The following is a 230,686-nucleotide window of genomic DNA, read 5'->3' on the forward strand; positions in this document are numbered from 1 at the left end:
CGGGCGCCGGCGCGGCGCTCGCGGGCGCGGCGGGCGCGGCGACCAGGCCGGCGAGCAGCAGGCCGGTCGCGAGGAGGCCGGCGGCGAGGGCCGACGGCAGACGGGCAGGGAGGGATGACGGCACGGGGGTTCTCCGGTCGGGGCGGGGGAGGGGCGCGGCCCGACCGTCGGGTGGTCAGGGCAGCGGCGCGCAGCGTTCATGCATGCGCATGGAACTGATCGTGCCCCCCTCCTGCCGGGGCGGCACTCCCCAGAACGAGTCCGTCCGGTGTCGGCGGCCATCGGTAGCCTCGTCCGCATGGCCGCTCCCCGTCGTTCCTCCTCCCGCGCCGGGCGCTCGGGCGCCGCCCCGGGCGGCGGCACCGACGCGCCCCGCATCGACCACGTCGACCCGACCGGTCTCGTCGACGTGACGGGCGACTCCCTCGCCGCGCACGACGACCGCGAGCGGGAGCGCCTCGTCGACGCCGACCTCGCCGACCGCGACCTCGAGGGCGTCGTCCTCCGCGAGTGCGTGCTCGAGGCGCCCCGGCTCGGCGGGGCGCGCCTCCGGGGCGCGCGGTTCGTCGAGACGGTCGTCGCCGACTCGTTCGCCCCCGAGCTCGCCGCCGGGCGCAGCACCTGGCATGACGTCCGCGTCGAGCGCCCGCGCTGGGGCTCGGCCGAGCTGTTCGACGCCGACTGGCGCTCCGTCCGTGTCGTCGGCGGCAAGATCGACTACCTGAACCTGCGGGGGGCCCGCCTCACCGACGTCGTCCTCGAGGGCTGCAGCGTCGGCGAGCTCGACCTCGGCGGTGCGGAGGCCCTGCGGGTGGCCCTCGTCGACTGCCGTGTCGGCACGCTCGACGTGACCCGCGCCTCCCTCGCCCACGTCGACCTGCGCACGACCTCGTTCGACCGCGTCGACGGGCTCGACGGGCTCCGGGGGGCGACCGTCGACGCCGTGCAGCTGCAGGCGCTGGCCCCCGCGCTCGCGGCGCACCTGGGGCTCGTCGTCGACTGACCGCGTCGCCGACGGAGCCGCGTCGCCGCGTCGCGGCTCGGCGGCGGCGTAGCCTCGACCGCATGATCGACGTCGACTGGAGCACCGGCAGCTGGACGACCGCGCCCGCGCGCGTGGAGGTGGGCGACGACGGGATGCGCGTGACCGCCGTCGAGGGCAGCGACGCCTGGCGCGTCACCTCGTACGGGTTCGTGCACGACACGGAGCACGCCCTCCTCGCGCCGTTCGAGCAGGGCACCGCGGTCGAGGTCTCGTTCCGTCTCGACTTCTCGGCCCAGTTCGACCAGGCCGGCGTCTTCGTGAGGGTCGACGACGAGACGTGGACGAAGGCGGGCGTCGAGCGCAGCGACGGCGAGGACGGCCTCGGCGCCGTCGTCACGCGGGGCGTCTCGGACTGGTCGCTCGCCCCCGTCCCCGGCTGGCGCGACCGCGAGGTCACCGTCCGGGCCAGCCGCTCCGGCGACGCCCTGACGGTCCGTGCCCGCGTGGACGACGAGCCGTGGCGCCTGGTCCGGGTGTCTCCGCTCGACGCGGACGCGGCGGTGACGGCGGGGCCGATGTGCTGCGCCCCCTCGCGCGACGGCCTCACCGTGCACTTCACGGCCTGGCGGACCGGGCCGGCCGACGAGGGCCTCCACCCTCCGACCTGACCCGGCGGCGCGACGTGACGGGGCGTGACGGCGGCCGAGGCCGCTGTCGGGGCCCGGTGCTATCGTCGCCGGTGAGCAACGCGCTCCGGGGTCAGCGAAAATCTGAACCGGCGGTCACAGTCCGCGACCCGGTGCGGCCCCCAGACGGTGGTCGCCCCGGTTGAACCGGTGGAACTCCGGTACCGACGGTCACAGTCCGGAAGGGAGGCAGCGCGGGCCAGGGCTCGTCGACGACGGCGCCCGGGCTGGCCGCGACCTCGCGTCGTCCCCGGAGAGCCCCAGCAGGCTCACCGACGGAGACATGATGACCACCACCCTCGCCCCGCGGCGCCGGCCGACGCCGGTGCCCGCCCTCCCGTCTCTCCTGCCGACGGCGGTGATCTGACGTGTTCACGGGTCTCGTCGAGGAGAAGGGCCGTGTCGTGCGGCTCGCCGACGTGGGCGACAGCGTCCGCCTCACCGTGCACGGGCCGCTCGCGGTCGACGGCGCCGAGCACGGCGACTCCATCTCGGTCAGCGGCGTCTGCCTCACCGTGGTCGAGCGCGACGGGGAGTCGTTCACGGCCGACGTCATGAAGCAGACGCTGGTCATGAGCACCCTGGGCGACCTCGAGCCCGGCCTGCCCGTCAACCTCGAGCGGGCGGCCCGCGTGGGCGACCGCCTCGGCGGCCACATCGTGCAGGGCCACGTCGACGGCACGGCGTCCGTGCTCGAGACCGAGGAGGGCGACGCCTGGCGGCGCGTGCGCCTGAGCCTCGCCGACGACCTCTCCCCCCTCCTCGTCGACAAGGGCTCCGTCACGCTCGACGGCGTGAGCCTCACCGTCAGCCGCATCAGCGAGCCGGGGGCCGACGAGGGGTGGTTCGAGGTCAGCCTGATCCCCGAGACCCTCGCCGCCACGACGCTCGGCGACAAGGCCCCGGGCGACCGCGTCAACGTCGAGACCGACGTCCTGGCGCGCCACGTGCGCCGCATGCTCGCCCTCGACGCCACCGCCGGCGCGCACCGCTCCGGCCGGGCGTCGTGACCGAGGCGTCGGGCGCCCGCGCGGGTGCCCCCGAGGCGCCTCGGCGCACGGGTGCCGAGCCCCTCGACGACGTCGCGACCGTCCTCGACCACCTCCGTCGTGGCCGGCCGGTCATCGTCGTCGACGACGAGTCGCGCGAGAACGAGGGCGACGTGGTGCTGAGCGCCGAGCTGGCGAGCCAGGAGTGGCTGGCCTGGACGGTGCGGGTCTCGTCCGGGTTCGTCTGCGCCCCGATGTCGGCGGAGATCGCCGACCTCCTCGACCTGCCGCCCATGGTCGCCCGCAACGAGGACGCCCGCGGCACCGCGTACACGGTCAGCGTCGACGCGGCCGAGGGCGTGACCACGGGCATCAGCGCCTCCGACCGCGCCCGCACCCTGCGGGTCCTGGCCGACCCGGCCTCCGTCCGCGACGACCTGCACCGCCCCGGCCACGTCATCCCGCTCCGGGCCCGGCCCGGCGGGGTGCTCGAGCGCGACGGCCACACCGAGGCGGCCGTCGACCTGATGGTCGCCGCCGGCCTCCGCCCCGTCGCGGCGATCAGCGAGATCGTCGCCGACGACGGCGAGATGATGCGGCTGCCCGGCCTCATCGAGCTGGGGCGCCGCGAGGGCGTCCCCGTCGTGACCATCGCCCAGGTCGTCGCCCACCGCCTCGCGGCCGGCCCGGCCGCCCCCACCACCCCCGGCGACCTCCCCGGTCGCCCCGCCCCCACCGAGAGGACCACCGCATGAGCGGCGCAGGAGCACCCACCGAGCAGGAGCCCGTCGACGGCCGCGGCCTGCGCGTCACCGTCGTCGCCGGCACCTGGCACACCGCGATCAGCGACGGCCTGCTCGCCGGCGCGCTCGCCACCATCGCCGAGCTCGGCGCCGAGGCGACCGTCGTCCGCGTGCCCGGCAGCTTCGAGCTGCCGGTCGTCGCGAAGGCCGCCCTCGAGGCGGGGGCCGACGCCGTGGTGGCGCTCGGCGTGATCATCCGCGGCGGCACCCCGCACTTCGAGTACGTCTCCGACGCCGCGACGTCGGGCCTGCTCCGCGTGACGCTCGACACCGGCAAGCCGGTCGGCTTCGGCGTGCTCACCCTCGACGACGAGCAGCAGGGCCTCGACCGGGCCGGGCTGCCCGGCTCGAAGGAGGACAAGGGGCGCGAGGCCGCCCACGCGGCCGTCTCGACCGCCGTCCAGCTGCGCGACATCGCGCGCCGCGCCTCCTCGGGGCGTGTCGTCGGGTTCTGACCCCTCCGGCNACCTCGTCGAGGAAGCCGCGCATCTGCAGCCACGAGCGGCGGTTCGCCGTCTCCTGGAACTGCGCGCCGTGCTCGGGGCTGTCGGTGCCCGGCACCGCGAAGGCGTGCATCGCCCCGCTGTAGCTGACGACCTGCCAGTCGCCGACCTCGGCGTCGCGCAGCTCGTCCTCGAAGCCGACGACCGCGTCGTCCGGCACGACCGGGTCGGCCGCGCCCGTCAGCACGAGCAGGGGAGCCTTGACGGCTCCCTTCTCGGCGGGCGCCCCGGTGCCGAGGCCGCCGTGGAACGACACGACCCCCGCCACGTCGGCGCCCGAGCGGGCGAGCTCGAGGGCCCCGGAGCCGCCGAAGCAGTAGCCCATCACGGCGATGCGCTCGGGGTCGACGCCGGGCTCGGAGCGGAGGCGCTCCAGGTTGGCGGTGAGGCGGGCGCGGAACGCCGCGACGTCGCCGTACCAGGCGCCGGCCTCGGCCGCCGCCTCCCCGGGGCCGGGGCGGACGCCCTGGCCGTAGACGTCGCCGGCCAGCGCCACGTAGCCGAGGCGCGCCAGCATCTGGGCGCGCACCTTGACGTGGTCGACGACGCCGAACCAGTCGTGCAGCACGAGCACCGCGGGCCGGAGGGCGCCGTCGGCGTCGCCGGGTGTGGCGAGGAAGCCCTCGAGGGGCGTGCCGTCGTGGTCGTAGACCACGTCGCCCGCCTCGACGGTGCCGGTGTCGGGCACGCTGTCGAGCAGGTCGCGGAGGTCGGGGGAGAGGTCGGGGGCAGGGGTCGTCGTGGTCACCCCGTGACGGTACTCCCGCTCAGCCGACGAGTCGCCGGACCGCCTGCTCGACGACGTCGCACCGCCGCTGGTGCGGGCCCTGGTGCAGGTTCGTCGCGGTCGGCGTGACGAACCAGGCCAGCACGCTGCCGAACACCATCGTCAGCAGCTCGTCGGCGTCCCAGTCGGAGGGGATGTCGCCCGAGGCCTGCGCCGCCCGGACGGCCTCGCGGCGCCGGTCGAGCTGCTCGTGGTCGACGACCCCGGGGCTCGGCAGCGTGACGCCCTCGATCTGCCCCCAGAGCAGCAGGCGTGCGTCGTCGGCGTGCGTCGCGAGGTGGTCGTAGAGCCTGCTCGCCCACTGCGGCAGGTCGTGGGCGTCGAACGGGACGGCCTCGAGCCAGCGGTCGATGCTCTCGCCCAGGGCGGCGTCGAACAGGTCGCGCTTCGTCGAGAAGTGGGCGTAGAGCCGCTCCTTGCTCGCCTCGGCCTCGCGGGCGATGGAGTCGACGCGGGCACCGGCGAGGCCGCGGGCGGCGAACTCGGCGTGCGCCGCCTCGAGGATGCGGTCCCGCGGAGGGGTGGCTCGACGTGGCATGGCCCGAGCTTAGGGCGCGGGCGGACCGGACGGAACGGTCCGGGCGGCCCCCGTCCAGGTCCGGCCAGGACGGGGGACAGGGGCCGGGCGTGGGCGGGGCGTGGGCGGCGGGCGGGGCGGCCCAGCGGGAGGCGCTGGTCAGGCGGCCGGGACGACCCGCGACATCGGCACGTGCGGGATGCCGTCCTCCAGGAAGGGCTCGCCGTCCACGACGAAGCCGAAGCGCGCGTACCAGCCCTCGAGGTGCGCCTGGGCGTCGAGCCGCACGAGGCGGCCGGGGCAGTCAGCGAGGGCCCGCTCCATCAGCTGGGCGGCGAGCCCGCGGCCGCGGGCCGACGCGGCGGTCGCGACGCGGCCGATCCGCCGGTCGTCGCCGTCGCAGAGCAGCCGGACCGTGGCCAGCACCTCGCCGTCCTCCTCGACCCAGAGCATCTGCGCGTCGGGCTCGACGTCGCGCCCGTCGAGCTCGGGGTAGGGGCACTCCTGCTCGACGACGAAGACGTCGACCCGCAGCTTCAGCAGCCCGTAGAGCGCGAGGGGGTCGATGTCGCGGACTGCGGAGTCGCGGTGCAGGAGGGTCACGGAGCCACGGTAGCGTCCGGTGGCCCCGAGCACGTCACCCGCGCCCGCCCCGGCGCCGCGTCGGCGCCGCTCACATGGGCTCCCCGAGCGGGTGGTCGACGAAGCTGCCGCCGATCGGCGTCGAGCCCCCCACCGGCGGCTCGTCGACCTCGTCGGCGTACGCCTCGGCGTCGTCGACCGGGTGGTAGCTGACGGCCTCGCCGGCCGCGAGGGAGACCGGTCGACGCGTGTTGCGCGAGACGCCCCAGACGACGTGGTGGCCGGTGGCCGTGGTGGTCAGGGCGGCCTCGACGAGGCGGGCCGCGTCGCCGGCCGACAGCCAGGTGCCGAGGCTCCGGGCGTCGAAGGGCCGCTCGACCGCCGTCATGATCCGGGCCGAGACGACGAGCTGGCCCGCGCGGTCGGCGTAGAGGCTGCCCATGGCCTCGAGCACGACCTTGCTCAGGCCGTAGAACGTGTCGGGCCGCGCGGCCGGCACAGCGTGCTCGGCTGCGGCGTCCCACGGCAGGTAGCCCGCGGCGTGCACCGAGCTCGCGGCGAGGACGCGCCGCACGCCGGCCCGCACGGCGGCCTCGTGCACCGCGTGTGCCCCCTCGACGTTGACGTCGCGGATGTCCTCCCACGGCCGCTCGTCGGCGTGCGCGGCGAGGTGCACCACGAGGTCGGCGCCGCGGAGCGCCTCCGTCAGGGCCTGGAGGTCGGTCACCCCGACGACCGCGGCGGACTCGGTCGGCGCGAGCGGGCCGGCCGGGGCGACCAGGTCGAGCAGGCGCACCTCGTGCCCCGCCGCGGCGAGGTGCGGCCGGATCATGGCCGCGACCTTGCCGGCGCCCCCGGTGACGGCGATGACCGACACGGCGTCAGCGCCCGGTGTCGGCGCGCACCGACAGGGTCTGCACGCGGGGAGGGTCCTCCGGGGTCAGCCGGACCTCGAGCCGCAGGGCCCCGCGTCGCCCGGGCAGCCACCACACGCGATGCGACGGGGTCGCCGACTCTGCGGCGGGCAGATCGCGTGCATCGTCGTGGTCGAGCAGCCCGCCGACCGCCTCGAGCTCGCGGGCCCACAGGGCTCGGCGGCGCACGAGCGGCACGTCGAGCTCGACGTTCTCGCTGAGGAGGCCCGACGGCACCTCGCGCCCGCGCACGACGGCCTCGACCAGGGGCATCGCGGCGAGGGTCTCGGGCCACGGAGTGACGACGACCCGCGCCTCCGCCGTGTCGGCCATCATGCCGTCGAGGGCCCGGCTGACGGGCACGGCGACCTGGGCGTAGGTGGCGTTCTCCAGGCCCACGGCGCCGAGGCCGGTGGCGGTCTGCCAGCGCATGTGGGCGGAGAAGCCGGGGTAGCCGCCGGAGTGCGACACGACGGTGCCGAAGTCGGGGTACTCCTCGACGAAGAGGCCGAAGCCGTAGCCCGAGGGGTGCGCGCCCCGGCCGGGCACGAGCCGGTGGAGCTGCTGCATCTCGCGGCGGGAGGCGCGGCTCAGCACCCCGTCGACGTCGCCGCGGCCCTCGGGGTCGAACGCCGACGACAGCCACCGGGCCCAGCGGGCGAGGTCGGTCGTGGTGCTGAACAGCCCCCCGATGGGCGAGAACGCGCCGGGGCCCGAGAAGGGCAGGGGCTCCCACCCGTCGTCGACCGGCCGGTGCCCGACGGCGACGCCGCCGGTGGCGGGCACGTCGGCCTCGAAGCCGGTCGACGGCAGCCCGAGAGGGCCGAGGAGCGTCTGCTCGACGACCTCGCGGTAGGGCCGGCCGGCCGCGCTCGCGACGACGCGCCCGAGCAGGGCCCAGCCCAGGTTCGAGTACGCGAAGGTCGTGCCGGGCACGCTGTCGAAGCGCAGACCGCGCCGCAGCAGGGCGTCGAGCTCGTCGTCGGTGATCGACTCCTGGCGGTCGCCCCAGGGGTCGTCGGTCGGCAGGCCGCCCGACATCGTCATCAGCATCCGCACCGTCGGCACGGGCGAGTCGCCCGTGGGCAGCGCGACGTCGGCGAAGGCGGGCACGAAGTCGGTGACGGGCGCGTCGAGCACGAGCTGCCCCGCGTCGCGGAGCGCCAGCAGCGCCGCCGCGGTGAAGCTCTTCGTGCAGGAGGCGATCCGGTAGGCGGTGTGCGGCCCCGGCAGGGCGCCCGCGACCTCGCCGCGGGCGCCGTGGTGCGTGACGCCGTCGTGGTCGAAGGTGGCGAACACGACGCTGGGCGCTCGACGTTCGGCCTGGCGCGCGTCGAAGAGGGCGTCGATGCCGGAGGGGCGGGCTGGGTCGGTCATGGTGCCTCTCGGTGCTCGGTGCTCGGTGCTCGGTGCTCGGTGCTCGGGCGGTGCTCGGTGCTCGGGCGGTGCGGCGGTCAGGGCGACGCGGGGGAGGCGCGGCGCATCGTCTCGTAGGCGTCGAGGGCGCGGCGCCGCGACTCCTTCAGGTCGACCATCGGCTCGGGGTAGTCGTCGGTGTCGATCTCGGGAACCCATGCCCGGACGTAGTTGCGCTCCTTGTCGAACTTCTCGCCCTGCAGCACGGGGTTGAAGACCCGGAAGTAGGGGGCGGCATCGGCGCCGGAGCCCGCCGTCCACTGCCAGTTGGCGGGGTTGTTCGCCTCGTCGGCGTCGACGAGGGTGTCCCAGAACCACTGCTCGCCGACCCGCCAGTCGACCAGGAGGTTCTTGATCAGGAAGCTCGCCGTCACCATCCGCACCCGGTTGTGCATCCACCCGGTCGTCCAGAGCTGGCGCATGCCGGCGTCGACGAGCGGCACGCCCGTGCGGCCCTGACGCCAGGCGTCGATCTCGGACTCGGGGACGTCGGCCCACGGGAAGGCCTCGAACTCGGGGCGGTAGCTGACCGTCGCCAGGTCGGGCGACGAGAAGAGGATGGTGTGGTTGAACTCGCGCCAGACCACCTCGCGGAGGAACGACTGCGCCCGCTCCCGCGAGGCGGGCGGGAGGTCGCCCCGCATGCGGTGCCAGATCTGGAACGGGCTGACCTCGCCGAAGCGCAGCCGGGGCGACATGCGGCTCGTCGCCTCCTGGGCGGGGAAGTCGCGCTCGCCGTAGTCGGCCAGGTGGCCGGTGGCGAACTCCTCCAGGGCGTCCAGCGCGGCGGCCTCGCCCGGGGTCCAGGTCTCGCGGAGCCCGGCGGCCCAGTCGGGGCTCGTCGGCAGCAGCTGCCACGCGTCGAGGTCGTCGCTGGCGGGCGGGGCCTCCGGGGGCCGCACGGCGTCGGGAGCGTCGAGTGGGTGCCGGGGCTCGGGCCGGTCGAGGCAGGCCCGCCAGAACGGCGTGAAGACCTTGAACGGCTGGCCCTGGCCGGTCTGCACCGTCCACGGCTCGAAGAGGAGGTTCGCCTGGAAGCTCTCGGCCACGAGGCCCTCGTCGCGGAGCGCGGCCTTCAGGGCCGCGTCGGTGTCGCGGGGCACCTTGCCGTAGCGGCGGTTCCAGTAGACGGCGCCGGCGCCGACCTCGGCCACGATGGCCGGGAGCACCTCGGCGGCGGGGCCGCGGCGGAGCGTCAGGCCGGCCCCGAGCTCGCGGAGCGCGCCGTCGAGCGCCACCAGGCTGTGGTGGAGCCACCAGCGCGCGGCCCCGCCGAGAGGGCGGATGCCCGGGGTCTCGTCGTCGAGCACGACGAGCACGACTACGGGCTCGCCGCGGTCGACCGCGGCGACGAGGGCGGGGTTGTCGGCGACGCGGAGGTCGTCGCGCAGCCAGACGACGGAGGGGGACGAGGTCACGAGGCGGCACCGACCTCGGCGTCGGCCCTGGTCGTCGCGCCCGGGTCGCCGGGGCTGCCCGTCGTCTCGCCCAGGCGGAGGCGCGTGCAGAGGTCGGTCAGCGCGACGAGCTCGTCGTGGTCGAGGCTGCCGCCCACGCGGCGCCTGATGGCGGCTGCGTGGTCGACGGCGGTGCGCCGGTAGAGGTCGTAGCCGTGGTCGGTGAGGGCGACGATGATGCCGCGCCCGTCGCCGGGGTCGGTCTGCTTCTCGACGACCCCCTTGCTCGCCAGGCGGTCGACGAGGCGGCTGATGCTCGGCTGGGTGAGCAGGAGGTGCCGGGTGAGGTCGCGGATGCGGGCCCGCCGCTCGGGCTGGCTCGACAGGTTGAAGAGGACGTCGTACTCGTTGAACGAGATGTCGTCGGTGGGGAAGGCGGCGTTCAGCTCGCGCATGATGCTCACCTGTGCTCGGAACAGGGCCTCCCAGGCCCCGACGGCCACGGCTGTCTCGCTCATGTCGCCACCTCGTCTCGTGTCGACGTCGAGTCTACGAAGAACGGCCGACAGGGGGACGCCGCGCGGCGCTCACGAGACAGGCGAGCCGGCCCACGCGCCGACGAGCGAGCGTCGGGGTCGAGTCGAGCCCGGACGTGACAGAGGGCCGGTCGCGAGGCGACCGGCCCTCTTCCCTTGCACCAAGAGTGTCCTGCAATCACATTCCGTGTCGGCTGCCACAGCAAACAACCTCAACGCGGTCAATCTATAACGGTGCGGTAACGGAGGTCTAGTTACCGAACCGTTATCTTGCTGGGAACTTCCCCTGAGGGGGACCCCCGGCCCTCAGAAGACGTCGGGCGACGGCGTCGACGCGTGGCGGATCGACACGTCGGCGTGGCGGTCGAAGCGGTAGCCGACGCCGCGCACGGTGCGCACGATGTCCTCGAAGGCCCCGAGCTTCGACCGCAGCCGACGCACGTGCACGTCGATCGTGCGCTCGTTGGGGGCCTCGCCGTCGTCGTCCGACCAGAGGCCGGAGATCAGCTCGGCGCGCTCGATCGTGCGGCCCTCGCGCAGCACGAGGTACTGCAGCAGCTCGAACTCCTTGTAGGTCAGGGGGGCGGTCTCGCCGTCGAGCAGGAGGCGCTTCCGCGAGATGTCGACGACGACGCCCCCGCGGGCGCCGGGCTCCTCGTCCTCCACGGTCGGCCGGCGGGCCGCCAGGGCGGAGGGGTCGTGCAGGGCGAGCCGGACGACGTCGACGTCGCGGCCGCCGGCGCCGGTCGGGGCGAGCGCCACGGCGGCGTGGGTCTCGGCGCCGGGGGCGATCCGTGCGACGAGGGCCTTGATCTGCGCGACGATCTCGCCGAGGTCGGTGTCGGCCTCCGCGGCCTTGAGCTCGTCGATGCCGACGTAGAGGGCGAAGCCGCGGGCCTCGGTGCCCTCGGGCACCGTGCGGGGCCGGGGGGCGGCGGGCCGGGCGGGGGCGCTCGCCTCGGGAGCCGGAGCGATGACCGGGGCGGCGCTCAGGGGGCGGCCGCTCGGCGCGACGCCGACGGGGGCGGCGCCGACGGGGCTGGTGACGACGGGGCTGGTGGCGACGGCGGGGGCGGTGACGGGGCGGTCGAGGATGAGGGACATGGGTACGCGGGGTCCTTGCGTGAGGTGAGTCGCGCCCCCGGGCGTCGTCGGCCGGGGGAGTGCTCGGTGTGTGTCGGTGCCCGGGGCCTCGATGACGAGGCCTCTGCCGGGGGGCAGCGGTGCCGGGGCGGACGGCCCGTCGAGCGGGAGCTCAGGGCCGAGGGGATGCGCGTCGGAGGTGGTGACGCGTGTGCATCCGGGAGTCGCGGTTCAGCAGCAGGGTCGTGCGGCGAACTCGGCAGCGCGCTCGGCGCGGCACGGCGACTCGGCGAGGTGCGACCTGATCAGGCACACATTCGACACAGGACGACGGCGCTCGGCATCATCATGCCGGTGCTCCCGGAGGCCTCGGGGGAGGTCGGGATGAACACGCTGTCAGTCATGGGGTCGATCTTCTGTCACTCGTGCACGGCCTGTCAAGGCAGCACGACGAAGCGCCCGATCCGTGCGCCACGTCGGGTGACGTGGCCGGATCGGGCGCTGCGGAGAGGGAGCGGGGGAGGCGCCGGTGCGGCGCCGGGGTCAGGCCAGGCCGTAGAGGCGGTCGCCCGCGTCGCCCAGCCCGGGCACGATGTAGCCGTTCTCGTCGAGCTTCTCGTCGACGGCGCCGAGCACGATGCTGACGTCGCGGCCCTGCATCGCGGCCTCGACGGCGGCGAGGCCCTCGGGGGCCGCGATCAGGCAGACCGCCGTCACGTCGACGGCGCCGCGCTCGAGCAGGTAGTCGATGGCGGCGATCAGCGAGCCGCCGGTCGCCAGCATCGGGTCGAGCACGAAGCACTGGCGGTTCGACAGGTCGTCGGGCAGGCGCTCGGCGTACGTCGTCGGCTGCAGGGTCTCCTCGTCGCGGACCATGCCGAGGAACCCGACCTCGGCGGTCGGCACCAGCGTCGTCATGCCCTCGAGCATGCCGAGGCCGGCGCGGAGGATCGGGACGACGAGCGGCCGCGGCTGGCTGATGGCCAGCCCGGTGGTCGGGCCGACGGGGGTCTGGATCTCGATCGGGGTGGTGCGGACCCCGCGGGTGGCCTCGTAGGCCAGCAGCGTCACGAGCTCTTCGGTGAGGGCCCGGAAGGTCGGTGACGGCGTGCTCGCGTCGCGGAGCACGGTCAGCTTGTGGGTGATCAGGGGATGGTCCGCTACGTGCACTCGCATAGGCTCCACGGTAGCGGAGTCGTCCGCCCCCGACGCCCGTCGACCCGAGGAGCCCCGTGACCGCCGTGCCCCCTGAGCTCGCCCGGTGGATGGGGGCCGCGCTCGCCGAGGCGGAGGGCTGCGCCGTCTCCGGCGACGTGCCCGTCGGGGCCGTGGTGCTCGACGCCGACGGCGTCGTGATCGCGACCGGGCGCAACGAGCGCGAGCTCTCGCAGGACCCGACGGCCCACGCCGAGGTCCTGGCGCTCCGGGCCGCCGCCCGCCACACGGGTGACTGGCACCTCACGGGCACGACCCTCGTCGTCACCCTCGAGCCGTGCCCCATGTGCGCGGGCGCCATCCTCGCGGCGCGGGTGCCGCGGGTGGTCTTCGGGGCCTGGGACGAGAAGGCGGGAGGCGCGGGCAGCGTCTACGACATCCTCCGCGACCGCCGGCTGCCGCACCGCGCCGAGGTCGTGGCGGGCGTCCGCGAGCCCGAGTGCCGGGCCCAGCTGGACGACTTCTTCGCCGCCCGCCGTGCCGACGACGGCACCGGCACCGGCACGACGGCCGCAGCCGGGGCCGGGGTCGACGGCTAGTCGGCCGCGCGGATCACGATCGCGTCGGTCGCCGGCGCCACGTGGCCCGGCTCCACCCATACGTCGGGCTCGACGTAGATCACGCGGGCGATCGGCACGGCCTCCCGCACGCGCGACTCGACCGTGTTGATCGCGGCGGCGACGTCGCTGAGCAGCGTGCGGCCGGGCATGGCCACCTTCGCGGCGACGAGCAGCTCCTCCGGGCCGAGGTACAGGGTCTTCATGTGGATGATCGACTCGACCTCCGGGCCGTCGGTCACGGCGGCGCGGATGGCGGCGACGTCGGCGGCCGAGGCGCCCTCGCCGACCAGCAGGCTCTTCGTCTCGATGCCGAGCACGACCGCCACCGCGACGAGCAGCACGCCGATGAGGAGCGTCCCGATCGCGTCGAAGACCCCGTCGCCCGTGATCCAGGTCAGCACGACGCCGACCATGGCGAAGGTGAGGCCCAGGAGGGCCGCGGCGTCCTCCAGCAGCACGACCGGCAGCTCGGGGGCCTTGGCGCGGCGGATGAACGAGACCCAGCTCTGGCTGCCCTTCGACGGCCGTGCCTCGCGGATCGCGGTGCGGAGCGAGAAGCCCTCGAGGCCCAGCGAGATCGCGAGCACGAGCACGGGCAGCCAGGGCACCTCGAGCGGGTGCGGCTCGCGGAGCTTCTCGACGCCCTCGTAGAGCGAGAAGACCCCGCCCACGCTGAACAGGATGATCGAGACGACGAAGGCGAAGACGAAGCGCTCGCGCCCGTAGCCGAAGGGGTGCTCCTCGTCGGCGGCCTTCTTCGCGCGTCGCCCGCCGAGCAGCAGGAGCAGCTGGTTGCCGGAGTCGGCCAGCGAGTGCACGCCCTCGGCGAGCATCGACGACGACCCGGAGAAGGCCCAGGCGATGAACTTGGTCACCGCGATGCCGAGGTTCGCGGCCAGTGCCGCGAAGATCGCCTTGTTGCCGCCGGAAGTGCTCATGGTGTCCGATCCCCTCGTGGTGCTCAGCTCGATCTTAGGATGGCCTGATGGTCACCACTCTCCCCACCACGGCGATCCTCGGCGCCGGCTCGATGGGCGGCGCGATCCTCGCGGGTCTGCTCTCGCCCGACGTCGTCGTCGAGGGCGGCGTCCGCGTCACGAACCGCACCGAGGCCAAGGCCGTCGCGCTCCGCCGCGGCCCGGTCACCTCGCTCGCCACCGAGACCGACCCGACCGCCAACGCCTCGGCGGTCGTCGGGGCGTCGGTCGTGCTGATCGGCGTCAAGCCCGGGATGGTCGTCGACCTCCTCCGCGAGATCGGCCCGGCCCTCGAGCCCGGCACGGTCGTCGTCAGCCTCGCCGCGGGCGTCACGACGGCCACGATGGAGGCGGCGCTGCCCGAGCACGTGCCCGTGCTCCGGTCGATGCCGAACACGCCCGCCGTGGTCGGCCTCGCCGTCACGGGCCTGGCCGCCGGCTCCCGCTCCTCCGAGTCCGACCTCGCGCTGGCGCGGCGCGTCTTCGAGGTGGTCGGCGACGTCGTCGTCGTGCCCGAGGAGCAGATCGACGCCCTCAGCACGATCTCCGGCTCCGGCCCGGCCTACGTCTTCTACCTGATCGAGCAGCTGCAGGAGGCGGCGGTCGCGCTGGGCTTCACGCCCGCGCAGGCGGCCACGCTCGTCCAGGGCACGTTCCGCGGGGCGAGCGAGCTGCTCGCCGCGAGCGACCTGCTGCCGGCCGCCGAGGCCCCGGCGGAGCTGCGTCGTCGCGTGACGAGCCCGGGCGGCACGACCGAGCGGGCGGTCGCGGAGCTCGCCGACGGCGGCCTCCGCGAGCTGTTCGAGCGTGCGACGCAGGCCGCGCTGGCCCGCAACCGGGAGATCGCGGCCGGCAGCTGAGCGTGGCGGGCGGCGAGCCCGGCAGGCTCCCCGGTGGCGTGCGGCGACGAGTCGACCCGATCGCCCTCCGCGACGCGCCTCAGCTGTCGAGGGCGGCGAACCGCTCGATCGCCCGGCTGTCGCCGGAGACGATGATGAGGTCGTGGTCGCTGATGACCGTCTCGGGCGTCGCCTCCTCGAACGCGCCTCCCGGGCTCTTCACGCCGACGATGGTGATGCCGTACTTCTTGCGGATGTTCGAGCTCGCGAGCGAGGCTCCCCGCACCGGCTTCGGCGGGTACATCTTGACGATCGCGAAGGCGTCGTCGAACTCGATGTAGTCGAGCATGCGGCCCGAGACGAGGTGCGCGACGCGCTCGCCGGCCTCGCGCTCCGGGTAGATGACGTGGTTGGCGCCGATGCGGGCCAGGATCTTGCCGTGCGACTGGCTGATCGCCTTCGCCCAGATCTGCGGCACCTTCAGGTCGACGAGGTTCGCGGTGATCAGCACGCTCGCCTCGATCGACGAGCCGACGGCGACGACCGCGATCGAGAAGTCCTGGGCGCCGATCTGCTTGAGCGCGTCGATGCTGCGGGCGTCGGCCTGCACCGCGTGGGTGACCCGGTCGGCCCACTTCTGCACGAGGCCCGCGTCGGTGTCGACGGCGAGCACGTCCCTGTCTTGTCGCTCGAGCTGGCCGGCGGTGGCGGCGCCGAACCGGCCGAGGCCGATGACGAGCACCGGGGCGTCGTGCTTGATCTTGTCAACCAACGATCGGTCGCTCCTCGGCTCGCGTGAACAGCTGGCGTCGCTGGCTGGCGGCCAGGGCGACGGAGAGTGTCACTGTACCAACGCGGCCCATCCACATCGTGACCGCGAGGATGTACTTGCCGGAGTCGGGGAGGCGGTCGGTCAGCCCCGTCGACAGGCCCGAGGTGGCGAAGGCCGAGATCGACTCGAACAGCACGTGGTCGAGGGGCTCCTTGGTGATGTGCATGATCAGGATGCTCGACACGGCGACGATCGTCGCGCCCCAGAGCACCACGCTGACCGACAGGCGGAGGACGTCGCTCGGGATCCGGCGGCCGAACGCCTCCATCGAGCGGTTGCCCCGGGCCTCGGCGAACGCGGCGAGGAAGAGCACGGCCAGGGTCGTCACCTTGATGCCGCCGGCCGTCGACGCCGACCCGCCGCCGATGAACATGAGCATGTCGGTGACCAGCAGCGACGACCCGTTGAGCTCGGAGATGTCGATGGTCGCGAACCCGCCCGACCTCGTCATCGTGCTGAGGAAGAGCGACTGGAAGATCGTCGGGCCCGCCGCGATGTCGCCGAAGGTCTCGGGGTTGTCGAACTCGAGCACGATGTAGAGGACGGTGCCCGCCAGGAGCAGGACTCCGCTGGTGACCAGCGTGAGCTTGACGTGGACCGACCAGCGTCGCGGGTTGCGGGGGTTGCGGGCCAGCGCGTAGATGACGGGGAACCCGATGCTGCCGAGGAAGACGCCGACCATGATCAGCGACAAGAACCAGTAGTCGTCGGCGAACGGGGCGAGCCCGTCGGCGTTCGGCGTGAAGCCCGTGTTCGTGAAGGCCATCGCCGAGTAGTAGAAGCTGTCGAGCACCGCGTCGCCGAGGGGGATGCCGTCGAGCAGCACGCGCGGGATGAGCAGCAGCGCGATGACGGTCTGGATCACGGCCGAGCTGAGCGCCACGGTGGCGAGCAGCCCGCCCACCTCGCCGAGCCGCACGGCCTGGCCCTCGGGCACCGGGCCCGCGTGCACGCGGAGCGGGTTGCTGTCGGAGGCGGCCATCAGCCGGGCGCGGAGGCCCAGCTTCCGCGAGACCACCAGCCCCATGATCGACGCGAGCGTCAGCACGCCGATGGCGCCGATCTGCACCCCGACGAAGATGACGACGTGCCCGAAGAGCGACCAGTGCGTGGCCATGTCGACGGTCGCGAGCCCGGTGACGCAGATGACCGAGACGGCGGTGAAGAGGGAGTCGGCCAACGGCGTCCTGCTGCCCTCGGCCGACGAGACCGGCAGCGAGAAGACGAGCGTGAAGACCACGATGAGGCCGGTGAAGATCATGATGGCGAACCGCGCCGGCGAGTGCCGCCCGATGTCGTCGATCCACTCGGAGAGCCGCGCGACGGGGCTGCGGGGGTCTCGACGGGGCAGGCGCCGATCGGCGACGGAGGGGCGCGACACGGTCGTCATGGTACTCGGGGGCCGTGGTCGTTACTGTGGCTGCATGCCCGACATCTTCAGCGTGATCGCCGACGGGACGCGCCGCGACCTCCTGAAGGTGCTGCTCGACGCGCACGTCTCGGCCGACTCGGCCACCGGCGACGTCAGCGTCGGCGAGATGGTCACGGCCCTCGGCCTCAGCCAGCCGACGGTGTCGAAGCACCTCCGCGTGCTCCGCGACGCCGGGCTCGTGCACGTCCGCGAGGTCGGCCAGCACCGCTACTACGGCATCGAGACCGTCCCGCTCGAGACCGTCGAGGACTGGCTCATCCCCTTCCTCGGTGCGGGCGCCGCAGACGAGCTCGACGGCGTCGCCTCCGGCGCGTTCGCCGCGTGGGCGGGGGTGGCCATGCCGGCGCCCATCCGCCGGGCGGCCGAGAACCTCCCCGACGCGGGCGACGTCGGGAGCACGCTGGGCCGTGCCGTCGCGGACGCGCAGCACCGCGCCTCCTCGGCCCTGCACGACGCCCAGAGCGCCCTCGACGAGCGGGTCATCGAGCCGGTCCGCAAGCGCCTCGGCCGCTGACGACCGATCCGTTGCACGGGGTCGGCCACGCCCCTAGAGTGGCCACGACCCGGGAGCTGCCGCTGCCGGTGCCCGACGACGAAGGTGGACCCGTGGCGCACGACCTGTCAGACGTGAGGTTCCTCACGGTGGCCGAGGTGGCCGACATGATGCGCGTGTCGCGGATGACCGTGTACCGCATGGTCCACTCCGGCGAGCTGCCCGCGATCCGCTTCGGCCGCTCGTTCCGGGTGCCCGAGTCGGCCGTCGCGGCCGTCCTGCAGATCGGCGTCGCCGACGTCGGCTGACGCCACTTCGACATTCGGGTCCGGCCCTTGTAGACTGCCCCGAGGTATTTTTCCGCGGTTCTGTTTCGGACCCGGTTGTTCCGATCCAGTCCAATCAGCGAGGTCCACATGGGTTCTGTCATCAAGAAGCGTCGCAAGCGCATGGCGAAGAAGAAGCACCGCAAGCTGCTCCGCAAGACGCGCCACCAGCGTCGCAACAAGAAGTAGTCGCAACTGTTCGCGTGCCCCTGGCCCTTCGGGCCAGGGGCCGCTTTCTTTTCACGACCTACTTCCGTGCCCATGGCGCCCTGTCGGGCGCGGCGCCCTGCCGGGCGCGGCCCTGCGGGCCAGTCGCCGACGCCGTAGCTTCCTGCTTCCCTTCCCTGCTGCTGCTGCTGCGGCTTCGTCGTTGGTGACAGCAAATGCCGACCGATCTGCAGCTTGGACTCGTCCAGGGCGTGGATTTTCCCGTATCAGGAGGCCGTGAGTCGGCAATTGCGACAGAGGGGAGAGGAAGCGGGGAGCAGGGGAGCTGCGGATCGGTGGCACATCACATCGCGGGATGCGCGGAGGCGGGGGCCGGTAGGGTCGGGGCGTGAGTGCTCCCCGCCTGTCCCTGCTGACGAAGCCCGGCTGCCACCTGTGCGACGACGCCCGGACAGCCCTGGACGCCGTGCTCGCTGAGCCGGAGTTCGCGGCCCACGGCCTCGGCTACGACGAGACGAACATCCTCGACGACGCCGCCCTCCGCGACGAGTACGCGGAGGAGATCCCCGTCGTCCTCATCGACGACCGGGTGCACACCATCTGGCGCGTCGAGCCCGACCGCCTGCGCACCGCGCTGCGCAAGGCCGTCCTCTGAGGGGCTGACGCCCCGGCGCTCCGCCGCTGCTGTCCCGGCCGCACCGCACCGCTCGGCGACCCCCTACGACGACGGGCCCGACGAGATCGCTCTCGTCGGGCCCGTCGCGATGTCGCGCTCCGCCCCGCGGGGCGGTGTCGACTACGGCGTGAGGCGCGTCGGCCCGCGGAACAGGTACGTCACCTCGCGGAGGTTCGGCTGGTGCAGCATCAGCATCAGCACGCGGGCCAGGCCCATGCCGAAGCCGCCGTGCGACGGGGCGCCGTAGCGGAAGAAGTCGAGGTAGCCGCCGAGCTCCTCCGGCTTCATGCCCTTCTCGCGGATCTGCGCCTCGAGCACCTCGACGCGGTGCTCGCGCTGGGCGCCGGTGGTGATCTCCGTGCCGTTGTAGATGAGGTCGTAGCTCTTCGTGAGCTGCGGGTCGTCGTCGTGGCGCATGTGGTAGAACGGCCGGATCGACGCGTCGTAGTCGGTGAGGAAGACGAAGTCGTGGTCGAACGTCTCCTTCACGTAGGCGGCGATCTGGCGCTCGCCCTCCGGGTCCATGTCGGCGTCGGCGCGGGGCACGACGTAGCCGCGGTCGGCGACGATCTGCTTCGCCTCGGCCAGGGGGATGCGCGGGAAGGGCGTCGTGGGCACGGTCAGCTCGACGTCGAAGAGCTCCGTGATCTCGGCGCCGTGCTTCTCGACGACGGCCGTGAACGCGGCGACCAGGAGCTCCTCCTGCATCTGCATGACGTCCTCGTGGGAGTCGACGTAGCTGATCTCGGCGTCGACGCTGGTGTACTCGGTCGCGTGCCGCGAGGTGAACGACGGGTCGGCACGGAAGACCGGGGCGATCTCGAAGATCTTGCCGAAGCCCGCCGACTGCGCCATCTGCTTGAAGAACTGGGGGCTCTGCGCGAGGAAGGCGCTGCCCTCGAAGTAGTCGACCTTGAAGAGCTCGGCGTTCGACTCGCTGGCCGACGCCATGATCTTGGGGGTGTGGATCTCGATGTACCCGCGCTCGACCCAGTAGGTGCGCATGGCGTGCTCGAAGGTCGTCTGCACGCGGAAGATGAGGGCGTTCCGCGGCACGCGCAGGTCGAGGAAGCGCCAGTCCATGCGCTTGTCGATGCCGCTGTCGGCGGCGATCGGGGTCTCGGGGTCGGCGAGGCTGTCGACGACGAGGGTGTCGATCTTCACCTCGATGCCGCCGAGCTTGACCCGCTCGTCGTGCTTGAGCTGGCCCGTCACGGTGACGAAGCTGCCCTGCGAGAGGCCGGAGATCGCGTCGGCGACCTCGTCGGTCTCGCCCGCCTCGGCGAGGACGTCGGCCGCGGTGCGCGGGCGGACGAGCTGGACGGCGCCGGACTCGTCGCGGAGGACGACGAACTGCACCTTCTTCTGGTCACGGACCGTGTCGACCCAGCCCGCCACCGTGACGGTGCCGTCGGGGAGGGGAGCGAGGTCGTTGATGAGGGTGCGTTCGATCACGAGGCCCGAGTTTACCGTGCGCGGGCGTCCCTGCGGGCCCCGCACCGCGCCTCCTGTGGGTCTCCCCGGTGGGAGGTGTGCGCCGGGCCCCGACCTAGACTGGGGCGCATGCCCGCCCAGCAGATCCACCTCGTGCGCCACGGTGAGGTGCAGAACCCCGACCACGTCCTCTACGGCCGACTCGAGGGCTTCGGGCTCAGCGAGCTCGGCCACCGCATGGCGGCCTCGTCGGCCGCGATGCTGCAGGCGCAGGGCGCCCCGGTCGCCGCGATCGTCGCCAGCCCGCTGCAGCGCACGCGCGAGAGCGCGGCTCCGTGGGCCGAGGCCTTCGAGCTGCCGGTGCAGGTCGACGAGCGCCTCATCGAGCCGACCAACAAGTACGAGGGGCGCCGCAGCGACTTCACGGTCGCGAAGCAGCTGGCCGTGCCCGCCGAGTGGCCGTGGATCGTCAACCCGCTCAAGCCGAGCTGGGGCGAGGCCTACGTCAGCATCGCCGCCCGCATGCTCGCCGCGGTCGACGAGGCCTGGTCGAGCGTCGACGGCGGCGACGTCGTCCTCGTCAGCCACCAGCTGCCGATCTGGATGGTGCACCGCAGCGTCACCGGCGCGCGCCTCTTCCACGACCCGCGTCGCCGCCGCTGCTCGCTGTCGAGCGTGACGACCCTCGAGCGCCGCGGCGACCGCTTCGTCGAGGTGGGCTATCAGGATCCCGCGGCAGACTTGCTCGCGAACGCCGTCGACCTGGGAGCAGTGTGACCACCCGAGCACCGTCCGACGGGGCCTCCGCGGCCCCGTCCACCACCCGTCCGTCCCTGCGTCGGCGCACCGTCCGCGGCCTCGCCGCCGCGGCCGTGCTCGCCCTCGCCCTCGCCGGCTGCACGTCGGCGAACGACGGCCTCGCGCAGCAGTACGCCGACGGCGGCACCGAGAACTACATCTCCGGCGAGGGCACCGTGACGGAGGTCCCCGTCGACGAGCGACGCGACCCGGTCGAGTTCACGGCGACGACCGACGCGGGCGACGAGGTCTCGCGCTCCGACCTCGACGGCCAGGTCGTCGTGCTCAACTTCTGGTACGCCAGCTGCCCGCCCTGCCGACAGGAGGCGCCCGACCTGCAGCAGCTCAGCGAGGCCCACGAGGGCGACGGCGTGCAGTTCCTCGGCGTGAACGTGCGCGACCAGGCCAAGACGTCGCTCGCCTTCGCCGAGAAGTTCGGCGTCACCTACCCCTCGGTCGTCGACACCAACGACGGCACCGTGCAGCTCGCGCTGGCGGGCACCATCGCCCCGAACTCCGTGCCGACGACGATCGTGCTCGACAAGCAGGGCCGCATCGCCGCGCGCATCCTGGGCGGGCTGCAGGGCCCCAGCATCCTCGACCAGCTGATCAAAGACGCCGTCGTCGAGCAGGCCTAGGTGTACCAGGGCAACCCCTTCTTCGACGCGGTCGCCGGCGGGCAGCTGGCCGTCGCGCTGCCCGTGGCGGTGCTGGCGGGCCTCATCTCGTTCCTGTCGCCCTGCGTCCTCCCGCTCGTGCCCGGCTACCTCGGCTACGTCGGCGGCCTGACCGGCGGCGCCCGTGACGACGCCGGCCGCGCCCGCGACCGTCGCCGGGTGGTCATCGGCGTGCTCCTCTTCATCGCCGGCTTCTCGGTCGTGTTCGTCGGGGCGAACCTCGCCTTCGGCGCCGTCGGCTTCTGGCTGATCCAGTGGCGCGAGCTGATCGTGCGCGTGATGGGGCTCGTCGTGATCGCGCTCGGCCTCGTCTTCATCGGCCAGTTCACGGTGCTGCAGCGCACCCTCAAGCCGGGCTTCACCCCGGCGACCGGCCTCGCCGGCGCCCCGCTGCTCGGCATCGTCTTCGGCCTCGGCTGGACCCCGTGCGTCGGGCCGACGCTCGCCGCGATCACGGCGATGTCGCTGAACACCGGGTCGGTCGGCCAGAGCGTGCTGCTCGGCGTGGCCTACTGCGTCGGCCTCGGCGTGCCCTTCCTGCTCGTCGCCCTCGGCCTCGGCTGGGCGTCGCGCTCCATCTCGTTCGTCAAGCGGCACATCCGCGTCGTCAACATCGTCGGAGGTTCCGTCCTGGTGGTCATCGGTCTTCTCATGGTCACCGGGCTCTGGTCCGCGCTGATGTCCGAGGTCGGGGCGGTGATCGCGGGCTATGGCACGATCGTCTGACCGAGCGCCCGGCGCGACCGGCACCCCCGACGCCGTCGACAGCACCGAGGTCACCGACGGCTCCGACGCCGTCGGCGACCCGCTGAGGCCGAGCGACCACTACGACTCGGTCGCCCCCGCCGAGCCCGCCGCCGGCGACGCGGCCGCGTCCGCCGGTGGCGACCGCGACGGCGGGGTCACGAACCCGCGCCTCGGCCTGGTCGGCTACCTGCGCTTCTTCTGGCGCCAGCTGACGAGCATGAAGACGGCGCTCTTCCTCCTCATGCTGCTCGCGGTGGCGGCGATCCCCGGCTCGCTCGTGCCGCAGCGCACCTCCGACCCGAACGGCGTGGTCCAGTACCGGGCCGACCACCCCGACCTCTTCCCCGTGCTCGACAAGCTGGGCGTCTTCGACACCTACTCGTCGCCGTGGTTCTCCGCCGTCTACCTGCTGCTCTTCATCTCGCTGATCGGCTGCATCATCCCGCGCACGAAGCACCACTTCGAGGCGCTCCGGGCCCGCCCGCCGAGGACGCCCGCGCGGCTCTCCCGCCTGGCCGGCTACCGCTCGGTCACGCTGGAGGCCGGCGAGGGAGGCGCGTCGGGCGTCGACCTCGACCCCGCCGCCGCCGTCACGGCGGCCCGCGCCCAGCTGAAGCGCGCCGGCTACCGCACCGAGGTCTTCGGCGACTCGGTCAGCGCCGAGCGCGGCTACCTCCGCGAGACCGGCAACCTCGTCTTCCACTCGGCGCTCGTCGGGGTGCTGCTCACGGTCGGCGTCGGCGGGGGGTTCGGCTACACCGGCCAGCGCGTGATCGTCGAGGGCCAGACCTTCACGAACGCGCTCGTGTCGTACGACTCGTTCAACCCCGGCCGGTGGTTCAGCGACTCGCAGCTGTCGCCGTACAACATCACGCTCGACAAGTTCCGCACGACGTACGAGGAGACCAACACCGACGCCCTGGGGCAGCCGACCGACTACACGGCCGACGTCACCACCCGGACGCAGGGCGGCGACCCGCGGTCGACCCAGATCAAGGTCAACAGCCCGCTCGCCATCGGCGGCTCGACCGTCTACCTGCTCGGCAACGGCTACGCGGTCGACGTGACCGTCACCGCGCCCGACGGCAGCGAGCCGTTCACCGACACGATCCCCTTCCTCCCGCAGGACGCGAACCTCACGTCGCAGGGGGTCGTCAAGGTGCCCGACGGGCTCTCCGAGCAGGTCGGCATGATCGGCTTCTTCTACCCGTCGGCGGTCGAGACCGGGGACGGCTCGGGGATCCTCGCCTCCAGCTACCCCGACCTCCTCAACCCGGTGCTGAGCCTCAACGTCTACGACGGCGACCTCGCGCTCGACGACGGCGTGCCGCAGTCGGTCTACTCGCTGAAGACCGACGACATGACCGAGATCGCCGGCGCGGGGGCGGAGAACGGCCAGAAGGCCCTCCAGCTCAGCCCGGGCGAGACGGTCGACCTGCCGAACGGCCTCGGCACGATCACGTTCAACGACGTGAAGCGCTTCGCGTCGCTCGACGTGCACCACGACCCCTCGCAGGTGTGGGTGCTGCTCTTCGCCGTGCTCACCTTCGGCGGCCTGCTCACGGCCCTCTTCGTGCCCCGTCGCCGCGTCTGGGTCAAGGCCACGGCCACGGCCACCGGCACCGGCCTCCGGCTCGAGTACGCCGGCCTCGCGCGCGGGGAGGACCCGACGCTCGACCGGGCCGTCGGCGAGGTCGCCCGCACGCACCTCACGACCCTCGGCGTGCCCGCCGAGGCGGCGAGGGCGGCGTCGCGCCCCGGCTCGACGTCGAACGACACGGGGCCCTCCGCGTCGCGCGGCGGACGTAGGATCACTCCGTGACCGCCGACCTCGCCTACTACTCGCTCGTCGCCGTCTACTCGGCGATGGCGATCTACACGATCTCCTTCGTGACCTTCGCCCTCGACCTGGCGAAGCGCTCCGGCGACGCCCAGCAGGCCGCCTCGGCCGTCGCCGTCCCGGCCGCCCCGGTGGGGTCGTCGGGCGGCACGCTCCGCAAGGGCGCCGGCGGGGGCAGCACCATCGTGCTCGACCGTGCCGACATCGTCACCGGCGGGGGCGACGTGCCCGGCGCCTCCGGCGGTCGTCGCGCCTCGAAGTTCGAGCGCGTCGCCACGTCGCTGCTCGTGCTCGGCCTGCTCGTGCACGTCGCCTCGGTCGTCATGCGCGGCGTCGCCGCGGGCCGTGTGCCGTGGGCCAACATGTTCGAGTTCTCGCTGACCGGCACGGCGATCATCGTCGGCGTCTACCTCGTGGTGAAGCTCTTCGTCGACATCTCGTACCTCGGCGCCTACGTCACCGGGCTCAACCTCATCCTGCTGGCGATCGGCACGGTCAACTACTACGTCGCCGTCTCGCCGCTGCAGCCCGCGCTGCAGTCGGCCTGGCTGGTCATCCACGTGCTCGTGGCCATCCTCGGCACCGGGTTCTTCGCGATCGCGGCCGGCCTCTCCGTCGCGCAGCTGATCCAGACCAAGCGCGAGCAGGCGAAGCTGGCGAACCTCCGCTTCATGGACACCCTGCCCGCGGCCGACCGCCTGGAGGACCTGGCGTACCGCGTGGCCCTCGTCGGCTTCGTGCTCTGGACCTTCACCCTCATCGCCGGCGCCGTCTGGGCTGAGCGCGCCTGGGGCCGCTACTGGGGCTGGGACACCAAGGAGGTCTGGACCTTCATCATCTGGGTGCTCTACGCCGGCTACATCCACGCCCGCGCGACGCGCGGCTGGCGCGGCGCCCGCTCGTCGTGGCTGTCGATCATCGGCTTCGCGGCCGTCATGTTCAACTTCTCGATCGTCAACGTGTTCTTCAAGGGCCTGCACGCCTACTCGGGCCTCTGATCCGACCGCCGGCCCGTGCGGGCCGCTGCCCGGGACCCTCAGGAGTCGCGGGTCGCGGAGAGCACGTCGTGGCAGGCCCGCAGCCGGTCACGCCACCAGCGCACCCTCTCGTCGGGGGCGGCGTGCTCGCGCAGCAGGTCGTGGTCTACCTCGACCCGGCGCACGTCGATCGCCCCGTCGACCGGGAGCAGCGGCTGCCGGGTGACGTCCGCCGCCAGCAGCGCGGCCGTGCCGAGCCCGCAGTCGTGCTCGAGGCCGGGCAGCGCCGCCGCGAGGTGGGCGCCCGTGCTGAGGCCGACGGAGGTGTCGAGGGCGCTCGAGACGACGACGGGCAGGCCCGCCGCCTCGACGACCTCGAGCGCTGCACGGATCCCGCCGAGCGGCTGGGCCTTGATCACGAGCAGGTCGGCGGCGCCCGCCCGGGCGACCGCCAGGGGGTCGTCGGCTCGACGCACGCTCTCGTCGGCCGCCACCATGACCCCGATGCCGGCCGTGCGGCGTCGCAGCTCGGCGAGCTCGGGCACCGTGGCGCACGGCTGCTCCGCGTACTCCAGGGCGTACGGGGCCAGCGCGAGCAGCGCCTCCTCGGCCTCGTCGACCGACCAGCCGCCGTTGGCGTCGACCCGGACGCGGCCCTCTGGGCCGACGTGCCGGCGGGCGGCGGCGACGCGGGCGACGTCGTCGGCGAGCGTCTGGGTGCGGTCGGCGACCTTGACCTTCACGGTGCGGCAGCCGGGGAAGCGTGCGAGGACGCCGGGGACCTCGGCAGGGCCGACGGCGGGCAGGGTCGCGTTCACGCGCACGGTGTCGGCCCGGACGACGTGCGGGGCGCCCCAGCCGAAGTCGACGGAGGCGGCGAGCCAGGTGGCGGCCTCGGCCGGGAGGTACTCGACGAACGGGCTGAACTCGGTCCAGCCCCGCGGCCCCTCGACCAGCAGGGCCTCGCGCACGACGATGCCGCGGAACCGCGTGCGCAGCGGGAGGGCCACCACGTGGGCGCCGTCGAGCAGCTCGCCGACGGGCGGGAGGACGGCAGGTACGACGCTCGGCACGTCTCCAGTCTGTCACCGGGTCGGCCGCTAGGGTCGGTCACCATGGCCGTTCCCGAGACCGACCCGACCGAGCCCCGTGACGCCCGGCAGCGCTCCGGGCAGCCCGGCTCCGCCGCCGCCGACGACGGCCTCACCGTCTTCGACGAGGCCACCCACGACGAGGCCGCCCAGCCGGCCCGCAGCCGGCGGCTCGGCGTCGTGACCCTCGGCCTCGGCCTCCTCCTCCTCGCGCTCGACGGCCTGGCCGTCGGCCTCCTCGCCGCCGACCTCGTCGCCGCGGCCGCCTCGATCGCGCTCGTCACGATGCTCGCCTCGGTCGTCGTCGGGGTCGTCGCGCTGGTCGCCGTGGCCCTCCGCCGCGGCCGCTGGCAGGGCGTCGCCGCCGTGCTGGTCTGCGTGCTGGCGAACCCGTTCGTCTTCGTCTACCTGCTGGGCCGCGCGCTGCCGCAGTTCTAGGGCCGTCGAGCCGGGGACGCGGCCGTCGCGGAGGGCCCGCTCCCGGCCGGGCCCTGCTCCGAGCGCAGGCCCCGCGCGAGGCCCCGTCCCCGCCGCCGGTCGTAGGCTGGCGGGCATGCACGACACCGTCTCCGACCTCTTCGACCCGACCGAGTGGCGCGAGGTGCCCGGCTTCGCCGACCTCACCGACGTCACGTACCACCTCGACGTCGAGGGCCGCGTGGCTCGCGTCGCCATCGACCGCCCCGAGGTCCGCAACGCCTTCCGGCCGCGCACGGTCGACGAGCTGTACCGCACGCTCGACCACGCCCGGCAGCAGAGCCGGGTCGGCGTCGTGCTGCTGACCGGCAACGGCCCCAGCGCGAAGGACGGCGGCTGGGCCTTCTGCAGCGGCGGCGACCAGCGCATCCGCGGCCGCGACGGCTACAAGGCCGAGGGCGACGAGGCGAACGTGGCCGACCCCGCCTCGGCCGGCCGCCTCCACATCCTCGAGGTGCAGCGGCTGATCCGCTTCATGCCCAAGGTCGTCGTCGCCGTGGTGCCCGGGTGGGCCGCGGGCGGCGGCCACTCGCTGCACGTCGTGTGCGACCTCACGATCGCCAGCCGCGAGCACGGCAGGTTCAAGCAGACCGACGCCGACGTCGGCTCGTTCGACGCCGGATACGGCAGCGCCTACTTCGCGAAGCAGATCGGCCAGAAGCTCGCCCGCGAGGTCTTCTTCCTCGCCGAGGAGTACAGCGCTGACCGTGCCCACGAGATGGGCGCGGTCAACCGCGTCGTGCCCCACGCCGACCTGGAGAAGGAGGCGCTGGCGATGGCGCGCGTCGTGCTCACGAAGTCGCCCACCGCGATCCGCATGCTCAAGTTCGCGTTCAACGCGACCGACGACGGCATCGTGGGCCAGCAGGTCTTCGCGGGCGAGGCGACGCGCCTGGCGTACGGCACCGACGAGGCCGTCGAGGGCCGGGACTCCTTCCTCGAGAAGCGCGAGCCCGACTGGTCGCCGTTCCCGTGGCAGTACTGAGGGCGGCGGGGCCGGGGAGGCGCGGGGCATGACCCGGCCCCTGGTCGCGGTCGACGCCCGCTCGCCCGAGCGCGTGCTGCTCGCGCTCCGGGCAGCGCTCGCGGGCGGCCCCGCCGTCGCCCCGCGGACGGACGACGTCGTGCCGGCCGACCTCCCGACGACCGTGCCGCTGCCGGTCGCCCTCGTGATCGAGACGAGCGGCTCGAGCGGCCGGCCCAAGCGGGTCGCGCTCGGCACCGACGCGCTCCTGGCCGGCGCGGCCGCCGCCGACGGGGCGCTGGGCGGGCCGGGGCAGTGGCTCCTCGCCCTGCCCGCGCACTACGTGGCCGGCACGAACGTGCTCGTGCGCTCGATCGCCGCCGGCACCGAGCCGGAGCTGCTCGCGCCCGGCCACTTCGACGCCGCGGCCTTCGCCCGGGCGGCCGCCCGCCTCACGCACCCGGTGCGGTACACCTCGCTCGTACCCGCGCAGCTGGTGACCGCCCTCGACGCCGCCGAGCACGACGAGGGCGTCGCCGCGGCGCTCCGCGGCTTCACGGCCGTGCTGGTGGGCGGGCAGGCGACGCCGGCCTCCGTCGTCGACCGGGCCCGCGCCTCCGGCGTCCCCCTGGTGCGCACCTACGGGTCGAGCGAGACGGGCGGCGGCTGCGTGTACGACGGCCGTCCGGTCGGGCAGGCCCGGGTGGGCGTCGTGGGCGGCCAGGTCGAGCTCTCCGGCCCGTCGCTCGCCGAGGGCTACCTCGACGACGAGGCCCGGACGGCCGCCGCGTTCGTCGAGCGGGACGGGCGGCGTTGGTACCGCACGGGCGACGCGGGCACGGTGAGCGACGAGGGCCTCCTCACCGTGACCGGGCGCCTCGACGACGTCGTGGTCTCGGGCGGCGAGAAGGTGTCGCTCGGGGCCGTCGAGCGGGTCGTCCGCGAGCTGCCGGGCTGGGCCGGGGCCGTCGTCGTCCGGTCGACGCACGAGCGCTGGGGCGAGGTCCCCGTCGTCGTGCGCGCGGGGGAGGGCCCGGAGGGCGGGACGCTGGCCGAGCTCCGCGCCGCCGTGGTGGCCGAGGCGGGCCGCGCCGCCGCGCCCGACCGGGTGGTGGTCGTCGAGCGGCTGCCCCTGCTGCCGAGCGGCAAGCCCGACCGGCTCGCGCTGGAGCGCCTCGTCGCGCCCTGACCGCGATCGGGGCGGGAACTACACTCGTCGGGTGGCCAAGACGACGACATCCAGGACGAAGCGCAGCGGACGACCGGGCGGCCGCCCGGGGAAGCAGCCCGCACGTCGGGTCACGGCCCGCGACTGGATCGGCGGGGCCCGGCTCCGCACCCTGCCGCTCGCCGTCGCGCCGGTCGCCCTCGGCACCGGCGTCGCCCGCGCGAACGGCGACTGGGACCTGCTGCTCGCCCTGCTCTGCCTCGCCGTCGCGGTGTTCCTGCAGGTCGGCGTCAACTACTCGAACGACTACTCCGACGGCATCCGCGGCACCGACGAGTTCCGGGTCGGGCCCGCCCGCCTGACGGGCTCGGGCGCCGTCCGGCCCCGGACGGTTCTGCGCGTCGCCCTCGTCTCCTTCGCCGTCGCCGCGGTCGCCGGCGTCGCGGTCGTCGTGCTCACGCAGCAGTGGTGGATGCTGGCGGTCGGCGCCGCCGCCGTGGTCGCCGCCTGGTTCTACACCGGGGGCAAGCGGCCCTACGGCTACAACGCGCTCGGCGAGGTCTTCGTCTTCGTCTTCTTCGGCCTCGTGGCGACGGTCGGCACGACCTTCGTGCAGCTCGGGCGCTTCCCCGCCGACGCCTGGGTCGCGGGCGTCTCGGCCGGGCTGTTCGCCTGCGCGGTGCTGATGGTCAACAACATCCGCGACATCCCGCAGGACCGCGCGGCCGGCAAGCGCACCCTGGCGGTCGTCGTCGGCGACCCGGTGGCCCGCGCGCTCTACGCGTCGTTCCTGCTGCTGCCGTTCCTCATCCTCGTGTACTTCGGCTTCCTGTACTTCCACGCGCCGTACGTGTACTTCACGCTGCTGACGGCCGTGCCCGCGGCCGTCATCGGAGTCACGGGCAAGACCCCGAAGGAGCTGATCCTCGCCCTGCAGCTGGCGTCGCTCACGGCGCTCCTGTACGGGCTCGCCCTCGCCGCCGTGCTGTTCGCCTAGGCGCCGCGGGCGGGGTCCTCGGGACGGTCGTCGGCGGGGCGCGACCCGGCGTCGTCCGGGGCAGCGGGGGCGGCGGGGGCGGCGTCGGCCTCGGCCAGACGAGCGTCCTGCTCGGCGAGGTCGTCGTCCTCCGCCAGCGTGTCGCGGTCGAGCGGCTCGGGCCGCGAGCGACGGTCGGCCAGCTCGAGCGCGACCTCGCGCCGCAGGCCGGCGAAGAAGATGTACGAGACGCAGAACGCCACCACCGCGGCGAGCAGGGTCGCGAGGTAGGGGTTCGGCAGCAGCAGCACGAACAGGACCAGCGCCACGAGGAAGATGCCGAGGCGCAGGACCGTGTACTTGACCCAGGGTTTCACGCGCTGATCCTAGCCGCGGCCGCCGGTGTGCCCGCCGTGGGCCGCTCTCCGGCACCGGGCGTCGCGTGCCCAGCCGACCCCCGGGAGCGACGCCTATGATCGTCGCCATGGTCAAGTTCTGGGTGGTGGCGGTCGTCGCGGCGTCGGCGTTCGTGATCTACGCCCTCGTCGACTGCCTCTTCGCGGAGTCGAGCCGGTTCCGGGCGCTGAACAAGCCCCTCTGGGCCGCGATCATCGTCCTGCTGCCCGTCGTCGGCGCCGTGCTGTGGTTCCTGCTCGGCCGGGCCCGCAAGGCGGGCCGCGGTCCGCAGCGTCGCTTCATCGCCCCCGACGACGACCCCGACTTCTCCGGCCGCTCGGCCGCGACGGTGACCGACCTCGACCGGGAGACCACCGACGAGCGCATCCGGCGCCTCGAGCAGGAGCTCTCCGAGCTCGACAACGACGACAAGACCGGCACGGCCTGAGGCCGTGAGCACCGACTCCTCGGGCTCTGTGCTGCCCGACGACCACGACGCCGTCCGGGGCGAGGCGGAGGCCGACACCGACGGGGCCGCCTCCAGGCCCGTCGAGACCGGCACCGCTGACGGCCTCCCGGCGGAGCGCTCCGGCAGCGTCGCCACCGACTACGCCGTCGCGCTGCTCGCCGCGCTCGTCGACGCGGGCGTGCACGAGCTCGTCCTCAGCCCCGGATCGCGCTCGCAGGCCCTGGCGCTCGCCGCCGCCGAGTTCGAGCGGGCGGGCCGGCTCCGGCTCCGCGTGCGCATCGACGAGCGGAGCGCCGGCTTCACGGCCCTCGGCCTCGCCGTCGAGACCGGCCGGCCGACCGCGGTCGTGACGACCTCCGGCACGGCCGTGGCCAACCTCCACCCGGCCGTCCTGGAGGCCCACCACTCTGGCGTGCCGCTCGTCCTCCTCACCGCCGACCGGCCGGTCGAGCTGCGGGGCGTCGGCAGCAACCAGACGACCGTGCAGCCCGGGCTCTTCGGCCCGGCCGTCCCGTGGGTGCGCGACGTCGAGGCCCCCTCCGAGGGCGACGTCGACGTCGAGGCCGTCCGTCGGCTCGCCCGGGCAGCGGTCGCGGCCTCGCTCGGGGCCGGCGGCGACGACGGCCGTGACACTCCCGGCCCGGTCCAGCTCAACGTCGCCCTGCGCGAGCCGCTCTCGGCGGCCGTGACGACGCTGCCCGCGGCCCGCCCGGGCGAGGTGACCCGCCCCTCCGCGGGGCCCGCTCACCTGCTCTCCGTCGACGACGACCCGGCCACGCTGGTCGTGGCGGGCCACGACGCCGGTCCCGACGCCGAGCGCCTCGCCCGCGAGCTCGGCGCCCCGCTCGTGGCCGAGGTCTCGAGCGGCGCGCACTTCGGGCCGAACCTCGCCCTCGGCTGGCGCACGCTGCTCGCCGACGCGGAGTTCGGCGGGCTCGTCCGCCGCGTGGTGGTCGTCGGGCACCCGACCCTCACCCGCCAGGTGCCCGCCCTGCTGGCGCGCCCCGACGTCGAGGTCGTCGTCGTCCGCGGGCGCACCGCCGACGCCTACGACCCGAGCCGCCGCGCGACCGTGGTCGCTGCCGTCCAGGTCGCCCCCGGTGGGGGAGGCGCCCCCGACGACCGCGCCCACCGGGCCTGGGTGGGCCGCTGGGTCCACGCCGGCCGCGCGCTCGTCGGCGACCCGGAGCAGGCGCCCGACCTCGACGCCGCGACGAGCGACGACGCCTCGGTGCGGGCGGAGTTCCTCCGCGGCGAGGTGCAGCTGCTGCGCCGCGGGGTCACGCGGCGCGCCCTGGCCGAGACGCTCTGGCGCGTCACGTGGCCGCACGACCGGCTCGTGCTCGGCGCCTCGCGGCTGATCCGCGAGGTCGACGAGGTGGTGCCCGGCAAGAAGGTGCCCGTCCACGCGAACCGCGGCCTCGCCGGCATCGACGGCACGGTCGCGACCGCGACCGGGATCGCCCTCGCCAGCCAGCTCGACGAGGCGCGCCCGGGCGTGACGCGCGTGCTGCTCGGCGACCTCACCCTGCTGCACGACGTCGGCTCGCTGCTCCTCGGCGACGGCGAGGTGCGGCCCCGGCTGCAGGTCGTCGTCGGCAACGACGGCGGCGGCACGATCTTCGACGGCCTCGAGGTGGCCGCGACGGCCCCCGCCGACGCGATGACCCGGGTCCAGTTCACCCCGCAGAGCGTCGAGCTCGCCCCCCTGGCCGCCGCCTACGGCTGGCACCACGTGCGGGCCGCGACGCGGGCCGAGCTCGACCAGGCCCTCGCCCGCCGCTGGGACGGCCCCGTGCTGATCGAGGTCCCGCTCGCGCGCTGACGCTCCGCCGCCGACGGGCGTGCCCGGCCTCGGCGGCCGCACCGCGACTCCGCCCGGCCCCTGCCCGCCCGCCGCACGTAGGCTCGGCCGCATGGCCACCACCTGGACGTCCGAGCCCGCCGAGATCCTCCGTGCGGGCACCGACTTCGCCCTCGCCGACGTCGACCCCCGGTCGACGCCGGGCTTCGCCGGCGACAAGGGCTACGCGCGGCAGGTGCTCGAGTCCGGCCGGGAGGCGCTGAGCGACCTCCAGGAGCGGCTCTTCGCCAGCAGCCGGACGGGCGGCGACCAGGGGTCCGTCCTCCTCGTGCTGCAGGGCACCGACACCTCGGGCAAGGGCGGTGTCGTCCGTCACGTCGTGGGTTCCGTCGACCCGCAGGGCGTCGCCCACCACGCGTTCAAGCAGCCCACCGAGGAGGAGCTCGCGCACGACTTCCTCTGGCGCGTGCGCCGCGAGCTGCCCGGCCCCGGCATGATCGGCGTCTTCGACCGCTCGCACTACGAGGACGTGCTGATCGGCAAGGTGCGTCGCCTCGCGTCGCCCGAGGAGGTCGAGCAGCGCTACGACGACATCGTCGCCTTCGAGCGCGAGCTGGCGGAGTCGGGCACGACCATCGTCAAGGTGATGCTGCACGTCTCGCGCGACGAGCAGGGCGAGCGTCTGCGCGCCCGTCTCGACGACCCCGAGAAGCACTGGAAGTACGTGCCCGGCGACCTCGACGACCGCCTGCTCTGGTCGGACTACCAGGAGGCGTACGAGACGGCGATCCGCCGCACGAGCACGGAGGCGGCGCCGTGGTTCGTCGTGCCCGCCGACCGCAAGTGGTACGCCCGCGTCGCCGTGCAGCGCCTGCTGACGGCCGCGCTGAGGGCGCGGGACCCGCAGTGGCCGGCCGCGCCGTACGACGTCGAGCTGGAGAAGGTCCGGCTCGCCTCCACCTGATCCGTCGGCGGAGCGCCCTCGGGGGGCACTCCGTCAGGAGGCGCGGCTCCGGAGGGCGTCGCCGGTGCCCCGCGGCAGACGGAGGCCCTCCGGCAGGCTGAGCAGGGCGAGGGCCGCGAGCACGACGAGGGCCACCTGGTAGCCGGTCGCCGGGTCGGAGCCGCCGTCGGCGGAGGCCGCCAGGTCGGCGAGGCGGACGGCGAGGGCCGTCACGGCGACCCCGAGGCCCACGGCGAGCTGGCTCGTGATCGACGCGATGGCGTTCGCCGGGCCGATCATCGGCGCGGGCACGTCGGCGAACTGCAGGGTGTTGTAGGCCGTGAAGCCCACCGAGCGGAACACGCCGCTCAGCAGCAGCACCGCCGCGACCAGCACCGGTGAGTCGTCGGGCCGCACGAGCGCCGTCGCGACGAAGGTCGCGGCGAGCCCGACGGTCGCGACGACGATGATCGGCACGACCCGGAACCGGTGCAGCAGGGGAGTCGTGAGCGGCTTGACCGCCAGGTTGCCGACGAAGACCCACATCAGCATCACGCCGGCCTCGACCGGCGACCAGCCGAAGCCGTCCTGCAGCAGCAGGGGCACGACGAACGGCACGCCGTTGACGACCGCGCGGTAGAGCGAGCCGCTCAGGTTCGTCACGCGGAACGAGCCGATGCGGAACGCCGCGAGGTCGAGCAGCGGGTGACGCGCACGTCGGAACCACCGCACCGCCGCCACGCCGGCGAGCAGCGCGACGGCCACGAGGGCCACGCCGACGGCGACCGTCGACGGGGCGCCGAGCAGGTCGAAGGCGACCACCAGCGAGACGATCGACGTCACGACGAGCAGCAGGCCGACGACGTCGAGAGGCTGGGGGTCGCCCGGCTCCGGGCTCGGCACGACCCGCCACGCGACGACGAGGAGGGCGACGCCGACCGGCACGTTGACCAGGAAGACCCACTGCCAGCCGAGGTGCTCCGTCAGCAGCCCGCCGATCAGCGGTGCGACGACCGGGGCGACGAGCGCCGGCCAGGTCAGGTAGGCGATGGCGCGGATGAGCTCGGACTTCTCCGTGCTGCGGAGCACGATCAGCCGCCCGATCGGCACCATCATGCTGCCGGCGAGGCCCTGCACCACCCGCGACGCCGTCAGCGAGACGAGGTCGCCGCTCAGCGCGCAGGCCACCGACGCGAGCGTGAAGAGCACCACGGCGGCGAGGAACACCCGTCGGGCCCCCCACCGCTCCGCGAGCCACGCGCCGAGCGGGATGAACGCGGCGACGGCGACGAGGTAGCCGGTGACGGCGATGCCGAGCTGCGCGGGCTGCACCCGGAAGTCGGCCGCGACGGAGGCGGTGGCCGTCGACAGGATCGTGGCGTCGAGGTTCTCCATGAAGAAGGCCGCGGCGACCACGAGCGCGACCGGTCGCGACCAGCCCTGGCCGGCCCGCGCCTCCCCGGCTCCGGCCCCCTGCGGAGCGTCCTGCCCCGCGCCCCCTCGTGCCCCCGGCGACGTCACTGCGAGAACGCCTGCACGACGGGCTGGAACTTCATGGTGGTCTCGGCGACCTCGCGCTCGGGGACGGACTCGGCCACGACGCCGGCCCCGGCGAACGCGCGCACCTCGCCCTCGGGCGAGACCTGCGCGCAGCGCAGGGCGATCGCCCACTCGCCGTCGCCGTCGGCGCCGACCCAGCCGACCGGCCCGGCGTAGCGTCCGCGGTCGAACGGCTCGAGCTCGCGGATCAGCGCGAGCGCCTCGCGGGTCGGCGTGCCGGCCACGGCGGCCGTGGGGTGCAGCGAGTCGATCAGGTCGAGCGAGCTCGACCCGTCGGTCAGGCGCCCGCGCACGTCGCTCGCCAGGTGCCAGAGGTTGGGCAGCTTGAGGGTGAAGGGCTGCTCGCCCGTCACGACGTCGGTGGCGTGCGGGCCGAGCGAGAGCAGCAGGCTGCGGAGCGCGAAGGCGTGCTCGTCGAGGTCCTTCGGCGAGGTGGCCAGGGCGTGGGCGGCGCGCTCGTCGCTCACGGCGTCGACGCCCCGCGCGGCGCTGCCCGCGAGCACGCGCGCGGAGACCTCGCCGCGCTCGGAGCGCACGAGGGTCTCGGGGCTCGCGCCGATCAGCCCGTCGACCGCGAACGCGTAGCAGTCCGGGTAGGCGGTGAGCAGCGTGGCCGCGACGAGGCGCAGGTCGGCCTCGGGCGGCAGCTGGCCGACGAGGTCGCGGGCGAGCACCACCTTGCTGACGTCGCCGGCGCCGATGGCGTCGACGGCCCGGGCGACGGCGTCGGCGTAGCCCGCGGCCGACAGCTCGCCCTCCCGGAGGCGGAGGCGCACCGAGGCCCCCACGGGCGTGCCCGCGGGCAGCTCGGCCCCGTCGACGCGGGTGATCCACGCCACGCCGTCGCGGCGGCCGATGACGATGCTCGGCACGATCAGCACGCTCGTGTCGGCGGACTCGTCGTCGAAGGCGAACGAGCCGAAGGCGATCAGGCCCGTGCCCGGCACGCGGACATCGTCGTCGACGGTCGCCCGGCCGGCCAGCTCGCGCCAGGCGGCCGCCGCGTCGCGCATGCGCGAGGGGCCGGAGAACTCGAGCCGGACGGCCTCGCCGATGCCGGCCATGCCGGCGCCGCCGCGCACGAAGACGAGCGGGGAACTGCGGTCGACGACGTCGAGCAGGGGGCTGATGTGGTCGATCCGGGTGGTGCGGACGGAGAGGGAAGGGACGCGCGGCGACGGGAGATCCACCGCGTCAGCCTACTCGGGCAGCGCCCAGTGCATGCCGGTAGGATCGACCATCGTGACCAAGGCCGATATGAACAAGCAGCCCAGCGAGGTCGCGTCCATGTTCGACGGCGTCGCCCAGCACTACGACCGCACGAACGACGTGCTCTCCGCGGGCAACGCCGTCCTGTGGCGCGTCGCGACCGTGAAGGCCATCGGCGCGGGCCCGGCCGACAAGGTCCTCGACATCGCCGCCGGCACCGGCACGAGCTCCGTCGCCATCGCGCGCCGCGGGGCCGAGGTGATCGCGCTCGACTTCTCGCACGGCATGGTCGAGGTCGGCCGCCAGCGCCACCCCGAGATCGAGTTCGTCGAGGGCGACGCCGAGTCGCTGCCCTTCGACGACGACACCTTCGACGCCGTCACCATCTCGTTCGGCCTCCGCAACGTCAACCGTCCGAAGGTCGCGCTCGCCGAGATGCACCGCGTGCTCAAGCCCGGCGGCCGCCTCGTCGTGTGCGAGTTCTCCACGCCGCCGTTCGGCCTGCTCCGCGCGGCGTACCACGCGTACCTCCGCGTCGGGCTGCCCCTGATCTCCAAGGTCACCAGCAGCAACAGCCCCGCCTACTCCTACCTCGCCGAGTCGATCGAGAAGTGGCCCGAGCAGCAGGTGCTCAGCCAGTGGCTGCGCGGCGCCGGCTTCACCCGGGTGGCGCACCGGAACCTGAGCGCGGGCATCGTGGCCCTGCACCGGGGTCGCAAGCCCTCCTCGACGCCCTCGCGCGCCTCCTCGTCCTCGACGGCGAAGTAACCGACCCACGCCGGTCCTCCCGACCAGACGACAAGGTGACCCCATGAACCCGAGCGTGCCGCTGACCCGCAACTCCCTGAGCGCGAGCCTGGGCCTCGGCGAGAAGCTCTTCGCCTCGCCCGCCGAGCGCCGCTTCGTCGCGGCCGTCGACGACGGCCTCGAGCTGGTCGAGTCCGGCCTGCTGCGCGAGATCGCCTTCGCCGACGAGATCGCCGACGCGACGACCCGCTACCTGCTCGCCGCCGGCGGCAAGCGCGTGCGGCCCACGCTGACGCTGCTCATCGCCCAGCTCGGCGAGGGGGCGACCCCCGGCATCGTCGCCTCGGCGCAGGCGACCGAGATCACCCACCTGGCATCGCTGTACCACGACGACGTCATGGACGAGGCGCAGATGCGCCGGGGCGTGCCGAGCGCGCAGACGGTCTGGGGCAACAACGTCGCCATCCTCAGCGGCGACCTGCTCTTCGCCCGCGCCAGCACGATCGTCTCGGGCCTCGGCCAGGAGGCGATCCTGCTGCAGGCCGAGACGTTCGAGCGCCTCTGCCTCGGCCAGCTGCACGAGACGATCGGGCCCAAGGCCGACGACGACCCGATCGCGCACTACATCGACGTCCTGGCCGACAAGACCGGCTCGCTCATCTCGACGGCCGCCCGCGCCGGCGTGATGTTCTCCGGCGCTCCCCGCGAGTACCTCGAGCCCGTCGCGACGTTCGGCGAGAAGATCGGCATCGCGTTCCAGCTGATCGACGACGTCATCGACCTCTCCGACCCCGCCGACCACACCGGCAAGGCCGCCGGCACCGACCTCCGGGCCGGCGTCGTCACCCTGCCGCTCCTGTACCTCCGCAAGGAGGCGCAGACCGACATGGAGGCCGCGGCCCTGCTCGGCCTCATCGAGCGCGTCGTCGAGGTCACCCAGGCCGACGACGACGAGGCGCCCCGCGTCGACGAGGAGGCGTTCGCCGACATCGTGCGCCAGCTCCGCGAGCACGAGGTCACCGAGCGCACCCGGGTCGAGGCGCACCGCTGGGCCAACGAGGCCCTCGAGGCGCTGGCGCCCCTGCCGTCCGGGCCGGTCAAGAAGGCACTGACCCGGTTCGCCGACCGGGTGGTCGAGCGCTCCGCCTGACCGGCACCGCGCCTCCCGGGGCCTCGGCTCCGAACCACGACAGCACCACCACGACCTGCGGTGCCCCGCACCGACCACCGGCCGGCACCCCCGCGCCACCCACCAGAGGGAGAACCCCCGTGACCACCTTGCGTCTGGCCATCGTCGGCGCCGGCCCCGCCGGCATCTACGCCGCCGACATCCTGCTCAAGGCCGAGAAGGCCTTCGACGTGTCGATCGACCTCTTCGAGCAGCTGCCCGCGCCCTACGGCCTCGTCCGCTACGGCGTCGCCCCCGACCACCCGCGCATCAAGGGCATCGTCAACGCGCTGCGCGACGTGCTCGACAGCGGCGACATCCGCGTCTTCGGCAACGTCCGCTACGGCGTCGACATCACCCTCGACGACCTGAAGGCGCACTACAACGCCGTGATCTTCTCGACCGGCGCCATCAAGGACGCCGACCTCGACGTGCCCGGCATCGACCTCGAGGGCAGCTACGGCGCCGCCGACTTCGTGAGCTGGTTCGACGGCCACCCCGACTTCCCGCGCACGTGGCCGCTCGACGCGCAGTCGGTCGCCGTGGTGGGCGTCGGCAACGTCGCGCTCGACGTGTCGCGCATCCTCGCGAAGCACGCCGACGACCTGCTGCCGACCGAGATCCCCGACAACGTCTACGAGGGGCTCAAGCAGTCGTCGATCACCGACGTGCACGTCTTCGGGCGCCGCGGGCCCGCGCAGGTGAAGTTCACCCCGCTCGAGCTCCGTGAGCTCGGCGAGGTGCGCGACGTCGACATGATCGTCCACGACGAGGACTTCGACCACGACGAGGCGTCGAAGACCGCCATCGCGACGAACAAGCAGGTCTTCGTCATCGACAAGGTGCTCAACCAGTGGCGCCAGCGCGAGGTCGGCACGGCGTCGCGTCGCCTGCACCTGCACTTCTACGCCAAGCCCGTCGAGGTCGTCGGCGACGAGCAGGGGCGTGTGGCCGCCTTCCGGTACGAGCGCACCCGGCCCGACGGCCAGGGCGGCGTCGAGGGCACCGGCGAGATCCGCGACGTGCCCGTGCAGGCGATCTACCGCGCCGTCGGCTACTTCGGCTCGCCGCTCGACGGCATCCCGTTCGACGAGCGTCGCGGCGTGATCCCGAACCACGAGGGCCAGGTGATGGACGACGAGAACCAGATCGTCCCCGGCGTCTACGCCACCGGCTGGATCAAGCGCGGGCCGGTCGGCCTCATCGGGCACACGAAGTCCGACGCGATGGAGACCGTCGCGCACGTCATCAACGACCAGGCGAGCTGGTGGCAGCCCGCCGACCCGTCGGAGGACGCGATGCCGGCCCTGCTCGCGCAGCGCGGCGTGGCCTACACCGACCTCGAGGGCTGGCACCGCCTCGACGAGCACGAGCAGGCGCTCGGGTCGGCGCACGAGCACGAGCGGGCTCGCGTCAAGGTCGTCGAGCGCGACGAGATGGTGCGCGTCTCGCGGGCCGTGGAGTCCGCCGACGCGTAGGCGACCCGCCCTGTCGACCTCGACGCGCCTCCGGCGTCCTCCCCTCGCGGGGCGGGCCGGGGGCGCGTCGTCGTGGTGGGGGAGGCGCGTGGCGGCCGCCGCGGTCGACGTCCCGACCGCGGCGGGCCGTGACCGCCCGTCGCCGCTAAGCTGGCAGGCATGGCAGACAGCTCCTTCGACGTGGTCAGCAAGGTCGACAAGATGGAGGCGGACAACGCCCTCCACCAGGCACAGAAGGAGATCGAGCAGCGCTACGACTTCAAGAACGTCGGCGCCTCGGTCGACTGGAGCGGTGAGAAGCTCCTGCTCAAGGCCTCGACGGAGGAGCGCGTCAAGGCCGTGCTCGACGTCCTCGAGTCGAAGTTCATCAAGCGCAGCATCAGCCTCAAGCACCTCGACGTGGGCGAGCCCTTCGCGAGCGGCAAGGAGTACCGCATCGAGGCCGCCCTCAAGGAGGGCATCGAGCAGGAGCACGCGAAGAAGATCGGCAAGATCATCCGCGACGAGGCCCCCAAGAGCGTCAAGAGCCAGATCCAGGGCGACGAGCTGCGCGTCACGTCGAAGAGCCGTGACGACCTCCAGGCCACGATGGCGCTGCTGAAGAAGGCCGACCTCGACGTCGACCTGCAGTTCGTCAACTTCCGCTAGCCCTCCGTGACCGAGCCCGCGTGGCTGCCCGCCACCATCGCGGTGCTCGGTGTCGTCTTCGACATCGCCATCCGCGTCTTCGCGATCGTCTACGTGCCGATCAACCGTCGGCCCACGACCGCGACGGCCTGGCTGCTGGCGATCTTCCTCATCCCGTACGTGGGGTTCCTCCTCTTCCTGCTCTTCGGCAGCACGAAGCTGCCGCGCCGTCGACGCGAGAAGCAGCAGGAGATCAACACCTACATCGTCGAGACGACCGAGGGCATGGAGCGCGTCACCCGCGACCACCCCTGGCCCCTCTGGCTCGACTCGGTGATCGCGCTGAACCGCACGCTCGGCGCCATGCCCCTCGTGGGCGGCAACACGGCCGAGCTGCACTCCGACTACGCGAGGTCGATGGAGGCGATGGTCGAGGCCGTCGACGGAGCCCACCGCTGGGTGCACGCCGAGTTCTACATCACCAGCCTCGACGCGACGACGGAGCCGTTCTTCGTCGCCCTCGAGAACGCCCGGCGCCGTGGCGTCACGGTGCGGGTGCTGATGGACCACATCGCGAGCCGGGGCTACCCCGGCTACCGGCGGACGCGTCGCCGCCTCACGCGCATGGGCGTCGAGTGGCAGCTCATGCTGCCGGTCCAGCCGCTGCGGGGGCGCTACCAGCGGCCCGACCTGCGCAACCACCGCAAGCTGCTGGTGATCGACGGGCAGGTCGCCTTCACCGGCTCGCAGAACATGATCGAGCGGGGCTACCAGCGGCGCGGCAACCACCGGCGCGGGCTGCAGTGGAAGGACTTCATGGTCCGCTTCGAGGGGCCGATCGTCGCGGGCGTCAACGCGCTCTTCGTCACGGACTGGTACTCGGAGACCGACGAGCTGCTGCTCCGCGAGGCCGACCCCGTGGTCGTCGCCGACGACGCGCCGACGGTGGACTGCCAGGTCGTGCCCAGCGGGCCGGGCTTCGACGGCGAGAACAACCTGCGGCTCTTCAACACGCTCCTCTACAACGCGCAGGAGCGCATCATCATCACGAGCCCGTACTTCGTGCCCGACGAGTCGATGCTCTACGCGGTCACGACCGCGGCGCAGCGGGGCATCGAGGTGCAGCTCTTCGTCAGCGAGATCGGTGACCAGGCCGTCGTTTACCACGCGCAGCGGTCGTACTACGAGGCGCTGCTGCGGGCCGGCGTGCGCATCTTCCTGTACCGGTCGCCCACGGTGCTGCACGCGAAGCACCTCACCGTCGACGACGAGGTGGCCGTCATCGGCTCGAGCAACATGGACATGCGGTCGTTCAGCCTCAACCTCGAGATCTCGGTCATGATCCGCGGCCGGAGCTTCGTGCGGCAGCTGCGCGAGGTCGAGCAGTCGTACCGCGACGCCAGCCGCGAGCTGCTGCTCGACGAGTGGCTCGTCCGCCCCTTCCGCTCGAAGGTGCTCGACAACGTCGCCCGGCTCACCTCCGCGGTGCAGTAGCCGGGCGCCGGCGGCTGCCCGCCTCCGCCCGCCCCGCACCTCCGCCCGCCCCGCGCCTCCGCCCGCCCCGCGCCTCCGGCCGCCTGCCCGCCTGCCTGCACCGCGCCTCCGCCCGCCCGCCCGCCCCGAGCCTCCGCCCGCCCTCGAGGGCAGCAAATGCCGACCTTTTGCCAGATCGAGGTCGCGCAATACCTGGATATCCGGTCACCAGGGAGGCGTCGGTCGGGTTCTGCAGGCCTGGCGACGCCGGCGGATGGCATCCCCGGGTGCCCACGGTCCTCACCGGGGCATCCGCCGGGGACGAGCAGTGGCGAGGAGGTGTCGAACGGCAGCGAGGACCGTCTCCCACTCCTCGAACACCTGCCGGTAGGTCACCTCGAGGACCACGTAGCCCGCGGTCGTGAGGGCGACCGTTCGCCGTCTGTCGTCGGCGTACTGCTGGGGCGAAGCGTGGAACTCCCAGCTCGTGCACTCGATGACGAGCCAGCCGTCGACCAGGAGGTCCACCCGGTACCTGCCGGAGACCCACACCTGGACGTCAGCGCGGACCCCCGCCTCCCGGAGCCGGACACGGACGACGGATTCGGTGCCCGACTCCGCTCGAGCGTCGACCAGACGGAGGAGTTCGCGGGCCCGGCCCGGTCGGAGGAGGCGGGCGACGTCAGTGAGTCGCGGACGGTCCTCGGGGCGAAGCCGCAGCGCGGAGTCGACGACGGCGATCGAGAGCGCGAGATCCCCGGGCGGGTGCAGGAGGGACTGGGCCGCCGCCGTGGACGGGGTCACCATCACGCGGTCGCACCCGCCCAGACGGCTCCGGTCACGGAGCACCTGGACGTCGGGGTGGTCATCGCCCAGGCGTCGGCCGGCGTCGTCCGGGTCACGGAGGTCCCGGGCGTTGTGGTCCACCGACACGACGAGGGGCTGTCGTGGTGCTCGCCACGCGCCTCGGGCCACCAGTGCCGACGACCCCGCCAGCACGCCCCCGACCCTCGCTGCTCGCACGACGGGCTCAGGGAGATCTGGTCGGCCGTAGAGGCCGTGCCGGATGCGCTGGAGCGTTCCGCTCCGCCAGGCGTCGTCGACGTCGTGCCTCGAGCAGCCCGCTGCGAGCAGCTCCCGACGATGGACGACGCCGCCGAGACGATCCGTGGTCACGTGCAGCAGCTCGTTCATGGCATGACTCTGGCGCGGACGAGAGCGCTGCAGCCGCTCGCCGTCGCCCTGCCGGTGGACGGATGACTGTTCGTTCAACAGCGGAGGGGATGAGGGGCGCCCTAGCTGTGGACAGCACGCCTGCTCTTGCCCTTCTAGGGCAAATGCCGACTCGTCTCCTCCGAGGCGCGGACTGATAGAGGGAAATCCCGGTATTGCATCGGATCCGGTCGGCATTTGCCACGAAGGGGGGCGGGGGAGGCGGGGTGGTCGTGAGGGGGCTCCGGAGGCTGTATATTTGTCTGGCGCCTCCGGTCGGTGAACACATGGGCCGGGCGTGCATGGCAAGTTACCCAAGTGGCCAAAGGGATCTGACTGTAAATCAGCCGGCGTAGCCTTCGGGGGTTCGAATCCCTCACTTGCCACCCCCGCTCGACGTGATCACCCACGTCGGCACCACGGAACGGACTCGAGACCTCGGGTCCGTTCCGTCGTTCCGGGCACGTCCCGGGCCGGGTCCGGCACCGACCGACGGAGCACCATGACCGACCAGCCCGCGACCCCGCTCGCCGACGCCACCGCCGCCGCCGCCGCCGCGACCACGCCCGCCGCCCTCCTCGACGTGGCCCGCACGGTCGCCGTCGAGGCGGCGGCGCTCGCCGCCCGCCGCCGCTCCGAGGGCGTCGCCGTCGCCGCGACGAAGAGCAGCCTCGTCGACGTCGTCACCCACACCGACCGCGAGGTCGAGGAGCACCTCCGTGCCCGCCTGGCCGAGCTGCGCCCCGGCGACGGCTTCCTCGGCGAGGAGGGCGCCGAGCACGGCTCGACGACGGGCCTCACCTGGGTCGTCGACCCCATCGACGGCACCGTCAACTTCCTCTACGGGATCCCGCAGTGGGCCGTCAGCGTCGCCGTCGTCGAGGGCGACCCGGTGCCGGGCGCCTGGCGGGCGCTCGCCGGCTGCGTCGTGAACCCGCTGTCGGGCGAGACCTGGACGGCGTCCCGAGGGGGAGGCGCGTGGCTGGGCGACCAGCGCCTCCGTCCGTCCTCCCCGGCCACGCTGGCGGAGTCGCTCGTGGCGACGGGCTTCTCGTACGAGGCCGAGCGCCGCGTCGAGCAGGTCGCCGCCGTGGGACGGCTGATCGGGAGGGTCCGGGACATCCGGCGCCAGGGGGCCGCCTCGCTCGACCTCTGCGCGGTCGCGACCGGACGGCTCGACGCGTACGTCGAGCGCGGGCTCAAGCCGTGGGACCACGCCGCAGGAGCCCTCGTCGCGGAGGAGGCGGGCGCCGTCGTCCGCGCGTCGGACGATTCCGCCGAGGGCGGACGACTGACCTCCGCCGCCGCTCCGAGCATCGCCGACGAGCTCTGGCGGGCGGTGGCCGAGGCCCGGATCTGAGCCGATCGGGCGGGGTCGACGACCCTGGTCGCCGTTGTCAGGACACGGGATCTGACATGCCACGGTGGCCGTGACCCCCTGACTCGGGTAGCCATCCGTGGCCCGAGCGGCTACCCTTGAGTGGTTCGTTACTTTTCCGTGACCTGAGTCACCGGTGTAGCGGCCGAGAAGAAGAGGGTGCATCCGCCTCTCCGTCCCGACGACCCCGAGGACCATCACGACGTGTCGAACCCCCAGACCTTCGCCGAGCACGACCGCGACGAGACTCCGTCGCCCCGAGCCGACGATGCTCTGACGACACCGACCGCCGAGACCGCCTCGCCCGTCTTCCTCACCCGCCGCGAAGCCCGCGAGGCCGAGCGCCGCGCCGCAGCAGCTCCCCGTGCCGTCGCCGCCCCCGAGGCAGCCGCCCCCGAGGCCGCAGCCACCCTGGCCGCGGAGCCCGTGGTCGTCGAGACCGGGGTCCCGACCATCGCGGCCCCCGAGGTCGCCACGGCGCAGGCCCTGCCGACCCGCGCCTCCCTGCGTGCCGCCGAGGCGGCCTCCCGTCGCGGCCGCACCGCTCCCCAGCGTCCCGCGACCGCGCCCCGCGCGGCGTCCGCTGCGCGTCCCGCCGCGGCCGCCCGTCCCGCCGCCGGCCCTCGCCGCACCCGGTCCGCGAGCCCCGTCGTCGCGACCGCCGCCTCCGCCCGGTCGACCCCGGCGGCCCGCACGGCTCCCTCTGCGTTCCAGCGCACCTCGAAGCGCGTGACCGTCGTCGGCGCCATGATGTTCGCCGGCGCGATGCTCGTGGCCACCTCGGTGCCCGCCAACGCCTTCTTCGTCGACACCCCCGAGGCCACCGTCGCCAAGAAGAGCGCCGCGGCCGCGCAGAGCTTCGTCGCCGGCGGAGCGACCGACGACGACGTGAGCCGCGACGGCTACTCGGTCACCGAGATGAAGGTCGCCTCCGAGTACGCCTCCACCAGCTCGAGCACGTTCTCGAACGACATGGCCGGCACCGTCCAGTGGCCCTTCCAGACCGGCGTGCCGATCAGCAGCGGCTTCGGCGCCCGTCAGGTCTCGAACTGTAGCTTCTGCTCCACCTTCCACGAGGGCCTCGACTTCGTGCCCGGCGCGGGCTCGCCCATCCAGGCCATCGCCGACGGCACCGTCAGCGTCGTCACCGGCCCGTCGGGCGCCTTCGGCAACCACGTCGAGATCGAGCACGTCATCGACGGCCAGAAGGTCACGTCGACCTACTCGCACATGCAGACCGGCTCGGTCGAGGTGAAGGTGGGCGACACGGTCACCGTCGGTCAGCTCGTCGGCAAGGTCGGCAGCACCGGCAACAGCACCGGCGCGCACCTGCACTTCGAGATCCACCTCGCCGGCGTCCCCGTCGACCCGTACCCGTGGCTCCAGGCCAACACGAACTGACGCACCTCGTGCACGACGAAGCCCCCCGGCACCGGCCGGGGGGCTTCGTCGTCGGCGGGCGGCGTCAGTCGGTGACGCCCTCCGCCCGCAGCCAGACGGCGGCGTTGGCGGGCAGCGCCGGGCCGTCGAGCGCCATCGTCGAGAGCAGCACGTCGGCGACGGGCAGCTCGACCGGCACCTCGCCGGTGTTCGCGAGCACCACGACGTCGCCGCTGCGGAAGGCCACCACGTCGTCCGACCAGCCGCTCAGCCACTCGAGACGCCCCGCGCCGAGCTCGTGCTCCGAGCGGAGGGCCAGGGCCGAGCGGTAGAGCTCGAGGGTCGACCCGGGCACCCCGCGCTGCTCGTCGCGCGCGTAGGTGCTCCAGTCGTCGGGCTGCGGCAGCCAGGAGGCGCCGGTCTCGCTGAACCCGAAGGCGGGCGACCCCGACTCCCAGGGCAGCGGAACACGGCAGCCGTCGCGGCCGTAGCGCTCGCCGTCCGTGCGGAACCACGTCGGGTCCTGACGCGCCTCGTCGGGCAGGTCCACCGCCTCCGGCAGCCCCAGCTCCTCGCCCTGGTAGAGGTAGGCGCTCCCGGGGAGGGCGAGCATGACGGCCGTCGCGGCACGGGCCCGTGCCAGGCCGAGCTCGGGGATCGGCAGGCCGGGGCTGCGCGGGCCGATGCCGTGACCCTGCGGGTTCTCGGCGGTGAGGGCGAGCCGGCTCGCGTGGCGCACGACGTCGTGGTTGCTCAGCACCCAGGTGCTCGGGGCTCCGACGCTCGCGAAGACCTCGATCGACGCGTCCACCACGCGGCGGATCTCGGCGGCCGACCAGCCCGTCTCGAGGTACGCGAAGTTGAAGGCCTGGTGCATCTCGTCGGGGCGCACCCAGTTCGCCAGCTTCGAGAGCGGCTCGACCCAGGCCTCGGCGACGAGCACGCGGTCGCCCTCGTACTCGTCGAGCACGCGACGCCACTCGCGCCAGATCTCGTGCACGCCGTCCTGGCCCCAGTAGGGCGGGGTGCGGTCCTCGCCGAGGCCGCCGCCCATGCTGCCCGCGTCGGCGGGTGGGGTGTAGTCGGGCAGGCCCTCGGCCTTGACCAGGCCGTGGGCGACGTCGACCCGGAACCCGTCGACGCCGCGGTCGAGCCAGAAGCGGAGCACGTCGAGGAAGGCGGAGCGCACCCACGGGTTCGTCCAGTCGAGGTCGGGTTGCGACGAGTCGAAGAGGTGCAGGTACCACTGGCCGGGGCTGCCGTCGGCCTCGGTGACCCGGCTCCACGCCGGGCCGCCGAAGATCGACTCCCAGTTGTTCGGCGGCAGCTCGCCCGCGGCCCCGCGGCCCTCGCGGAACATGTAGCGGGCACGCTCGGGCGATCCGGGCGCCGCCGCCAGCGCTTCTCGGAACCAGACGTGGGCCGACGACGAGTGGTTGGGCACGAGGTCGACGATGAGGCGCAGGCCGAGCTCGGTCGCGCGGGCACGGAGGGCGTCGAAGTCGGCCAGCGTGCCGAAGAGCGGGTCGACGTCGGTGTAGTCGGCGACGTCGTAGCCGGCGTCGGCCTGGGGCGAGGTGTAGAAGGGCGACAGCCAGACAGCGTCGACGCCGAGCTCGACGAGCGCGTCGAGCCGGGCCGTGATGCCGGGCAGGTCGCCGACGCCGTCGCCGTCGCCGTCGGCGAAGGAGCGCGGGTAGACCTGGTAGATGACGGCGGTGCGCCACCACTCGAGGTCGTCGGCGGACGTGGCGAGGCCTTCCGTCTCGGGATCGGCGGGTGCCTGGACGTCGGTCTCGGAGGGGGAGTCGAGCGTGTCGCCCGTGGTCTCGGTAGAGGACATGCGCCCACGATACGGCAGGCTCGGAGGCCCCCATCCAGTACCGTTGACCACACTTCACGACCCCGAACGGAGCGCTCCTGGACGCCTCGACCACCCCCGTCGCCGACGCCGTGTTCCCCGACGGCGACGGCTTCCCCCTCGCCCTCGGCACCAACGTGTTCGGCTGGACGGTCGGGGCCCCCACCGCGCTCGAGGTGCTCGACGTCTTCGCGGGCGACGGCGGGCGCCTGATCGACACGGCCGACGTCTACTCGGCCTGGCTGCCCGGCAACTCCGGCGGCGAGTCGGAGGCCATCATCGGCCGCTGGCTGGCGCGCCCCGGCAACCGCGAGAAGGTCGTCATCAGCACCAAGTGCGGCCAGCACCCCGACGCTCCCGGGCTCGGCCGGGCGAGCATCCGCCGGGCCGTCGAGGCGTCGCTCCTCCGTCTGCGCACGGACCACATCGACCTCTACGCGACGCACTTCGACGACGACGAGACCCCCCTGGAGGAGACCGTCGGGGCGCTCAGCGAGCTCGTCGACGAGGGCAAGATCCGCTGGCCCGCCGCCTCGAACTACACCGGCGCCCGGCTGCGCCAGGCGCTCGCCATCGCCGACCGCGACGGGCTCCACCCGTTCGCCGCCGTCCAGGCCGCCTACAACCTCGTCCGCCGCGGCGACTACGAGTCGGACGTCGCGCCGATCGTCGACCACTTCGGCCTGGCCGTCCTGCCGCACTCGTCGCTCGCGAGCGGGTTCCTCACCGGCAAGTACCGCGGCGACGCGGGCCGCGGCGACTCGCCCCGGGGCGGCCGGGCGATGAGCTACGTCACCCCGCAGAACCAGGGCACCGTCGAGGTGCTCGTCGAGATCGCCGAGCGCCAGGGCGTCCAGCCCGGAGCCGTGGCCATCGCGTGGCTCGCCAGCCGCCAGAACGTCATCGGCGCGCTCGCCAGCGCCCGCACGGTGATCCAGCTGGAGGGCCTGCTCGAGTCCGCCGACGTCGAGCTCACGGCCGACGACCTCGCGAGCCTCGAGCTCGTCTCCACCCCGCTCGACTAGCGGGCGGGGCCCAGCGCGACCACGGCCCTGCGGTCGCTGTCCCAGCGGCGCATCGCGGCCAGCAAGGTCGTCGAGGAGTCGCGGGCGGGGTCGCCGCCGACCCGCGCCTCCTCGACGGTGGCTGTCTCGCGTGCCGACGCAGCGTCGGCCAGCGCCTCCAGCGCGGTCGCCACCCCGGCCGGGGTGAGACGTCGGGCCAGGGCGACGTGCGGCGTCCACGCGTCGGGCCGCGTGTGCTCGACGGTCTCGTCGCTGCCCCGGCCGCGCCCGACCAGGTCGTGGACGGCGCGGTGCAGCCCGAGGAGGCGGTCGGTCGGCACGACGGACCGCACCAGGACGAGCCCCCGCCGCCCGGTGCCGAAGACCAGGGGAGCGCCCAGCTCGACGGGCAACGGGAGGGTCGCGGCCGCCAGCTCGCGGAGCGCGGCGTCGGCCTCGTCGTCGAGGGCGGGCCGGGCGAGCAGCGTCACGTGCGGGGCGTTGGTCTCGCCCGTGTGCTCGCCGAGCGACGGCAGTCCCGCCGCGGAGAGCAGGGCCCACTCGGCGCGCACGGCGTCGTCGGCGGCGGGATCGAGCAGGACCTCGAGGCTGTGCATGACCCGATCCTGGCCTCGCCCGCCGACACCCGGACGGTGTCGTCACGGTGTGCACGAGAGCTCCCGTGTTCTGCTAAAGTCGTCAGGTGCCGATCGGCAGCAGCTCGTCTGCGGCCCGGTCTCACGCCCCGATAGCTCAGTGGTAGAGCACTTCCATGGTAAGGAAGGGGTCGTCAGTTCAAACCTGACTCGGGGCTCCAGCTGGTCACGCCCACCGTGGCGACAGCTTGCGGCGGGGTAGCTCAGTTGGTTAGAGCACACGGCTCATAATCGTGGTGTCGCGGGTTCGAGTCCCGCCCTCGCTACCGCAGTTCTTCTCGAGAGGTCATCCTCCGCCGCCTCACCTCGGCGGCGTCACCTCGACACCGTCTCCTCGACACCGTCTCCTCGTGTCGGCAGGTGCCGCGAGCTCCGTCGGCCCGCTGCACAGTCGCGCCTCCGACGGCAAGCCCTGCGCCCGCCCGGGCCGACGCTCGGGGCCCCGGGCATACCATGACGCATGCCCGTGAGCATCCGAAGCATCGGAACAGCCCTGCCCCCGACCGTCATCGACCAGCCCCACATCCGCGACGTCTTCCGGTCGCAGCCCGACCTCGGCAGGCTCGCTCCGCGGCTCATCGGGGCCGTCTTCGACGGTGCCGCCATCGACACCCGGCACACCGTCATCGCCGAGCTCGGCGCCGAGCCCACCGGCGTGGGCGGGGCGCCCGACGCCGCCCCGCTCTCGGCCGACGGCGGTCCCGACGACGACGCCGCGACTCCCACGTTCTACGACCGGGCCGAGGGCCGCATCCTCCGCCCGACGACGGGAACGCGCAACGACGTGTACGTGGCCGAGAGCCCCGACCTCTTCGCCCGGGCCGCCGAGGAGGCGCTGGCCGGCGCCGCGGGGATCACCGCGGCCGACGTCACCCACGTCGTGACCGTCTCGTGCACCGGCTTCTTCGCGCCCGGGCCCGACTACCTGCTGGTGCGCCGCCTCGGCCTGCCGGCGACGACGCGGCGGCTGCACATCGGCTTCATGGGCTGCTACGGAGCGTTCCCGGCCCTGCGGTCGGCCCGCGACACCTGCCTGGCCGACCCGGACGCCGTCGTCCTCGTCGTCTGCGCCGAGCTCTGCACCCTCCACCTCCGCAGCAGCGACGACCCCGACGCGATCATCGCCTCCTCCGTCTTCGCCGACGGCGCGGCGGCCGCGGTCGTGACGGCGCGCCCGGCTCCGGCCGGCGAGACGGTGCTCGACCTCGACGTGCTCGAGACGGTGCTGACCCCGGTGGGGGAGGACGACATGGCCTGGAGCATCGGCGACCAGGGCTTCGACATGGTGCTCAGCAGCTACGTGCCGCACATCGTCGAGGAGAACATCGACGACGCGCTCGTGCCGTTGCTCGCCGCGGAGGGCGTCCGCGTCGGCGACGTGACGCGCTGGGCGGTGCACCCGGGCGGGCGGAGCATCCTCGACCGCGTGCAGCAGCGGCTCGGCCTCAGCGACCCGCAGATGGCGCCGTCGCGCGAGGTGCTGCGCACGCGGGGCAACATGTCGAGCGCGACGGTGCTGTTCATCCTGCGCGAGCACCTGGTGCCCGACGCCGTGCCCGTCGCCGCTGCCGTCGACGTGGGCCTCGCCGGGGGCGCTGCCGCTCCGACCGGCGCTGCGGACGTCGCGCCTGCCCGGGAACGCGTCTGCGCCATGGCGTTCGGCCCCGGCCTCACCGTCGAGACGAGCCTGCTCACGCGTCGGGTCGCGGCGTGACGTCGCTCCTGCCCGACCTGCGCGGGCGGGCGGAGCACCTCGCCGAGCTGATGGACGACCCCGACTGCGACCCCGAGGCCCTTCGGCGCACCTACGCGGTCTTCCCTCTCGTCAACGGGCTCGTGGCCGGCTGGCGGCGGGCCTGGACGGAGCGCCTCCGGCCCCTCGTGGCCTCGTCCGACGCCCCGACCACCCTCCTCGACCTCGGCTCGGGCGGCGGCGACCTCGCGAGGGCGCTGGCGCGGTGGGCCGAGCGTGACGGGCTCGCGCTGCACGTCACGGCGGTCGACCCCGACGAGCGGGCCCACGACTTCGCGTCGGCCCGGCCCCGACGCGGGGTCGACTACCGACGGGCCTCGAGCGCCGACCTGGTGGCGGCGGGCGAGACCTTCGACGTCGTCGTGTCGAACCACGTCCTGCACCACCTCGACGACGCCGCCCGCACGGCCGTCCTCTCCGACAGCGAGCGGCTGGCCCGGCGGCTCGCCCTGCACAGCGACATCCGACGCTCGCGGGCGGCCTACGCCGCCTACGCGGTCGGGACCCTGCCGCTGGCGGGGTCGTCGTTCGTCCGGGTCGACGGCCTCCGCTCGATCCGCCGCAGCTGGCGCGTCGACGAGCTCCGCGCCGTGGCGCCGCCGCGGTGGCGCGTGCTGGCCCGGCCGCCGATGCGGGTCTGGCTGACCTGGGAGCCGCTCCGCGCCTCCTCGGAGCCGGGGGGAGTCGCGGGTCGGGCGGCCGCGGAGGTCGCCTCGTGATCACGCACGACGTCGTGGTCGTCGGCGGCGGGCCCGTCGGGGTGCACGCCGCTGCCCTCTTCGCGCACCTCGGCCTCGATGTCGCCGTCTGGGAGCGCCGCACCGACGAGCCGCAGCTCTCGCGCGCGATCGGCGTCCACCCGCCGTCGCTCGACGCCCTGGCCGCCGTCGGCGCCGCCGAGGAGCTCGTGGAGTCGGCCGTGCGCATCCGCCGCGGCGTCGCCCGGAGCGCCGGCCGCACGCTCGGCACCGTCGACTTCGACCGCCGGCCGGGAGCGCGCTGGCCCTTCGTCGCCGCCGTGCCCCAGCACCGCACCGAGGCCGTGCTGCGCGCCCGTCTCGAGGCGCTGGCCCCCGGGGCGCTGCGCCGGGGCGTGAGCCTCACCGGCCTCGTCGAGGAGGGCGAACGGGTCGTGCTGACCGGCGAGGGCCCGTCGGGGCCGGTCGAGCTCGCCGCGCGCTTCGTCGTCGCCGCGGACGGCTCGCGGAGCGGCGTCCGTGACCTGCTGCACGTCGACGCGCCCGTCCGCCGCTACCGCGACCGCTTCGTGATGGGCGACTTCGCCGACGAGACCGGTGACGGTGCCGACGCCGTCGTGAACGTCGAGGGCGACGGCGTGGTCGAGTCGTTCCCGTTGCCGGGCGGCGTGCGCCGCTTCGTGGTGTCGCTGCCCGAGGGCGGGCCCGCCGGCCCCGACGTCGACGAGGTCGCCGGCCTCGTCCGGCGCCGCACGGGCCTCCGCGTCGACGCCGCCTCGTCGACCATGCTGAGCGCGTTCTCGGTGCAGCGGCGGCTGGCCGCGCGCACCGCGGTCGGGCGCGTCCTGCTGATCGGCGACGCCGCCCACGAGATCAGCCCCATCGGCGGGCAGGGCATGAACCTCGGCTGGCTCGACGCCGTGGCCTGGGCCCCCGTGCTCTCGCGGGCGCTCCGGACCGCGGGCGGTCGTCGACACGACCCGGGCGCGTTCGGCGCCGTCGAGGCGTCCCGGCGACGCGCCGCCCTCCGGGCCGCCCGTCAGGCCGAGCTCAACATGGCGCTCGGCCGACCGGCGGGCCCCGCCGCCCTGGCCGTGCGTCGCGCGGGGCTCACGGTAGCCCTCCGGTCGCCGGCCTCGCGCCTCCTCGCCGACACCTATGCGATGCGCTTCGCCTGATCGGTCACGGGCGCCCGTCCGGCGCCGGAGGCCGGGCCGGGGCCGTGGCCGGGCCGGGGCCGGGGCCGTGCCGGTTCCGGGTCGGGGGCCGGAGCTGCGGCGCGGCTCAGGCGACGATCGCCGCGCCGCTCAGGGCGAGCTGCCCGACGAGCACGAGGGCGGCCACGATGATCAGCCGGAAGAGCAGGCGCGTGTCGCCGCCCCGCACGACGACGACCGTGCCCGCGGCGGCGATGCCGAGCACGACGACGAAGCCGAGCACGGCCACGACGGGGCCGGCGGCCGTGGCCCCGCTGCCGAGCTGGCCCGCGAGGGTGAGGCAGGCCGCGACCGCGAGGGCGGCGAAGGCGACCACCCCGGCGGGCAGGCGGCCGAGGCGGTGCGGCAGGCCCGCCACCCCGGTGGCCGCGTCGTCGCCGAGGTCGGGCAGCACGTTGGTGAAGTGGATGGCGACGCCGAAGACGGCCCCGACCCCGAGGGCCCAGGCCGCGGGAGGCGCGGGAGGCGTGAGCGCGAGGGTCACCACCGCGGGCAGCAGCCCGAAGCTCACCACGAACGGGACGACGGAGGCGGCGGTGCGCTTCAGCCCGAGGTTGTAGGCCCAGCCGGAGGCGACGAGCACGAGGTGGGCGAGGCCCGCGGGCACCGAGAGGAGGAACGGGGCGGCGACGCCGACGACGAGGGACACGACCGCGGCCGCGCCGACCACGCCGGGGGAGACCTGGCCCAGGGCGAGGGGCTTGTCGGCCCGGCCGACGCTGCGGTCTCGGTCGAGGTCGACGAGGTCGTTCGAGAGCCCGATCGAGACCTGGCCCGCCAGCACGGCGACGGTCACCACGACGAGGGCCCCTGCCTCGAGCGAGACGGCCAGGCCGAGCACCAGGCTGAGGAGCGTGACGGTCGCCGTGGGGCCGGGGTGGGTGCTGCGCACCAGCGCGGAGACTGTCGACATCGGACCCAGCCTGGCAGAGGTCGGGCCGGTCGGCCCGACGGGTGAGGCCTGGGGGCCCGACGTGCGGGGCCGGGGGGCCCGACGGGCTGAACGGGGGTGACCCCTGGCCCCACGGGCCCGGGGTCACCCGGTGGGGATCAGGCCCCGCGACCGGTCTTCTGCTGCAGGCGGTCGATGTTCTCGCTGGCCTCGGCCTTCGTCATGTCGGCCGGGAGCTCCTCGCCGGCCTCGCGGGCCAGCGTGTCGAGGTAGCTCGCCTGCGGGCCGGTGATGGGCTCGTCGCCGGTGACCCACTGCTCAGGGTCCTTCGAGGCGGTGTTGGAGGAGTCGGGGCGCTCGCCGCCCAGGGTGGCGCCGGCGGGCGGGGTGCCCTGCGACTGGTCGGAGCCCTCGGCGGGGCCGGGGGCAGCGTTCTCGTCGGCCTCGGGGGCCGCGGGATCGACGGGCGTGATGTCGGGATCGATGTTGGCGTCGCTCATGGGGAGAACGTACGCCGCCCCTCCGACAAAAGCCCCGCTCCCTCCTGGGACGAAAGGCCTCCGCCCTCCCTGGACGAAGGGCCTCCGCCCTCCCCGGACGACGGCCCTGGCTAGACTCGACGGGTGCCAGTGAACCCCGAGCTCCGAGGGCGGGTCTTCCCGCCGACCGCCCCGTACCTCGTCGGCCGTGAGAAGGTGCGCGAGTTCGCGCGCGCCACCGCGTCCACGAGCCCGCTCTCGCTCGACGTCGAGGCGGCCCGCGCCGCCGGCCACGCCGACCTCGTCGCCCCGCCCACCTTCCCCGTCGTCGTGCAGGAGGCCACGCTCGCGCAGCTGCTGGCCGAGCCGGGCGCCGGCATCGACTTCTCCCGCGTGGTGCACGGCGAGCAGCGCTTCAGCTACTCGCGACCGGTCGTCGCCGGCGACGAGCTCACGGCCACCCTCACGGTGACCGGCGTCAAGACCCTCGGCGGCAACGCGATGGTCACGGCGTCGTCCGCCATGGTCGACCAGACCGGCGCGCACGTCGTGACCGCCGTCTCCACCCTCGTGGTCCGGGGGGACGACGCGTGAGCGCCCTGCAGGTCGGCCTCGTGGTCGCCGAGAAGTCCTACGCGGTCTCCCGCGACTCCCTCGTCCGCTACGCCGGCGCCTCCGGCGACTTCAACCCCATCCACTACCGCGACGACGTCGCGGAGTCGGTCGGCCTGCCGGGCGTGCTCGCCCACGGCATGCTGACGATGGGCACCGCCGTGCAGCCCGTCGTGGAGTGGCTCGACGGTGCGGGCGACGACGCCGGCGTGCTGGGCTGGGTCAGCGACTACCAGGTGCGCTTCACGCGACCCGTCGTCGTCGACCCCGCCGACGGAGCAGAGATCACGGTCACGGCCACGGTCGGCGCGCTGGACGCCGAGGCCGGCACCGCGCGCATCGACCTCCGGGTGTCGTCCGCGGGCCAGACCGTGCTCGGCAAGGCCCAGGTCGTGGTGACGCTGGCGTGACCTCCCTCGCCGACCTGACCACGATGCGCGTCGGCGGCGAGCCGACCCGGCTCGTCGAGGCCGCCACGACCGACGAGCTGGTCGAGCTCGCCCGGGAGGTCACGGCCGACGGCGACGACTGGTTCGTGCTCGGCGGCGGCTCGAACACCCTGGCCGCCGACGAGGGCTTCGACGGCACCGTGCTCCGGGTCGCCACCCGGGGAGTCGAGCGCCTCGACGACGTCGACGGCCGCGTGCGCCTCCGCGTCGCGGCGGGCGAGCCGTGGGAGGACCTCGTCGCCCACACCGTCGACCAGGGCTGGTCGGGCTTCGAGGCCCTCAGCGGCATCCCGGGCTCGACGGGCGCCTCGCCGATCCAGAACATCGGGGCCTACGGCCAGGAGGTCGCCCAGACGCTCGTCTCGGTCGACTTCCTCGACGCCGAGACGGGCGAGTTCGTCCGCGTCCCGGCCGCGAACCTGGGGCTCGGCTACCGCACGAGCGTGTTCAAGCGCGGTCGACGCGGCGTCGTGACCGCGGTCGAGTTCGCCCTCGTCGACGACGGCGGCACCAGCGCCCAGGTCTCGTACCCGCAGCTGGCGACCGCGCTCGGCGTGGGGCTGGGCGACCGGGTGCCGGTCGCCGACGTGCGGGCGAGCGTGCTGGCCCTCCGCGCCTCCAAGGGCATGGTGCTCGACCCCGCCGACGCCGACGCGACCTCGTGCGGGTCGTTCTTCACGAACCCGATCGTTCCGCGTCAGGTCGCCGCGGCGCTGCCGTCGGCGGCGCCGCGCTGGCCCGTCGACCCGGAGCCGGAGGCGCGGGTCGTCCCCCTGGGCGACGCGCCCGCACCGCCGCCCCCTCCGTCGTCGGGCCTGGTGAAGCTCAGCGCCGCCTGGCTGATCGAGCAGGCCGGGATCGGCCGGGGGTTCCGGCTGCCGGGCTCCGGCGCGGCGATCTCGTCGAAGCACACGCTCGCCCTGACGAACCGGGGGAGCGCCACCGCGGCGGACGTCGCCGAGCTGGCGCGCTTCGTGCAGCAGCGCGTCTCGGCCGAGTTCGGGGTCGTGCTGCACCCCGAGCCCGTGCTGCTCGGCCTCTCGCTCTAGGTCGGCCCGGCCGAGGCCTGCCCGGGCCGGAGCCGGCCGACCCGGTCGGCCCCGGCCCCCGGCCCCCGGCCCACCTAGGAGAACAGGCGCTGGAGGCGCTGGACGCCCTCGAGGAGCTGGTCGTCGCCGAGGGCGTACGACAGGCGGAGGTAGCCGCTCGGGCCGAAGGCCTCGCCGGGCACCGTGGCCACGTCGGCGTGCTCGAGGATGAGGTCGGCGAGCTCGAGCGACGTCGTCGGGGTGCTGCCGGCCCACTCGCGGCCGAGGAGGCCCCGCACGTCGGGGTAGACGTAGAAGGCGCCCTGCGGCGTCGGGGTGACGATGCCGTCGACGGCGTTCAGCTCGCGGACGATCACGGCCCGGCGGGCGTCGAAGGCGAGGCGCATGGCCTCGACGTCGTCCTGCGGGCCCGTCAGGGCCGCGAGGGCAGCGCGCTGGGAGACGTTGGAGACGTTGGAGGTCAGGTGCGACTGGAGGTTCGACGCTCCGGCGACCACGTCGGCGGGCCCGACCATCCAGCCCACCCGCCAGCCGGTCATGGCGTAGGTCTTCGCTACGCCGTTGACGAGGATCGTCTGGTCGGCGACCTCGGGCACGGCGGCGGTGATCGAGACGGCCTCGACGCCGTCGTAGGTGAGGTCCTGGTAGATCTCGTCGCTGATGACCCAGACGCCGGCCTCGACGGCCCAGCGGCCGATGGCGGCCACCTCGTCGGGCGTGTACACCGACCCGGTGGGGTTGGAGGGGGAGCAGAACAGCAGGACCTTCGTCCGGCTCGTCCGCGCGGCCTCGAGCTGGTCGACCGTGACCTTGTACTGCTGGTCGGCGCCCGCGAAGACCTCGACGGTGACGCCGCCCGCGAGCTTCACGGCCTCGGGGTACGTCGTCCAGTACGGCGAGGGGAGGAGGACCTCGTCGCCCTCGTCGAGGAGCGCGGCGAAGGCCTGGTAGACGGCCTGCTTGCCGCCGTTGGTGACGACGACCTGGCTCGCCGTGACCGCCGTGCCGCTGTCGCGGAGGGTCTTCTCGACGATCGCCTCACGCAGCTCGGGGAGGCCGGCCCCGGCGGTGTAGCGGTGGTTGCGCGGGTCACGGGCGGCCGCGACCGCCGCCTCGACGATGTGGTCGGGGGTCGGGAAGTTGGGCTCGCCCGGGCCGTAGCTGATGATCGGCCGGCCCTCGGCCAGCAGGGCCTTGGCCTTGGCGTCGACCGCGAGCGTCGCGGACGGGGCGATGGAGGCGATGCGGGACGAGAGGCGGCGCGCTGGCGTGGTCACGGGGGTCAGCCTAGCTGCGGCGGCCCCGGAGGCGGCAGGGCCTCCGCCCGTCGGCTTTGCACCGCGGTCGGGGTTCGCCTACACTTGCCGAGGCGCCGACGAGCGCGGAGTTCCTGCGCGCCTCACGGTGTCGCCGGGCCCTGATCGTCAGCCCGAAGGGCGGTGGCTCAATTGGTAGAGCAGCGGTCTCCAAAACCGCAGGTTGCAGGTTCGAGTCCTGTCCGCCCTGCAGCCCGGCCGGGTCGTCGCGACCGACACTAGTCAGAGCGGCGGCCCGGGACACCGGACGACCGTCCGGTCCCCGGACGACTGTCCGTCCATCGGACACCAGGCCCCGCGGGCCGAGCTCGGAAGGTACCCAGACAGTGGCGAGAAAAGACCTCGACGTCCCCAGTGAGGACGTCGTCGAGAAGGCGAAGAACGACGTCGCCGTCCGGCGCAGCCCCTTCGCGCGCATCGCGCTGTTCATCCGTCAGGTGATCGGTGAGCTGAAGAAGGTCGTCACCCCGACCCGCAGAGAACTCCTGAGCTACACGGGCGTCGTGCTCGTCTTCGTCGTCATCATGATGGCCCTGGTCACCGGCCTGGACTCCCTCTTCGGCCTCGCCGTCGGGTACGTCTTCGGCAACGGCCCGACCGGCAGCTGACACGACACCGCGCGGTCCCCTCGACCGCGCCGCGCGGCCGCCGCGGCGGTCGCCAGCCCGACACCCCACGAACGGAAGAAGAACCCTTGCCTGAGAACGAGCGCGACGACATCGACCTGGCCCCCGCCGCCGAGCAGTCCTCGGAGGTCGGCGAGACCCAGGAGGGCGACGTCCTCGACGTCGACACCGACGGCGACGCGGGCTCGGCCGAGGAGAGCGCGATCTCGATCGTCGACGAGGGCGACGAGGGCACCGACGACTCGGGCGACCTCGACGAGCTGCTCGACACCCTGGCCGAGGCGTCCGACCCCGAGGCCGACGCCGTCGTCGACGACGCGCTCGACATCGACGACGCCGCCGAGGCGGAGGCCGCCGTCGAGGCGACCGACGACGAGGCCGACAGCGAGGCGGAGGAGCTGGCCGCCGAGGGCGACGCCAGCGGCGCGGACGCCGTCATCGCCGAGGCCGAGCAGTCCGTCCAGGACGCCGACGCCGAGGCCGCCTTCGACGACGTCGCCGTCGACGTCGAGTCGGAGGAGGTCGACGACGAGGCCGAGGTCGACCCGTACGAGGCGTTCCGCTACGACCTGCGCGGCAAGCCCGGCAAGTGGTACGTCATCCACAGCTACGCGGGCTTCGAGCGCCGCGTGAAGCAGAACATCGAGAACCGCATGGTCTCCATGACCATGGAGGACTACATCTACCAGGTCGAGGTCCCGATGGAGGACGTCGTCGAGATCAAGAACGGGCAGCGCAAGCTGGTCACCCGCGTGCGGATCCCCGGCTACGTGCTCGTCCGCATGGACCTCAACGAGGACTCCTGGTCGGTCGTCCGCCACACCCCCGGCGTCACCGGCTTCGTGGGCAACGCCCACAACCCGACGCCCCTCCGCTTCGAGGAGGCCTTCAACATGCTGAAGAGCCTCGTGCAGGTGCAGGAGGCGGCCCCGACCGCGAAGGGCGGCGCCAAGGGCAAGCAGACCCAGCGCGTCATCCCCGCCGAGGTCGACTTCGAGATCGGCGAGACGATCACGATCAAGGAGGGCTCGTTCGCGGGCCTCCCCGGCACGATCAACGAGATCAAGCCCGAGAGCGGCAAGCTCACCGTGCTCGTCTCGCTCTTCGAGCGCGAGACCCCGGTCGAGCTCAGCTTCGACCAGGTCACCAAGCTCTAGCACCGCGTCGCCCGTCGGGGGTGTGATCCACGCCCTCGTCCAGTACGCTGTGTCGAGTGCAGGCCTCGTCCGCACCTCCCCCCAGTCTTGACACCTCACCGGAGTCCGTCCCCACGGGCCACCGGGAGAGCCAGCGGCAGCCGCCGTCGGCTCGAACCCCAGAAGAAGGAAAAGAACAATGGCACCGAAAAAGAAGGTCACGGGTCTGATCAAGCTTCAGATCAACGCCGGCGCCGCGAACCCCGCCCCGCCCATCGGGCCGGCCCTGGGTCAGCACGGCGTGAACATCATGGAGTTCTGCAAGGCCTACAACGCCGCGACCGAGTCGCAGCGCGGCAACGTCGTGCCGGTCGAGATCACGGTCTACGAAGACCGCTCGTTCACGTTCGTCCTGAAGACCCCGCCCGCCGCCGAGCTCATCAAGAAGGCTGCCGGCGTCGCCAAGGGCTCCTCGACCCCGCACACCGCCAAGGTCGGCACGCTGACCATGGAGCAGGTCCGCGAGATCGCCACGACGAAGCAGGCCGACCTGAACGCCAACGACATCGACGCCGCGGCGAAGATCATCGCCGGCACCGCCCGCTCCATGGGCATCACGGTCGACGCCTAAGCAGCACCCCTCCGTGCAGGCGACCCGCCTGCACGACCCAGACACCAGTGGGAGAGCCGGCCAGGCTCGCTACCACGTCCCCAGTACGAAGAGGTCCAACATGGCTCAGAAGTCCAAGGCGTACCGCGCCGCTGCCGAGAAGATCGAGGCAGGCAAGTTCTACAGCACCAGCGAGGCCGTCGCGGTCGCCCGCGAGACCGGCTCGAAGAAGTTCGACTCGACCGTCGAGGTCGCGCTCAAGCTCGGCGTCGACCCCCGCAAGGCGGACCAGATGGTGCGCGGCACCGTCATCCTCCCGCACGGCACGGGCAAGACCGCCCGCGTCATCGTCTTCGCGACGGGTGCCGCCGCTGAGGCCGCCATCGCGGCCGGTGCCGACGAGGTCGGCGGCGACGAGCTCATCGAGAAGGTCGCCGGCGGCTACACGTCGTTCGACTCGGCCGTCTCGACGCCCGAGCTCATGGGCAAGGTCGGCCGTCTCGGAAAGGTGCTCGGCCCCCGCGGCCTCATGCCCAACCCGAAGACCGGCACCGTGACCCCGAACGTCGCGCAGGCCGTCAACGACATCAAGGGCGGAAAGATCGAGTTCCGTGTCGACAAGCACAGCAACGTGCACTTCGTCATCGGCAAGGCCGGCTTCTCGGAAGAGCAGCTGAACACCAACCTCGACGCCGCCCTCGAAGAGGTCGTCCGTCTCAAGCCGTCCTCCTCCAAGGGCCGCTACATCACCAAGGGCACGCTGTCGACGACCTTCGGTCCCGGCATCCCCCTCGACATCAACGTCTTCTAGGTCTCACCGACCCAGAGCGCAGCGTCGCCCGAAGGCCGTCCCACTCTCGAGTGGGGCGGCCTTCGTCGTGCCCGTCGACATGTTCTGGGGCATGCCTGGTCAGGGCAGGAGGCGCGGGTGCGGCACCATGGGCAGATGACCGTCATCGTCCGCCCCGCCATGCCCGCCGACTCCGCCCTTCTCGCCGAGGTGGCGGCGGTGACCTTCCCCCTGGCCTGCCCGCCCGGCTCGTCGTTGACGGACATCGCGCGCGTCGTGACGACGACCCTGTCGGAGGACGCCTTCTCGCGGTACCTCGCGGACGACTCCCGGACGGTGCTGCTGGCCGTGGACCCGGCCACGACGGGCGCCCTGGGCTACAGCATGCTCGTGGCCGGCGACCCCGCCGACGCCGACGTCGCCGCGGCCGTGTCGTCCCGGCCGACGGTGGAGCTGAGCAAGTTCTACGTCATGCCCCAGGGGCACGGGACGGGCGCGGCGTCGACCCTGATGGCCGCGACCGTCGACGCGGCCGGCGCGACGGGCGCCTCCTCGGTGTGGCTCGGCGTCAACCAGCAGAACGACCGTGCACTGCGCTTCTACGCCAAGCACGGCCTGGAGCGCGTCGGCACCCGCACCTTCGCCCTCGGCGACGACCCGCAGGCCGACTTCGTGCTCGAGCGTCGCCTCTAGCGGCCGCGCCGGCCCGGCTACGCCGCGGGCGATGCCGACGTCATCGCCTCGAGCACGGTGCGGCTCAGTTCGTCAGCACGGTCGGTGCGGATGACCCGCCGTCGCCCGTCGGCGAGGGTCAGCCACACGGCCGGGCCCGCCGACCACAGGACGAACTGGTCGCGACCGACGATCCGCCAGCCGATCCCCGCGGCACTGCGCGCGCTCAGGTCGGCGACCTCCACGTCCGTGACGTCCTTGAGCCGGACGTGCATCACGCGGAGAGGCTCGAGACGAGCGTCGAGGTGAGTGTCGCCGAGGGAGATCGTGATGCGCCGGAGGATCATGACGGCCGCCGCACCGAGAGCGACCAGGTGCTCCACCCCGAACACCAGGAACAGCCAGACGGGGACGTCCTCGGCCGGGAGCATGACACGGACCGACACCGCGGTGGTGAGCACGACGATTGCCAGCGTCAACGCTCCGGCGACTGACAACCACCTCGGGCCTGCGATCGTGTCGCTGAACCCTTCTCGCTGCGCCATGGTCAGCCAACATATCAGTCAGTGGTGGCGGAGTGCCTCTTCGGGACGTGCCCGCGCCCGCCCAGCCGGTCCGCGCGGTGACGGGCGCGTCGGCGGTGCGTCACTCGTCGGCGACGCGGAGGACGAGCTTGCCGCGCGTGTGGCAGCGCTCAAGCCGGGTGTGGGCGTCGGCCGCCTCGTCGAGGTCGTAGACATCGTCGACGTAGACGCGCAGGTCGCCCGAGTCGAGCAGCCGGGCGATGACCGAGAGGGTCGCGGCGTCGGGGCTCACGGCGAAGCCGGTGGTCCGGACGCCGGCGGCCTCGGCCGCGACGGAGGCCCCGGCGAAGGAGGCGGTGGGGGCGTGCACGACGACGCCGCCGGGCCGCAGCACGCGCAGGCTGGCCTCGGCCACCGCGACGTCGTCCACGAGGGTGACCACGACGTCGACGTCGCGCACCGTCCGCTCGAGGTCGACGGCGTCGTAGTCGACGACCTCGGCGGCCCCGAGCTCGCGGAGCCAGCCCGCGTTCCGCTGCGAGCCGGTCGCGACGACGTGCGCCCCGAAGTAGGCGGCGATCTGGACGGCGAAGTGGCCCACGCCCCCGGCCCCCGCGTGCACGAGGATGCGCTGGCCCTCGTGGGCCTTGGCGACGTCGACCACCATGCCCCAGGCGGTGAGGGCGGCCAGCGGCACGCCCGCGGCCTCGACGTGCGAGAGCGTCGCGGGCTTCCGCGCGACGGACGACGACGGCACGCTGACGTACTCGGCGTAGCTCCCGCCGGCGCGGGGGAAGGGCGCCATGCCGTAGACGGCGTCGCCCACGTGGAGCGCGTGCGCCGCGTACGGCACCTCGACGACGACGCCGCTGAAGTCGTGCCCGAGCACGGCCGGGAACACCGGGACGCCGGCGCTGTCGCCCAGGCCGGCCCGCGCCTCCGCGTCCACCCGGTTGACCCCGGCGGCGAGCACCCGCACCAGCACCTCCGAGCCGACCCGCGTCGGCACGGGCACCTCCGCCGCGACGAGCTGCTCAGGCCCGCCCGTCCGCTCGATGACCATGGCCCGCATCGTCGTGTGCGTCATCGCACCCTCCCTGTCGTCGCGGAGCGCTCGGTGACGAGCAGGCTCCCTGCACGACCCATCAGACAGGGCGGATGGGTCGGTCGTGTTTCGGCCGCGTCACGGGGGCGGAAAACCTCGCCGCGGTCGAGGGGGAGGGCAGCGGGTCAGCGCGAGCGGATCAGCGCAGCGGGTCGTAGGGCGGCGGCTCGTAGGCCCGCACGCCCGGGGCGAACGGGTCGACGGGCGCCTGACGCGCCAGGGTGTCGAGCACGGTGTCGGCGAGGCCCACGAGGCGGTGGATCTCGTCGTCGTCACGATCGACCCACCGGCACATCGGCACGGCGTCGAGCGGCACGAAGTCGACGTGCTGCTCCCAGACGACGAGCGTGCGCTCCGCCCCGAGCACGTACTGCTGCCAGAACACCTGGCGGAGGTACGAGCGGGGGATGCTCGTCCACGCCTTCTTCGTCGTCTTGATCTCGCAGAGCTCCACCGCGCCGTCGGCCCGGACGGCCACGCCGTCGGGGGTGGCGAGGTGGCGCGGCCGGTCGGCGGCGTGGAAGAGCTTCGAGCTCGGGGCGATGCGGTGCTCCGCGAGCACCCAGCGCGCGATCTCGGGCTCCCGGGCCCGGCCGTGGTCGGTGTAGGCGTTGCCGCCGAAGCCGTTGCCGTAGAGCTTGTCGAGCACCACGGCCTGCACGGCCCGCGGGCTCGAGAGCCGCGCGACGTCGGTCGCGGTGATGCCGCGGCTCCGGGCCCGGAGCCACGCGATGCGGTCGCTCGAGTCGGCGAGCACGCGCTGCTCGTGGGCGGGGCGTGCCGGAGGCGCGGGCGGGGTCGGTTCGTCGTCCCACAGGGAGAGCATGGGCTGGACGATCGACATGCCTCCATGCTCTCACCGGACCGGCGGCGGGCGCGACACCGCGCCTCCTCGTGTCTCGACGTCGTGCGACGCCGGCGGGGCGACCGGCCTAGACGGCGGCGGCCAGCTCGTCGATGGCGGCGGGGGAGAGCGCGTGGTGGATGGCGAGCATGCTCGCCCCGATGATCGCGGCGCGGTCGCCGGCCCGCGACTGCACGATGCTGAGGTGCTCGGTGGCGAGGGGCATCGAGCGCGAGTAGACGACCTCGCGGACCCCGGCGATGAGGTGCTCGCCGGCCTGGGCCATCGAGCCGCCGATGGCGATCACCGACGGGTTGATGAGGTTGACGCACGCCGTCAGCACCTCGCCGAGGTCGCGCCCGGCCTGGCGGACGGCCATGATCGCGTCGAGGTCGCCGGCGCGCACGAGGTCGATGACCTCCTTGCCGCCCGGCACGTCGCGGCCGGTGCGGCGCAGCGAGGCGGCGATGGCGGGGCCGGAGGCGACGGCCTCCAGGCAGCCGACGTTTCCGCAGTGGCAGGGGATGCCCGCGCCCCCCGGGATCTGCACGTGGCCGATGTCGCCGGCGATGCCCTGGGCGCCCCGCTGCAGGCGCCCGCTCGAGATGATGCCCGAGCCGATGCCCGTGGCGACCTTGACGAAGAGGAAGTGGTCGGTGCCGGGGAAGGCGTGGCTCCGCTCGCCGAGGGCCATGATGTTGACGTCGTTGTCGACGAGCACGGGCACGTCGAGGTGGCGTCGCACCCAGCCGGGCACGTCGAACCCGTCCCAGCCGGGCATGATCGGCGGGTTGACCGGGCGGCCGGTGCTGAACTGCACGGGGCCGGGCAGGCCGATGCCGACGCCGATCAGGTCGTCGCGGCTCCGGCCGAGGTCGGCGAGCAGGGCATCCGCCTCGGCGACCATCGTCGTCAGGACGGCCTCCGGCCCGTCGGCGATGGCGAGCTCGACGTGGCGGCTGAGCAGCACCTCGCCCATCAGGTCGGTGAGGGCCGTCGTGAGGTGCCCGGCGCCGAAGTCGGCGCCCAGCACGACGCGGGCCGACGGGATCATCGCGACGCGCGACGGCGGGCGACCGCCGGTCGAGACGGCGTCGGCGAAGGGGCCGACGAGTCCGAGGGCGCTCAGCGCGTCGAGCCGGAGCCCGACCGTCGACCGGGCGAGACCGGTCATGGCCGCGAGCTCGGCCCGGGTGCGCGGCCTGCCGTCGCGCAGCAGCTGGAAGAGCTCGCTGGCTCCCGTGCTGCCGAGGGCGGACGGCCGCGTCGTGTCGGACATGAAGGCAGTAAAGCACAGGCCCCGACGACGTTCGAGACAAGGGTGGCGATGATTCGTCGACTTTTGCTTGCGCTCCGACAGAAGTGGTCCTATCGTCGGTCTCGATCAGCGGTGATCGACCCCCGTCGGGGGGTGGACCACCCGCATCCACCTACTCGAAGAGGAGTCTCCCAGGTGACATCACCGATCTCGGTCCAGCTCTACACGGTGCGGGACGCCATCGCGGCCGACCTGCCCGGCACCCTCCGCCGCCTCGCCGACATCGGCTTCACGCAGGTCGAGCCCTGGGGCTTCGTCGAGCGCGTCGACGAGTACGCCGAGGCGCTGCCGGCGGCCGGGCTGACCGCGCCGAGCGCCCACGCCAAGCTCGTCGGCCAGGACCTCGAGCCGATCTTCGCCGCGGCCGTCCGCCTCGGCGTCGGCACGGTCATCGACCCGCACGTCGACGAGACCCGGTGGATCACCCGCGAGGACGTCGAGTCGGTCGCCGCCGACCTGGGGCGCATCGCCGAGCAGGCCGCCGAGCACGGGCTCACGGTCGGCTACCACAACCACGCCTTCGAGCTGGAGAACACCATCGACGGCACCCCCGCCCTCGAGGTCCTCGCCGCGGCCCTGCCCCCGACCGTCGTGCTCGAGATCGACACCTACTGGGTCGAGGTCGGCGGCGTCGGCGCGGCCGAGCTCCTCGCCCGCCTGGGCGACCAGGTCCAGTTCCTCCACGTGAAGGACGGCCCCCTGACGAAGGACGACTCCGAACAGGTCGCCGTCGGCCGCGGCAGCATGCCCGTCCGCGACATCCTGCGCGCGGCGCCGCAGGCCCTCGCCGTCGTCGAGCTCGACGACCACGCGGGCGACGTCTTCACCGCCCTCACCGACAGCTTCGAGTACCTCCAGGGAGTCCGCGCATGACCGACACCACCACGGCCGACCGGGCCACCGCCTCCTCGTCCGGAGCCCCGCGCACGGGGCCGGTCGGCGTCGGCGTCGTCGGCGCCGGCGTGATCAGCGACCAGTACCTCGGCAACCTCACGCAGTTCCCCGACCTCCGGGTGCTGTTCATCGCCGACATCGACGAGGAGCGCGCCGCGGCCCAGGCCGAGAAGTGGGGCGTGCCCGGCAGCGGCTCGGTCGCCGAGCTGCTCGCCCACGACGACGTCGAGATCGTCGTCAACCTGACCATCCCGGCCGCCCACGTCGAAGTCGCCCTCGCCGCCGTCGCCGCCGGCAAGCACGTCTGGGGCGAGAAGCCCTACGCGCTCGACCGCGAGAGCGGGCAGCGACTGCTCGCGGCCGCCCAGGAGGCGGGGGTCCGGGTGGCCGTCGCCCCCGACACCTTCCTCGGCGCGGGCCTGCAGACGGCGCTCCGCGTCGTGCGCCAGGGCGACATCGGCGCCCCGCTGACCGGACTCGCGCTCTTCCAGGTGCCCGGCCCCGAGTCGTGGCACCCGAGCCCGGAGTTCCTCTTCGCGCACGGCGCCGGCCCGATGTTCGACGTCGGCCCGTACTACCTCACGACCCTCGTGCAGGTCTTCGGCCCCGTGGCGAAGGTCACCGCGACGTCGTCGAAGGCCCGCGAGACCCGCGTCATCGGCTCGGGCCCGAAGGCCGGGACGGAGTTCCCGGTGGAGGTGCCGACGCACGTCAGCGCCCTGCTCCAGTTCGAGAGCGGCGCCAGCGCGCAGGCCGTCTTCAGCTTCGACTCGAAGCTCGCCCGCGCCGGCTTCGTCGAGATCGCCGGGACGGAGGGCACCGCGGTGTTCCCCGACCCGAACATGTTCGACGGCGACACGCTGGTGCACACGGGCGGCGACGAGCCGACCGTCGTGCCGGCGTCGGGGTCGACCTTCACCCGGGGCACCGGCGTCGCCGAGCTCGCCCAGGCCATCCGCGGCGGCCGTCGCGAGCGGGTGCCCGGCGAGCTCGCGTTCCACGTGCTCGACGTCATGGTCTCGCTCGCCGAGTCGGCGGAGCGCGACGAGAGCGTCGTCGTGGCGTCGTCGCTCGAGCCGACGCCCGAGCTGCCCGAGGACTGGGACCCGTCGGTCGCCACCCTCAGCTAGTCGTCGACGGGCCGGCGTCGACGACGAGGCCGGCCCGTCGCGGGGGCACCCGCCCCCACCCCTCACCAGCCCACCACCGAGACAGCACCACCCGCAGCACAGCACCACCGCACCACCCCGAACACAGCACTTCCCCCACTCGATGAAGAGACCTCTCGAAGAAGAGACACCAGGAGAAGACATGAACACGAAGAAGTTCCGCTGGGTCGCCGCCCTCGCCGTCGGCGTCGTGGCAGCCGGGTCGATGACCGCCTGCTCCGCCGACGGCGGCAGCGACGGCGGCGACGAGACCATCACGTACTGGGCCAGCAACCAGGCACCGACCGTCGAGCGCGACGCCGAGGTGCTTCAGGAGTCGATCGACCGGTACACGGAGGAGACCGGGGTGAAGGTCGACCTCGAGGTCATCCCGTGGTCCGACCTCTACAACCGCATCCTCACCGCCGTCTCTAGCGGCGAGGGCCCCGACGTGCTCAACATCGGCAACACCTGGGCGGTGTCGCTGCAGTCCAGCGGCGCGTTCGTGCCCTGGGAGGGTGACGCCCTCGAGGCCATCGGCGGCCAGGACCGCTTCGTGCAGTCCAGCTTCGCGACCGGCGGTGCCGAGGGCCAGGCCCCGACCTCCGTGCCGCTCTACGGCCTCGCGTACTCGCTGTACTACAACACGGCCATGTTCGAGGCCGCCGGCATCACCGAGCCGCCCGCCACCTGGGACGAGTTCGTGGAGGACGCCAAGAAGCTGACGATCGACACCGACGGCGACGGGCAGATCGACCAGTGGGGCGTCACGATGGCGGGCTCGAGCATCTCGAACAACGCCCACCAGGCGTTCGTCCGCGGCCTGCAGAACGGCGGCGAGCTGTACAACGAGGACGGCGAGCCCGACTTCGGCAACGACGGCGTCGTCGCCGGCGTCAAGGAGTGGGTCGACCTGATGGCCGTCGACAAGGTCGTCTCGCCCTCCGACGCGGAGAGCGTCAACGGCTCCGACATGGCGGCGACCTTCGCCGACGGCCAGGCCGCGATGTTCTTCGACCAGGCCCCGACCGACAACCTCAAGAGCCGTGACTTCACCGACTACGCGGCCGCTCCGGTGCCGATGGAGTCCGCCGACGCCACCGGCCTCGAGGGCACGCAGAGCCACGTCGCCGGCATCAACATCAGCGTCTTCGAGAACAGCGGCAACAAGGACGCCGCGATCGACTTCGTGAAGCACCTGACGAGCGACGACGAGCAGAAGTACCTCAACGAGTCGTTCGGCGCACTGCCCGTCGTCACGGCGGCGTACGACGACCCGGCGTTCCAGTCGGAGGCCATCAAGCTGAAGCAGGTCACGCTCGCCGACCACGCCCAGCCGATGCCCCTCTACCCCTCTGAAGGACAGATGGAGACCCTCGTCGGCACGGCGATCAAGGACCTCCTCGCGTCTGCAGCCCAGGGCGAGTCGGTCAGCGAGGACGACGTCAAGTCGGCCCTCGAGGACGCGGCCAGCCAGATGAGCTCGGGTCAGTAGCCCGTCCCACCGCCGCGCGCCGGGGCGGCCGGTCACCACGACCGGCCGCCCCGGCACCCGCACCCGAGAGGACCCTCATGACCGTCAACCTGCTGCCGCCCGCCCCCGCCGAGGAGGCGACCCCGCCCGACCGACACCAGGCGGCGCCCCTCCAGCCCGCCCAGAAGCGCAAGGCGCACCGCTCGCCGCTCGCGTACTTCCTGGTCGCGCCCGCCGCCCTCGCCGAGCTGCTCGTCCACATCATCCCGATGGTGCTGGGCGTCTGGATCGCGTTCATCACGCTCAACCAGCTCAGCATCGCCAACTGGGTCAACGCGCCCTTCGTCGGCCTCCGCAACTTCGTCACGGCCCTCGACCCGAGCTCGCCGATCGCCGGCCAGCTCTACGGGGCCCTCGGCCGCACCCTGCTCTTCACCGTCATCGTCGTGGCCATCGCCTGGAGCATGGGCATGCTGGGAGCAGTGCTGCTCACCAGCTCGTTCAAGGGCCGCGGGATCCTCCGCACGCTCTTCCTCGTGCCCTACGCCCTGCCGTCCTACGTCGGGACGATCGCGTGGGCCTTCATGTTCAACCAGCGCGACGGGGCCATCAACCGGTTCCTGGTCGACGACCTGGGCATCCTCCAGGACCGCCCCTTCTGGCTGCTCGGCGGCAACTCGTTCTGGGCGATCGTCATCGTCACGGCCTGGCAGTTCTGGCCGTTCGCCTTCCTGATGCTCCTCGCCGCGCTGCAGAACATCCCGGGCGACGTCTACGAGGCCGCGAGCCTCGACGGCGCGAGCCTCTGGAAGCAGTTCACGCAGATCACGCTGCCCATGGTGAAGCCGGCCAACGCCGTGCTGCTGCTCATCATGAGCCTCTGGATCTTCAACCAGTTCAACGTGCCCTACGTGCTCTTCGGCCCGGCGTCGCCCGAGCAGGCGACGCTCATCTCGCCGCTGATCTACCAGCAGAGCTTCAACAACTGGAACTTCGGCCTCGGCGGCGCCATGAGCGTGATGCTCCTGATCGTCCTGCTGATCGCGTCGGCGTTCTACATCCGCATGGTTCTCCCGAAGGGACAGCACGATGATTGAGACCCGTGGCTTCAAGATCTTCCGGTTCTTCGGGCTGGCCTTCCTGTCGCTCGTCGTGGTCGTGCCGCTGTACGTGGTGCTGACGACGTCGATCAAGCCGCTCGCCGACGTCCAGGGGCTCTTCACCTGGATCCCGACGCGGGTCACGCTCGAGCCGTACGTGCAGATCTGGCAGACCGTGCCGCTGGCGTCGTACTTCAAGAACAGCCTCATCGTCACGGTCTCGGCGACGGTGCTCTCGGTGGCCATGGCGGTGCTGGCGGCCTACTCGCTGGCCCGCCTGCGCTTCCGCGGGCAGCGGAGCTTCAGCCTCGTGGTGCTGTCGACCCAGATGTTCCCCGGCATCCTGTTCCTGCTGCCGCTCTTCCTCATCTTCGTGCAGATCCAGCGCACGGTCGGGGTGCAGCTCACGGGCAGCTACCTCGGGCTGATCATCACCTACATGACGTTCAGCCTGCCGTTCTCGATCTGGATGCTGACGGGCTACTTCGCCTCCATCCCGAAGGAGCTCGAGGAGGCGTCGATGATCGACGGGACGGGCCGCCTCGGCGCGCTCTTCCGCGTCATCATCCCCGTCGCGAAGCCCGGCATCATCGCCGTCGCGGTCTACGCCTTCATCACGGCGTGGGGCGAGGTCCTCTTCGCCTCGGTGCTGACCAGCAAGGACACGCGGACCCTGTCGATCGGCCTCCGTGCGTACGCGTCGCAGCAGGACGTCTACTGGAACCAGCTGATGGCCGCGTCGGTGGTCGTCTCGCTGCCCGTGCTGATCGGCTTCATGCTCGTGCAGAAGCACCTGATCACGGGGCTCTCCTCGGGCGCGGTCAAGTGACCCGGCCGGGAGGCGCCGCCCCGGTCGTCACGGTCGGGGCGGCCCGCCCCGCCCCCGCCGTGGAGGCCGGAGGCGCCTCCCGGCCCGGGCACGTCCGCGTCGGCATCGTGGGCGGCGGCTTCATGGCGCGCGTCCACGCCGCCGCCGCCCGCACCGCCGGCGCCGAGGTCGTGGCCCTCGCGTCGTCGACCCCGGAGAGCGCCGCCCGCGCGGCGGCCTCGCTCCGCGTCGCCCGGGCGCACGCGTCGGTCGCCGACCTCGTCGACGACCCCGCCGTCGACGTCGTGCACGTCTGCTCGCCGAACGCCAGCCACGCCCCGGTCGCGCTCGCCGCGCTCCGGGCCGGCAAGCACGTCGTCTGCGAGAAGCCCCTCGCGACGACGAGTCAGGAGGGGGAGGCGCTGGTCGCCGCCGCCTCCGCCGCGGGCCGCGTCGCCGCGGTGCCCTTCGTCTACCGCTACCACCCGATGGTCCGGGAGGCGCGGGCCCGCATCGCCCGGGGAGACACCGGCCGGGTGCTCAGCGTCCGGGGGAGCTACCTGCAGGACTGGCTGCTCGAGAGCGACGACGTCGACTGGCGCGTCGATTCGGCCGCCGGGGGCCCGTCACGGGCCTTCGCCGACATCGGCAGCCACCTCGTCGACCTCCTCGAGTTCGTGCTCGGCGACGCTGGCCGCCTCGTGCGTCTGTCGTCGACGACCACGACCGTGCACCGCGAACGCGGCGGTCGGCCCGTCGACACCGAGGACGAGGCCGCCGTCGTCTTCGAGACCGTCGGGGGAGCCATCGGCACCCTCTTCGTGTCGCAGGTCGCGCCGGGGCGCAAGAACCGCCTCCTCATCGACGTCGCGGGCACGGTCGAGAGCCTCGAGTTCTCGCAGGAGGAGCCCGAGACATTGTGGGTCGGCCGGCGGCGCGGCACCGAGGTGCTGGCCCGCGACGCGGCGGCCCTGTCGCCCGACGCCGCGCGCCTGTCGATCGTGCCGGCGGGCCACCCGCTCGGCTACGTGGACGCCTTCGCGGCGTTCGTCGCGGACGTCTACGACGCGGTGGACGGCGGCGCGCCCGAGGGGCTGCCGACCTTCGACGACGGCCTCCGGGCGATCCGCGTCACCGAGGGCGTCCTGGCCGCCGCGGCCGGGCGTCGCTGGGTCGACGTGCCCTGACGGGGCCCCGCCCCCTGCCATGCTGGCGGGGACGCCGGGTCGGCACCCCCGCCTCCGTCCGCCCTGCACGACCCCGCCTCCGCACCGTCCGCACCACCCGCACCGCCGCACCGCCCGCCCCGCCCGGAGAGGACCCCATGAGCGAGAGCTCCCGCCCCGTCACCCTGTTCACCGGCCAGTGGGCCGACCTGCCCCTCGAGGAGGTCGCGGCGCTCGCCGCGGGCTGGGGTTACGACGGCCTCGAGATCGCGGCCTCGGGCGACCACCTCGACCTCGAGCGGGCCGACCAGGACGACGCCTACCTCCGCTCGCGCCTCGACGTGCTCGACCGCCACGGCCTGCGCGTGTGGGCGATCTCGAACCACCTCACGGGCCAGGCGGTCTGCGACGACCCGATCGACTTCCGCCACCAGGCGATCCTGCGGCCGTCGACCTGGGGCGACGGCGACCCGGAGGGCGTGCGGCAGCGCGCCGCGGAGGACATGAAGCGGGCGGCCCGCGTGGCCCGCAAGATGGGCGTCGACACCGTCGTCGGCTTCACCGGGTCGGCGATCTGGCCGTACGTCGCGATGTTCCCGCCCGTGCCCGCCAGCGTCATCGACGCCGGCTACGAGGACTTCGCCACGCGCTGGAACCCCATCCTCGACGTGTTCGACGCCGAGGGGGTGCGGTTCGCGCACGAGGTGCACCCGAGCGAGATCGCCTACGACCACTGGACGAGCGTGCGCACGCTCGAGGCCATCGAGCACCGCGAGGCGTTCGGCTTCAACTGGGACCCGTCGCACATGCTCTGGCAGGGCGTCGACGTCGTCGGCTTCATCACCGACTTCGCGTCGCGGATCTACCACGTCGACTGCAAGGACACGCGCGTGCGCCCCGCGTCGGGCCGCTCGGGCGTGCTCGGCTCCCACCTGCCGTGGGGCGACCCGCGCCGCGGCTGGGACTTCGTGTCGACCGGGCACGGCGACGTGCACTGGGAGGACGCCTTCCGCGCCCTCGACGCCGTCGGCTACGACGGCCCCATCTCGATCGAGTGGGAGGACGCCGGCATGGACCGCCTGCACGGCGCCCCGGAGGCCCTGGCCCACGTGCGCTCGCTGCTCTGGCCACGGCCCGCCGCCTCCTTCGACTCCGCGTTCTCGAACCAGTAGCAGGGAGACCGACCCGTGCCCCGACTCCTCCTCCCCGGTCAGACCAGCCGCCTCCTCGTCGTCGACGCCGTCACCGGCGAGGCCGAGGTCGCCTTCCGCAGCGGGCGCGTGCTCGTCGAGGCCCCGAACTGGAGCCCCGACGGCCGCTGGCTCGTCGTCAACGGCGACGGCCTGCTCTGGCGCCTGCCGGCCGACGCCCGCGACGCCGACGAGACCGACCTCGTGCCCGTGCCGCTCGGCGACGTGCCCGAGATCAACAACGACCACGTGATCGCGCCCGACCAGCGGACCGTCGTGGTGAGCGCGCGCGACGGGCACCTGTACGAGGTGCCGTGGGACGGGGTGGAGCCGGGCGGGAGCGCCCGTCGGGTGACGCGCGACCACCCTCCGGGCCGGAACCACAAGAACTACCTGCACGGCGTCTCGCCCGACGGCACGCAGCTCAGCGTGGTCGTCGGCGCCCTGCCGGCGCCGGTCGACGACCCGGACGGCGAGGAGGCGCGGGCCGGCTGGCGGACGGACGTGGCGCTGGTCTCCGTGGCCGACGGCACCGCGACCGCCGTCACCGCCGACGAGCACCCCGACGACGGCCCCGAGTTCTCGCCCGACGGCCGGTGGCTGTGGTGGAACTCGGAGCGCGCCTCCGGCGGCGTCGCCGGGCACGCCCAGCTCTTCCGGGCCGCGCCCGACGGCGGCGACCTCGTGCAGGTCACCCACGACGTGCGGGTGAACTGGTTCCCCCACCCCTCGCCGGACGGCCGCACGCTGCTCTGGCTGGCGTACGAGCCGGGCACCACCGGGCACCCGGCCGACCGCGACGTGGAGCTGCGGACGATGCCGCTCGGCGACGACGGGCTGCCGGTGCCGGGTGCCGAGCCGCGCACCCTGCGGGCGCTGCAGGGCGGCCAGGGCACGGTCAACGTGCCGTGCTGGGCGCCCGACTCGCGGCGCTTCGCCTGCGCGGACTACCCGCGGGGCTGAGCGGAGGGGCGGCGATCGTGGGCCGCGCGTCGGTGCCTCCCGGACGCGAACCCGGTGGGACCCCGGTGCGCCGCCGATGAGGCCCCTGTGAGCAGTGCACGGCTCACGCATGGCGCCACCACAGCCGCCTCATAGGAATCCCTCGATACTGGGGAAGGTGACCACTTCGACCCCCGCCACCGCAGCCGCCCCGAGACTCACCCGGGCCGACGGATCGCCCCTCCGCGTCCTCGTCGTCGACGACGAGGCCAGCCTCACCGACCTGCTCTCGATGGCGCTCCGCTACGAGGGGTACGACGTGAAGGCGGCCGCCGACGGCCAGGGCGCCCTCGCCCTCGCCCGCGAGTTCCAGCCCGACGCCATCGTGCTCGACTGGATGCTGCCCGACATCGACGGCATCCAGGTGCTCGGCCGGCTCCGTCAAGGCGGCGACGACACCCCCATCCTCTTCCTCACGGCGAAGGACAGCGTCGAGGACCGCGTCTCGGGCCTCACCGCGGGCGGCGACGACTACGTCACGAAGCCCTTCTCCCTCGAGGAGGTCGTCGCCCGGCTGCGCGGCCTGATCCGCCGATCCGCCTCCGCGATCAGCGAGCACGGCGACTCGCGGATCGTCGTGGGCGACCTCGTCCTCGACGAGGAGAGCTACGAGGTGTCGCGCGCCGGCCGCGAGGTCGAGCTCACCGCCACCGAGTTCGAGCTGCTGCGCTTCCTGATGCGCAACCCGCGTCGCGTGCTGAGCAAGGCGCAGATCCTCGACCGGGTCTGGAGCTACGACTTCGGCGGCAAGTCGAGCGTCGTCGAGATCTACATCTCGTACCTGCGCAAGAAGATCGACGCGGGCGAGGAGCCCATGATCCACACCGTGCGCGGCGTCGGCTACGTCATCAAGCCCACGTCGTGAGCGACGCGCTGCCCGCCCGGGTCGGCGGGCGGCTACGGGGGGCCCTCGGCCGGGTCCCCGCCCCCGGGGCCCCGCTGACGCTCCGCAACCGGCTGATCCTGAGCATCGTCGCGCTCGTCGTGCTGCTCACGGTCGTGATCGGCGCGGTGAGCGTGGTGGCGCTGCGCGGGTCGCTGATGAACCAGCTCGACGCCGACCTGTCGCAGGCCGTGCAGCGCGCGGTCGCCGGGTCGGGCCCGGGCACGGGCGGCCGGCCGACGGTCTCGCCCGACTACGAGGACCTCAGCGGGCCCCGTCAGGCTCCCGGCACCTTCACCGCCCTCCTCCAGGGCGACAGCGTCGTGCAGGTGCACATCGACGACGACGGCCAGGTCACGACGCAGACGAGCACCTCCGACGACACGGCGGTGCAGCGGGTGGCGCAGTCGGCCGTGCCGGTCACCGCCGACCTCGGCGGCGACCTCGGCAGCTACCGCCTGCAGGCCGTGCCCGTGCAGATCCGGACGAGCTCCGCCTCCGTCAGCACGGTCGTCGCGGCGACCCTGGTGGTGGGCCTGCCGACCGACACCGTGTCGCGCACGGTCACCAGCCTCGTCACGATCATCGCCCTGGTCACGCTCGTCGGGCTCGCCCTCGCGGTCGTCATCGCCTACGGCGTCGTCCGGTACGCCCTCCGCCCGCTCGAGCGGATGACCGACACGGCCCTCCGCGTCGCCGAGCTGCCGCTCGACCGCGGCGAGGTCGCCCTCGCCGAGCGCGTCGCCGAGCCCGACGCCGACGTCCGCACCGAGGTCGGGCGCGTCGGCGCGGCCTTCAACCGCATGCTCGGCCACGTGGCCGGAGCGCTGGAGGCGCGTCAGCAGAGCGAGAACAAGGTGCGGCAGTTCGTCGCCGACGCCTCGCACGAGCTCCGCACCCCGCTCGCGTCGGTGCGCGGCTACGCCGAGCTCACCCGACGCATGGGCACCGACCTGCCGCCGGACGTCGTCTACGCGATGGGCCGGATCGAGTCGGAGGCCGTCCGCATGACCTCGCTCGTCGAGGACCTCCTCCTGCTCGCACGCCTCGACGAGGGCCGCGACCTGGTGGTCGGCGACGTCGACCTGACCCGCGTCGTGCTCGACGCCGTCAACGACGCCCACGTCGCCAGCGACTCGCACCCCGTCGACGTCGACCTGCCCGACCGGCCGGTCGTCGTGCCGGGCGACGCCATGCGCCTCCACCAGATCGTCGCGAACCTGCTGACCAACGCCCGCACCCACACCCCCGACGGCACGAGGGTGCACGTCGCGCTCGGCGTCGACCCGTCGGGCAGCGAGGCGCTCGTCACGGTGGCCGACGAGGGCCCCGGCATCGAGCCGAGCGTGCTGCCGGTGCTCTTCGAGCGGTTCGCGCGCGCCGACAGCTCGCGGTCGCGCACGGCCGGGTCGACCGGGCTCGGCCTCGCCATCGTCGAGGCGGTCGTGCACGCCCACGGCGGGCACGTCTCGGTCGAGAGCAGCCCCGCGGGTGCCGTCTTCACGGTGCGCCTGCCGCTCGAGGGGCCGGCGGAGCCCGACGCGGCGGCGACGTCGCGGGCGACGGGGCCGATGACCGGGTCCGCGCCGGGGCAGGGGCAGGGGCAGGGGCAGGGCGAGGAGGCCCGACTTGCGCGAGCGTGAGTCGTGCGTCTACTCTGTACCCAGCCCAAGACCGCCGGTTGTCATCGCCTGCGCTCAGCCTCGCTGAGACAGACGGAGACCGAAGGTTCTCGAGAGAGAGCGACCAGCGCAGGTGTGTGAAGTCGTTCCTCTTCTCGAAGAGACTCAGCTCCGTGCGCCCGCGCCGGAGCTTTTTTCTTTGCCCCGGCACCGATCTCGGTGTCGTGGGCCTCGAGGTCCCGGGGGCTGCCGGCACACCCACGTTTAGGAGAGCCATGGCGAACAAGGAAGCATCGGTCGCCGAGCTCACGGAGAACTTCCGTGACTCGACCGCCGTCCTGCTCACCGAGTACCGCGGTCTCACTGTCGCTGAGCTCAAGGAGCTCCGCAAGTCCATCAGTGCAGACGCGACGTACGCCGTGGTGAAGAACACGCTCAGCAAGATCGCGGCCAACAACGCCGGAATCAGCTCGTTCGACGACGAACTCGTCGGGCCTTCTGCGATCGCCTTCGTGCACGGTGACCCTGTCACCGTCGCCAAGAGCCTGCGTGACTTCGCCAAGGCACACCCCGCTCTGATCGTGAAGAACGGTTACTTCGACGGTAACCCTCTCTCGGCAGACGAGGTCAACAAGCTCGCCGATCTCGAGTCGCGGGAGGTGCTGCTGGGCAAGCTGGCCGGCGCCTTCAAGGCTTCGCTCTTCGGTGCTGCTTACCTGTTCCAGGCTCCGCTCTCGCAGGCCGTCCGCACGGTCGAGGCGCTGCGCGCGAAGCAGGACGCCGACAGCTAACAGCTGTCGTCGCAACCACCACCACTTCAAGAACACAACAAGGAGAACACCATGGCGAAGCTCACGCAGGACGAACTGATCGAGGCCTTCAAGGAGCTCACGCTCATCGAGCTCAGCGAGTTCGTGAAGAAGTTCGAAGAGGTCTTCGAGGTCACCGCTGCGGCCCCCGTCGCCGCCGCCGGTGCCGCCGGCCCCGCCGCCGCTGCCGAAGAGGTCGAGGAGAAGGACTCCTTCGACGTCGTCCTCGACTCGGTCGGCGACAAGAAGATCCAGGTCATCAAGGAGGTCCGTGCGCTCACGAGCCTCGGCCTCGGCGAGGCCAAGGCCGTCGTCGACGGTGCGCCCAGCACCGTCCTCGAGGGCGCCAACAAGGAGACCGCCGAGAAGGCGAAGGCTCAGCTCGAGGCTGCCGGCGCCACCGTCACCCTCAAGTAGTCGGCGGGGCCCACGGCCCCACCGCTCCTGCACCACAGCAGAAGGCGTCGCCCCTCGGGGCGGCGCCTTCCGCCGTTCCCGGGGGCGACTGAAGCTGTCGCGTCAAGTCGAAGGTGTCACCTATCGCTACAGTCCAGAGCTATGTGAGTAGCGTGGAGAAGTCTCGTTTGCTAACATCTGGATACGAGGAAAAGTCACTCCCTTGGGCATCTCGCCCCAATAGAATTTGAGGTAGACGCTTTGAAGGTCGAGTCTTGGGATCCGGATCTAGAAACCCTGTACAACAGGTACCAAGCAAAAGAACTGGACTTGCAACCGTCATTTCAGAGGGGTTCAGTCTGGCCAACAGAGAAGCAAGCAAGGCTTATTGACTCGCTTATGCGGCGATGGCGAGTACCGCCGGTCCATTTTATCGTTGAACGTGACGAAACCCTGAGTGTGCTGGATGGTCAGCAGCGACTTCAGGCAATGTTTGACTTTATAGACGGCAAGTTCGCAATTCAAGCTTTTCCGCCCTTTAGTGAAGACGTCGCATCATTTTCAGGTCTGCGGTACGGAGATTTGCCCAGAGCGATACAAAGAAGGATTTCTTCTTCCAGAATCCCCAGCTACCGGCTTGACGACTACGAGGCGGGTGAGCCTTACGAGCTCTTCTTCAGGCTCAACCTGCCCACAAGTTTGAGCCAGGCTGAGAAGCGGAATGCGCTGGCCGGGGATGCACGGGAGCAGATCAGAGTACTTGCTCGAAGGGCGGCTGACCTCGGATGGGACAAGGACGTCCTTGGCTTCAGCGACAACCGCATGGCATATGATGACGTATTATCAAGAGTGTGTGTCATGGTGCAACACAATGCGGTGGGGGCGCCCACGAGTCCGTCGGTTATGGAAAACGCCTACCGTCGCGAGGGCGGCTTTTCGGCCCACACTTTGCAGAGCGTAAGACGTGCGGTAGAGCACCTGACGTATGAACTGAAAAGCGCACAGAAACACTCGAAACTGAGGCTAAATAAGGCAACTTTACTCACATGGCTAATCGTTGTCGTCCGCGCGGACACGGATAGTGTGTCTCACAACGTTCCTATCAGAGAGGCTCTTAGGCTCCTGGAGGGTGGAAGAGCTGCGCTGGGCCGCAGTCGAGTTGTCGGGTTGCTGGACGTCCCGAACTCACTGCCAATAAGTTCTTTAGTCGACGTTTATAGCAATCGCGCGAGTTTGCGAGTGTCCGATACCCTAAGTATTCAAGCAAGAGACGTTATTGCGTGGATCGCGATTGCCGAGACATCTTCGCTCGAGTTGGTGCCTTCGCGCATGCGTGAGTTGGTCAGGCATGGTCGGAAAATGGCTGATTATGGTCCTGAGGTCTTCGAGAACGAATTTCTGACATTACTTGCCGGAGCTCGTGGATGGGACATCCTGCGATGAAGGCCGAGCAGAGTGTGCATGCGTGGCGGAGAGCGACTTCTGACTGGGAGGGACAGTCGTCTTTTGCTGCGATGACGGCAAGCGGTGCTCCAGGATTTAGCGATAGCGAAGCTCGAGTCCAAGCCGGAGTGGCCGTTTTTGCAGGTGTGAATTCTTCGGGAAAGACCAGGGTGTTAAAGGCACTACACGATCAAGTATCGGGTCGAGACAGCCGCGGATTGCGAGCCCATTGGACGGGGGACCAGCCAGGCTCTTCGGCTTATGTTGACATGTTTGAGTTGTTGGAACGCCAATCTCGTCCCGCAGTGTCAGAGAAAGACTTAGAGGCAGGCCTAGAACAGTTTTCTAGTGTTCCGTTCCGTGCAAGTGAGCTAAGAGAAGCAAGTTACCTCATCGGCCGTGAAATCGACTCGGTGCTTGTCTTTGAACTGGAACGAACTGAGGCAGAAAGGGATTCGTACTTTACCCCAACCTCGGGACCGTACCTCTTTCGACCCGATACCGTTCCTTTTTTCAAGGTCTCGTCCAAGGGCCGAGTTGCAGACTCTCGCAGCATCAGCCGCGGCGAACTATCCGCGCTTACTCTTTTGTGGGTCTTGAAGCAGGCCCAGATGGGAGAACTGCTTCTCATGGATGAACCTGATGCATTTCTCAGCACGGTCGCATCAGAGCGGGCCCTGAATCTAATTGTTAATCGTGCTAATGAACTAAAAACACCAATGGCTGCGTCGTCGCATTCCTACCTCGGTCTTTCCAAGACGCCTCTCAAAGCGCAGGTGCTTCTCACTATCGGAGTAGATGGAGAAAGCCGCCTAGAAACCCCAGGCGATAAGGGTATTTGGACGGCCCTTCGGGTGGCGCCAGCCCTGGGCGTCCTATTCGTCGTCGAGGACCGCGTTGCCGAAGCGCTTCTGCAAGCGATTCTGCTTGAGACTGGATATCCTTATCTCTCCGAGACGCGCGTAGTCCACGTTAATGGTGGAGCCGACGTGCTGACAGCAGCCAGGTATGGTCGGTTGGGACTTCCCCAAGTAACGATTCGCGCCGTAAATGATGGTGATTTGCCTGGCGACGCGAAATCCGAGCCTAGCCTCCTAGAATTTCCCTCACCTATGTCATTAGGTATAAGTCCTGAAGCTACTGCGCTAAAACTCGTCGAGGAGTTGATAGATTTTGAGAAGTCTTCGCGCGAGCAATTGCTCCGTCACTTGGAAACAACAGTCGGTTTGGATCCCCATAATAGAGCGCAAAGTTGCGCCGAGATGTTAGGTCTGACTGTGCAGGAATTTGTTGTCCGCGCGTGGATGATGTGGTTCAGGAGCTCCACTGAAGGTCGGGCGCAACTCGACATGTTCGGCTCGGTACTGTCAGGAGTATTACCTCAGCGCCTTACGGTTGATGCCGCATCTCGAGGGGACAGTTAGCGAAGCTTGACGGGCAACGTGGCGCGGCCCACGACGGAGTGCCGACGCCCGTACCCGAGGTACACCGCGGTGCCCACGACCATCCAGAGCGCGAAGGCCACCCAGGTGATCCAGCCGAGCGTCACCATGAGCAGCACGCACGCGGCGAACCCGAGTACCGGCACGACCGGGTACAGCGGCACGCGGAACGTGCGGTCGAGCTCGGGCCGGTTGCGCCGCAGCCAGATGACCGACACGTTGACCAGCGCGAACGCGAAGAGCGTGCCGATGCTCGTGGCGTCGGCCAGCGCGCCGAGCGGCACGAGGGCCGCGGTGAGGGCGACCGCCCCGCCGACGATCAGCGTGCCCGCCACGGGCGTGCGCGTGCGCGGCGAGACGCGGCCCAGCACGCGCGGCACGAGTCCGTCACGGGCCATGGCCACGAAGATGCGGGTCTGGCCGTAGAGCACCGTCAGCACGACGCTGGCGATGGCGGCCACGGCCGTCACGGCGAACAGGAAGGCCACCCACGGCTGGCCCGTGATGTCGGCCACGATCGTCACGAGGGTCGCCTCGCCGTCGGTGAACTCCGTCCACGGCCGTGCGCCGATCGCCGCGACCGCCACGAGCACGTAGAGCACGGTGATGATCACGATCGAGGCGATGATGGCCCGGGGCAGGTCGCGCCGGGCGTCACGGGCCTCCTCGCCCGCCGTCGAGGCCGCGTCGAAGCCGATGTAGGAGAAGAACAGGCGGGAGGCGGCGGCCGAGACCCCCGCCGCGCCCATCGGGGCGAGGGGCTCGAAGTTGCCCGAGCGGAACGCCGAGAAGGCCACGACGACGAAGAAGACCAGCAGCCCGACCTTGACGACGACGAGGACGGTGTTGACCCAGGCCCCCTCGCGGGCGCCGGGCAGCAGCACGACGGTGGCGAGAAGCACGAGCACGGCCGCGGGCAGGTTGAGCAGGCCGCCGGCCCCGGGCGGGTCGGCGAGGGCGGCCGGCAGGGCGAGGCCGACCACGTCGAGCGCCTCGTTCACGTACTGGCCGGCCCCGACGGCCACCGCGGCGACCGACACCGCGTACTCGAGCACGAGGCACCAGCCGCAGACCCAGGCCAGGCCCTCGCCGAGCGTCGCGTAGGCGTAGCTGTAGCTCGACCCGGAGACGGGCACGCTGCCGGCCATCTCGGCGTACGAGAGGGCGGAGAGCAACGCCGCGACGCCGGCGAGCACGAAGGCCATCCAGACGGCGGGGCCGGCCAGGGGCACGGCGGTGCCGAGCACCACGAGGATGCCCGTGCCGAGCGTCGCGCCGATGCTGATCGCGGTCAGGTGCCAGACGCCGAGGGTGCGTCGCAGCGCCGGCTGGCCCGAGGCCTCCTGGTCGTCGGCGAACGACTCCAGGGGCTTCCGGCGGCGCAGCTGGACGCCCAGCGAGGGGCGGACGGAGGGCGCGGGGGAGGAGGGGGCGACGTCGTCAGGCACCCGCGAGAGGTTACCGCACGGCCGGCCCGCGACTCCCGCGCCCGGTCACGGCCCGGCCGGTCCCGCTCGGACCGACCCGCGCCTCCCGCGGTCAGTCCGCCTCGACGTCCAGCCCGAGCTGTCGGACCCGTGCCATCGCCTCCCGGCGCGACGTGGCCTGCAGCTTGCGGTAGATGCTCCGCACGTGGCTCTTCACCGTGTTGACGGAGATGTAGAGCTGGTTGCCGATCTGGCCGAGGGTCTGGCCGGTGGCCAGGTGCCGGACGATCACGAGCTCGCGGTCGCTGAGCGGCTCGGCCAGCTCGTCGACCGCGTCGCCGGTGGCGCCGCGCAGGCGGTCGAGGGCCCCCTGGATGACGTCGGGCTGGTCGCGCTGCGCCGCCCGCGACGCGAGGTGGTCGAGCGTCTGCACGGGCAGGGTCGCGAACGGCCAGAGCGAGCCCATGCGCGCGACGGAGAGCAGGGCGCGGTCGAAGGCGATGTCGGCCCGGCCGCCGTCGCCGGTCAGCGCGTGCGCCGCCGCGGCGATGGCGTGCACGTGGCCCATCGTCCGCTCGGTGTGCAGGTCGCCGAGGGCGAGGCAGCCCTCGAGGGCGTCGAGCGCCGCCTCGGGCTCGCCGGCCTGGAGGTGCACGAGGGCCAGCACGCGGCTCGGGCAGAGCACGTGGCGGTCGCTCGGCGCGAGCGGGGCGGCGAGGCGACGGGCCTCCTGCGGCTGGCCGAGCGCGCGCATCGTCTCGGCGCGCAGGGCGGCCACGGACGACGGCACGACGGGGTGGCCCGTGAAGCCCTGGGTCAGGCGCGTGATCCGCCCGAGGTGGTCGAGCAGCTCGATGTACCGCTGCTCGACGAGGCAGACGTGGGCCTCGGCGAGCCAGCCGAGCGCCTCCCAGTCGCTCCCGCGCGACGACTCGCGCACGGCGGCGACGATCTGCTCGACCTCCGCGAGCGGCCGGTCGCGCTCGAGGGCCACGTGCAGCCGGGTGATCTGCGCGAGCGCGCCGAACGAGCTGACCAGGAGGTCGGTCCCGGCGGCGAGCTGCTCCGCGTGGGCGACGTGCTCGTCGGCGACGGCGAAGTCGCCGAGCAGCATAGCGACGTAGGCGAGGGCGGAGAGGCACTCGACGCGCTCGGCGGTGCTCAGGTGCTCCTCGCCGAGGCCGGCGGCGAGGCCCAGGGCGAAGAGGGCCTGGTCGTACTCGCCGTAGTGGACGCGGATCAGCCCGAGCTGGAGGCTGAACGAGGCGCTGAGGCCGATGCGGGCGCTGATCGCCTGCGCGAGGTCGGTCTCGATCATCGTGCGGGCGATCTCGAGGTGCTCGTGCGCGACGACGAAGTTGCCGAGGGTGCGCAGCGTGGCCGCGAGGTGGACGTGGTAGCCCGCCCGGACGTCGAGGCCCAGGGTCGGGTCGGCGTCGATGGCCTTGGCCACGCCGCGGAACCACGGCAGCGCGGCGCTGGCCGAGCGCGAGCCGACGGAGCGGTGGCTGGCCGCGAGGGCGAGCAGGATGCGCGGCCGGGAGCGCCACTCCTCCTCGGGGAAGGAGCGCACGGCCTCGCGGAGGCGGGCGCCCTGCACGGGCGCGATGCGGCTCCAGCCGTCCTCGATGGCGTCGAGGGACGCCCGGTGGTCGGTGAGCTGCAGCTCAGCGCTCGGGGGTGCGACGGACGTGTCGTCAGGCGTGTTCACGGGTCCTACCTCTGCCACATCGGGTAGTTCTCCGTCGGGTACGGAGAATGCGGCCACGGGGTGCGGTGAACCACCCCGGAGCCCATCCTAAACTGAGTGTTCTTCCTGGTCACTGCGAAAACGTCGGCCGACCCGAACTGGGGTGGGCAGAAAGGTCGTTCGTCGGCGTGGCGAGGCCCCGGGAGGCGGTGGTCCGGCGGTGTCGTCGGCACGGCGTACCGTGACGGCATGAGCAGGACGAACTCGGTCGCCGCGGGCGGCGTCCGCGGCGGCGGCCGCATCTCGAGCGGCGACGCGCAGGCGCAGAAGGCCGCGAACGCCGCGGCGCCGCGCATCCCCGACCTCTTCCGGCGCATCCGGGGCCTGTTCGACCCGTACCGCCGGGCCCTCGTCGTCACGGTCGTCCTCGTGCTCATCGGGGCCGCGATCAGCGTGCTGCCCCCGCTGCTGACGAAGCAGGCGTTCGACCTCGGGCTCTTCCCCGCGGGCGGCCCCGACGTCCCCGTGCTGCTGGAGCTCGTGGGCGCCATGATGCTGCTCTGGGTGCTGAGCGCCGGCATCGGCGTGTGGCAGACCTGGCTCACCGCGACGGTCGGCAACCAGGTGATGGGAGCCCTCCGCATCCGGCTCTTCGGGCACCTTCAGCGGATGGAGCTGGCGTTCTTCACGCGCACGAAGACGGGCGTCATCCAGTCCCGGCTGCAGAACGACGTCGGCGGCGTGGCCAACGTCCTCAGCAACACGATCTCGAGCGTGCTCGGCAACACCGTCACGGTGATCGCGGCGTTCGTCTCGATGCTCGTGCTGAGCTGGCAGATGACGGTCGTGACCGTCATCCTCCTGCCGCTCCTCGTCGTCGCCCAGCGTCGGGTGGGCCAGGTGCGCGCGCGGATCGCCACGAAGACGCAGGAGTCCCTCTCCGACATGACCGCCATCACGCAGGAGGCGCTCAGCGTCAGCGGCATCCTGCTCGCGAAGAGCTTCAACCAGCAGCAGGCCGAGGTCGAGCGCTACTCGGCCGAGAACCGCACCCAGATCGGCCTCCAGGTGCGGCAGCAGATGAGCGGCCAGTGGTTCTTCGCCGTGGTCCAGATCTTCCTGTCGGTCATCCCCGCGCTGATCTACCTGGTGGCCGCCTGGCTCATCCTCCGCGACGTGCCCGTGACCGCCGGCACGATCGTCGCCTTCACCACCGTGCAGGCGCGCCTGACCTTCCCGCTGATGGGGCTGCTCCGCGTGGCCCTCGACCTCCAGACCTCGGGCGCGCTCTTCGCCCGCATCTTCGAGTACCTCGACCTGCAGCCGGCCATCACCGAGACGGGCACGCCGCGGCGCGTCGACCGCTCGGCCCTCGGCCGCGTCGAGTTCGACGACGTCGTGTTCAGCTACCCCGACGCCGAGCCGGGCCAGAAGACCCTCCGCGGGGTCAGCTTCGACATCGAGCCGGGGCAGTTCGCGGCCTTCGTCGGGCCGAGCGGGGCGGGCAAGACGACGGTGTCGTACCTCATCCCGCGGTTCTACGAGGCGTCGTCGGGGGCGGTGCGCTTCGCGGGCACCGACGTGCGCGAGCTCGACCAGGAGGACCTCGTGGCGAACATCGGCATCGTCAGCCAGGAGACGTACCTCTTCCACGCGACGATCGGCGACAACCTCCGCTACGCCCGCCCCGACGCCACCGACGAGCAGCTCGTCGCGGCCGCGCGGCAGGCGAACATCCACGAGACGATCGTGTCGTTCCCCGAGGGCTACGACACGGTCGTGGGCGAGCGCGGCTACCGCCTCTCCGGCGGCGAGAAGCAGCGCATCGCCATCGCGCGCGTCCTGCTCAAGGACCCGGCCGTGCTGGTGCTCGACGAGGCGACGAGCGCGCTCGACACGGTGAGCGAGCGCGTGGTGCAGCAGGCGCTCGACGCCGCCGCCCGGGGTCGCACGACGATCGCCATCGCCCACCGGCTCTCCACCGTGCGCGCGGCGGACGTCATCTTCGTCGTGGCGGCCGGCGAGGTCGTCGAGCGCGGCACGCACGACGAGCTGGTGCAGCGAGGCGGGGTCTACGCCGACCTCTACGGCCAGCAGGTCGCCTCGGTCGAGGCAGGGGCGGGCTCCGTCCCCGCCGGCGCAGCCAGGGGCGCGGCGGCGGGGGAGGCCTAGGCGCGCGCTTCGAGCATCTGCTCCATCGCGTCGATGTCGCTCTCCTGGGTCATGATCATGCCCCGGGCGAAGTCGCCGACCTGACGGTCGTCGCTCCGGGCCAGCACGGCCTTGGCCATCTCGATGCCGCCCCGGTGGTGGGCGATCATCAGGGTCAGGAAGAGGCGCTCGGCGTCGACGCCGTCGGCCGCGCGCAGCTCGGCCATCTGCTCGGGGGTCGCGAGGCCGGGCATGGGGTCGCCCGGGGTGTGCGACGGCGCCGACGACCCGTCGGTCGGCGCTGCGCCGGCCGTGTGGTCGTGGTCGCCGTAGCTGCCGTCGAGGGTGGGCCGGGTCATCCACGTCATCGTGGGCTCCGTCGGCGCCTGCGAGTCGCCCCAGAGCTCGAGCCACGCGTACATCTGACCGGCCTGCTGCGACTGCGCGGTCGCGATGTCGTAGGCGATGGTCCGCACGTCGTCCGCGTCGCTCCGGTCACGGACGGCCATGGCCATCTCGACCGCCTGCTCGTGGTGCACCTGCATGTCGCGCGAGAAGCCCGCCTCCACGCTGCGCTCGCCGGGCACGACCGGCGCCGGCGCGCTCAGGCGGCCGACGGCGACGCCGGCCACGAGCACGATCGCGAGGGCGAGCACCGCCGCGACCACGAGACGGAGCCGACGGGCCCCGGAGTCGCGGGGCGCGCCTCCCTGACCGGTCGCGTCGGAGCGCGTGGTGCCGTCGCCCGCGTCGGTCACGAGACCCGGCCGGGCCCGTCGACGCCTCCGCTGCACGCGGCACCGGGCTCGGGGGCGGCGCTGGACTTCCAGTACTTGGTGACGAAGTCGGCGACGGCCGGGTCGGCCGGGTCGTCGAAGGCGAGCTGGGCGCCCCAGGCGCTCACGTACATCGGGCTGTCCATGCCCTCGTACGGCGAGACCACGGAGTAGGTCGAGGGCGCCAGGTCGGTGACGGCGGCGATCTGGTCGTCCGTCACCTGTGCCGGGTCGTAGGTGAACCAGATCGCGCCGTGCTCCAGGTCGTGCACCGCGTTCTCGTTCGGCACCTGCTCGGTGTAGACGCCGCAGTTCATCCAGACGCCCGCGTGGTCGCCGCCGGCCGGCGGGGTCATCTCGTAGTCGACGGAGCCCGTGACGTGGTTCGCCGTCAGGTCGTCCCAGGTCTGCACGCCGGCGACGGTGATGTCGTCCGGGTCTTGCCGGGGCTGGCCGCTCGTCACGACGAAGGTGACGAGCAGGGCGACGGCCGCGGCGCCCGCGACGGCCGCGATCGAGATGCCCACGACCCGGTTGCGCTTCTGGACGGCCTGCTGGCGCTTCAGCGCCGCGACCTTCTCCTGGCGGCGGGCGTCGCGCTGCTGCTTGACGCTGGGCTTGTTCTTGTCGGTGCTGGCCACGGTGCTGGTCCTCTGCGATGGGGGATCGGTGGTCGGGGGCGGTCCTCGTCGTGCGACGCCGGACGAGCTCGCCGCTCCGGCGCACGCTCGTCTCCGCGAGACCAGTCTGCGTGACGGAGGCCGGGAGCACGAGGGCCCCGGCGCGGCCGGGGCCGCGGACGGTCGTGGATGCGTCACCGACATTCTCCCCAGGCCCGTCTGGGAAGAGCGTCCACAGGGCGCGTGTCGGCGAGGCCCGTCCCCGCCGCCCGTCGTCCACCGTCACACGTCGGAGGGCCGCCGGTAGACTCGGGGGGCGGGTGAACCTCCCGCCCCCGACCCTCACCACAGGCCCCGCCCCGTGCGGCGGCCACCGATCCGCGAGCCCCACGACGGCGGCGGAGAACCCGGAGACGCCGTGAAGTACGCCGAGACCGTCCTCGACCTGGTGGGCGACACCCCGCTCGTCAAGCTGAACAAGGTGACCGAGGGCATCACGGCCACGGTGCTGGTCAAGGTCGAGTACCTCAACCCGGGCGGCTCCTCGAAGGACAGGATCGCGACGCGCATCGTCGACGCCGCCGAGCGCGACGGCCTGCTGAAGCCCGGCGGCACGATCGTCGAGCCGACGAGCGGCAACACCGGCGTCGGCCTCGCCCTCGTGGCGCAGCAGCGCGGCTACCGCTGCGTGTTCGTGCTGCCCGACAAGGTCGGCGACGACAAGCGCAACGTGCTCAAGGCCTACGGCGCCGAGATCGTCGTGACGCCGACGGCCGTCGAGCCCACCAGCCCCGAGTCGTACTACAGCGTCTCCGACCGGCTCGTCCGCGAGATCCCCGGTGCCTTCAAGCCGAACCAGTACGCCAACCCGGCCGGGCCGCAGAGCCACTACGAGACGACGGGCCCCGAGATCTGGCGCGACACCGAGGGGCGCGTGACCCACTTCGTCGCCGGCGTGGGCACGGGCGGCACCATCAGCGGAACCGGCCGGTACCTGAAAGAGGTCAGCGGCGGCGCCGTCCAGATCATCGGCGCCGACCCTGAGGGCAGCGTCTACAGCGGCGGGACGGGCCGGCCGTACCTCGTGGAGGGCGTCGGCGAGGACTTCTGGCCCTCGGCCTACGACCCCAGCGTCGTCGACCGGATCATCGCCGCCTCCGACGCCCGCTCGTTCGAGCTCACGCGTCGGCTGGCCCGCGAGGAGGGCCTGCTCGTCGGCGGTTCGTCGGGCCTCGCCGTGGCGGCGGCCCTCGACGTCGCCCGCGACCTCGGACCCGACGACGTCGTCGTCGTGCTGCTGCCCGACGGCGGCCGCGGCTACCTCGGCAAGATCTTCAACGACTCCTGGATGCGCGCCTACGGCTTCAGCGAGAGCGTCGACGGGCGCACCGTGCGCGACGTCCTCGCCGCGAAGGAGAGCGAGCTGCCCGACCTGGTGCACGCGCACCCCACCGACACCGTCCGCGACGTGGTCGGCATCATGTCGCGCTGGGGCGTCTCGCAGATGCCCGTCCTCACGGCCGAGCCTCCCGTCGTCATCGGCGAGGTCGTCGGCGCCGTCGAGGAGAAGGCGCTGCTCGAGCACGTCTTCACCGGGGCGGTCAGCATGGACGACACGCTCGACGGCGTCGTCGGGGCCGCCCTGCCGCTGATCGGCGTCAACGAGTCGCTGGCCGGGCTCCGGGCGTCGCTCGAGACCGCCGACGCCCTGCTCGTCACCGACGACGGCGCCCCCGTGGGCGTCGTCACCCGCCACGACGTGCTGGCCTTCCTCTCCGCCTAGGCCGCCGGCCCGGCCCGCCCCGGGCTCCGGCACCCCGCTCCCTCACCGACCTCCTGCTCACCCCGAAAGGCGCCCCATGAGCGACACCAGCTACGACCTCGGCTCCGCCGGCTTCTCCACCCGGGCGATCCACGCCGGCCAGCCCTTCGACCCCAGCACCGGCGCGGTCGTGCCGCCCATCTACCAGTCGTCGACCTTCGTGCAGGACGGCATCGGCGGGTTCCGCGGCGGCTACGAGTACGCGCGGTCGGCGAACCCGACCCGCGACTCCCTGCAGGAGCTCCTGGCCGCCCTCGAGGGCGGCACCGCGGCCTTCAGCTTCGCCTCCGGCCTGGCGGCCGAGGACGCGCTGCTCCGGTCGGTGCTGAAGCCCGGGTCGCGCATCGTGATGGGCAACGACGTCTACGGCGGCACGCACCGCCTCGTGAACCGGGTCTGGACCCCGTGGGGCGTCACGCTCGAGACGGCCGAGATGACCGACCTGGACGCCGTGCGCGCCGCCGTCCGCCCCGGCGAGACGGCCGTGCTCTGGGTCGAGACCCCCAGCAACCCGCTGATGAAGATCAGCGACATCGCGGCGCTCGCCGAGATCGGCCACGCGGCCGGCGCGCTCGTAGTGGTCGACAACACCTTCGCCTCGCCCTACCTCCAGCAGCCCCTCGCGCTGGGCGCCGACGTGGTCGTGCACTCGACGACGAAGTACATCGGCGGGCACTCCGACGTGGTCGGCGGTGCGCTCGTCGTGAAGGACGAGGCCCTGGCCGAGGCGATCGGCTTCATCCAGTTCGGGGCCGGCGCGGTCTCGGCGCCGATGGAGGCGTGGCTCACGGTGCGCGGCATCAAGACCCTCGGCGTGCGCGTCGACCGCCACTCGTCGAACGGGCTGGCCCTCGCCCAGGCCCTCGAGGCGCACCCGGCGATCGACCGCGTCTACTACCCGGGCCTCGAGTCGCACCCCGGCCACGAGCTGGCGGCCCGCCAGATGACGGCCTTCGGCGGCATGATCTCGGTGTCGCTCGCCGCGGGCCCCGCGGCGGCCCGTCGCTTCGCGGAGTCGACGGAGCTCTTCCAGCTCGCCGAGTCGCTCGGCGGCGTCGAGTCGCTCATCGGCTACCCGACCGAGATGACCCACGCCTCCGTGCGCGGCACCGAGCTCGAGGTCCCCGACACCGTGGTGCGCCTCTCGGTCGGCATCGAGGACGTCGCCGACCTGCTCGCCGACGTCGAGCAGGCGCTCGACCGCAGCGCCTCCTGAGCACCGCGGCACCGGCCTAGGCTGGCCGCATGAGCACCGTCGCCCCCTCCGCCGAGCGCGAGGGCGGCGTCCTCTCGCGGCGGTACCTGCTGGCGACCCTCGGCATGGTGGCGCTGATCGGCATCGCGGCCTTCGAGTCGCTGGCGGTCACGACGGTGATGCCGGTCATCGCCCGCGAGCTCGACGGCGAGCCGCTGTACTCGCTCGCCTTCGCCGCCCCGTTGGCGACGGGAGTGGTCGGCATGGTGGTGGCCGGCAACTGGGCCGACCGCAGCGGGCCCCGGGTGGTGATCGTCGCCTCCGTGCTGGCCTTCGGGGTCGGCCTGGCGATCGTCGGCACGGCGCCCGACATGGTCGTGCTGCTCGCCGGGCGGCTCGTCCAGGGGCTGGGCTCGGGCGCCGTCATCGTCGGCCTCTACGTGATGGTCTCGCGGCTCTACCCGCCGGCGCTCCACCCGTCGATCTTCGCGGGGTTCGCCGCGGCCTGGGTCGTGCCCGGGCTCGTCGGGCCGGTCGTCGCGGGCACCGTGGCGGAGACCGTCGGCTGGCACTGGGTGTTCCTCGGCGCGCTCGTGCTCGCGGTGCCCGCCTTCCTCATGATCCTGCCGAGCCTCCGTCGGGTCGGCCCGCCGGTCGTCGCCCCGGGAGAGCCCCGCGTCGCGTGGAGCGTCGGCCGCATCGCGTGGTCGGGGGGAGCGGCGCTCGCCGTGCTGGCGCTCAACCTCCTCAGCGAGCTGCCCCTGGGGGCGGCCGCCGCGGTGGTCGTCGTGGCGGTCGTCGTGCTCGGCGTCGCGCTGCGGCCGCTGCTGCCCCGGGGCACGCTCCGGGCGGCCCCGGGCGTCCCCACCCTCGTGCTCCTCCGCGGCCTCGTGGGCGCCGCCTTCCTCGGCAGCGACGTCTACCTGCCCTACATGCTCTCGTCCGAGTACGGCTTCTCCGCCTCCGCGTCGGGCATCACCCTGACGCTCGGCGCCGTGGCCTGGGCCGGCGCGAGCTGGGCGCAGGGGCGCCTGGGCGCCCGGGTGCCGCAGCTGCTCGGCATCCGGATCGGCGTCGCGTCGGTCGTGGTCGGGGTGCTCTCGGCCGTGGCCTCGCCGCTCCTGCACCTCACGCCCGCCGTAGTCATCCTCGGGTGGTCGCTCGCGGGGGCGGGCATGGGGTTCATGTACCCCCGCTTCTCGGTCCTCGTGCTGCGGGGCTCGGGCGACGACGAGAAGGGCTTCAACAGCTCGGCGCTCACGATCGCCGACTCGTCGGGCTCCGCCGTGGCGCTCGCCGTCACCGGGGCGGCGTTCGTGCAGCTCGGCGGGGCCGCCGAGCCGATCGCGTTCGTGGCGTGCTTCGCCGTCGCGCTCGCGGTGGCCCTGCTCGCCTTCGCGGTGACCGGGCGGGCCGTGCCGCGCGACGTGACCTGACCGGCCGCGGGCACCGCGCCTCCCCGGCCCGCGGTCGTCGTCGTCGGAGCGGCGCTGCATAATGGTCTCCGCGCGATGTGTACGGTCACATCGCCATCAGCGATGGAGCGACGTGAAACCTGAGGTCGACAAGGTGCGCGCTCCCAACATCCGCGACGTCGCGGCACTGGCGGGGGTCTCGTACCAGACCGTCTCGAGGGTGCTGAACGACAGCCCGAGCATCCGGCCGGCCACGCGGCAGCGCGTCCTCGACGTCATCGAGCAGATCGGCTACCGCCCGAACCAGGCGGCCAGGGCCCTCGTCACGAGCCGCTCCCGGGCGATCGGCGTCCTCACGCTGCAGAACGTCCACTTCGGCCCGCAGACCATGGTGAACGCCATCGAGCTCGAGGCGCGCGCGGCCGGCTACCGGCTCAGCATCGCGAGCACGACGCGCGCCGACGACGACGTCCGGGCCAGCGTCGACCTGCTGACCAACCAGGCGGTGGAGGCGATCATCGTCATCGCCCCCCAGCGCAAGTTCTTCGACGTGCTCGACCAGCTCGACCTCGGCGTGCCGATCGTCGCCCTCGACAGCACGCGCCGCACCACGGCCCACAGCCTCTCGGTCGACCAGCACGCCGGGGCCCGCCTGGCCACCCGGCACCTCATCGACCTCGGCCACAAGCACATCGTCCACGTCGCCGGCCCGCAGGACTGGATCGAGGCCGACGAGCGCATGCAGGGGTTCCTCTACGAGATGGGCGAGGCCGAGCTCTCGATCGAGCCGCCCATCCTCGGTGACCTCACCGCCGACTTCGGCTACCTCGCGGGCAAGGAGCTGCTGCGCCGCCGCGACTTCACGGCGGTCTTCTCCGCGAACGACCTCATGGCCGTCGGGCTGCTGCACGCGTTCCGCGAGGCCAGCGTCGACGTGCCGCGGGAGGTCAGCGTCGTCGGCTTCGACGACTCCCCGACGGCGGCGCACCTCTGGCCGCCGCTGACGACCGTGCGGCAGGACTTCGAGCTGATCGGGCGACGGGCCGTCGAGCTCGTCGTCTCCGAGCTCGAGGGCGGCACGGTCGTCGACCGCACGCTGGTCGCGCCCGAGCTGATCGTGCGCGGCTCCTCGGCCCGCCCGTGGTTCCTCTGAGGGCACCGCGTCGACGCTCCGCCCTGACCGCCGACGTCGCCCGCCCGCGGCGGTCGTGACACCGTTGTCGGCCGACGGTGACGGACCGGGGGGAGTCGCGCCCCGCCTCCCTCGGACCGGCGCGGATAACGGAACGGCAACGGCATTTGACAGCGGCCATGAGCGGGTCTAGCTTTGCTCCAGTCGCGGTGTGAACGGTCACATCCGGTGTCACAGGAGCCAGGTCGTCCGACCTGGTCGTCAGGCCCGGACAGCGACGAGTCAGGACGAGCCCGCCGCACCCGAGAGGGGCGGTCGGCCGACGAAGAGGTCGAACGTGGAGGTCAGTGTGCCCAGTGCACCGAACACGATGAGCGGGATCCCCGGGGGTGCCGGCCGTGGCCGTTGACTCTCCCGTCATCCTCGAGATGCGCTCCATCACCAAGGAGTTCCCGGGCGTCAAGGCGCTCGACGACGTGTCGATGCAGGTGCGTGCCGGTGAGGTCCACGCGATCTGCGGCGAGAACGGCGCCGGCAAGTCGACGCTGATGAAGGTGCTGTCGGGCGTCTACCCGTACGGCAGCTACAGCGGCGACATCGTCTACCAGGGCGACGTCATGCGCTTCCGCGACATCCGCTCCAGCGAGTCGCAGGGCATCGTCATCATCCACCAGGAGCTGGCGCTCATCCCCGAGCTCTCGATCACCGAGAACATCTTCCTCGGCAACGAGCCGACGAAGTTCGGCGGGGCCATCGACTGGCGCGCGGCGAAGACCCGTGCCGTCGACCTGCTGGCCCGCGTGGGCCTCGGCGACGACCCCGACACGGCGATCAAGAACCTGGGCGTCGGCAAGCAGCAGCTCGTCGAGATCGCCAAGGCGCTGAACAAGAACGTGAAGCTGCTCATCCTCGACGAGCCCACCGCGGCGCTCAACGAGGCTGACTCGCAGCACCTGCTCGACCTGATCCGCGGGCTCAAGGGCCGCGGCATCTCGTCGATCATGATCAGCCACAAGCTCAACGAGATCGAGGCGATCGCCGACTCGATCACGATCATCCGCGACGGCAAGACGATCGAGACGCTCGACGTCAAGGCCGACGGCGTCAACGAGGACCGCATCATCCGCGGCATGGTCGGCCGCAACCTCGCGAGCCGCTTCCCCGACCGCACCCCGAAGATCGGCGAGGTCTTCTTCGAGGTCAAGGACTGGTGGGTCCGCCACCCGCAGACCGCCGAGCGCTTCGTGTGCAAGGGCTCGAACATCTCCGTGCGCCGCGGCGAGATCGTCGGCCTGGCGGGCCTGATGGGCGCTGGCCGCACCGAGCTCGCGATGAGCATCTTCGGCCGCTCGTACGGCCAGTTCGTCTCCGGACAGATCATCAAGGACGGCGAGACGGTCCAGATCAAGAACGTCTCCGACGCCATCGACAACGGCCTCGCCTACGTCTCGGAGGACCGCAAGGTGCTCGGGCTGAACCTGCTCGACGACATCAAGCGCTCCACGGTCGCCGCGAAGCTCTCCAAGATCTCGAAGGCCTCCGTCGTCAACACGTACGAGGAGCACTCGATCGCGGAGGAGTACCGCAAGAGCCTGCGCGTCAAGACGCCCACGGTCGACGAGGGCGTGGCCAAGCTCTCCGGCGGCAACCAGCAGAAGGTCGTGCTGGCGAAGTGGATGTTCACCGACCCCGACCTGCTCATCCTCGACGAGCCGACCCGCGGCATCGACGTGGGCGCGAAGTTCGAGATCTACAACATCATCAACCAGCTCGCGGCACAGGGGAAGGGCGTCATCGTCATCTCCTCCGAGCTGCCCGAGCTGCTGGGGCTCTCCGACCGGATCTACACGATCTTCGAGGGCACCGTCACCAACGAGATGGACGCGTCCGAGGCCGATGCCGAGACGCTCATGAGAAGCATGACTTCGAAGAAGAGGGAGAACGCCGCATGAGTGGCATCAAAGACCTGAAGAAGGTGTTCGGCGGCAACCAGTCGAACGCTCGCCAGTTCGGCATGATCGCGACGCTCGTCGTGGCCATCCTGATCTTCCAGTTCCTCACCGGCGGGCTCACGCTCGACCCGACCAACCTGATCGCCCTGGTCAGCCAGTACTCGTACATCCTCATCCTCGCCATCGGCATGGTGATGGTCATCGTGGCCGGCCACATCGACCTCTCGGTCGGCTCGGTCGCCGCCTTCAGCGGCATCATGGTCGCCACGTCGATGACGAGCTGGAACTTCCCGTGGCCCGTCGCCATCGTGTTCGGCCTCGTCGTCGGCGCCGTGATCGGCGCCTGGCAGGGCTTCTGGGTCGCCTACGTCGGCGTGCCCGCGTTCATCGTGACCCTGGCCGGCATGCTCCTCTTCCGCGGTGCGAACCAGTTCGTCGGCAACGCCGACACGCTGCCCGTCCCCGAGGGCTTCACCGTCATCGGCGCCGGGTACCTGCCCGAGTTCGGCCCGAACACGGGCTACAACAACGCCACGCTGCTGCTCGGCCTGGTGCTCGCGCTCGTCGTGGTCTACCGCGAGTTCCGCCTCCGCCGCGTCCAGCGCGCCATGGGCTCCGAGATGGCGCCCCTCTGGGTCAGCGTCCTCAAGCTCGTCGTGCTCGTCGGCATCATCGCCTACGCCGCGACCCTCTTCGGCGGCGGCCGCGTCGGCACCTCCTTCCCGATCTCGGGCATCATCCTCGGCGTGCTCGTCCTGGTCTACGGCTTCGTGACGCAGAACACGATCTTCGGCCGCCACATCTACGCGGTCGGCGGCAACTCGCACGCCGCCGAGCTCTCCGGCGTCAAGGCGAAGCGCATCAACTTCTTCGTCATGATGAACATGTCGGTGCTCGCTTCGCTGGCCGGCATGATCTACGTCGCCCGGGCCGGTGCCTCCGGCCCCCAGGACGGCCTGAACTGGGAGCTCGACGCGATCGCCTCGGTCTTCATCGGCGGCGCCGCCGTCGCCGGCGGCATCGGCACCGTGACCGGCTCGATCGTCGGTGGCTTCGTCATCGCCGTCCTGAACAACGGCCTCCAGCTCATGGGCGTCGGCTCCGACAAGGTGCAGATGATCAAGGGCCTCGTGCTGCTGATCGCCGTGGCCGTCGACGTCTACAACAAGAGCCAGGGCCGCCCGTCGATCACGGGCTTCCTCACCCGGGGCCTCCGCCGCGACAAGAACGGCGTCGCCGCTCCCGCCGACGGCGCCCTGGCGAGCAACCAGTCCGGCGTCGGCACGAGCCCGGAGAGCACCACGCCGGCCCTGCAGCCGAACGGCGACCTGAGCGACGTGCAGCGCCCGAAGGCCTCGACCCCCAACTAGACCCACCCGCGGGCCGACCACCGACGGTCGGCTCCGCCTCCCCGGGCGGTCGTCACCACGACCGCCCCCGCACCACCAAGTGATCCCTACGAGAAAGTAGACACAGCATGCGCAAAATCGCGCTGGCGACCATGGCGGTCGCCGCAGCAACGACGCTGATCCTGAGCGGCTGCTCCAACTCCGCCCGCACCGACGCCGGTTCCGGCGACGCGGCGTCCGGCTTCGAGCAGGGCTCGACCATCGGCGTGGCGCTGCCCGCGAAGACCAGCGAGAACTGGGTCCTCGCCGGCGACCTCTTCACCGAGGGCCTCACCGAGGCGGGCTTCAAGCCCGACGTGCAGTACGCGGCCGCCTCCGGCACCGTCGCGAACCAGCAGGAGGAGATCCAGTCCATGGTCACCAAGGGCGCGAAGGTGATCATCATCGGCGCGGCCGACGGTGCCCAGCTCGGCACCCAGGTCAAGGCCGCCCACGACGCCGGCGCCGTGGTCATCGCCTACGACCGCCTCATCCTCAACACCGAAGACGTCGACTACTACGTCGCGTACGACAACTTCAAGGTCGGCGAGCTCCAGGGCCAGGCCCTGCTCGACGGCATGGCCGCCAAGAAGGCGGAGGGCCCGTACAACGTCGAGCTCTTCTCCGGCTCGTCCGACGACGCCAACTCGAAGGTCTTCTTCGACGGCGCCATGAGCGTCCTGCAGCCGAAGATCGACGACGGCACCGTCGTCGTCGCCTCGGGCCAGACCGACATCAAGCAGACCGCGACCGACGGCTGGAAGGCCGAGAACGCCCAGCGTCGCATGGACTCGCTGCTCACCAGCACCTACGGCTCCACCGAGCTCGACGGCGTCCTGAGCCCCAACGACACCCTCGCCCGCGCCATCATCACCTCGGTGAAGCAGGCCGGCAAGACGGTCCCCGTCGTCACGGGTCAGGACTCCGAGGTCGAGTCGGTCAAGTCGATCATGGCCGGCGAGCAGTACAGCACCATCAACAAGGACACGCGCAACCTGGTCAAGCAGGCCATCGCGATGGTCTCCTCGCTGTCCGAGGGCGACACCGCCGAGACGAACGACGACGAGTCGTACGACAACGGCAGCAAGATCGTCCCGGCCTACCTCCTGCCCCCGCAGATCGTCACGAAGGACAACGCGGCCGAGGCCTACGCCAACGACCCGACCCTCGAGCCGCTGACGAAGTAGTCCCACCCGCAGCACAGCACCACAGCACCACAGCAGCGAGAGCCGATCGCCCCTCCGGGCGGTCGGCTCTCGTCGTCCCTGCCCCGGTACTGTGGTGCCGTGACCGGAGGCGCAGGGCAGGGCGGAGGCCCCGAGGAGGCGCGGGGCGGTCAGGCCGGCCCGCCCCGGTCGGTGCCCGTCACGGTCGAGCTGCTGCTCGCCTCGCCCCGTTCCCGCTACGTGGGGCGGCCCGCGGACGGCGCGGAGCCCGCCCTCGGGCCGGAGACGCCGAGCTCCGTCGAGGTCCGGGCCGGGCTGGGCATCGTCGGCGACCGCTACTTCGGCCGGGCCGCCCACCGCGGCGCTCAGGTGACCGTGTTCGCGGCGGAGTCCCTCGAGACGGTGGCGCGCCTCCTCGGGGTCGACGGGCCGCTCGACGCGGTGGCCACCCGGCGGAACGTCGTGCTGCGCGGCCTCGACGTCGACGCGCTGCGCGGCACGACGTTCAGCGTCGACTCGGGGGAGGGGCCGGTGCGGCTGCGCGCGACCCGCGCGGCGAACCCGTGCGCGTGGATGGACCACGAGCTCGCGCCGGGCGCCTTCCGCGCGATGCGGGGCCGCGGGGGCGTGCGCTGCGAGCCGCTCAGCGACGGTGTGCTGCGGCTCGGCCCGGCCGTCGTGCAGCTCGGGCTCGCCGACGACACGGGTCGGTGACGGCCCGGCTCAGCGACGGCTCGGCTCAGCGACGCCGGGCTCCGCGCTGACCCGCAGCGACGGAGCGTCGGTCAGTTCGGGGTCACTGCCACCAGCTGGGCACCATCGCCACGATGGTGTCGAGCAGGGTCTTGCGGCTGGTGCGCTTGCCGCCGAGCCAGGCCTCGACCGCGCCGACCAGGGCGTGGGCGAAGAACCCGGCCGCGATGTGCACCGACAGGCCCTCGGGCAGGGCGCCCTCGGGCAGGCGCGAGATGTGCTGCAGCGACGAGGTCTCGAAGTGGCCGGCGAGGGCCTGGTGGATCGACGCGTCGAGGGGGTCGGGCAGCGCGAGGCGGTACATCTCGCGGTAGCGCACGACGTGGTCGACGACCTTCTCGACCCCGCGGCGGGTGATCTCCGCGCCGTCGGCGTCGGGCGCGGCGTCGCGGGCCGCGGCGTCGGCCGCCCGGATCGCGTCGAGCTCGGGGGTGATCACCGCGGTCAGCAGCGCGCCGGGGGAGGTGGCGTGGCTGTAGAACGTCGCCCGGTTGATGCCGGCGGCGCGGGTGACGTCGGCCACGGTGATGGTCGACACGGGCTGCTTCGACGCGAGGTCGACGATGGCCGTGTGCAGGGCCTTCGTGGTCTGCACGATGCGGGCGTCCACCATGGTGACCTCCAGTCGGTACGGGTGCTGGGGCCGAGCTTAGGGGGTCGCCGACGGTCGTCGCGCTAGCCGACATCGGGTGTCGGTCGGGGCTGTCGGAGCCCGCCCGCTCGCCGGTAGTCTCGACGAGGCGGCCCCGCGTCGACGGGCCGACCGCCGCCTCCCCCTCCCTCCTCACCGCCGGGAGCCCACGCCGTCCGCTCGAAACGATTCGAGCCCGGCGGGCCCGGCCGCCCGTCCCCTCCCTCCTCGACCACGAAGGCACCGTGTGACCACCGTCCTCCACCCCGGCGACGCCCTGACCCGCCGTCAGCGTCTCGTCTACGTGATCGTGCTCGGCGCGCTGACCGCGCTCGGCCCGTTCACCATCGACCTCTACCTGCCGGCCTTCCCGGCGCTCGAGGACGACCTGGGGGTGTCGACCGGGCTCGTCCAGCTCACGCTGACCGCGACGACGATCGGCTTCGGCGTCGGGCAGCTGCTCGTCGGCCCCTGGAGCGACAAGGTGGGCCGGCGGGCGCCGCTCATCGCCGCGACCGCCCTGCACGTGCTCGCGAGCATCGGCGCCGCCGCCGCGCCCGACATCGTCTGGCTCGGCGTCTTCCGGGTGCTGCAGGGCATGGGTGCCGCGGCCGGCGGCGTCGTCGCCCTCGCCATGGTGCGCGACCTGTTCGGCGGCCTGCCGCTCGTCCGGATGCTCTCGCGCCTCGCGCTCGTCAACGGCCTCGCGCCCATCCTGGCGCCGGTCATCGGCTCGCAGCTGCTCGCCTTCACGAGCTGGCGCGGCGTCTTCGTCTTCCTCGTCGCGTACGGCGCCCTCGTCATCGTCGCGGCGATGTTCCTCATCGTCGAGACCCTGCCGAAGGAGCGCCGCCACGAGCCGGGGCACTCGAGCCTCGGCCAGCGCTACCGGGTGCTCTTCGGCGACCGGGTCTTCGTCGGCGTCGCCCTGATCGGGGCGATGGTCTTCTCGGGGCTCTTCACCTACCTCTCGGCGTCGTCGTTCCTCTTCCAGGAGGTCTACGGCCTCGACGCGCAGCAGTACGGCTACCTCTTCGCCGTGAACTCGCTCGGCATCGTGGCGGGCGTCCAGATCAGCTCGCGCCTGGCACGGCGGTACGGTCCGCAGTGGATCCTCGCGGCGGCCACCGCCGTCCTGCTCGTCAGCGCGACCACCATCGTCGTGCTCGACTCGCTGCAGGTGGGCCTCGTCGGCATCCTCGTGCCGCTCTGGTTCTTCATCGCGGCCTGCGGGTTCACCTTCCCCCAGGTGCAGGTGCTCGGCCTGGCCAACCACGGCAAGGAGGCCGGCACGGCCGCCTCCCTCCTCGGCGCCCTCAACTTCGGCCTCGCGGGGCTCATCTCCCCGGTCGTCGGGTTCCTCGGCATCGGCTCCGCCGTGCCGATGGGCAGCGTGATGATGTGCACGTCCGTGGTGGCGATCGCTGCGCTGTGGCTGCTGGTGCGCCCTCGGACGGTGCCGGCCCTCGGGCACTGACCCGCGACTCCCCGGTACGTTCTGGGGATGACGACCGACCCGCTCTCGCCGAAGCCGCCGACCCCCGCCGAGGAACGGGTCGCCCGCCGCGTGCAGCGCCGGTGGTGGGTGGTGAGCGCCCTCGGCGCCATCGGGGTCGTGCTGCTGCTCGGCGTCGTCATCACGGCCCGGGCCGGCAGCCTCGGCATCGACGAGGAGTTCATGGGCGAGCTCGTCGAGCACCGCAGCCCGTTCTGGCAGGCGCCGGCGCTCGTCTTCAACGTGATCGGCGCGGGCGTGATCGGCGTCTTCGTCGTGCCGCTCGGGGTGGCGGCCGTGCTGCTGCTCCGGCGCCGGCCGTGGGCGGCCCTGTACTGGATCGCGTCGTGCGCCCTCAGCGCGGGCGTCGTGCAGGTGATCAAGCACACCTTCGGGCGGGCGCGGCCGGAGGAGATCCTCGTGGTGAGCGACTACGGCTCGTTCCCGTCGGGGCACACCGCCAACGCCGCGACGCTCGCCGTCGTGCTCGGGGTGATCCTGCGCCGCGCGTGGGTCTGGATCGCCGGCGTCGTCTACACCGTGGCGATGCTGCTGAGCCGCACGTACCTCGGGGCGCACTGGCTCACCGACACGGTCGGCGGCCTGCTGATCGGTGCAGGCGTGGCGGTCGTGCTCTGGGCGCCGGTGGCGCATCGGCTGCTCGCCGAGCAGGAACGCGTGCGGGGCCGCGGCTGGGCCTGGCAGCACCGCGACCGTGCGGCGGTGACCTCGTGAGCGACGAGCTGGCCCGGGCCCGCGCGGAGGCCGAGGCCGCGGAGGCCGTCGCCGCCGCCGCCCGCGCCGCGGCGGACGCTGCCGTGGCCCGCGCCCGCGTGCTGGCGCTCGAGGCGGAGGCGGCCGGCAGCGCGGGGTCCGACGGCCCGCCCGCCCCGGCCGCCCCGGCCAGCCCGGACAGCCCGGCCGTCCCGCCCGCCCCGCCCGCCGACGTGCAGGCCCCGGCGGCGGGCCCGCTCAGCGAGGCCGCCGTCGACGAGGTCCGCCGCGGCTACGCGTCGACCGGCCCCGTGCTCGAGATCGGCGCCCTCGTCAACGGCGAGGCCCGGCCCGACGTGCCCGTGCGGGTGCCCGTCGGCATGCTGACGCGGCACGGCCTCGTGGCCGGAGCCACCGGCACCGGCAAGACGCGCACGCTGCAGGTGCTCGCCGAGCAGCTCTCGGCCGCGGGCGTCCCGGTGTTCGCCGCCGACGTGAAGGGCGACCTCTCCGGCATCGCCCGCCCCGGCGCCCCGAGCGACGCGCTCCTCGACCGGACGCGGGGCATCGGGCAGGACTGGTCGCCCGAGGCCGCCCCGACCGAGTTCTTCGCGCTCGGCGGCGTCGGCACGGGCGTGCCCGTGCGGGCCACCGTCAGCGGCTTCGGGCCCCTCCTGCTCAGCAAGGTGCTCGGCCTCAACGACACGCAGGAGTCGAGCCTCGGCCTCGTCTTCCACTGGGCCGCCCGCGCCGGGCTGCCCCTCGTCGACCTCGCCGACCTGCGGAGCGTGCTCACCCACCTGGCCAGCCCCGCGGGCAAGGCCGAGCTGGCCGACCTCGGCGGCCTCAGCACCGCGACCGTCGGCGTCGTGCTCCGCGAGCTCGTCGCGTTCGCCGACCAGGGCGCCGACCGGTTCTTCGGCGAGCCCGAGATCGACACGGCGGAGTTCCTCCGCGTCGCCGCCGACGGCCGCGGCGTGGTCAGCCTGCTCGAGGTGCCCGGCGTGCAGGACCGTCCGGTGCTCTACTCCACCTTCCTCATGTGGCTGCTCGCCGACCTCTACAACGACCTGCCCGAGGTGGGCGACGTCGCGCTGCCGAAGCTCGTCTTCTTCTTCGACGAGGCCCACCTGCTGTTCCGCGACGCGTCGCGGGACTTCCTCGCGCAGGTGACGCAGACGGTACGGCTGATCCGCTCGAAGGGCGTCGGGATCGTCTTCGTCACGCAGACCCCGAAGGACGTGCCCGGCGACGTCCTCGCGCAGCTCGGCTCGCGCATCCAGCACCAGCTGCGCGCCTTCACGCCCGACGACGCCAAGGCCCTCCGCGCGACCGTCTCGACGTACCCGACGAGCGACTACGACCTCGCCGAGGTGCTGACCAGCCTCGCCACGGGGGAGGCGGTCGTGACGGTGATGAGCGAGCGCGGCGCCCCCAGCCCGGTCGCCTGGACCCGCCTGCGCGCCCCGCGCGGCTCGATGGCGCCGACCCCCGCCGACGAGATGGCGGCCGACGTCGCGGCCTCGCCGCTGACCGCCGTCTACGGCACCGCCGTCGACCGCGACTCCGCCCGCGAGATGCTCGCCCGGAAGCTCGACGCGGCGGCCGCGGCCGACCGCTCCCGCGAGGAGCGCGAGGCCGAGCAGGCGGCGACGCAGGCCGAGTACGACCGTCAGCAACGCGAGTTCGAGCGGGCGGAGGCGACCGCGTCGCGGCGGGAGCGGCGCCCGGGCTCGACCCGCGCCTCCGGCGGCTCTCGCACCTCGCGCTCCCGGAGCGACGACGGCGGGCTGCTCGACGACGTGCTCGGCTCGTCGGCCGGCCGCGCGGTCGTCCGCGAGGTGGTGAAGGGGATATTCGGCACCCTCCGGCGCCGCTGACGCGCCGGGCCGCCGGTCAGGAGCCGGAGAGCACGCCCCAGAGCACCGTGAGGCCGCCGGCGGCGAGGGCGAAGACGACCACGACGGCGAGGGCGGCGAGCACGGGCCGGCCCTCGTACCACGAGCGGCTGCCCGGGTACTGGCGGTACAGCTCGCTGAACGAAAGCGGCTTCGGCACCGTCGTGGTGGGCGAGCCGAGGGTCTCGGCGACGAGCGCGATGGCCTCCTCCGACCAGTACGTGCCGCGCATGCGGAAGAGCGGGGCGCCGCCGGCGTCGGTCGCGAAGAGCTGGGGCACCGTGTCGGCCGAGTCGGAGCGGTAGGTGCGCACCACGACCACCGCCGCGATCCGCTCGCGGCGCAGCCGGACGAACCCGGGCAGCCAGCCGCGCTTGATGAACTCGTCGGCCGTGACCCCGACGAACGAGACGCTGTACCGCCAGTAGCAGACCAGCCCGACGACGACCGCGACGTCGGCCGCCCAGATCACCGCCGGCCAGTGGGCCGTGCCGCGGGTCAGCCAGAGCAGGGCGAGCACGACGGGCACGAGGCCGAAGACGGCCGTGAGCACGGCCGTGCGGGCGACGGAGGCGCGTGGCAGCGCGTACGCCTCGAAGTCGTCGCGTGCGACGCCAGCCCTCATCCCGTCCCCCTGTGCGGCACGACGACGCCCCCGCCCGCGGAGGAGGACCGCCACCCCTGACAGTCCTTCGTGCAGCTCCGAGCCTACGGGATCGGCCCCCTCTCGACCGCACCGGGCGGTGCGGTCACGGCACCCCAGACCGGGCAGCCCGCGAACGGGGGGAGTCGCGGGTCGAGCCCCCACAGCACCCGCCCCGGGCCCCGGCTCAGCGGTCGCGGAGGCGCTCCAGCTCGCGCCGCTCGCGCTTCGTCGGCCGCCCCGCCCCGCGCTCGCGCACCGGCACCGCGGCGACCTCCTCGCGCGGCGGGGGAGGCGGCGTGAGGTCGGTGACGGCCAGGGCCGCGACCGGTGCGCCGACCCGCTTCACGAGGCACTGGCGGACGACGAGGACCCGCTCGAGCCCCGCGAGGCGCACCCGCACCTCGTCGCCCGGCCGGACGGCCTGCGCGGCCTTGACGCGCTCGCCGTTGACCCGCACGTGCCCCGCCCGGCACGCGGTCGTCGCGGCCGACCGGGTCTTGACCACGCGCACTGCCCACAGCCAGGCGTCGACGCGGCAGGAGGCGGGGGAGTCCATCCGACGATGCTACGCGCGGACGGCGCCGAGGTCGTCCGCAGCACCCCTCCGCGTCCGCTACCATTGACGAGGTCGTGCGCCGGTCTCACCGTGCTCACCTCAGGAGGATTCGCCTAGTGGCCTATGGCGCACGCTTGGAAAGCGTGTTGGGTGCAAGCCCTCAGGGGTTCGAATCCCCTATCCTCCGCGACTGAATGGCCCTTCCCTTCGGGAGGGCCATTCGTCGCTCTGTGCTGGTCTGGCGCCTCTCGGCGCTGGTGCGGGCGGCTTCGCCGCCGCACCGGAGGGCGCTGGGCGGCTTCGCCGCCTCCGCGATCGGACGGGGATGGGCGGTCAGGGGGCGGGGTCGGCGGGGGCGTCGTCGAGGCGGAGGGTCATGTAGCGGAGGTCGAGCCAGCGGCCGAACTTCGTGCCGACCTCGCGCAGCAGGCCCGCGTCCTCGAAGCCGAGCGAGCGGTGCAGCCGCGCCGAGCCCTCGTTGCCCGCCTCGACGAGCGCGACCATCACGTGGTGGCCGGCCTCCCTCGACGACGCGATCAGCGACTCCATCAGGGCCCGCCCGGTGCCGCGACCCTGGTGGCCCTCCCGCACGTACACGCTGTTCTCCACGGTGTGGCGGTAGCCCGGCTTCGCGTGGAAGGGCCCGACGCTGCCGTAGCCGACGACGAGGTCGCCCTCGACCGCGACGATCGCGCTGCGCCCGGGCTCGCTGTGCGCCGCCAGCCAGTCGCGCCGGCCCTGCAGGTCGGGCGGCACCTCCGTGAAGATGGCGGTCGAGCGGGCCACGGCGTGGGCGTGGATCTCGAGCACGCCCGGCAGGTCGGCCTCGGTCGCGGTGCGGATCAGCATGCGACGAGCTTAGGAGGCGCGGTGCGGCCGGTCACGTCACCCGCGTCACGCGTAGGTTCGGCTCATGAGCGACGACACCTACACCGCATCCTTCATCGGCGAAGACGGCGCCGAGGTCTCCTCCGAGCAGCTCGCCTACATCGACGGCCTCCCGCAGAAGAGCGTCATGCGGCCCGGCGCCGACGACGGCGAGGACCTCAACTGGGAGCTCGACACCGACACCACCAGCGACGACGGCTTCGTCTACCGCTCGATGGGCGTCGCGCAGCACGACTACTCCTGAGCCCCCGGGCTCGGTAGGGTCGGTCGCGGGGCGGCACCCCGCTCCACAGGACCGACCGCGCACGACGGCGTGCGCGCAGGAGGAGATCGCCATGGCCCCGAAGTACGCGTCACGGTCCGTGCTCCGCAAGAAGCCCGTGCTCGAGATCGAGGACGAGACGAGCGGCACGGGCCTCTTCAAGAGCCTCGGGCTCTGGCAGCTGACCGCGATCGGCGTCGGCGGCATCATCGGGGTCGGCATCTTCTCGCTCGCCGGCCTCGTGGCCCACGGCGACGACGCGAACCCCGGCGTCGGGCCGGCCGTGTTGTTCTCGTTCCTCATCGCGGGCCTGGCCAGCGCCGCCGCCGCCCTCTCGTACGCCGAGTTCGCCGGCATGGTGCCCCGCGCCGGCTCGGCCTACACGTACGGCTACGTCGCCCTCGGCGAGATCGTCGGCTGGTTCATCGGGTGGGACCTCCTGCTCGAGTACGTCGCCATCGTCGCGGTCGTGGCGATCGGCATCTCCGGCTACTTCGACGCCTTCCTCTCCGGTCTCGGACTCGACCTCCCGGCGTCGATCGCCTCGACGCCCGACGCGGGGGAGGGCGGCGTCGTCAACCTCCCCGCCATCGTCGTCTGCCTGCTCGTCACGTTCATCCTGAGCCGGGGCTCGAAGGCCTTCGGCCGCTTCGAGATCGTCGCCGTCGGCATCAAGGTGCTGCTCGTGCTCTTCATCATCGGGCTCGGGCTCTTCCACCTGAACGCCGAGAACTTCTCCCCGTTCGTGCCCAACGGGTTCGGCCCGGTCTTCACCGGCGCCGCCACCGTGTTCTTCGCGGTCTTCGGCTACGACGCGATGAGCACCGCCGCGGAGGAGAGCGTCGACGGCAAGAAGCACATGCCGAAGGCCATCGTGCTCTCGCTGATCATCGCGATGATCCTCTACGTCGCCGCGACGCTCGTGCTCACCGGCATGCAGGACTGGCGCGAGATCGACCCCGAGGCCGGCTTCGCCTCGGCCTTCACGAGCGTCGGCCTGCCCGTGGTCGCCACGATCATCTCCGTCTTCGCCGTGATCTCGATCCTCACCGTGATGCTCACCTTCCTGCTCGGCGTGACGCGCGTCTGGTTCTCGATGAGCCGGGACGGCCTCCTGCCCGGCTGGTTCGCGCGCACCGACCGCAAGGGCGTGCCGCAGCGGGTCACCTGGATCGCCGGCGTCGCCTCCGCCCTGCTCGCCGGCGTCTTCCCGATCCGGGCCGTCGCCGACCTCACGAACATCGGCATCCTCGCGGCGTTCGTCGTCGTCTGCGTCGCCGTCATCGTCTTCCGGTACCGCAAGCCGGAGGCGCCCCGCACCTTCCGCCTCCCGCTCATGCCGTTCGTGCCCGCGTTCGGCGTGCTCGCCAGCGGCTTCCTCATCGCCCAGCTGCACTGGGAGACCTGGCTGCGCTTCGGCGTCTGGCTCGTCGTCGGCCTCGTCGTCTACTTCGGCTACGGCCGCCGTCACTCGCTGATGAACCCCGACAGCCCGCGCCTGCACCGCTGAGCGTCCCCGGTGTCCGCCTCCGCTCCGTGCCGACCCCCGCCTCACCGGCGGCTCGGAGCCGGCCGGTCGTAGGCTGAGGGCCGTGTCGACCCGCATCTACATCACGTCCGCAGAAGGCCACACCGGCAAGTCGACGATCGCGCTCGGCGTGCTCGACACGCTCGGTCACGAGGTGGGCCGGGTGGGGGTGTTCCGCCCCGTCGCGCGCTCCACCGACGAACGCGACTACGTGCTCGAGCTGCTGCTCGCCCACGACAGCGTCGACCTCGCCTACGACGAGTGCGTCGGCGTCACCTACGACGACGTGCACCGCGACCCCGACGCCGCGCTCGCGACCATCGTCAGCCGCTTCGCCGCGGTCGAGCGCCAGTGCGACGCCGTCGTCGTGATCGGCTCCGACTACACCGACGTCGGCAGCCCCACCGAGCTGTCGTTCAACGCACGGGTCGCGGCCAACCTCGGTGCCCCCGTGCTGCTCGTGCTCGGCGGCCGCACCGCCGACGGCACCGCGGCCCGCACGGGCATCGACATGCGCCAGGTCGCCGAGGTCACCACCGCCGAGCTCCGCAGCGAGCACGCCAGCCTCCTCGCCGTCGTCGCGAACCGGGTCGACCCCGAGCGGCTCGACGAGGTCGTCGGAGGCATCGGCTCGGCGCTCGAGACCGCACCCGGCGGCCGGGTGCCCGTCTGGGCGCTGCCGGAGGACCGCCTCCTCGTGGCCCCGACCGTCCGCGCCGTCCTGGCGGCCACCGGCGCGACGCTCGTCCGCGGCGACGACGCCCTGCTCGACCGCGAGGCGGTCGGCGTGGTCGTGGCCGCCATGTCGATGGAGAACGTCCTGCCGCGCCTCACCGAGGGCGCCGTCGTCGTCGTGCCGGGCGACCGGTCCGACGTGCTCGTCGCCACGGTGCTCGCCCACGCCTCCGAGACGTTCCCCTCGCTCGCCGGGATCGTGCTCAACGGCGGCTTCGACCTCGCGCCCCAGGTCGACCTGCTGCTCGAGGGCCTCGGCAGCTCGCTCCCGGTCGCCCGCAACGACCTGGGCACCTACGACACCGCGCTCGCGATCACGCAGACCCGCGGGCGCCTCGCCGCCGACTCGCCGCGCAAGTACGACCTCGCGCTCGCCCTCTTCGAGCGCCACGTCGACGCCGCCGAGCTGCTCCGCCTGCTGCAGGTGAGCCCGTCGGGCGTCGTCACGCCGCTGATGTTCGAGTACCAGCTGCTCGAGCGTGCCCGCGGCGCCGCGAAGCACATCGTGCTGCCCGAGGGCGACGACGACCGCATCCTCCGCGCCGCGTCGTCGCTGCTGCAGCGGAACGTCGCGAAGCTGACGCTGCTCGGCGACGAGACCGCCATCCGGGCCCGCGGGGCCGAGCTCGGCCTCGACCTCGCCGAGGCGCGGGTGCTCGACCCGTTCGACCCGAGCCTCCAGGTGCAGTTCGCGACGGAGTACGCGCGGCTGCGCGCCCACAAGGGCATCTCGGCCGCGATGGCGATGGACACCGTCACCGACGTCTCGTACTTCGGCACGATGATGGTCAAGCTCGGGCTCGCCGACGGCATGGTCTCCGGCGCGGCGCACACCACCGCCCACACCATCCGCCCGGCCTTCGAGGTCATCAAGACGCTGCCCGACGTCGGCGTCGTGTCGAGCGTCTTCCTCATGGCGCTCGCCGACCGGGTGCTGGTCTACGGCGACTGCGCCGTCATCCCCGACCCGACGGCCGAGCAGCTGGCCGACATCGCCATCTCGTCGGCGCAGACGGCCGAGCAGTTCGGCATCGAGCCCCGCGTGGCCATGCTCAGCTACAGCACCGGCGACAGCGGCTCGGGCGCCGACGTCGAGAAGGTCCGCGCCGCGACCGCCCTCGTGCGCGAGCGCCGCCCCGACCTCCTCGTCGAGGGCCCGATCCAGTACGACGCGGCCGCCGACCCGACGGTCGCCGCCGCGAAGATGCCCGACTCCGACGTCGCCGGCCGGGCGACGGTGTTCATCTTCCCCGACCTCAACACGGGCAACAACACCTACAAGGCCGTCCAGCGGAGCGCCGGAGCGGTCGCGATCGGCCCGATCCTCCAGGGGCTCCGCAAGCCGATCAACGACCTCTCGCGCGGCGCCCTCGTCAGCGACATCGTCAACACGGTCGCGATCACCGCCATCCAGGCCGGGACCCCCGCCGCGGAGGCGAGGGTCACCGCCGACCCCGCGGTCGCGGCCCTGCCCGCCCCCGTCACCACCGCCTCCACCCCCGCCCCCGCCCCCGCAGAAGGGAACACCCCGTGAGCGCAGTCCTCGTCGTCAACTCCGGATCGTCGTCGTTCAAGTACCAGCTGATCGAGCTCGACGGCGAGGCCACCCTCGCGAGCGGCCTGGTCGAGCGCATCGGCGAGGCCACCGGATCGACGAAGCACCGCAACCACCTGACGGGGGAGGAGACCAGCAGCGACTCCGCCCCCGTCGCCGACCACGCCGCCGGCTTCGCCGCGATGCTCGACGCCTTCCGCGACCACGGCCCGTCGTTCGACGAGCACCCGCCCGTGGCGGTCGGCCACCGCGTCGTGCACGGCGGCGAGGAGTTCGACCGGGCCACCGTCGTCACCGACGAGGTCGAGGCCGCGATCGACCGGCTCTCCGCGCTCGCGCCCCTCCACAACCCCGCGAACCTGCAGGGCATCCGCGCCGCGAAGGAGGCCTTCGCCGACGTGCCGCACGTCGCCGTCTTCGACACCGCCTTCCACCAGACCCTCGCGCCCGCCGCGTACACCTACGCGATCGACGCCGAGCTGGCGTCGAAGCACCACGTGCGCCGCTACGGCTTCCACGGCACGTCGCACAAGTACGTCTCCGAGGCCACGGCGGCGTTCCTCGGGCGGCCGCTCGCCGAGCTCAAGATCATCGTGCTGCACCTCGGCAACGGGGCGTCGGTCGCAGCGATCGACGGGGGCCGCTCGGTCGAGACGAGCATGGGCATGACCCCGCTGGAGGGCCTCGTGATGGGCACCCGCTCGGGCGACATCGACCCGGCCGCGGTCTTCCACCTGCACCGCGAGGCCGGACTCGGCTTCGACGAGCTCGAGACCCTGCTCAACAAGCAGAGCGGCCTGCTGGGCCTGACCGGCAGCGGCGACATGCGCGACGTGCAGGACAGCGCGTCGCGCGGAGACGCCGTCTCTGAGGCGGCACTCGCCGTCTACCGACACCGGATCCGGCACTACGTCGGCGCCTACGTCGCCCAGCTGGGCGGGCTCGACGCCGTCGTGTTCACCGCCGGCGTGGGCGAGAACAACGCCCTGCTGCGACGACGCACGCTGGCCGGCCTCGACTTCTTCGGCATCCGCGTCGACGACGACCGCAACGAGCTGTCCTCCCGCGAGGCGCGGCTCATCTCGCCCGAGGGCGCCGCCGTCTCGGTGCTCGTCGTGCCGACGAACGAGGAGCTCGAGATCGCACGTCAGGCCGCGGCGCTCAGCTGACCGACCCGACGACGAGAGGGACCAGGGAGGCGCGGGTCGCGCCTCCCTGGTCCCTCTCGTCGTGCAGGGGGCCGGCCTCCCGTCGGGGGGGAGGCGTGGGCCGGGTCAGTACTTGATCGTGGCGAGCGCGTCGGAGACGGGCGTCTCGCCGGAGACGAGCTCGAACTGCGTCTTCACGGCCGTGCCCTCGAGGATCGCCGTGGCGATGACCTCGGCCACGTCGGCCCGGGGCACGGTGCCGCGCTCGACCGTCGTACCGACCGCGACCTGGCCGGTGCCGGCGTCGTCGGTGAGGCCGCCGGGGCGCACGATGGTCCAGTCGAGGCCGTCACGGGCGCGGAGGTCGGCGTCGGCCTCGCTCTTCGCGCGCATGTACACCTGGTACACGGCGTCGTCGTCCTCGGCGGGCAGCTGGGCCTTCCCCGGGTCGAAGTCGTCGGTGCCGATGGCCGAGACCATCACGTAGCGCGGGACGCCCGCGGCCTCGGCGGCGTCGGCCAGCAGGACGGCCCCGTCACGGTCGATGGTGAGCTTGCGCTCGGCCCCGCTTCCGCCTCCGCCACCCGCGGCGAACACGACGGCGTCGGCCCCGTCGAGGTGACCGGCGAGGGTCTGCACGTCGGTCTGCTCGAGGTCGAGCACGAGGGCACGGGCCCCCGCCGCCTCGAGGTCGGCCGTGTGGTCGGGGTTGCGGACGATGCCGACGGGGTCGTGCCCGGCGTCGGCGAGGCGGCGTTCGAGGAGCTGGGCGATCTTGCCGTGCCCTCCGGCGATGACGATTCTCATGCCCCCATCGAACGCCCCGTGTCGCCGGAGCCGCTCAGGAGCCGCTAAACTTCTCGAGGCTCCCCACGTGGCGTCATCCAGGCCAACTCCCCCAGGGCGGAAACGCAGCAAGGGCAACCTGGCTCTGGCGGGTGCGTGGGGAGTCCTTGCTTTTTCTCGCGCCGCCGCCCCTGCGGCGCGACGTGCGCGGTGCGGGGGCGCGACGGGATCGGCGGGTCGCGATCCCGAGGGGGGCGCCGCCGCCCCTGCGGCGCGACGGGTGCGGTGCGGGGGACATCGTCGGGCCCGGAGCGAACGGGACGGCCGACGAGCGCAGGGCAGACCGCTCGGTCGGGGGACACGTGCCCCCCGGGATGGGGGCAGCGGAGGGATGTTCAGCTTCGTGCCGTCTGCATAGGATGACGTCACGACGAGACCCACCACCTCGTCGGCACGGCTCACCACCGTGCCGGTCCGCCCCTCACCAGGGCGGTCCGCCGACCGTGCGGCACCGCAGCCGCCCGACCGTCAGGATCAGGACGATGAGCCCCTCACCACGGCACGTCAGCAGCACCCGCAGGCGAACGACCCCGCGCACCCCGCGCTAGGCCGCTCGCCTCTTCGTCGTGCCCGCAGGGGCTCATCGGCGACGGCCCGGACACCCGGACACCCGAACACCCGAACCACAACTGAAGACACGCACCGCCTCCCGTCTCACCAGCGGGAGGTCCGGATCAGGCGGCGGGTCAGTCCCGCCAGGAAGAGGCACGCACATGCGACGTCATGTGGCGGAGCGCAGCACCCGCGAGCGCACCCTCAGCAAGGCCCTCGGGCTCAGGATCGCGGCGACCGCGGCCATCGCGGCCGTCGTCGGCGCCCTCACGGTCGTCCCGGCGCAGGCCGCGACGACCGACGTCAGCGAGGCCGAGGCCTCGCTGCTGAGCGGCTCGGGCATCATCGGCCTCGACAGCATCGTGCAGCTCCAGGGCGCCTACTCCGCCACCGGTGCGGCCGGCTCCGGCGGGGTGGTGAACAGGGGCCTCTCGGTCGAGGCGCTCAACGCCCTCCAGGTGGGCCTCGGCCCGGTCGACCTCCTCGGCCCCAACGGCATCCTCAAGCTCGGCGTCGCCGGGCAGTACGCGAGCACGACGCCGACCGGCGCCTACGCGAGCGCCGGGGCCGTCGGCGCGAACGGGGCCATCGCCGTCGGCAGCGGCGCTCCCGGCACCGGGGCGTCGCTGAACCTCACGCCCCTGCTCGGTCGCGTGCCGGCCGCGAGCGGCGTCGTCAGCGACGTCACCCTCGGCCTCGGCGCGCTCTCCTCGTCGATCACCGAGACGCGCACCGCCGCTGGCTCCGACGTCAGCACCGCCTACCAGGTCGCGGGCGCCCGCTACATGATGACGAGCCCCGCGGTCTCCGCGCTCACCGGGCAGCTGCAGGCCAGCCTCCGCGGCGTCAGCACGGGCATCAACGGAGCCACGAGCGGCACCGGGCTGGCCGGTGCGACCACCGGGGTGGTGGCCCCGTTGACCTCGGCCCTCAGCACCCTCGGGCTCGGGGGAGCTGTCAGCCTCGACGGCACGGCCGTGACCGCCACCGCGACCGTCGACCTCGACTCCACCGTCGCCGCCGAGCTCGCGAAGCCGCTGACCTCCGGCCCCGTGACGATCACCCCGAGCACCGGCCAGGTGGTCATCGACGTGGGTGCGCTGAACAACCTCGGTCCGAACAGCGAGCTGCTGACGACCCAGCGGGTCACGGCCATCACGAACGGCATCGCCGACATCCTGGACGTCCAGCTGCCGACCAACCTCACGTCGGCCGTCGACCGGGCCGTCAAGGCCACCGCCGTCCGCGTCGGCCTGACTACCGACGTCCTGCTGAAGACCGGGATCCTGCCCCCCGTGCGCGTCGCGGGCCTGACCGCGACCGTCGACACGACCATCGGCCAGCTCCTCGCCGGCACGACCCCCGCCTCCGCGGTCTCGGTCACGGGCACCGGCGCCCTCGACACCGTCCTCGTCCGGCCCCTCCTCCGTGGGGTGGTCGTGCCCGTCGTGACCGGCACGCTGCTGCCCGCCGTCGGCGCGGTCTACTCGCCCCTCGTCACCGGCGCGGGGCTCACGGCCACGACCTCGGCGATCACCACGGTGACCAGCGCGACGCTGCTCGCCCTGTCGCCCCTGACGGCCGTGCTCGGCCAGCTCGCCGGCGTCACGATCAACGCGCAGGACGCCCCCGGCTTCCGCGACCCCCGCGGCACCGACGCCGGCTCGCGCAGCGTCCACGCCGTCCGCCTCACCGTCCTGCCCGCGCTCGCGGGCGGGCTCCGCGTCGACCTGGCGACATCGACGGCCCGTGCCGCCGCGTTCGTCGGCCTCACCGTGCAGACCCCCGCCCCCGGCCAGCAGTTCGTCGTCGCCGCGACGCCCGGCGCCACCCGCACGGTGACGCTCACCGGCACCGGCGAGCCCGGCGCGACCGTGCGGGTCAGCGTGCCCGCCTCCGCGGCGGGCGCCCCGGCCCTCACCGGCACCGCGACCGTGGCGGGCGACGGCACCTGGAGCGTGCCCGTGGCCGCCGTGCCCGCCGGTCAGTACCAGGCGACCGTGACGCAGACCGTCGGCGGCACCGTGACCGGTACGCAGACGCGCGCCTTCGTGGTCGTCGCGCAGCAGCCCCTCGTCGTCACCAGCCCGACGGCGGGCCGTGTCTACACGGTGCTCGACGGCGCGTCGACGACCCCCGTCGTCGTGGCGGGCACCGGCACCCCCGGCGCCGCGGTCGCGATCGACCTCGGCGGCGGGCGCACCGCGACCGCCACCGTCGGCCCCGACGGCAGCTGGACGACCACGGTCGACGGCGTCCCCGTCGGCTCGTACACCGCCTCCGTCACGCAGTCGCTCGGCGGCGACACCTCCGCCGTCGTCACCCGTGCGTTCAGCGTGCAGGCGGGCACCGCGCTCGCCCTGACCGCCCCGACGCCCGGCACCGTCCTGCGCGTGCCGGGTGCCGACTCCACCCGTGACGTCACCGTGAGCGGCACGGGCCAGCCCGGCGCGACCGTGACGGTCACCCTGCCCGGCGACCGGACGCAGACCGCGACCGTCGCGGCCGGCGGCACCTGGTCGACGGTCTTCACCGCCCTGCCCGTCGGGGCCTACCCGGTCTCCGCCACGCAGACGGTGGGAGGCGCCACCAGCGCCCCGCTGACCACGGACGTCACGATCGAGGCCGCCGAGGGCGTCGCGATCACCTCGCCCGACGACGGCGCCGTGATCACCCTCGCCGACGCCGGCTCCGTCACCCCGCTGACCGTGACCGGCACCGCCGAGCCCGGCGCCCCCGTCCGCGTCGACCTCGGCGACGGACACCTCGCGACCACGACGGCGGACGCCGACGGCGACTGGACCGTGACGATCCAGAGCGTGCCCGTCGGGCCGCAGCGCACCGTCAGCGTGACGCAGACCGTCGCGGGCGTCGTCTCGAGCCCCGTCACCCGGGCGCTCACCGTCACGGCGGGCGCGCCCCTCGTGGTCGACGCCCCCACGCCCGGCCAGGCGTACCGGGTGCCCGCCGCGGGCTCGGTCACCACCGTGCCCGTCTCCGGCACCGCCGCGGTCGGCGCCACCGTCTCGCTGTCGCTCGGCACCGGACTGCCGACGCAGACCGTCGTCGCCGTCGACGGCACCTGGGCGACCACCTTCGAGGCCGTCCCCGTCGGCGGCCGCACCCTGACGGCGACCCAGTCGATCGGCGGCACGACGTCGCCGGCGCAGACGCGGCCGATCTCCGTGGTCGCGGGCGCCCCGCTCCTGATCGACTCGCCGACCCCCGGCACGGTCGTCGCCGTGGCCGAGGCGGGCGACGTCGCGGACGTCGTCGTCGCCGGCCGCGCCGACCCCGGCGCCGCGGTGCAGGTCGGCCTCGGCGCCCTCCTCGCCTCCACCGTCGCCGACCCGACGACGGGAGCGTGGACGGCGACGATCACCGGCGTGCCGGAGGGCACGTACACGCTCGGCGCGACGCAGGTCGTGGGCGGCGTGACGTCGCCCCGCGTGACCCAGCCGCTCACCGTCGAGGTCGGCGAGCCGATCGAGATCACCGGCCCCGCCGACCAGACCGTCTACTACGTTCCGGGCGCCACCGGCACGGCGACCGTCCCGGTGACCGGCACGGCCGAGCCCGGGGCCGCCGTGCTCGTCGACCTCGGCGGCGGACGCACCGCGCCGGTCACCGCCACCGCGGTCGGCACCTGGAGCGTCGACGTGGCCGGCGTGCCGATCGGCAGCTACGAGGTCGCGGCCACGCAGACGGTGAACGGCGGCACGTCGTCGGCGACGACGCGAGTGATCGTGGTGGAGCAGGGCGGCTTCGTCGTCATCACCGCCCCCGCGACCGGCAGCCGCCTCACCGTGGCCGACGCGGCCGGCAGCACCTCGGTCGTCGTCCGCGGCACCGGCGTCGCCGGCGTCCCCGTCACCGTCACGGTGTCGGGCGGGGTCGTCGGGCCCGTCACCCGGGACGGCGCGCTGTGGGAGGCGACCGTCACGGGCCTGGCCGTCGGCACGCACACGGTCGAGGCCCGGCAGGTGCAGGGCGGTCAGACGCTCTCGGCGGCCCCCACCACGTTCCAGGTGGTCGCGGCCGAGCCCCTCGTCGTCGTCTCGCCCGCCGACGGCGACGACCCCGTGCGGATCGTCGGCGCGGGCACCGCGTCGGTGCCCGTCACGGGCACGGCGGCGCCCGGCGCTGTCGTCGCCCTCACCGTCGCCGACGCCGACGGCGCCCCCGTCGGCGACGCGCCCGCCCCGGTCACCGCCGACGGCGCCGGCGCGTGGAGCGCCGTGCTCACCGGGCTGCCGGTCGGGCCGCTCACCGTCAGCGCGACCCAGACCGTCGGCGGCTCGACGTCGACCACCCCGGAGACCGTCGTCGTGCGCATCGAGCGCGCGGACGACCTCGTGATCGACACGCCCCTCGGCGACCCCGACTACGTCGTGCTCGACGCCGCGGGGGTGTCCGACGTCCTCGTGCAGGGCCGTGCGGCCGCCGGGGCGACGGTCGAGGTCAGCCTCGACGGCGCCCTCGTGGGTCGGACCGTCGCGGACGGCGCCGGCGCGTGGAGCCAGCTCCTGCAGGCCGTGCCGGTCGGCGACCACGAGGTCACCGCCACCCAGCTGCTCGGCGGCACGAGCCAGGGCGCCGGCCCGGCGACCTTCTCGGTCACAGCGTCGCCCCTCGCCGTGACGACGCCCGACGTCGTGACCCTGGCCGACGAGCTCGCCACGACCGCCGTCACCGTCCGCGGCGCCGCCGCCGCCGGGGCCTCGGTGGCGGTCACGCTCGACGGCGTCACCGTGACGGTGACCGCCGCCGGGGGAGCCTGGTCGGCCGACTTCGACGACGTGCCCGTGGGCACGCGCCAGATCACGGCCGTCCAGTCCCTCGGCGGCCGCACCTCCCTGCCGCAGACGGCGCAGCTGACCGTGCAGGCCGGCGCGCCCGTCACCGTCGACGCGCCCGTCGCCGGCTCCGTGGTCGAGGCGTTCGGCTCGCAGCTGCCGGCCACCGTCACGGTCACCGGCCGGGCCGAGCCCGGCGCGACGGTCGACGTCGCCCTCGGCGGCGTCGTCCGCCAGGTGGTCGCCGACGACGGCACCTGGTCGACGACCTTCCCCGTCGGGGCGGGCAGCGCCACCGTCACCGCCGTGCAGACGGTCGGCGGCACCACGTCGACCGTCCCCGCGACGACGACGTTCCAGGTCGTGGCCCTGGCCGACCTCGACGTCGTCGAGCCCGGCGGCGACCCGATCGTGGTCGTCGACGACGAGGCGACGGTGAGCGTGCCCGTCTCGGGCGCCGCGGCGCCCGGCGCGACCGTCACCGTCGTGCTCGACGGGACGGCCACCGCGACCGTCCAGGCCGACCCCGCGTCGGGCGACTGGTCGACCGTGCTCGAGGGCGTCCGCACCGGAGTCCACGAGGTCGTCGTGACCCAGTCCCTCCGCGACCTGGTCTCGGCCCCCGAGACCGTCGCGTTCACCGTCGAGGCGGGAGCTCCGCTCGTCGTCGTCGACCCGCAGCGCGACGCGACGGTCACCGTCCCCGACGCCGCCGCCCGCGCGACCGTCACCGTGACCGGCACCGCCCAGCCCGGAGCCCGCGTCCGGGTCGACCTCGGCGACGACCGGGTCGTCTCGACCGACGCCGACGACGCGACCGGCGCCTGGTCGGTCGACGTGGCCGGCGTCCCGGTCGGGGTGCACGTGGTCAGCGTCACCCAGACGGTCGGCGGCACGACCTCCGCCGCCGACGAGCGCACCCTCACGGTCGCGGCCGCCCCGCCCGTCACCATCGCCACCCCGCAGGCCGGCGTCCCCGTCGTCCTGGCCGAGGCCGGCTCGGTGACCGACGTCACCCTCAGCGGCACCTCGGCGCCGGGCGTCGACGTGGTCGTGCAGCTGGGCGACCTGCCCGCCCGCACGGTCACCGCCACCGGCACCGAGGGCGGCCCCGGCACCGGCACCTGGACGCTCCTCGTCGAGGACGTCACCGTGGGCGACCGCGAGATCAGCGTCGTCCAGGTCGTCGGCGGAGCCACGTCGACCCCGGTCACGCAGCTGCTGCAGATCGTGGCCGGGGCCCCCGTCGTCGTCGCCGAGCCCACGGGCGCGGACGACGTCGTCGTGATCGACGCCGACGCCACCGCCTCGGTGGTCGTCTCGGGCACGGCCCAGCCGCAGGCCGTGGTCACGGTGACCCTGGCCGGCACCACGGTGCCGACCCGGGCCGACGGCGAGGGCCGTTGGTCGGTCACCGTGCCGGGCGTGCCCGTCGGCGACCAGGTCGTCAGCGTCGTCCAGACGGTCGGCGGCACGACCTCGACGCCCGTGACCGTCGACCTCACCGTCCGCGCCGCGGGCGACCTGGTCGTCGAGCGGCCGGCCGACGAGCTCGTCGCCACCCTCGTCGACCCCGCCGGCGTCGTCGACGTGCCCGTCTCGGGCACGGCCGAGCGCCTCGCCACGGTGCGGGTCAGCCTCGGCGGCGACCGCGTCGCCGAGGTGCAGGCCGACGGCCAGGGCGCGTGGAGCACGGTCGTGCCCGGCGTCCCCGCCGGCCGCTACGAGCTCGTCGTCACGCAGACGGTGGGAGGCGCGACCTCGGCCCCCGAGACCCGCCCCGTCCTCGTCGCGGTCGCCGACGCCCTCGTCCTCGACGAGCCGGTCGACGGCACCGTCGTGCCGCTGATCGCGGCCGGCGACACCACCGACGTCACCGTCTCGGGCTCCGCGGACCCGGGGGCGACGGTCACCGTCGACCTCGGCGCGGCGGGCACCCGGACGGTCGTCGCCGACGACGTCGACGGCTCCTGGTCGACGACCTTCCCGGGCGTCGGCGTCGGCGAGTACGCCGCCACCGTCACCCAGACGGTCGACGGCCGCGTCTCCGCCGCCCTCACCGCCGACGTCTCCGTCGTCGTGGCCGCCCCCGTGGTGGTCACGGTGCCCGACGTCGACGCCTCGTACACCGTCCCGACGGCCGGCGGCACCGCCGACGTCGTCGTGGTCGGCACCGCCCAGCCCGGCGCCTCGGTCGAGGTCGTCGTGGTCGACGACGACGGCACGAGCCACACCGGCACCGGCACGGTCGGCGTCGACGGCGGCTTCACCGTCACCGTCCCCGGCGTCCCCGTCGGGGAGCACACCGCGAGCGTCGTCCAGACGGTGCCCGCGGGCAGCTCCGACCCCGTGACCCGCGACTTCTCCGTCGTCGTCGCCGACGGCGTCGTCCTGACCGCGCCCGAGGCCGGCACGCCGTTCGTCGTCATCGACGCCGCGGCCACGACCGACGTCGTCGTCACCGGCACCGCCGAGGGCGACGCCGAGGTCACGGTGACCGTCGGCGGCCTCCCGCCGGTCGTCGTCACCGCCGACGCCGAGGGGGCGTGGACGGCCACCGTGCCCGACGTGCCCGTCGGCACGACCACCATCTCGGTCGTGCAGCGGTTCGGCGGGGTCGTCACGACGCCCGTCACCCAGCCGCTCGTCGTCGCCGCGGCCGCCCCGGTCGTCGTGGCCGCGCCGGCCCCCGCCGAGCAGGTGGCGGTCCTGACCGCCGCCGACCTGGCCGACGTGACGGTGAGCGGCACCGCTCAGCCGGGCACCGTCGTCCGGGTCGACCTCGGGGGCGGCCGCGTGCTGACCGCCGACCTCGGCCAGTCGACCACCTGGTCGGTCCGGTTCGCGGACCTGCCGGTGGGCGCCTACCGGGCCTCGGTCACGCAGTCGCTCGACGGGGCCGTCTCGGCGCCCGTCACCCGCGACTTCTCCGTGGTGCCCGCAGCGGCCCTCCTGGTCGAGTCGCCGGCCGACGGGGAGGTCGTCACCGTGCCCACGGTCGACGGCACCGCCGACGTGACCGTCTCGGGCCGTGCGCAGGCCGGGGCGACCGTCCGCGTCGACCTCGGCGACGGGCTCGTCCGCACCGTGCGGGCGTCCGGCGACGGCACCTGGTCGGCGATCGTGGCCGGCGTCCCCGCCGGCGACCGCACCGTCTCGGTGACCCAGACGGTCGGCGACCGGACCTCGGCGCCCGACCGGCGACTCCTCAGGGTCGTCGCCCTCGCCCCGGTCGTGGTCTCGGCCCCGGCGGCGGGCGCGGTCGTCACCACCGCCGACCCGTCGGGCACCGCCGACGTCGTCGTGAGCGGGACGGCGGCGCCCGGCGCGACCGTCACCGTCGACCTCGGCGACGGCCTGGTCGAGGTCGTCACGGCCGACCCGACGACGGGCGCGTGGAGCGTCACCGTCGCCGACGTCCCGGCCGGCGACCGCACCGTGACCGTCAGCCAGGTCCGTGACGGGGTCACGAACGCCCCCGTCGCGCAGGCCCTCACCGTGGCGCTCGCCGAGCCCGTCTCGGTCGACCAGCCCGTCGACGGCGACACCGTCGTCGTGCTCGCCCCCGGCGACACGGCACCGGTGACCGTCCGCGGCGACGCCCAGCCCGGGGCGACGGTCACCGTCGACCTCGGCGACGGCCGCACGGTCGACCTCCCGGTCGGCGCCGACGGCAGCTGGACCACCGGGCCCGTCGACCTCCCCGTCGGCGGCGCGACGGTCACGGTCACGCAGACGATCGACGGCTCGACCTCCGCTCCCGTGGTGGTCGACCTGACGGTCGCCGTCGCGGCGCCGGTCGTCATCGCGACGCCGCCCGCGGGCACGGTCGTGACGGTGCCCACCGCGGGCGCGACCACCACGGTCGTCGTCGCCGGCTCCGCCCAGCCGGGCGCGTCGGTCACGGTCGACCTCGGCGACGGCCTCGTCGGCACGGGGACGGTCGGCGTCGACGGCTCGTTCTCGGTGCCCGTGGCCGGCGTGCCCGTCGGCGACCGCGTGGTCAGCGTCACGCAGACCGTGCCGGCCGGCACGACGCCGCCCGTCGAGCAGCCGCTCACGGTCGTCGTCGCCGCCGCCGTCGTGGTCGAGACGCCGCGGGCCGACCGGCCCGTCGTGGTCGTCGACGACGCCGCGACCACCGACGTGCTGGTCTCCGGCACCGCCGAGCCGGGCGCGAGCGTCGTGGTCGGTCTCGACGGCGACCGGAGCCAGACGGTCTCGGCCGACTCGACGACCGGTCGGTGGGCGACCACCTTCCTCGCGGTCGGCGTCGGCACGCACGTCTTCTCGGTCTCCGAGCGGCTCGACGGGGTGCTCACCGCACCCGTGACCCGCACGCTGGTCGTGAAGGCCGCGACGCCCGTGACGGTGACGGCCCCCCTCGACGGCAGCAGCACCACCGTCGCGACGGCCGACTCCACCGCCGACCTGACCGCCGGAGGCGCGGCGCAGCCGGGTGCACCGGTGCGCGTCTCGCTCGACGGCGGCGACCCCGTCACCGTGACGGCCGGGGCGGACGGCCGGTGGGCCCTCGCCCTCCCGGGCCTCGCGGTCGGGCCCCACGAGCTGACGGTCGTCCAGACCGTCGGCGGGGTCGACTCGCAGCCGGCGACCTCGCAGTTCGAGGTCGTGGTCGCGGCGGCCGTGGTCGTCACGTCGCCGACCACCGACGAGCGCTTCGTCGTCGACGGGGCCGGCACGGCGGCCGTGGTCGTGCGCGGCCAGGCCGAGCCGGGCGCGCCCGTGTCGGTCTCGCTCGACGGCGACGACCCGGTGACGGTCACCGCCGACGCGCGCGGCGCCTGGCAGGTGAGCGTCGAGGTCCGCCCCGGCGTGCACGTCGCCTCGGCCAGCCAGGTCGTCGCGGGCGGGGCCACGGCCCCGGTCGAGGTCCGCTTCGTGGTCGACCCGGCGCCCACCGTGCCGGTCGCGCCCCTGGTCGTCACCTCGCCGGCCGCCGGCCAGCTCGTGGTCGACGCCGACGGCGACGGCACCGTCGACCTCGCGGTCACGGGCACCGGCCAGCCGGGCGCGGTCGTGACCGTCGACCTCGGCGCCGGCGTCGGGGCGACCGGCCAGGTGGGCCCGGAGGGCGACTTCGCCGTCGTCGTCCCGGGCGTCCCGGTCGGGTCGCAGGTGATCACGGTCGAGCAGTCCGAGGGCGGCGTCGTCGTCGGCAGCGTCACCGTGCCCGTCACGGTGGCCCCGGCCGCCACGGTCGCGCCGCTGCGGATCGGCTCGCCCGCCCAGGGCGACGTCGTGCCGGGAGGCACCGACGGCGTCGCGGACGTGCTCGTCCGGGGCACCGGGCAGCCCGGCGCGGCCCTCTCGCTGGTGCTCGACGGCGGCGACCCCGTCGCCCTCGAGGTCACGGCGGGCGGCACGTGGGAGCTGCCCCTCGCCGCGCTGGCCTCCGGCCAGCACGCCGTCGCGGTGACCCAGACCGTGGGAGGCGCGACCTCCGCCCCCGAGACCGTCTCGTTCTCGGTGGCCCCGGCCGCCGCGGTCGGCACCCTGACCATCACGGCCCCGGCCCCCGACGAGCTGATCCGCGACGCGGACGGCGACGGGCTCGAGGACGTCGTGGTCTCGGGCACGGGCCAGCCGGGCGCCGTGGTCGTCGTCGAGGTCGCCGGCCGCGACCAGAGCGTCGTGGTCGACGAGGCCGGCCGGTGGACGCTGCCCTTCCGGGCGGTGCCCGTCGGGGCGACCCAGGTGATCGCCACCCAGGTGGTCGACGGGGTCACGAGCGTCGTCTCGCAGGGCCTCGTGATCGCCGCGGTCGCGCCGGTCGTCATCGACGACCCGGCGGCGGGGGCGCAGCTCCCGGCCGGTGCCGCGGGCACGGCCCCGGTCACGGTGTCGGGCTCGGCCGAGCCGGGCGCGCTCGTCACGGTCGTCCTGGACGACGACCGGACGGCGACCGTGACGGCCGACCCGGCCACCGGCGCCTGGAGCGTCGCGTTCGCGGACGTGCCGGTCGGCGACCACGTGGTCGCGGCGGCGCAGACCGTCGACGGCGCCACGGGCGACCCCGTGACGACCGGCTTCAGCGTCGTCGCGGCGGACGAGCCGGCACAGCCGGGCACGCCGGGCACGCCGGGCCAGCCCGGCACGCCGGGTCAGCCCGGGTTCCCGGGCCTGCCCGGGCAGCCGGGCACGCCGGGCACGCCGGGTCAGCCCGGGGCCCCGGGGCAGCCGGGCACGCCCGGCCAGCCCGGCGGCGCCTCGCCCGCGCCGACCGTGGCGGGGTCGTCCGGCCTCGCCTTCACCGGACAGGACGCCCTCGGGTGGGCGTCCGCGGGTGCCGGCCTCCTCCTGCTCGGCCTGGGGCTGCTCACCGCAGCCCGGGTGCGCCGGGCCGTCCGGTCGAGGAGGGCGTAGCACCCCGCGTGCCCCGTCCCGTTCGGGTCGGGACGGGGCACGCCCCGACGGCCCCCGTGCAGCCCGCACGGGGGCCGTCGCCGTGCCCGGCGGGCGGTCGCCCGGCCGGGTCGCCCTGTCGGTGGCGGCGGCTACTCTTGGGGGGTGGTCACCGCCCTGTATCGCCGTTACCGGCCAGAGAACTTCGCCGAGCTGATCGGGCAGTCGCAGGTGACGGACCCGCTCCGCACGGCGCTCCGCACCGACCGCGTCAACCACGCGTACCTGTTCAGCGGCCCGCGCGGCTGCGGCAAGACGACGTCCGCCCGCATCCTCGCCCGCTGCCTCAACTGCGCCGAGGGCCCCACCGACACCCCGTGCGGCGTCTGCCCGTCCTGCGTCGAGCTCGCGCGCGACGGCGGCGGATCGCTCGACGTGATCGAGATCGACGCGGCGAGCCACAACGGCGTCGACGACGCCCGCGACATCCGTGACCGCGCCGTCTTCGCGCCGGCCCGCGACCGCTTCAAGATCTTCATCCTCGACGAGGCGCACATGGTGACCCCGCAGGGGTTCAACGCGCTGCTCAAGGTCGTCGAGGAGCCGCCGGAGCACGTCAAGTTCATCTTCGCGACGACGGAGCCCGACAAGGTCATCGGCACGATCCGCTCGCGCACGCACCACTACCCCTTCCGCCTCGTGCCCCCGGCGCAGATGCTCGAGTACGTCCAGGAGCTCAGCGCGAGCGAGCAGGTCGCCGCCGCCCCCGGCGTGCTGCCCCTCGTGGTCCGGGCCGGGGGAGGCTCGGTGCGCGACACCCTGTCGCTGCTCGACCAGCTGATGGCGGGCAGCGACGACGGCGGCATCGACTACGAGCGCGCCGTGGCGCTGCTCGGCTACACCCACGCCTCCCTGCTCGACGACGTCGTCGAGGCCCTCGGCGCCCGTGACGGCGCGGCGGCCTTCGCCGCCGTCGACCGGGTCGTGCAGACCGGCCAGGACCCCCGTCGCTTCGTCGAGGACCTCCTCGAGCGCCTCCGCGACCTGATCGTGGTCGGCGCGACCGTCGAGGGCGCCGCCGCCGTGCTGCGCGGAGTCACGCCGGAGGAGCTCGACCGGCTGACGGCCCAGTCGCACGCGTTCGGCGCCGCGGAGCTCTCGCGCTCGGCCGACCTGGTGAACCGCGCCCTCACCGACATGACCGGGGCGACCTCGCCCCGCCTGCACCTCGAGCTGATGATCGCGCGCGTGCTCGTGCCGGAGTCCGACGAGACCACCCGCGGCGCCCTCGCCCGGGTCGAGCGGCTGGAGCGCCGGGTCGGGGTCGACGGGGGAGCGGAGGCCCCGCGGGCCGCGGCGTCCGCGTCGTCGTCGCCCGCCGCCCGCGGCACGGCCTCGGCAGCGCCGCGAGCGTCGGCGCCCGGCCAGGTCGAGTCGGCGCCCGCCGCGTCGTCCTCGGCGTCGACGTCGTCGGCGTCGCCCGCCTCGGCGGCCGAGGCCTGGTCGTCGGTCGCTCCCGCGGCCGCACCCGCCGCGCGGGAGGGCGCCGGCGCCGCGGCGAGCGAGCCGGCGCCGCCGAGCGCTCCGCACTCCGCGGCCTGGGCCCAGGCCCCCGCCGTCGAGAACGCGGTGCCGCCGGAGCCCGAGCGCGCCTCGTCGCCGGTCGGGCCGGTCAGCCTCCAGCAGCTGCGCGACGCCTGGCCGGAGATCGTCGAGGTCGTCGAGAAGTCGAAGCGGACGGCGTGGATGGTCGTCGTCACGGCCACCGTGCAGGCCTTCGCCGACGACGTGCTCACGCTGACCTTCCCGAGCGCGCACGACGTCGAGAGCTTCAAGAAGCCCCAGGGCGCCGGCGACGGCGTCAGCGAGCACCTGCGACGCGCCATCCAGCACGTGCTCGGCGTCAAGGTGAAGTACATCGCCCGGGTCGAGGGCCCGACCGACGCCCCGGGCGCCCCCACGGGTGCGTCGGCGACGCCCGTGGCGTCCGCGCCCGTCGACGCGCCGACCGCCGCCGCTCCTGCTGCCGCTGCGACCGCTGCCGCTCCGGTCGAACCTCCGGCTCGCCGCGAGGCGCCCGTCGGCGCGCCCGCGCCGACCCGCTCCGCGGAGCCCGTCGAGGCGCCCGCCGCCCCGGCACCGACGGCTCCGACGGCCGCGGTGGCGCCGCCCCGCCGCCCCGCCGCGGCTCCGACGCGGGCGACGTCGTCCGACCCGGTCACCGGCTGGGACGTCGCCCCGATCCCGCAGTCGGCTCCGCCGGAGCCCGACGAGCCCGAGCACATCACCGAGGAGCCCCCGGGAGGCGTGCCCACCGTCGACGCCGCGCCCCCGCCCGTCGAGGCCGCTGCCCCGCGCACGGCGCCGGCCGCCTCGGGCACCGGGCCGGCCCCCGAGGGCCGACCCGCGACTCCCGCCGGTCCGCCCGCGGCCGCCCGCCGCGCCGCCGCCGGCGACCCGCGCCGCGGCATCCCGAACGGCTCGCGCTACGGCGAGGCCGTCGTCCGCGAGATCCTCGGGGCCCAGTTCATCGAAGAAGAGACGGTCGCCCCCCGCGTCACGCCTCAGAGAAGCGAGTAGCCCGTGTACGAGGGAATCGTCCAGGAGCTGATCGACGAGTTCGGCCGCCTCCCGGGCATCGGGCCGAAGTCGGCCCAGCGCATCGCCTTCCACATCCTGCAGAGCGAGTCGTTCGACACGACGCGGCTCTCCGAGCTGCTGGTGGACGTCAAGACGAAGGTGCGGTTCTGCGAGGTCTGCGGCAACGTGACCGAGCAGGAGACCTGCGTGATCTGCCGCGATCCGCGTCGGTCGCCCGCGACGATCTGCGTCGTCGAGGAGGCGAAGGACGTCCAGGCGATCGAGCGCACCCGGGAGTTCCGCGGGCTGTACCACGTGCTCGGCGGGGCGATCAGCCCCATCGACGGCGTCGGGCCCGACGACCTGCGCATCCGGCAGCTCGTGCAGCGCCTCGCCGACGACACCGTCCAGGAGGTCATCATCGCGACCGACCCGAACCTCGAGGGCGAGGCCACCGCGACGTACCTCTCGCGGATGCTCGCCCCGTTCGGGCTCCGCGTCACCCGGCTCGCCTCGGGCCTGCCCGTGGGCGGAGACCTCGAGTACGCCGACGAGGTCACCCTCGGTCGTGCCTTCGAGGGGCGCCGGGTCGTCGGCGAGTAGCCGGCGGCCGATCGCGCCCGGCGATCAGAGCCGGGCGCGGCGGGCCCGGACGAAGCTGTAGAGGCCGAACGCCACGAGCCCGACCGCGACGGCCGTGAGCACGACCGTGCCGAACGGCAGCTCGGCCAGCGACCGCAGGGCCCCGTCGAGCCCGCTGGCCTCCTCGGGGTCGGAGGTGATCGCCGCCACGGCGAAGAGCACGCCGACGACGGCCAGGGCGACGCCCTTCGCGACGTAGCCGGCCACGCCGAGCCCGACGGTCGCCCGCCCGGCGCTGCCCGACGGCACGACGAGGTCCTGGCGGAACTTCTGCCTGACCCCCTTGACCACGAAGTAGACGCCGACGGCGACGATCGCCAGGGCGAGCACGACGAGGAGCACGACGCCGCCGGGCGTCGCGATCAGGCGTGCGCTCAGCGACTCGGTCTGGTCGGAGCTGTCGGAGGAGCCGCCTCGGGCGAAGGTGAACGCGGTGGCGCCGACGGCCAGGTACGCGACGCCCTTGCCGCCCTCCTTGGCCCGCGCGCCCCACGCCTCCCCGTCCGTCCCGCGCACCAGCGCGGCCTCGAGCAGCTGGAACAGGCCGAGGGCCCAGAGGCCGACGACGATCACCCAGAGCACGACGGCCCCGGCGGGCTGAGCGGCGAGCTGGCCGAGGGCGCCGCCCTGGTCGGCCTCGCCCCCGCCGCCGAAGGCGATGCCCACGGCGATGCCGCCGATGAGCACGTGCAGGACGCCGTTCATGGCGAAGCCCACGCGGGCGAGGGTCTGGAGGGCGCGGCTGTCCTGGACCCGCGAGGCGGCTCCGCGGGCGTCGTCGGTGTCGGGCATGCCCCCACCGTACGGGGAGCGCGGCGTCGCGGGCCGCGCGACGTCACACGGCGCCCGCGCCGTTAGGATCGGACCACGCCCGCGCGGGCCCCTCCCGCCGCGAGCGGCCCCTCGTACCCGTCCCTGGAGTCCCCGTGAGCTTGATCGTGCAGAAATTCGGCGGGTCGTCCGTCGCCGACGCCGAGAGCATCAAGCGCGTGGCCAAGCGCATCGTCGAGACCCGCAAGGCGGGCAACGACGTCGTCGTGGCCGTCAGCGCCATGGGCGACACGACCGACGAGCTGCTCGACCTCGCGCACGAGGTCACGCCGATCCCCGGGGGCCGCGAGCTCGACATGCTGCTCACCGCGGGCGAGCGCATCAGCATGGCCCTGCTCGCCATGGCCATCCGCAGCCTCGGCGTCGAGGCCCGCTCGTACACCGGCAGCCAGGCCGGCATGCTCACCGACGCGCAGCACGGCAAGGCCCGCATCGTCGACGTGACGCCCGGCCGCATCCGCGACGCGCTCGACGCCGGGTCGGTCGCGATCGTCGCGGGCTTCCAGGGCTTCAACCGCACGACCGGCGACATCACCACCCTCGGCCGGGGCGGCAGCGACACGACGGCCGTGGCGCTCGCCGCGGCGCTCGACGCCGACGTCTGCGAGATCTACACCGACGTGGACGGCATCTTCACCGCCGACCCCCGCGTCGTGCCCAAGGCCCGCAAGCTCGACCGCATCACCAGCGAGGAGATGCTCGAGCTCGCCGCCGCGGGGTCGAAGGTGCTGTACATCCGGGCCGTCGAGTACGCCCGGCGGCACGGCGTCACCCTGCACGTGCGCTCGTCGTTCCACAACGGCGAGGGCACGCTGGTCGTCAACCCGAAAGAGGGAGAGAACGTGGAAGAGCCCATCATCAGCGGCGTCGCCGGAGACCTCAGCGAGGGCAAGATCACGGTCGTCGGCGTGCCCGACGTGCCCGGCAAGGCCGCGCAGATCTTCCGCACCGTCGCCAAGACCGGCGCCAACATCGACATGATCGTGCAGAACATCTCGGCGGCGTCGACCAGCCGGACCGACATCTCGTTCACGCTGCCGAAGTCCGAGGGCGCGACCGTCCTCCAGGCGCTCGAGTCCGACCGGGCCGAGATCGGCTTCGAGTCGCTTCAGTACGACGACCAGATCGGCAAGCTCGCGCTCGTCGGCGCGGGCATGCGGACGAACGCCGGCGTCTCGGCCCGTCTCTTCACGGCCCTCTTCGAGGCCGGCATCAACATCGAGATGATCTCGACCAGCGAGATCCGCATCTCGGTCGTCACCCGGGCCGACACGCTCGCCGACGCCCTCCGCGTCGTCCACACCGCGTTCGAGCTCGACGGCGACGTCGAGGCCGTCGTCTGGGCCGGCACCGGTCGCTGACCGCGCCGCCCGGCTCAGCCCCCGCCTCCGCCCCGCCCCCGTCCCCGCACCACCCGTCCCCGCACCACCCGTCACGAAGGAGCACGACATGTCCGACACCCTGAGCGAGCGGGGGCTGCGCGTCGGCGTGGTCGGTGCCACCGGCCAGGTCGGCAAGGTCATGCGGACGCTGCTCGACGAGCGTGACTTCCCGCTCCGTGAGATCCGCTTCTTCGCGACGGCGCGCTCCGCCGGCACGACGCTGTCGTTCCGCGGCGTCGACGTCGTCGTCGAGGACGTCGAGACCGCCGACCCGACGGGCCTCGACATCGCGCTCTTCTCCGCCGGCGCCACCGGCAGCCGGGCGCACGCCCCGCGCTTCGCCGCCGCGGGCGTGCTCGTCATCGACAACTCGAGCGCCTTCCGGATGGACCCGGAGGTGCCGCTCGTCGTCAGCGAGGTGAACCCGCACGCGATCGACCAGGCCGTCAAGGGCATCATCGCCAACCCGAACTGCACGACGATGGCCGCGATGCCCGTCCTCAAGGTCCTCGACGCGGAGGCGACCCTCGAGCGCCTCATCGTCAGCACCTACCAGGCGGTCAGCGGCAGCGGCCTCGCCGGCGCCGACGAGCTGCTCGGCCAGGTGCGCGCCGCCCTCGAGGGCGACACGGCCGGCCTCGTCCACGACGGAGGCGCGGTGCAGATGCCGGAGCCCGCCGTCTACGTGCGCCCCATCGCCTTCGACGTCATCCCGCTCGCCGGCTCGATCGTCGACGACGGCCTCGACGAGACCGACGAGGAGAAGAAGCTGCGCAACGAGAGCCGCAAGATCCTCGAGCGCCCCGACCTCCGCGTCAGCGGCACCTGCGTGCGCGTGCCGGTCTTCACGGGCCACTCGCTGTCGATCAACGCCGAGTTCGCCGACGCCCTCACGGCGGCCCGCGCGAAGGAGCTCCTCGCCGACGCCCCCGGCGTCGTCCTGACCGACGTGCCGACGCCGCTCCAGGCGGCGGGCTCCGACCCGTCGTACGTGGGCCGCATCCGGCAAGACGAGGGTGTGCCCGGCGACCGCGGCATCGCCCTCTTCATCAGCAACGACAACCTCCGCAAGGGCGCGGCCCTGAACGCGGTGCAGATCGCGGAGATCGTCGCGGCCCGTCGCCTCGCCGCCGCCTGAGCCCGGCAGGGGAGCGCGGGAGGCGCGGGGCACCGAACCCGCGCCTCCTGCGCTCCGAACAGCGAGCGTGACCCGTCTCGCCCGCTCCCTCGTCGCCGTCGCGGCGTTCCTCCTCGTCCTCACCGGCTGCGCGCCCGACCCCGCGGCGCCGTCGGCCGGCGACGGCCGGGCCGGCGTCCCGGAGGGAGACGGGCCGGTCGTCTCGTTCTACGGCGACTCGTACACGCTGGGCACCGGGGCGAGCGACCCGTCGAAGCGGTGGTCGACCGTCGTCAGCGCCGAGCGCGGCTGGCGGGAGCACAACGAGAGCGTGAACGGCCTGGGCTTCGTCAACAACCGGACGTCGTTCGAGGGCGGCGACCTGCCGGGCCAGGTGATCGCGGCCGACCCCGACATCGTGATCGTGACGATGGGGCTCAACGACGCGTTCTCGTACGACAGGAGCGCCGACGAGATCCACGAGCAGATCGGCGTCGACCTGCACCGCCTCGACGACGCCCTGCCCGAGGCGCGCTTCGTCGTCGTCGAGCCGTTCTGGTACACCGACGAGCGGCCCGAGAGCGTCGACATCATCGCCGGCTGGGTGCGGGAGGCGGCCGACGAGATCGACGCCGACCAGGTGCCGGGGGCCTCGCGCTGGCTGACCGGCCACCCGGAGTGGATGGCAGCCGACGGGCTGCACCCGAACGACGACGGCTACGCCGAGCTAGCGCGGCGCATGGACGAGGCGCTGACCGGGCTCGGGCTCTGACCGGGCTCGGGCACCGACCGGCGGGGTCGTCGGCGGTCGTTCGACGTCGAGAGGCCTGCGCCGCCTCCCCGGGGCCGCTCGCCCCGCCGTGAGCGCGTCGGCCTAGACTGACGCCGTGACCGATGCACCGAAGCCAGTCGACGTCGCCCTGATCGGGGCGGGCATCATGAGCGCCACCCTCGGCGCGATGATCAAGCAGCTCGAGCCGACGTGGACGATCCAGATCTACGAGGCCCTCGGAGACGTGGCCCAGGAGTCGAGCAACCCGTGGAACAACGCGGGCACCGGCCACTCCGCGCTCTGCGAGCTCAACTACACGCCCGAGCGATCCGACGGCACGATCGACATCAGCAGCGCCGTGAAGGTCAACGAGCAGTTCCAGGTCTCGCGGCAGTTCTGGTCGCACCTCGTCGCCGAGGGCGCCCTGCCCGACCCGTCCGCGTTCATCTCGTCGACGCCCCACATGAGCTTCGTCTGGGGCGAGAAGAACGTCGAGTACCTGCGCAAGCGCCACGAGGCCCTGCGCGACCACCCGCTCTTCCGCGGCCTCGAGTTCAGCACCGACGCCTCCGTCATCCGCTCGTGGGCCCCCGTGCTCATCCCCGGCCGCTCGAAGGGGCAGCCGATCGCCGCGACCCGCATCGAGGCCGGCACCGACGTCGACTTCGGGGCGCTGACCCGGCTGCTCATCGAGCACCTCGAGGCGAACGACGCCCGCCTCGAGCTCGACCACCGCGTGACGGGCCTGAAGAAGCTCGGCGACGGCACCTGGCGCATCAAGATGCGCAAGCAGGTCGGCGGCACGCCCACGACGGTCGACGCCCGCTTCGTCTTCGTGGGGGCCGGGGGAGGCGCGCTGCACCTCCTGCAGAAGTCGGGCATCGACGAGATCAAGGGCTTCGGCGGCTTCCCGGTCAGCGGCGAGTTCCTCCGCACCGACGACCCCGAGGTCGTCGCGAAGCACCGGGCGAAGGTCTACGGCAAGGCCGCCGTCGGGTCGCCGCCCATGTCGGTGCCGCACCTCGACACCCGCATCGTCGACGGCGAGGCGAGCCTCATGTTCGGGCCCTACGCCGGCTTCAGCCCGAAGTTCCTCAAGAACGGCTCCGTGCTCGACCTCGTGATGTCGATCCGGCCGCACAACCTCTACCCGATGATCCGGGCGGGCCTCGCCAACCTCGGCCTCGTGAAGTACCTCGTCGGCCAGCTGGCCGCGAGCAAGGAGACCAAGTTCGAGGCGCTGCGCGAGTTCATGCCCGACGCCGACCCGGCCGACTGGTACCGCATCACCGCGGGCCAGCGCGTCCAGGTGATCAAGCGCGACGCACAGAAGGGCGGGGTGCTGCAGTTCGGCACCGAGGTCGTCGCCGCGGCGGACGGCAGCATCGCCGGCCTCCTCGGTGCCTCGCCGGGCGCCTCGACGGCCGTGCCGATCATGCTCGACGTGCTGGAGCGCTGCTTCCCCGACCGCATCGCGGGCTGGACCCCGGTGCTCCGGCGGCTCGTGCCGACCTACGGGGAGTCCGTCGCGACGGACGAGCAGCGGGCCGCCGCCACCCTCGGCGCGACCGCGGAGGCGCTGCGCATCCACGCCTGACCCCGTCGCCGGCGTCCCGGCCCGATCGAACGTGTGTTCTAATGGACGCATGCGGTGGAGCGGGCAGGCGATGGCGACGGAGAGCGACTCGGCCCTGCCCGGGCTCGCGAAGCTGTCGAACCTGGTGGCGTCGGTCACGACGCCGGAGTTCGCCGGCGTCACCTTCCACGAGATCCTCGCCAAGAGCGCGCTGAACCGCGTGCCCGGCGGAGACAGCGCCCTGCCGTTCGGCTGGACGGTCAACCCGTACCGGGGCTGCAGCCACGCCTGCGTCTACTGCTTCGCGCGGCCGACCCACGAGTACCTCGACCTCGACGGCGGCGACGACTTCGACCGCCAGATCGTGGTCAAGATCAACGTGGCCGAGGTCCTGGCCCGTGAGCTCGCCCGGCCGTCCTGGCAGCGCCACCCGGTCGCGCTCGGCACGAACACCGACCCGTACCAGCGGGCCGAGGGGCGCTACCGCCTCATGCCGGGCATCATCGCGGCGCTCGCCGACTCGGGCACGCCGTTCAGCATCCTCACGAAGGGCACCCTCCTCCGCCGCGACCTGCCGCTGCTGGCGGAGGCGGCGGAGCACGTGCCGGTCGACATCGCGATGTCCGTCGCCGTCCACGACGACGAGCTGCAGCAGTCGATCGAGCCGGGCACGCCCACGACCGCGGCGCGCCTCGCCACCGTCCGGGCGGCGACCGACGCGGGCCTCCGCTGCTCCGTCTTCATGATGCCGGTGCTGCCGTACCTCACCGACACGCGCGAACACCTCGCCACGGCGCTCGAGGCCGTCCGCGACTCCGGGGCCACCACGGTGCTCTACAGCGCGCTGCACCTCAAGCCCGGGGTCAAGGAGTGGTTCTTCGCCTGGCTCGAGCGCGAGCACCCGGAGCTGTTGCCCAAGTACCGCGAGCTCTACGCGCACGGCACCTACGCGCCCACGGGGTACCGCCGCTGGCTCGCGGGGCGGATGCGGCCCCTGCTGGCCCAGCACGGGCTGCAGCGCGGCGAGGCCGACCCCTCGACCGGCACGACCCGGTCGCGGGCGCTCGACGACGCGGAGCAGTCGCTGCGGCTGATGAACCTCACCCCGACGTCGGCTCCCCGGTCGCTCCTGGCGGAGGAGCTCCCCGGCGGGGCACGCTCCGCGCATCCCCGGCTCTTCTGAGCGACCGGGGCACAGATCACGTTCCTCCTGCGAGTCGATCCGGGGGTGGCCCCAGATAACGGGGTACATGAGCTGGTCCATGTTCTGGCATGATCATCAGGCCAGCCACGGAGCGAAGGAGGCACGGTGCTGCTCGGACTGCCCGCCCACCTCGCTCCCCAGAGCACCGGTCGCGCGCTCGCGCGCTCCTGTCACGTGATCGCGTGCGTCGTCCTCGCCGGCGCGGCCCTCCTGCTGGTGAGCAACCAGGTGGGCATGCCGTCGCTCATCCTGTGGCCCGCCCTGGTCGCGGTCGTGACGATGGCGGCGCTCGTGCTCGTCGTCGCCACCTACCGCAGCGCCACGAGCTACGCCGCCTACCTTGTCCTCGGCTCGGCCTGCCTCTACTGGTACGCGCTCACCCTCTTCGCCCAGGTCCCGTCGATCCAGGCCTCCGACGCCTTCTCGCTCTCGCTCCCCAAGATCGCCCTGGTCATGGTGGGGGCGAGCGGGGTGCGCCCGCGTCACAGCATCGCCTGGGCGACGGGCGGCCTCGTGCTCGGCGAGGTGGCCACCCAGCTCGCGACCTGGCAGACCGGGTCCGCCCCGAAGGTCGACGTGACGACGGTGGTGGCCTGGGCCGTCGTGGTCGCCACCCTCGGCTACGCCCTCGTCGCCCGCGACCGGGCTCGGCGGGCCCAGCCGAGCATCCACCGCGCCGCCGTCGACCAGCAGCTCCAGAGCATCCGTCACGACATGGAGCAGCAGGCCGCGGCGCTCGTCCACGACACCGTCCTCAACCACCTCGCCGCCGTCGCGACCGCGGGCCCCGGCCGGCTCGACCCGTCGCTCGCCTCGTCGATGGCGGCGGACCTCGAGACGCTCGTCGGCCAGGAATGGCTGCGTGACCCCGCCCCGCCCGGGGTCGACGCCGCGACGGCCGAGTGGGACGACAGCCAGCTCGCCCGCGCTGTCGAGCAGGGGCGCGCCCGGGGGCTGGAGATCGGCGTCACGGGCGACGTCGCGGCCGTGGCCCGCCTGGCGCCCGTGGTGGGCCAGGCGCTCGGCCTGGCCGTGACCCAGTGCCTGACGAACGTCGAGAAGCACAGCGGGGTGCGCCGCGCGGAGGTCGTCGTCTACGGCGACGGCGGCGAGCTCTCGGTCATGGTCATCGACGACGGTGCGGGCTTCGACCAGGACGCGGTGCCCCGTGACCGGCTCGGCCTCAGCAACTCGGTCCGGGCGCGCATGGAGCGCGTCGGGGGCTCGGCGCAGGTCTGGTCGTCGCCCGGCAGCGGCACCTCCGTCGTCATCCGCGTCCCGGCCACCGGCCCCGACGAGCCGGGGGACACTGTCCCGGTGCCCGGCGCCGAGGGCGCGTCGGACGTCGCGCGCTCGGACGACCGGACGGGCGACGCCGCATGAGCGACCGCGAGCGGACCCCGCAGCAGGTCGACCCCGTGGGGGCCCTGGCCTCCCGTCCCGTGTCGCTGATCACCGTCGTCGCGGCCCTCGCCGTGGCCGTGTCGGCGACCCTGAGCGGTCGTGACGAGATCGTCGACCCGGCCGCGTCCGTGGGCGCGGTCGCGGCCCTGGCGGCGGCCGGCCTCGTGCTCGTGCTCTCCGCCAGCCCGCTCCGGGCGCCGTTCCGGCGTCGCTCCCTGGTGGCCGTGGTCGTGCTCTCCTGTGCCGCCGTCGCCCTCGAGGCGCTCGGTCTCCTCGGGCAGAACGAGCTCGTGCGCGACGACTGGTCGTCGCTCGCGGTCGGCGTCCTGCTGCTCGGCGTCGCCCCCTACCGACCCGCCGCCGAGATCCTCGTCGCCGGCCTCGTCGTCGCGGTCGTCGTGGCCGTGGTCGTGCTGCTCGAACGGCCCTGGTTCGTGACGGCCGTGCCGACCACGACGTTCGTCGTCGTCGCCGTCGTGCCGGTCGTGGCGCTCTCCGCGGCCGCCGCCTCCTTCTCCCGCACCTTCACGCTGCTGGTCGAGCGGTGGATCGACCGCGCGACGACCTTCCGGCGCGCCAGCGCCGACGAGCTGCGGGCGAGCATCGCCCGGTCGGTGCAGCAGGACCGCGTCACCATCCTCAACAGGGACGTCGTGCCGTTCTTCTCGTCGCTCGTCGACCGGGGGGCGGTGACGGCCGCCGATGCGCAGCGGGCCCGTGACATCGCCGACCAGCTCCGAGTGTCGATGGTGGCGGAGGCCGACCGGTCGTGGCTCGAGCACCTCTTCGTCAGCCCGACGAGCGGGGTCTCGGGCATCGTCGTCGACCCCGACTTCGTCGCCTCCGCGATGACCCCGGACCACAGGACGTCGCTGCGCGCCCTGCTCGTCGCCTTCGGCGAGCGGGACGGCGTCCAGGCCGACGACGTGCGGGTCGACCTCCGACGGGTCGACGAGCGCGTCGAGGCCCTCGTGAGCGTCCCGACCACGGTGGGGGAGTTCGTCGTCCGCCGCCGCTTCGCACCCTGGTTCGCCGTGCTCCGCATCGTCTTCGGCGACCTGCAGGTCGACGCCACCTCCCCCCTCCTGACACTAAGGTTTTCTTATGACCAGCACTGAGTCGAGCGGCCGCTCGTCCCTCCGCCCGGGCTTCGGCAGGCCCGCCGCCGCTCCGTCCTGGAGCACGGTCGGCCCCGGCGACGAGACGCCCGCCACCCGCCGGGTGCGCCTCGCCATCCTCGACGACCACGAGGTCCTCCTGGACAGCCTCTCGAGCTGGATCAACGTCAACGCGTACGACTTCGACCTCGTGCTCACGGCGCACACCTGGCTGCAGCTGGTGCACAGCGACAACTTCCCGACCGACCTCGTCTTCCTCGACTTCCAGCTCAAGGAGCCCGTCTCGATCGAGGCCCGGGTCCGCACCTGCCGGGCCGCCGGCGCCAAGGTCGTCGTGCTGTCGAGCCTCGACACGCGGGAGTCGCGGGAGCGTGCGCTCGACGCCGGGGCCAGCGCGTTCCTGTCGAAGTCGCTGCCCATGCGCGAGGTCATGGACGCCGCGCGCCAGGTGATGGGCGTCGCCCGCGACTCGTCGCCGCAGCGGGACTGGCGGCCGCTGCCGGTCGGCGCGACCAACCAGAGCCGACCCAAGCTGAGCGCCGGCGAGGCCGAGGCATTCCGGCTGTACGTCTCGGGCTTCAGCACCAACGAGGTCGCCGCCCAGATGAACGTCCAGTACGAGACGGCGAAGACCTACCTGCGCCGGGTGCGCGAGAAGTACGCCAAGGCCAACCGACCGGCGAGCAAGAAGAGCGAGCTGATCCGTCGGGCGGCGGAGGACGGCTACCTCCAGTAGTGGCGAAGCTCTACTTCCGCTACGGGGCCATGAACAGCGGCAAGAGCACGGCCCTGCTCCAGGCGGCCTTCAACTACGAGGAGCGCGGCCAGCGCGTGCTGCTGGCGAAGCCCCGGGTCGACACGAAGGGCGACGACGCGGTCGTGTCGCGGCTCGGCGTCACCCGGACCGTCGACGTCACCTTCGCGCCGGGCGACGACGTGCTGTCGGTGTTCTGCACGGAGCGGGACCGCGTGCGCCACGAGACCGGCTCCGACCTCGCCTGCCTGCTCGTCGACGAGGTGCAGTTCCTGTCACCGGAGCAGGTCGACGACCTGCTCCGCATCGCCGTGCTGGAGGACGTGCCCGTGCTGGCCTACGGCATCCGCACCGACTTCCGCACGCTCGCGTTCCCGGGCAGCCGGCGCCTGATGGAGGTCTCGCACAGCCTCGAGGAGCTCAAGACGATCTGCCGCTGCGGACGGAAGGCCGTCTTCAACGCGCGCAAGGTCGGTGACCGGTTCGTCTTCGACGGGGACCAGGTCGCGATCGACGGCGAGCAGGTCACGTACGAGTCGCTCTGCGGCGCCTGCTACCTGGCCGAGAGCAGCGGCCGCCTCGCCTGACCCGCCCGGCCCCCGCCTCCCGCTGCCCGTGGAGGGGCACGTACGCCCGGGAGGCTGGACCCGCAGGGTCCCAGCGTCGTGAAGAAAGCACAGAACGACAGGAAGGCTGGACCCGTAGGGCCCAGCCTCCCCTTCAGCGTCGTGAAGAAAGCACAGAACGACGAATGGCTGGACCCTAGGGTCCAGCCATTCGTCGTGTGTCGGGGTAGCGGGATTCGAACCCACGACCTCCTCGTCCCGAACGAGGCGCGCTACCAAGCTGCGCCACACCCCGTCATCTCGGTGGGCATCTCTGCCTGCCGAAGCAACGTGTACAAGGATAGCGGATGAATCGGGGTCCGCGTGCCACCGCCGGGCGGTGGGCACCGAGGGGGAGCGAGTCAGGCGGTCAACGTCACGACGACCGCCTCGGGGCGGCAGTCGAACCGCACGGGGGCGTAGATCGACGTGCCGAGCCCTGCGGAGATCTCGAGGTGCGCGGTGCGCCGTGCGTGGCTCCAGGTCGTCAGCCCGCTCACCTTGCTGCGGGGGATGTCGCAGTTGGTCACGAGTGCGCCGTAGCCGGGCACCCGCACCTGACCGCCGTGCGTGTGGCCGCCGAAGATGACGTCGGCGCCGTTCGTGACGAACGAGTTGAGCACGCGCTGGTAGGGCGCGTGCGTGACGCCGATGCCGATGGGGTCCGGCCCGCCCCGGTCGTCCTGCCAGCCGACGTTCTCGCGGAGGTCGTCGAGGGCACCGGGGAGGCGGTCGAGGCGGTCCCAGCCCCGGTGGGCGTCGTTCACCCCGAAGAGCTCGAGCCGGTTGCCCCGGAGCTCCAAGGCGCGTGCGGTGTTGTTCAGGTCGAGCCAGCCCAGGTCGGCGAAGAAGGCCTCCATGCGGTCGACGTCGAGCGGTGCCGGGGCCCGGTGCGGCCTGCTCGGCCCGGCGAAGTACCGGAGCGGGCTCTTGGGGACGGGACCGTAGTAGTCGTTGGACCCGTTGACCCAGACGCCCGGCACGCCGCGGAAGGGCTCGAGGGTGTACTCGAGCGCGGTGTGGGCGTCGGCGTGCCCCAGGTTGTCGCCCGTGTTCACGATGAGGTCCGGCTCGTACACCGACAGTCCGCGGACCCACTCCTGCTTCTCCGACTGCCACGGGGCGAGGTGGAGGTCGGACAGGTGGAGGACGGTGAGCGAGCGCGACCCCGCCTCGAGGATCGGGAGCACCTCGTGGCGCACGGTGAAGCGGTTGCGCTCGACCAGGGCACCCCAGGCGAACGCCCCCAGGCCGACGGCCGCGCCCGCCGCAGCGGTCGCGGCCGTCAGGCGTCCGGCAGAGAGGGGGCTCACGAGCACCCTCCGGGGTCGTTGCCGTCCTTGCCGCCGTAGAGCACGACGGAGACGGCGGTGTCCTTCGCGACGGACGTCCCCGCGGCGGGGTCGCTGCTCGCGACCCGGCACTGGTTCTTGCCGTCGCCGGCGGTGAAGCCGGAGACGCCGAGCGCGGTGGTGAAGCCGGCTCCGGCGACGGTCGCCCCGGCGCCCTTGAGGTCCTGGCCCACGAGGTCGGGGACGGTGGTGGCCAGCGAGCCGTCGGAGGTGAAGACGCGCACCGTGGAGCCCTTGGCGACGAGCGTGCCGCCGGCGGGGTCCGACCCGCTGACCTGGCCGGCCGGGAGGGTCGACGCCTGCACACCGCCGTCCTCGTACTTCAGGCCGGTGCTGCGGAGGAGCGTCTGGGCGGCGGCGGGCGTGCTGCCGGCGAGATCGGGCACGCTGACCCCGGTGCCGCGGAGGACGGCGTTCGAGGGGGCCACGAAGGCGCCGCCCGGGTACGCGGCGTTGTTGACCGTCTGGACCTCACGGAAGAAGGCCGACCGTGCGTTCGCGTAGCTGCCGTTGCGGGGCTGCACGGGCGACGAGTAGGCACGCAGGCTCTTCTTGCCGCCGGTGAAGTCGTAGTTGCCCTGCCAGATGGCCGTGGCGACGCGGGTGGACGCGCCGATGATCCAGATCTGGTCCTTGTCGTCGGTGGTGCCGGTCTTGCCGATCTCGGGGATGCCGTCGCGAGGCAGGCCGCCGACGGCCGTGCCCGACGTCCAGAGGCCCGACATCGCCTTGGCGGCGCCGGCGGCGACGTCAGGGTCCAGCGCCTGGGTGCAGGCCTGGGGCTGACCGCCGATGTCGGCACCCGAGGAGTCCTTGATGTTGTCCACGATGATCGACTCGCAGTACTTGCCGCCGGCCGCGATCGCGGCGTAGGCCGTGGCCATCGTGAGCGGGGCGACCTCGTTCGAGCCGAGGATCGACGACGGGTTCTCGTAGGCCAGCGGGTTCCCGTCGGCGCGGTGCACGCCGAGCTTCTCGGCGACCCCGGCGATGTCGGCGAGGTCGAGCTGGGAGGCCATCGCCGCGTACGCCGTGTTCATCGACTGCGCGGTGGCCGCGGCGACCGTCATGCTCCCGGGCTTCTCGCCCGCGTCGTTCTTCGGCGTCCAGCGCACGGTCGGACGGCCGTCCGCCGTGAGCTGGAAGGTGCGGGGAGTCGCGTTGACGGACTGGTTCACGCCGTTGCCCTGCTCGAGCCAGTCGATCAGGGTGAAGGGCTTGTAGGTCGAGCCGGGCTGGAAGCCGCCCGAGCCGCCGTACTGCTGGTCGGTGCTGAAGTTCACGGAGGTCTGGGTGCGGTCCTCGGACGCCACCTCGGAGAACGTCGTGTTCTGCGCCATGACGAGCACACGGCCCGTGCCGGCCTCCACGGTGTTCACGACCGAGCCGAGCTGGAGCCGGGTCTCGCTCGCCGGGGCGTAGCGGTCGACCTTCTCCTTGGCGCTGGCGGTGAGGTCGAGGTCGAGGGTCGTGTAGACGTTGTAGCCGCCGGTGGCCCAGTTCTTCTCGCGCTCCTCGGGCGAGGAGCCCAGGACGGCGAGGTTCTTGATGTTCTTCTTCACGTAGTCGCAGAAGTACTGGGCTCCGGCTGCCGTGACGGCCGCACAGCCCTGCGTCGGCGTCGTCAGGTGCACGTAGCTCGCGATGTCTGCGGCCAGGGCCGCCTGCATCGTCGGCTCATCGATGAAGCCCTCGGCCTTCATCGACTTGATGATGACGTCGCGTCGAGCCTTGTTGCCCTCGTACTTCTCCGGAGTGGAGAGGTTGCGGGTGTCGGGGTACTGGACGATGGCGATGAGGCTCGCGGCCTCCTCGACGGTCAGGTCGAGCGCCGACTTGTTGTAGTAGTGCTGGGCGGCGGCCTGCACGCCGTAGGTCTGGTCGCCGAAGTACGCGATGTTGAGGTACGCGAGCAGGATGTCGTCCTTGGAGTACTTCTTCTCCAGCCCGATGGCGAACTTCATCTCCTCGAGCTTGCGGTCGAGCGTGGTCGTCGTCGCCTCCTTGTAGGCGGCGTCACGCTCCTCCTGCGTGTCGAGCTGCTGCGACTGGGCGATGCGGATGTTGCGCACCAACTGCATGGTCAACGTCGACCCGCCGCCGCTGGCCCCCAGCTCGCCGCCCCCGAGCGACCCCGCCGCGGCGCGCACGAGCGACGTGACGTCCACCCCGCCGTGGTCGTAGAAGCGGCGGTCCTCACCGGCGAGGACGGCGTTCTTCAGGTTGCCCGAGACCTGGTCCCACTTGAGCTCGACGCGGTTCTCGCTGTAGAGGGTCGCGAAGGGGACGTCCTGCCCGCCCTGCTTGGCGTAGAGCGTGTTGCGCTGGGACAGCTTGCCGATCTCGATGTACTCGGGGATCGACTCGAAGACCCCGATCGAGCTCGAGGCGGTCATGCCCGCCACGGCGATCGCCGGCGTCACGCCGATGGTGACGAGGAGGCCGGCCAGCACGCTGAAGCCGACGAATCCGAAGAGCGCCCCGACGACGGACGTGGGCTTCGATTTTTGGGCAGACATAAGATCAGGGTAAGTGACACCGACGACATCCGAGCTGATAGGAACCACAAATGGTCCTTTGGGAGTACATGACCACGCCGCTCATGGTGCACAACAGCACCGCGATCCTGAACAACTGGGGGAGCGAGGGCTGGGAGCTCGTGCAGGTCACGCAGGGGCCGGAGGGCGGCCCCGTCGCCTGGTTCAAGCGCGAGAAGCCGCAGGGCGCCTGATGGCCGACGTCGCCGCTCGCCTCGCCGAGCTCGGCCTCGAGCTCCCCGCCGTGGCCGCCCCCGCGGGCGACTACCTCCCCGCCGTCCGCAGCGGCCAGCTGGTGTTCACGGCCGGCCAGCTCCCGTTCGTCGACGGCGCCCTCCCGGCGACCGGCGTCGTGGGCGAGGCCTCCGGGCTGGTGACGCCGGAGGCCGCCCGTGACCTCGCAGCACGGTCCGCGCTCAACGCCCTGGCCGCCGCGGCGACCGTGCTCGGTTCGCTCGACGAGGTCGTCCGGGTGGTGAAGGTGACGGGCTTCGTCGCGTCAGACCCGGCGTTCACCGGGCAGCCCGGTGTGATCAACGGCGCCTCCGAGCTGCTGGGCCGGGTGTTCGGCGAGGCCGGCCGCCACGCTCGCAGCGCCGTCGGCGTCGCCGCGCTGCCGCTCGGCAGCCCGGTCGAGGTCGAGCTCGTGCTCGAGGTCGCCTGACCCCGCCCGGCCGCAGGGCTCCCGACCGGGAGCCCTGCCCGGTGGGCATCAGCGCAGGCCGGCGCTGATCGCGCTCATCACGGCCGCGTCGGCGAGCGTGGTCGTGTCCCCGACCTCCCGGCCCTCCGCGACGTCACGGAGCAGGCGCCGCATGATCTTCCCCGAGCGGGTCTTGGGCAGCTCGTCGACCAGCACGACGGTGCGCGGTCGGGCGATGCTGCCGATCTGGCGCGCGACGTGCTCCCTCAGGGCGACCACCGCCTCCTCGGGGGCCTGGGCGCCGCGGGCGCCGTCGCGCAGCACCACGAAGGCGACGACGGCCTGCCCGGTCGCCTCGTCCGCCGCCCCGACGACGGCCGACTCGGCGACCGAGGGGTGGGCGACGAGCGACGACTCGATCTCGGCGGTCGAGAGCCGGTGCCCCGACACGTTCATCACGTCGTCGACGCGCCCGAGCAGCCAGATGTCGCCGTCGTCGTCGCGACGAGCGCCGTCGCCGGCGAAGTACCGGTCGCCGAAGCGCCCCCAGTAGGTCTCGACGTAGCGCTCGTGGTCGCCCCAGATGCCGCGCAGCATCGACGGCCACGGCTCGGTGACGACGAGCAGCCCGCTGCCGCCGGGGCCGACGGGTGCCCCGTCGTCGTCGACCACGTCGACCACCACGCCCGGCACCGGCGTCTGAGCAGCCCCGGGCTTCGTGGCGGTGACGCCGGGCAACGGCGAGATCATGATCGCGCCGGTCTCGGTCTGCCACCACGTGTCGACGACGGGAGTGCGGCCCGAGCCGACCACCTCGCGGTACCAGAGCCAGGCCTCGGGGTTGATGGGCTCGCCGACGGAGCCCAGCAGGCGCAGCGACGAGAGGTCGCGGGCGAGGGGCAGCTGCCGCCCGGCCTTCATCGCGGCACGGATGGCCGTCGGGGCCGTGTAGAAGAGGGTCACCCCGTACTTCTCGACGATGTCCCACCAGCGCCCGGGAGCGGGGGAGTCGGGGGTCCCTTCGTAGAGGACCTGGGTCGCGCCGTTCGCGAGGGGCCCGTAGACGACGTAGCTGTGGCCGGTGATCCAGCCGACGTCGGCGGTGCACCACCAGACGTCGGTGGCCGGGCGGAGGTCGAAGACCGTCGCGTGGGTCGTCGCGACCTGGGTCAGGTAGCCGCCGGAGGTGTGCAGGATGCCCTTCGGTCGGCCCGTGGTGCCGCTCGTGTAGAGGATGAACAGCGGGTGCTCGGCCGGGAAGGGCTGCGCGACGTGCTCGTCGCCGACGCCGTCGAGGGCCTCGTGCCACCAGAGGTCGCGGCCCTCGACCCAGTCGACGGCCTGGCCGCCGCGGCGCACGACGAGCACGGTCTGGACGGTCGACGGCCCGCCCGTGGCGAGCGCAGCGTCGACGGCGGGCTTCAGGGGCGACACCGTTCCCCGTCGCCAGCCGCCGTCGGCGGTGACGACGACGGTCGCCCCGGCGTCGTCGATGCGGGCACGGAGGCTCTCGGCGCTGAACCCGCCGAAGACGACGGAGTGCACGGCGCCGAGGCGGGCGACGGCGAGCATGACCACCACCGCCTCCGGGATCTGGGGCAGGTAGACGACGACGCGGTCGCCCGCCCCGACGCCGAGCGACGCGAGCAGGTTCGCGGCGCGCTTGACCTCCCGGGTCAGCTCGTCGTAGGTGACGGCACGGCTGTCGCCGGGCTCGCCCTCCCACAGCAGGGCGACGCGGTCGCCGTGGCCGGCCTCGACGTGCCGGTCGAGGCAGTTGTAGGCCACGTTGAGGGCGCCGTCGGCGAACCAGCGGGCGACGGGCGCCTCCGTCCAGTCGAGCGCCTCGGCGGGAGGGCGGTGCCAGGTGAGGCGCTCGTGGGCCTGTCGCAGCCAGAAGCCCTCCCGATCCGCGGCGGCCGCCGCGGCCAGCTCCGGGCCCGCCGCGGCCTCCTCGACGAACTGCGCCGAGGGCGGGACGACCAGGCCGGGGGAGGCGGCCGCCCCGTGGTCGTCACCGGTGGGGGTGGAGGGGGCGGTGCCGTCGGTCATGTCGGTCCTCTCGCGTCGTCGCGGTGCGGCGGCCGGGGCCGTCGCGCCGACCCTACTCCGGCGGCCGGACGCCGCAGGCGCGCCCGGCACCTCGACCGGCGCCGCGACACACCGAGACGGATCGGCCTCACCCGTGGCGTCCGAGCGGGTAGCTGGGGTACAGTGATCAACGTCGGGATTCGTCCTGGCAGGCAGTGCGAGCGATTCCCCCCGATCCAGCACTGCCGTGGCGGCACCCGTTCCCCCCGACTGGTGCCGCCCCTCTCGTTTAACCCGGTCGTCGCCCCCGGGTGGCCGGGGCGTCGTCCCTCCCCAGGACGCTCCGAACGAAGTCGTTCCGGGCTCGGCGTGCACTGATCTGTCTGCGTGGCCGCCGCTGGCTAGCGTCGGCGGATGGACGAGACCGATCGTGGAGCTGCCCGGAGTCACCCCGACCTCACCCGCGGGTGGCCGCCGGGGCGGTACGTCCCCGACGTGCCCGGGAAGCGGGGTCGTGATCGGGGTACGTCGGGCCGTTCCGGGGTACAGGTCGAGGCCGCCCGAGGAGCCTCCGCGCACCGCGAGGCAGACTTCAGCGCGGTCGGCCACGACCTGGGGCCGCTCAGCGCGCTGCTCGACGACGACGTCACCGACGTGTTCGTGAACGGAGGCGCGGGCACCTGGGTCGACCGGGGCGCGGGGGCCCGCCCCGACCCTCGCGTGCACCTCTCCGAGGGCGACGTGCGCTCACTGGCCGCCCGGCTCGTCGCCCGGGGCGGGCGGCACGTCGACGAGGCGACGCCCTGCGTCGACGTGCGGCTGCCGGGGGGCGTGCGCGTGCACGCCGTGCTGCCGCCCGTCTCGACGAGGGGCACCCTCCTCTCCGTCCGGCTGCCTCGCCCCGAGCCGCTCGGCCTCGACGAGCTCGCGGCCGCCGGCTTCTTCGCACCGGGCGACCACGCCGTCGTGCGGGGGCTGGTGGAGAATCGCGCGAACGTCCTCGTGACCGGCGCGGGAGGGGCGGGCAAGACCACCTTCCTGGCGGCCTTCCTCTCCGCTGCCGACCCGGCCGACCGCGTCGTCCTGATCGAGGACGTCGCGGAGCTGCGCCTCCGGCACCCGCACGTGGTCTCGCTCGAGGCCCGACAGTCCAACCTGGAGGGCGTGGGCGGCATCGACACCGCGCGCCTGCTGCGGGAGGCCCTCCGGATGCGTCCCGACCGGCTCGTGGTGGGGGAGTGCCGGGGCGTGGAGGTACGCGACCTCTTGTCGGCCCTCAACACCGGGCACGACGGCGGAGCCGGGACGCTGCACGCCAACGGGCTCGCCGACGTCCCCGCCCGGCTCGAGGCCCTCGGCGCCGTCGCCGGCCTGGCCCCGTCGGCCCTCGCCCGGCAGGCGGTCAGCGCCGTCGACGCCGTGCTGCACGTCGAGCGCCGGGACGGTGGTCGGCGGCTCGCGCAGATCGGCTCGCTGGCCCTGGGCCCGTCGGGCGAGCTCGTCGCCCGGGCGGGCCTCCGCGCGGCGGAGGAGCCGTGAGGCGGAGGCGGCCCCTGAGGCGGCACGACGGGGCGGTCGCCGTCGAGCCGGGTCGACCGGTGCGGAGGGCACCGCCCACGGCGGTCGCCGTCGTCCTGGAGCGCACCGCCGTGCTGCTCGGGGCGGGAGTGGCCCCCGCGTCGGCCTGGCGGCACCTCGCCGGGTCGGAGCGCCACGCCGTGGTGGCTGCCGTCGCGGAGCGCGTCGGCACGCAGGCAGCCCGCGGCTCACCGGTCTCCGTCGCCCTCCTCGACGCCCTCCGCAGCAGGCCCTTCGCCCGCGTCCCGGACGGGCTCCGCGCGGACAGGGAGTGGCGTCAGGTCGCGTGCGCCTGGCGTGTGGCCGAGCAGAGCGGGGCGCCCCTGTCGGACTGCCTGAGGTCGTTCGCCCGCGCCCTGCGCCAGTCCGAGGAGGTGCGCCACGAGGTGGAGGTGGCGCTCGCCGGCCCCCGCGCCGCCGCGCGGATCGTGCTCGGGCTCCCCGTGGTCGGCCTCCTCTTCTCCCTCGGCTCCGGCGTCGACGCGGGGGCCGTGCTGGTCTCGCCCCTCGGCGGAGCGTGCCTGGCGGGCGGCGGGGCCCTGGTCGCCGCCGCCCGGGCCTGGAACGCCCGTCTCGTCCGCGGAGCGACGCCGCCGGGCGACGTGCCCGGCCTGCGGCTGGAGCTGCTGGCCGTCGCGCTCGCGGGAGGCGGCTCGTGGCAGGGGGCGGTGGCGCTCGTGGCCCGAGCCGTGGAGGAGTGCCTCGTCGACGGGCCGTCCGGCGACGACGACGGCGCCGCCGTCCTGGAGCTGTCCCGGCGGGCGGGCGCGCCGGCGGCCGAGCTCCTCCGGGCCGCCGCCGTGGAGGAGCGGCTGGAGGCCGCCACCACGGCGCGCTCGGCGGCGGCGCGGCTCGGGTCGACCCTGATGCTCCCCCTGGGGGCCTGTGTCCTCCCGGCCTTCCTGCTGGTGGGGGTCGTCCCGCTCGTCGCGGCACTCGTCTCCTCCACCGCCGGCGTCCTGTGATCCCTCTCCCCAGGCCGGCGTCCCCGCCCGAGTGCCGGGGCCGGGGAGGCCGCACACTCGCACCAGGTCGCCGCGGCGGCCCGCCGACCCGGCCGGGTCGGCGAACGACGAGAAGAAGAGGACTTCATGACCACTGCCCAGACATCCGTCACCCGCTGCTCGGCGCCTGCGGGCGGGTCCGCGCCCGCCAGGTCGTCCGCCGCGCTCCGACCGGGCGGGCCCGACGTTCCCCGGGCCGCACCGCGGCTCCGGCGACTCGTCGCGCACCTGCGCTCGGAGGTCGGCGCCGCGACGGCGGAGTACGCGATCGTCATCATGGCCGCGGTCGGCTTCGCCGGCGTGCTGCTCGCCGTGATGCGCAGCGACGAGGTGCGGGCCGTGCTCAGCGACCTCGTGCGGTCGGCCCTGTCGGTGGGCTGACGGGTGCCCCGCGGGCTCCGCGACGACGCGGGGAGCGTGACCGTCGAGTTCGCGGTCGTGCTGCCCGCCGTCCTGCTCCTCCTCGCGCTGGTCGTCGGGGCGTCGGCCGCCGCCGCGCAGTCGATCCGCCTCGCCGACGCGGCGGCGGTCACCGCCCGGCAGACGGCCCGCGGCGACGGCGGGCGGGCCGCGGCGGTGCTCGGGCAGCTCGCGCCCGGCGCCGCGGTGCAGTCGACCGAGGGCGAGGGGCTCGTCTGCGTGGTCCTCCGCCGACCGGTCGACGCGGGCCCGCTCACGGGCGTCGTCGTCCTGACCTCCCGCAGCTGCGCCCCGGCGCTCGGGGGCTGACGTGGGAGGGAGGGCGCCGGGCCCCGTGCCCGGCGACGAGGGGGCCGCCTCCGTCCTGGTCGTGGCCGTCCTCGTGGGGGTCGTCGTGCTCGCCGTCGCCGTCGTGGGCGGCGGGCGCGCCCTGGCGGAGCGCAGCCGGGTCAGCGGAGCCGCCGACGCCGCGGCGCTGGCGGCGGCCGACGTCGCCGCCGGTCTGGTCGCGGGGTCGCCCTGCGACCGGGCCGGGGCCCTCGCGACGGCCAACGGCGTCGTCCTCACGAGCTGCCGCGTCGACGAGCTGGTCGTCACCGTGAGGGTGACGACGAGCCTCGCCGGGGTGGTCGTGGGGGCCTCCGCGACGGCGGGTCCGCCGGCGACCGGCACCGTGCCTCCCGGGCTCCCGCCGTGAGGTGGCCGCCCGCCGCGTGTGTGTATGGTGTGCCTGTCGGCGGCACACGTCAGCGCCGTCGCGCTGGTCGGGGTGCGACGCGAGTCGCCCGCCGCCGACCGTCTGACCGGCCTCCCGGGGCTGGTCCCGTCGTTCCCCCCAATGCAAGGAGTCCCGTGCCAGGCACGAAGAAACTGGTCATCGTCGAGTCGCCCGCGAAGGCCAAGACGATCGCCCAGTACCTCGGCAGCGGCTACGAGGTGCTCGCCTCGGTCGGCCACATCCGCGACCTCGTCGAGCCGAAGAACCTGCCGGCCGAGCTGAAGAAGGGCTCGCTGGGCAAGTTCTCCGTCGACGTCGAGAACGGCTTCGAGCCCTACTACGTCGTCTCCGACGCCAAGAAGAAGACGGTCTCCGACCTCAAGCGCGCCCTCAAGGGCGCCGACGAGCTCTACCTCGCCACTGATGAGGACCGCGAGGGCGAGGCCATCGCGTGGCACCTCCTCCAGGAGCTCAAGCCGAAGGTCCCCGTGAAGCGGATGGTCTTCCACGAGATCACGAAGGACGCCATCCAGCAGGCGCAGGAGAACACGCGCGAGCTCGACACCGCGCTCGTCGACGCCCAGGAGACCCGGCGCATCCTCGACCGGCTGTACGGCTACGAGGTCTCGCCGGTCCTCTGGCGCAAGGTCGGCCCCGGCCTCTCCGCCGGTCGGGTGCAGTCCGCCGCCACGCGGCTCGTCGTCGACCGGGAGCGCGAGCGGCTCGCCTTCGTCTCGGCCTCCTACTGGGACCTCACCGCGACCTTCGAGCCCGACGGGGAGGCGCTGCCCTTCTCCTCGAGGCTCGTCCGGGTGAACGGCTCGCGCGTCGCCAGCGGCCGTGACTTCGACGACCGCGGCCGGCTCAAGGGCGAGGCCGTCTCGCTCGACGAGCAGTCGGCCACGGCGCTGACGCGGGCCCTCGAGGCCGAGGGCGTCGACGTCGTCGTCTCGTCGGTCGAGTCGAAGCCCTACACGCGGCGCCCCGCCGCGCCCTTCACCACGTCGACCCTGCAGCAGGAGGCGGCGCGCAAGCTCCGCTTCTCCGCCCGCCAGACGATGAGCGTCGCGCAGTCCCTGTACGAGAACGGGCACATCACCTACATGCGCACCGACTCGCCGTCGCTGTCGCAGCAGGCCACGAACGCCGCCCGGAAGCAGGCGGCCTCCCTCTACGGCGCCGAGACGGTGCCCGAGAAGCCCCGCACGTACGCCGGCAAGAGCAAGAACGCGCAGGAGGCGCACGAGGCGATCCGCCCCTCGGGCGACACGTTCCGCACGCCGAGCGAGATGCAGGGCGCGCTCCGCGGCAACGACTGGAAGCTCTACGACCTCATCTGGAAGCGCACCGTCGCCTCGCAGATGGCCGACGCCAAGGGCTCGACGGCCTCGGTCGTCGTCTCGGCGACGACGCCCGACGACGTCGCGGGCATCACGCCCCGCACCGCCGCCGGGACCCTGGCGGAGTTCGTCGCGACCGGCACCGTCATCACCTTCCGCGGCTTCCTCGCCGCCTACGAGGAGGGCCGGGACGAGGACCGCCACGGCGCCGCCGAGACCGCCGACGCGAAGCTGCCCGTGCTGGCCGAGGGCCAGCACCTCGTCCTCGACGACGTCGAGGCCAAGGGCCACGACACCAGCGCGCCGCCCCGCTACACGGAGGCGAGCCTGGTCAAGACCCTCGAGGAGCTCGGCATCGGGCGGCCGTCGACGTACGCCGCCATTATGTCGACGATCGTCGACCGCGGCTACGTGACCCCGCGCGGCACCGCCCTCGTGCCGAACTGGATCGCCTTCTCGGTCGTCCGGCTGCTCGAGGAGTACTTCGGCGACCTCGTCGAGTACGACTTCACGGCCAGCATGGAGGACGACCTCGACCAGATCGCCGGCGGCGACGCCGACCGGGTCGACTGGCTGAACGGGTTCTACTTCGGCAACGAGACCCACCGCGGCCTGCGCAAGGTCATCGACAACCTCGGCGAGATCGACGCCCGCGACATCAACTCCATCCCGCTGGGCGAGGGCATCACGCTCCGAATCGGCCGCTACGGTCCGTACCTCGAGGCGCCCGGCGACGACCCGGAGACCCCGCGGCGCGTCAACGTGCCCGAGGACCTCGCCCCCGACGAGCTCACGCCCGCCAAGGCGCGCGAGCTGATCGAGGCGCCCGTCGTGGGCGACCGCGTGGTCGGGACGAACCCGGAGTCGGGCAAGGAGGTCGTCGCGAAGGACGGCCGATTCGGCCCGTACGTCACCGAACGCACGCCGGAGGAGGTCGAGGCCGACCCGGCGACCGGTGAGGTCGTCGAGGCTCCCGCCGCCGCCGCCGCGCCCGCGACCGGGGCCGCGGCCCCGGCCAAGAAGCCCGCTGCGAAGAAGGCCGCCCCGAAGGAGCGCACGGCGTCGCTCTTCAAGAGCATGAGCGTCGACACGATCGACCTGCAGACCGCCCTCGCGCTGCTCGACCTGCCCCGCACCGTCGGCCTCGACCCCGAGAGCGGCGACGAGATCCAGGCCCAGAACGGCCGCTACGGCCCGTACCTGAAGAAGGGGACGGACACCCGGTCGCTCACCTCGGAGGACCAGATCTTCGAGATCGACCTCGCCGGCGCCCTCGAGGCGTTCGCGCAGCCCAAGTACGGCGCCCGCCGAGCCAGCAGCGCGCTCGCCGAGTTCGCGGCCGACCCGGTCAGCGGCAAGCCCATCAAGGTCAAGGACGGCCGCTTCGGGCCCTACGTGACCGACGGCGAGACGAACGCCACCATCCCCCGCGGAGAGACGGTGGAGGAGGTCGACTTCGACCGCGCCGTCGAGCTGCTCGCCGACAAGCGCGCCAAGGGCCCGGCGAAGCCGAAGGCCAAGGCCCCCACCAAGAAGGCACCGGCCAAGAAGGCCCCCGCCAAGAAGGCGCCCGTGAAGAAGGCCGCGACGACGAAGGCCGCCACGACCGGGGCCGCGACCGCGAAGGCCGCGACCACGAAGGCCGCCACGACGAAGGCCGCGACCGCGAAGGCCGCGACCGCGAAGGCCGCGGCCGCGAAGGCGGCGGCGACCGAGGCCGCGTCGTCGACGACCGACTCGACTGGCGAGTAGTGGCGGGCCTCTTCGTCACGTTCGAGGGCGGCGACGGCTCGGGCAAGACCACGCAGGCGGGCCTGCTCGAGTCGTGGCTGACCGAGCAGGGTCGTCGGGTCGTGCGCACCCGAGAGCCGGGCGGCACCGACCTGGGGCTGGAGCTGCGCGAGATCGTGCTGCACCGCCGTGGCCACATCGCCCCGCGCGCCGAGGCGCTCCTCTACGCGGCCGACCGGGCCCAGCACGTCGACACCCTCGTCCGCCCCGCGCTGGAGCACGGCGACGTCGTCGTGCAGGACCGCTACATCGACTCCTCGGTCGCCTACCAGGGCGCCGGTCGCGTGCTGGGCGGCGACGAGGTGCGCGACCTCTCGCGCTGGGCCGTGGAGGGCCTCGCCCCCGACCTGACCGTCCTGCTCGACCTCGACGAGGCCGCGGCCCGGTCGCGCCTCGACGCGTCGCGCACCACCTACGACCGCCTCGAGGCCGAGGCCCAGGACTTCCACGCGAGGGTCAGGGCCGCCTTCCTCGCGATCGCCGACGCCGAGCCCGAGCGCTTCCTCGTCGTCGACGCGACCCTGCCCGTCGACGCGATCGCCGCCTCCGTCCGGTCCCGCGTCGAGACCCTCCTCGACCGCCCGTGACGTTCTGGGACGACCTCACCGGCCAAGCCGACGCCATCGACTCCCTGAAGGCGGCGGCCTCGGCCGACCCGGCGAACTCGTCGATGACGCACTCCTGGCTGATCACCGGCCCGCCCGGCTCGGGCCGCTCGAACCTGGCCTACGCCTTCGCCGGGGCGCTGCTCGCCCGGGGCGACGACGACGAGGCGACCGCGCGCCAGGTGGCGGCACGGTCGCACCCCGACCTCGCGGTGCTGAGCACGGAGCGCATCATCATCACCATCGACGAGGTCCGGTCGCTCGTCGCGGCCTCGCAGTTCTCGCCCTCCGTCGGGCGGTACCGCGTCGTCGTCATCGAGGACGCCGACCGGATGACCGAGCGGACCTCCAACCTGCTGCTCAAGGCCCTCGAGGAGCCGCCGCCCCGCACGGTGTGGATCCTCTGCGCGCCGAGCGAGGCCGACCTCATCCCGACGATCCGGTCCCGCGTGCGGAGCGTGCGCCTCCGCGTCCCGTCCGTGCACGACGTCGCCGCCCTGCTCGAGCGCCGGGGGGTCGAGCCCGCCACCGCCCTGGTCGCCGCCCGCGAGGCGCAGAGCCACATCGGGATGGCCCAGCGGCTCGCGACCAACCCCGAGGCGCGCGCCCGACGGCGGACGACCCTCGAGACCGCCCTCGGCATCCGCTCGGTCTCCGATGCGGTGATCGCCGCCTCCACCATGCTCGCCGTGGCGGGGGACGACGCCAAGGCCATCACCGAGGAGCGCGACGCGGAGGAGCGCGCGAGCGCCCTGCGCTCCCTGGGCGTCGAGCCCGGCGGCACCGTCCCGCCCGCGCTGCGGAGCCAGCTGCGCGCCCTCGACGACGACCAGAAGCGCCGCGCGACGCGCAGCCTCCGCGACGGCATCGACCGCATCATGGTCGACCTGCTGTCGCTCTACCGGGACGTCCTCCTGCTGCACCTCGGCGTCGGCGACGACCTCGTCAACGAGAGCATCCGGCCGCAGCTCGAGCAGGCGGTGACGGCCTCGACGCCGGCCACCACCCTCGCCGTGATGGACGCGGTCAGCGTGGCCCGGCGGCGCATCGAGTCGAACGTCGCCCCCGCCCTCGCGCTGGAGGCGATGCTGGTCGCCGTCAGCAGGCACGCGGTCCGGTGAGGCAGGATGTGCCCATGACCGACCCCACAGCGACAGCCCCTCCCGGACTGCGTGAGCGCAAGAGGCTGGCCACCCGACGAGCGATCCAGGTCGCCGTCCTCGACCTCATCGCCGAGAACGGCTTCGACGCCGTGACCGTCGAGATGATCAGTCGCCGCGCCGACGTCTCGCCCCGCACCTTCTTCAACTACTTCACGTCGAAGGAGGAGGCCGTCGTCGGCGACCCGCCCGAGCTGCCCGACGGCGCCGCCATCGACCAGTTCGTGGACGGGCACGACGAGCCCATCCTCGACGGCCTCGTCGCCCTCCTCGACCAGGCCGTCGTGACGGCCACGGTCGACCGTGAGCTCGTGCAGCGCCGTCGCATCGTGCTGCGCGCCCACCCCGACCTGTTCGCGAAGCGGATCGCGTCGATGCGCGACTTCGAGGAGCGCCTCTCCGAGATCGTCGCGCGTCGCTTCACCGCCGACCCGCGCCTGTCCGCCGCCGTCTCCGACGGGGGAGGGCGTGCGCTGCTCGAGAGCCGCGCGCACCTCGTCACGCTCGTCGTCATCGCGGCGCTCCGGCACGCCTGGGCCGAGTGGATCGACGACGACGACGCCGACCACGCCGCCGACCACCGCTTCAGCCTGCGGGCCCGCATGGAGGACTCGTTCGCCGACCTCCGCCGGGTCGTGACGCGAGAGCTCTGAGAATCCGCTACAGTTGGTGATCGTGCCGAGAGGCACGGGTTCTCGATCTGATCGAGATCCGCCGCTTTAGCTCAGTCGGTAGAGCGTCTCACTCGTAATGAGAAGGTCTGGAGTTCGATTCTCCAAAGCGGCTCCCCCAGAGGCCCGGATCCCCACGGATCCGGGCCTCTCCTCGTCCCGGCCGGGCGGCCGCGTCCAGTCGGCGGAGGCGTCCGACCGCCGTGGTGCCTGGTAGACAGGGCTAATGACGACTCGATGGGGCATCCTCGGCGCCGGCGGCATCGCCGACGCGTTCACGACCGACCTGATCGGCGCCGGCCTGACGGTCACCGCCGTCGGCTCGCGGCAGCTCGACAAGGCCCGGGAGTTCGCCGACCGCCACGGCGTGGCCGGAGCGCACGGCAGCTACGAGGATCTCGTGGCCGACCCCGAGGTCGACGCGGTCTACGTCGCCACGCCCCACCCCTTCCACCGCGACGCGGCCCTGCTCGCGATCCGCGCGGGCAAGCACGTGCTCGTCGAGAAGCCCTTCACGGTGAACCAGGCCGAGGCCGCCGAGGTGCTCGACGCGGCCCGTGAGGCCGACGTGGTGGCGCTCGAGGCGATGTGGACGCGCTTCCTGCCGCAGCAGGTGCGGCTCCGCGAGGTGGTGCGGGCCGGCGTCGTCGGCGAACCGCGACTCCTCACGGCCCACCACCTCCAGGCGCTGCCCACCGACCCGCGTCACCGCATCAACGACCCCGCCCTCGGCGGCGGCGCGCTGCTCGACCTCGGCGTCTACCCGGTCTCGTTCGCCGCCGACCTGCTCGGGCCGGTCGAGACGGTCGCCGCCACCGGCGTGCTCAGCGACCAGGGCGTCGACCGGCGCATCGGGGCGTCGCTGCTGCACGCCTCCGGCGCCACGTCGACGGTCTTCGCCGCCCTCGACACCGCCGGTGCGAACACCGCCGTCCTCCACGGCAGCGAGGGCCGCATCGAGGTCGACGCCACCTTCTACGCCCCGGGCGGCTTCACCGTCCTCGACGCGGAGGGCGCCGTGGTCGAGCGCTACGACGCCGTCGACGACGGGCTGCGCGGCATGCACCACCAGGCGGTAGAGCTCGAGCGCCTCGTCGCCGCCGGCGAACGGGAGAGCCCCGCCCTGACCCACGCCGACATGCTCGAGGTGATGCGCGTGATGGACGAGATGCGTCGCCAGGTGGGCGTCCACTACCCCGGAGAGGCCGGAGGCGCGGTCCGCGTTCCGTAGGATGACCCCGATGAACGATCAGGGCGACCTCACCGACCACCCCGACGTGCCCGCCGACGGCCAGGCCCCGACGGGCGCCCCGTCGACGAGCACCGGGTCGACGGGCACCGCGTCGACGACCGCCCCGCCCGCCCGTGCGGGCCTCGGGCGCCTCGTCCGCGAGCACCCGCGCGCCGCCCTGGTGACGGCCGCCGTGACCGCCTTCGCCCTCCTCGGCGGCGGGGCCGTGGCCGCCGGCGCCGCGACCGCTCCGTCGTCTCGCGGCACCGCGTCGTCCGCGTCGCCTTCATCGAGCGACCCGGCCGCCGCCGTGACCGTGACGCCGACGCCGACCGCCGAGGCCGACCCCGTCCGGTCCGTCCCGGGGGAGATCCCGGCCCCCACGCGCCTCCGCACCTGCTCGGTCTCCGGCCCGGCCGCCGACTCCCGCCTGGCCCAGTTCGAGGGCACCGTCGTGAACGCCGCGACCGGCGAGGTCCTGCTCGACCGGGACGGCTCGACGCCCGCCCGCACGGGGAGCGTGCTCAAGACGCTGACGAGCGCGGTCGCCCTCTCGGTGCTGGGGGCCGACCACCGCCTCCGCACGCAGGTCACCGGCGACCCCGGCACGGGCTCGATCGCCCTCGTCGGCGGCGGCGACGCGACGCTCAGCGCGACGGGCCGCAGCGTCTACTCGGGTGCTCCCACGCTCGCCGACCTCGCCGGCCAGGTCAAGGCCTCGCTCGGCGACCAGCCCGTGAGCCAGATCACGCTCGACGCGACCTGGTGGAGCGCCGCCGACAAGTGGGACCCGTCGTGGAAGCGCACCGAGCAGACGATCGGCTACCACAGCGAGGTGACGGCGCTCATGGTCGACGGCGACCGCGCCGACCCCGCCGCCCAGACCAGCCCGCGCAGCACCGACCCGGTCGCCCGTGCCGGCGACGCCTTCCGCGCCGCCCTCGTCGCGGCCGGCGTGGCCGGTGCCGACAGCGCGACCATGGCCCCGGGCTCGGCGACGAGCGCCACCGTGCTCGGCACCGTGTCGTCGCAGCCCGTCTCGACGCTCATCTCGCAGATGCTCCCCGTCTCCGACAACACCCTCGCCGAGATGCTGGCCCGCGCGTCGTCGAAGGAGTCGGGGGCCGACGGCTCTGCGGCCTCGCTCACGACGCTCTACCGCTCGGTGCTGACCAGCGCGTACGGGCTCGACGCGTCGACGGTGACCATCGTCGACGGCTCCGGGCTGAGCGAGGGCAACGCCGTGCCCTCGACCTTCGTGGCGCGCCTCATGGTGAAGGTGCTCGACCGCGAGGGCGGCCTCGGCGTGGTCTACGACGCCCTCCCGATCTCGGGCCGCACGGGCACGCTGGCCTCGCGCTTCACGGGCTCCAACGCCGTCGCCCGCGGTGCGGTGCACGCCAAGACCGGCTGGATCGACACGGCCTACACGCTCGCCGGCACCGTCGCGGCGGCCGACGGCACCCCTCTCGCCTTCGCCTTCTACGCGATCGGCGACGTCCGCGACGACGCTCGGGTCGCCCTCGACACGCTCACGGCGGCCGTCTACAGCTGCGGGGACTCGCTCTCCAACACGTGACCCGACGCGCCGCCGTCCCCGGGCGCCGCCGCCCGGCGTGCGCCTCGCGGCCCGGCGCGCGAAGATGGTGCCATGAGCAGAGCCCTGATCGTCGTCGACGTCCAGAACGACTTCACCGAGGGAGGCGCGTTGGCCGTCACCGGCGGCGCCCGCGTCGCCGAGGCGGTCACCGAGCACCTCCGCCGCTCCGGCGGTCGCTACGACCTCGTGGTCGCGAGCCGCGACTGGCACGCCGCCGACGGCGACAACGGCGGCCACTTCAGCGCCGAGCCCGACTGGGTCGACTCGTGGCCGGTGCACTGCGTGGCGGGCACGCCCGGGGCCGACTACCACCCCGCCCTCGACGCGACGCTCGTCGACGTGCACGTGACCAAGGGCACCGGGTCGCCGGCGTACTCGGTGTTCGAGGGCGTGACGGGCGACGGGTCCTCCGCGGCGGAGGCCCTCGCCTCGCGAGGCGTCGACGAGGTCGACGTGGTGGGCCTCGCCACGGACCACTGCGTGCGGGCCTCGGCGCTCGACGCGGCCCGGGCGGGCCTCCGGGTCCGCGTGCTGACCGACCTCGTCGCGGGGGTCGGGGCGGAGTCGTCGGCGGCCGCGCTCGACGAGCTGCGCGCCGCCGGAGTCGAGACCGTCGCGTCGACCGAGGTCGCCGCGTGACCGGGCCCGGCCCGGAGCGGGGCGACGAGCGCGCCCCGCTCCGCGTCGGCGTCGTGGGCTACGGCCTCGCCGGCCGCGTGTTCCACGCCTCCCTCCTCGCGGTCGACCCGGCCTACGACCTCGTCGCCGTCGTGACGCGCGACCCGGTCAAGGCCGACGCGGCCCGGGCCGCCCACCCGGGCGTGGAGGTGGTCGACGCCGTCGACGGCCTCTGGCCGCTCGCGCTGGACCTCGTCGTCGTCGCGACCCCCAACGACACCCACGTCGAGGTGGCCGCGGAGGCCCTGAGGCGCGGGGCGGCGGTCGTCGTCGACAAGCCGCTGGCCACCAGCGCGGAGGCGGCCCGCGGGCTCGTGGAGCTCGCGGAGTCTCTCGGGCGGCCCCTGACCGTCTACCAGAACCGCCGGTGGGACGGCGACTTCCTGACCGCGTCGCGCCTCGTGCGCGACGGCGCCCTCGGGGAGGTCCACACCCTCGAGTCGCGCTTCGAGCCCTGGAAGACCGCCAACCGTGCGGGCTGGAAGGCCTCGGCCACCGCCGAGCAGGGCGGGGGGATCCTCCTCGACCTCGGCCCCCACCTCGTCGACCAGGCACTCAGGCTCTTCGGCCCCGCCGAGGAGGTCCACGCCGAGATCGCCGTCCGTCGACCGGGCGCGGTCGCGGACGACGACGTCGTCGTGTCGCTCCGCCACGCGGGCGGCGTCCGCTCGCGCCTCTGGATGAGCCACGTGGCCGCCCAGCCCGGTCCGCGCTTCAGGGTCCTGGGCTCGCAGGGGGCGTACGTCGTGCACGGGCTCGACCCGCAGGAGGCGCAGCTCGCGGCGGGCGTCTCGCCCGCCGACCCGGGGTACGGGCTCTCGGACCCGGCCCGGCCCGGCCTCCTGGGCATCGGCGCCGACGCCCGGCCCGAGCCGACCGACCGCGGAGACTACCCCGCGTTCTACGCCCAGCTCGCCGTGGCGCTGCGGGGGGAGGGGCCGCTGCCCGTCGACCCCCGTGACGCGGTCGCCGCCCTCGAGGTCGTCGAGCGGGCACGCCGGTCGGCCGAGCCCCGGCAGGGCTGACCGGGGCGCTGACCGGCGGCGCTGACCGGCGGCGCTGACCGGCGGCGCTGACCGGCGGCGTCGACGGCAGTGCCGCCGGCGACGGCCGCTCAGACCAGGAGCTGGTGCTTCGCGAGGTCGCGGTAGAGCGGCGTGCTGACGACGAGCTCGGAGTGGGTGCCCACGCCGACGACGCGGCCGGCCTCCACGACGACGATCTGGTCGCTGTCGACCACGGTCGACAGCCGGTGCGCGATGACGATGAGCGTCCTGTTCTCGGCCACCGCGTCGATGGCCTCGCGGAGGCGCTGCTCGTTGAGGCCGTCGAGGCTCGAGGTCGACTCGTCGAGGAGCAGCACGGGGGGAGCGTTGAGCAGGGTCCGGGCGATGGCGAGGCGCTGACGCTCGCCGCCGGAGAGCATCACGCCGTCCTCGCCGACCTGGGCGTCGAGGCCCTGCTCGCCGCGCTCGAGCACGCCCGTCAGGTTGACCGCCTCGAGCACGCGGCGGCAGTCGTCGTCCGACGCGTCGGGCGACCCCAGGGTCAGGTTGTCGCGGAGGGTGCCGGCCAGCACCGGGGCGTCCTGCTCGACGTACCCGATCTGGGCCCGCAGCTCGGCGCGGTCGAGGGCCCGCACGTCGACGCCGCCGAGGCGCACGACCCCGGCGGTCGGGTCGTAGAAGCGCTCGATGAGCGCGAGGATCGTGCTCTTGCCGGCGCCCGAGGGGCCCACGAGGGCCGTCCGCCGGCCGACGGGCACGGAGAACGAGACGCCGTGGAGGACGGTGAGGTCGTCGGCGGCGGGCCCCTCGCCCTGCGGGTCGCCCTGCGGGTCGCCCGCGGCGGCCGCGGCGGCCGCGGCGACGGCCCCGGGGGAGGTGGCCGACCCCGTGGCGACGGGGGAGTCGGGGTAGCGGAAGTGCACGTCCTCGAAGGTCACGGCGTCGCCGGTCTCGACGCGGGCGTCGGGGCCGAGCGCCCGCGCCGTCTCGGCGTCGTGCTCCGTCTCGCCGGGCAGGTCGAGGATCTCCTGGATCCGGCCCAGGGCGCCCAGCGCCTGGTTGACGCTGAGCACGGCGCCCAGGGCCTGGCCGAGCGGCATGATCATCAGGAACAGGAAGAGGATGAACGAGACGAGCGACGCGATGGTGATCGAGCCGCTCGCGACCCGGTAGCCGCCCACGCCGAGCACGACGAGGAACGACGTCTGCATCGCGACCGAGGCGATGGGCACGACGAGGGCCGAGATGCGCGCCACCTGGAGGCCGCGCTGGTAGGCGCCCACGGCGTCCTCCTCGACGCCGGCGATCTCGCGCTCGGTCGCGCCCGAGGCCCGGATGGTGCGGACCGAGCTGATCGCGCGCTCGACCGACGAGGTCAGGTCGCCGACCTTCTCCTGCGCCTGGCGGCTGGCCACGCGGATGCGGCCGCTGAGCAGCACCACGACGGCGACCGAGACGGCCACCACGAGCACGGTGAGCCCGAGCAGCACCGGGTCGATGAGGAACATGCCCACCAGGGCCCCGACGAAGGTGAGCGAGCCGCCGATGGCCTCGACCAGCCCCTGGGTCAGGACGGCGCGGAGGAGCGTCGTGTCGGAGCCCACGCGGCTCACCAGGTCGCCCGTGCGTCGCACGTCGAACTGGCTGATGGGCAGGTTGAGCATGCGGCCGACGAGGCGGCGTCGGCTCGAGAGCACCACGCCCTCGCCGGTGCGCTGCAGCAGGTAGTGCTGGAACCCGCTGATCAGGCCCGCGACGACGACCAGCGCGACGAGCAGCCAGACGAGGCGGCCGAGGGGGTCGCCCGCCTGGACGACCGAGATGACGCGGCTGACCAGCAGGGGCTGGGCGAGCGAGGCGGCGGCGCCCAGCACGCTGAGCACGATGATGAACACCATCACCTTCCGGTGCTCGAACAGGTACGGCACGAGCTGGCGGAAGGTCGCGCGCGGACCCTCCGGCCGCGGCCGTCGACCCAGGCCCCTTCGGGCCGGGGGCGGCGTCGGCGAGCCGACCCGCGCCTCCTCGGCCTGGGTGGCGGCGCGCTTGCGGGTGCTCGTGTCGGAGCTCATGGTGCCTCTCGTGCTCGGTCGTCGCGGCGACGGGTCGCGACCGGTGGGCGCGACGCGACCGGGGTCACGGGCACCGAGTCGAGGGTACTGCCGTGCGGCCGCGAGCCGCCTGTCGGGGGACGCCGACGGCCCGCCCCCCGAGGGGAGCGGGCCGGGGTGGTGCAGGAGGCGCGGTGCGGCCCGTCAGCTCGAGGTCTCGTACTGCACGTCGCGGGTCTCCGAGCTCAGCAGCAGGGCGATCAGCGTCAGCACCGCCATCGACGACAGGTACAGCCCTACCAGCCAGGTGCTGCCCCCGGCGGCCTGCCACAGCGCCACGGCGATGAACGGCGCGACGGCCGCGCCGAGGATGCTGGCGACGTTGTAGCTGATGGCCGAGCCGGTGTAGCGGACGCTGGTCGGGAACAGCTCGGGCAGCACCGCGCCCATCGGCCCGAACGTCAGCCCCATGAGCACGAAGCCGATGATGAGCAGCGCCTGGGCGCCGAGCGCTCCCGCCGCGAAGAGCGGGGCGAAGAGGAAGCCGAAGACGAGGATGCCCGCGGTGACGCAGATCAGCAGGGCGCGCCGGCCGTACTTCTCCGCCAGCGGACCGGAGACGAGTGTGAACACGCCGAAGAACACGACGCCGAGGATGAGCATCCAGAGGAACTGGTTGCGCGCGATGCCGAGGCCCGGCGCCGCACCCTCGGCCGGGGCGGTGCCGTAGGTCAGCGTGAACGTCGTCATCAGGTAGAAGAGCGTGTAGGTCGCCAGCATGATGAACGTGCCGAGGATGAGCGGGCGCCAGCTCGTCGAGAACACGCGCGCGAGCGGCAGGGTCGCGACGTTGCCCGAGTCGACGACCTTCTGGAAGGCCGGCGTCTCGATGAGCTTGAAGCGCACGTAGAGCCCGATCACGACGAGCACGGCGCTGGCGAGGAAGGGCAGGCGCCAGCCCCAGCTCAGGAACTGCTCCTCGGTGAGCGTGCTGTTGAGCACGACGAACAGCAGGTTGGCGATGATGAAGCCGATCGGGGCGCCGAGCTGCGGGAAGGTGCCGTAGATCGCCCGGCGCTTCGCGGGGGCGTTCTCGGTCGCCAGCAGGGCGGCGCCGCTCCACTCGCCGCCGAGGCCGAGGCCCTGGCAGAAGCGCAGCACGACGAGGCAGGCCGGGCCGGCGACGGCCCAGCCGGGCGTGGTGCCGGCGGGGATGCAGCCGATCAGCACCGTCGCGACGCCCATCGTGAGCAGGGAGGCGACGAGCGTGCCCTTGCGGCCGATGCGGTCGCCGAAGTGGCCGAAGATCACCGAGCCGACCGGGCGGGCGATGAAGGCGACGCCGAAGACCGCGAAGGAGGCGAGGCGCGCGACGGCGGGGTCGTCGTTCGCGAAGAAGACGGTCGGGAAGACGAGCACGGCGGCCGTCGCGTAGACGTAGAAGTCGTAGAACTCGATGGAGGTGCCGACGAGGCTCGCGACGATGACGCGCGAGCGCTTGTTGGCGGGAGGGGCGGGGGGCGTCGACGAGGCGACGGTGCTGGCAGACATGGAGGCTCCGGAGCGGCAGGCAGGGCGGCGGGTGCGGACGGGCGACGGCCTCGACGACGCCCGGCGCGAGGTGTGCGCTGCAGGTGTCGGAGGCGGCTGGTGCGGTGCTCGGTGGGCGCACGTCGCCGGTGGTGCGGGGCGCTGCTCGTGACAGCGTCCTCCCAGCTTACCTCCGTGACGGCGTCGTGGCGGACGCTGGGCGACGACCGTCGTCGACGCCGGGCTCAGGCTCCGGCGAGGTCGTCCGGCAGCTCGTGGCCCATGCGGTCGCGCTTGGTGTCGAGGTAGCCGGCGTTGAACGTGCCGACGCCGACGACGAGCGGCACCGTCTCGCTGACGGCGATCCCGTGCGCCGCCAGCTGACGGCGCTTCTCCGGGTTGTTGCTCAGCAGCCGGATCGAGGTGACGCCCAGGTCGCGCAGCATGTCGGCCGCCGCGCCGTAGTCGCGGGAGTCGGCCGGGAGCCCCAGGGCGAGGTTGGCGTCGAGGGTGTCGAGGCCGTCCTCCTGGAGCCGGTAGGCACGGAGCTTGGCGACGAGGCCGATGCCCCGGCCCTCGTGGCCGCGCAGGTAGACGACGACGCCGCCGTGGGCGTGGATCGTGTCGAGGGCGGCGTCGAGCTGCGGTCCGCACTCGCACTTCAGCGAGCCGAACGCCTCGCCCGTCAGGCACTCGCTGTGCACGCGCACGAGGGCGCCGTCGCGCGGCGGCGAGCCGTCAGGGGCGGACGCCACGATCGCGATGTGGTCGGCCCCGGTGAGGGTGTCGGCGTAGGCGCGCATGCGGAAGGTGCCGTGGCTGGTCGGGACGGTCGTCTCGACCTCGAACCGCACCTGCGACGAGACGGCGGGGGCGGTCGCGGGCCCGGCGGTGGGGGCGTCGGCGGCGGGAGTGTCGGTCACGGGGTCCTCCGGTGCGGGGCGCGGGCCACGACGAGGAGGTCGTCGCCCAGCGCGGCGGTGCTCACGACGCTCAGCCGGCGCTGGTCGTCGATGGTGTCGACGCCGAGGTCGTCGAGCGCCGTCCGGGGCCCGCCGAGCAGCGTCGGGGCGAGGTAGACGAGGTACTCGTCGACGAGCCCGCGCCGGACGAGCTCGCTCGCCACGGTCGGCCCGCCCTCGACGAGGACGCTCCGGACGTCACGCCGCCAGAGGTCGTCGAGCACGGCGGCGAGGTCGTGGGTCGCCGCCCGGACGAGCCCACGCGGGTGCGCGTGCAGGGCCGCCCCGGCCGGCAGCTCGCGGTCGCCGACGACGACGGGCAGGGGCTGCTCGGGCAGCAGTCCGCCGTCGGCGTCGCGGGCGGTGAGCGACGGGTCGTCGGTGAGGGCGGTGCCCGTGCCGACCAGGATCGCGTCGTGCTCGGCCCGTCGGGCGTGGACGTCGAGGCGGGCGGCGTCGCCGGTGACCCAGCGGCTGGAGCCGTCCGCCGCGGCCACGCGGCCGTCGAGGCTCGAGGCCCACTTCAGCGTGACGAAGGGGCGGCGCAGCTCGACGGCCGTGAGCCAGCGGTGCAGGAACTCGCGGCCCTCGGCCTCGAGCACCCCCGGGACGACGTCCACGCCGGAGGCGCGGAGCCGGTCGGCCCCTCCCGAGGAGTCCCGGCCGGGGTCGCCGACGGCGTACACGACGCGCTCGACGCCGGCCGCCAGCAGGGCCTCGCTACAGGGCCCCGTCCGGCCGGTGTGGTCGCAGGGCTCGAGGGTGACGATCGCGGTCGTGCCCCGGGCCTCGCCGGGCGCCAGCTGCGAGAGCGCGTCGACCTCGGCGTGCGCCGTCCCGGCGCCGCGGTGCCAGCCCTCGGCGGCGACGGTGCCGTCCGGTCGGAGCAGCACGCAGCCCACCCGCGGGTTCACGCCGAGGAGCGTGCCGCGGGCCGCCAGCTCGAGGGCGCGGCGCATGGCCGTCTCGAGCACGGCGGGGGCGAGGGTCACGGGGTCTCCGGGGGAGCGGTCGGTGGGGCGGGAGGGGGCGTCGGTGCCGGGGCAGGGGTCGCGACGTGAGGGCGGTCGCCAGGCCCGACGGGAGCGTCGGCCCTCGACCCAACGCTCGCGGCACCGGGGAATTCCCCGGTGAGGGGCGCGGGCCAGCCCGGCGCCGGCTCGCGGTCGTCGTCGGGGCCGAGCCGAGCCGTCCAGCACAGGGGGTGCTCGCCGTCGCGCCCCGGGTGCAGGCCCGGGGCCGCCCCGAGGTACCGGAAGCCCACCCGGCGGGCGACCGCGGCCGACGCGACGTTGCCGACGTGCGCCTCCCAGCGCACCTCGGGCAGGCCGCCCTCGCCGAGGGCCCAGTCGACGACGAGCTGCACGGCCTCGGTCATGAGGCCGCGGCCGCGGGCCGCCGGCGCCGTCCAGAAGCCGACGTCGCGGCCCGCCGTTCGCACGCTGACCACGCCGACGAGCTCGGACGACCCCGGGGCCCGGAGGCCCCAGGTCATCTCGCGGCCCGTGGCCCAGCCGTGGTCGACGATCCGGTCGAGGAAGAACTCGGCGTCGGAGCGGTCGTAGGGCGTGGGCACGGTCGTCCAGCGGACGGTCTCGGGGTCGTGGCAGGCCGCCACGATCGCCTCGACGTCGCTCGTGTCGGGCGCTCGCAGCTCGACGAGCGGCGAGCGGAGCGTGAACGCGCGCACCGTCACGCCCTCGCGAGGAACCCGATGCGCTCGTACACGGTGGCGAGGGTCGCCTCGGCGATCTCGCCGGCCCGGTCGGCGGCGCCGGCCAGCACGCGGTCCAGCTCGGCGGGGTCGTCGAGCAGCTCGAGCGCCCGCGCGCGGATCGGGGTGAACGTCTCCACCACCGCCTCCGCGACGTCCTTCTTGAGGTCGCCGTAGCCGCGGCCCGCGTACTGCTCCTCCAGCGAGGCCACGGGGGTCTCGGTGAAGGCGGAGAGGATGGTCAGCAGGTTCGAGACCCCGGGCTTCGCGCCGCGGTCGAAGCGGATCTCGCGCTCGGCGTCGGTCACGGCCGACTTGATCTTCTTCGCGGTGCGGCTGGGCTCGTCGAGCATCCAGACCACGCCGGCCTCGGTGGCCGCAGACTTGCTCATCTTCGACTCGGGCGACTGCAGGTCGTAGACCCGGGCGCCCTCCGCCTGGACGACCGCCTCGGGCACGACGAGCGTCGGGCCGAAGCGCGAGTTGAAGCGGTTCGCGAGGTCGCGCGTCAGCTCGACGTGCTGGCGCTGGTCGTCGCCGACCGGGACCTCGTGGGCGCCGTAGAGGAGGATGTCGGCGGCCATGAGGGTCGGGTAGGCGAAGAGGCCGAGCGAGGCCGTGTCGGCGCCCTGCTTCGCCGCCTTGTCCTTGAACTGGGTCATGCGGCTGGCCTCGCCGAAGCCGGTGAGGGTGTTCAGCACCCACGCGAGCTGGGCGTGCGCCGGCACGTGCGACTGGATGAAGAGCGTCGAGCGCTCGGGGTCGATGCCGGCCGCGATGTACTGCGCCGCGGTGCGACGCGTCGACTCGCGGAGCGTCGCGGGCTCCTGCGCCACGGTGATGGCGTGCATGTCGACGACGCAGAAGAGCGCCTCGTGCGTCGACTGCATCTCGCGCCACTGCAGCAGGGCGCCCACGTAGTTGCCGATGTGCAGCGAGTCGGCCGACGGCTGCATGCCCGAGAAGAGGCGGGGCTTCTGCCCGGGCGTCGTGGTCGGGGCGGGGGAGGGGGGGAGCGTGGTCATGGTGTCCTCGTGGGGGCGGTGCGGGTCAGATGTCGTAGTCGACGACGACGGGGGCGTGGTCGGACCAGCGCTTGTCGTACGACGCGGCGCGGTCGATCGTGTAGCCCGAGGCGCGCTCGGCGAGGGCCGGGGTCGCCACGTGGTAGTCGATGCGCCAGCCCGTGTCGTTGTCGAAGGCCTGGCCGCGCCACGACCACCACGAGTAGGGCCCCTCGACCTCGCCCGAGAGGCGGCGCCCGACGTCGACCCAGCCGAGGCCGGTGCCGCCGCTGCCGTCGACGGTCTCGACGGGCTGGCCGGCCTCGCCGAAGAAGCGGTCGAAGTAGGCGCGCTCGCGGGGCAGGAAGCCGGCGCGCTTGACGTTGCCCTTCCAGTTCTTGATGTCGAGCTCGCGGTGGCCGACGTTGAGGTCGCCCGTCACGACGGCGAGCTGGGAGTGCGCCGCGAGCTGCGGGAGCCTCTCCGACATCGCGTCGAGGAACCGCCACTTCTCGTCCTGCTTCTCGGTGCCGACCTCGCCCGAGTGCACGTAGGTGCTCACGACGGTGACGATCGTGCCGTCGACGTCGTAGTCGGCCTCGATCCAGCGGCCGGCGCTGTCGAAGTCGTCCGGCCCGAGCTCGACGCGGTGGATCACCGCGGCGCCGCGGGACGCGATGGCGACGCCGGCGCGGCCCTTCGCGGTGGCGGGGTGGTGGATGACGTTCCACTCGGGGCCGAGCAGGCCCTCGAGGTCGTCGGTGGTGGCCCGCACCTCCTGCAGGGTCAGCACGTCGACGTCGCGGTCGGCCAGCCACTCGCCCATGCCCTTGCGGTACGCGGCGCGGATGCCGTTGACGTTGACGGACGCGAGTCGGAGGCGTTGTGACATGCCGACGAGACTACCGGCGGCCGCCGACGTCGCCGCCTCGGCGCCGCACCGACCCGGCGGCCCGGGCGACGTGGGCGGCGAGGCCCCGCACCCGCGACGCCGCGCGCCGGGGGGCGGAGACGACCCGCGCCTCCTGGGCGAGCCGTTCCTCCTCGAGGCGGCGCAGCCGCTCGGCCTCCTCGCGGGGGTCGGCGCGCACGCCGATGTCGTCCAGCCCGACGGCGATCCAGGCGGCGGCGAGCAGCAGCACCTGGCAGAGCAGGTTGATGACGAGCAGCAGGCCGACGATCGCGGCGAAGGAGGCGAGGAGGGGGTTCGACCCCGCGGCCCGCAGCAACGTGCCGCCGACGAAGGTGATGAGCACGAAGCCGGCCGCGCCGAGCGCCGACCCCGCGAGGAGTCGCCGGCCGGGGATGTGCAGGCCGGCCAGCACCCGGAAGAGCGCGACGAGCACCGCGGTGTCGAACGCGAACACGAGGACGAGCGCCACGACCCGGAGCAGCACGACGGACGCCGGGGAGGCCGTGGAGAGCCCGACGAGGTGCAGGCCCCAGGTGACCGCCGTGGTGCTCAGCAGGGAGATCGACGCCGAGACGAGGACGGCCACGCCGAAGGCCACGGCGAGGGCCAGGTCGCGCAGCACGAGGACGATCAGCGACGGGGCCGGCGTCGGGGCCCGGAAGACCGTGCGGACGGAGTCGCGCATGCTGCCGAACAGGCGGACGGACCCGAACAGCAGGCCGACGAGCGCGACGGTGCCCGTCCAGCCGAACACCGAGGCGTTCATCAGGGCGCCCGGCTCCACGACGCCGGCTCCCGAGTCGTCCTTGATGACGCCGGGCACGGCCGACTGGATGAAGACGACGAGCTCGTCGCGGAGGACGACGTCGCCGGCCACGACGAAGCCCGCCACGCTGAAGCCGACCCAGAGGGCCGAGAAGAGGGCGAAGAGCGCCTGGTAGGTGAGGCCGGCCGCGAGCAGCGGCCCCTTCGAGGCGACGTGTCGCCCGACCACGCGGACGAGGCGCGACCCGAGCAGGCGGGCCGCCGCCGAGGGCCCCGCGGGCGTCGCCGGGGCGGGGGCCGAGGGCGGGGGCGGGGTCGCTTCGTCGTCGGGTCGGCGGCGCATGCCCCCAGCGTAGGTGCCCGCGCGCCGGGGGGCCGCGGACGGACAGGCCCGCTCGCGTACGATGTGGACGACCGTGCGGCGCCGCCCCTCCCGTGTGCGCCGTCCCCTCCCGAGCATGAAGAGGTACGACCGTGGCACTACAGGGCGTTGGCGTCGGACGTGGAGTGGCCGTCGGCCCCGTCCTGAGGATGCCCGAGCCGCTGCCGGAACCCGGCACCGAGGCGCGCACCGCCGACGCGTCCGCCGAGCTGGCCCGCGTGCGCGAGTCGCTCGAGGCCGTCGCGGCCGACCTGACCGCCCGCGGCGAGAAGGCCGGCGGCGAGGCGAAGGACGTCCTCGACGCCCAGGCGCTCATGGCCCAGGACCCGACCCTCGTCGACGACGTCGAGCAGCGCATCGACGGCGGCGTCACCGGCGAGCGGGCGGTCTTCGAGGCCTTCGGCGCCTTCCAGGAGATGCTCGTCGGCATGGGCGGCTACATGGCCGAGCGCGCGACCGACCTCGGCGACGTGGCCCAGCGCGTGATCGCGGCCCTCCGCGGCGTGCCCGCCCCGGGCGTGCCCGAGAGCGACACGCCCTTCGTGCTGGTGGCTCCCGACCTGGCCCCGGCCGACACGGCGCTGCTCGACCTCGACAAGGTGCTCGCGCTCGTCACCCGTGACGGCGGCCCCACCTCCCACACCGCGATCCTCGCCCGCTCCAAGTCGATCCCCGCCATCGTCGGCGTGACCGGTGCCCTCGACCTGGTCGACGGCACCGTCGTCGTCGCCGACGCCGTCTCCGGGGTGGTCACCGTCGACCCCTCCGCCGACGAGGTGGCGGCCGCCGAGCAGCGCATCGCCGACCGCCGGGCCGCCGCGGCCGCCCCGCTCACCGACGGCGCGCTCGCCGACGGCCACGCGGTGCCGCTGCTCGCGAACCTCGGCTCGCCCGACGAGGCCGCGGGCGCCGTCGCCCTCGGCGCCGAGGGCGTGGGCCTGTTCCGCACGGAGTTCCTGTTCCTCGGCGCGAGCCAGGCCCCGACGGTCGAGAGCCAGACCGCCAGCTACACGGCCCTCCTCGAGGCCTTCCCCGGCCGCAAGGTCGTCGTCCGTGCCCTCGACGCCGGGGCCGACAAGCCCCTCGCCTTCCTCAACGACGCCCACGAGGAGAACCCCGCCCTCGGCCTCCGCGGCCTGCGGGCGCTGCGGGTCAAGGAGCAGATCCTCCGCGACCAGCTGACGGCGCTCGCCGCGGCCCAGGCCGCCACGACCGCGGACCTCTGGGTCATGGCGCCCATGGTCAGCGACGCGGAGGAGACCGAGTACTTCGTCACCCTCGGCCGTGAGCTCGGCCTCCGCACGGTCGGCGTCATGGCCGAGGTGCCCTCCCTGGCCGTCCTCGCCGACCAGGTGATGCAGACCGCCGACTTCGTGAGCATCGGCACGAACGACCTCACGCAGTACACGCTGGCCGCCGACCGGATGCTCGGCTCGGTCGCCAGCTACCAGGACCCGTGGCACCCGGCGGTGCTCCGCCTGGTCTCGACCCTCGGCGAGGCCGGCCGAGCCGCCGCGAAGCCGGTCGGCATCTGCGGCGAGGCGGCGGCCGACCCGCTGCTCGCCGTCGTGCTCGTCGGGCTCGGGGCGACCACCCTGTCGATGACGCCGGCCGCCCTGGCCGACGTCCGGCTCGAGCTGTCGAAGCACACGCTCGAGCAGGCGAAGGCCCTCGCGGCCGCCGCGGTCGCCGCGACCACGGCCACCGGTGCCCGTCAGGCCGCCGAGGCGCTCGCCGGCTAGTCCCGACGGGCCGGCCCGGCCAGGCCGGCCGGGTCCGGCTCGGACCGGGTCCGGCTCGGACCGGGTCCGGTCCGCCCGGCCTCAGCCCTCGACGGCCTGCTGCAGGTGGGCGGCGACGACCGCGTCGACCACCTGGCCGACGGCGGCCTCGACGGCCGCGACGAGCTCCGGAGCCGCGACCCGCGCCTCCTCGAGCGACAGGTCGCCGTCGACGGCCTCGGCGCCCTCGACGCCGGGCAGCAGCCCGGCCGCGACGGCCTCGTCGTGCAGGCGCAGCAGCGTCGCGACGCGGTGCGGGGCGATCACGTCGGCGACGACGGCCTCGCGCACGAGGGGGGCCAGCTGGTCAACGGTGAGCACGGGGGAGTCGGTCGCCGTTCCGCCCCCCTCCTCTCCTGTCGTCGTCGCCCCGGCCACCGACGACACCGGTGCCGTCGCCGTCTGCTGCGCGACGCTCTCGAGCACGCCCGGCCAGCCCCAGCGGCCCTCGAGGGCCGTGAGGGCGCCGGGCAGGGCGACGGAGGCGGTGGTCGCGGAGGCCGTGCCGCCCGTTCCCGCGGTGGTCGGCAGCCACTCGGGCCGGTAGCGCTCCGCGCGCGGGAACCGCTCGAGGTCGGCGGCGTAGTCGGCGTCCGAGGGCAGCACCCCGGCGTCGCCGGGCTCGAAGGGCGAGCCCGGGTTCACCCAGACGCGTCGGTCGAGGTTGAAGCGGGCGGTGAACGACCCGTCGCGGGAGACGGTGAGCGAGAGGGAGAACCAGGCGCCCTTCTCCGGGTCGGCCATCACCTCGCGGAGCTGCCCGCCGAGGGCGACGACGTCGGGCACGGTGCCGACGGTGCGGCTGCTGCCCGCGGCGTCGACGGCGTCGACCCAGAGGCGCGAGACCGAGCCCACCTCGAGCAGCTGGAGCGTGGCCTCCGCCCAGTCGGTGCCCTCGAGGCTGGCGGCGAAGCGCTCGGCGATGTCGTTCTGGAGCTGCTGCTGGCGGGGGACGTCCATGTCGGCGCGGCCTCTCGGTCGTGGTCGGTGATCGGGGGCGGTGCCGACGACGGGGCGGTGCCCGGCAGGACGGCACGAGAAGCATATGCGCCCGGGCGGGGCCGTGCCCTGATCCGGGGGACGCCGGGCTCGTTCCGGTCAGCGCGCAGGGGCGTGGAGCAGACTGTCCCCGTGGGCACCCCTATCCGACACCCGATGGTCGACGCGGTCACCGCGCAGGTCGTCCGGGTCGACAGCCGGGCCCGGGTCGTGCGGCTGAGTGCGCCCTTCGCCGACCTCCTCTCGCGTCGCCGCAGCCGACGACGCGTCGTGCTCGTCACGAGCGACCGGTCGCGGCTGACCGTCGGCGTGCGCGCCGCGCTCGTCGACGCCGGCGGCACCTGGGCCGTCCACGACGAGGCCGGGGCCCTGCGCGACGGGCTGACCGGCCTGCCCTACGCCGACGTCGACGCCGCCGGCCGGCCCCAGGAGGACCCCCTCGCACCGGTCGTCCCGGTCGACGTGCCGGCCGCGGTCGGCACCACCGCCCAGCTCAGCGTCGACCTCACGGTGCTGCACCGCGCCTCCCACGACACCAGCCTGGGAGGCGCGCTCGAGGCCCTCGGGACGGCCGTCTCCGGCACCGGCCCCGCGTCCTGGGGCAGCTCCGAGCCCCTCCTCCACGACTGGGACCGCTGGGTCCTCACTCAGCACGCTCGGCACGCCGCCCCCGAGACCGTCCGGGTCGTCGTCGAGGGCCCTCGCCTCTCGGGCACCGTGACCGCCCGGGTGACCGAGCACGGCATCGAGGAGACCACCGCCGTCACCATCGACGTGCCCGTCGTCGAGACCGCCGCCGGGGGCTCCGAGGGGGCCGAGGCGGACGCCCGACGCGCCCTCGACGCCGCGATCTCGCGCCTCACCGAGGCGCTCTCCGACATCGCCGGGTCGTCGCTGCCCACGTTCGCGCTCGTCGTGGCGCGGGAGGGCGACGTCGACCGCTGCGTGCGGGCGAAGACCTACCCGCCGCCGAACCCGGTCGCGCTGCTCATCGGCGCGCCCTCCGTGAAGCGGCTGGGCCTCGAGCTGTCCGCCCTCCCCTCGACGCGGCCGGTGGTCGTCGTCGGTCGGCCGCGGCTGCCCGCGTACGTCGTGCCGCTCGGCGACGCGAGCACCTCCGGCTGGGACGCCCTCCACGACACCCTCGACGCCGTCGGGCCCGAGCGTCTCGCCACCATGGTCGCCACCCCCCTGCTGCAGGCGTGGGAGGAGGACCTCGCCGAGGCCGACCTCCTGCACGAGAGCGCCGTCGACGGCGCCGTCGGCGTCGCGGGGGCTGGCCGCCCCCGCGAGGGCGAGGTCGACGACGACGACGAGCAGCACGACGACGACGAGGAGACGCCCCCCGGTGCCCCGTGACATCACGATCCTGAGCCCCACCGTCCCCGACGCCCTCGACCTCGCCACGGCCGCGCGTGCCGTCGACGAGTCGTACGGCGTGCGCGAGATCGACGAGGGCGACGCCCTGCAGGTCTTCGCGGAGGGCGGCGAGCCCCTCCTCACCGTGTGGGGCGCGCGGGAGCTCACGACGGCGGGGGAGATCGAGCGGCTGCTGCCGCACCCTCCCGAGGTGCGCCTCCCGGTCTTCTGGGTCGACGCCGTGGCGCCCCTGGCCGACGCCGGCGAGGCCGGGGTCTCCGTGGCCCTGCGCCTGGCGCTCGGGCTCGACGCGACGTGCATCGTCGAGGACGACTGACCCGGCCCCGTCACCCCGCCCCCTGGCGATCGACGGTCGCCCGGCGCGACGAGAGGCCCGGACCCCCTGGGGGAGTCCGGGCCTCTCGTCGTCGGAGGGCGGTGCCGGCGGAGGCTAGGCCCGCCCGCGCAGGACGGCCTGCTTGACCTCGGCGATCGCCTGGGTCACCTGGATGCCGCGGGGGCACGCCTCGGTGCAGTTGAAGGTGGTGCGGCAGCGCCACACCCCCTCCTTGTCGTTGAGGATGTCCAGGCGCACCTGGGCGCCCTCGTCGCGCGAGTCGAAGATGAAACGGTGCGCGTTGACGATCGCGGCGGGGCCGAAGTACTGGCCGTCCGTCCAGAAGACGGGGCAGCTCGAGGTGCACGCGGCACAGAGGATGCACTTGGTCGTGTCGTCGAACCGTTCGCGCTGCGTGGCGCTCTGGATCCGCTCCTTCTCCGGCTTCGACGAGGCCATCAGGAACGGCTGGATCTCGCGGTACGACTGGAAGAAGGGCTCCATGTCGACGACGAGGTCCTTCTCGAGCGGCAGCCCCTTGATCGCTTCGACGTAGATCGGCTGGGTGATGTCGAGGTCCTTGATCAGGGTCTTGCAGGCGAGCCGGTTGCGACCGTTGATGCGCATCGCGTCGGAGCCGCAGACCCCGTGGGCGCACGAGCGGCGGAAGGTCAGCGAGCCGTCCTGCTCCCACTTGATCTGGTGCAGGGCGTCGAGGACGCGGTCGGTGGGCAGCACCTCGACGTCGAAGTCCTGCCAGCGCGGCTCCGTGTCGACGTCCGGGTCGAACCGTCTGATGATCAGGGTGGCGGTGAAGGTGGGGATCGCGTCGGCGCCGGCGGGGGCGTTCTCGAGGACAGCGGTGCTCATGCTCAGTACTTCCGTTCCATCGGCTGGTAGTTCGTGATCACGACGGGCTTGGTGTCGAGGCGGATGTGGTCGCCCGCCAGCGACGAGTGGGCGTCGCCGGTGAGGTAGGCCATCGTGTGCACCAGCCAGTTCTCGTCGTCGCGCGTCGGGTAGTCCTCGCGGAAGTGCCCGCCGCGGCTCTCCTGGCGGGAGCGGGCCGAGTAGACGACGACCTCGGCGAGGTCGAGCAGGAAGCCCAGCTCGATCGCCTCGAGCAGGTCGGTGTTGAACCGCTTGCCCTTGTCCTGCACGGAGATGTTCTTGAAGCGGTCGCGCAGGTCGGCGATCACGTGGGTGACCTCGTCGAGGGTCTCCTCCGTGCGGAACACCTGGGCGTTGCGGTCCATGCTGTCCTGCAGCGCCTTGCGGAGGGTCGCGATGCGCTCGGTGCCGGTGGCGGCCCGCACGTCGTCGACGAGGCCCCGCACGAAGCCCGCCGGGTCGTCCGGCAGCGGCACGAACTCGGCCGTCCTGACGAACTCGACGGCGTTGTTGCCGGCGCGCTTGCCGAAGACGTTGATGTCGAGCAGCGAGTTGGTGCCGAGCCGGTTCGAGCCGTGCACGCTGACGCAGGCGCACTCGCCCGCGGCGTAGAGCCCGGGCACCACGGTCGTGTTGTCGCGCAGCACCTCGGCGTGGACGTTGGTGGGGATGCCGCCCATGGCGTAGTGCGCCGTGGGCAGGACGGGCACGGGCTCGGTGTAGGGCTCGACGCCGAGGTAGGTGCGGGCGAACTCGGTGATGTCGGGCAGCTTCGCGTCGATCACGGCCGGGTCGAGGTGCGTGATGTCGAGGTAGACGTAGTCCTTGTGCGGCCCGCCGCCCCGGCCCTCGCGGATCTCCGTGGCCATGCAGCGCGCCACGATGTCGCGCGGCGCGAGGTCCTTGATGGTGGGCGCGTAGCGCTCCATGAAGCGCTCGCCCTCGCTGTTGCGGAGGATGGCGCCCTCGCCGCGGGCGGCCTCGGAGAGGAGGATGCCGAGCCCGGCCAGGCCGGTCGGGTGGAACTGGAAGAACTCCATGTCCTCCAGCGGCAGGCCCTTGCGCCAGATGATGCCCACGCCGTCGCCCGTCAGCGTGTGCGCGTTCGAGGTCGTCTTGTAGATCTTGCCGAAGCCGCCGGTCGCGAAGATCACGGCCTTGCCCTGGAAGACGTGGAGCTCACCGGTCGACAGCTCGTAGGCGACGACCCCGGCGGGCCGCTCGACCCCGTCGACCTCGCCCATGATCAGGTCGAGGACGTAGAACTCGTTGAAGAACTCGATGCCGTGCTTGACGCAGTTCTGGTACAGCGTCTGCAGGATCATGTGGCCGGTGCGGTCGGCCGCGTAGCAGGCGCGACGGACGGGGCTCTTGCCGTGCTCGGCCGTGTGCCCGCCGAAGCGCCGCTGGTCGATCTTGCCCTCGGGCGTCCGGTTGAAGGGCAGGCCCATGTTCTCGAGGTCGAGGACGGCGTCGATCGCCTCCTTCGCGAGGATCTCGGCGGCGTCCTGGTCGACGAGGTAGTCGCCGCCCTTGACCGTGTCGAAGGTGTGCCACTCCCAGTTGTCGTCCTCGACGTTAGCGAGGGCGGCGGCCATGCCGCCCTGGGCGGCGCCGGTGTGCGAGCGCGTGGGGTAGAGCTTCGAGATGACCGCCGTGCTGGCGTTCGGCCCGGCCTCGATGGCCGCGCGCATCCCCGCCCCGCCGGCGCCGACGATGACGATGTCGTGCTGGTGGTAGTGGATGCCGTCGACGACGGAGCTCTGGGCGGAGGGTGCAGGTGTGGTCACGGTGCTTCCAGGTGGGACGTGGTGCAGGTGGACGGGGTGGTCGGTCGTGGGGCGTCGGCGCGGCGCCCGCCGACGGTCAGCGAGAGCAGATCGACGGGAGGAGGTCGGCCGGGGCGCCCGCGGGGCAGGGGTCGAAGGTCCAGATGACGAGCGAGCCGAGCAGCAGCAGCACGGCGCTGGAGACGACCAGGGCGCCGAGGAAGACCTTGCGGGTGGTCGGGCGGCCCACGTAGTCGTTGACGATCGTGCGCATGCCGTTCGAGCCGTGGATCAGCGCCAGCCAGAGGAGGAGCGTGTCGTAGACCTGCCAGAACGGGTCGGCCCACTTGCCCGCCACGAACGCGAAGTCGATGGCCTTGACGCCGCCCTCGCCCGCGAGCAGGTTGATGAAGAGATGGCCGAAGATCAGCACGACGAGCACGAGCCCGCTCGCGCGCATGTAGATCCAGCCCCACTTCTCCCAGTTGGTGCTGCGCTGGGCGGTGCGGGCCGACCGGGGGGCCTCGATGGTCTCAGTGGTCATCGCTCTACTCCGAGAAGACGTTCATGAGGTGGCGGGGGGCGAAGCCGAGCATCAGCACGGCCCAGAGGCCGATCACGACCCAGAACATGACGCGCTGGTGCTTGGTGCCGGCGCTCCAGAAGTCGATGAGGATGATGCGCAGGCCGTTGAGGGCGTGGAAGAGGATGGCGGCGACCAGGCCGGTCTCGCCGAGCCCCATCACCGGGTTCTTGTACGTGCCGATGACCGCGTCGTAGGCCTCGGGGCTGATGCGCACCAGCGCCGTGTCGAGGATGTGCACGAGGAGGAAGAAGTAGATGCTGACGCCGGTGATCCGGTGCAGGACCCACGACCACATGCCCTCACGGCCGCGGTAGAGCGTGCCCTGGAAGCGCTTGGCGCGCTGCGGCTCGCTGATGGTGGGTGCACCCGGTCGCCCCGAGGGCGTGCCCGGTGACGCCAGTGTTCCCGTCGACTGCTCGGCCATGAGCTGCCCTCCTCGCGGCTGGGGCGGTCGGCTGTGGTCAGGGAGGACAGCCGTGTCCACCGTGTGTTCTCAGAACACCCCGAGCATACGGAACGCGCGGTGGGCACCGCTGCCGAGGCTGCCCAAACTAGTTCGATGTCGAGAGACGGTCAGCTCGTCGCCGACAGCTGCCGGGCCCGGGCGGAGGCGCGGGTCGGCACCGCCGGAGCCGCCACCGCGTCGGCGTAGTGCCCGAGCAGCTCGTCCCCGAGGCGCTCCCAGGTGCGCCCGACGACGGCGCGCCGCCCCGCCTCCCCGAACCGTGCCCGGAGGGCCGGGTCGTCGACCAGGAGCCGGACGGCCCGGCGGAGCGAGTGGTCGTGCAGGGGGTCGACCAGGAACCCGTCGACGCCGTGCCGGACGAGGTCGAGGGGCCCGCCCGCGGCGGGGGCCACGACCGGCGTCCCGCTCGCGTGCGCCTCCTGGACCGTCTGCCCGAAGGTCTCCGTGACGCCGGTGTGCACGAAGACGTCCAGTGCCGCGTAGGCGTCCGCCAGCTCGTCGCCGTGGAGCGCCCCGGTGAACACGGGGTCGAGGTGCCGGAGCCGCCGCCGCAGCGACGGCAGCGCCGGGCCGTCGCCGACCACGACGAAGCGGGTGCCGGGCGTGCGGTGCAGGGCCGCGAGCCGCTCGACCTGCTTCTCGGGGGCGAGGCGTCCCACGTATCCGACCAGCGCCTCCCCGGGGGCTGCGCCGACCGCCCCGCGGAAGGCGGCGGACCCGCCCGTGCCGCGCCGGTTCGGGTGGTAGCGCACCGAGTCGACGCCGCGGCCCCAGGTCGCGAGCCGGTCGACCCCGGCGCGGCGCAGGTCGCGCAGCGAGGCCGACGACGGCACCAGGGTGACGGTGGCCTGCTCGTGCAGTCGACGGACCAGGCGCCAGGCGACCGCGGCGGTGACGGGGCCGAGGCCGCTCGTGCTCGCGTAGCGGGCGACGTCGGTCTGGAAGACCGCGACGCTCGGCAGCCCGAGGCGGGCCGCCGCCGCGATCGCGTGACCGCCGAGGAGGAAGGGGGAGGCGACGTGGACGACGTCGGGGCAGAAGTCCGCGAGGGCGCCCGCGACGACCGGCGAGGGCAGCCCGACGGGGAACTGCCGGTAGGCCACGCTGGGCACGCGGTGCACCCTGGCGGGGCCGTAGGAGTCGTGGCCCCGGCCCGCGGGAGCGATGACGATGGCCTCGTGGCCGCGTCGCTCCAGGTGGTCGAGCACCCGCAGCACGCTCGTCGTCACCCCGTTGACGGTGGGCAGGAAGCTCTCGGTCACGATGGCGACCCTCATGGGGACCTCCTCGGCTCGGCGTCCTCCCAGGCTCCGCGGGCGGCGTGGCCGGACCGCGGCCGCGCCGTGGCCCCGCGGTGGCGGTCGCGTGAACGCGGGGAGTCGCGGCCGGGGCCCTCGCTAAGGTGGCGGACATGACACAGCCCGAGAGCGTCGAGCGCTTCTACAGCATCATCCCCGCCGGCGGCATCGGGTCGAGGCTGTGGCCGCTCAGCCGGGCCGACGCCCCGAAGTTCCTCCACGACCTCACGGGCAGCGGGTCGACCCTCCTCCGCGCCACCTGGGACCGCCTCGCGCCCCTCGCCGGGGAGCAGCGCATCATGGTGGTCACCGGGCGGGCTCACCGGGCGGCGGTCGAGGCGCAGCTGCCCGCCCTCGCCGACCACAACGTCGTCCTCGAGAGCGAGCCGAAGGACAGCACGGCGGCCATCGGCCTCGCCGCGGCCGTCCTCCGCCGCCGGGAGCCCGACGTGATCGTGGGCTCGTTCGCCGCCGACCACGTCATCTCCGACATCCGGGGCTTCCAGCGTGCCGTCGGCGAGGCCATCGTGGCCGCCGACGCGGGCTGGATCACCACGATCGGGATCACCCCGACCGAGCCGGCCATCGGCTTCGGGTACATCCACGCCGGCGCCGCGCTGGCCGTCGACGGGGCGCCGAGCGCCCTCCGCGTCGAGTCGTTCGTCGAGAAGCCGGACCTCGAGACGGCGGAGGGGTACGTCGCGGGGGGCGACTACCTCTGGAACGGCGGCATGTTCATCTCCCGGGCCGACCGCCTCCTGGAGCAGCTCGGCGAGACGCGGCCGGAGCTCTTGGCGGGCCTGGAGGAGCTCGCCGAGGCCTGGGACACCCCTCGTCGAGGAGCCGCCGTCGACAGGATCTGGCCCGGCCTGGAGAAGATCGCGATCGACTACACCGTCGCGGAGCCCGCCGCCGCGGCCGGCCGCCTCGCGGTCATCCCGGGGACCTTCGACTGGGACGACGTCGGCGACTTCGCGTCCATCGCGAAGCTGCACTCCGGCGGGCGCAAGAGCGACCTCGCCATCCTCGGCGAGAACGCCCGGGTGCTCTCGGACGCCTCCAGCGGCATCGTCGTGGGCCACAGCGGCCGGCTCATCTCGCTGATCGGGGTGAACGACATCATCGTGGTCGACACCCCGGACGCCCTCCTGGTCACCACGACGGCGAACGCGCAGCGCGTCAAGTCGGTCGTCGACGCCCTCAAGCTGAGCGGCCGCAGCGACGTCCTCTGACGGCCCGACCGGGCTGTCCTGTTACGGGCCCGTTACGCGACGGTCGCGGTCGTGTAACGCCTCGGTCTCACTCTCCCGGAGCGGTCGGAGGGGCTCCGCGCAGTAGGTAACCTGTCGCCATACGTGCCCGGCGTCTCGTGCCGGGCAGCACCTTGGAGGACAACTTGACTACAACTGCGCGCAGGGCCGTCTTCGGCGGCCTCGCCCTGGCGAGCACCGTCGCCATCCTGGCCGGCTGTGCCTCGGCTCCCGAGAGCGACGACGCCGCGGGCGGCAGCTCCAGCGACTTCGTGCCCTGCATGGTGTCCGACGCCGGCGGCTTCGACGACAAGTCGTTCAACCAGCTGGGCTACGAGGGTCTGACCGAGGCCGCGGAGACCGCGGGCGCCGAGGCCAAGACCGTCGAGTCCGCCGACGAGACCGTCTACGACGCCAACCTCTCGAACCTCGCCGACCAGGGCTGCGGCCTGATCGTCACGGTCGGCTTCGCTCTCGCCGACGCCACGAAGACGGCGGCCGAGGCCAATGCCGGCGTGAACTACGCCACCATCGACGACGCGTCGATCACCGCCGACAACGTCAAGCCGATCACGTTCAACACGTCGGAGGCGGCCTTCCTCGCCGGCTACGCCGCGGCGAGCTACTCGAAGAGCGGCACCGTCGGCACCTTCGGCGGCATGCAGTTCCCGACCGTCACCATCTTCATGGACGGCTTCGCCGACGGCGTCGAGTACTACAACGAGCAGAAGAGCGCCGACGTCAAGGTCGTCGGCTGGGACGTCGCGTCGCAGACCGGCACCTTCACCGGCGGCTTCGAGGCCGGCACCACGGCCAAGCAGAGCGCCCAGACCCTGATCGACCAGGGTGCGGACGTCATCCTGCCCGTCGGCGGACCGATCTACCAGAGCGCCGCCGAGGCCATCCGCGACTCCGGCTCGGACGTCGTCCTGGTCGGCGCCGACTCCGACACCTACGAGACCGACAGCGCCAACAGCGACCTGTTCCTGACCTCGGTGCTCAAGGGCATCAAGCAGGCCACGAACGACGTCGTGACCCAGTCGGCCGACGGCTCGTTCTCGAACGAGCCCTACGTGGGCACCCTCGAGAACGACGGCGTGGGCATCGCTCCGTTCCACGACTACGAGGACAAGGTCGACGCCGGGCTCCAGGACGAGCTCGACACGATCAAGGCCGGCATCATCGACGGCTCGATCGAGGTCGAGTCGCCCTCGGCCCTCAGCTGAGCCGAGCCGGCACCCCCTCAGGCATCGTCTAGCATTGCCTGATCGAGGGCCCGGTCCGGACGGTCTCCACCGTTCGGCCGGGCCCTTCCCACGCCTACACCCGAGGTAGATTGACGAGATGAAGCTCGAGCTCCAGGGCATCACCAAGCGATTCGGCGCACTGACCGCCAACGACCACATCAGCCTCACCGTCGAGCCGGGCGAGATCCACGCCCTCCTCGGTGAGAACGGCGCCGGCAAGTCCACGCTCATGAACGTGCTCTACGGCCTGTACCAGGCCGACGAGGGCGAGATCCTGCTCGACGACGTCGTCCAGCGGTTCTCCGGCCCCGGCGACGCCATGGCGGCGGGCATCGGCATGGTCCACCAGCACTTCATGCTCGTCCCCGTGTTCACGGTGGCGGAGAACGTGATGCTCGGCCACGAGGAGACCCGCCCCGGCGGGCGGCTCGACCTGCAGGCCGCCCGCGCGAAGGTGCGCGAGATCTCCCGGCGCTTCGGCTTCGACATCGACCCCGACGCCGTCGTCGAGGAGCTCCCGGTCGGCGTGCAGCAGCGCGTCGAGATCGTCAAGGCGCTCTCGCGCGACGCCGAGGTCCTCGTCTTCGACGAGCCGACCGCCGTGCTGACCCCCCAAGAGACCGACGAGCTCATGGTCATCATGCGCCAGCTCCGCGACGCCGGCACGGGCATCGTCTTCATCACCCACAAGCTCCGCGAGGTGCGCGAGGTCGCCGACCGCATCACGGTGATCCGCCTCGGCAAGGTGGTCGGCGAGGCCGAGCCCACGGCGACCAACGCCGAGCTGGCGTCGCTCATGGTCGGCCGCGCGGTGGAGCTCACCGTCCAGAAGGCCCCCGCCGTCCCGGGCGAGGCCGCCCTGGTCGTGGAGGGGCTCCGGGTGCTCGACCCCATCGGCCAGGTCGTCGTCGACGACGTCTCGTTCGAGGTGCGCCGCGGCGAGGTGCTCGCGATCGCGGGCGTCCAGGGCAACGGCCAGACCGAGCTCACCGAGGCGATCCTCGGCCTCCAGGGCCGGGTCGAGGGCCGCGTCACGCTCGACGGGCGCGACATCACGGGGCTGAGCGTCCGCCGCGTGCTCGACGCCGGGGTCGGCTTCGTCCCCGAGGACCGCAACGAGGACGGCCTCGTCGGCGAGTTCACCGTCGCCGAGAACCTCATGCTCGACCGCTCGCAGTCCGGGCCGTTCGTCAAGCGCGGCTCGCTGCGCCTCGCCGAGCTCGCCGCCTTCGCGGTCGAGAAGGTGCGGGAGTTCGACATCCGCACCCAGGGCATCACCACGCCCGCCGGGCGCCTGTCGGGCGGCAACCAGCAGAAGGTCGTGCTCGCGCGCGAGCTGAGCCGCGACCTGCGCCTCTTCGTGGCGGCCCAGCCCACCCGCGGCATCGACGTCGGGTCGATCGAGTTCGTCCACAAGCGCATCGTCGAGACGCGCGACCAGGGCGTGCCCGTCATCGTCGTCTCGACCGAGCTCGACGAGGTCGTGGCCCTGGCCGACCGCATCGCCGTGATGTACCGCGGCTCGATCATCGGCATCGTCCCCGCCGACACCCCCCGCGACGTGCTGGGGCTCATGATGGCCGGCGAGACGCCGCACGGAACGGAGCAGGCAGCGTGAGCGACGCCACCACCACGACCACCCCGACCCCGGCAGGCGGCCCGGCCGCCCCGGAGACGCGACCGGACGACTCGCGCGGGTCGCGCCTCCTGCGGGAGATCACGACCGGCAACGCGGCCATCTCGGTCCTCGCCGTGGTGCTCGCCCTCGTCGTCTCGGGCCTGCTGATCGGCTTCACCGACCCCACGGTCCAGTCGACCCTCGGGTACTTCGCGTCGCGGCCGACCGACTTCTTCCAGGCCTTCGGCCGGACGGTGGGCGGGGCGTACTCGTCGCTCTTCCAGGGCGCGGTCTACAACTTCCGGGTCGACGGCTTCGCCGCCGGGATCCGCCCGCTCACCGAGACGCTCAACTACTCGGTGCCACTCATCGCGGCCGGTCTCGGCGTCGCCCTCGCCTTCCGGGTCGGCCTCTTCAACATCGGTGCCCGCGGCCAGATGCTCGTCGCGGCCGGAGCGGCGGGGTGGGTCGGCTTCTCGTTCGACCTGCCGCTCGCGGTCCACCTGCCCCTCGCGCTCCTGGCCGGCATCGCCGGCGGAGCCGTGTGGGGCGGGCTCGTCGGCCTGCTGAAGGCCAGGACGGGCGCGCACGAGGTGATCCTCACGATCATGCTCAACTACATCGCCTTCTACTCGATCTCGTTCGCCCTGCGCACGCCGGGCCTCCTGCAGGCCCCGGGCAGCCCGAACCCGAAGTCGCCCGCCACGCTCCCGAGCGCCGTGCTGCCCGACCTCTTCGGGGCCCGCTACAACCTCAACTGGGGCTTCATCCTGGTGATCGTCGTGACCGCCGTCGTCTGGTGGCTGATCAACCGGTCGACGCTCGGGTTCCGGTTCCGCGCGGTGGGCGAGAACCCCCACGCTGCCCGCACGGCCGGCATGGACGTCAAGAACATCTACCTGTACGCCATGCTCATCTCCGGCGCGCTGGCGGGCGTCGCGGGCTCGACGCAGGTGCTCGGCACGCTGACCACGGGCTTCACCGCGGGCATCGACGCCGGCATCGGCTTCGACGCCATCACGGTCGCTCTGCTCGGTCGCTCGCGCCCGTGGGGCGTCTTCGGCGCCGGCGTGCTCTTCGGCGCCCTCAAGGCCGGCGGCTACTCGATGCAGGCGGCCAACGGCGTGCCGATCGACATCGTGCTCGTCGTGCAGTCCCTGATCGTGCTGTTCGTCGCGGCCCCGCCGCTCGTCCGCAGCATCTTCCGTCTGCCCGCGCCGGGTGCCCGCAGGGCCCCCCGCGCCTCGAAGAAGGAGGCGGTGGTCACCAAGTGAGCACCCTCACCCCCGACGTCGCGGCTCCCGCCGCGCCCACGCCCGGCCTCGCCCGCGCCGTCACGCGCAGCTTCAAGGCCCCGATCGCGTTCGCGGTCTTCTCGGTCATCGCCGTCGTGCTCTTCGTCGGCCTGCAGCGGGAGGGCCGGAGCACCTTCCGCCTCTCGACGCCCACCGACTTCTTCGCCCTGCCCGACGCGGTGCTGCCGTCCGCCGCGACGGGCGTCGTCCTCACCGTCGTGCTGGTGCTGCTGACCGTCGGCGCGTTCCTCCTGGCCGTCCGCGCCGCGCGCGTGCCGATCTGGCTGGTCAGCGTGTTCGGCGTGGTCTTCCTCGTCGCCTTCCTCACCTGGACGAGCGCCGACGCGACGATCCCCGTGCCGGGCCTCCTGCTCGGGGCCCTCGCGCTCAGCACGCCGCTCATCTTCGGCGCCCTGGGCGGCGTCATCTCGGAGCGGGTCGGCGTCGTGAACGTCGCGATCGAGGGGCAGCTGCTGGCCGGCGCCTTCGTCTCGGCCGTGGTGGCCTCGGCCACCGGGTCGGCCGTCGTCGGCCTCGCCTCGGCCATGGTCGCGGGCGTGCTCGTCTCGATGGTCCTCGCGGTGTTCAGCATCCGCTACATCGTCGACCAGGTGATCGTCGGCGTCGTGCTCAACGTGCTCGTCACGGGCCTCACGAGCTTCCTGTACTCGCAGGTGCTCACGAAGTCGGAGGCGCTCAACGAGGGCGTCCGCTTCCCGCAGCTGCCGATCCCCGGCCTGAGCCAGATCCCGATCGTCGGGCCGGTGTTCTTCCGCCAGACGATCATCGTCTACCTGATGTACGTCGCGATCGCCGTCGTCTTCTACGGGCTCTTCCGCACCCGGTGGGGGCTGCGCCTCCGCGCCGTCGGCGAGCACCCGCAGGCCGCCGACACCGTGGGCATCAAGGTCAACGCGACCCGGTTCTGGAACGTCTCCCTCGCCGGTGCCATCGCCGGCCTGGGCGGGGCGTACTTCACCCTCGGCTCGCTGGGCAACTTCCAGAAGGAGATGACGGCGGGGGCGGGCTTCATCGCCCTGGCCGCCGTGATCTTCGGCCGGTGGGATCCGATCAAGGCCACGCTCGCGGCGCTGCTGTTCGGCTTCGCCTCGAACCTCCAGAACGTGCTCGGGGCCATCGGCTCGCCGGTGCCGAGCGAGTTCATGCTGATGCTGCCCTACGTCGTGACGATCTTCGCCGTCGCGGGGCTCGTCGGCCAGTCCCGCGGCCCGGCCGCCTCCGGCAAGGCCTACGTGAAGTCGTGAGCGTCGTCGAGTCCACCGACTGGGAGGCCCTCCGGGCCGCGGCCCGGGCGGCCATGTCCAAGGCGTACGTCCCCTACTCGAAGTTCCCCGTGGGGGCGGCCGCGCTGACGACCGACGGCCGGCTCGTCTCGGGCTGCAACATCGAGAACGCGTCGTACGGCATCACGCTCTGCGCCGAGTGCTCCCTCGTCACCGACCTCGTCATGGGCGGTGGGGGGCGACTCGTCGCCTTCGCCTGCGTCGACGGCAACGGCGACGTCCTGATGCCCTGCGGCCGCTGCCGGCAGCTGCTCTACGAGCACTCCGACGCCTCCATGGTGCTCGACACCGTCTCGGGCTTCCGCACGATCGACGAGGTCATCCCCGACGCGTTCGGGCCGCGCCAGCTCGAGGAGTTCCGCGCCTCGCAGGCGTAGGCGCCCCTCGGGGCGTGCACCGCGCCTCCTCGCCCCCGCCCTCCGTCCGGCGTCGTTCCGGGGCCGGCGAGACACCTCCGGAACGACGCCGCCACCGCTGAGGAGACCCCATGACCACCACCGTCGAGCCCTTCGACACCGTCGACCTGATCCGCGTCAAGCGCGGCTCGGGCGCCCTCAGCACCGCGCAGATCGACTGGCTGATCGACGCCTACACCCGCGGGTACGTGGCAGACGAGCAGATGTCGGCGCTGACCATGGCGATCTTCCTCAACGGCATGGAGCGCCGCGAGATCCGCGACATGACCCTGGCCATGATCCGCAGCGGCGAGACGATGGACTTCGCCGGCCTCGGCAAGACCACCGTCGACAAGCACTCGACCGGGGGAGTGGGCGACAAGATCACGCTGCCGCTCGCCCCGCTCGTGGCCTCGTTCGGCGTCGCCGTCCCGCAGCTCTCGGGCCGCGGCCTCGGCCACACGGGCGGCACGCTCGACAAGCTCGAGTCGATCCCCGGCTGGCAGGCGTCGATCTCGAACGAGCGGATGCGCGAGATCATGGCCGACACCGGCGCGGTCGTCTGCGCAGCCGGCTCGGGTCTCGCCCCGGCCGACGGCAAGCTGTACGCGCTCCGCGACATCACCGGCACGGTCGAGTGCATCCCCCTCATCGCGTCGTCGATCATGAGCAAGAAGATCGCGGAGGGCACGGCGGCCCTCGTGCTCGACGTCAAGTTCGGCTCGGGCGCCTTCATCCAGGACATCGAGCAGTCGCGCCTGCTCGCCCGCACGATGGTCGACCTCGGCACGGACGCCGGGGTCGCGACGACCGCCCTGCTCACCGACATGAACGTGCCGCTCGGCCTGACGATCGGCAACGCCCTCGAGGTGCGCGAGTCCGTCGAGACCCTCGCGGGCGGCGGCCCGGCCGACATCCGGGAGCTCACGGTCGCGCTGGCGCGCGAGATGCTGACCCTCGCCGGCCAGCCCGACGCCGACGTGGAGGCCGCGCTCGACGACGGTCGCGCGATGGACGCCTGGAAGGCCATGATCCGCGCCCAGGGCGGCGACCCGGACGCGGCGCTCCCGACCGCGCGCGAGACGCACGTCGTCACGGCCGAGCGCAGCGGGTACCTCACCGAGCAGCGGGCGCTGCCCTTCGGCGTGGGCGCCTGGCGCCTGGGCGCGGGCCGCGCCCGCAAGCAGGACCCCGTCCAGGCCGCGGCCGGCATCGAGCTGCACGCGAAGCCGGGCGACGCGGTGACGGCGGGCCAGCCCCTGTTCACGCTGCACACCGACGAGCCCGCGCGCTTCGAGCGCGCGCTCGAGGCGGTGCAGGGGGCCTGGAGCATCGGCGACGAGCGGACGACCCGCGGCCCGATCGTGGCCGAGCGCGTCTCCTGACGCCCGTCCCGGCGGCGTCCAGCCGGTGCGCCGGGCGTGCCCGACGAGCGCCCGGCTGGCTCGCCGTGGTCGTCCAGGGTCGGGGGCCCGCGCACGGGTAGGTTGGTCCCCATGAGCGCTCCGGACAAGGACTACCGACTGCCTGACGGCGGCCCCAGCATCGTCTCCCTCCCCAAGGTGTCGTTGCATGATCACCTCGACGGCGGGCTCCGCCCCTCGACGATCATCGAGCTGGCCGACGAGATCGGCTACGACCTGCCGGTCGGGGGCGACGCGGAGGCGCTCGGGCGCTGGTTCGTCGAGAGCGCGGACTCCGGCAACCTGCCCGACTACCTCGCCACCTTCGACGTGACGACGGCGGTCATGCAGACCGAGGCGGGCCTGCACCGCGTGGCCCGTGAGTTCGTCCTCGACCTGGCGGCCGACGGCGTCGTGCACGGCGAGGTCCGCTGGGCCCCCGAGCAGCACCTCACCGCCGGCCTGTCGCTCGACGCGACGGTCGAGGCCGTCCAGGCGGGCATCGACCAGGCCGTGGAGGAGCTCTCCGGCCAGGGCCACGACATCTCCGTCGGCCAGCTGATCACGGCCATGCGCCACGCCGACCGCGGTCTCGAGATCGCCCAGCTCGCGGTGCGCCACCGGGAGAACGGCGTCGTCGGGTTCGACATCGCCGGCGCCGAGGCGGGCTTCCCCGCCAGCGCCCACCGCCCCGCCTTCGACCTCCTCGCGCGCGAGTTCTTCCCGGTCACCGTGCACGCCGGCGAGGCCGACGGCCTCGACAGCATCCGCAGCGCCCTCCTCGACGGCCGGGCCCTGCGCCTCGGCCACGGCGTCCGCCTCGCGGAGGACATCCGTGTCGTCGAGGCCCGCGGCGGCCAGACCACGGTCGAGCTCGGCCCCATCGCGTCGTGGGTCCGCGACCGCGAGATCGCCCTCGAGCTCTCGCCGCAGTCGAACCTCCAGACCGGGGCGATCTCGGCCTGGGGCACCGACCTCGACGACCACCCCTTCGACCTGCTCTACCAGCTCGGCTACCGGGTCACGGTCAACACCGACAACCGCCTGATGAGCGACACGAGCCTCAGCAAGGAGCTCGCGCTGCTGGCCCAGGCGTTCGACTACGGCCTCGACGACCTGCTCGCGTTCCAGCTCAACGCCGCCGCGTCGAGCTTCCTCCCGCTGGAGGACCGCGACGAGCTGGCCGACCGCATCACGGCGGGGTTCGAGGCGGTCTGACGTGACGCTGCCCCCGGTGCCCGACTCCGCCGTCGTCATCGCCGCGCCCGTCACCGACTGGCGCGCGGCGGTGCACGCGGCGGCCGACGCGCTGGTCGCCTCCGGGTCGGCGCTGCCCGGCTACGGCGACGAGATGGTGCGGATGATCGACGAGCACGGCCCGTACGTCGTCATCGCGCCGGGACTCGCGCTCGCCCACGCCCGGCCCGACGACCTCGTGCTGCGTGACGGCCTCGCCGTCGTCACCCTCGCGGCTCCCGTGGCCTTCGGGCACCCGCACAACGACCCGGTGAGCGTCGTGCTCGGCCTCGCCGTCGAGTCGGTGGGCGGTCACCTCGAGTCGATCGCCGACATCGCGAACGTCTTCAACGACGCCTCGGTCATCCCCGCCCTCGCCGGCGCGGCCTCCGCCGACGAGGTCCGTCGGCTGCTCGGCGCTCCCGCCGTGGCCGACGGCGGCCGCTCGACGCCCGAGGAGGGCTCCCCGTGAAGATCGTGACCATCTGCGGCGTCGGCATCGGCAGCAGCGGCATCCTCAAGGTCAACGCCGAGCGCGTCCTGGCCAAGCTCGACATCGAGGCGGACGTCGTCGCGGCCGACATCGGCTCCCTGGCGGGGGTCGCCGACGACGCCCAGGTCATCCTGACCTCCGCCGAGTTCGTCGAGGCCATCGGCCAGACCTTCGCCGACGTCATCGTCATCCAGAACCACTTCGACCGCCAGGAGCTCACCGAGAAGCTGCAGCGTTCGTTGGGCTGACGGAGCCGGTCCGGGCACGGACGCACGGACGCACGGACGGAGGCCGCCCCCCTCAGGGGAGCGGCCTCCGTCCTCGTCTCGCGGCGGACTAGGCCAGCAACGCCCGCATGCCCGCGTCGAGGTCGGCCACGGCCGCCTCGGCGGCGGCCCGGCGAGCCAGGGCGTCTCCGTCGGTGCTCGACGCGTCGATGTAGACCTTGAGCTTCGGCTCCGTGCCGCTCGGGCGCACGATGACCCTCGAGCCGTCGGTGAACCAGAAGCGGAGGACGTCGCCCGCGGGGAACTCCCCGAAGCCGTCCACGAAGTCGTCGACGTGGTCGACCCGTCGCGTGCCGACCTGGCGGGGCGGCGACTGGCGGAGTCGCGTGGTCAGCTCCGTGATGCGCTCCAGGTCGTCGACGCGCAGCGAGATCTGCGAGGAGGCGTAGGCGCCGAACTCCGCGTCGAAGTCGCGCAGGTGCTCGGCGATGCTCGAGCCCCGGCCGTGCAGCTCGGTGGCCAGGGCCAGGATCTCGACGGCGGCGGAGATGCCGTCCTTGTCACGGACCTTCGCGGGGTCGACCAGGTAGCCGAGGGCCTCCTCGTAGCCGTACAGCAGGCCGCCGACGCGGGAGACCCACTTGAAGCCGGTGAGGGTGTCGCGGTAGTCGAGGTCGTAGCGGCGGGCGACCTCGCGGAGGGCCGGCGACGAGACGATGCTCGCCGCGAGGGTCCCGTCGACGTCGTCCCGGCGGGCGCGCTCGGCGGCACGCCACCCCAGCAGCGCCCCGACCTCGTTGCCGGTCAGGCGCCGCCACCCCTCGGGGCCCGGCACGGCGACCGCGAGGCGGTCCGCGTCCGGGTCGTTGGCGATGACGAGGTCGGCGGAGACGCGGTCGGCGGTGGCGAAGGCCAGGTCGAGCGCCCCGGGCTCCTCGGGGTTCGGGAAGGCGACCGTGGGGAAGGCGGGGTCGGGCGCCGACTGCTCGGCGACGGGCACGGGCTCGGTGAAGCCGGCCGTCGCGAAGACGCGACGGGCGACCTCCCACCCGACGCCGTGCATGGCCGTGTAGACGACGCGGGGCTGCGAGCCCGACGCGGCGGTGCCGGCGAGGGCCGCGGTGCGCGCCACGTACTCGCCGACGAGGTCGTCGCCGGCTTCCCGGTGGTCGTCGGAGCGGGGGATCTCCGACACCGGCCGGCGCGCGGCCTCCTCGATCAGGGCGGCGATCTCCGTGTCGACCGGCGACACGATCTGCGACCCGGCGTCGAGGCCGCCGAGGTACACCTTGTAGCCGTTGTCGGCGGCGGGGTTGTGGCTCGCGGTCACCATGACCCCGGCGCTGACGTCGAGGTGGCGCACGGCGAAGGCGAGCACGGGGGTGGGCAGCGCCCGGGGCAGCAGCGTGGCGGACACGCCCGCCGCGGCCATGATCTCCGCCGTGTCGCGGGCGAAGACGTCGCTGTTGGTCCGGCCGTCGTAGCCGATGACGATCGACGGCGTGGCCTCACGGCCGACCAGGAAGGCCGCGAAGCCCGCTGCCGCCTGGGCCACGAGCACGCGGTTCATGCGGTTCGGGCCGGCTCCGAGGGCGCCGCGGAGGCCCGCCGTGCCGAACTGCAGGCGGCCGTCGAAGCGGTCGCGCAGCTCGGCGGTCGCCACGGCGTCGCCCGACCGCGCCGCCGTCAGCAGCGCGGCGAGCTCGGCGCGGGTGACCTCGTCAGGGTCCTGGTCGAGCCAGGCCTGCGCGTCGGCGAGGAGGTCCGTGGTCGCGTCGCCGCTCACAGGGCCGCCACGATGCGGGAGAGCAGGTCGCTGATGGCGGCCTCGGCGTCACGGCCGGCCTGCAGCACCTCCTGGTGCGACAGCGGCTCCTTCTGGATGCCGGCGGCGAGGTTGGTGATGAGCGACATGCCGAGGATCTCCATGCCGGCCTGGCGGGCGGCGATGGCCTCGAGGGCCGTCGACATGCCGACGATGTGGCCGCCCATGGCCTTCGCCATCTGCACCTCGGCGGGGGTCTCGTAGTGCGGCCCGCGGAACTGCGTGTAGACGCCCTCGTCGAGCGAGGGGTCGATGCCCTTGGCGAGCTCGCGGAGCCGCGCCGAGTAGAGGTCGGTGAGGTCGATGAAGGTCGCGCCCTCGAGGGGGGAGTCGGCGGTCAGGTTGATGTGGTCGCTGATCAGCACGGGGCTGCCCGGCTTCCAGGTCTCCTTGATGCCGCCCGCGCCGTTGGTGAGGACCATCGTGGTCGCGCCGGTGGCGGCCGCGGTGCGGACGCTGTGCACGACACGGCGGACGCCGTGGCCCTCGTAGTAGTGCGTGCGGGCGCCGATGACGAGGGCGTGCTTGCCGCTCGGCAGCAGGATGCTGCGGATCGAGCCGGTGTGGCCGACCACCGCGGAGGCGCTGAAGCCGGTGATCTCGGTGGCGGGCACCTCGGCGACGGTCTCGCCGATCAGGTCGGCCGCCGCGGCCCAGCCGCTGCCCAGCGTGAGGGCGATGTCGTGGCGCTCGACGCCGGTGGCCCGGGCGATGTCGGCAGCGGCGGTGCGGGCGACCTCGAACGGGTCGGCAGCGGGGTCGTCGAGGGGGTGCGTGGGTGTCTCGGACATGCGCTCCACTCTAGGGTCTGCTCCCCGGGCCGGCGGGCGCCGCCGCGGGCGTCAGTCGATGCTGAGCAGCACGTGCCCCGACGACACCGTCTGGCCGACCGTGGCCGAGATGCCCGAGACGACGCCGTCGCGGTGGGCCGCGACCGGCTGCTCCATCTTCATCGCCTCGAGCACGAGCACGAGGTCGCCCTTGACGACCGACTGGCCCTCCTCGACGGCGAGCTTGACGACGGTGGCCTGCATGGGCGACGTCACCTGCGAGCCCGTCGCGGTGACGACGGTCGACCCGCCGGAGCGCCGGCGGGGAGCGGCGGCGGGAGGCGCGGTGCGGGCCCCCAGACCGGCCGGCAGCGAGACCTCGACGCGCTTGCCGCCGACCTCGACCACGACGGTGGTGCGCTCGTCGAGCGCGCGCGGCGCCTCGGCCTCGCCGCTCCAGGCGGGGATGTCGTTCTCGAACTCGGTCTCGATCCACCGGGTGTAGATCGAGAAGGGCGCCCCGTCGGCCGGGGCGAAGGCGGGGTCGCGCACGATGGCGCGGTGGAACGGCAGGACGGTGGGGAGGCCGGCGACCGTGAACTCGTCGAGGGCGCGGCGCGAGCGCTCGAGGGCCTCCTCGCGGGTGGCCCCGGTGACGATCAGCTTGGCCAGCAGGGAGTCGAACGACCCGCTGATCTCGTCACCCGCCTGCACGCCGCTGTCGACGCGGACGCCGGGGCCGGTCGGGGCGGAGAACACGTGGACGGGGCCGGGGGCGGGCATGAAGCCCCGCCCGGCGTCCTCGCCGTTGATGCGGAACTCGAACGAGTGCCCGCGGGCGACGGGATCGCCGTACTCGAGCGCGCCGCCCTCGGCGAGGCGGAACTGCTCGCGCACGAGGTCGATGCCGGTGACCTCCTCCGAGACCGGGTGCTCGACCTGGAGGCGCGTGTTCACCTCGAGGAAGGAGACGGTGCCGTCCTTCCCGACGAGGAACTCGCAGGTGCCGGCGCCGACGTACCCGACCTCGCGGAGGATGGCCTTCGACGCGCTGTAGAGGGCCTCCACCTGGGCCTCCGTCAGGAACGGCGCGGGCGCCTCCTCGACGAGCTTCTGGTGACGGCGCTGCAGCGAGCAGTCGCGCGTGGAGACGACCACGACGTTGCCGTGCTGGTCGGCGAGGCACTGGGTCTCGACGTGCCGGGGCTGGTCGAGGTACTTCTCGACGAAGCACTCGCCGCGGCCGAAGGCGGCGACGGCCTCGCGGGTCGCGGACTCGAAGAGCTCGGGGACCTCCTCGCGGGTGCGGGCCACCTTGAGGCCGCGGCCGCCGCCGCCGAACGCCGCCTTGATGGCGACGGGGAGGCCGTGCTGGTCGACGAACTCGAGCACCTCGTCGGCCCCGGAGACCGGGTTGAGGGTGCCGGGGGCGAGCGGGGCGCCGACCCGCTCCGCGATGTGGCGGGCGCTGACCTTGTCGCCCAGCTGCTCGATGGCCTCGGGCGAGGGCCCGATCCAGACGAGCCCCGCGGCCGTGACGGCGCGCGCGAAGTCGGCGTTCTCGGCGAGGAACCCGTAGCCGGGGTGAACCGCGTCCGCCCCCGAGCGGCGGGCGACGGAGAGGATCTTGTCGATGACGAGGTACGTCTCGGCGCTCGTCGTGCCCTCGAGCGCGTAGGCCTCGTCGGCGAGGCGGGCGTGCTGGGCGTCGCGGTCCTGGTCGGCGTAGACGGCGACGGAGCCGATGCCGCTGTCGCGGGCGGCCCGGATCACGCGGACGGCGATCTCTCCACGGTTGGCGATGAGGACCTTGCTGATACGAGGCATAGTTCCTCACCCTATTGCGCGGTCGACCCTTTTCTTTGGCTGACGTGCACAAGAACACGCGGGAGGCGCGTGATGCTTCCTACGAGGACGCCCCGGTCGGAGAGGTCCAGAGCTCCTGCCAGCCGACGCCGAAGCCTCGCACGAGCGAGCGGAGCACCGGCACGGAGAGCCCCACGACGGCGCTCGGGGTGCCCTCGATGTGGCTGATGAAGGCGGAGGCGCGGCCGTCGATGGTGAAGGCGCCGGCCACCTCGAGGGGCTCCCCGGTGGCCACGTAGGCGTCGAGCTCGGCCGGGTCGAGGTCGTCGGCGAAGGTGAGGTCGGCGGAGGCGACGGCTCCCGCGCCTCCGGACGGGTGCTGCTCCGTCGCTCGGGGCGCGCCTCCGCGGTGGTCGATCAGCCAGTGGCCCGACCAGAGCGTGCCGTGCCCCACCTCGGCCATGCGGCGCCAGCGGTCGAGCGCGAGCCGCGGCAGGTGCGGCTTCCCGTGCACCTCGCCGTCGAACTCGAAGGCGCTGTCGCCGCCCAGGACGAGGCCGTCGAGCGGGCGGCCGTCGACGGTCACGTCGAGCACGGCCTCGGCCTTGGCCTTGGCCAGGAGCGACACGGTCTCGGAGGCCGTCAGGCGTCGCCCCGCCTCCTCCTCGGCCCGCGCGACCGCGGCGTCCTCGTCGACGCCGGGGCTGATCAGGACGGGCTCGACGCCCGCGGCCCGGAGCAGGGCGAGGCGGGCGGGGGAGGTGCTGGCCAGGTAGAGCGCGACGGTCATGCCCGCCAGCCTGTCAGACTCGACGCATGGGAGACATGCTGGGCCGCGAGGTCGAACTGGACGTGACGGGCATCGCACACGGGGGCATCTCGGTGGCCCGCCTCGACGGGCGCGTGGTGTTCGTCAGCGACACCCTGCCGGGCGAGAGGGTGGTCGCCCGCGTCACCGACGACAAGAAGAAGTCGTTCTGGCGCGCCGACACCGTGTCGGTGGTCGAGGCCAGCGAGCACCGGCGCCCGCACGTGTGGTCGGCCGCCGCCCTCGAGGTCGACCCGGTCGACCGGGCCGGCGGCGCCGAGTTCGGCCACGTCGACCTCGCCCACCAGCGCGAGCTCAAGTCGCAGGTGCTGCGCGACGCGCTCGTGCGCACCGGCGGCGTCCCCGAGGCCGAGGCGACCGTCACGGTCGAGGCCCTGCCGGGCGACGACGAGCGCCGAGGGACGGGCTGGCGCACGCGGGTCCGCCTGCACCTCGACGCCGACGGCCGACCCGGCCAGTACGCGGCGCGCTCGCACCGCGTCGTGCCCGTCCGCGACCTGCCGCTCGCCACCGACGAGGTCGCCGCCGCGGCCCCGCTCGGCGAGGCCTTCGCCGGCGAGGAGCACGTCGACGTCCTCGCGCCGAGCGTCGGGGGAGCGCGCCTCGTCATCGGGCGCCAGGCGCCCACCACCATCACCGAGACGGTCGGTGACCGCAGCTTCCGCCTCGACGACCGCGGCTTCTGGCAGGTGCACCGCGAGGCCGCGGCGACCCTGACGGCCGCCGTGCAGCAGATGGTCGACGTCGACCTCTTCGACCCGCGCGCCGACAACCTCGACCTCTACGGCGGCGTGGGCCTGCTGGCGGCTGCGCTCGGAGACGCCTTCGGCCCCTCCGTCCGCGTGACGAGCGTCGAGAGCGACGAGCGAGCCACCGAGCACGCCTCCGAGAACCTCGCCGAGTGGCTCGGCGCCTCGGCCGAGACGGGCCGCGTCGAGCGCTGGGTCCGCCAGCGCGCCGACCGCGCGACCGCCGCCGAGCGCGACCGCGCGCGGGCCGCGACCGTCGTGCTCGACCCGCCGCGCTCGGGCGCCGGCAAGGAGGTCGTGGCCGCCCTCGGCGAGCTGTCGCCGGCCCAGGTCGTCTACGTGGCCTGCGACCCGGTCGCCCTCGCCCGCGACGTCGCCCTGTTCCGCGACGCGGGCTACGACGCCGTCCGTCTCCGGGCCTTCGACCTCTTCCCGAACACGCACCACGTCGAGACCGTCGTGCAGCTGCGCCGACGCTGACGCGGCCGCCCCGGGCGGATACGATGGCGTCGTGCACGGCCGGGATCAGGGACCGGCCGCACGCCGACAGAAGGACCCACCGTGACTGACGCCACGACCGACGCTCCGGTCTCGCCCCCGCCCGCTCCGCCCGTGAGGGTCGCCATCGTCGACGACCACGAGTCCGTGCGCCTCGGCATCCAGGCCGCGTGCCAGAACGAGGGCTTCGACGTCGTGCTCACCGCCGCGGGGGTGCAGGAGCTCGTCGAGGCGCTCGCCGGCCGCGAGGTCGACGTGGTCGTGCTCGACCTCTCCCTCGGCGACGGCTCGACCGTCACCGAGAACGTCAAGCGCGTCCAGGCCACCGGCTCGGCCGTCCTGGTCCACAGCATCGCCGACCGGGTCGCCAGCGTGCGCGAGGCGCTCGCGGCGGGCGCGGCCGGCGTCATCCCCAAGTCGTCGGCGACGAAGACCGTGATGGCCGCCGTCGCCACGGTCGCCCGCGGCGACGTGCTGAACAACCTCGAGTGGGCGAGCGCGATCGACGCCGACCGCGACTTCGCGAAGGCCCAGCTCGGTCGGCGCGAGCGCGAGATCCTCCACCTCTACGCCTCGGGCCTCCCGCTCAAGCTCGCCGCCCAGCAGCTCGGCATCGGCTACTCGACGGCCCGCGAGTACCTCGACCGCATCCGCGTGAAGTACGTCGAGGTCGGCCGCCCGGCACCCACCAAGGTCGACCTGCTGCGTCGCGCCGTCGAGGACGGCATCCTGCCGGGCCTCGACGCGGACGGCGGCGATGGCCGCTGAGCGGGCGCTCACCGCTCCCGCCCCGCCCCGCGCCTCGCGCAACCCGATCAGCCAGGCCCTCTTCGACAAGGTCCTCGGCCGGGTCATCGCGCTCGCGGGCCTGATCTTCGGGCTGCAGGCCTTCCCGAGCATGCTCGCCCAGATCGGCAGCATGCAGGTGGCGTGGGCCTGGATCATCGGCCTGGCCATGTTCGGCGGCTTCGTCGCCATCGGGGTGGCGAGCCTCCTCGTCCGCGGCGTCGAGACGGCCAGCGCCTTCGTCGCGGTCGCCTACCTCATCGCCCTCATCACCTGGCCGCTGGCCGTCCAGGACCCGAGCGTCGTGCAGCCCTCCGTGCCCTGGCTCTGGTACCTCTGCACGGTGGCCACCGCGGCGGCCGCCTTCGCCTTCTCGGCCTGGATCGCGACCGGCTACCTCTTCGTCGCCCCGCTGGTCTACGGGCTCATCCGGCTGACGCCCTCGGGGGGCGGGGCGACGGTCTCCCGCGCCGCCCTCGACTCCGTCTACGCCGTGCTGCTCGGCGGCGCCGTCCTCATCCTCGTCCTGATCCTGCGGCAGGCCAGCGCCAACGTCGACGCGGCCCAGGCGACCGCGGTGGCGCGGTACTCGAACGCGATCCGCGAGCACGCGACCGAGCTCGAGCGCGTCGAGGTCGACGCGATCGTCCACGACAGCGTCCTGACGACCTTCATCCAGGCGGCGCGGGCCTACAGCGCGGAGGAGAAGGTCCTCGCGACCTCGATGGCCCGGAACGCGGTGGCGCACCTCTCCAGCGCCGCCAGCCAGACGCCCTTCGACGAGTCGGCGACGACCCTCGGCTCCATGCGCGACCGGCTGGTCGTCGTCACGAGCGAGATGGGCGCCGACGTGGAGGTCAGCACGCGCGGCATCGACGGCCACGGCATCCCCTCGCCGGCGGCCGAGGCGCTCTACAGCGCGGCCGTCCAGGCCGTCGTCAACAGCTGCCAGCACGCCGGCGGCGACGACGTCCGACGGTGGGTGACGGTCGAGTGGACCGAGACCGGCGGAGCGCTCGTCGAGGTCGGCGACACCGGCCGGGGGTTCGACCCCGGGCACGTGCCGGAGGGGCGCCTCGGCGTCCGGGTCTCCATCGTCGAGCGGCTCGCCAACGCGGGCGGGCTCGCCTGCATCGACTCGCGCCCCGGCGAGGGCACCGTCGTGCGCCTAGCCTGGCCGAGCGGCGACGTCGTGGGCCCCGCCGACGCCGCCCGCGAGGAGGCCGCGTCGTGAGGGTCAGCGTCCCGCGCTGGCTGATCGTCCTGCTTGCCGCCGTCTTCTCCGGCTACCACCTCGTCCTCGCCGCCGTCAGCCTCGACCGCTTCGACGACCCGTGGCCCGTCGTGGCGTGCATGGTCGTCTACGTCGTCGTGACGGTCATGGTGCTCTGGCCCTCGGGCCGCGCGCGCATGCCCGTCTGGCTCGCCGCGTTCGCGCTGGCCGTCAGCGTCGTCATGCCGCTCCTCGTGACGTCGCAGCTCGACCCGTCGCAGAAGAACGGCTACGCCACCTGGTACGTCGCGGCGATCGGCACGCTGATGGTCATCGTCGCCACCCGTCGCCGCCAGGGGTTCGCCTGGCTCGGGGTCGGCTTCATGGCCGTCCACGGTGTGACCTGGGGCGGGCTCGGCGCCGTCGCCGACCTCGGGGTCGTCGGCAGCGTCTCGTGGGTCGCCTTCGCGCACGCGATGACGGCCACCCTGACCCGCGCCGGCCGGGAGACGCGCGAGTTCATCCTCGCCGAGCACGAGGCGGCCGACTGGCAGGCCGCCCAGGAGGCGCACGTCAACGAACGCCAGTACCGCCTCCTGCAGACCAGCCGCACCGCACGGCCGATGCTTCAGGAGATCGTGGCCCAGGGCGGCGACCTCACGCCCGAGCAGCGGCAGGAGTGCCTCCACCTCGAGGGCGCGATCCGCGACGAGATCCGCGGCCGCCGCCTCCTCGACGACGACGTCCGGCGAGAGGTCATGGCCGCCCGACGCCGAGGCGCCGTCGTCAGCCTGCTCGACGAGGGCGGCATCGACGACCTCGACGCCCGGGAGCTGCGACGCATCCACCAGGCCCTCGCCGAGGCGCTGCACGGTTCGTCCGCCGACCGCATCATCATCCGGACGGCCTCCGGCGGAGGCGACGACGCGGTGACGGTCGTGGGCCTCGGCTCGGCCGACCTGAGCTCCAGCGCCCTCGGTCGAGGAGTCGCGGCGGAGGCCGACGAGGACGACGACGGCGACGAGGTCCAGCTCTGGCTGCAGATCCCGCGCTCGGTGCCGGAGCAGGCGGCTCCGTAGCGGCCACGCCCCGGTCGTGCCCGGAGCAGGCTGGGGGCCCTGGACGACGAAGGAGGGCCGGACAATGAGTCCGGCCCTCCTGGGGAACGTCACTGGGTCAGGGCGGTAACCCGAATACCGCCCTGACCCGCCCCCGGTCGAGGAACCCGCTTACCCTAGTCGGCCCTCGATCGGCGGTGCTACTCAGAGAGAGACACCTAGCACTGATGACTATGCCGGTCGACCCAGGGTGTCCACAGTCGTCATTTAGGGGGACACCGAGGGGACGATAGGTCGGTCTACCCCCGTTCGGGAGCACTGACCGCGCGGATCTCGCCCTGGCCGGCCCCGCGGGACCGACTCGACCGGGGGACAGGGCGGGGTACGTCGGCGGGGCCCCGCGGGGTCAGCGGACCGGGCTGCGCCAGGCGCCCGGGCCGTGAGGGAGCGGGCGTCGGACGACCCGGGCCCGCGACGACCACTCCGAGGGGCTCGCCGGCACGGCCTCGGTGTCGCGCCGACTCCGGGTCTCGGCCTCGACGGCGGCGAGGACGGCCGTGACGGCGGCGAGCTCTTCCGGAGTCGGCGAGCCCGCCACGACGCGGAGGACGTCGTTCACAGCGGAATGTTCCCGTGCTTCTTGGGAGGCAGCTCGGCCCGCTTGGTCCGCAGTGCGCGGAGCGCCTTGATGACCGAGACCCGGGTGGCCGCCGGCTCGATGACGCCGTCGAGCTCGCCGCGCTCGGCGGCCAGGAACGGGCTGGCGACGTTGTAGGTGTACTCGCTCGCCAGCCGGGCCCGCACCGCGGCGACGTCCTCGCCGGCGGCCTCGGCGGCCTTGATCTCGCCCCGGTAGAGGATGTTGACGGCGCCCTGGCCGCCCATGACGGCGATCTCGGCGGTCGGCCAGGCGAGGTTGATGTCGGCCCCGAGCTGCTTGGAGCCCATGACGATGTAGGCCCCGCCGTAGGCCTTCCGCGTGATGACGGTGACCAGCGGCACGGTGGCCTCGGCGTACGCGTAGAGGAGCTTGGCCCCGCGCCGGATGACGCCCGTCCACTCCTGGTCGGTGCCCGGCAGGTAGCCGGGGACGTCGACGAGCGTGAGGATGGGGATGCCGAAGGCGTCGCAGAAGCGGACGAACCGGCTCGCCTTCTCGCCGGCCTCGATGTTGAGCGTGCCGGCCATGGCCGAGGGCTGGTTGGCGATGACGCCGACCGAGCGGCCCTCGACGCGGCCGAAGCCGATGACGATGTTGGGGGCGAAGAGGGGCTGGACCTCGAGGAACTCGCCGTCGTCGACCACGTGCTCGATCACCGTCGTGACGTCGTAGGGCTGGTTGGGGCTGTCCGGGATCAGCGTGTTCAGCGTGCGGTCGGCGTCCGTCGTCTCGAGCTCGACCGGCCGGTCGAAGACGTGCGGCTCCGAGAGGTTGTTGTCGGGCAGGTAGGAGAGCAGCGACCGGGCGTAGTCGAGGGCGTCGTCCTCGTCGCTCGCGAGGTAGTGCGACACCCCGCTGACCTTGTTGTGGGTCAGCGCTCCGCCGAGCTCCTCGAAGCCGACGTCCTCGCCCGTGACGGTCTTGATCACGTCGGGGCCGGTGACGAACATGTGGCTCGTCTTGTCGACCATGATGACGAAGTCCGTCAGCGCGGGCGAGTACACCGCGCCTCCCGCGGCCGGGCCCATGATGAGCGAGATCTGCGGGATGACGCCCGAGGCGGCGGTGTTCAGCCGGAAGATCTCGCCGTACTTGCCGAGGGCGACGACGCCCTCCTGGATGCGCGCTCCGCCGCTGTCGAGGATGCCGATGATCGGCACGCCCGTCTTCAGCGCCAGCTGCATGACCTTGATGATCTTCTCGCCCGCGACCTCGCCCAGCGAGCCGCCGAAGATCGTGAAGTCCTGCGAGTAGACCGCCACCTGGCGGCCGTGGATGGTGCCCGTGCCGGTGACGACGGCGTCGCCGTAGGGGCGCTTGGCCTCCATGCCGAAGGCGTGGGTGCGGTGGCGGACGAACTCGTCGAGCTCGACGAACGACCCGGGGTCGAGCAGCCCGTCGATGCGCTCGCGGGCGGTCATCTTGCCCTTGGCGTGCTGCTTGGCGACGGCGGCCTCGCCGCTCGCCGTCACGGCCTCGTGGTACCGGTTCTTCAGGTCGGCGAGCTTGCCCGCCGTCGTCCGCAGGTCGGGCTGGGGGGCCGCCGGGCCGTCGGCCTCGGGGCGGGTGGTGTCGGAAGTCACGCGCCTCACTCTACCCAGGGGGCGCTCCCCGGCCGTTGGAGCTCGTCGCACGTCGATCGGCTCCCGCGCTGTGGGACTCCTCACACGCCTAGGCTGACGGCGTGACGTTCCCGCTCGCCTCCGCCCGCTCGCCCCGCCTCGTCCACGTCGCCGAGACGGGCTCGACCAACGCCGACCTGCTGGCCGACGCCTCGGCCCCGCACGGCGCCGTCCTCGCCACGCTCTCGCAGACGGCCGGCCGCGGCCGGCTCGACCGGCGGTGGGTCGCCCGGCCGGGCCGCACCGTGGCCGTCAGCGTCCTCCTCGAACGCGGTTCCCTGCCGGTCGACGCGCTGGGCTGGGTGCCCCTGCTGGCGGGCCTCGCGATGCGCGCCGCCGTCGCGTCGCTGGTGGGCCCCGACCGCGTCGGGCTCAAGTGGCCGAACGACGTGCAGGTCGGCGGGGCCAAGGTGTGCGGAGTCCTCGCCGAGCTGCGCCCCGGCGCGTCGGCCGTGGTGGTCGGCGCGGGCGTCAACCTCACGACGCCCCGCGACGAGCTGCCCACCGACTCCTCCACGTCGCTCCGGCTCGAGGGGGCCGAGGGCTCCGCGGAGTCGCTGGCCGACCTGGTCGTGGCCGGCTGGCTCGACGAGGTGCTCACCGGGTTCGACGCGCTCGCCGCCGCCGGGGGCGACGCCGTCTCCTCCGGCCTGCACGCCCGCGTGGCCGCCGAGTGCAGCTCGCTCGGCCGCGAGGTGCGGGTGGAGCTGCCCTCGGGGGAGCTGCTCGCGGGCCTCGCCGTCGCCGTCGACGAGGGCGGCCGTCTCGTCGTCCGCACGCCGTCGGGCGCCGAGCGGTCGGTGGCCTCGGGCGACGTCACCCACGTCCGCCATGGGTGACGCGGTGGGCACGGCCGACCAGCAGCCGCCCGAGGTCGTGGTCGCCCGGCTGCGCCCTCACGCTCGGGTCCTGTTCTGGCCCTCGGTGGCCCTCATCGCGATCTGCGCCGGCGCCGGGTGGCTGAGCGGCCTCGTCGAGGCCGGGTGGCAGACGTGGGCCGTGCTCGGAGCGGCGGCGCTCCTCGCCCTGCTGCTCTGGGCGGTCCCGCTGCTCGTCTGGCTGGGTCGCCACACCGTGATCACCACGCGGCGCCTCATCGTCCGACGAGGCTTCTTCGTGCGCACCCGACAGGAGCTGCTGCACAGCCGGGGCTACGACCTGACCGTGCGTCGGAACGCCGCGCAGAGCCTGTTCCGCAGCGGCGACGTGCTCGTCGGCACGGGCCTCGACCGGCCGGTCGTGCTCTGGGACGTGCCGTCGGCGGACCTGGTCCAGGCCACGCTGCACGACCTCATGGAGGCGGCGTCCGAGCCGCTCGCGCGGCGGCGTCCGGTCGAGCGGCCGGAGCCCTGGGGCGACGATCGCGGCTGGACCGAGCGGCCCGGCCGCTGAGCGCCGACGTCGCCCTGCTCGCCGACTGGCGTCCGAGCCCGAACTGGAATAAGGTATGTCGATGCGAATCTCTGTGATCGGTTGCGGTTATCTCGGTGCGGTCCACGCGGCCTGCATGGCCGAGCTCGGGCACGACGTCGTCGGGGTCGACGTCGACGAGACCAAGGTCGCCGAGCTCGCCGCCGGTCGGGCCCCGTTCTTCGAGCCGGGGCTGCCGGAGGTCCTGGCCCGGGGGGTCGCGAGCGGTCGGCTGCGCTTCACGACCGACATGGCCGAGACGGCGGGGGCCCGGGTCCACTTCGTGGCCGTGGGCACGCCCCAGACCGCCGGCAGCCACGCCGCCGACCTCCGCTACGTCGACGCGGCCGTGGGCGGCCTGCTGCCGCACCTCTCCGACGGCGACCTCGTGGTCGGCAAGTCGACCGTCCCCGTGGGCACCGCAGCCCGTCTCGGCGACCTGGTGCGCGCCTCCTCGGGGGCGGACCTCGCCTGGAACCCGGAGTTCCTCCGGGAGGGCTTCGCCGTGGCCGACACCCTCTCGCCCGACCGCTTCGTCTACGGCGTGCCCGGCGGCGAGGGCGGCGAGCGGGCGACCGCCCTGCTCGACGAGGTCTACGCCGGCCCGCTGACCGCCGGCATGCCGCGCCTCGTGACGGACTACGCGACGGCCGAGCTGGTGAAGGTGTCGGCGAACGCCTTCCTGGCCACCAAGATCTCGTTCATCAACGCCATGGCCGAGATCGCCGAGGCGACGGGGGCCGACGTCACCCAGCTGGCCGACGCGATCGGGCACGACGCGCGCATCGGTCGCCGGTTCCTCAACGCCGGCCTCGGCTTCGGCGGCGGGTGCCTCCCGAAGGACATCCGGGCGTTCCAGGCCCGGGCCGACGAGCTCGGCCTCGAGTCGCTCGCCTTCCTCGCCGACGTCGACGCCGTGAACATGCGTCGACGTCGGTACGTCGTCGACCTGGCTCTCGAGATGCTGGGCGAGGTGGTCGGAGCGAAGGTCGCCGTCCTCGGCCTCGCCTTCAAGCCCGACAGCGACGACGTCCGCGACTCGCCCGCCCTGGACGTCGCGCGTGCCCTCCAGGAGGCGGGGGCGCACGTGGTGGCCTACGACCCGGAGGCCAACACCACGGCAGCGCTCGTCGCTCCCGGCCTCGAGTACGTCGACAGCGTCGACGAGGCCATCCAGGGAGCGGCGCTCGCGCTGGTGCTCACGGAGTGGCGGCAGTTCCGGGGCCTCGATCCGGAGGCCGTGGGCCGCTCGATGGCCCATCGGCGGGTCATCGACGCCCGCACCGTGCTCGACCTCGCGCTCTGGCGTGATCACGGTTTCGAGGCGCGGGGTCTCGGCAGGCCCTGACGAGAGCCCTAGCATCGACGTCATGACTCCCCGCGCCGCGTCCGTCGTCCTCGTCGTGTCGACGGGGCTCGTGCTCGCCCTGACCGGGTGCGTCAGCGGCGGAGACTCCGAGCCGACGTCGACTCCCACGCGGTCCGCGTCCGTGCCGTCGGCGACCCCCTCGCCCACGGACGCCCCGACGCCTACGGCGTCCAGCGGCCCGCCGGCGCCCGACGTGCCGACCGCCGACCCCGCCCCCGTCAGCCCGGTGCCCGTGCCGACCGACGAGGCCGGAGGCTGGACGGACGACACCGCCTACGACGCCTGCGTCGAGGCCGCCGGCGCTGCCCTCGGTGAGGACTACACGTGGTACCCCCGCTCCAGCCAGGCCCTCTTCACCGCAGGGGCAGGGCTCTCGATCGACGTCGACGGAGTCTTCTCCGGCAGTGACGTCGGCATCGCCAAGGTCACCTTCCGCTGCTCCGTGGCGGGCACGCCGTCGTCGCCGCAGGTCTCGGGCGAGATCGTCAGCTGACCGGCCGCGCTGCACGGTCGACCCGGGCCGGCGGGCGACGGACGACGACGAGGGGCGGACACGTCGGGCCCGGTGATCCGCCAAGATGGAGGGGGCTCGACGAGCCCCGACGACGGCATGTGAGCGCGTCCCCCTGACCGGGCGGACACCCGCGCGGAGGACGAGGAGACGAGATGGCCTACAGGATCGGCGTGATCGGCGGAGGGCAGCTCGCTCGCATGATGGTGCCGCCCGCCGTGCACCTCGGCGTCGAGATCACCGTGCTCGCGGAGGCGGTCGGGAGCTCCGCGCGGCTCGCGGCGAGCGAGGTGGGCGACTACCACGACGCCGAGACCGTCCTCGCGTTCGCCCGCGACGTCGACGTCGTCACGTTCGATCACGAGCACGTCCCCCAGGACGTCCTCACGGCCCTCGTCGAGGCCGGCGTGGCCGTGCACCCGGCGCCGGCCGCCCTCGCGGTCGCCCAGGACAAGATCGTCATGCGACGTCGACTGACCGAGCTGGGCCTGCCGGTGCCCGAGTGGGCCGAGGTGCGCGACGCGGCCGACCTTGCCGGCTTCCTCGCCGAGCACGGAGGTCGCGCGGTCGTCAAGACGCCCCGGGGCGGCTACGACGGGAAGGGCGTCCGTGTGGTCGACGATCCGGCGGGGGCCGACGACTGGTTCGCCGTGCTCGCCGAGCAGGGCGAGGACGCTGTGTTGCTCGTGGAGGAGCTCGTCCCGTTCGAGCGCGAACTCGCACAGCTGGTCGCGCGTCGTCCGAGCGGAGAGATCGCGGTGTGGCCGCTGGTGGAGACCGTGCAGCGCGACGGCGTCTGCGCCGAGGTCACCGCGCCCGCACCTCGGAGCGAGCCGGAGCTCCAGCAGGCAGCCGAGCAGATCGCGCGCCGCGTCGCCGACGAGCTCGGCGTGACGGGCGTGCTCGCCGTGGAGCTCTTCGAGACGGCCGACGGTCGTCTGCTCGTCAACGAGCTCGCGATGAGGCCCCACAACACGGGCCACTGGAGCATCGACGGAGCGGCCACCAGCCAGTTCGAGCAGCACCTCCGCGCGGTGCTCGACCTTCCGCTCGGCGACACCGGCGCACACCACCCGTGGAGCGTCATGGTCAACGTGCTCGGGGGGCCCGCGACCGGCACGATGGCCGACCGCCTGCCCGCCCTGATGGCCGCGGAGCCCGGCGCCAAGGTGCACGACTACGGCAAGGACCCGCGCCCGGGCCGCAAGGTGGGCCACGTGACGACGACGGGCGCCGAGCTCGCCGACGTGCTCGCCCGAGCGCGCGCCGCTGTCCGGTTCTTCGAGGACTGACGGCTATCCTCTCCCTCGTGCCTGACCCGATCGCCTCTGAGCCGACCACCACGACGCGGCCGAACGACCCCGCCGTCGCGCCCTCGGTCGCCATCGTCATGGGGTCCGACAGCGACTGGCCCACCCTCCGCAGCGCCTCCGACATCCTCAGCGAGCTCGGCGTGGCGCACGAGGTCGAGGTCGTGTCGGCGCACCGCACGCCCGAGAAGATGATGCGGTTCGGCCAGCAGGCGGCGGGGCGCGGCATCAGGGTCGTCATCGCCGGGGCGGGGGGAGCGGCCCACCTGCCCGGCATGCTCGCGTCGCTGACGACCCTGCCCGTCATCGGCGTGCCCGTCGCGCTCGCGAAGCTCGACGGGCTCGACTCGCTGCTCTCCATCGTGCAGATGCCGGCGGGCATCCCCGTCGCGACCGTGTCCATCGGGGGAGCGGCGAACGCCGGTCTCCTGGCCGCCCGCATCCTCGGCATCTCCGACCCCGCGCTCTCGACCCGGCTGGCCGACTACGCCACGGGGCTGGGCGAGCTCGTCGAGGAGAAGAACGCCGCCCTCCACCGGTCGCTGTGAGCGCTCAGCTGCCCGTGCGGCACCCCGACCTGACCTCGCCGTCGTTCATGACGAAGCGGGCCTGGACGCTGGTGCTGCTGAACGTCGTCGTGCCCGGCTCGGCCCAGGTGCTGGCGGGCAGCCGGCGACTCGGCCGCTGGGGCCTCGCCTCCACCCTGGTCTTCTGGGCCGTCGCCCTCGTCACGGCGGCGCTGGCTCTCTTCTGGCGCACGCCCCTCTTCGACGTGGCGACGAACGTGGCCGCGCTGACCGTGGTGCAGGTCTTCCTCGTCTACTACGCCGTGCTCTGGTCCGTGCTGACCATCGACACGCTGCGCCTCGTGAGGATCATCCGGACGCTGCCGACCGCGAGGGGCTTCCTCGCGGGCGTGATGGTGCTGCTGCTCGCCGGCACCGTCGGGCCCGCGGCCTGGGGCGCCTACCTCACGGGCGTGCAGCACGGCCTGCTCGACTCGCTCTTCACCTCGCGCCTCGCGGCGGCGGACCCCGTCGACGGCCGCTACAACATCCTCCTGCTCGGGGGAGACGCGGGTGCCGACCGCACCGGGCTCCGCCCCGACAGCATCTCGGTGGCCAGCATCGACGCCGAGACGGGAGCCACGACGATCATCGGCATCCCCCGCAACCTCTACAACGCGCCCTTCAGCGAGGGCTCGCCCCTCTGGGGCGAGTTCCCCGACGGGTACGCGTGCGGCGACGACTGCCTCGTCAGCTACCTCTACACCTACGGCGAAGAGCACCCCGATCTCTACCCCGACGCCGAGTCGAAGGGCAGCAACCCCGGCATCGAGGCCATGCGCGACGCCGTCTCGGGGGTCACCGGCCTCACGCTGCAGTACTACGTGCTCATCGACATGCAGGGCTTCGTCGAGCTGATCGACGCGCTCGGCGGCATCACGGTCGACAACACCGAGGGGCGCCTGCCCATCAACGGCGGTGTCGACAGCGCGGGGGAGCCGATCAACGTGGACGGCTGGATCGAGCCGGGGAAGCAGGTGCTCGACGGCTACCACGCGCTCTGGTACGCCCGCGCCCGGCACGGGTCGGACGACTACCACCGCATGGCGCGACAGCGCGAGGTGCAGCAGGCCCTCCTGTCGCAGTTCCAGCCCGCGACCGTGCTCGCCAAGTTCCAGTCGGTGGCCTCGGCCGGGGCGCAGACCGTCGACACCGACATCCCCCAGGGCGCGCTCAGTGCCTTCGTGGAGCTCGCCCTGGAGGCGAAGGAGCAGCCGATCGCCGACCTCGAGATCGTGCCGCCGACCTACTCGAACGTCTACCCCGACTACGCAGTCATCCAGGCCGACGTCGCGGCGGCGACCGCGCCGGCTCCTGCTGCTCCGTAGGGGCTGCAGCTCGGGGCCGCGAGGGCGCGGGTCAGAGGTCGGCGTGCAGCTGCCAGACCTTGTCGGCGGAGTCGCGCCAGCTGAACGCGCGGGCCCGGTCGAGCCCGGCGATGCCGAGCCGCGACGCGAGCTCGAGATCCGTGACGACCTGGAACATCGCCTGCGCGAGGCGCTCGGGGTAGCCCTCAGCGTCGTGCCGGGGCACGACGACGGCCGCCTCGTCCGCCACCTCGACGAGGGCGGGGGCATCGGAGACGATGGTCGGGGTCCCGAGGCTGAGCGCCTCCACGACCGGGAGACCGAAGCCCTCGGCCAGGCTCGGGAAGACGAAGACGGAGGCGCGTTGCAGCAGGACGGCCAGCTGCGCGTCCGAGACGAACCCGAGTGTCCGCACCCGCTCCGGCTCGAGGCCGGCCGCAGCCGCCACGTCGGCGACCCGGACGTCGCCCCAGCCCTCGGGCCCCACCACGAGGAGGGGGAGGTCGGGGGCGTCGGCGTGGGCGAGCGCACGGATGAGGGGCTCGAGCCCCTTGCGGGGCTCGACCGTCCCGACGCTGAGGACGTACCGGTCGGGCAGGTCGAGGGCGTCCGCCACCGCGTCCGCGTCGTCCGGCACGCGCAGGTCGTTGCTCACCGCGCCGCCGACGACGCGCAGCCGGTCGCCGAACGGGAACAGCTCGGCGAGCTCGGACGCCACGGCGTGGGTGGGGACGACCACGGCGTCCGCGTAGCGGTGTGCACGCTTGGTCATGGCCTTGTGCCACCGGACGCCGCGGGGCGTCAGGGTCTCCGGGTGAGTCCACGGGACGGTGTCGTGGATCGTCACCACCGTCTGGTCGCCGGGCTGCAGCGAGCGGTCGTGTCGGCCCAGGGGCGCCAGGAGGCTCGTCGCGTGCACCATCCCCCGGCCTGGCAGGCCGACGAGGCCGGTCTGCCAGGCCACGGCCAGCTCTCGGCGTCCCAGCGGGGACTTGGTCAACCGCGAGAGACCGGGAACGAGGTCGGTGAGCCTGTCGTAGTCGGCCTGGGGGTGCGCCGCGACGACGCCCTCGACATCGCAGCCCCGGGGGGCCGTCGCGAGCAGGGCGCGCGTGAGCTCGCTGGTGTAGCGCCCGATGCCCCCGGGGACGGGAGCGAGGACCTGGTCGACGACCACACGGAGGGTGGTCATCGCCCCCCCGCGGCCTCGCCGAGGACGCCGGAGGAGCTCGCCTCCGCGAGCGCCGCCTGCCAGGGGCGCATGGGGGCGAGACCGGCCCGCCCCCACGCGTCGTGCCCCAGCACGCTGTAGCTCGGGCGGGGCGCGGGGCGGACGAACGTCGAGCTGTCGGTGGGCAGGACGCGTTCGGGGTCGAGCCCGGCGAGGCGGAAGGTCTCCCGCGCGAAGTCGCACCAGCTCGTCTGCCCGGAGTTCGTGCCGTGGTACACGCCCGCCGGCGCGTCCGCGTCGAGCAGCGCGACGATCTGGTGGGCGAGGTCGAGGGTCCAGGTGGGCTGCCCGACCTGGTCGGCCACGACGGAGAGCGTCTCCCGGGACGCGGCGAGGCCGAGCATCGTCTTCGGGAAGTTCGCCCCGTGCCGGCCGTAGAGCCACGCGGTGCGGACGACGTAGGTGCCGTCGGGGTTCGCGGCGAGGGCGGCGCGCTCACCCACCGCCTTCGTCCGGCCGTAGGCGTTCAGCGGTGCGTACGGCGCGTCCTCGGAGTAGGGCTGGGTCGCGTCGCCGGCGAAGACGTAGTCGGTCGACACCGTGACCAGCTTGGCGCCGGAGGCGGCCGTCGCCTCGCCGAGGAGGCCGACGGCGGTGCCGTTCACCGCCAGGGCAGCGTCCTCGTCGGTCTCCGCGGCGTCGACGGCCGTGTAGGCGGCGGCGTTGACCACCACGTCGTGGCCCTCGACCGCGGCGAAGACGGCGTCACGGTCGGTCACGTCGAGCTCGGCGCGGCCGAGGAGGGTGACGTCGCGCCCGAACAGGGCCTCGACGAGGTCGGAGCCGAGCATGCCCCGGGCGCCGGTGACGAGGTACTTGGCGTGCTGGGCGTGGCTCATGCGAGGGCCGCGCGCTCCTTCAGGGGCTCCCACCACTGACGGTTGTCGCGGTACCACTGGACGACGTCCGCGAGGCCCTCGGCGAACGGCACCTGGGGCTCGTAGCCGAGCTCGGAGCGGATCTTCGAGATGTCGACGGAGTAGCGGAGGTCGTGGCCGAGGCGGTCCTGCACGCGGTCGACGTACGACCAGTCCTTGCCGGTCGCGTCGAGGAGGAGCTGTGTGAGCTCCTTGTTGGTCAGCTCCGTGCCGCCGCCGATGTTGTAGATCTCGCCCGCGCGGCCGTCGACCAGGACCATCGCGATGCCGCGGGTGTGGTCGTCGACGTGGAGCCAGTCGCGGATGTTGTTCCCCTCCCCGTAGAGCGGGACGTGCACGTCGTCGATGAGGTTGGTGACGAAGAGGGGGATGACCTTCTCGGGGAAGTGGTACGGGCCGTAGTTGTTGCTGCACCGGGTGATCGAGATGTTCATCCCGTGCGTGCGGTGGTAGCTACGGGCCAGGAGGTCGCTGCCGGCCTTCGACGCGGAGTAGGGCGAGTTCGGCTCGAGGGGGCGGTCCTCCGCCCAGGAGCCCTCGGCGATGGAGCCGTAGACCTCGTCGGTCGAGACGTGGACGAAGCGCGCCAGGTCGTGCCGGAGCGCGGCGTCGAGGAGCTGCTGCGTGCCGAGGACGTTCGTCTCGACGAAGATCGAGGCGTCGCGGACGGAGCGGTCGACGTGGGACTCCGCCGCGAAGTGGACGACGGCGTCCACCCCGGGGAAGAGCGTGTCGAGGAGTGCCCCGTCGCGGATGTCGCCCTGCACGAAGCGGAAGCGCGGCGACTCGGCGACCGAGATGAGGTTCTCGAGGTTGCCCGAGTACGTCAGGGCGTCGAGGACGACGACCTCGGCGCCCTCGAGGCCGGGGTACGCGTCCTCGATCGTGCGACGGACGAAGTTGGAGCCGATGAAGCCGGCTCCGCCGGTGACGAGGATTTTCACGCTGTCTGCTTTCAGGTGGGGACGGGGCTCAGGCAAGTGTACAAACGACGAGGGGGTCCGGGGGCGTGTCCCCCGTTCTGCCGATACCCGATGTGGGGGTGGTCGTTCCCCCCGCTCCGTGGGAGCGTCGTGGGATGACTGTGCCCGACCCGACCGCACCGGCCCCGCGGGGCGAGGGGAGCCTCGACCGCCGGCGACTCCTCGGCTACGCCGCCGCCAGCGCCGTGACCGGGGTCGCGCTGACGGGCGTCGGCGACGCCGCCCACGCCGCTCCGAGGCTCGGCGAGACGACCGCTGCGGTGCAGAGCACCGCTCAGGCCCTCGTCGCGGCTCAGGAGTCCGCCTGGGGCGGGTTCACCAACGGCAGGGTCCCGTCCGACGTCCTCACGACGGTCTCGGCGTCGGTGGCCGGCTCGGGGTTCCTCCGCGACGACGCCGCCCGCCAGTACCTCTCGATGAGCCTCGCGTTCCGTCAGGCGGTCGGCAGGACGCTGACCATCACCGAGGGGTACCGCGACTACGGCAGGCAGGTCGACTACTGGAACCGCTACCAGGCGGGCACCGGCAACCTGGCCGCGTACCCCGGCACGTCCAACCACGGCTGGGGCATCTCCTGTGACTTCGGCGCCGGCGTCGAGACCGCGGGCAGCACCGCCAAGCGCTGGATGGACGCGAACGCCCCCTCCTACGGCTGGCGGCCCACCGGCAACGGGTTCTCCCGTCCGGAGCCGTGGCACTTCGACTACACCGGGACCTGGACCGGCCCCTCGAACGTCAACAAGACCGTCAAGGCCGAGGACGTCGACACGGTCATCATCCGCTGCACGGGCCCGCTGAGCGAGTACCCGGTGGCCGGCTACACCGTGCTCGTCGGGGTCCGGAGCCTCCGGCACCTCTCCACGATCGACATGGTCAACTCCATGCGCGTCGTCGGCACTCCGTACTACGAGCTCGACTGGGTCGGCTTCTACAACGTCCTGACGTCCATGGGCGTCCCTCGGTCGGCGATCCGCGCCGATGCCGACTACTTCTGGGGCTGACCAGCCCGCGCTTCCTCCCGCTCACCGTCGAAAGGACACACGTTGCTCATCCTCCGTTGCACGGACACGCTCCCCGGGGTCGGCCTCGGCTACACCTGCATGGTCGGCGTCCGCAGCCTGCGCCACATGACCTCGCCCGGCATGGTGGACGCCATGACCGCCGTCGGCGTCCCGTCGAAGCAGCTCAACAGCGTGGGCTTCTACAACGTGCTCAGCTCCCTGTCGATCCCGGCGTCGGCCGTCACCGGCGGCGCGGACTACGCCGCTCGCTGACGTCGGCGGCGGGCCGGCGGTGCACGATACTGGTTCACCATGACCGCGTCGCTCCTCGTCCGACGGCCCTCCGTCGCCTTCCTGGCCGGATGGCTCTTCGCCGCGTTGCTCTTCGCGGGGTGGTCGCTGGCCACGCCGATCTCCTCCGCGCCCGACGAGCCGAGCCATGTCGTGAAGGCCGCCGCGACCGTCCGGGGCGACCTCACGGGCGGGCCCACGGACGCCACGGGCATCGAGGCCTTCACGTTGCCGAGGGACGTCTCCGACCTGGGCGGCGCCATGGCGTGCACGGCCGCCCAGCCCACCGTCCCCGCGACGTGCCAGCCCGACCTCGACTCCTTCGGTGACGACGAGTTCGCCGCGACCAGCGGCGTTGGGTCTTACAACCCCCTCTACTACGCTCTCGTCGGCTGGCCCTCGCTCTTCCTCGGCGGTGACGCCGCCGTCATCGGGATGCGCCTGGTGTCGGCGCTGGTGAACGCCTTCTTCGTCGGCGTGGTCGCCTGGGCGGCGGCACAGATGCGGAGGGGATCAGCCGTGGCCGCGTGGTCCGCCGTGGCCCTGACCCCGATGGCGACCTACCTGGGGGGGATGGTCAACCCCAACGGGGTCGAGGTCACCGGGTGCCTGGCGCTCGCCGCGATGGCCTGGCTGATCGTCCACGACCCCGACGGCCCTCGACTCGGCGTCCGCGCCGGTGCCCTCGTCGTCGCCGGCGTGGTCGCCGGGAACGCGCGATCGGCCTCGCCCCTCTTCGTCCTGCTCATCGTGGTCGCGGTGCTGCTGACCGTGCCCGTCCGGGACGTGGGGGACCTCCTCCGGCGACGCCCGGTCTGGCTCGCGGCGGCCGTGGCGGCCGTCGGCCTCGGCGCCGCCGCGGCGTGGACCGTCCTGGTGGCTGCGCCGGCGGGGTTCATCCCGTCCTCGGACCCTGCCCGCGACACCCTCCTGCCGGCCGTCCTGCACACCCTCGCCGCGACCGAGAACTACGGCACGGAGATGATCGGTGTGCTCGGCTGGTTCGACACGGGCCTGCCGCAGCCCGTGTACTACGGCTGGACGGCCGGCGTGGGCCTCGTCGTCGCCGGGGCGCTCGGCTTCGCCCGTCGTCGGGCCCTCGTCGGGGCCGGCCTCCTGATGGTGGCCCTCCTGCTCGTCCCGTCGGTGCTCCAGGCCCCGAGCGCCGCCGCCTTCGGCTACATCTGGCAGGGGCGCTACTCCCTCCCGGTGTTCGTCGGCATGGTGATCGTCGCGGGGCTCGCCTGGCAGCACGCGCGTCCGTCGCACGAGCGGTGGCTCCGCCTGGTCGTCGTGGTGGTCAGCGCCGCGACGGTGGGGCAGGTAGCCAGCTTCGCCACGGCCTATCGGCGGTACTCGGTCGGTGTCTCCCGGCCGTTCCGCGACGTCCTCGAGCCCGGGTCCTGGCAGGCCCCTGGCGGTCTCGTGGCCGTCGCCCTCGTCTTCGTCGTCGGCGCCGTGGGCCTCGGAGTCCTCGGGGTGCTCGTGACCCGAGCCGTCGAGGCGGCCGCTGCCGAGATCCCCTCCCGCGCAGACGCTCCCGCCTCGGCGGACGCTCCGTCCTCGGTCGACGCGTCGCCGGTCCGGGCGGACGGCGGCGAGGAGCCGGCGGCGGGGACGGACCCCGCCCTCGACGTCGCGCCGGGCCGGGCGACGCACGCGCCGCGCGCGTGAAGCTTGGTACTCTGCCGGGGTGCAGATCCGCGAACTGAAGATCCCTGACAGCTACGAGATCACGCCGAAGCAGTTCGGCGACGACCGGGGCGTGTTCCTCGAGTGGTACCGGTTCGACCGTCTCGCCGAGGTCGTCGGGCACTCCGTCGACCTCCGGCAGGCGAACACCTCGGTGTCGAGGAAGGGCGTCGTCCGGGGGATCCACTTCGCCGACGTGCCGCTCGGTCAGGCCAAGTACGTGACCGCCACCCACGGGGCCGTGCTCGACTACGTCGTCGACATCCGCGTGGGCTCTCCGACCTTCGGGCAGTGGGACAGCGTCCTGCTCGACGACGTCGACCGCCGTGCCATCTACCTCGCCGAGGGTCTCGGGCACGCCTTCGTGGCGCTGACCGACGACGCCACGGTGAGCTACCTGGTCACCGACACCTTCCGGGCCGACCGCGAGCACGGCATCGACCCCCTCGACCCCGAGATCGGCCTCGTCTTCCCGCCCGAGGCGGGGGAGGCGCTGCTCTCCCCGAAGGACACCGCGGCGCCCGGGCTCTCCGAGGCCGCCGCGTCCGGCCTCCTGCCCACCTGGGACGCGATGCGCGAGTACTACGCCTCCCTCGACGCGAAGGAGTCCCGCGCGTGAAGGGCATCATCCTGGCCGGCGGTTCCGGCACGCGGCTCTGGCCCATCACCAAGGGCATCTCGAAGCAGCTGATGCCGATCTACGACAAGCCCATGGTGTACTACCCGCTGTCCACGCTCATGATGGCGGGCATCCGCGAGGTGCTCATCATCACCACGCCCGAGTACAACGACCAGTTCCGGGCCCTGCTCGGCGACGGGTCCCACCTGGGCATGACGATCGAGTACGCCGTGCAGCCCTCGCCCGACGGGCTGGCCCAGGCCTTCGTCATCGGCGAGGAGTTCATCGGCGACGACAGCGTCGCGCTGGTGCTCGGCGACAACATCTTCCACGGGGTGGGCCTCGGCTCGAACCTGAGCAAGAACGCGGCCGTCGACGGCGCGACCATCTTCGCGTACCACGTCGCCGACCCGAAGGCCTACGGGGTCGTCGAGTTCGACGACGACTTCCGCGCTGTCTCCATCGAGGAGAAGCCGGCCAGCCCCAAGAGCAACTACGCCGTCCCCGGGCTCTACTTCTACGACAACCGCGTCGTCGAGATCGCGAAGACCATCGAGCCGAGCGCCCGCGGGGAGCTCGAGATCTCCACGGTGAACGAGCGGTACCTCGACGCCGGCGAGCTGCAGGTGCAGGTGCTCGACCGCGGGACCGCCTGGCTCGACACGGGCACCTTCGAGTCGATGATGCAGGCGTCCGAGTACGTCCGCGTCATCGAGGACCGCCAGGGTCACAAGATCGGCTGCATCGAGGAGATCGCCTGGCGCAACGGGTGGATCGACGACGCCGCGCTCGCCGACCTCGCCGGTCCGCTCGCGAAGAGCGGCTACGGCGTCTACCTGCGCTCGCTGCTGGCGTCCTGACGAGACGTGCCCGACACGGGTGAGCTCATCCGACGGATGACGGCGGAGTTCACCTCCGTCGTCGTCCGGCTCGAGGCCGCCGAGGCGCGGGTCGCCGAGCTGGAGGCGGACCTCGTCCGTGCCCGGTCGGCTCCCCGGACGTTGGTGCGTCGGATCGTCCGTCGCCTGCGGCCCCGCCCGTGATCGAGCGCCCCGTCCGGACACTGGCGGTGTTCCCGTACTACGCGGACAACCCCTGGCAGGAGACCGTGCACCAGGGGCTCGTCGACCGGGGAGACCGGGTCGTCGGGCTGGCGGACGTGTCCGACGTCGGATCCGTCCGCGCTCAGCTCGGCGGCTTCCTGCCGGACTCGCTGCACCTGGGCTGGTCGACCCCGGTCACGCAGACCGTGCCGGACGTCGTCGAGTCCATGCGCCGGGTCCGGGTGTTCCTCGAGACGGTCAGGGAGCTGCGTCGTCTCGGGGTCCGCGTCGTGTGGACCGTCCACAACGTCCTCTCCCACGAGCTCCACCACGTCGTGCCGGAGATCGCGCTGCACCAGGGCCTCGCGGACGAGGTGGACGTCGTGCACGTCATGAACCCCCGGACGGCGGAGGTGGTCCGGCCGCTGTACAGCCTCCCCCCGGCGTCGACCCGGGTGCTGCCGCATCCGAGCTACCCGGGGGTCGACGTCGGCGGCGTCGCTGACGAGTCCCCGTCGTCGGGCCGCACGCCCGTCCGTCTGCTGCTCGTCGGGGAGATCCGCCCCTACAAGGGCATCGTCCCCTTCGCCCAGCTCGTCCACGCCGCTCGCTCGGAGGGCGTCGACGTCACGCTCGAGATCCGCGGCCGAGTGGGCGGTGGCCTCGCGGTGTCGGATCTCGTGTCGGAGCTCTCCGACCTCGACGGCGTCTCGTTCGTCCCCGGTCGCGTCGCGGAGGCCGACCTCGCCCCCGTGCTCAGCGGGGCCGACGCCCTCGTCGTCCCCTACGCCGCCGGGCTCAACTCGGGGGTGGCCGTGCTCGCGGCCTCCGCCGGTCGGCCCCTGCTGGTCGGCCCCGCCCTGCGCGGCTCGTGGTCGCTCGAGCCGACGTGGCAGCTCCCGCTCTGGCCAGCACGTGCCGGCGACGAGACGGCAGACCACCACGGACACGAGGTCAGCCCACGCAGCGGCGTGGCTGCGCTGCGCGGCGCCGTCGCGCGTGTGGGCGACGAGGGTCCGGCGCTCCGGCGAGCCGCCCGCGAGGCGGCGCGGCTGACCGCCCCCGAGACCCTCGCGCACGAGTACGCCGAGCTCTTCCTGCCCACGGTCTGACGCGGCCGAGCCCCGCCCCGCCTGGCCCGGCCCAGCCGTCAGCGCCCGAGCGCGTCCCTGAGCGCTCGGGCACGGTCTCCGACCGCGTCGGCGTAGCGGACGACGCGACGGGCCCGGACCTCGGCCAGGGCCCGCTCGCGGTCGTTGGCGAGGCCCTCCAGCGCCGCGACGCGGGCGGACACCCGACCGATGGTGGCTTCCAGCAGACGCACGTTCTCCGCCTGGGCGGCCTCGACGGCCTCGAGCCGCGTGATCACGTCGTCACGCTCCACCAGCCCGCGGCCTGCGCCCTTGAGGCCCTCGACCTCGGACTCGCCGAGCAGGTGGTCGGGCGTCGTGGTCGACAGGCCCATCTCGGTGAGCATCGTCGAGAGACTGTCGTCGCGGGTGAACCGACCCGCGGCTCCCTCGGCCGACGTCACGCCCCGCAGTGCCCAGTAGGCCTTGAGGGTGCCCGCACGGAGGCGGCGGAAGTCGCGCATGCCGTGGTGGTTGGGGCTCGGCTGGACGTCGGGGTTCGACTCGTAGGCCACTCCCGCGATCTCCACGCGGTGTGCGTACTGCTCCCAGGACCGCCACGGGAAGTGCAGCACCTCGAGGGCCAACGCCTCGTCGGGCACGGCGCCCTGGGCGAGCGTCACGAGGTGGTTTCCCTGCACCACCGACACGTCAGCGTCGCCGACGTGGATGGCGTTCCCGCTCGGGTGCGAGATGAGGCCGATGGCGTGCAGCTCGGCGGCGTCCCGCTCGTCGCGCCACACGAGACGGTGCAGACCGCCCCCGCGCTCGGCCAGGGGCCCGACCATGTTCACGACGGGCACGACGAACGCGCGCACGGCGGGGTCGAGGCGCGAGAAGACCTCGCCGAGGGTGAGGCTCCGGTCACGGGCGACGAGGAACTCGTCGGCGTCGGCGTTCACGACCCAGTCGGCTCCGTGGACGGTGTAGGCGTCGCGGGCCATGGTGGTCACCGTCGCGCTCTGCTGTTTGCGGTGGACCGGGTCGTGCCTCAGGTCGACGGTGATCGAGGAGGTGCGGGCGAAGTCCTCGAGGATCTCCCTCGTCCCGTCGGTGGAGCCGTTGTCGGTGACGACCAGGACGTCGACCCCCTGCGCGACGTGGTACGCGAGCCACTCCGGGAGGATGTCTGCTTCGTCGCGGATCATCAGGGTGAGGGCGAGTGTCATCGGGGAACGGTGCTTTCGAGACGGGGACGGGTGGCGTCAGCAGGGGGCACGGGCGACGATGTGGTCACGGTCGGGGAGACCGGGCTCGCCCACGGACGGACAACGCGACGCGGAGCGCGGCGCGCAGCGGCCAAAGGTACCATCCGTGGTACTTCGCAGCGAGGAAGCGGTACGCGCTCCGGTGGTGCACCAGTCGCATCTGACGGGAGGAGTTCTGGGTGGAGTGGGCTCCGACGTGCATGACACGTGCCGAGGGCTCGTAGACGTTCGTCCAGCCGGCGCGGCCGAGCCGGTACCCGAGATCGACGTCCTCGAAGTACATGAAGAAGCTGTCGTCGAAGCCCCCCAGGGCGTCGAACGCGGACCGGCGGACGAGGAGGCACGCGCCGGACAGCCAGCCGGTCGTCCTGCGCGCGTCGTGAGCGCCGTCGAGATGGTACTCCCGGGTCCACGGATTGTCAGGCCAGACGTTGGCGAGCAACGCGTGGCCGAGGCCGGTGCGCAACGAGGGCACCCGCCTGGCGGAGGGGTAGACGGAGCCGTCGGGCTCGATGATGGCCGGCCCGACGGCGCCCACGGAGTCATCGCCCTCGGCGGCGGCGACGAGGACGTCGAGGCTGCCCGGCTCCATCACGACGTCGGGGTTCGAGATCAGGATCCAGCGGCACTCGGGGCGGAGCCGGCGCACGGCTGCGTTCACCGCGCCTCCGTAGCCCAGGTTCTCGCCCAGCGCCACGAACTCGGCGCCACGGGCCGTCGTCGTCGATGCCAGGCCGTCGACGTCGTCGGAGTCGTTGTCGGCCACGACGACCGTGACGGGCCCCGAGGCGCTCGCCGCCGCCGTGGACGCGAGGAACTCGTCGAGGTAGCGGCCGGAGTTGTAGCTCACGGTGACGATCGCGACGTCCGTGCTCATGCGGCGTACACCGTCTCGTGGATCGCCGCACACCGACGCCAGGTGAAGTCGGCGGACCGCCGCTCCCCGTCCGCCACGAGCCGGGACCTCTCGGCGTCGTCGTCGAGGAGGGCCGCCAGCGCTCGCTCGATGGACGCGTCGTCGGGCTCGGTGTAGGCCGCTGCGTCCCCGGCCACCTCGGGGACGGCGAGCCGCCTCGTCGTCAGCACCGCGCCTCCCGAGGCCATCGCCTCCAGCACCGGCAGCCCGAAGCCCTCGCCGGTGCTCGGGTACACGACCACGACGGACCCCCCGAGGAAGGCCGCGAGCTGCTCGAGCGGGAGGTAGCCCAGGTACCTCAGCGGGGCTTCCGGCCTGTCACCCGCGCAGCGCAGGGACGCGACGGCCTCCGTGTCCCAGCCGAGACCGCCGGCGACGAGCAGGGGCGGTGTCCCCGGGCGGGTCGACAGCAGCCGCTCGTGGGCACGGATGAGCGCGGGGACCGACTTGCGCGGCTCGACGGTGCCGAGGAAGGCGATCCACCGGTCGTCCGGGGAGAGCCCGTGGGCGGCCCGGAAGGCCCCGAGCTCGGCAGCGTCGGGACGGTGGAACAGCTCCCGGTCGACGCCCAGCGGCGCGACGGCGGAGGGCACCCCGCGGGGCACGAACCGGGAGATCTCCGTCGCGGTGGCCTGACTGGGTGTCAGCGTCGACCGGGACCACCGACGGGCCAGGCGGATCCAGGTGCGGAAGAAGGTCCGCTTGAGCCGGCCGTGCGCCGCGGGGTCGCTGAAGAAGGTGGCGTCGTGGAGCGTCACCACCGATCGCCCGGCCCAGACGAGCGGGAACGTGTAGTGGGGGCAGTGCAGGCGGTCGAGGTCGAGGCGTCGAGCCAGCACGGGGAGGCCGAGCTGCTCCCAGAGGAGACGGAGGGGCCGCACGGAGACCAGCCCCGGCGCCACGACGTACCGGTGCCCCGGTGCCCTCTCCGACAGCCATGCACGGTCGGCGCCCTTGACGACGACCGTGAGTGCCGTGCCGCCCTCGTCCAGGCCCTGGAGGAGACCGGCGATGTAGCGCGCGACGCCGCCCCGGCTCGCGGGGATCGACGTTGCGTCGAGGAGGACGGAGACCACCGAGATCAGGCGTGGAGCTCGCGGCCGGCCGTGGCCACCCGCGTCATGCCCGCATGGCGGTCGTCGTCGGTCATGACGAAGCGGGCGGCCTCGCGCAGGATCGCGATGTGCTCGCCGGACTTCTTCGCGAGGAAGCAGTGGATGAAGTAGGGACCGCCACCGAACTGCAGGTCGTTGAGTCGGTACTCGACGGTCGTCGTGCCGTGCAGCGGCTCATGGACGAGGCCGATCTTCCGGCTGTCCGTCCCGTAGACGAGGTGACCGTGCTGGTTCTCGATCTTGAAGCCGGAGTTCCACTCCGGGAGCGGGGTGCTGTGCGACAGGGTCATCCTGATGACCAGGTCGTCACCGGGCCGCAGTTCCTCCCCGGGAGCACGACCGGGCGACGCGATCTCGACGCGCTCGACCTTGCCCGGGGTCGCGTCCTCCTCGGGGTTGGCGGCCTCGGCCTCGGCGACGCGGCGACCTTCCAGGATCTCGCGGAAGTTCTTCACCGCGTGCCGTGCGGAGCCCTGGAACATGACCTCACCGTGGTGGAGGACCACAGCGCTGTCGCAGAGCTCCTGGACCTGGCCGAGCGAGTGGCTCACGAGGACGATCGTGCGGCCCTCCTGCTGGAACTCGCGGATCTTGTCGAGGCACTTCTTCTGGAACTGCTCGTCACCGACGGCCAGGACCTCGTCGACCAGAAGGACGTCGGGGTCGGTGTGGATGGCGACGGCGAAGGCCAGCCGGACGTACATGCCCGACGAGTAGAACTTCACCTGGGTGTCGATGAAGTCGCCGATGCCGCTGAACAGCAGGATGTCGTCGAACTTCGCCTCCGCCTCCTCCTGCGTGATGCCGAGGATCGCGGCGTTCAGGAAGACGTTCTCGCGCCCGGTGAGGTCGGGGTGGAACCCCGCGCCGAGCTCGATGAGGGCGGCCAGGCGCCCACGACGGGAGACTTCGCCGGTGGTCGGCTCGAGGATGCCGCCGATGACCTTGAGCAACGTGGACTTGCCCGAGCCGTTCGGGCCGAGCAGCCCGATCGTGGTGCCGGCGGGGATCTCGAGAGAGACGTCCTTCAGCGCCCAGAAGTCCTCGCTGTGGCGACGGCCAGCGCGCCCCAGCGTCACCACGCGCTCCTTGAGCGAGTTGTCGCGGCGGATGACGAATCGCTTGGAGACGTTCGTGATGCTGACGACCGTCGGGGCGTCGGCGAACTCGACGTCGTCGACCGCCAGGATGTTGTCCGTGGTCATGTCGGGCCTTTCTCGGAGCTCGGAGCTCAGATCTCCTGGGCGAAGTTGCCCTGCAGGCGGGCGAAGACCCGCTGGCAGAAGAACAGTGCGACGAGACCGACGACGATCGCGATGCACATGCGGAGGAGGAGGTGGTCGGGGTACTGGTCCGGTCCGCCAGCCGTCCAGAAGGCGCGGTGGAAGCCCAGGATCCCGAGGGTGATGGGGTTGTTCGTGTAGAGCGGGAGCACCCAGGCCCACGGGCCCTCCGTGGCGCGGGAGAAGACCATCTGCCACGAGTAGACGATGGGGGAGGCCCACATCAGCAGCATCATCAGGACCTCGACGAGGTACGCCATGTCACGCAGGTAGACGTTCAGCGCCGAGAGCAGGATGCCCAGGGCCGTCCCCCAGACCAGGATGATCAAGGTCGCCGGGAAGAAGAACAGGATGCCCGTGGTGGCCGGGAACGACTGGAACGCGAGCGTGGCCAGCAGCAGGATGACGAGCTGGATGAAGAAGTTGAACAGTGCACCCCCCACCGCGGAGAGCGGGTAGATCTCCCGGGGCACGTAGACCTTCTTCAGCAGCCCCGCGTTGGCCACGACGGACCCCGTGGCGCCCGAGACGATCTCGCTGAAGAGGCCGTAGAGCGTCAGCCCCGCGAAGATGTAGATCGCGAACTCGGGGATCGCCCGGGCCGAGCCGAGGATCTGGCCGAGGATCAGCCAGTAGATGCCGAGCTGCACCAGGGGGCGGATCAAGGTCCAGGCGAAGCCCAGGGCGCTGTCCTTGTACCGGGACTTGAGGTCTCGGCGGATCAGCAGGTCGAGCAGCTGGCGCTGCTGGAAGACCTCTCGGACCGAGCCCCAGGTGCCCCCGGCCGGACGACCGGCGGGGACCATGGGCTCGTCGCGCAGACGCGCGAACCTCTCGCTGACGGTGCTGCTCATGGTGATACCTCGCTCATCGGGAAAACACGGAACTATACCTCGGCGACCGTGGGAGGTCGACGAGGGCCGAGGTCGTCAGCGGCCGTTCTTGCTGTCGCGCATCGTCTGGATGCGCGTGGTGACCTTGCCCCGGAGCTCGCCGACTCCGCCTGCGGTGAGGTAGTGCCGAGCGAGGAGCACGTCGCGGCGGATGCCGTGGCGGCTGTTGGCGATCTCGTGGAAGCGCTGTTCCGGCGACTTCTCGATGGACGGGACGACGACGCCGCCCTGGTGGCGTACGGCGTCGGCGGCGACGTGGGCACGGTCGGGGGCCACGTGCGGGTCGTGGCAGAACTGGATCAGGGGAGCCAGCGCCTTCTCCCAGGTGAAGTCCTGGCGCACCCGGGCGACGGCCTCGCGAGCCGCCGCGATGGCGGTCTCGTCGAAGAGCATGGACTCGAGGGCGTCGGCGAGCCCCTCGACGTCGCGCTCGGTCACGGCCACGCCCATGCCCTCGGCGGCCACGAGGTCGCCGAAGCTGTCGCCCCTGGTCGTCACGATGGGCAGGTTCGCCCACATGTAGTCGAGGATGCGCGTGCGGAACGAGAACGTCGTCTCGATGTGGTCGAAGTGGGTGCTGACCCCGGCGTCCGCCTCGAGCAGGTAGTTCTGCCGGTCGTCGAGAGCCACCCAGGCCTCGTTGAAGAAGACGTTCTTGCCGGTCAGGCCCAGCTGCTCGGAGATCTCCCGCGTCTTGGACACGATCGCCATCTCGGGGACGTCCGGGTTGGGGTGCGCCACGCCGAGGAAGAACAGCCGCACGTTCGGACGACGCTCCGCCAGGAGGCCGATCGCCCGCACGAGGGTCGGCGTGTCGAACCAGTTGTAGATCCCGCCGCCCCAGATGACGACCTTGTCGTCGTCACCGATGCCGGGCACGACGCCGCGGATCGCCTTGCGGGTGTGCTGGGGCGGCGTGCTGTCCATGCCGAACGGAGCGATGGAGATCAGGTCGCCCAGGTTCTCGTCGGCGGCGTAGGTGTCGGGGTTGATGCGCCCCACCGCGGCCAGCTGGCCCATCCAGAACAGGCGCTGCCTCTCGGAGGCGCAGAGGAAGTAGTCGCCCCGCTGGAGCTGCTCGTTCACGACCTCCGTCGTGACGAGCACCTGGTTGCGCCAGGCCGCGTCGCCCATCTCTCGCCCCTGCTCGAGCTGCTCGAGGTGCATGGGGTCGTAGAGGTCGACGACCATGACCTTGTTCGACCGCTGCAGCGTGAGGAAGTGGCGGAGGGCGAAGCCCTGGAAGAAGATGACGTCGGCCCACTCCTCGTGGACCTTCATCGCCTTCTCGTCCTGCAGGCGGACCCGCTCGACCTCGAACTGGTCGGAGGCGCGGTTGGCGACGTTCCAGGTGACGAGACGGACGTCGTTGTGCTCCGAGAGGGCCTCGGAGATCTTCCAGGCGCGCATGCCCGGGCCAGCCATCTTCTCGCCGAGCGCGTCGCCCGTGATGACGAGGACGCGCTTCCGCATCATCGGCCGGTTGACGCCGAACGCGTCCTGGATCTTCGTGAAGCCGTCGAGGAAGTAGTCGTCGCCGAAGAGCGGGTGGAAGATGTTGCCGAAGAGCCGGAACACCTCCTTGTCGGTCTTGACGCGGCGCGACTGGATCTCGTCGCGGCGCTTCTTCAGCTTGGGCAGGTCGGCGACGAACTGGTCGAGCGCGAACAGGCCCGCGACGGTGTCCTTGTGGACGGGGGTCGTCTCGTCGAACTCGTCGGCACCGCCCTCGAAGCGGCGGAGGTCGTACGACTCGGAGTCGAGCTTCCCCTTCGCGACGGCGCGACGGGCGAGCAGGGCGAAGGCCGCCGGGAGGATGGTCCCCAGGCTGTCCTCGGACAGGTTCTTGTAGAGCATGTGGAGGGCGTTGCGCTCGAGCAGGTACATCTCACGGTGTTCGCCGAAGCTCTTCATCGAGCCGTGGTGCTTGTGGTACACGATCGAGTCCGGTGCGAAGCGGACCCGGTAGCCGTAGAGGTTGAGGCGCCACCCGAGGTCGACGTCGTCGTAGAACATGAACATGTCCTCGTCGAAGCCGCCGATGTCGAGGAAGAGCGCACGGCGCACGAACAGGGCCGAGCCGGTGCCGAAGAGGAGGTCGCGCTGCTCGTCGAACCGTCCGTCGTCGAGCTCGTTGGTGTGGTTCTTGTAGCCCATGCCGAACCAGGACAGGCCGGACTCGACGAAGTCGATGGCCTTGCCGTCCCAGTCGAGGACCTTGCTGGCCACGGCGCCGATGCGGGGGCTGGCGGAGAAGGCGGCGATGCCCTCGCGGATCCAGTCGCGGTGCGGCTTGGCGTCGTTGTTGAGGAAGGCGACGAAGTCACCGGTCGCCTTGCGGGCGCCCAGGTTGCTCCCGCCGGTGAAGCCGAGGTTCTCGGACGACACGAGCAGGGTCACGTTCTCCTGGTCGCCGAGGGCGGCACGGAGCCGCTCCTCGCTGTCGTCACCGGAGCCGTTCTCGACCACGACGATCTCGAGCTGCTTCGCGGGCCAGTCGACGTCGTTGAGGCGGGCGACGCACTCGAGGGTGTCGTCGGTGCCGCGGTAGTTGATGATGACGACCGAGACGGTGCCGGTGGTGGTGACGGTCAAAGCGGTAACTCCCAGTGGTCGGCGACGTTCGGTTCGGCCCGTGGCCAGCCCCAACTATAACCACGTCCCCGGAGGAGCCCCGAGGCCTGCCACAATGGCCGGATGCTCGCCACCGTCGTCGTCGTCGACTGGCGGCAGCCGGAGCTCACCCGTCGGTGCCTCCGCTCGCTGTCCGCCCAGGTCCGTGCCGGTGAGGTCGAGGTGGTCCTCGTGGTCAACGAGGCGACCGCAGGCCAGGTCGAGGCCTACCGGACGGAGTTCCCGTCCGCCCACGTCGTCCCCGTCGAGCGGAACCTCGGCTTCGCGGGCGGGGTCGCACGGGGTCTCGAGGCCGTGGCTGCCGACGTCGTCGTGCTCCTCAACAACGACGCGGTCGCGGAGCCCGGCTTCGTCAGGGCGGGCCTCGCGGAGCTCGACCGCCGGGGGCCGTCGACCGCTGCGGTCGCGGCCACCGTCGTCCTGGAGGGCCGTTTCGAGCTCGCGCGAGGTCCCGGCACCGTCGACGACCTGGTGGGGCTCGACGGCCGCCGCTGGCGGAGATCGGCCGACGGAGCGGGCGAGCGGCTGCTGAACGGCACCGGCGTGCAGGTCGACGTGAACGGCAACGGAGCCGACCGGGAGTGGCTGACGCCCCTGGACGGCCACGGGGGCGCCGACGGCAGCCCCGACCCCTTCGGGTTCTCCGGCGGGGCCGTCTTCCTGAGACGCTCGGCCCTCGACGAGGCAGGCGGGTTCGACGAGTCCCTCTTCATGTACTACGAGGACGTCGACGTGTCGTGGCGACTCCGCCTCGCCGGCTACGACATCGGCTGGGCCCCGGCCGCCGTCGTGGTCCACCGCCACGCGGGCAGCTCGAGCAGCAGCGGTGAGCTCGTCCGGTACCAGAGCATGCGGAACCGGCTCGTCGTCGTCGTGCGCGTCGGCTCGGTCCGGGTCGTCGCCCGCGTGCTCGCCAGGACGGCCCTCCGCTGTGCACGGGACCTCCTGCCCGGGGGGACGCGCCAGCTCGCGGCCCGGCAGTGGGCTCGGCTGCTCGCCGAGATGCCGCGGGCGATCCGGGGAGCCGTCCGGGCCCGACGCCTCGACGGTCGGACGGCCCGCGACCGCGGCCGGGTCGAGGGTCGGCTCCTCCGGACGGTCGCCCTGCCCCACGAGTGAGGGGTGTCCGGGGGACACGGCATGAAGTAGCGTGACCTGCGGAAGACCCATCGGGCCTCGCCGGGACAGGCCGCGGGGCGGCGTCGCACCACCGCCACCGTTCGGTTCCTTCCCCCGAACGCCCCAGGGAGGCGCTCCTCGTGAAGAAAGCAATCGCCATGGTCGCGGCCGCACTCGTGCTGGCCTCCGGCATCGTCGGTGTCTCGACGGCCGTGCCGTCGAGCCCGGCCCAGGCCCTCTCCGGGGCGGACTTCGACCCGGGCAACATCGTCGCCGACTCCGTCTTCTACAACGGCGGCGCCATGTCGGAGGCGCAGATCCAGTCGTTCCTCGACCAGCAGATCGGCTCCTGCAGCAACGGCAACTGCCTGAACGTCGTCAAGACGACGACGTCGACGCGCGCTGCCGACCCGATGTGCGCCTCCTACCAGGGCGCCGCCGGCGAGAGCGTCGCCAGGATCATCTCGAAGGTCAGCGCCGTCTGCGGCATCAACCCGCAGGTGATCCTCGTGACCCTGCAGAAGGAGCAGAGCCTGGTCAGCGGGTCGGTGGCGAAGGCGCCGTCGGCGGCGCGTCTCGAGCGTGCGATGGGGTACGCCTGCCCCGACAACGTCGGCGGCGCCTGCGACCCGACCTACGCGGGCGTCTACAACCAGATCTACCGCGCCGCCTGGCAGTTCAAGCGCTACGGCAACCCGCCCGGCACGAGCCAGTACTTCACGCAGTACGCCCCCGGCACCACCAAGAACGTGCTGTACAACCCGAACGCCTCGTGCGGCTCGAAGGCCGTCGCCATCCGCAACCAGGCCACCGCGGCTCTGTACTACTACACGCCGTACACGCCGAACGCCGCTGCGCTCGCGTCGCTGAACGGCACGGGCGACTCCTGCTCGGCGTACGGCAACCGGAACTTCTGGGTCTACTTCAACAACTGGTTCGGCTCGCCGACCGGCACGACGAAGGCCGTCGGCGCGGTCGACGCCCTGAGCGCCGGCGTCGAGTCCGTCTCCGTGCGGGGGTGGGCGCTCGACCCGTCGTCGCGCTCGTCGATCCAGGTGCACGTCTACGTGGGCTCCGTCGGGACGCCCCTGGCCGCCGACCGCGACCGGCCCGACGTGGGCCGCGCGTTCCCGTCCAACGGCTCGGCCCACGGGTACGACGCGACCTTCCGCGCGGCGCCGGGGCTCCAGCAGGTCTGCGTGTACGCCGTCGGGCTGGGGTCCGCCAGCACGACCGAGCTGACGTGCCGCACCCTCGACGTGAAGCCCGCGTCGCCCTTCGGCGCCGTCGACGTCGCGAGGGCAGCGCCGGGCGGCGTCCAGGTCTCGGGCTGGGCGATCGACCTCGAGACCTCGGCTCCGCTCGACGTGCACGTGTACGTCGACGGCGTCGGCCGCTCCCTCCGCGCCGACCGCGACCGGCCGGACGTGGGTCGCGCCTGGCCCGCCTCGGGCTCTGCCCACGGCTACGCCGGCACGGTGCCCGCGGCGGCCGGGCCGCACACCGTCTGCGTCTACGGCATCAACGTCGCCCAGGGCTCCAACAGCCTCGTCGGCCCCTGCCGGACGGTCGACGTGCCGTCCCGGGCACCGACGGGCTCGCTCGACGTGGTCGCCGGGTCGCGCGACGGGCGCATCACCGCGGCCGGCTGGGCCCTCGACGGCGACACGGTCGATCCGATCGTCACGCACGTCTACGTCGACGGCCGGCCCACGGTCGTGACCGCGGACGCGTCGCGCCCCGACATCGCGCGCAAGTACCCCGCCTACGGCGACCGACACGGGTGGACCGCGTCGATCGGCGCTTCGCCCGGCGACCACACCGTGTGCGCGTACGGCATCAACGTGGGCAGCTCGGACGACAACGCCCTGCTCGGGTGCCGGGCCGTCACGGTGCCGCCGACCAACGCCGTCCCGATCGGCTCGGTCGACGTGGCCTACGGCGTCCCCGGGGGAGTCAGGGTCGCCGGCTGGGCCATCGACCCCGACACCTCTGCGCCCATCCAGGTGCACGCCTACCTCGCCAAGCGCGGGACGCAGCTGACGGCGGACCGTCCGCGTCCCGACGTCGGACGGGCCTACCCGTCCGCCGGTGCCGCCCACGGCTTCGAGATCGATCTGCCGTACCCCGCGGGGGGCACCCAGGAGCTCTGCGTGTACGCCATCGACTCCTCCGGTGGTGAGAACCCGAGCCTCGGCGGCTGCCGGGCCATCAGCATCCCGAGCTCGAACTAGGCCTGCAGGGCGGGGCGGGGGACCCGACCGCCCCTCGCCCGTGGGGTACGGTTGTCGATCGTCGAGGCGGCGCCTCGGGCGGGGGAGTCGCCCTCGAGCGACACGGGGAGCGAGTGGACATGCACGACCAGGCGGAGAAGACCGGCCCTCATGGAGCGTTCCTCGGGGCGGCCGTCAGGCTCACCGTCCTGTCGTCGCGCCTCGTCGCGCCCCGCCCCTCCGGCGCCCCGGCGCTTCTCGTGCTCCTGGGGTACCCCGCTGTCGTCCTCGTCGTCTTCGTGGTCCTGGTCGTCCTCGGGGTGTCCGGCAGCTCGACCGGCTCGTTCTGGGAGTTCTTCGGGCGAGGTCCCGACCCAGACCTGATCGCTGGCGTGCCTCGCAAGATCCGCACCGACGAATGGCTCGTCCAGTCGGGCTGGGTCGTGTCACAGGCGCAGCAGGGGTTCCCCGCCGTGAACCAGACGCTCCCGGGCGGCATGGACGCCACCGTCCAGAACGACCTGCCGTCGTGGGACTGGTCCACGCTCTTCCGCCCCCACGTGTGGGGCTTCCTCGTCCTGCCGCTCGACCAGGGGATGGCCGTCCGGTGGTGGCTCCCGTTCGCGGCCCTGTTGATCGCCGCCTACGGCTTCGCCGTGACCCTGATGCCGCGACGCCCCGTCACCGCGGCCTTCCTGGCCACCGCGCTGGGTGCCTCCCCGCTGCTCCAGTGGTGGTTCCTGCCGACCACGCTCTGGCCCGTCGCCTGGGCCGCGACGGCCCTGACCACGCTCGTGTGGTGCCTCCGCCCGGGGCGACGGCGGGTCCGCTGGGCGGCGGCGGCCGTCACCGCCTACGTCACCGTCACGATGACGATGAGCATCTACGTGCCGTTCATCGTGCCGGCGGCCGTGGTCGTCGTCGTCGTCGGCGTCGGGCTGCTGCTCGACGCCCGCCTGGGCCTCCGGCGGTCGGTGGGGGCCCTGCTGCCGCTGCTCGCCGCCGTCGGTGCCGCCGGGGTCGTGCTGGGTGCGTGGATCGTGACGAGGCTGGACACGGTGCGTGCGCTCCTCGGCACGGTCTACCCCGGGCAGCGGCTCGAGGCCACGGGCGCCATCGACTTCGGCGGGGCCGTGGCCGCCTTCAGCGGCCCGTTCCAGCGAGCACTGCAGGACGGCGAGACGGGAGCGCTCGGACCCAACGCGTCCGAGACCGCGGCGCCGCTCGTGATCGGGCTGGCGATGTCCGTCGTCCTCGTCTGGCTCGTCTCCGAGCGATGGCGTCGGGAGCGCCGCATCGACGCCGTCGCCCTGTCCGTCGTCGTCGCGCACGCGGTCGTGCTGGCGTTCCTGTTCGTGCCCCACTGGGACGCTCTCGCCCACCTCCTCCTGCTCGACCGCACCACGGTCGCTCGCGTCCGGTCCGCCTTCGACCTGCTCAACCTCGTCTCGGTGGTGGTCGCGACCGCCCGGCTCGACGCGCTGCGTGCCAGGAGCACCTGGTCGACGGCCGTGTTGGCCGGTCTCGTCGTGCTCGCGCCGTCGACGGTGGTCTGGGCCGTGCTCCGCGCGACCGGCTCGACGGTGCTCTCGGTGTCCTCCGCCTGGACCGTCGTGGTGGCTCTCCTCGTCGTCGCCGTGGTCGCGGCGTCGCGCCGGGTTCCCCTGGTGGGCGCTGGCGCGTTCCTGGCCGCGTCGTTGGTCGTCGGGCTGGGGGTGAACCCCCTCTACCGAGGCGTGTTCGACCTGACCGAGACCGACATGGGCCGCGAGGTCGCGGCCGTCGCCGCGCAGGACCCGGACGCGCAGTGGCTCGGCATCGGCACGTTCTGGGCCGGCGCCGTGCTGGTCGAGAGCGGCGTCAGCACGTACAACGGCGTCCAGACGGCGCCGCCCGAGGAGATGTGGGACGAGATCGACGACGACGCGAGTGACGAGGACGCGTGGAACCGCCTCGCGAACGTGTCCTGGGTCCCCGGCGTCGGGGAGCCGACGGTGACGAACCCCTACCGTGACCAGATCCAGGTCACCTTCGACGCCTGCAGCGCGTTCGCCCAGGAGCACGTCGACTACGTCGTCTCGGAGTCCCGGCTCGACGATCCCTGTGCCGTCGAGGTCGACCGCGAGGAGCAGGGGTCCGCCCCCCTCTGGCTCTACCGCGTCGACTGAGCCGTCCCGGCGCTCTCGGTCGTCGCCGCGCGCGGGAAGACCCACCGACCGTAGGCGACGTACCGGAAGCCGGTCGCCAGGGCCTGCCCCACGAGCGTGCCCGAGACGTTGTCGGCCACGGGGCCGTCGAGACCGAGGACGTACCGGGAGAACCCCAGGCAGGCGAGCTGCAGCAGGATCGCCACGACGTTGACCACGGCGAAGGCCCCGAACGACCGCCGGGTCGGCCCCGCGCCCCGGTCGCGGAAGGTCCAGAAACGGCTGCCGACGTACGTGACCACGCTGGCGACCGCGATGGCGAGCACCTTGGCCAGGAGGGGCGCGGACGCGAGCGGACCGGCGCCTCCCCAGAAGACGAGGCCGTTGTAGACGAGCGCGTCGACGACGAAGCCGACGCCGCCGATGACGAGGAAGCTGCTCCCACGACGGAGGTGCTCGACGAGGAAGTCGGACGCGCGGGACATGAGGAGCCTTCCTTCGATGAGCGGGGCAGCTGATAGCGTCTCCGAGGGCCGAAGGCCCCCGTGATCCGCAGCGGAGAGCTGTCAGCACCGAAGGACCATATCTTGACTCAAGACGATCTCGTCATCGCCGCCGTCGTGCCGTGCCACAACGAGGCGCACACCGTCGCCAAGGTCGTCACCGACCTCCGCGCCACGGTGCCCGGCATCCAGGTGTACGTCTACGACAACAACAGCTCGGACGGCACCGACGAGCTGGCCCGTGCCGCCGGCGCCGTCGTGCGCTACGAGAACCGCAAGGGCAAGGGAAACGTGGTGCGACGGGCGTTCAGCGACATCGACGCCGACGTCTACCTCCTCATCGACGGCGACGACACCTACGACGTCGACGACGCTCCGGCGATGATCGAGACCCTGCTCGAGGGCCCTTACGACCACGTCCTCGGGGTCCGCCGCGAGCTCGACCCGTCGAGCAGCGCCTACCGTCCGGGCCACGAGGCGGGCAACAAGGCCTTCAACCGCCTGGTGAGCGGTCTCTTCGGCCTGCCCGTGACGGACATGCTCAGCGGCTACCGCATCTTCTCCCGTCGCTTCGTCAAGTCGTTCCCCGCCCTCTCGCGGGAGTTCGAGATCGAGACGGAGCTCACGGTCCACAGCATGAACCTGCGCGTGCCCCAGACCGAGGTGGAGGTGGGCTTCCGTGACCGCCCAGAGGGCAGCGAGAGCAAGCTCAGCACCGTCAAGGACGGCGTCAAGATCCTGACCCTGATCGCGCACCTCATCCGTCACGAGCGACCGCTGGCCTTCCACGGGATCGTCGGGGCCGTGTTCGCCCTCGTCGGCCTGCTCCTGGCCGTGCCGATCTTCGTCGAGTTCGGTGAGACCGGCCTCGTGCCGCGCTTCCCGACGGCCTTCCTCGCGGCCTCGCTGATGATCCTGGCCTTCCTCACGTGGCTCGTCGGGCTCGTCCTGGACGGCATCACGCGGTCGCGGCGGGAGTCGTCCCGACTCGTCTACCTGGGGTACGGCGCTCCGGGCCGCCGGACGCCCAACGGGCACCTGCCGCCGGAAGGCTCCGACCCCGAGATCGCCCGGGGCTGACCTCCCGCCCCGACGAGGTCGCAGTCCCGAGCAGCTCCGCAGGTGCGGCTGCCAGGCTCAGGGGGCCCGATCGGGCCCCACGACGAAAGAACCACGCGCATGACCAGCTCGAACACCGCACGACCGGGGCACGAGGCCCTCGTCGTCCTGCCCACGTACGACGAGGTCGAGAACCTCCCGATCATCCTGGCCCGTCTCTTCGCGGCCGTGCCCGAGATCGACGTGCTGGTCGTCGACGACGGGAGCCCGGACGGGACGGGCGCCCTCGCGGAGGAGATGGCGCTGACCGACCCCCGGGTCCACGTGCAGCACCGGACGGGCAAGCTGGGCCTCGGCTCCGCGTACGTCGCGGGCTTCGCCTGGGGCCTGGAGCGCGGCTACGACTTCGTCATCGAGATGGACGCCGACGGTTCGCACCCGCCGGAGGCGCTGCCGACCATGATCGACACGGTCCGGGGCGACGAGCCCGGCACCCCGAGCCTCGCGATCGGCTCGCGGTGGGTGCCCGGCGGCTCCGTCGTGAACTGGCCGCTCTCGCGTCAGGTGCTCAGCCGCGGCGGGAACCTCTACGCCCGTCTCGTCCTCGGGCTGCCCCTCAAGGACGTCACCGCGGGCTTCCGGGTCTACACGCGCGCGGCCCTCTCCGCGATGGACCTCTCGACCATCGACTCCAAGGGCTACTGCTTCCAGGTCGACATGACCCTGCGGACGCTCGACGGCGGAGGCCGGGTCGTCGAGGTCCCGATCGAGTTCCGGGAGCGCGAGCACGGCGAGTCGAAGATGAGTCAGGCCATCGTCGTCGAGGCCATGGCCCGCGTGACGGTGTGGGGCGCTCAGCGGGCCGTGGCGCGCCTGCGGGGCCGTCGACCGGGCCCCTCCTGGGTCCGAGAGCCCTGATCGTCGTCCTCCGTCGAGCGCGGAGGCCGGGCACCGTCCTGACGACCCCGTGAGCCAGGAGCGCACCTACCGCGGGAGCCGCGACCGCCACGACCGCTTCCGCGCCGCGATGGTCGCGATGGCGACGAAGAGCATCAGCGTGCCCTCGAAGAGCACGAAGCTCTCGGCGAGGGCCGTGACGCCGATGAGCACGAGCACCAGGGCCGGCCACACGTACGCGACGATCGGGTGGCCGGAGGCGGTGGTCCAGCTGCGCACGAGGGCGAGCGACCCCGCGACGACGAGCAGCAGCACCCCGACGAGCCCGAGCTGCAGCCAGATGTCGAAGAACGCGTTGAGCCCGGTCGGGGAGGGGCGCCCGTCGGGGGCGAGGATCGTCGAGTACGGGAAGATCTCGGACGGCCACTGGCCGACGAACCCCCAGCCGGTGATGTCGTGCACCCCCGCGAGGTCGCGGATGCGGGCCCACAGGGCCGTCCGGGCCGTCACGTCGGAGGTGCCGTCGACGCTGCCGAGGAGCGACCGGCGCACCGCCCAGCCCACGGTCGCGCCGACGACGACCACGGCGGCGACGACTCCCTGCAGCAGCGGGCGCCTCCGCTCGGGAGCCCGGCGCAGGGCCTGCAGCGCGAGGCCCGCCACCACGAGCGCCACCACGGCCAGCGCCGCCACGGGCGACCGCGCGAAGAGCAGGGTGGCGGCCGCGAGCACGCCGGAGGCGACGGCCTGGGAGCGCGGCACCGACCGGGTGAGGAACTCGACGGCGAAGGTCACCAGCGCGAGCGCGGCGAGGAAGCCCAGGTAGTTGCGCGTGCCGGCCAGCCCCTGGATCGGCCCGCCCGCCGCGAGGTCGCCGCGGATGCCGAGGAACGTGATCGGCTGGTCGACCAGGAGGCCCGAGAAGATCTCGAGGGCCATCGAGGTGACGAGGACGATGCGCAGTGCGTCGCCCACCGCCCGCACGACCTGCACCAGGTCGCGGCCGAGGGCGAGGTAGAGCCCGAGCGCGCCGAAGCCCGCGGCGTAGGCGACGCCCCCGAGCGTCGCCCAGGTGTACTCGCTCCAGAGCACGCTCACGGCCATGAACCCGAACA

204 protein-coding genes, 7 tRNA genes, 1 other RNA gene and 3 pseudogenes (2 of these 215 cut by a window edge) are annotated in these 230,686 nt (G+C 73.2%); 142 read left to right on the top strand and 73 right to left on the bottom strand.

The annotated features are described in order from the left end of the window. Positions 1–124: the beginning of an Ig-like domain repeat protein gene (locus IFT72_RS16555; RefSeq protein ID WP_192045351.1), read on the bottom strand. Its footprint begins 2,078 nt before the window's first position; 124 of the gene's 2,202 nt are visible here — the first part of the coding sequence; it begins with the start codon at positions 122–124; its stop codon lies beyond the left edge, outside the window. 174 nt (positions 125–298) lie between these two features. Between IFT72_RS16555 and IFT72_RS01170 the strand changes: the two genes are divergently transcribed. The 5 genes and pseudogenes from IFT72_RS01170 (at position 299) to ribH (ending at position 3,918) form a co-directional block, all read left to right on the top strand. Continuing rightward, positions 299–1,003, top strand: coding sequence for a pentapeptide repeat-containing protein (locus IFT72_RS01170; RefSeq protein WP_192045352.1), 705 nt, complete (start codon positions 299–301; stop codon positions 1,001–1,003). A 62-nt stretch (positions 1,004–1,065) separates the two neighbouring features. Further along, positions 1,066–1,653, top strand: coding sequence for a DUF1349 domain-containing protein (locus tag IFT72_RS01175; protein ID WP_056052900.1), 588 nt, complete (start codon positions 1,066–1,068; stop codon positions 1,651–1,653). 386 nt (positions 1,654–2,039) lie between these two features. Beyond that, the gene (locus IFT72_RS01180; RefSeq protein ID WP_192045353.1) at positions 2,040–2,681 is read left to right on the top strand and encodes a riboflavin synthase; all 642 of its coding nucleotides are present in this window, start codon (positions 2,040–2,042) and stop codon (positions 2,679–2,681) included. Between the two features lie 113 nt (positions 2,682–2,794). After that, positions 2,795–3,331, top strand: a pseudogene (gene ribB / locus IFT72_RS01185) (3,4-dihydroxy-2-butanone-4-phosphate synthase); the annotation flags it as partial. An 80-nt stretch (positions 3,332–3,411) separates the two neighbouring features. Continuing rightward, on the top strand, positions 3,412–3,918 hold the full coding sequence (gene ribH / locus IFT72_RS01190) for a 6,7-dimethyl-8-ribityllumazine synthase (protein WP_192045355.1): 507 nt from the start codon (positions 3,412–3,414) through the stop codon (positions 3,916–3,918). Positions 3,919–3,929: 11 nt separating this feature from the next. On the opposite strand, the pseudogene IFT72_RS01195 reads toward ribH, so the two are convergent. The 9 genes and pseudogenes from IFT72_RS01195 to upp form a co-directional block, all read right to left on the bottom strand. Beyond that, a pseudogene (locus IFT72_RS01195) lies at positions 3,930–4,714 on the bottom strand (dienelactone hydrolase family protein); the annotation flags it as partial. 19 nt (positions 4,715–4,733) lie between these two features. Next, positions 4,734–5,291 carry a TetR family transcriptional regulator gene (locus IFT72_RS01200; protein WP_056052909.1) on the bottom strand — a complete coding sequence of 186 codons (558 nt, stop codon included), beginning with the start codon at positions 5,289–5,291 and terminating at the stop codon, positions 4,734–4,736. 138 nt (positions 5,292–5,429) lie between these two features. Beyond that, positions 5,430–5,873, bottom strand: a complete 444-nt coding sequence (locus IFT72_RS01205; protein ID WP_219731548.1) for a GNAT family N-acetyltransferase — start codon at positions 5,871–5,873, stop codon at positions 5,430–5,432. A gap of 70 nt (positions 5,874–5,943) precedes the next feature. Then, entirely contained in the window at positions 5,944–6,729 is a 786-nt protein-coding gene (locus tag IFT72_RS01210) for an NAD-dependent epimerase/dehydratase family protein (RefSeq protein WP_192045356.1), read from the bottom strand. Positions 6,730–6,733: 4 nt separating this feature from the next. Next, a complete protein-coding gene (locus tag IFT72_RS01215; RefSeq protein WP_192045357.1) occupies positions 6,734–8,143 on the bottom strand; it encodes a serine hydrolase in 1,410 nt (469 codons plus the stop codon). Positions 8,144–8,220: 77 nt separating this feature from the next. Further along, positions 8,221–9,600, bottom strand: coding sequence for an FAD-binding domain-containing protein (locus IFT72_RS01220; RefSeq protein WP_192045358.1), 1,380 nt, complete (start codon positions 9,598–9,600; stop codon positions 8,221–8,223). After that, positions 9,597–10,097 carry a MarR family winged helix-turn-helix transcriptional regulator gene (locus IFT72_RS01225; protein ID WP_192045359.1) on the bottom strand — a complete coding sequence of 167 codons (501 nt, stop codon included), beginning with the start codon at positions 10,095–10,097 and terminating at the stop codon, positions 9,597–9,599. The genes IFT72_RS01220 and IFT72_RS01225 overlap by 4 nt, the downstream gene beginning before the upstream one ends. Before the next feature lie 324 nt (positions 10,098–10,421). Next, on the bottom strand, positions 10,422–11,219 hold the full coding sequence (locus IFT72_RS01230; RefSeq protein ID WP_082514249.1) for a winged helix-turn-helix domain-containing protein: 798 nt from the start codon (positions 11,217–11,219) through the stop codon (positions 10,422–10,424). Positions 11,220–11,741: 522 nt separating this feature from the next. Beyond that, on the bottom strand, positions 11,742–12,374 hold the full coding sequence (gene upp / locus IFT72_RS01235; protein WP_056052921.1) for a uracil phosphoribosyltransferase: 633 nt from the start codon (positions 12,372–12,374) through the stop codon (positions 11,742–11,744). Between the two features lie 89 nt (positions 12,375–12,463). On the opposite strand from upp, the gene IFT72_RS01240 reads away from it, so the two are divergent. Next, positions 12,464–12,952, top strand: coding sequence for a nucleoside deaminase (locus IFT72_RS01240; RefSeq protein WP_056055640.1), 489 nt, complete (start codon positions 12,464–12,466; stop codon positions 12,950–12,952). Here the strand turns inward: IFT72_RS01240 and IFT72_RS01245 are convergent. Then, positions 12,949–13,911 carry a cation diffusion facilitator family transporter gene (locus IFT72_RS01245; protein WP_056052924.1) on the bottom strand — a complete coding sequence of 321 codons (963 nt, stop codon included), beginning with the start codon at positions 13,909–13,911 and terminating at the stop codon, positions 12,949–12,951. The two genes, IFT72_RS01240 and IFT72_RS01245, sit on opposite strands and share 4 nt — an antisense overlap. Positions 13,912–13,958: 47 nt before the next feature. On the opposite strand from IFT72_RS01245, the gene proC reads away from it, so the two are divergent. Further along, positions 13,959–14,810: a pyrroline-5-carboxylate reductase gene (gene proC / locus IFT72_RS01250; RefSeq protein ID WP_192045360.1), complete on the top strand. Its 852-nt coding sequence runs from the start codon at positions 13,959–13,961 to the stop codon at positions 14,808–14,810. 79 nt (positions 14,811–14,889) lie between these two features. Here proC and IFT72_RS01255 read toward each other — a convergent pair whose 3' ends face one another. Both IFT72_RS01255 and IFT72_RS01260 read right to left on the bottom strand, forming a co-directional pair. Beyond that, complete coding sequence (locus IFT72_RS01255; protein WP_056052929.1) at positions 14,890–15,561, bottom strand: TrkA family potassium uptake protein; 672 nt, start codon at positions 15,559–15,561, stop codon at positions 14,890–14,892. Further along, positions 15,554–17,002 carry a TrkH family potassium uptake protein gene (locus IFT72_RS01260; protein WP_371741128.1) on the bottom strand — a complete coding sequence of 483 codons (1,449 nt, stop codon included), beginning with the start codon at positions 17,000–17,002 and terminating at the stop codon, positions 15,554–15,556. Before IFT72_RS01260 ends, IFT72_RS01255 begins: the two co-directional genes overlap by 8 nt. Positions 17,003–17,045: 43 nt before the next feature. On the opposite strand from IFT72_RS01260, the gene IFT72_RS01265 reads away from it, so the two are divergent. The 4 genes from IFT72_RS01265 (at position 17,046) to IFT72_RS01280 (ending at position 18,695) form a co-directional block, all read left to right on the top strand. After that, positions 17,046–17,567 (top strand): helix-turn-helix transcriptional regulator, encoded by a 522-nt coding sequence (locus IFT72_RS01265; protein WP_056052936.1) that lies wholly within the window; start codon positions 17,046–17,048, stop codon positions 17,565–17,567. Positions 17,568–17,659: 92 nt separating this feature from the next. Further along, positions 17,660–17,854: a helix-turn-helix domain-containing protein gene (locus IFT72_RS16310; RefSeq protein WP_082514421.1), complete on the top strand. Its 195-nt coding sequence runs from the start codon at positions 17,660–17,662 to the stop codon at positions 17,852–17,854. 108 nt (positions 17,855–17,962) lie between these two features. Next, positions 17,963–18,061, top strand: a complete 99-nt coding sequence (locus tag IFT72_RS01275; protein ID WP_003792170.1) for a 30S ribosomal protein bS22 — start codon at positions 17,963–17,965, stop codon at positions 18,059–18,061. A 367-nt stretch (positions 18,062–18,428) separates the two neighbouring features. Further along, positions 18,429–18,695 carry a glutaredoxin family protein gene (locus IFT72_RS01280; RefSeq protein ID WP_192045362.1) on the top strand — a complete coding sequence of 89 codons (267 nt, stop codon included), beginning with the start codon at positions 18,429–18,431 and terminating at the stop codon, positions 18,693–18,695. Between the two features lie 141 nt (positions 18,696–18,836). Here the strand turns inward: IFT72_RS01280 and aspS are convergent, their stop codons facing one another. Beyond that, positions 18,837–20,171: an aspartate--tRNA(Asn) ligase gene (gene aspS / locus IFT72_RS01285; protein WP_192045363.1), complete on the bottom strand. Its 1,335-nt coding sequence runs from the start codon at positions 20,169–20,171 to the stop codon at positions 18,837–18,839. Positions 20,172–20,279: 108 nt separating this feature from the next. Between aspS and IFT72_RS01290 the strand changes: the two genes are divergently transcribed. The 5 genes from IFT72_RS01290 to ccsB are packed head-to-tail and all read left to right on the top strand — an operon-like array spanning position 20,280 to position 25,210. Beyond that, entirely contained in the window at positions 20,280–20,927 is a 648-nt protein-coding gene (locus IFT72_RS01290) for a histidine phosphatase family protein (RefSeq protein WP_056052943.1), read from the top strand. Continuing rightward, entirely contained in the window at positions 20,924–21,586 is a 663-nt protein-coding gene (locus tag IFT72_RS01295; protein WP_371741129.1) for a TlpA disulfide reductase family protein, read from the top strand. The genes IFT72_RS01290 and IFT72_RS01295 overlap by 4 nt, the downstream gene beginning before the upstream one ends. After that, positions 21,587–22,351, top strand: a complete 765-nt coding sequence (locus IFT72_RS01300; protein WP_056052949.1) for a cytochrome c biogenesis CcdA family protein — start codon at positions 21,587–21,589, stop codon at positions 22,349–22,351. It begins immediately after the preceding gene. Then, complete coding sequence (locus tag IFT72_RS01305) at positions 22,335–24,194, top strand: cytochrome c biogenesis protein ResB (RefSeq protein WP_185231746.1); 1,860 nt, start codon at positions 22,335–22,337, stop codon at positions 24,192–24,194. Before IFT72_RS01300 ends, IFT72_RS01305 begins: the two co-directional genes overlap by 17 nt. Next, entirely contained in the window at positions 24,191–25,210 is a 1,020-nt protein-coding gene (gene ccsB / locus IFT72_RS01310; RefSeq protein WP_371741130.1) for a c-type cytochrome biogenesis protein CcsB, read from the top strand. The genes IFT72_RS01305 and ccsB overlap by 4 nt, the downstream gene beginning before the upstream one ends. A 38-nt stretch (positions 25,211–25,248) precedes the next feature. Here ccsB and IFT72_RS01315 read toward each other — a convergent pair whose 3' ends face one another. Further along, the gene (locus IFT72_RS01315; protein WP_192045364.1) at positions 25,249–26,262 is read right to left on the bottom strand and encodes an o-succinylbenzoate synthase; all 1,014 of its coding nucleotides are present in this window, start codon (positions 26,260–26,262) and stop codon (positions 25,249–25,251) included. Positions 26,263–26,304: 42 nt separating this feature from the next. On the opposite strand from IFT72_RS01315, the gene IFT72_RS01320 reads away from it, so the two are divergent. The 4 genes from IFT72_RS01320 to IFT72_RS01335 all read left to right on the top strand — a co-directional run bounded on the left by IFT72_RS01320 (position 26,305) and on the right by IFT72_RS01335 (position 29,886). Continuing rightward, entirely contained in the window at positions 26,305–26,718 is a 414-nt protein-coding gene (locus IFT72_RS01320; protein ID WP_185231750.1) for a hypothetical protein, read from the top strand. A 115-nt stretch (positions 26,719–26,833) separates the two neighbouring features. Next, a complete protein-coding gene (locus tag IFT72_RS01325) occupies positions 26,834–27,742 on the top strand; it encodes a 1,4-dihydroxy-2-naphthoyl-CoA synthase (RefSeq protein WP_192045365.1) in 909 nt (302 codons plus the stop codon). Positions 27,743–27,770: 28 nt separating this feature from the next. After that, positions 27,771–28,910, top strand: a complete 1,140-nt coding sequence (locus tag IFT72_RS01330; protein WP_192045366.1) for an AMP-binding protein — start codon at positions 27,771–27,773, stop codon at positions 28,908–28,910. Positions 28,911–28,941: 31 nt separating this feature from the next. Continuing rightward, the gene (locus IFT72_RS01335; RefSeq protein ID WP_056052963.1) at positions 28,942–29,886 is read left to right on the top strand and encodes a 1,4-dihydroxy-2-naphthoate polyprenyltransferase; all 945 of its coding nucleotides are present in this window, start codon (positions 28,942–28,944) and stop codon (positions 29,884–29,886) included. Here IFT72_RS01335 and IFT72_RS01340 read toward each other — a convergent pair. Further along, positions 29,883–30,242 carry a DUF4229 domain-containing protein gene (locus IFT72_RS01340; RefSeq protein WP_192045367.1) on the bottom strand — a complete coding sequence of 120 codons (360 nt, stop codon included), beginning with the start codon at positions 30,240–30,242 and terminating at the stop codon, positions 29,883–29,885. The genes IFT72_RS01335 and IFT72_RS01340 overlap by 4 nt on opposite strands. A gap of 107 nt (positions 30,243–30,349) precedes the next feature. Between IFT72_RS01340 and IFT72_RS01345 the strand changes: the two genes are divergently transcribed. The 3 genes from IFT72_RS01345 to IFT72_RS01355 all read left to right on the top strand — a co-directional run bounded on the left by IFT72_RS01345 (position 30,350) and on the right by IFT72_RS01355 (position 33,498). After that, positions 30,350–30,709, top strand: a complete 360-nt coding sequence (locus IFT72_RS01345; RefSeq protein WP_056055651.1) for a PLD nuclease N-terminal domain-containing protein — start codon at positions 30,350–30,352, stop codon at positions 30,707–30,709. Between the two features lie 4 nt (positions 30,710–30,713). Further along, positions 30,714–32,555, top strand: coding sequence for a 2-succinyl-5-enolpyruvyl-6-hydroxy-3-cyclohexene-1-carboxylic-acid synthase (gene menD / locus IFT72_RS01350; RefSeq protein WP_371741131.1), 1,842 nt, complete (start codon positions 30,714–30,716; stop codon positions 32,553–32,555). A 91-nt stretch (positions 32,556–32,646) separates the two neighbouring features. After that, positions 32,647–33,498 carry a PPK2 family polyphosphate kinase gene (locus tag IFT72_RS01355; protein ID WP_192045368.1) on the top strand — a complete coding sequence of 284 codons (852 nt, stop codon included), beginning with the start codon at positions 32,647–32,649 and terminating at the stop codon, positions 33,496–33,498. 33 nt (positions 33,499–33,531) lie between these two features. Here IFT72_RS01355 and IFT72_RS01360 read toward each other — a convergent pair whose 3' ends face one another. Together IFT72_RS01360 and IFT72_RS01365 are read right to left on the bottom strand one after the other, a co-directional pair. After that, entirely contained in the window at positions 33,532–34,998 is a 1,467-nt protein-coding gene (locus tag IFT72_RS01360) for an MFS transporter (RefSeq protein ID WP_185231758.1), read from the bottom strand. Continuing rightward, positions 34,995–36,227 (bottom strand): isochorismate synthase, encoded by a 1,233-nt coding sequence (locus tag IFT72_RS01365; RefSeq protein WP_192045369.1) that lies wholly within the window; start codon positions 36,225–36,227, stop codon positions 34,995–34,997. The genes IFT72_RS01360 and IFT72_RS01365 overlap by 4 nt, the downstream gene beginning before the upstream one ends. A 52-nt stretch (positions 36,228–36,279) precedes the next feature. Here IFT72_RS01365 and ubiE point away from each other — a divergent pair, with 52 nt between their 5' ends. The 5 genes from ubiE to cls all read left to right on the top strand — a co-directional run bounded on the left by ubiE (position 36,280) and on the right by cls (position 41,760). Continuing rightward, positions 36,280–37,014 carry a bifunctional demethylmenaquinone methyltransferase/2-methoxy-6-polyprenyl-1,4-benzoquinol methylase UbiE gene (gene ubiE / locus IFT72_RS01370; protein ID WP_056052980.1) on the top strand — a complete coding sequence of 245 codons (735 nt, stop codon included), beginning with the start codon at positions 36,280–36,282 and terminating at the stop codon, positions 37,012–37,014. Positions 37,015–37,057: 43 nt separating this feature from the next. Beyond that, positions 37,058–38,143, top strand: a complete 1,086-nt coding sequence (locus IFT72_RS01375) for a polyprenyl synthetase family protein (RefSeq protein ID WP_192045370.1) — start codon at positions 37,058–37,060, stop codon at positions 38,141–38,143. A gap of 119 nt (positions 38,144–38,262) precedes the next feature. Next, positions 38,263–39,639: an FAD-dependent oxidoreductase gene (locus tag IFT72_RS01380; protein ID WP_056052984.1), complete on the top strand. Its 1,377-nt coding sequence runs from the start codon at positions 38,263–38,265 to the stop codon at positions 39,637–39,639. A 159-nt stretch (positions 39,640–39,798) separates the two neighbouring features. Beyond that, positions 39,799–40,287, top strand: a complete 489-nt coding sequence (locus tag IFT72_RS01385) for a YajQ family cyclic di-GMP-binding protein (RefSeq protein ID WP_056052987.1) — start codon at positions 39,799–39,801, stop codon at positions 40,285–40,287. A gap of 6 nt (positions 40,288–40,293) precedes the next feature. Beyond that, complete coding sequence (gene cls, locus IFT72_RS01390; protein ID WP_235491142.1) at positions 40,294–41,760, top strand: cardiolipin synthase; 1,467 nt, start codon at positions 40,294–40,296, stop codon at positions 41,758–41,760. Between the two features lie 279 nt (positions 41,761–42,039). Here the strand turns inward: cls and IFT72_RS01395 are convergent, their stop codons facing one another. After that, the gene (locus IFT72_RS01395) at positions 42,040–42,933 is read right to left on the bottom strand and encodes a type IV toxin-antitoxin system AbiEi family antitoxin domain-containing protein (RefSeq protein ID WP_156369895.1); all 894 of its coding nucleotides are present in this window, start codon (positions 42,931–42,933) and stop codon (positions 42,040–42,042) included. 322 nt (positions 42,934–43,255) lie between these two features. Between IFT72_RS01395 and IFT72_RS01400 the strand changes: the two genes are divergently transcribed. From IFT72_RS01400 to IFT72_RS16560, 3 genes are all read left to right on the top strand, one after another. Next, positions 43,256–43,337, top strand: a tRNA-Tyr gene (locus IFT72_RS01400). 116 nt (positions 43,338–43,453) lie between these two features. Beyond that, on the top strand, positions 43,454–44,311 hold the full coding sequence (locus IFT72_RS01405) for an inositol monophosphatase family protein (protein ID WP_192045371.1): 858 nt from the start codon (positions 43,454–43,456) through the stop codon (positions 44,309–44,311). 222 nt (positions 44,312–44,533) lie between these two features. Continuing rightward, the gene (locus IFT72_RS16560; protein ID WP_192045372.1) at positions 44,534–45,730 is read left to right on the top strand and encodes a M23 family metallopeptidase; all 1,197 of its coding nucleotides are present in this window, start codon (positions 44,534–44,536) and stop codon (positions 45,728–45,730) included. Between the two features lie 64 nt (positions 45,731–45,794). Here the strand turns inward: IFT72_RS16560 and IFT72_RS01415 are convergent, their stop codons facing one another. Further along, a complete protein-coding gene (locus IFT72_RS01415) occupies positions 45,795–47,552 on the bottom strand; it encodes an alpha-amylase family glycosyl hydrolase (protein WP_192045373.1) in 1,758 nt (585 codons plus the stop codon). 110 nt (positions 47,553–47,662) lie between these two features. On the opposite strand from IFT72_RS01415, the gene IFT72_RS01420 reads away from it, so the two are divergent. Beyond that, entirely contained in the window at positions 47,663–48,595 is a 933-nt protein-coding gene (locus IFT72_RS01420; RefSeq protein WP_185231768.1) for an aldo/keto reductase, read from the top strand. Here the strand turns inward: IFT72_RS01420 and IFT72_RS01425 are convergent. Then, on the bottom strand, positions 48,592–49,191 hold the full coding sequence (locus IFT72_RS01425; RefSeq protein ID WP_192045374.1) for a 2'-5' RNA ligase family protein: 600 nt from the start codon (positions 49,189–49,191) through the stop codon (positions 48,592–48,594). The genes IFT72_RS01420 and IFT72_RS01425 overlap by 4 nt on opposite strands. 125 nt (positions 49,192–49,316) lie before the next feature. Between IFT72_RS01425 and IFT72_RS01430 the strand changes: the two genes are divergently transcribed. The 5 genes from IFT72_RS01430 to IFT72_RS01450 all read left to right on the top strand — a co-directional run bounded on the left by IFT72_RS01430 (position 49,317) and on the right by IFT72_RS01450 (position 52,859). Further along, a tRNA-Thr gene (locus IFT72_RS01430) sits at positions 49,317–49,391 on the top strand. 31 nt (positions 49,392–49,422) lie between these two features. After that, positions 49,423–49,496, top strand: a tRNA-Met gene (locus IFT72_RS01435). Positions 49,497–49,690: 194 nt separating this feature from the next. After that, positions 49,691–50,944 (top strand): type III polyketide synthase, encoded by a 1,254-nt coding sequence (locus IFT72_RS01440; protein WP_192045375.1) that lies wholly within the window; start codon positions 49,691–49,693, stop codon positions 50,942–50,944. Then, positions 50,941–51,702: a methyltransferase domain-containing protein gene (locus IFT72_RS01445; RefSeq protein ID WP_371741132.1), complete on the top strand. Its 762-nt coding sequence runs from the start codon at positions 50,941–50,943 to the stop codon at positions 51,700–51,702. The genes IFT72_RS01440 and IFT72_RS01445 overlap by 4 nt, the downstream gene beginning before the upstream one ends. Then, positions 51,699–52,859: an FAD-dependent monooxygenase gene (locus IFT72_RS01450; RefSeq protein ID WP_192045376.1), complete on the top strand. Its 1,161-nt coding sequence runs from the start codon at positions 51,699–51,701 to the stop codon at positions 52,857–52,859. The genes IFT72_RS01445 and IFT72_RS01450 overlap by 4 nt, the downstream gene beginning before the upstream one ends. A gap of 106 nt (positions 52,860–52,965) precedes the next feature. Here the strand turns inward: IFT72_RS01450 and IFT72_RS01455 are convergent, their stop codons facing one another. Then, a complete protein-coding gene (locus IFT72_RS01455; RefSeq protein ID WP_192045377.1) occupies positions 52,966–53,811 on the bottom strand; it encodes a UbiA family prenyltransferase in 846 nt (281 codons plus the stop codon). Between the two features lie 137 nt (positions 53,812–53,948). Continuing rightward, complete coding sequence (locus IFT72_RS15830) at positions 53,949–54,158, bottom strand: DUF3072 domain-containing protein (RefSeq protein WP_056055668.1); 210 nt, start codon at positions 54,156–54,158, stop codon at positions 53,949–53,951. Between the two features lie 255 nt (positions 54,159–54,413). On the opposite strand from IFT72_RS15830, the gene IFT72_RS01465 reads away from it, so the two are divergent. Genes IFT72_RS01465 through IFT72_RS01475 form a run of 3 tightly spaced genes read left to right on the top strand, consistent with a single transcriptional unit; the run spans position 54,414 to position 56,379 of the window. Beyond that, on the top strand, positions 54,414–54,863 hold the full coding sequence (locus IFT72_RS01465) for a MaoC family dehydratase N-terminal domain-containing protein (RefSeq protein WP_185231778.1): 450 nt from the start codon (positions 54,414–54,416) through the stop codon (positions 54,861–54,863). Continuing rightward, positions 54,860–55,291 (top strand): MaoC/PaaZ C-terminal domain-containing protein, encoded by a 432-nt coding sequence (locus IFT72_RS01470; protein ID WP_185231780.1) that lies wholly within the window; start codon positions 54,860–54,862, stop codon positions 55,289–55,291. Before IFT72_RS01465 ends, IFT72_RS01470 begins: the two co-directional genes overlap by 4 nt. Then, positions 55,288–56,379: a UDP-N-acetylmuramate dehydrogenase gene (locus IFT72_RS01475; protein ID WP_371741133.1), complete on the top strand. Its 1,092-nt coding sequence runs from the start codon at positions 55,288–55,290 to the stop codon at positions 56,377–56,379. The genes IFT72_RS01470 and IFT72_RS01475 overlap by 4 nt, the downstream gene beginning before the upstream one ends. Positions 56,380–56,453: 74 nt before the next feature. Here the strand turns inward: IFT72_RS01475 and IFT72_RS01480 are convergent, their stop codons facing one another. Beyond that, the gene (locus IFT72_RS01480; protein ID WP_192045378.1) at positions 56,454–57,656 is read right to left on the bottom strand and encodes an aminotransferase class I/II-fold pyridoxal phosphate-dependent enzyme; all 1,203 of its coding nucleotides are present in this window, start codon (positions 57,654–57,656) and stop codon (positions 56,454–56,456) included. A gap of 156 nt (positions 57,657–57,812) precedes the next feature. On the opposite strand from IFT72_RS01480, the gene IFT72_RS01485 reads away from it, so the two are divergent. The 6 genes from IFT72_RS01485 (at position 57,813) to IFT72_RS01510 (ending at position 61,550) form a co-directional block, all read left to right on the top strand. After that, positions 57,813–57,885 (top strand) — tRNA-Trp (locus tag IFT72_RS01485). 136 nt (positions 57,886–58,021) lie between these two features. Then, positions 58,022–58,303, top strand: a complete 282-nt coding sequence (secE, locus tag IFT72_RS01490) for a preprotein translocase subunit SecE (protein WP_056053021.1) — start codon at positions 58,022–58,024, stop codon at positions 58,301–58,303. A gap of 86 nt (positions 58,304–58,389) precedes the next feature. Further along, positions 58,390–59,478 carry a transcription termination/antitermination protein NusG gene (gene nusG, locus IFT72_RS01495; protein WP_056053024.1) on the top strand — a complete coding sequence of 363 codons (1,089 nt, stop codon included), beginning with the start codon at positions 58,390–58,392 and terminating at the stop codon, positions 59,476–59,478. A 178-nt stretch (positions 59,479–59,656) separates the two neighbouring features. Beyond that, positions 59,657–60,088, top strand: coding sequence for a 50S ribosomal protein L11 (rplK, locus tag IFT72_RS01500; RefSeq protein WP_056053026.1), 432 nt, complete (start codon positions 59,657–59,659; stop codon positions 60,086–60,088). Between the two features lie 100 nt (positions 60,089–60,188). Next, positions 60,189–60,878, top strand: coding sequence for a 50S ribosomal protein L1 (gene rplA / locus IFT72_RS01505; protein WP_043592944.1), 690 nt, complete (start codon positions 60,189–60,191; stop codon positions 60,876–60,878). A gap of 135 nt (positions 60,879–61,013) precedes the next feature. After that, positions 61,014–61,550 (top strand): GNAT family N-acetyltransferase, encoded by a 537-nt coding sequence (locus IFT72_RS01510; RefSeq protein WP_192045379.1) that lies wholly within the window; start codon positions 61,014–61,016, stop codon positions 61,548–61,550. Positions 61,551–61,567: 17 nt separating this feature from the next. Here the strand turns inward: IFT72_RS01510 and IFT72_RS01515 are convergent, their stop codons facing one another. The 4 genes from IFT72_RS01515 to IFT72_RS01530 form a co-directional block, all read right to left on the bottom strand. Continuing rightward, entirely contained in the window at positions 61,568–62,008 is a 441-nt protein-coding gene (locus tag IFT72_RS01515; RefSeq protein WP_192045380.1) for a hypothetical protein, read from the bottom strand. 166 nt (positions 62,009–62,174) lie between these two features. Then, positions 62,175–63,140 (bottom strand): NADP-dependent oxidoreductase, encoded by a 966-nt coding sequence (locus IFT72_RS01520; RefSeq protein ID WP_056053033.1) that lies wholly within the window; start codon positions 63,138–63,140, stop codon positions 62,175–62,177. Positions 63,141–63,297: 157 nt separating this feature from the next. Next, complete coding sequence (locus IFT72_RS01525) at positions 63,298–64,002, bottom strand: YqaJ viral recombinase family protein (protein ID WP_235491144.1); 705 nt, start codon at positions 64,000–64,002, stop codon at positions 63,298–63,300. A gap of 88 nt (positions 64,003–64,090) precedes the next feature. Beyond that, the gene (locus IFT72_RS01530) at positions 64,091–65,281 is read right to left on the bottom strand and encodes an ROK family transcriptional regulator (RefSeq protein WP_192045381.1); all 1,191 of its coding nucleotides are present in this window, start codon (positions 65,279–65,281) and stop codon (positions 64,091–64,093) included. Between the two features lie 174 nt (positions 65,282–65,455). Here IFT72_RS01530 and IFT72_RS01535 point away from each other — a divergent pair, with 174 nt between their 5' ends. From IFT72_RS01535 to IFT72_RS01600, 14 genes are all read left to right on the top strand, one after another. Beyond that, the gene (locus IFT72_RS01535) at positions 65,456–66,193 is read left to right on the top strand and encodes a sugar phosphate isomerase/epimerase (protein ID WP_255465284.1); all 738 of its coding nucleotides are present in this window, start codon (positions 65,456–65,458) and stop codon (positions 66,191–66,193) included. Next, positions 66,190–67,344, top strand: a complete 1,155-nt coding sequence (locus IFT72_RS01540) for a Gfo/Idh/MocA family protein (protein WP_056053041.1) — start codon at positions 66,190–66,192, stop codon at positions 67,342–67,344. The genes IFT72_RS01535 and IFT72_RS01540 overlap by 4 nt, the downstream gene beginning before the upstream one ends. A 181-nt stretch (positions 67,345–67,525) precedes the next feature. Continuing rightward, positions 67,526–68,857 (top strand): extracellular solute-binding protein, encoded by a 1,332-nt coding sequence (locus IFT72_RS01545; protein ID WP_056053044.1) that lies wholly within the window; start codon positions 67,526–67,528, stop codon positions 68,855–68,857. 77 nt (positions 68,858–68,934) lie between these two features. Then, complete coding sequence (locus IFT72_RS01550) at positions 68,935–69,933, top strand: carbohydrate ABC transporter permease (protein WP_082514255.1); 999 nt, start codon at positions 68,935–68,937, stop codon at positions 69,931–69,933. Next, positions 69,926–70,765, top strand: a complete 840-nt coding sequence (locus tag IFT72_RS01555) for a carbohydrate ABC transporter permease (RefSeq protein ID WP_056053048.1) — start codon at positions 69,926–69,928, stop codon at positions 70,763–70,765. The genes IFT72_RS01550 and IFT72_RS01555 overlap by 8 nt, the downstream gene beginning before the upstream one ends. Positions 70,766–70,824: 59 nt before the next feature. Then, the gene (locus IFT72_RS01560; RefSeq protein WP_371741196.1) at positions 70,825–71,931 is read left to right on the top strand and encodes a Gfo/Idh/MocA family protein; all 1,107 of its coding nucleotides are present in this window, start codon (positions 70,825–70,827) and stop codon (positions 71,929–71,931) included. A gap of 137 nt (positions 71,932–72,068) precedes the next feature. Continuing rightward, complete coding sequence (locus IFT72_RS01565; RefSeq protein ID WP_056053051.1) at positions 72,069–73,082, top strand: sugar phosphate isomerase/epimerase; 1,014 nt, start codon at positions 72,069–72,071, stop codon at positions 73,080–73,082. A 15-nt stretch (positions 73,083–73,097) separates the two neighbouring features. Beyond that, positions 73,098–74,063 carry a PD40 domain-containing protein gene (locus IFT72_RS01570; protein ID WP_192045382.1) on the top strand — a complete coding sequence of 322 codons (966 nt, stop codon included), beginning with the start codon at positions 73,098–73,100 and terminating at the stop codon, positions 74,061–74,063. Between the two features lie 145 nt (positions 74,064–74,208). Continuing rightward, complete coding sequence (locus IFT72_RS01575; protein ID WP_235491201.1) at positions 74,209–74,967, top strand: response regulator transcription factor; 759 nt, start codon at positions 74,209–74,211, stop codon at positions 74,965–74,967. Beyond that, entirely contained in the window at positions 74,964–76,628 is a 1,665-nt protein-coding gene (locus tag IFT72_RS01580; protein WP_371741134.1) for a sensor histidine kinase, read from the top strand. Before IFT72_RS01575 ends, IFT72_RS01580 begins: the two co-directional genes overlap by 4 nt. Before the next feature lie 254 nt (positions 76,629–76,882). Then, positions 76,883–77,398 carry a 50S ribosomal protein L10 gene (rplJ, locus tag IFT72_RS01585; protein WP_056053061.1) on the top strand — a complete coding sequence of 172 codons (516 nt, stop codon included), beginning with the start codon at positions 76,883–76,885 and terminating at the stop codon, positions 77,396–77,398. Between the two features lie 51 nt (positions 77,399–77,449). Next, complete coding sequence (rplL, locus tag IFT72_RS01590) at positions 77,450–77,833, top strand: 50S ribosomal protein L7/L12 (RefSeq protein WP_056053063.1); 384 nt, start codon at positions 77,450–77,452, stop codon at positions 77,831–77,833. Between the two features lie 240 nt (positions 77,834–78,073). Beyond that, entirely contained in the window at positions 78,074–79,255 is a 1,182-nt protein-coding gene (locus IFT72_RS01595; RefSeq protein WP_192045383.1) for a DUF262 domain-containing protein, read from the top strand. Positions 79,256–79,560: 305 nt separating this feature from the next. Next, positions 79,561–80,679, top strand: coding sequence for a hypothetical protein (locus IFT72_RS01600; RefSeq protein ID WP_192045384.1), 1,119 nt, complete (start codon positions 79,561–79,563; stop codon positions 80,677–80,679). On the opposite strand, the gene IFT72_RS01605 is transcribed toward IFT72_RS01600, so the two are convergent. Further along, entirely contained in the window at positions 80,676–82,145 is a 1,470-nt protein-coding gene (locus IFT72_RS01605; protein WP_192045385.1) for an amino acid permease, read from the bottom strand. The two genes, IFT72_RS01600 and IFT72_RS01605, sit on opposite strands and share 4 nt — an antisense overlap. 91 nt (positions 82,146–82,236) lie before the next feature. After that, positions 82,237–83,835, bottom strand: coding sequence for a LuxR C-terminal-related transcriptional regulator (locus IFT72_RS16565; protein WP_056053068.1), 1,599 nt, complete (start codon positions 83,833–83,835; stop codon positions 82,237–82,239). Between the two features lie 228 nt (positions 83,836–84,063). Between IFT72_RS16565 and IFT72_RS01615 the strand changes: the two genes are divergently transcribed. After that, on the top strand, positions 84,064–85,986 hold the full coding sequence (locus IFT72_RS01615) for an ABC transporter ATP-binding protein (protein WP_192045386.1): 1,923 nt from the start codon (positions 84,064–84,066) through the stop codon (positions 85,984–85,986). Here the strand turns inward: IFT72_RS01615 and IFT72_RS15840 are convergent. Further along, the gene (locus IFT72_RS15840) at positions 85,983–86,723 is read right to left on the bottom strand and encodes a DUF305 domain-containing protein (protein WP_371741135.1); all 741 of its coding nucleotides are present in this window, start codon (positions 86,721–86,723) and stop codon (positions 85,983–85,985) included. The genes IFT72_RS01615 and IFT72_RS15840 overlap by 4 nt on opposite strands. Then, entirely contained in the window at positions 86,720–87,382 is a 663-nt protein-coding gene (locus IFT72_RS01625; RefSeq protein WP_056053075.1) for a DUF3105 domain-containing protein, read from the bottom strand. The genes IFT72_RS15840 and IFT72_RS01625 overlap by 4 nt, the downstream gene beginning before the upstream one ends. A gap of 397 nt (positions 87,383–87,779) precedes the next feature. On the opposite strand from IFT72_RS01625, the gene IFT72_RS01630 reads away from it, so the two are divergent. From IFT72_RS01630 to IFT72_RS01665, 8 genes are all read left to right on the top strand, one after another. Continuing rightward, the gene (locus IFT72_RS01630; protein WP_185231797.1) at positions 87,780–89,144 is read left to right on the top strand and encodes a cystathionine beta-synthase; all 1,365 of its coding nucleotides are present in this window, start codon (positions 87,780–87,782) and stop codon (positions 89,142–89,144) included. Positions 89,145–89,220: 76 nt separating this feature from the next. After that, positions 89,221–90,399 carry a cystathionine gamma-synthase gene (locus IFT72_RS01635; RefSeq protein ID WP_192045388.1) on the top strand — a complete coding sequence of 393 codons (1,179 nt, stop codon included), beginning with the start codon at positions 89,221–89,223 and terminating at the stop codon, positions 90,397–90,399. 29 nt (positions 90,400–90,428) lie between these two features. Further along, the gene (locus IFT72_RS01640) at positions 90,429–91,814 is read left to right on the top strand and encodes an MFS transporter (RefSeq protein ID WP_192045389.1); all 1,386 of its coding nucleotides are present in this window, start codon (positions 90,429–90,431) and stop codon (positions 91,812–91,814) included. A gap of 112 nt (positions 91,815–91,926) precedes the next feature. Next, entirely contained in the window at positions 91,927–92,946 is a 1,020-nt protein-coding gene (locus IFT72_RS01645) for a LacI family DNA-binding transcriptional regulator (protein ID WP_056053090.1), read from the top strand. Positions 92,947–93,353: 407 nt separating this feature from the next. Next, complete coding sequence (mmsA, locus tag IFT72_RS01650; protein WP_056055678.1) at positions 93,354–94,877, top strand: multiple monosaccharide ABC transporter ATP-binding protein; 1,524 nt, start codon at positions 93,354–93,356, stop codon at positions 94,875–94,877. Beyond that, a complete protein-coding gene (mmsB, locus tag IFT72_RS01655) occupies positions 94,874–96,247 on the top strand; it encodes a multiple monosaccharide ABC transporter permease (protein WP_082514259.1) in 1,374 nt (457 codons plus the stop codon). The genes mmsA and mmsB overlap by 4 nt, the downstream gene beginning before the upstream one ends. 107 nt (positions 96,248–96,354) lie before the next feature. Further along, positions 96,355–97,452, top strand: a complete 1,098-nt coding sequence (locus IFT72_RS01660; RefSeq protein WP_167258530.1) for a sugar-binding protein — start codon at positions 96,355–96,357, stop codon at positions 97,450–97,452. A gap of 99 nt (positions 97,453–97,551) precedes the next feature. Beyond that, positions 97,552–98,145, top strand: a complete 594-nt coding sequence (locus IFT72_RS01665; RefSeq protein WP_371741136.1) for an MOSC domain-containing protein — start codon at positions 97,552–97,554, stop codon at positions 98,143–98,145. A gap of 82 nt (positions 98,146–98,227) precedes the next feature. Here the strand turns inward: IFT72_RS01665 and IFT72_RS01670 are convergent, their stop codons facing one another. After that, entirely contained in the window at positions 98,228–98,797 is a 570-nt protein-coding gene (locus IFT72_RS01670; RefSeq protein ID WP_056053096.1) for a TetR/AcrR family transcriptional regulator, read from the bottom strand. A 265-nt stretch (positions 98,798–99,062) separates the two neighbouring features. Here IFT72_RS01670 and IFT72_RS01675 point away from each other — a divergent pair, with 265 nt between their 5' ends. Genes IFT72_RS01675 through IFT72_RS01685 form a run of 3 tightly spaced genes read left to right on the top strand, consistent with a single transcriptional unit; the run spans position 99,063 to position 102,904 of the window. Continuing rightward, positions 99,063–100,292: a Bcr/CflA family efflux MFS transporter gene (locus IFT72_RS01675; RefSeq protein WP_192045390.1), complete on the top strand. Its 1,230-nt coding sequence runs from the start codon at positions 99,063–99,065 to the stop codon at positions 100,290–100,292. 27 nt (positions 100,293–100,319) lie between these two features. Continuing rightward, on the top strand, positions 100,320–101,045 hold the full coding sequence (locus IFT72_RS01680) for a phosphatase PAP2 family protein (RefSeq protein ID WP_056053101.1): 726 nt from the start codon (positions 100,320–100,322) through the stop codon (positions 101,043–101,045). After that, entirely contained in the window at positions 101,042–102,904 is a 1,863-nt protein-coding gene (locus IFT72_RS01685; protein WP_192045391.1) for a helicase HerA-like domain-containing protein, read from the top strand. Before IFT72_RS01680 ends, IFT72_RS01685 begins: the two co-directional genes overlap by 4 nt. Before the next feature lie 16 nt (positions 102,905–102,920). Here the strand turns inward: IFT72_RS01685 and IFT72_RS01690 are convergent, their stop codons facing one another. Together IFT72_RS01690 and IFT72_RS01695 are read right to left on the bottom strand one after the other, a co-directional pair. Next, positions 102,921–103,547: a hypothetical protein gene (locus IFT72_RS01690; RefSeq protein WP_056053109.1), complete on the bottom strand. Its 627-nt coding sequence runs from the start codon at positions 103,545–103,547 to the stop codon at positions 102,921–102,923. 205 nt (positions 103,548–103,752) lie between these two features. Beyond that, entirely contained in the window at positions 103,753–104,124 is a 372-nt protein-coding gene (locus IFT72_RS01695) for an RNA-binding S4 domain-containing protein (RefSeq protein WP_167258540.1), read from the bottom strand. A gap of 102 nt (positions 104,125–104,226) precedes the next feature. On the opposite strand from IFT72_RS01695, the gene IFT72_RS01700 reads away from it, so the two are divergent. Further along, positions 104,227–104,311 (top strand) — tRNA-Ser (locus tag IFT72_RS01700). A gap of 146 nt (positions 104,312–104,457) precedes the next feature. On the opposite strand, the gene IFT72_RS01705 is transcribed toward IFT72_RS01700, so the two are convergent. Continuing rightward, positions 104,458–104,973 (bottom strand): GNAT family N-acetyltransferase, encoded by a 516-nt coding sequence (locus tag IFT72_RS01705; RefSeq protein WP_056053116.1) that lies wholly within the window; start codon positions 104,971–104,973, stop codon positions 104,458–104,460. Between the two features lie 64 nt (positions 104,974–105,037). Between IFT72_RS01705 and IFT72_RS01710 the strand changes: the two genes are divergently transcribed. The 4 genes from IFT72_RS01710 (at position 105,038) to IFT72_RS01725 (ending at position 110,261) form a co-directional block, all read left to right on the top strand. Continuing rightward, positions 105,038–105,256, top strand: coding sequence for a hypothetical protein (locus IFT72_RS01710; RefSeq protein WP_056053120.1), 219 nt, complete (start codon positions 105,038–105,040; stop codon positions 105,254–105,256). 91 nt (positions 105,257–105,347) lie between these two features. Beyond that, positions 105,348–106,784 (top strand): amino acid permease, encoded by a 1,437-nt coding sequence (locus IFT72_RS01715; RefSeq protein ID WP_192045392.1) that lies wholly within the window; start codon positions 105,348–105,350, stop codon positions 106,782–106,784. Positions 106,785–106,866: 82 nt separating this feature from the next. Continuing rightward, positions 106,867–109,071 (top strand): phosphate acetyltransferase, encoded by a 2,205-nt coding sequence (gene pta / locus IFT72_RS01720; RefSeq protein ID WP_192045393.1) that lies wholly within the window; start codon positions 106,867–106,869, stop codon positions 109,069–109,071. Continuing rightward, a complete protein-coding gene (locus IFT72_RS01725; RefSeq protein WP_167258546.1) occupies positions 109,068–110,261 on the top strand; it encodes an acetate kinase in 1,194 nt (397 codons plus the stop codon). Before pta ends, IFT72_RS01725 begins: the two co-directional genes overlap by 4 nt. A gap of 105 nt (positions 110,262–110,366) precedes the next feature. On the opposite strand, the gene IFT72_RS01730 is transcribed toward IFT72_RS01725, so the two are convergent. Beyond that, complete coding sequence (locus IFT72_RS01730; RefSeq protein WP_192045394.1) at positions 110,367–111,047, bottom strand: SDR family oxidoreductase; 681 nt, start codon at positions 111,045–111,047, stop codon at positions 110,367–110,369. A gap of 54 nt (positions 111,048–111,101) precedes the next feature. Here IFT72_RS01730 and ffs point away from each other — a divergent pair. The 4 genes from ffs (at position 111,102) to recR (ending at position 125,983) form a co-directional block, all read left to right on the top strand. Then, an RNA gene (gene ffs / locus IFT72_RS01735) (signal recognition particle sRNA small type) lies at positions 111,102–111,198 on the top strand. Between the two features lie 601 nt (positions 111,199–111,799). Further along, the gene (locus IFT72_RS01740; RefSeq protein ID WP_192045395.1) at positions 111,800–122,821 is read left to right on the top strand and encodes a hypothetical protein; all 11,022 of its coding nucleotides are present in this window, start codon (positions 111,800–111,802) and stop codon (positions 122,819–122,821) included. A gap of 144 nt (positions 122,822–122,965) precedes the next feature. Further along, positions 122,966–125,380, top strand: a complete 2,415-nt coding sequence (locus IFT72_RS01745; protein WP_192045396.1) for a DNA polymerase III subunit gamma and tau — start codon at positions 122,966–122,968, stop codon at positions 125,378–125,380. A gap of 3 nt (positions 125,381–125,383) precedes the next feature. Further along, positions 125,384–125,983: a recombination mediator RecR gene (gene recR / locus IFT72_RS01750; RefSeq protein WP_056053137.1), complete on the top strand. Its 600-nt coding sequence runs from the start codon at positions 125,384–125,386 to the stop codon at positions 125,981–125,983. A gap of 24 nt (positions 125,984–126,007) precedes the next feature. Here the strand turns inward: recR and IFT72_RS01755 are convergent, their stop codons facing one another. Then, positions 126,008–126,814 carry a DUF1206 domain-containing protein gene (locus IFT72_RS01755; RefSeq protein WP_192045397.1) on the bottom strand — a complete coding sequence of 269 codons (807 nt, stop codon included), beginning with the start codon at positions 126,812–126,814 and terminating at the stop codon, positions 126,008–126,010. Between the two features lie 134 nt (positions 126,815–126,948). Between IFT72_RS01755 and IFT72_RS01760 the strand changes: the two genes are divergently transcribed. The 9 genes from IFT72_RS01760 to IFT72_RS01800 all read left to right on the top strand — a co-directional run bounded on the left by IFT72_RS01760 (position 126,949) and on the right by IFT72_RS01800 (position 136,767). Continuing rightward, the gene (locus tag IFT72_RS01760) at positions 126,949–128,214 is read left to right on the top strand and encodes an aspartate kinase (protein ID WP_056053143.1); all 1,266 of its coding nucleotides are present in this window, start codon (positions 126,949–126,951) and stop codon (positions 128,212–128,214) included. A gap of 88 nt (positions 128,215–128,302) precedes the next feature. Continuing rightward, positions 128,303–129,373 (top strand): aspartate-semialdehyde dehydrogenase, encoded by a 1,071-nt coding sequence (locus IFT72_RS01765; protein WP_056053146.1) that lies wholly within the window; start codon positions 128,303–128,305, stop codon positions 129,371–129,373. Positions 129,374–129,440: 67 nt separating this feature from the next. Next, positions 129,441–130,124, top strand: coding sequence for a GDSL-type esterase/lipase family protein (locus IFT72_RS01770; RefSeq protein WP_192045398.1), 684 nt, complete (start codon positions 129,441–129,443; stop codon positions 130,122–130,124). Positions 130,125–130,239: 115 nt separating this feature from the next. Then, the gene (locus IFT72_RS01775; RefSeq protein ID WP_192045399.1) at positions 130,240–131,721 is read left to right on the top strand and encodes a malate:quinone oxidoreductase; all 1,482 of its coding nucleotides are present in this window, start codon (positions 130,240–130,242) and stop codon (positions 131,719–131,721) included. 49 nt (positions 131,722–131,770) lie between these two features. Then, positions 131,771–132,883 carry an Rv2578c family radical SAM protein gene (locus IFT72_RS01780; RefSeq protein WP_192045400.1) on the top strand — a complete coding sequence of 371 codons (1,113 nt, stop codon included), beginning with the start codon at positions 131,771–131,773 and terminating at the stop codon, positions 132,881–132,883. 126 nt (positions 132,884–133,009) lie between these two features. Further along, positions 133,010–134,287 (top strand): sensor histidine kinase, encoded by a 1,278-nt coding sequence (locus IFT72_RS01785; protein ID WP_056053155.1) that lies wholly within the window; start codon positions 133,010–133,012, stop codon positions 134,285–134,287. Continuing rightward, positions 134,284–135,426: a hypothetical protein gene (locus tag IFT72_RS01790; protein ID WP_056053158.1), complete on the top strand. Its 1,143-nt coding sequence runs from the start codon at positions 134,284–134,286 to the stop codon at positions 135,424–135,426. The genes IFT72_RS01785 and IFT72_RS01790 overlap by 4 nt, the downstream gene beginning before the upstream one ends. Continuing rightward, on the top strand, positions 135,413–136,162 hold the full coding sequence (locus IFT72_RS01795) for a response regulator (protein WP_082514262.1): 750 nt from the start codon (positions 135,413–135,415) through the stop codon (positions 136,160–136,162). Before IFT72_RS01790 ends, IFT72_RS01795 begins: the two co-directional genes overlap by 14 nt. Continuing rightward, complete coding sequence (locus IFT72_RS01800) at positions 136,162–136,767, top strand: thymidine kinase (RefSeq protein WP_192045401.1); 606 nt, start codon at positions 136,162–136,164, stop codon at positions 136,765–136,767. Before IFT72_RS01795 ends, IFT72_RS01800 begins: the two co-directional genes overlap by 1 nt. A gap of 200 nt (positions 136,768–136,967) precedes the next feature. Here IFT72_RS01800 and IFT72_RS01805 read toward each other — a convergent pair. The 3 genes from IFT72_RS01805 to IFT72_RS01815 all read right to left on the bottom strand — a co-directional run bounded on the left by IFT72_RS01805 (position 136,968) and on the right by IFT72_RS01815 (position 140,656). Beyond that, positions 136,968–137,041: transfer RNA gene (locus IFT72_RS01805), tRNA-Pro, on the bottom strand. Between the two features lie 106 nt (positions 137,042–137,147). Next, on the bottom strand, positions 137,148–138,098 hold the full coding sequence (locus IFT72_RS01810) for a metallophosphoesterase (protein ID WP_192045402.1): 951 nt from the start codon (positions 138,096–138,098) through the stop codon (positions 137,148–137,150). Continuing rightward, on the bottom strand, positions 138,095–140,656 hold the full coding sequence (locus IFT72_RS01815; protein ID WP_082514263.1) for a transglycosylase domain-containing protein: 2,562 nt from the start codon (positions 140,654–140,656) through the stop codon (positions 138,095–138,097). Before IFT72_RS01815 ends, IFT72_RS01810 begins: the two co-directional genes overlap by 4 nt. Before the next feature lie 50 nt (positions 140,657–140,706). Here IFT72_RS01815 and IFT72_RS01820 point away from each other — a divergent pair, with 50 nt between their 5' ends. Continuing rightward, positions 140,707–140,868, top strand: a complete 162-nt coding sequence (locus IFT72_RS01820; RefSeq protein WP_185231838.1) for a hypothetical protein — start codon at positions 140,707–140,709, stop codon at positions 140,866–140,868. Further along, complete coding sequence (locus tag IFT72_RS01825) at positions 140,868–141,338, top strand: RidA family protein (protein WP_192045403.1); 471 nt, start codon at positions 140,868–140,870, stop codon at positions 141,336–141,338. Before IFT72_RS01820 ends, IFT72_RS01825 begins: the two co-directional genes overlap by 1 nt. A gap of 48 nt (positions 141,339–141,386) precedes the next feature. Here the strand turns inward: IFT72_RS01825 and acs are convergent, their stop codons facing one another. Next, on the bottom strand, positions 141,387–143,369 hold the full coding sequence (gene acs / locus IFT72_RS01830) for an acetate--CoA ligase (RefSeq protein WP_192045404.1): 1,983 nt from the start codon (positions 143,367–143,369) through the stop codon (positions 141,387–141,389). A 393-nt stretch (positions 143,370–143,762) separates the two neighbouring features. On the opposite strand from acs, the gene IFT72_RS01835 reads away from it, so the two are divergent. The 14 genes from IFT72_RS01835 (at position 143,763) to IFT72_RS01900 (ending at position 157,169) form a co-directional block, all read left to right on the top strand. Further along, the gene (locus IFT72_RS01835; protein WP_192045405.1) at positions 143,763–144,887 is read left to right on the top strand and encodes a TadA family conjugal transfer-associated ATPase; all 1,125 of its coding nucleotides are present in this window, start codon (positions 143,763–143,765) and stop codon (positions 144,885–144,887) included. A gap of 59 nt (positions 144,888–144,946) precedes the next feature. Then, positions 144,947–145,891 carry a type II secretion system F family protein gene (locus IFT72_RS01840; protein ID WP_192045406.1) on the top strand — a complete coding sequence of 315 codons (945 nt, stop codon included), beginning with the start codon at positions 144,947–144,949 and terminating at the stop codon, positions 145,889–145,891. A gap of 126 nt (positions 145,892–146,017) precedes the next feature. Then, a complete protein-coding gene (locus IFT72_RS01845) occupies positions 146,018–146,311 on the top strand; it encodes a DUF4244 domain-containing protein (RefSeq protein ID WP_192045407.1) in 294 nt (97 codons plus the stop codon). A gap of 36 nt (positions 146,312–146,347) precedes the next feature. Continuing rightward, positions 146,348–146,659, top strand: coding sequence for a TadE family type IV pilus minor pilin (locus IFT72_RS01850; protein ID WP_235491147.1), 312 nt, complete (start codon positions 146,348–146,350; stop codon positions 146,657–146,659). A gap of 25 nt (positions 146,660–146,684) precedes the next feature. Then, positions 146,685–147,047 carry an Rv3654c family TadE-like protein gene (locus IFT72_RS01855; protein ID WP_219731549.1) on the top strand — a complete coding sequence of 121 codons (363 nt, stop codon included), beginning with the start codon at positions 146,685–146,687 and terminating at the stop codon, positions 147,045–147,047. Between the two features lie 155 nt (positions 147,048–147,202). Continuing rightward, the gene (gene topA, locus IFT72_RS01860) at positions 147,203–150,160 is read left to right on the top strand and encodes a type I DNA topoisomerase (protein ID WP_192045408.1); all 2,958 of its coding nucleotides are present in this window, start codon (positions 147,203–147,205) and stop codon (positions 150,158–150,160) included. Next, positions 150,160–150,786: a dTMP kinase gene (gene tmk, locus IFT72_RS01865; RefSeq protein WP_056053183.1), complete on the top strand. Its 627-nt coding sequence runs from the start codon at positions 150,160–150,162 to the stop codon at positions 150,784–150,786. Before topA ends, tmk begins: the two co-directional genes overlap by 1 nt. Next, complete coding sequence (locus tag IFT72_RS01870) at positions 150,783–151,925, top strand: DNA polymerase III subunit delta' (RefSeq protein WP_056053187.1); 1,143 nt, start codon at positions 150,783–150,785, stop codon at positions 151,923–151,925. The genes tmk and IFT72_RS01870 overlap by 4 nt, the downstream gene beginning before the upstream one ends. 14 nt (positions 151,926–151,939) lie before the next feature. Then, positions 151,940–152,617: a TetR family transcriptional regulator gene (locus IFT72_RS01875; RefSeq protein WP_056053190.1), complete on the top strand. Its 678-nt coding sequence runs from the start codon at positions 151,940–151,942 to the stop codon at positions 152,615–152,617. Between the two features lie 60 nt (positions 152,618–152,677). Next, a tRNA-Thr gene (locus IFT72_RS01880) sits at positions 152,678–152,750 on the top strand. Between the two features lie 111 nt (positions 152,751–152,861). After that, on the top strand, positions 152,862–153,866 hold the full coding sequence (locus IFT72_RS01885) for a Gfo/Idh/MocA family protein (RefSeq protein WP_192045409.1): 1,005 nt from the start codon (positions 152,862–152,864) through the stop codon (positions 153,864–153,866). Between the two features lie 10 nt (positions 153,867–153,876). Next, entirely contained in the window at positions 153,877–155,445 is a 1,569-nt protein-coding gene (locus IFT72_RS01890; RefSeq protein ID WP_082514428.1) for a D-alanyl-D-alanine carboxypeptidase/D-alanyl-D-alanine-endopeptidase, read from the top strand. Between the two features lie 72 nt (positions 155,446–155,517). Continuing rightward, complete coding sequence (locus tag IFT72_RS01895; RefSeq protein ID WP_192045410.1) at positions 155,518–156,105, top strand: isochorismatase family protein; 588 nt, start codon at positions 155,518–155,520, stop codon at positions 156,103–156,105. Continuing rightward, a complete protein-coding gene (locus tag IFT72_RS01900; protein WP_192045411.1) occupies positions 156,102–157,169 on the top strand; it encodes a Gfo/Idh/MocA family oxidoreductase in 1,068 nt (355 codons plus the stop codon). The genes IFT72_RS01895 and IFT72_RS01900 overlap by 4 nt, the downstream gene beginning before the upstream one ends. Positions 157,170–157,258: 89 nt before the next feature. Here the strand turns inward: IFT72_RS01900 and IFT72_RS01905 are convergent, their stop codons facing one another. From IFT72_RS01905 to IFT72_RS01940, 8 genes and pseudogenes are all read right to left on the bottom strand, one after another. Beyond that, positions 157,259–159,223, bottom strand: a complete 1,965-nt coding sequence (locus tag IFT72_RS01905; protein WP_192045412.1) for an ABC transporter ATP-binding protein — start codon at positions 159,221–159,223, stop codon at positions 157,259–157,261. Positions 159,224–159,406: 183 nt separating this feature from the next. Beyond that, entirely contained in the window at positions 159,407–160,753 is a 1,347-nt protein-coding gene (locus IFT72_RS01910) for an MFS transporter (RefSeq protein WP_056053201.1), read from the bottom strand. A gap of 224 nt (positions 160,754–160,977) precedes the next feature. After that, positions 160,978–161,595 (bottom strand): annotated as a pseudogene (gene ribA / locus IFT72_RS01915) (GTP cyclohydrolase II); the annotation flags it as partial. Between the two features lie 56 nt (positions 161,596–161,651). Beyond that, positions 161,652–162,653 (bottom strand): bifunctional diaminohydroxyphosphoribosylaminopyrimidine deaminase/5-amino-6-(5-phosphoribosylamino)uracil reductase RibD, encoded by a 1,002-nt coding sequence (gene ribD / locus IFT72_RS01920; RefSeq protein WP_192045861.1) that lies wholly within the window; start codon positions 162,651–162,653, stop codon positions 161,652–161,654. Positions 162,654–162,682: 29 nt separating this feature from the next. Beyond that, complete coding sequence (locus tag IFT72_RS01925) at positions 162,683–163,384, bottom strand: GNAT family N-acetyltransferase (RefSeq protein WP_192045414.1); 702 nt, start codon at positions 163,382–163,384, stop codon at positions 162,683–162,685. 2 nt (positions 163,385–163,386) lie between these two features. Further along, a complete protein-coding gene (gene trpS, locus IFT72_RS01930) occupies positions 163,387–164,433 on the bottom strand; it encodes a tryptophan--tRNA ligase (RefSeq protein ID WP_082514268.1) in 1,047 nt (348 codons plus the stop codon). 25 nt (positions 164,434–164,458) lie between these two features. Then, positions 164,459–165,304 carry an exodeoxyribonuclease III gene (locus IFT72_RS01935; RefSeq protein WP_192045415.1) on the bottom strand — a complete coding sequence of 282 codons (846 nt, stop codon included), beginning with the start codon at positions 165,302–165,304 and terminating at the stop codon, positions 164,459–164,461. Positions 165,305–165,314: 10 nt separating this feature from the next. Further along, positions 165,315–166,433, bottom strand: a complete 1,119-nt coding sequence (locus tag IFT72_RS01940) for a YihY/virulence factor BrkB family protein (RefSeq protein WP_056053217.1) — start codon at positions 166,431–166,433, stop codon at positions 165,315–165,317. 131 nt (positions 166,434–166,564) lie between these two features. On the opposite strand from IFT72_RS01940, the gene ptsP reads away from it, so the two are divergent. Then, a complete protein-coding gene (gene ptsP, locus IFT72_RS01945) occupies positions 166,565–168,214 on the top strand; it encodes a phosphoenolpyruvate--protein phosphotransferase (protein WP_082514270.1) in 1,650 nt (549 codons plus the stop codon). An 81-nt stretch (positions 168,215–168,295) separates the two neighbouring features. Here the strand turns inward: ptsP and IFT72_RS01950 are convergent, their stop codons facing one another. Beyond that, positions 168,296–169,213, bottom strand: a complete 918-nt coding sequence (locus IFT72_RS01950; protein WP_192045416.1) for a hypothetical protein — start codon at positions 169,211–169,213, stop codon at positions 168,296–168,298. Positions 169,214–169,384: 171 nt separating this feature from the next. Here IFT72_RS01950 and IFT72_RS01955 point away from each other — a divergent pair, with 171 nt between their 5' ends. Then, entirely contained in the window at positions 169,385–170,611 is a 1,227-nt protein-coding gene (locus IFT72_RS01955; protein WP_192045417.1) for a DUF6177 family protein, read from the top strand. Next, complete coding sequence (locus IFT72_RS01960) at positions 170,601–170,948, top strand: hypothetical protein (RefSeq protein WP_056053227.1); 348 nt, start codon at positions 170,601–170,603, stop codon at positions 170,946–170,948. The genes IFT72_RS01955 and IFT72_RS01960 overlap by 11 nt, the downstream gene beginning before the upstream one ends. A gap of 114 nt (positions 170,949–171,062) precedes the next feature. Here IFT72_RS01960 and IFT72_RS01965 read toward each other — a convergent pair whose 3' ends face one another. From IFT72_RS01965 to IFT72_RS01985, 5 genes are all read right to left on the bottom strand, one after another. Continuing rightward, on the bottom strand, positions 171,063–171,818 hold the full coding sequence (locus IFT72_RS01965; protein ID WP_167258628.1) for a succinate dehydrogenase iron-sulfur subunit: 756 nt from the start codon (positions 171,816–171,818) through the stop codon (positions 171,063–171,065). A 2-nt stretch (positions 171,819–171,820) separates the two neighbouring features. Then, on the bottom strand, positions 171,821–173,629 hold the full coding sequence (sdhA, locus tag IFT72_RS01970) for a succinate dehydrogenase flavoprotein subunit (protein ID WP_192045418.1): 1,809 nt from the start codon (positions 173,627–173,629) through the stop codon (positions 171,821–171,823). A gap of 76 nt (positions 173,630–173,705) precedes the next feature. Beyond that, positions 173,706–174,152, bottom strand: coding sequence for a succinate dehydrogenase hydrophobic membrane anchor subunit (locus IFT72_RS01975; protein WP_167258631.1), 447 nt, complete (start codon positions 174,150–174,152; stop codon positions 173,706–173,708). A gap of 4 nt (positions 174,153–174,156) precedes the next feature. Further along, positions 174,157–174,618 carry a succinate dehydrogenase, cytochrome b556 subunit gene (sdhC, locus tag IFT72_RS01980; protein ID WP_082514271.1) on the bottom strand — a complete coding sequence of 154 codons (462 nt, stop codon included), beginning with the start codon at positions 174,616–174,618 and terminating at the stop codon, positions 174,157–174,159. Between the two features lie 149 nt (positions 174,619–174,767). Further along, on the bottom strand, positions 174,768–175,937 hold the full coding sequence (locus tag IFT72_RS01985; protein WP_192045419.1) for a glycosyltransferase family 1 protein: 1,170 nt from the start codon (positions 175,935–175,937) through the stop codon (positions 174,768–174,770). Between the two features lie 134 nt (positions 175,938–176,071). Here IFT72_RS01985 and IFT72_RS01990 point away from each other — a divergent pair, with 134 nt between their 5' ends. The 10 genes from IFT72_RS01990 (at position 176,072) to IFT72_RS02035 (ending at position 186,447) form a co-directional block, all read left to right on the top strand. After that, positions 176,072–177,190: a mannose-1-phosphate guanylyltransferase gene (locus IFT72_RS01990; RefSeq protein WP_056053241.1), complete on the top strand. Its 1,119-nt coding sequence runs from the start codon at positions 176,072–176,074 to the stop codon at positions 177,188–177,190. Positions 177,191–177,354: 164 nt separating this feature from the next. Next, the gene (locus IFT72_RS01995) at positions 177,355–178,434 is read left to right on the top strand and encodes a BMP family protein (protein WP_056053244.1); all 1,080 of its coding nucleotides are present in this window, start codon (positions 177,355–177,357) and stop codon (positions 178,432–178,434) included. Between the two features lie 118 nt (positions 178,435–178,552). Then, positions 178,553–180,073, top strand: a complete 1,521-nt coding sequence (locus tag IFT72_RS02000; protein WP_185231885.1) for an ABC transporter ATP-binding protein — start codon at positions 178,553–178,555, stop codon at positions 180,071–180,073. Next, complete coding sequence (locus IFT72_RS02005; RefSeq protein ID WP_192045420.1) at positions 180,070–181,347, top strand: ABC transporter permease; 1,278 nt, start codon at positions 180,070–180,072, stop codon at positions 181,345–181,347. The genes IFT72_RS02000 and IFT72_RS02005 overlap by 4 nt, the downstream gene beginning before the upstream one ends. Further along, complete coding sequence (locus IFT72_RS02010) at positions 181,344–182,633, top strand: ABC transporter permease (protein WP_192045421.1); 1,290 nt, start codon at positions 181,344–181,346, stop codon at positions 182,631–182,633. Before IFT72_RS02005 ends, IFT72_RS02010 begins: the two co-directional genes overlap by 4 nt. Beyond that, on the top strand, positions 182,630–183,049 hold the full coding sequence (locus tag IFT72_RS02015; protein ID WP_371741137.1) for a cytidine deaminase: 420 nt from the start codon (positions 182,630–182,632) through the stop codon (positions 183,047–183,049). The genes IFT72_RS02010 and IFT72_RS02015 overlap by 4 nt, the downstream gene beginning before the upstream one ends. 110 nt (positions 183,050–183,159) lie before the next feature. Next, positions 183,160–184,452, top strand: coding sequence for a thymidine phosphorylase (locus tag IFT72_RS02020; protein ID WP_056053251.1), 1,293 nt, complete (start codon positions 183,160–183,162; stop codon positions 184,450–184,452). Between the two features lie 111 nt (positions 184,453–184,563). After that, positions 184,564–185,688 (top strand): adenosine deaminase, encoded by a 1,125-nt coding sequence (locus IFT72_RS02025; RefSeq protein ID WP_192045422.1) that lies wholly within the window; start codon positions 184,564–184,566, stop codon positions 185,686–185,688. A gap of 1 nt (position 185,689) precedes the next feature. Beyond that, positions 185,690–186,178, top strand: coding sequence for a PTS sugar transporter subunit IIA (locus IFT72_RS02030; protein WP_056053258.1), 489 nt, complete (start codon positions 185,690–185,692; stop codon positions 186,176–186,178). Next, complete coding sequence (locus IFT72_RS02035; protein WP_192045423.1) at positions 186,175–186,447, top strand: PTS sugar transporter subunit IIB; 273 nt, start codon at positions 186,175–186,177, stop codon at positions 186,445–186,447. Before IFT72_RS02030 ends, IFT72_RS02035 begins: the two co-directional genes overlap by 4 nt. 88 nt (positions 186,448–186,535) lie before the next feature. Here IFT72_RS02035 and IFT72_RS02040 read toward each other — a convergent pair whose 3' ends face one another. The 4 genes from IFT72_RS02040 to IFT72_RS02055 all read right to left on the bottom strand — a co-directional run bounded on the left by IFT72_RS02040 (position 186,536) and on the right by IFT72_RS02055 (position 191,617). Next, positions 186,536–188,212, bottom strand: a complete 1,677-nt coding sequence (locus IFT72_RS02040) for a phospho-sugar mutase (RefSeq protein WP_192045424.1) — start codon at positions 188,210–188,212, stop codon at positions 186,536–186,538. Then, positions 188,209–189,042, bottom strand: a complete 834-nt coding sequence (locus IFT72_RS02045) for a purine-nucleoside phosphorylase (RefSeq protein WP_192045425.1) — start codon at positions 189,040–189,042, stop codon at positions 188,209–188,211. Before IFT72_RS02045 ends, IFT72_RS02040 begins: the two co-directional genes overlap by 4 nt. Positions 189,043–189,093: 51 nt before the next feature. Beyond that, positions 189,094–190,848, bottom strand: coding sequence for a biotin carboxylase N-terminal domain-containing protein (locus IFT72_RS02050; RefSeq protein WP_056053271.1), 1,755 nt, complete (start codon positions 190,846–190,848; stop codon positions 189,094–189,096). 79 nt (positions 190,849–190,927) lie between these two features. After that, positions 190,928–191,617: a nucleoside triphosphate pyrophosphatase gene (locus IFT72_RS02055; RefSeq protein ID WP_192045426.1), complete on the bottom strand. Its 690-nt coding sequence runs from the start codon at positions 191,615–191,617 to the stop codon at positions 190,928–190,930. Positions 191,618–191,643: 26 nt separating this feature from the next. Between IFT72_RS02055 and IFT72_RS02060 the strand changes: the two genes are divergently transcribed. From IFT72_RS02060 to IFT72_RS02075, 4 genes are all read left to right on the top strand, one after another. Next, positions 191,644–192,885 carry a class I SAM-dependent RNA methyltransferase gene (locus tag IFT72_RS02060; RefSeq protein ID WP_192045427.1) on the top strand — a complete coding sequence of 414 codons (1,242 nt, stop codon included), beginning with the start codon at positions 191,644–191,646 and terminating at the stop codon, positions 192,883–192,885. An 81-nt stretch (positions 192,886–192,966) separates the two neighbouring features. Further along, complete coding sequence (locus tag IFT72_RS02065; protein WP_056053280.1) at positions 192,967–193,671, top strand: response regulator transcription factor; 705 nt, start codon at positions 192,967–192,969, stop codon at positions 193,669–193,671. After that, on the top strand, positions 193,661–194,923 hold the full coding sequence (locus IFT72_RS02070; protein WP_056053284.1) for a sensor histidine kinase: 1,263 nt from the start codon (positions 193,661–193,663) through the stop codon (positions 194,921–194,923). The genes IFT72_RS02065 and IFT72_RS02070 overlap by 11 nt, the downstream gene beginning before the upstream one ends. Continuing rightward, positions 194,920–195,981 carry a hypothetical protein gene (locus IFT72_RS02075; RefSeq protein WP_056053287.1) on the top strand — a complete coding sequence of 354 codons (1,062 nt, stop codon included), beginning with the start codon at positions 194,920–194,922 and terminating at the stop codon, positions 195,979–195,981. The genes IFT72_RS02070 and IFT72_RS02075 overlap by 4 nt, the downstream gene beginning before the upstream one ends. 385 nt (positions 195,982–196,366) lie before the next feature. Here IFT72_RS02075 and IFT72_RS02080 read toward each other — a convergent pair whose 3' ends face one another. Together IFT72_RS02080 and IFT72_RS02085 are read right to left on the bottom strand one after the other, a co-directional pair. Then, a complete protein-coding gene (locus tag IFT72_RS02080; RefSeq protein WP_192045428.1) occupies positions 196,367–196,579 on the bottom strand; it encodes an acyl-CoA carboxylase subunit epsilon in 213 nt (70 codons plus the stop codon). Next, positions 196,576–198,204, bottom strand: coding sequence for an acyl-CoA carboxylase subunit beta (locus tag IFT72_RS02085; RefSeq protein WP_056055730.1), 1,629 nt, complete (start codon positions 198,202–198,204; stop codon positions 196,576–196,578). The genes IFT72_RS02080 and IFT72_RS02085 overlap by 4 nt, the downstream gene beginning before the upstream one ends. Before the next feature lie 101 nt (positions 198,205–198,305). Between IFT72_RS02085 and IFT72_RS02090 the strand changes: the two genes are divergently transcribed. The 7 genes from IFT72_RS02090 to IFT72_RS02120 all read left to right on the top strand — a co-directional run bounded on the left by IFT72_RS02090 (position 198,306) and on the right by IFT72_RS02120 (position 204,737). Beyond that, a complete protein-coding gene (locus tag IFT72_RS02090) occupies positions 198,306–199,082 on the top strand; it encodes a biotin--[acetyl-CoA-carboxylase] ligase (RefSeq protein WP_056053293.1) in 777 nt (258 codons plus the stop codon). Beyond that, on the top strand, positions 199,075–199,635 hold the full coding sequence (locus tag IFT72_RS02095) for a PH domain-containing protein (RefSeq protein ID WP_192045429.1): 561 nt from the start codon (positions 199,075–199,077) through the stop codon (positions 199,633–199,635). Before IFT72_RS02090 ends, IFT72_RS02095 begins: the two co-directional genes overlap by 8 nt. 61 nt (positions 199,636–199,696) lie before the next feature. Then, positions 199,697–201,001 carry a UDP-glucose/GDP-mannose dehydrogenase family protein gene (locus tag IFT72_RS02100; protein ID WP_192045430.1) on the top strand — a complete coding sequence of 435 codons (1,305 nt, stop codon included), beginning with the start codon at positions 199,697–199,699 and terminating at the stop codon, positions 200,999–201,001. Positions 201,002–201,023: 22 nt separating this feature from the next. Next, on the top strand, positions 201,024–201,515 hold the full coding sequence (locus IFT72_RS02105; RefSeq protein ID WP_192045431.1) for a hypothetical protein: 492 nt from the start codon (positions 201,024–201,026) through the stop codon (positions 201,513–201,515). A gap of 173 nt (positions 201,516–201,688) precedes the next feature. Next, the gene (locus IFT72_RS02110; RefSeq protein WP_192045432.1) at positions 201,689–202,825 is read left to right on the top strand and encodes a 5-(carboxyamino)imidazole ribonucleotide synthase; all 1,137 of its coding nucleotides are present in this window, start codon (positions 201,689–201,691) and stop codon (positions 202,823–202,825) included. 98 nt (positions 202,826–202,923) lie between these two features. After that, the gene (gene purE / locus IFT72_RS02115) at positions 202,924–203,391 is read left to right on the top strand and encodes a 5-(carboxyamino)imidazole ribonucleotide mutase (protein WP_192045862.1); all 468 of its coding nucleotides are present in this window, start codon (positions 202,924–202,926) and stop codon (positions 203,389–203,391) included. Further along, complete coding sequence (locus IFT72_RS02120) at positions 203,388–204,737, top strand: LCP family protein (RefSeq protein WP_192045433.1); 1,350 nt, start codon at positions 203,388–203,390, stop codon at positions 204,735–204,737. The genes purE and IFT72_RS02120 overlap by 4 nt, the downstream gene beginning before the upstream one ends. A 31-nt stretch (positions 204,738–204,768) precedes the next feature. On the opposite strand, the gene IFT72_RS02125 is transcribed toward IFT72_RS02120, so the two are convergent. The 3 genes from IFT72_RS02125 to rfbB are packed head-to-tail and all read right to left on the bottom strand — an operon-like array spanning position 204,769 to position 207,769. After that, positions 204,769–205,908: a glycosyltransferase family 1 protein gene (locus IFT72_RS02125; RefSeq protein ID WP_192045434.1), complete on the bottom strand. Its 1,140-nt coding sequence runs from the start codon at positions 205,906–205,908 to the stop codon at positions 204,769–204,771. Continuing rightward, a complete protein-coding gene (gene rfbD, locus IFT72_RS02130) occupies positions 205,905–206,786 on the bottom strand; it encodes a dTDP-4-dehydrorhamnose reductase (protein ID WP_192045435.1) in 882 nt (293 codons plus the stop codon). The genes IFT72_RS02125 and rfbD overlap by 4 nt, the downstream gene beginning before the upstream one ends. Continuing rightward, positions 206,783–207,769 carry a dTDP-glucose 4,6-dehydratase gene (gene rfbB / locus IFT72_RS02135; protein ID WP_192045436.1) on the bottom strand — a complete coding sequence of 329 codons (987 nt, stop codon included), beginning with the start codon at positions 207,767–207,769 and terminating at the stop codon, positions 206,783–206,785. The genes rfbD and rfbB overlap by 4 nt, the downstream gene beginning before the upstream one ends. A 134-nt stretch (positions 207,770–207,903) precedes the next feature. On the opposite strand from rfbB, the gene IFT72_RS02140 reads away from it, so the two are divergent. From IFT72_RS02140 to IFT72_RS02170, 7 genes are read left to right on the top strand one after another with little or no spacing between them, the layout of a single operon-like run. Continuing rightward, on the top strand, positions 207,904–208,809 hold the full coding sequence (locus tag IFT72_RS02140) for a D-alanyl-D-alanine carboxypeptidase family protein (RefSeq protein WP_192045437.1): 906 nt from the start codon (positions 207,904–207,906) through the stop codon (positions 208,807–208,809). Between the two features lie 42 nt (positions 208,810–208,851). After that, on the top strand, positions 208,852–209,082 hold the full coding sequence (locus tag IFT72_RS02145; protein ID WP_192045438.1) for a hypothetical protein: 231 nt from the start codon (positions 208,852–208,854) through the stop codon (positions 209,080–209,082). 39 nt (positions 209,083–209,121) lie between these two features. Continuing rightward, positions 209,122–210,774, top strand: coding sequence for a DUF2142 domain-containing protein (locus tag IFT72_RS02150; protein WP_192045439.1), 1,653 nt, complete (start codon positions 209,122–209,124; stop codon positions 210,772–210,774). A gap of 19 nt (positions 210,775–210,793) precedes the next feature. Beyond that, complete coding sequence (locus IFT72_RS02155; RefSeq protein WP_192045440.1) at positions 210,794–211,411, top strand: dTDP-4-dehydrorhamnose 3,5-epimerase family protein; 618 nt, start codon at positions 210,794–210,796, stop codon at positions 211,409–211,411. Further along, a complete protein-coding gene (gene rfbA / locus IFT72_RS02160) occupies positions 211,408–212,271 on the top strand; it encodes a glucose-1-phosphate thymidylyltransferase RfbA (RefSeq protein WP_192045441.1) in 864 nt (287 codons plus the stop codon). The genes IFT72_RS02155 and rfbA overlap by 4 nt, the downstream gene beginning before the upstream one ends. Before the next feature lie 6 nt (positions 212,272–212,277). Beyond that, entirely contained in the window at positions 212,278–212,454 is a 177-nt protein-coding gene (locus IFT72_RS02165; protein ID WP_192045442.1) for a hypothetical protein, read from the top strand. Next, positions 212,451–213,566 carry a hypothetical protein gene (locus tag IFT72_RS02170; RefSeq protein ID WP_192045443.1) on the top strand — a complete coding sequence of 372 codons (1,116 nt, stop codon included), beginning with the start codon at positions 212,451–212,453 and terminating at the stop codon, positions 213,564–213,566. Before IFT72_RS02165 ends, IFT72_RS02170 begins: the two co-directional genes overlap by 4 nt. Before the next feature lie 38 nt (positions 213,567–213,604). Here IFT72_RS02170 and IFT72_RS02175 read toward each other — a convergent pair whose 3' ends face one another. The 6 genes from IFT72_RS02175 to IFT72_RS02200 form a co-directional block, all read right to left on the bottom strand. Then, positions 213,605–214,753, bottom strand: coding sequence for a glycosyltransferase family 2 protein (locus tag IFT72_RS02175; RefSeq protein ID WP_192045444.1), 1,149 nt, complete (start codon positions 214,751–214,753; stop codon positions 213,605–213,607). Between the two features lie 64 nt (positions 214,754–214,817). Further along, positions 214,818–215,669, bottom strand: coding sequence for a glycosyltransferase family 2 protein (locus tag IFT72_RS02180; protein ID WP_192045445.1), 852 nt, complete (start codon positions 215,667–215,669; stop codon positions 214,818–214,820). Continuing rightward, positions 215,666–216,784: a glycosyltransferase family 1 protein gene (locus IFT72_RS02185; protein WP_197981057.1), complete on the bottom strand. Its 1,119-nt coding sequence runs from the start codon at positions 216,782–216,784 to the stop codon at positions 215,666–215,668. Before IFT72_RS02185 ends, IFT72_RS02180 begins: the two co-directional genes overlap by 4 nt. A gap of 5 nt (positions 216,785–216,789) precedes the next feature. Then, a complete protein-coding gene (locus IFT72_RS02190; RefSeq protein WP_192045446.1) occupies positions 216,790–218,028 on the bottom strand; it encodes an ABC transporter ATP-binding protein in 1,239 nt (412 codons plus the stop codon). 26 nt (positions 218,029–218,054) lie between these two features. Continuing rightward, entirely contained in the window at positions 218,055–218,960 is a 906-nt protein-coding gene (locus IFT72_RS02195) for an ABC transporter permease (protein ID WP_192045447.1), read from the bottom strand. Between the two features lie 75 nt (positions 218,961–219,035). Then, positions 219,036–221,594 carry a glycosyltransferase gene (locus tag IFT72_RS02200; protein ID WP_192045448.1) on the bottom strand — a complete coding sequence of 853 codons (2,559 nt, stop codon included), beginning with the start codon at positions 221,592–221,594 and terminating at the stop codon, positions 219,036–219,038. 102 nt (positions 221,595–221,696) lie between these two features. On the opposite strand from IFT72_RS02200, the gene IFT72_RS02205 reads away from it, so the two are divergent. The 3 genes from IFT72_RS02205 to IFT72_RS02215 all read left to right on the top strand — a co-directional run bounded on the left by IFT72_RS02205 (position 221,697) and on the right by IFT72_RS02215 (position 227,133). Continuing rightward, the gene (locus tag IFT72_RS02205) at positions 221,697–222,752 is read left to right on the top strand and encodes a glycosyltransferase (RefSeq protein ID WP_192045449.1); all 1,056 of its coding nucleotides are present in this window, start codon (positions 221,697–221,699) and stop codon (positions 222,750–222,752) included. A 140-nt stretch (positions 222,753–222,892) separates the two neighbouring features. Further along, positions 222,893–224,986 carry a hypothetical protein gene (locus tag IFT72_RS02210; protein WP_192045450.1) on the top strand — a complete coding sequence of 698 codons (2,094 nt, stop codon included), beginning with the start codon at positions 222,893–222,895 and terminating at the stop codon, positions 224,984–224,986. A 119-nt stretch (positions 224,987–225,105) separates the two neighbouring features. After that, positions 225,106–227,133 (top strand): hypothetical protein, encoded by a 2,028-nt coding sequence (locus IFT72_RS02215; protein WP_192045451.1) that lies wholly within the window; start codon positions 225,106–225,108, stop codon positions 227,131–227,133. Here the strand turns inward: IFT72_RS02215 and IFT72_RS02220 are convergent. Then, positions 227,118–227,597, bottom strand: a complete 480-nt coding sequence (locus IFT72_RS02220) for a GtrA family protein (RefSeq protein ID WP_192045452.1) — start codon at positions 227,595–227,597, stop codon at positions 227,118–227,120. The two genes, IFT72_RS02215 and IFT72_RS02220, sit on opposite strands and share 16 nt — an antisense overlap. A gap of 102 nt (positions 227,598–227,699) precedes the next feature. Here IFT72_RS02220 and IFT72_RS02225 point away from each other — a divergent pair, with 102 nt between their 5' ends. Both IFT72_RS02225 and IFT72_RS02230 read left to right on the top strand, forming a co-directional pair. Beyond that, a complete protein-coding gene (locus IFT72_RS02225; RefSeq protein WP_192045453.1) occupies positions 227,700–228,695 on the top strand; it encodes a glycosyltransferase in 996 nt (331 codons plus the stop codon). 99 nt (positions 228,696–228,794) lie between these two features. Then, positions 228,795–229,592, top strand: a complete 798-nt coding sequence (locus IFT72_RS02230) for a polyprenol monophosphomannose synthase (protein WP_192045454.1) — start codon at positions 228,795–228,797, stop codon at positions 229,590–229,592. 66 nt (positions 229,593–229,658) lie between these two features. Here the strand turns inward: IFT72_RS02230 and IFT72_RS02235 are convergent, their stop codons facing one another. Continuing rightward, positions 229,659–230,686: the 3' portion of an O-antigen ligase family protein gene (locus tag IFT72_RS02235; protein ID WP_192045455.1), read on the bottom strand. 271 nt of this gene lie beyond the right edge of the window; 1,028 of the gene's 1,299 nt are visible here — the last part of the coding sequence; its start codon lies off the right edge, out of view; it ends in the stop codon at positions 229,659–229,661.

The sequence above is a fragment of the Frigoribacterium sp. CFBP 8754 genome (assembly GCF_014841815.1).
GTDB classification, from domain to species: Bacteria; Actinomycetota; Actinomycetes; order Actinomycetales; family Microbacteriaceae; genus Frigoribacterium; species Frigoribacterium endophyticum.

Bases quoted from the DNA above. Each gene is read 5' to 3' on its own strand.
- IFT72_RS01170 (WP_192045352.1), top strand. From the start codon at position 299: ATGGCCGCTCCCCGTCGTTCCTCCTCCCGCGCCGGGCGCTCGGGCGCC.
- IFT72_RS01175 (WP_056052900.1), top strand. From the start codon at position 1,066: ATGATCGACGTCGACTGGAGCACCGGCAGCTGGACGACCGCGCCCGCG.
- ribH (WP_192045355.1), top strand. From the start codon at position 3,412: ATGAGCGGCGCAGGAGCACCCACCGAGCAGGAGCCCGTCGACGGCCGC.
- IFT72_RS01200 (WP_056052909.1), bottom strand. From the start codon at position 5,291: ATGCCACGTCGAGCCACCCCTCCGCGGGACCGCATCCTCGAGGCGGCG.
- IFT72_RS01215 (WP_192045357.1), bottom strand. From the start codon at position 8,143: ATGACCGACCCAGCCCGCCCCTCCGGCATCGACGCCCTCTTCGACGCG.
- IFT72_RS01225 (WP_192045359.1), bottom strand. From the start codon at position 10,097: ATGAGCGAGACAGCCGTGGCCGTCGGGGCCTGGGAGGCCCTGTTCCGA.
- IFT72_RS01230 (WP_082514249.1), bottom strand. From the start codon at position 11,219: ATGTCCCTCATCCTCGACCGCCCCGTCACCGCCCCCGCCGTCGCCACC.
- upp (WP_056052921.1), bottom strand. From the start codon at position 12,374: ATGCGAGTGCACGTAGCGGACCATCCCCTGATCACCCACAAGCTGACC.
- IFT72_RS01240 (WP_056055640.1), top strand. From the start codon at position 12,464: ATGGGGGCCGCGCTCGCCGAGGCGGAGGGCTGCGCCGTCTCCGGCGAC.
- IFT72_RS01245 (WP_056052924.1), bottom strand. From the start codon at position 13,911: ATGAGCACTTCCGGCGGCAACAAGGCGATCTTCGCGGCACTGGCCGCG.
- proC (WP_192045360.1), top strand. From the start codon at position 13,959: ATGGTCACCACTCTCCCCACCACGGCGATCCTCGGCGCCGGCTCGATG.
- IFT72_RS01265 (WP_056052936.1), top strand. From the start codon at position 17,046: ATGCCCGACATCTTCAGCGTGATCGCCGACGGGACGCGCCGCGACCTC.
- IFT72_RS01275 (WP_003792170.1), top strand. From the start codon at position 17,963: ATGGGTTCTGTCATCAAGAAGCGTCGCAAGCGCATGGCGAAGAAGAAG.
- IFT72_RS01290 (WP_056052943.1), top strand. From the start codon at position 20,280: ATGCCCGCCCAGCAGATCCACCTCGTGCGCCACGGTGAGGTGCAGAAC.
- IFT72_RS01305 (WP_185231746.1), top strand. From the start codon at position 22,335: ATGGCACGATCGTCTGACCGAGCGCCCGGCGCGACCGGCACCCCCGAC.
- IFT72_RS01320 (WP_185231750.1), top strand. From the start codon at position 26,305: ATGGCCGTTCCCGAGACCGACCCGACCGAGCCCCGTGACGCCCGGCAG.
- IFT72_RS01325 (WP_192045365.1), top strand. From the start codon at position 26,834: ATGCACGACACCGTCTCCGACCTCTTCGACCCGACCGAGTGGCGCGAG.
- IFT72_RS01330 (WP_192045366.1), top strand. From the start codon at position 27,771: ATGACCCGGCCCCTGGTCGCGGTCGACGCCCGCTCGCCCGAGCGCGTG.
- IFT72_RS01345 (WP_056055651.1), top strand. From the start codon at position 30,350: ATGGTCAAGTTCTGGGTGGTGGCGGTCGTCGCGGCGTCGGCGTTCGTG.
- IFT72_RS01355 (WP_192045368.1), top strand. From the start codon at position 32,647: ATGGCCACCACCTGGACGTCCGAGCCCGCCGAGATCCTCCGTGCGGGC.
- IFT72_RS01375 (WP_192045370.1), top strand. From the start codon at position 37,058: ATGAACCCGAGCGTGCCGCTGACCCGCAACTCCCTGAGCGCGAGCCTG.
- IFT72_RS01385 (WP_056052987.1), top strand. From the start codon at position 39,799: ATGGCAGACAGCTCCTTCGACGTGGTCAGCAAGGTCGACAAGATGGAG.
- IFT72_RS01395 (WP_156369895.1), bottom strand. From the start codon at position 42,933: ATGAACGAGCTGCTGCACGTGACCACGGATCGTCTCGGCGGCGTCGTC.
- IFT72_RS01405 (WP_192045371.1), top strand. From the start codon at position 43,454: ATGACCGACCAGCCCGCGACCCCGCTCGCCGACGCCACCGCCGCCGCC.
- IFT72_RS01415 (WP_192045373.1), bottom strand. From the start codon at position 47,552: ATGTCCTCTACCGAGACCACGGGCGACACGCTCGACTCCCCCTCCGAG.
- IFT72_RS01425 (WP_192045374.1), bottom strand. From the start codon at position 49,191: ATGCACAGCCTCGAGGTCCTGCTCGATCCCGCCGCCGACGACGCCGTG.
- IFT72_RS01440 (WP_192045375.1), top strand. From the start codon at position 49,691: ATGCCCGTGAGCATCCGAAGCATCGGAACAGCCCTGCCCCCGACCGTC.
- IFT72_RS01455 (WP_192045377.1), bottom strand. From the start codon at position 53,811: ATGTCGACAGTCTCCGCGCTGGTGCGCAGCACCCACCCCGGCCCCACG.
- rplK (WP_056053026.1), top strand. From the start codon at position 59,657: ATGGCACCGAAAAAGAAGGTCACGGGTCTGATCAAGCTTCAGATCAAC.
- rplA (WP_043592944.1), top strand. From the start codon at position 60,189: ATGGCTCAGAAGTCCAAGGCGTACCGCGCCGCTGCCGAGAAGATCGAG.
- IFT72_RS01510 (WP_192045379.1), top strand. From the start codon at position 61,014: ATGACCGTCATCGTCCGCCCCGCCATGCCCGCCGACTCCGCCCTTCTC.
- IFT72_RS01520 (WP_056053033.1), bottom strand. From the start codon at position 63,140: ATGACGCACACGACGATGCGGGCCATGGTCATCGAGCGGACGGGCGGG.
- IFT72_RS01525 (WP_235491144.1), bottom strand. From the start codon at position 64,002: ATGTCGATCGTCCAGCCCATGCTCTCCCTGTGGGACGACGAACCGACC.
- IFT72_RS01530 (WP_192045381.1), bottom strand. From the start codon at position 65,281: ATGTCCGACACGACGCGGCCGTCCGCCCTCGGCAGCACGGGAGCCAGC.
- IFT72_RS01540 (WP_056053041.1), top strand. From the start codon at position 66,190: ATGACCGACACCACCACGGCCGACCGGGCCACCGCCTCCTCGTCCGGA.
- IFT72_RS01545 (WP_056053044.1), top strand. From the start codon at position 67,526: ATGAACACGAAGAAGTTCCGCTGGGTCGCCGCCCTCGCCGTCGGCGTC.
- IFT72_RS01550 (WP_082514255.1), top strand. From the start codon at position 68,935: ATGACCGTCAACCTGCTGCCGCCCGCCCCCGCCGAGGAGGCGACCCCG.
- IFT72_RS01555 (WP_056053048.1), top strand. From the start codon at position 69,926: ATGATTGAGACCCGTGGCTTCAAGATCTTCCGGTTCTTCGGGCTGGCC.
- IFT72_RS01565 (WP_056053051.1), top strand. From the start codon at position 72,069: ATGAGCGAGAGCTCCCGCCCCGTCACCCTGTTCACCGGCCAGTGGGCC.
- rplJ (WP_056053061.1), top strand. From the start codon at position 76,883: ATGGCGAACAAGGAAGCATCGGTCGCCGAGCTCACGGAGAACTTCCGT.
- rplL (WP_056053063.1), top strand. From the start codon at position 77,450: ATGGCGAAGCTCACGCAGGACGAACTGATCGAGGCCTTCAAGGAGCTC.
- IFT72_RS01615 (WP_192045386.1), top strand. From the start codon at position 84,064: ATGAGCAGGACGAACTCGGTCGCCGCGGGCGGCGTCCGCGGCGGCGGC.
- IFT72_RS01635 (WP_192045388.1), top strand. From the start codon at position 89,221: ATGAGCGACACCAGCTACGACCTCGGCTCCGCCGGCTTCTCCACCCGG.
- IFT72_RS01640 (WP_192045389.1), top strand. From the start codon at position 90,429: ATGAGCACCGTCGCCCCCTCCGCCGAGCGCGAGGGCGGCGTCCTCTCG.
- mmsA (WP_056055678.1), top strand. From the start codon at position 93,354: ATGCGCTCCATCACCAAGGAGTTCCCGGGCGTCAAGGCGCTCGACGAC.
- mmsB (WP_082514259.1), top strand. From the start codon at position 94,874: ATGAGTGGCATCAAAGACCTGAAGAAGGTGTTCGGCGGCAACCAGTCG.
- IFT72_RS01660 (WP_167258530.1), top strand. From the start codon at position 96,355: ATGCGCAAAATCGCGCTGGCGACCATGGCGGTCGCCGCAGCAACGACG.
- IFT72_RS01670 (WP_056053096.1), bottom strand. From the start codon at position 98,797: ATGGTGGACGCCCGCATCGTGCAGACCACGAAGGCCCTGCACACGGCC.
- IFT72_RS01680 (WP_056053101.1), top strand. From the start codon at position 100,320: ATGACGACCGACCCGCTCTCGCCGAAGCCGCCGACCCCCGCCGAGGAA.
- IFT72_RS01690 (WP_056053109.1), bottom strand. From the start codon at position 103,547: ATGAGGGCTGGCGTCGCACGCGACGACTTCGAGGCGTACGCGCTGCCA.
- IFT72_RS01695 (WP_167258540.1), bottom strand. From the start codon at position 104,124: ATGGACTCCCCCGCCTCCTGCCGCGTCGACGCCTGGCTGTGGGCAGTG.
- IFT72_RS01705 (WP_056053116.1), bottom strand. From the start codon at position 104,973: ATGCTGATCCGCACCGCGACCGAGGCCGACCTGCCGGGCGTGCTCGAG.
- IFT72_RS01710 (WP_056053120.1), top strand. From the start codon at position 105,038: ATGAGCGACGACACCTACACCGCATCCTTCATCGGCGAAGACGGCGCC.
- IFT72_RS01715 (WP_192045392.1), top strand. From the start codon at position 105,348: ATGGCCCCGAAGTACGCGTCACGGTCCGTGCTCCGCAAGAAGCCCGTG.
- IFT72_RS01730 (WP_192045394.1), bottom strand. From the start codon at position 111,047: ATGAGAATCGTCATCGCCGGAGGGCACGGCAAGATCGCCCAGCTCCTC.
- IFT72_RS01740 (WP_192045395.1), top strand. From the start codon at position 111,800: ATGCGACGTCATGTGGCGGAGCGCAGCACCCGCGAGCGCACCCTCAGC.
- IFT72_RS01755 (WP_192045397.1), bottom strand. From the start codon at position 126,814: ATGCCCGACACCGACGACGCCCGCGGAGCCGCCTCGCGGGTCCAGGAC.
- IFT72_RS01765 (WP_056053146.1), top strand. From the start codon at position 128,303: ATGTCCGACACCCTGAGCGAGCGGGGGCTGCGCGTCGGCGTGGTCGGT.
- IFT72_RS01780 (WP_192045400.1), top strand. From the start codon at position 131,771: ATGCGGTGGAGCGGGCAGGCGATGGCGACGGAGAGCGACTCGGCCCTG.
- IFT72_RS01790 (WP_056053158.1), top strand. From the start codon at position 134,284: ATGAGCGACCGCGAGCGGACCCCGCAGCAGGTCGACCCCGTGGGGGCC.
- IFT72_RS01795 (WP_082514262.1), top strand. From the start codon at position 135,413: ATGACCAGCACTGAGTCGAGCGGCCGCTCGTCCCTCCGCCCGGGCTTC.
- IFT72_RS01815 (WP_082514263.1), bottom strand. From the start codon at position 140,656: ATGTCTGCCCAAAAATCGAAGCCCACGTCCGTCGTCGGGGCGCTCTTC.
- IFT72_RS01820 (WP_185231838.1), top strand. From the start codon at position 140,707: ATGGTCCTTTGGGAGTACATGACCACGCCGCTCATGGTGCACAACAGC.
- IFT72_RS01825 (WP_192045403.1), top strand. From the start codon at position 140,868: ATGGCCGACGTCGCCGCTCGCCTCGCCGAGCTCGGCCTCGAGCTCCCC.
- acs (WP_192045404.1), bottom strand. From the start codon at position 143,369: ATGACCGACGGCACCGCCCCCTCCACCCCCACCGGTGACGACCACGGG.
- IFT72_RS01835 (WP_192045405.1), top strand. From the start codon at position 143,763: ATGGACGAGACCGATCGTGGAGCTGCCCGGAGTCACCCCGACCTCACC.
- IFT72_RS01845 (WP_192045407.1), top strand. From the start codon at position 146,018: ATGACCACTGCCCAGACATCCGTCACCCGCTGCTCGGCGCCTGCGGGC.
- IFT72_RS01875 (WP_056053190.1), top strand. From the start codon at position 151,940: ATGACCGACCCCACAGCGACAGCCCCTCCCGGACTGCGTGAGCGCAAG.
- IFT72_RS01885 (WP_192045409.1), top strand. From the start codon at position 152,862: ATGACGACTCGATGGGGCATCCTCGGCGCCGGCGGCATCGCCGACGCG.
- IFT72_RS01890 (WP_082514428.1), top strand. From the start codon at position 153,877: ATGAACGATCAGGGCGACCTCACCGACCACCCCGACGTGCCCGCCGAC.
- IFT72_RS01895 (WP_192045410.1), top strand. From the start codon at position 155,518: ATGAGCAGAGCCCTGATCGTCGTCGACGTCCAGAACGACTTCACCGAG.
- IFT72_RS01905 (WP_192045412.1), bottom strand. From the start codon at position 159,223: ATGAGCTCCGACACGAGCACCCGCAAGCGCGCCGCCACCCAGGCCGAG.
- IFT72_RS01910 (WP_056053201.1), bottom strand. From the start codon at position 160,753: ATGTCTGCCAGCACCGTCGCCTCGTCGACGCCCCCCGCCCCTCCCGCC.
- ribD (WP_192045861.1), bottom strand. From the start codon at position 162,653: ATGCGCCGCGCCCTCGAGCTGGCGGCCCGCGGCACGCTCCTCGGCGTG.
- trpS (WP_082514268.1), bottom strand. From the start codon at position 164,433: ATGACCACGCTCCCCCCCTCCCCCGCCCCGACCACGACGCCCGGGCAG.
- IFT72_RS01935 (WP_192045415.1), bottom strand. From the start codon at position 165,304: ATGTCACAACGCCTCCGACTCGCGTCCGTCAACGTCAACGGCATCCGC.
- IFT72_RS01940 (WP_056053217.1), bottom strand. From the start codon at position 166,433: ATGCGCCGCCGACCCGACGACGAAGCGACCCCGCCCCCGCCCTCGGCC.
- IFT72_RS01950 (WP_192045416.1), bottom strand. From the start codon at position 169,213: ATGGACGTCCCCCGCCAGCAGCAGCTCCAGAACGACATCGCCGAGCGC.
- IFT72_RS01965 (WP_167258628.1), bottom strand. From the start codon at position 171,818: ATGAGCACCGCTGTCCTCGAGAACGCCCCCGCCGGCGCCGACGCGATC.
- IFT72_RS01975 (WP_167258631.1), bottom strand. From the start codon at position 174,152: ATGACCACTGAGACCATCGAGGCCCCCCGGTCGGCCCGCACCGCCCAG.
- sdhC (WP_082514271.1), bottom strand. From the start codon at position 174,618: ATGGCCGAGCAGTCGACGGGAACACTGGCGTCACCGGGCACGCCCTCG.
- IFT72_RS01985 (WP_192045419.1), bottom strand. From the start codon at position 175,937: ATGAGGGTCGCCATCGTGACCGAGAGCTTCCTGCCCACCGTCAACGGG.
- IFT72_RS01990 (WP_056053241.1), top strand. From the start codon at position 176,072: ATGACACAGCCCGAGAGCGTCGAGCGCTTCTACAGCATCATCCCCGCC.
- IFT72_RS02000 (WP_185231885.1), top strand. From the start codon at position 178,553: ATGAAGCTCGAGCTCCAGGGCATCACCAAGCGATTCGGCGCACTGACC.
- IFT72_RS02020 (WP_056053251.1), top strand. From the start codon at position 183,160: ATGACCACCACCGTCGAGCCCTTCGACACCGTCGACCTGATCCGCGTC.
- IFT72_RS02025 (WP_192045422.1), top strand. From the start codon at position 184,564: ATGAGCGCTCCGGACAAGGACTACCGACTGCCTGACGGCGGCCCCAGC.
- IFT72_RS02045 (WP_192045425.1), bottom strand. From the start codon at position 189,042: ATGTCCGAGACACCCACGCACCCCCTCGACGACCCCGCTGCCGACCCG.
- IFT72_RS02050 (WP_056053271.1), bottom strand. From the start codon at position 190,848: ATGCCTCGTATCAGCAAGGTCCTCATCGCCAACCGTGGAGAGATCGCC.
- IFT72_RS02055 (WP_192045426.1), bottom strand. From the start codon at position 191,617: ATGACCGTCGCGCTCTACCTGGCCAGCACCTCCCCCGCCCGCCTCGCC.
- IFT72_RS02060 (WP_192045427.1), top strand. From the start codon at position 191,644: ATGGGAGACATGCTGGGCCGCGAGGTCGAACTGGACGTGACGGGCATC.
- IFT72_RS02070 (WP_056053284.1), top strand. From the start codon at position 193,661: ATGGCCGCTGAGCGGGCGCTCACCGCTCCCGCCCCGCCCCGCGCCTCG.
- IFT72_RS02095 (WP_192045429.1), top strand. From the start codon at position 199,075: ATGGGTGACGCGGTGGGCACGGCCGACCAGCAGCCGCCCGAGGTCGTG.
- IFT72_RS02100 (WP_192045430.1), top strand. From the start codon at position 199,697: ATGCGAATCTCTGTGATCGGTTGCGGTTATCTCGGTGCGGTCCACGCG.
- IFT72_RS02105 (WP_192045431.1), top strand. From the start codon at position 201,024: ATGACTCCCCGCGCCGCGTCCGTCGTCCTCGTCGTGTCGACGGGGCTC.
- IFT72_RS02110 (WP_192045432.1), top strand. From the start codon at position 201,689: ATGGCCTACAGGATCGGCGTGATCGGCGGAGGGCAGCTCGCTCGCATG.
- purE (WP_192045862.1), top strand. From the start codon at position 202,924: ATGGGGTCCGACAGCGACTGGCCCACCCTCCGCAGCGCCTCCGACATC.
- IFT72_RS02125 (WP_192045434.1), bottom strand. From the start codon at position 205,908: ATGACCACCCTCCGTGTGGTCGTCGACCAGGTCCTCGCTCCCGTCCCC.
- rfbD (WP_192045435.1), bottom strand. From the start codon at position 206,786: ATGAGCCACGCCCAGCACGCCAAGTACCTCGTCACCGGCGCCCGGGGC.
- IFT72_RS02140 (WP_192045437.1), top strand. From the start codon at position 207,904: ATGACTGTGCCCGACCCGACCGCACCGGCCCCGCGGGGCGAGGGGAGC.
- IFT72_RS02150 (WP_192045439.1), top strand. From the start codon at position 209,122: ATGACCGCGTCGCTCCTCGTCCGACGGCCCTCCGTCGCCTTCCTGGCC.
- IFT72_RS02175 (WP_192045444.1), bottom strand. From the start codon at position 214,753: ATGACACTCGCCCTCACCCTGATGATCCGCGACGAAGCAGACATCCTC.
- IFT72_RS02180 (WP_192045445.1), bottom strand. From the start codon at position 215,669: ATGAGCACGGACGTCGCGATCGTCACCGTGAGCTACAACTCCGGCCGC.
- IFT72_RS02190 (WP_192045446.1), bottom strand. From the start codon at position 218,028: ATGACCACGGACAACATCCTGGCGGTCGACGACGTCGAGTTCGCCGAC.
- IFT72_RS02195 (WP_192045447.1), bottom strand. From the start codon at position 218,960: ATGAGCAGCACCGTCAGCGAGAGGTTCGCGCGTCTGCGCGACGAGCCC.
- IFT72_RS02205 (WP_192045449.1), top strand. From the start codon at position 221,697: ATGCTCGCCACCGTCGTCGTCGTCGACTGGCGGCAGCCGGAGCTCACC.
- IFT72_RS02215 (WP_192045451.1), top strand. From the start codon at position 225,106: ATGCACGACCAGGCGGAGAAGACCGGCCCTCATGGAGCGTTCCTCGGG.
- IFT72_RS02220 (WP_192045452.1), bottom strand. From the start codon at position 227,597: ATGTCCCGCGCGTCCGACTTCCTCGTCGAGCACCTCCGTCGTGGGAGC.
- IFT72_RS02230 (WP_192045454.1), top strand. From the start codon at position 228,795: ATGACCAGCTCGAACACCGCACGACCGGGGCACGAGGCCCTCGTCGTC.